At 67.3% G+C, this 215,518-nt stretch carries 210 protein-coding genes, 2 tRNA genes, 2 pseudogenes and 6 riboswitches (1 of these 220 cut by a window edge); of the genes and pseudogenes, 106 read left to right on the forward strand and 108 right to left on the reverse strand.

What is annotated here, in order from left to right; genetic code table 11:
• The 5 genes from purU to pabB (D6T63_RS02185) form a co-directional block, all read left to right on the forward strand.
• Window positions 1–666, forward strand: the 3' portion of a protein-coding gene (gene purU, locus D6T63_RS02165) for a formyltetrahydrofolate deformylase (RefSeq protein WP_120147360.1). The gene continues 249 nt to the left of window position 1, outside the view; 666 of the gene's 915 nt are visible here — the last part of the coding sequence; the start codon falls outside the window, past its left edge; its stop codon occupies window positions 664–666.
• A 55-nt stretch (window positions 667–721) separates the two neighbouring features.
• A complete protein-coding gene (locus tag D6T63_RS02170; protein WP_120147361.1) occupies window positions 722–3,214 on the forward strand; it encodes a GcvT family protein in 2,493 nt (830 codons plus the stop codon).
• A 139-nt stretch (window positions 3,215–3,353) separates the two neighbouring features.
• The gene (locus D6T63_RS02175; protein WP_120147362.1) at window positions 3,354–3,980 is read left to right on the forward strand and encodes a cyclodeaminase/cyclohydrolase family protein; all 627 of its coding nucleotides are present in this window, start codon (window positions 3,354–3,356) and stop codon (window positions 3,978–3,980) included.
• Entirely contained in the window at window positions 3,977–4,852 is an 876-nt protein-coding gene (locus D6T63_RS02180) for a bifunctional 5,10-methylenetetrahydrofolate dehydrogenase/5,10-methenyltetrahydrofolate cyclohydrolase (RefSeq protein WP_120147363.1), read from the forward strand. The genes D6T63_RS02175 and D6T63_RS02180 overlap by 4 nt, the downstream gene beginning before the upstream one ends.
• 89 nt (window positions 4,853–4,941) lie before the next feature.
• Window positions 4,942–6,714, forward strand: a complete 1,773-nt coding sequence (gene pabB, locus D6T63_RS02185) for an aminodeoxychorismate synthase component I (RefSeq protein WP_182976846.1) — start codon at window positions 4,942–4,944, stop codon at window positions 6,712–6,714.
• Here the strand turns inward: pabB (D6T63_RS02185) and D6T63_RS02190 are convergent.
• Window positions 6,698–7,393: a GntR family transcriptional regulator gene (locus D6T63_RS02190; RefSeq protein ID WP_120147365.1), complete on the reverse strand. Its 696-nt coding sequence runs from the start codon at window positions 7,391–7,393 to the stop codon at window positions 6,698–6,700. The two genes, pabB (D6T63_RS02185) and D6T63_RS02190, sit on opposite strands and share 17 nt — an antisense overlap.
• Before the next feature lie 404 nt (window positions 7,394–7,797).
• Here D6T63_RS02190 and D6T63_RS02195 point away from each other — a divergent pair, with 404 nt between their 5' ends.
• Window positions 7,798–9,819, forward strand: coding sequence for a BCCT family transporter (locus D6T63_RS02195; protein WP_235830497.1), 2,022 nt, complete (start codon window positions 7,798–7,800; stop codon window positions 9,817–9,819).
• Window positions 9,820–9,963: 144 nt separating this feature from the next.
• Here D6T63_RS02195 and D6T63_RS02200 read toward each other — a convergent pair whose 3' ends face one another.
• Window positions 9,964–10,896, reverse strand: a complete 933-nt coding sequence (locus D6T63_RS02200; RefSeq protein WP_120147584.1) for a LysR family transcriptional regulator — start codon at window positions 10,894–10,896, stop codon at window positions 9,964–9,966.
• A gap of 159 nt (window positions 10,897–11,055) precedes the next feature.
• Here D6T63_RS02200 and D6T63_RS02205 point away from each other — a divergent pair, with 159 nt between their 5' ends.
• Both D6T63_RS02205 and D6T63_RS02210 read left to right on the forward strand, forming a co-directional pair.
• Entirely contained in the window at window positions 11,056–12,360 is a 1,305-nt protein-coding gene (locus tag D6T63_RS02205) for an aromatic ring-hydroxylating oxygenase subunit alpha (protein ID WP_120147367.1), read from the forward strand.
• Window positions 12,357–13,775 carry a ferredoxin reductase gene (locus tag D6T63_RS02210; RefSeq protein ID WP_120147368.1) on the forward strand — a complete coding sequence of 473 codons (1,419 nt, stop codon included), beginning with the start codon at window positions 12,357–12,359 and terminating at the stop codon, window positions 13,773–13,775. The genes D6T63_RS02205 and D6T63_RS02210 overlap by 4 nt, the downstream gene beginning before the upstream one ends.
• 744 nt (window positions 13,776–14,519) lie before the next feature.
• Here D6T63_RS02210 and D6T63_RS02215 read toward each other — a convergent pair.
• On the reverse strand, window positions 14,520–16,700 hold the full coding sequence (locus tag D6T63_RS02215) for an acyltransferase family protein (protein WP_120147369.1): 2,181 nt from the start codon (window positions 16,698–16,700) through the stop codon (window positions 14,520–14,522).
• Window positions 16,701–17,035: 335 nt separating this feature from the next.
• Here D6T63_RS02215 and D6T63_RS02220 point away from each other — a divergent pair.
• From D6T63_RS02220 to D6T63_RS02235, 4 genes and pseudogenes are all read left to right on the forward strand, one after another.
• A pseudogene (locus tag D6T63_RS02220) lies at window positions 17,036–19,077 on the forward strand (GcvT family protein); the annotation flags it as partial.
• Window positions 19,078–19,134: 57 nt separating this feature from the next.
• Window positions 19,135–19,445 (forward strand): annotated as a pseudogene (locus D6T63_RS02225) (GMC oxidoreductase); the annotation flags it as partial.
• Between the two features lie 153 nt (window positions 19,446–19,598).
• Window positions 19,599–21,572 carry a penicillin-binding transpeptidase domain-containing protein gene (locus D6T63_RS02230; RefSeq protein WP_120147370.1) on the forward strand — a complete coding sequence of 658 codons (1,974 nt, stop codon included), beginning with the start codon at window positions 19,599–19,601 and terminating at the stop codon, window positions 21,570–21,572.
• 134 nt (window positions 21,573–21,706) lie between these two features.
• Complete coding sequence (locus D6T63_RS02235) at window positions 21,707–23,197, forward strand: flotillin family protein (RefSeq protein WP_120147371.1); 1,491 nt, start codon at window positions 21,707–21,709, stop codon at window positions 23,195–23,197.
• 70 nt (window positions 23,198–23,267) lie between these two features.
• Here the strand turns inward: D6T63_RS02235 and D6T63_RS02240 are convergent, their stop codons facing one another.
• The 3 genes from D6T63_RS02240 to D6T63_RS02250 form a co-directional block, all read right to left on the reverse strand.
• Window positions 23,268–23,669: a YccF domain-containing protein gene (locus tag D6T63_RS02240; protein ID WP_120147372.1), complete on the reverse strand. Its 402-nt coding sequence runs from the start codon at window positions 23,667–23,669 to the stop codon at window positions 23,268–23,270.
• Between the two features lie 105 nt (window positions 23,670–23,774).
• Window positions 23,775–25,451, reverse strand: a complete 1,677-nt coding sequence (locus tag D6T63_RS02245; RefSeq protein WP_120147373.1) for a DEAD/DEAH box helicase — start codon at window positions 25,449–25,451, stop codon at window positions 23,775–23,777.
• 229 nt (window positions 25,452–25,680) lie between these two features.
• Window positions 25,681–26,703 (reverse strand): LacI family DNA-binding transcriptional regulator, encoded by a 1,023-nt coding sequence (locus tag D6T63_RS02250; RefSeq protein ID WP_120147374.1) that lies wholly within the window; start codon window positions 26,701–26,703, stop codon window positions 25,681–25,683.
• Window positions 26,704–26,929: 226 nt separating this feature from the next.
• Here D6T63_RS02250 and D6T63_RS02255 point away from each other — a divergent pair, with 226 nt between their 5' ends.
• From D6T63_RS02255 to D6T63_RS02290, 8 genes are all read left to right on the forward strand, one after another.
• Window positions 26,930–27,910 carry an ABC transporter substrate-binding protein gene (locus D6T63_RS02255; protein ID WP_120147375.1) on the forward strand — a complete coding sequence of 327 codons (981 nt, stop codon included), beginning with the start codon at window positions 26,930–26,932 and terminating at the stop codon, window positions 27,908–27,910.
• 104 nt (window positions 27,911–28,014) lie between these two features.
• Entirely contained in the window at window positions 28,015–29,538 is a 1,524-nt protein-coding gene (locus tag D6T63_RS02260) for a sugar ABC transporter ATP-binding protein (protein WP_120147376.1), read from the forward strand.
• Window positions 29,535–30,566: an ABC transporter permease gene (locus D6T63_RS02265; RefSeq protein WP_120147377.1), complete on the forward strand. Its 1,032-nt coding sequence runs from the start codon at window positions 29,535–29,537 to the stop codon at window positions 30,564–30,566. The genes D6T63_RS02260 and D6T63_RS02265 overlap by 4 nt, the downstream gene beginning before the upstream one ends.
• Window positions 30,566–31,579, forward strand: a complete 1,014-nt coding sequence (yjfF, locus tag D6T63_RS02270; RefSeq protein WP_120147378.1) for a galactofuranose ABC transporter, permease protein YjfF — start codon at window positions 30,566–30,568, stop codon at window positions 31,577–31,579. Before D6T63_RS02265 ends, yjfF begins: the two co-directional genes overlap by 1 nt.
• Before the next feature lie 91 nt (window positions 31,580–31,670).
• Complete coding sequence (locus D6T63_RS02275) at window positions 31,671–32,921, forward strand: M20 metallopeptidase family protein (protein WP_120147379.1); 1,251 nt, start codon at window positions 31,671–31,673, stop codon at window positions 32,919–32,921.
• A 25-nt stretch (window positions 32,922–32,946) separates the two neighbouring features.
• Complete coding sequence (trmB, locus tag D6T63_RS02280) at window positions 32,947–33,825, forward strand: tRNA (guanosine(46)-N7)-methyltransferase TrmB (RefSeq protein WP_120147380.1); 879 nt, start codon at window positions 32,947–32,949, stop codon at window positions 33,823–33,825.
• Between the two features lie 48 nt (window positions 33,826–33,873).
• The gene (locus D6T63_RS02285) at window positions 33,874–35,094 is read left to right on the forward strand and encodes an MFS transporter (RefSeq protein WP_120147381.1); all 1,221 of its coding nucleotides are present in this window, start codon (window positions 33,874–33,876) and stop codon (window positions 35,092–35,094) included.
• A 148-nt stretch (window positions 35,095–35,242) separates the two neighbouring features.
• The gene (locus D6T63_RS02290; RefSeq protein ID WP_120147382.1) at window positions 35,243–36,274 is read left to right on the forward strand and encodes a DUF695 domain-containing protein; all 1,032 of its coding nucleotides are present in this window, start codon (window positions 35,243–35,245) and stop codon (window positions 36,272–36,274) included.
• A 60-nt stretch (window positions 36,275–36,334) separates the two neighbouring features.
• Here D6T63_RS02290 and D6T63_RS02295 read toward each other — a convergent pair whose 3' ends face one another.
• On the reverse strand, window positions 36,335–36,931 hold the full coding sequence (locus D6T63_RS02295; RefSeq protein WP_120147383.1) for a TetR/AcrR family transcriptional regulator: 597 nt from the start codon (window positions 36,929–36,931) through the stop codon (window positions 36,335–36,337).
• Window positions 36,932–36,957: 26 nt separating this feature from the next.
• On the opposite strand from D6T63_RS02295, the gene D6T63_RS02300 reads away from it, so the two are divergent.
• Complete coding sequence (locus D6T63_RS02300; RefSeq protein ID WP_120147384.1) at window positions 36,958–38,121, forward strand: MFS transporter; 1,164 nt, start codon at window positions 36,958–36,960, stop codon at window positions 38,119–38,121.
• Here D6T63_RS02300 and D6T63_RS02305 read toward each other — a convergent pair.
• Window positions 38,118–38,801 (reverse strand): SDR family NAD(P)-dependent oxidoreductase, encoded by a 684-nt coding sequence (locus D6T63_RS02305; RefSeq protein WP_120147385.1) that lies wholly within the window; start codon window positions 38,799–38,801, stop codon window positions 38,118–38,120. The two genes, D6T63_RS02300 and D6T63_RS02305, sit on opposite strands and share 4 nt — an antisense overlap.
• Before the next feature lie 92 nt (window positions 38,802–38,893).
• Between D6T63_RS02305 and D6T63_RS02310 the strand changes: the two genes are divergently transcribed.
• The gene (locus D6T63_RS02310; RefSeq protein ID WP_147394283.1) at window positions 38,894–39,475 is read left to right on the forward strand and encodes a hypothetical protein; all 582 of its coding nucleotides are present in this window, start codon (window positions 38,894–38,896) and stop codon (window positions 39,473–39,475) included.
• On the opposite strand, the gene D6T63_RS02315 is transcribed toward D6T63_RS02310, so the two are convergent.
• Together D6T63_RS02315 and D6T63_RS02320 are read right to left on the reverse strand one after the other, a co-directional pair.
• On the reverse strand, window positions 39,432–40,133 hold the full coding sequence (locus D6T63_RS02315) for a PspA/IM30 family protein (protein WP_182976847.1): 702 nt from the start codon (window positions 40,131–40,133) through the stop codon (window positions 39,432–39,434). The two genes, D6T63_RS02310 and D6T63_RS02315, sit on opposite strands and share 44 nt — an antisense overlap.
• 56 nt (window positions 40,134–40,189) lie before the next feature.
• Window positions 40,190–40,747, reverse strand: coding sequence for a hypothetical protein (locus tag D6T63_RS02320; protein ID WP_120147388.1), 558 nt, complete (start codon window positions 40,745–40,747; stop codon window positions 40,190–40,192).
• 226 nt (window positions 40,748–40,973) lie between these two features.
• Between D6T63_RS02320 and D6T63_RS02325 the strand changes: the two genes are divergently transcribed.
• Window positions 40,974–42,713, forward strand: a complete 1,740-nt coding sequence (locus tag D6T63_RS02325; RefSeq protein ID WP_120147389.1) for a glycoside hydrolase family 13 protein — start codon at window positions 40,974–40,976, stop codon at window positions 42,711–42,713.
• 128 nt (window positions 42,714–42,841) lie between these two features.
• Here D6T63_RS02325 and D6T63_RS02330 read toward each other — a convergent pair whose 3' ends face one another.
• The 8 genes from D6T63_RS02330 to D6T63_RS18855 form a co-directional block, all read right to left on the reverse strand.
• A complete protein-coding gene (locus D6T63_RS02330; protein WP_120147390.1) occupies window positions 42,842–43,273 on the reverse strand; it encodes a heat shock protein transcriptional repressor HspR in 432 nt (143 codons plus the stop codon).
• Window positions 43,274–43,324: 51 nt separating this feature from the next.
• Complete coding sequence (locus tag D6T63_RS02335) at window positions 43,325–44,338, reverse strand: DnaJ C-terminal domain-containing protein (protein WP_120147391.1); 1,014 nt, start codon at window positions 44,336–44,338, stop codon at window positions 43,325–43,327.
• Between the two features lie 95 nt (window positions 44,339–44,433).
• On the reverse strand, window positions 44,434–45,096 hold the full coding sequence (locus D6T63_RS02340) for a nucleotide exchange factor GrpE (RefSeq protein ID WP_120147392.1): 663 nt from the start codon (window positions 45,094–45,096) through the stop codon (window positions 44,434–44,436).
• 2 nt (window positions 45,097–45,098) lie between these two features.
• Window positions 45,099–46,970: a molecular chaperone DnaK gene (gene dnaK, locus D6T63_RS02345; protein WP_120147393.1), complete on the reverse strand. Its 1,872-nt coding sequence runs from the start codon at window positions 46,968–46,970 to the stop codon at window positions 45,099–45,101.
• 139 nt (window positions 46,971–47,109) lie between these two features.
• Window positions 47,110–48,423, reverse strand: coding sequence for a DUF2252 domain-containing protein (locus tag D6T63_RS02350; RefSeq protein WP_120147394.1), 1,314 nt, complete (start codon window positions 48,421–48,423; stop codon window positions 47,110–47,112).
• 73 nt (window positions 48,424–48,496) lie between these two features.
• A complete protein-coding gene (locus tag D6T63_RS02355; protein ID WP_120147395.1) occupies window positions 48,497–49,369 on the reverse strand; it encodes an esterase/lipase family protein in 873 nt (290 codons plus the stop codon).
• 170 nt (window positions 49,370–49,539) lie between these two features.
• On the reverse strand, window positions 49,540–49,878 hold the full coding sequence (locus D6T63_RS02360; protein WP_147394284.1) for a DUF7793 family protein: 339 nt from the start codon (window positions 49,876–49,878) through the stop codon (window positions 49,540–49,542).
• Window positions 49,879–49,985: 107 nt separating this feature from the next.
• On the reverse strand, window positions 49,986–50,360 hold the full coding sequence (locus D6T63_RS18855) for a DUF7793 family protein (RefSeq protein ID WP_147394285.1): 375 nt from the start codon (window positions 50,358–50,360) through the stop codon (window positions 49,986–49,988).
• 275 nt (window positions 50,361–50,635) lie between these two features.
• On the opposite strand from D6T63_RS18855, the gene D6T63_RS02370 reads away from it, so the two are divergent.
• Window positions 50,636–51,742 (forward strand): SDR family oxidoreductase, encoded by a 1,107-nt coding sequence (locus D6T63_RS02370; protein WP_235830498.1) that lies wholly within the window; start codon window positions 50,636–50,638, stop codon window positions 51,740–51,742.
• On the opposite strand, the gene arsB is transcribed toward D6T63_RS02370, so the two are convergent.
• Window positions 51,723–52,823, reverse strand: coding sequence for an ACR3 family arsenite efflux transporter (arsB, locus tag D6T63_RS02375; protein ID WP_268878001.1), 1,101 nt, complete (start codon window positions 52,821–52,823; stop codon window positions 51,723–51,725). The two genes, D6T63_RS02370 and arsB, sit on opposite strands and share 20 nt — an antisense overlap.
• Window positions 52,824–52,950: 127 nt before the next feature.
• Between arsB and D6T63_RS02380 the strand changes: the two genes are divergently transcribed.
• From D6T63_RS02380 to D6T63_RS02390, 3 genes are all read left to right on the forward strand, one after another.
• Window positions 52,951–53,340, forward strand: a complete 390-nt coding sequence (locus tag D6T63_RS02380; RefSeq protein WP_182976848.1) for an ArsR/SmtB family transcription factor — start codon at window positions 52,951–52,953, stop codon at window positions 53,338–53,340.
• On the forward strand, window positions 53,337–54,011 hold the full coding sequence (locus tag D6T63_RS20070) for an arsenate-mycothiol transferase ArsC (RefSeq protein WP_120147400.1): 675 nt from the start codon (window positions 53,337–53,339) through the stop codon (window positions 54,009–54,011). Before D6T63_RS02380 ends, D6T63_RS20070 begins: the two co-directional genes overlap by 4 nt.
• 203 nt (window positions 54,012–54,214) lie before the next feature.
• A riboswitch (cyclic di-GMP riboswitch) is annotated at window positions 54,215–54,289 on the forward strand.
• A gap of 122 nt (window positions 54,290–54,411) precedes the next feature.
• Complete coding sequence (locus D6T63_RS02390; protein WP_120147401.1) at window positions 54,412–55,233, forward strand: response regulator transcription factor; 822 nt, start codon at window positions 54,412–54,414, stop codon at window positions 55,231–55,233.
• On the opposite strand, the gene D6T63_RS02395 is transcribed toward D6T63_RS02390, so the two are convergent.
• From D6T63_RS02395 to D6T63_RS02415, 5 genes are all read right to left on the reverse strand, one after another.
• Window positions 55,216–55,686: an Hpt domain-containing protein gene (locus D6T63_RS02395; RefSeq protein ID WP_147394286.1), complete on the reverse strand. Its 471-nt coding sequence runs from the start codon at window positions 55,684–55,686 to the stop codon at window positions 55,216–55,218. The two genes, D6T63_RS02390 and D6T63_RS02395, sit on opposite strands and share 18 nt — an antisense overlap.
• Before the next feature lie 108 nt (window positions 55,687–55,794).
• Complete coding sequence (locus tag D6T63_RS02400; protein ID WP_120147403.1) at window positions 55,795–56,055, reverse strand: DUF6221 family protein; 261 nt, start codon at window positions 56,053–56,055, stop codon at window positions 55,795–55,797.
• Between the two features lie 63 nt (window positions 56,056–56,118).
• On the reverse strand, window positions 56,119–57,657 hold the full coding sequence (locus D6T63_RS02405) for a sensor histidine kinase (protein WP_235830499.1): 1,539 nt from the start codon (window positions 57,655–57,657) through the stop codon (window positions 56,119–56,121).
• A complete protein-coding gene (locus tag D6T63_RS02410) occupies window positions 57,654–58,403 on the reverse strand; it encodes a response regulator transcription factor (protein WP_120147404.1) in 750 nt (249 codons plus the stop codon). Before D6T63_RS02410 ends, D6T63_RS02405 begins: the two co-directional genes overlap by 4 nt.
• A gap of 124 nt (window positions 58,404–58,527) precedes the next feature.
• On the reverse strand, window positions 58,528–58,788 hold the full coding sequence (locus D6T63_RS02415) for a hypothetical protein (RefSeq protein ID WP_120147405.1): 261 nt from the start codon (window positions 58,786–58,788) through the stop codon (window positions 58,528–58,530).
• Window positions 58,789–59,160: 372 nt separating this feature from the next.
• Between D6T63_RS02415 and D6T63_RS02420 the strand changes: the two genes are divergently transcribed.
• The gene (locus tag D6T63_RS02420) at window positions 59,161–59,943 is read left to right on the forward strand and encodes a hypothetical protein (RefSeq protein WP_120147406.1); all 783 of its coding nucleotides are present in this window, start codon (window positions 59,161–59,163) and stop codon (window positions 59,941–59,943) included.
• Between the two features lie 95 nt (window positions 59,944–60,038).
• On the opposite strand, the gene D6T63_RS02425 is transcribed toward D6T63_RS02420, so the two are convergent.
• Entirely contained in the window at window positions 60,039–62,189 is a 2,151-nt protein-coding gene (locus D6T63_RS02425) for an MMPL family transporter (protein ID WP_120147407.1), read from the reverse strand.
• A 99-nt stretch (window positions 62,190–62,288) separates the two neighbouring features.
• Between D6T63_RS02425 and D6T63_RS02430 the strand changes: the two genes are divergently transcribed.
• The 6 genes from D6T63_RS02430 (at window position 62,289) to D6T63_RS02455 (ending at window position 67,220) form a co-directional block, all read left to right on the forward strand.
• Window positions 62,289–62,777: a MarR family winged helix-turn-helix transcriptional regulator gene (locus tag D6T63_RS02430; protein WP_120147408.1), complete on the forward strand. Its 489-nt coding sequence runs from the start codon at window positions 62,289–62,291 to the stop codon at window positions 62,775–62,777.
• Window positions 62,778–62,786: 9 nt separating this feature from the next.
• Window positions 62,787–63,584, forward strand: a complete 798-nt coding sequence (locus tag D6T63_RS02435) for a methyltransferase domain-containing protein (RefSeq protein ID WP_120147409.1) — start codon at window positions 62,787–62,789, stop codon at window positions 63,582–63,584.
• Window positions 63,585–63,610: 26 nt separating this feature from the next.
• Window positions 63,611–64,120 carry a low molecular weight protein-tyrosine-phosphatase gene (locus D6T63_RS02440; RefSeq protein ID WP_120147410.1) on the forward strand — a complete coding sequence of 170 codons (510 nt, stop codon included), beginning with the start codon at window positions 63,611–63,613 and terminating at the stop codon, window positions 64,118–64,120.
• A gap of 3 nt (window positions 64,121–64,123) precedes the next feature.
• Window positions 64,124–66,190 carry an aminodeoxychorismate synthase component I gene (gene pabB, locus D6T63_RS02445; protein ID WP_235830500.1) on the forward strand — a complete coding sequence of 689 codons (2,067 nt, stop codon included), beginning with the start codon at window positions 64,124–64,126 and terminating at the stop codon, window positions 66,188–66,190.
• Between the two features lie 124 nt (window positions 66,191–66,314).
• Window positions 66,315–66,539: a hypothetical protein gene (locus D6T63_RS02450; protein ID WP_120147411.1), complete on the forward strand. Its 225-nt coding sequence runs from the start codon at window positions 66,315–66,317 to the stop codon at window positions 66,537–66,539.
• Between the two features lie 72 nt (window positions 66,540–66,611).
• On the forward strand, window positions 66,612–67,220 hold the full coding sequence (locus D6T63_RS02455; protein ID WP_120147412.1) for a GNAT family N-acetyltransferase: 609 nt from the start codon (window positions 66,612–66,614) through the stop codon (window positions 67,218–67,220).
• Window positions 67,221–67,285: 65 nt separating this feature from the next.
• Here D6T63_RS02455 and D6T63_RS02460 read toward each other — a convergent pair whose 3' ends face one another.
• Together D6T63_RS02460 and D6T63_RS02465 are read right to left on the reverse strand one after the other, a co-directional pair.
• The gene (locus D6T63_RS02460; RefSeq protein WP_120147413.1) at window positions 67,286–68,323 is read right to left on the reverse strand and encodes a nitronate monooxygenase; all 1,038 of its coding nucleotides are present in this window, start codon (window positions 68,321–68,323) and stop codon (window positions 67,286–67,288) included.
• 33 nt (window positions 68,324–68,356) lie between these two features.
• Window positions 68,357–68,872 carry a tetratricopeptide repeat protein gene (locus D6T63_RS02465; protein WP_120147588.1) on the reverse strand — a complete coding sequence of 172 codons (516 nt, stop codon included), beginning with the start codon at window positions 68,870–68,872 and terminating at the stop codon, window positions 68,357–68,359.
• Window positions 68,873–69,069: 197 nt separating this feature from the next.
• Between D6T63_RS02465 and D6T63_RS02470 the strand changes: the two genes are divergently transcribed.
• The 4 genes from D6T63_RS02470 to D6T63_RS02485 all read left to right on the forward strand — a co-directional run bounded on the left by D6T63_RS02470 (window position 69,070) and on the right by D6T63_RS02485 (window position 72,772).
• Window positions 69,070–69,948 (forward strand): aminodeoxychorismate lyase, encoded by an 879-nt coding sequence (locus D6T63_RS02470; protein ID WP_120147589.1) that lies wholly within the window; start codon window positions 69,070–69,072, stop codon window positions 69,946–69,948.
• Between the two features lie 107 nt (window positions 69,949–70,055).
• A riboswitch (SAM riboswitch) is annotated at window positions 70,056–70,173 on the forward strand.
• A gap of 172 nt (window positions 70,174–70,345) precedes the next feature.
• Window positions 70,346–71,263, forward strand: coding sequence for an ABC transporter substrate-binding protein (locus D6T63_RS02475; RefSeq protein ID WP_120147414.1), 918 nt, complete (start codon window positions 70,346–70,348; stop codon window positions 71,261–71,263).
• Between the two features lie 10 nt (window positions 71,264–71,273).
• Window positions 71,274–72,038, forward strand: coding sequence for an amino acid ABC transporter permease (locus tag D6T63_RS02480; RefSeq protein WP_120147415.1), 765 nt, complete (start codon window positions 71,274–71,276; stop codon window positions 72,036–72,038).
• A complete protein-coding gene (locus tag D6T63_RS02485) occupies window positions 72,035–72,772 on the forward strand; it encodes an amino acid ABC transporter ATP-binding protein (RefSeq protein ID WP_120147416.1) in 738 nt (245 codons plus the stop codon). Before D6T63_RS02480 ends, D6T63_RS02485 begins: the two co-directional genes overlap by 4 nt.
• Before the next feature lie 113 nt (window positions 72,773–72,885).
• On the opposite strand, the gene D6T63_RS02490 is transcribed toward D6T63_RS02485, so the two are convergent.
• From D6T63_RS02490 to D6T63_RS02500, 3 genes are read right to left on the reverse strand one after another with little or no spacing between them, the layout of a single operon-like run.
• A complete protein-coding gene (locus tag D6T63_RS02490; RefSeq protein ID WP_120147417.1) occupies window positions 72,886–73,683 on the reverse strand; it encodes an energy-coupling factor transporter transmembrane component T family protein in 798 nt (265 codons plus the stop codon).
• Window positions 73,680–75,170, reverse strand: a complete 1,491-nt coding sequence (locus D6T63_RS02495; RefSeq protein ID WP_120147418.1) for an ABC transporter ATP-binding protein — start codon at window positions 75,168–75,170, stop codon at window positions 73,680–73,682. The genes D6T63_RS02490 and D6T63_RS02495 overlap by 4 nt, the downstream gene beginning before the upstream one ends.
• Window positions 75,167–75,775 (reverse strand): ECF transporter S component, encoded by a 609-nt coding sequence (locus tag D6T63_RS02500; protein ID WP_120147419.1) that lies wholly within the window; start codon window positions 75,773–75,775, stop codon window positions 75,167–75,169. The genes D6T63_RS02495 and D6T63_RS02500 overlap by 4 nt, the downstream gene beginning before the upstream one ends.
• A 61-nt stretch (window positions 75,776–75,836) precedes the next feature.
• A riboswitch (TPP riboswitch) is annotated at window positions 75,837–75,961 on the reverse strand.
• Between the two features lie 117 nt (window positions 75,962–76,078).
• Here D6T63_RS02500 and D6T63_RS02505 point away from each other — a divergent pair.
• The gene (locus tag D6T63_RS02505) at window positions 76,079–76,339 is read left to right on the forward strand and encodes a DUF4235 domain-containing protein (RefSeq protein WP_120147420.1); all 261 of its coding nucleotides are present in this window, start codon (window positions 76,079–76,081) and stop codon (window positions 76,337–76,339) included.
• A gap of 129 nt (window positions 76,340–76,468) precedes the next feature.
• Here D6T63_RS02505 and cycA read toward each other — a convergent pair whose 3' ends face one another.
• Entirely contained in the window at window positions 76,469–77,953 is a 1,485-nt protein-coding gene (gene cycA / locus D6T63_RS02510; protein WP_120147421.1) for a D-serine/D-alanine/glycine transporter, read from the reverse strand.
• A gap of 188 nt (window positions 77,954–78,141) precedes the next feature.
• Here cycA and D6T63_RS02515 point away from each other — a divergent pair, with 188 nt between their 5' ends.
• The 7 genes from D6T63_RS02515 (at window position 78,142) to D6T63_RS02545 (ending at window position 86,714) form a co-directional block, all read left to right on the forward strand.
• Complete coding sequence (locus tag D6T63_RS02515) at window positions 78,142–78,789, forward strand: 4a-hydroxytetrahydrobiopterin dehydratase (protein ID WP_120147422.1); 648 nt, start codon at window positions 78,142–78,144, stop codon at window positions 78,787–78,789.
• A gap of 19 nt (window positions 78,790–78,808) precedes the next feature.
• Complete coding sequence (locus D6T63_RS02520) at window positions 78,809–80,377, forward strand: FAD-dependent monooxygenase (RefSeq protein WP_120147423.1); 1,569 nt, start codon at window positions 78,809–78,811, stop codon at window positions 80,375–80,377.
• Window positions 80,378–80,606: 229 nt separating this feature from the next.
• Complete coding sequence (locus D6T63_RS02525; RefSeq protein ID WP_120147424.1) at window positions 80,607–81,779, forward strand: carboxylate-amine ligase; 1,173 nt, start codon at window positions 80,607–80,609, stop codon at window positions 81,777–81,779.
• A 126-nt stretch (window positions 81,780–81,905) separates the two neighbouring features.
• Window positions 81,906–83,690 (forward strand): N-acetylglutaminylglutamine amidotransferase, encoded by a 1,785-nt coding sequence (locus tag D6T63_RS02530; protein WP_120147590.1) that lies wholly within the window; start codon window positions 81,906–81,908, stop codon window positions 83,688–83,690.
• Between the two features lie 154 nt (window positions 83,691–83,844).
• Window positions 83,845–84,585: a GAF and ANTAR domain-containing protein gene (locus tag D6T63_RS02535; protein WP_120147425.1), complete on the forward strand. Its 741-nt coding sequence runs from the start codon at window positions 83,845–83,847 to the stop codon at window positions 84,583–84,585.
• 210 nt (window positions 84,586–84,795) lie between these two features.
• Window positions 84,796–86,493 (forward strand): aa3-type cytochrome oxidase subunit I, encoded by a 1,698-nt coding sequence (ctaD, locus tag D6T63_RS02540; RefSeq protein WP_407923695.1) that lies wholly within the window; start codon window positions 84,796–84,798, stop codon window positions 86,491–86,493.
• Entirely contained in the window at window positions 86,490–86,714 is a 225-nt protein-coding gene (locus D6T63_RS02545) for a hypothetical protein (RefSeq protein WP_120147426.1), read from the forward strand. Before ctaD ends, D6T63_RS02545 begins: the two co-directional genes overlap by 4 nt.
• Before the next feature lie 69 nt (window positions 86,715–86,783).
• On the opposite strand, the gene D6T63_RS02550 is transcribed toward D6T63_RS02545, so the two are convergent.
• From D6T63_RS02550 to D6T63_RS02590, 9 genes are all read right to left on the reverse strand, one after another.
• Entirely contained in the window at window positions 86,784–87,167 is a 384-nt protein-coding gene (locus D6T63_RS02550) for a response regulator transcription factor (RefSeq protein ID WP_120147427.1), read from the reverse strand.
• Between the two features lie 82 nt (window positions 87,168–87,249).
• Window positions 87,250–88,143: a polysaccharide deacetylase family protein gene (locus D6T63_RS02555; protein ID WP_120147428.1), complete on the reverse strand. Its 894-nt coding sequence runs from the start codon at window positions 88,141–88,143 to the stop codon at window positions 87,250–87,252.
• 33 nt (window positions 88,144–88,176) lie between these two features.
• A complete protein-coding gene (locus D6T63_RS02560) occupies window positions 88,177–89,736 on the reverse strand; it encodes a YcaO-like family protein (protein ID WP_120147429.1) in 1,560 nt (519 codons plus the stop codon).
• Window positions 89,737–89,827: 91 nt separating this feature from the next.
• Window positions 89,828–90,259, reverse strand: a complete 432-nt coding sequence (gene mnhG / locus D6T63_RS02565; protein WP_120147430.1) for a monovalent cation/H(+) antiporter subunit G — start codon at window positions 90,257–90,259, stop codon at window positions 89,828–89,830.
• Window positions 90,260–90,263: 4 nt separating this feature from the next.
• Window positions 90,264–90,521: a monovalent cation/H+ antiporter complex subunit F gene (locus D6T63_RS02570; protein ID WP_120147431.1), complete on the reverse strand. Its 258-nt coding sequence runs from the start codon at window positions 90,519–90,521 to the stop codon at window positions 90,264–90,266.
• The gene (locus D6T63_RS02575; RefSeq protein ID WP_120147432.1) at window positions 90,518–91,066 is read right to left on the reverse strand and encodes a Na+/H+ antiporter subunit E; all 549 of its coding nucleotides are present in this window, start codon (window positions 91,064–91,066) and stop codon (window positions 90,518–90,520) included. Before D6T63_RS02575 ends, D6T63_RS02570 begins: the two co-directional genes overlap by 4 nt.
• Window positions 91,063–92,673 (reverse strand): Na+/H+ antiporter subunit D, encoded by a 1,611-nt coding sequence (locus D6T63_RS02580; RefSeq protein WP_120147433.1) that lies wholly within the window; start codon window positions 92,671–92,673, stop codon window positions 91,063–91,065. Before D6T63_RS02580 ends, D6T63_RS02575 begins: the two co-directional genes overlap by 4 nt.
• Window positions 92,670–93,101 carry a Na(+)/H(+) antiporter subunit C gene (locus D6T63_RS02585; protein WP_120147434.1) on the reverse strand — a complete coding sequence of 144 codons (432 nt, stop codon included), beginning with the start codon at window positions 93,099–93,101 and terminating at the stop codon, window positions 92,670–92,672. The genes D6T63_RS02580 and D6T63_RS02585 overlap by 4 nt, the downstream gene beginning before the upstream one ends.
• On the reverse strand, window positions 93,098–96,094 hold the full coding sequence (locus D6T63_RS02590; RefSeq protein WP_120147435.1) for a Na+/H+ antiporter subunit A: 2,997 nt from the start codon (window positions 96,092–96,094) through the stop codon (window positions 93,098–93,100). The genes D6T63_RS02585 and D6T63_RS02590 overlap by 4 nt, the downstream gene beginning before the upstream one ends.
• A 152-nt stretch (window positions 96,095–96,246) precedes the next feature.
• On the opposite strand from D6T63_RS02590, the gene D6T63_RS02595 reads away from it, so the two are divergent.
• A complete protein-coding gene (locus D6T63_RS02595) occupies window positions 96,247–97,635 on the forward strand; it encodes an MFS transporter (RefSeq protein WP_120147436.1) in 1,389 nt (462 codons plus the stop codon).
• Window positions 97,636–97,654: 19 nt separating this feature from the next.
• Here D6T63_RS02595 and dcd read toward each other — a convergent pair whose 3' ends face one another.
• Both dcd and kynA read right to left on the reverse strand, forming a co-directional pair.
• Window positions 97,655–98,230 (reverse strand): dCTP deaminase, encoded by a 576-nt coding sequence (dcd, locus tag D6T63_RS02600; RefSeq protein WP_120147437.1) that lies wholly within the window; start codon window positions 98,228–98,230, stop codon window positions 97,655–97,657.
• Between the two features lie 32 nt (window positions 98,231–98,262).
• On the reverse strand, window positions 98,263–99,117 hold the full coding sequence (gene kynA / locus D6T63_RS02605) for a tryptophan 2,3-dioxygenase (RefSeq protein ID WP_120147438.1): 855 nt from the start codon (window positions 99,115–99,117) through the stop codon (window positions 98,263–98,265).
• An 80-nt stretch (window positions 99,118–99,197) separates the two neighbouring features.
• Here kynA and D6T63_RS02610 point away from each other — a divergent pair, with 80 nt between their 5' ends.
• The 10 genes from D6T63_RS02610 to D6T63_RS02655 all read left to right on the forward strand — a co-directional run bounded on the left by D6T63_RS02610 (window position 99,198) and on the right by D6T63_RS02655 (window position 107,736).
• A complete protein-coding gene (locus D6T63_RS02610; RefSeq protein WP_120147439.1) occupies window positions 99,198–100,247 on the forward strand; it encodes a M4 family metallopeptidase in 1,050 nt (349 codons plus the stop codon).
• The gene (locus tag D6T63_RS02615; RefSeq protein WP_147394287.1) at window positions 100,244–100,678 is read left to right on the forward strand and encodes a protealysin inhibitor emfourin; all 435 of its coding nucleotides are present in this window, start codon (window positions 100,244–100,246) and stop codon (window positions 100,676–100,678) included. Before D6T63_RS02610 ends, D6T63_RS02615 begins: the two co-directional genes overlap by 4 nt.
• A 26-nt stretch (window positions 100,679–100,704) precedes the next feature.
• Window positions 100,705–100,775, forward strand: a tRNA-Gly gene (locus D6T63_RS02620).
• 100 nt (window positions 100,776–100,875) lie between these two features.
• Window positions 100,876–101,307: an aspartate 1-decarboxylase gene (panD, locus tag D6T63_RS02625; protein WP_182976849.1), complete on the forward strand. Its 432-nt coding sequence runs from the start codon at window positions 100,876–100,878 to the stop codon at window positions 101,305–101,307.
• 234 nt (window positions 101,308–101,541) lie between these two features.
• Window positions 101,542–102,831, forward strand: a complete 1,290-nt coding sequence (locus D6T63_RS02630) for a sugar ABC transporter substrate-binding protein (RefSeq protein ID WP_235830501.1) — start codon at window positions 101,542–101,544, stop codon at window positions 102,829–102,831.
• Window positions 102,828–103,841: a carbohydrate ABC transporter permease gene (locus tag D6T63_RS02635; RefSeq protein WP_235830502.1), complete on the forward strand. Its 1,014-nt coding sequence runs from the start codon at window positions 102,828–102,830 to the stop codon at window positions 103,839–103,841. The genes D6T63_RS02630 and D6T63_RS02635 overlap by 4 nt, the downstream gene beginning before the upstream one ends.
• Entirely contained in the window at window positions 103,841–104,689 is an 849-nt protein-coding gene (locus D6T63_RS02640; RefSeq protein ID WP_120147442.1) for a carbohydrate ABC transporter permease, read from the forward strand. The genes D6T63_RS02635 and D6T63_RS02640 overlap by 1 nt, the downstream gene beginning before the upstream one ends.
• A 30-nt stretch (window positions 104,690–104,719) precedes the next feature.
• The gene (locus D6T63_RS02645) at window positions 104,720–106,075 is read left to right on the forward strand and encodes an ABC transporter ATP-binding protein (protein WP_120147443.1); all 1,356 of its coding nucleotides are present in this window, start codon (window positions 104,720–104,722) and stop codon (window positions 106,073–106,075) included.
• Window positions 106,076–106,309: 234 nt separating this feature from the next.
• Complete coding sequence (locus D6T63_RS02650) at window positions 106,310–106,723, forward strand: hypothetical protein (RefSeq protein ID WP_147394288.1); 414 nt, start codon at window positions 106,310–106,312, stop codon at window positions 106,721–106,723.
• A 26-nt stretch (window positions 106,724–106,749) separates the two neighbouring features.
• Entirely contained in the window at window positions 106,750–107,736 is a 987-nt protein-coding gene (locus D6T63_RS02655; protein ID WP_235830503.1) for a hypothetical protein, read from the forward strand.
• A gap of 42 nt (window positions 107,737–107,778) precedes the next feature.
• On the opposite strand, the gene D6T63_RS02660 is transcribed toward D6T63_RS02655, so the two are convergent.
• The 10 genes from D6T63_RS02660 to D6T63_RS02705 all read right to left on the reverse strand — a co-directional run bounded on the left by D6T63_RS02660 (window position 107,779) and on the right by D6T63_RS02705 (window position 117,531).
• On the reverse strand, window positions 107,779–108,876 hold the full coding sequence (locus D6T63_RS02660) for an SDR family oxidoreductase (RefSeq protein ID WP_120147445.1): 1,098 nt from the start codon (window positions 108,874–108,876) through the stop codon (window positions 107,779–107,781).
• A gap of 115 nt (window positions 108,877–108,991) precedes the next feature.
• On the reverse strand, window positions 108,992–110,974 hold the full coding sequence (locus D6T63_RS02665) for an NHL domain-containing thioredoxin family protein (protein WP_120147446.1): 1,983 nt from the start codon (window positions 110,972–110,974) through the stop codon (window positions 108,992–108,994).
• Window positions 110,971–113,106: a cytochrome c oxidase assembly protein gene (locus tag D6T63_RS02670; protein WP_407923692.1), complete on the reverse strand. Its 2,136-nt coding sequence runs from the start codon at window positions 113,104–113,106 to the stop codon at window positions 110,971–110,973. Before D6T63_RS02670 ends, D6T63_RS02665 begins: the two co-directional genes overlap by 4 nt.
• Before the next feature lie 153 nt (window positions 113,107–113,259).
• Window positions 113,260–113,538, reverse strand: a complete 279-nt coding sequence (locus tag D6T63_RS02675; RefSeq protein ID WP_104181350.1) for an HU family DNA-binding protein — start codon at window positions 113,536–113,538, stop codon at window positions 113,260–113,262.
• A 268-nt stretch (window positions 113,539–113,806) separates the two neighbouring features.
• Window positions 113,807–114,112 (reverse strand): 30S ribosomal protein S14, encoded by a 306-nt coding sequence (gene rpsN / locus D6T63_RS02680; protein ID WP_104116235.1) that lies wholly within the window; start codon window positions 114,110–114,112, stop codon window positions 113,807–113,809.
• A gap of 2 nt (window positions 114,113–114,114) precedes the next feature.
• Window positions 114,115–114,282, reverse strand: a complete 168-nt coding sequence (rpmG, locus tag D6T63_RS02685; RefSeq protein WP_019481734.1) for a 50S ribosomal protein L33 — start codon at window positions 114,280–114,282, stop codon at window positions 114,115–114,117.
• Window positions 114,282–114,518 (reverse strand): 50S ribosomal protein L28, encoded by a 237-nt coding sequence (gene rpmB / locus D6T63_RS02690; protein WP_120147448.1) that lies wholly within the window; start codon window positions 114,516–114,518, stop codon window positions 114,282–114,284. The genes rpmG and rpmB overlap by 1 nt, the downstream gene beginning before the upstream one ends.
• A 307-nt stretch (window positions 114,519–114,825) precedes the next feature.
• On the reverse strand, window positions 114,826–115,968 hold the full coding sequence (locus tag D6T63_RS02695; protein WP_120147449.1) for a glucose-1-phosphate adenylyltransferase family protein: 1,143 nt from the start codon (window positions 115,966–115,968) through the stop codon (window positions 114,826–114,828).
• Window positions 115,969–116,008: 40 nt separating this feature from the next.
• The gene (locus D6T63_RS02700; protein WP_120147595.1) at window positions 116,009–116,647 is read right to left on the reverse strand and encodes a MarR family winged helix-turn-helix transcriptional regulator; all 639 of its coding nucleotides are present in this window, start codon (window positions 116,645–116,647) and stop codon (window positions 116,009–116,011) included.
• Between the two features lie 101 nt (window positions 116,648–116,748).
• Window positions 116,749–117,531 carry an SGNH/GDSL hydrolase family protein gene (locus tag D6T63_RS02705; RefSeq protein WP_120147596.1) on the reverse strand — a complete coding sequence of 261 codons (783 nt, stop codon included), beginning with the start codon at window positions 117,529–117,531 and terminating at the stop codon, window positions 116,749–116,751.
• Between the two features lie 57 nt (window positions 117,532–117,588).
• Here D6T63_RS02705 and D6T63_RS02710 point away from each other — a divergent pair, with 57 nt between their 5' ends.
• The gene (locus D6T63_RS02710) at window positions 117,589–118,617 is read left to right on the forward strand and encodes a diacylglycerol/lipid kinase family protein (RefSeq protein ID WP_235830504.1); all 1,029 of its coding nucleotides are present in this window, start codon (window positions 117,589–117,591) and stop codon (window positions 118,615–118,617) included.
• An 83-nt stretch (window positions 118,618–118,700) separates the two neighbouring features.
• Here D6T63_RS02710 and D6T63_RS02715 read toward each other — a convergent pair whose 3' ends face one another.
• The 7 genes from D6T63_RS02715 to D6T63_RS02745 all read right to left on the reverse strand — a co-directional run bounded on the left by D6T63_RS02715 (window position 118,701) and on the right by D6T63_RS02745 (window position 126,573).
• On the reverse strand, window positions 118,701–119,753 hold the full coding sequence (locus D6T63_RS02715) for a M23 family metallopeptidase (RefSeq protein ID WP_147394289.1): 1,053 nt from the start codon (window positions 119,751–119,753) through the stop codon (window positions 118,701–118,703).
• 3 nt (window positions 119,754–119,756) lie between these two features.
• Window positions 119,757–119,960: riboswitch (cyclic di-AMP (ydaO/yuaA leader) on the reverse strand.
• 181 nt (window positions 119,961–120,141) lie between these two features.
• Window positions 120,142–121,194 (reverse strand): siderophore-interacting protein, encoded by a 1,053-nt coding sequence (locus D6T63_RS02720; protein ID WP_235830505.1) that lies wholly within the window; start codon window positions 121,192–121,194, stop codon window positions 120,142–120,144.
• Window positions 121,191–122,111, reverse strand: coding sequence for an ABC transporter ATP-binding protein (locus D6T63_RS02725; protein ID WP_120147452.1), 921 nt, complete (start codon window positions 122,109–122,111; stop codon window positions 121,191–121,193). The genes D6T63_RS02720 and D6T63_RS02725 overlap by 4 nt, the downstream gene beginning before the upstream one ends.
• Before the next feature lies 1 nt (window position 122,112).
• The gene (locus D6T63_RS02730) at window positions 122,113–123,156 is read right to left on the reverse strand and encodes a FecCD family ABC transporter permease (RefSeq protein WP_120147453.1); all 1,044 of its coding nucleotides are present in this window, start codon (window positions 123,154–123,156) and stop codon (window positions 122,113–122,115) included.
• A gap of 26 nt (window positions 123,157–123,182) precedes the next feature.
• Window positions 123,183–124,166 (reverse strand): FecCD family ABC transporter permease, encoded by a 984-nt coding sequence (locus D6T63_RS02735; protein ID WP_235830531.1) that lies wholly within the window; start codon window positions 124,164–124,166, stop codon window positions 123,183–123,185.
• A 222-nt stretch (window positions 124,167–124,388) separates the two neighbouring features.
• Window positions 124,389–125,399 (reverse strand): glutathione S-transferase family protein, encoded by a 1,011-nt coding sequence (locus D6T63_RS02740; RefSeq protein WP_120147455.1) that lies wholly within the window; start codon window positions 125,397–125,399, stop codon window positions 124,389–124,391.
• An 82-nt stretch (window positions 125,400–125,481) separates the two neighbouring features.
• Window positions 125,482–126,573, reverse strand: coding sequence for a YihY/virulence factor BrkB family protein (locus D6T63_RS02745; RefSeq protein WP_235830506.1), 1,092 nt, complete (start codon window positions 126,571–126,573; stop codon window positions 125,482–125,484).
• Window positions 126,574–126,721: 148 nt separating this feature from the next.
• Between D6T63_RS02745 and D6T63_RS02750 the strand changes: the two genes are divergently transcribed.
• Window positions 126,722–127,804: an NAD-dependent epimerase/dehydratase family protein gene (locus D6T63_RS02750; RefSeq protein WP_120147457.1), complete on the forward strand. Its 1,083-nt coding sequence runs from the start codon at window positions 126,722–126,724 to the stop codon at window positions 127,802–127,804.
• 16 nt (window positions 127,805–127,820) lie between these two features.
• On the opposite strand, the gene D6T63_RS02755 is transcribed toward D6T63_RS02750, so the two are convergent.
• From D6T63_RS02755 to D6T63_RS19125, 3 genes are all read right to left on the reverse strand, one after another.
• Complete coding sequence (locus D6T63_RS02755; RefSeq protein WP_147394290.1) at window positions 127,821–129,908, reverse strand: sensor histidine kinase; 2,088 nt, start codon at window positions 129,906–129,908, stop codon at window positions 127,821–127,823.
• Window positions 129,909–130,064: 156 nt separating this feature from the next.
• Window positions 130,065–131,108: an NAD(P)-dependent alcohol dehydrogenase gene (locus D6T63_RS02760; RefSeq protein ID WP_120147459.1), complete on the reverse strand. Its 1,044-nt coding sequence runs from the start codon at window positions 131,106–131,108 to the stop codon at window positions 130,065–130,067.
• A 151-nt stretch (window positions 131,109–131,259) separates the two neighbouring features.
• Window positions 131,260–131,433 (reverse strand): hypothetical protein, encoded by a 174-nt coding sequence (locus tag D6T63_RS19125; RefSeq protein ID WP_182976850.1) that lies wholly within the window; start codon window positions 131,431–131,433, stop codon window positions 131,260–131,262.
• A 297-nt stretch (window positions 131,434–131,730) separates the two neighbouring features.
• Here D6T63_RS19125 and D6T63_RS02765 point away from each other — a divergent pair, with 297 nt between their 5' ends.
• Complete coding sequence (locus D6T63_RS02765) at window positions 131,731–133,101, forward strand: dihydrolipoyl dehydrogenase family protein (protein WP_120147460.1); 1,371 nt, start codon at window positions 131,731–131,733, stop codon at window positions 133,099–133,101.
• Window positions 133,102–133,118: 17 nt separating this feature from the next.
• On the opposite strand, the gene D6T63_RS02770 is transcribed toward D6T63_RS02765, so the two are convergent.
• The gene (locus tag D6T63_RS02770) at window positions 133,119–133,715 is read right to left on the reverse strand and encodes a nitroreductase family protein (RefSeq protein ID WP_120147461.1); all 597 of its coding nucleotides are present in this window, start codon (window positions 133,713–133,715) and stop codon (window positions 133,119–133,121) included.
• A gap of 128 nt (window positions 133,716–133,843) precedes the next feature.
• Window positions 133,844–134,827: a bile acid:sodium symporter family protein gene (locus D6T63_RS02775; RefSeq protein WP_120147462.1), complete on the reverse strand. Its 984-nt coding sequence runs from the start codon at window positions 134,825–134,827 to the stop codon at window positions 133,844–133,846.
• Between the two features lie 102 nt (window positions 134,828–134,929).
• Here D6T63_RS02775 and D6T63_RS02780 point away from each other — a divergent pair, with 102 nt between their 5' ends.
• Window positions 134,930–135,265, forward strand: a complete 336-nt coding sequence (locus D6T63_RS02780; protein ID WP_120147463.1) for a hypothetical protein — start codon at window positions 134,930–134,932, stop codon at window positions 135,263–135,265.
• A 102-nt stretch (window positions 135,266–135,367) separates the two neighbouring features.
• Window positions 135,368–135,634: a DUF6480 family protein gene (locus tag D6T63_RS02785; protein ID WP_120147464.1), complete on the forward strand. Its 267-nt coding sequence runs from the start codon at window positions 135,368–135,370 to the stop codon at window positions 135,632–135,634.
• Between the two features lie 73 nt (window positions 135,635–135,707).
• On the opposite strand, the gene D6T63_RS02790 is transcribed toward D6T63_RS02785, so the two are convergent.
• The 3 genes from D6T63_RS02790 to D6T63_RS02800 form a co-directional block, all read right to left on the reverse strand.
• On the reverse strand, window positions 135,708–136,031 hold the full coding sequence (locus tag D6T63_RS02790; RefSeq protein ID WP_120147465.1) for a PRC-barrel domain-containing protein: 324 nt from the start codon (window positions 136,029–136,031) through the stop codon (window positions 135,708–135,710).
• A gap of 80 nt (window positions 136,032–136,111) precedes the next feature.
• On the reverse strand, window positions 136,112–137,167 hold the full coding sequence (locus D6T63_RS02795; protein WP_120147466.1) for an iron-siderophore ABC transporter substrate-binding protein: 1,056 nt from the start codon (window positions 137,165–137,167) through the stop codon (window positions 136,112–136,114).
• Window positions 137,168–137,271: 104 nt separating this feature from the next.
• Window positions 137,272–137,694, reverse strand: a complete 423-nt coding sequence (locus D6T63_RS02800; RefSeq protein ID WP_120147467.1) for a ChaB family protein — start codon at window positions 137,692–137,694, stop codon at window positions 137,272–137,274.
• 221 nt (window positions 137,695–137,915) lie between these two features.
• On the opposite strand from D6T63_RS02800, the gene D6T63_RS02805 reads away from it, so the two are divergent.
• Entirely contained in the window at window positions 137,916–139,109 is a 1,194-nt protein-coding gene (locus tag D6T63_RS02805) for a M14 family zinc carboxypeptidase (protein ID WP_235830507.1), read from the forward strand.
• Window positions 139,110–139,298: 189 nt separating this feature from the next.
• Here the strand turns inward: D6T63_RS02805 and D6T63_RS02810 are convergent, their stop codons facing one another.
• The 5 genes from D6T63_RS02810 to D6T63_RS02830 all read right to left on the reverse strand — a co-directional run bounded on the left by D6T63_RS02810 (window position 139,299) and on the right by D6T63_RS02830 (window position 144,655).
• Window positions 139,299–140,162: a phosphatidylinositol-specific phospholipase C/glycerophosphodiester phosphodiesterase family protein gene (locus D6T63_RS02810; RefSeq protein ID WP_120147468.1), complete on the reverse strand. Its 864-nt coding sequence runs from the start codon at window positions 140,160–140,162 to the stop codon at window positions 139,299–139,301.
• Window positions 140,163–140,322: 160 nt separating this feature from the next.
• A complete protein-coding gene (locus D6T63_RS02815) occupies window positions 140,323–141,270 on the reverse strand; it encodes an ATP-grasp domain-containing protein (RefSeq protein WP_120147469.1) in 948 nt (315 codons plus the stop codon).
• Window positions 141,271–141,365: 95 nt separating this feature from the next.
• Entirely contained in the window at window positions 141,366–141,644 is a 279-nt protein-coding gene (locus D6T63_RS02820; protein ID WP_120147470.1) for a hypothetical protein, read from the reverse strand.
• A gap of 47 nt (window positions 141,645–141,691) precedes the next feature.
• The gene (locus D6T63_RS02825; RefSeq protein WP_120147471.1) at window positions 141,692–143,263 is read right to left on the reverse strand and encodes an AbgT family transporter; all 1,572 of its coding nucleotides are present in this window, start codon (window positions 143,261–143,263) and stop codon (window positions 141,692–141,694) included.
• 72 nt (window positions 143,264–143,335) lie between these two features.
• Window positions 143,336–144,655 carry a M20 family metallopeptidase gene (locus D6T63_RS02830; RefSeq protein ID WP_120147472.1) on the reverse strand — a complete coding sequence of 440 codons (1,320 nt, stop codon included), beginning with the start codon at window positions 144,653–144,655 and terminating at the stop codon, window positions 143,336–143,338.
• Window positions 144,656–144,836: 181 nt separating this feature from the next.
• On the opposite strand from D6T63_RS02830, the gene D6T63_RS02840 reads away from it, so the two are divergent.
• From D6T63_RS02840 to D6T63_RS02855, 4 genes are all read left to right on the forward strand, one after another.
• Entirely contained in the window at window positions 144,837–145,058 is a 222-nt protein-coding gene (locus D6T63_RS02840; RefSeq protein WP_120147474.1) for a hypothetical protein, read from the forward strand.
• 38 nt (window positions 145,059–145,096) lie between these two features.
• The gene (locus D6T63_RS02845) at window positions 145,097–146,734 is read left to right on the forward strand and encodes an ABC-F family ATP-binding cassette domain-containing protein (protein ID WP_120147475.1); all 1,638 of its coding nucleotides are present in this window, start codon (window positions 145,097–145,099) and stop codon (window positions 146,732–146,734) included.
• A 41-nt stretch (window positions 146,735–146,775) separates the two neighbouring features.
• A riboswitch (guanidine-III (ykkC-III) riboswitch) is annotated at window positions 146,776–146,843 on the forward strand.
• A 10-nt stretch (window positions 146,844–146,853) separates the two neighbouring features.
• Window positions 146,854–147,168 carry a DMT family transporter gene (locus D6T63_RS02850; protein WP_120147599.1) on the forward strand — a complete coding sequence of 105 codons (315 nt, stop codon included), beginning with the start codon at window positions 146,854–146,856 and terminating at the stop codon, window positions 147,166–147,168.
• Window positions 147,169–147,356: 188 nt separating this feature from the next.
• Window positions 147,357–147,899, forward strand: coding sequence for a hypothetical protein (locus D6T63_RS02855; protein WP_120147476.1), 543 nt, complete (start codon window positions 147,357–147,359; stop codon window positions 147,897–147,899).
• 2 nt (window positions 147,900–147,901) lie between these two features.
• On the opposite strand, the gene D6T63_RS02860 is transcribed toward D6T63_RS02855, so the two are convergent.
• Entirely contained in the window at window positions 147,902–149,098 is a 1,197-nt protein-coding gene (locus tag D6T63_RS02860; protein ID WP_120147477.1) for a TerC family protein, read from the reverse strand.
• Window positions 149,099–149,235: 137 nt separating this feature from the next.
• On the opposite strand from D6T63_RS02860, the gene D6T63_RS02865 reads away from it, so the two are divergent.
• Both D6T63_RS02865 and D6T63_RS02870 read left to right on the forward strand, forming a co-directional pair.
• Window positions 149,236–150,384 (forward strand): alcohol dehydrogenase catalytic domain-containing protein, encoded by a 1,149-nt coding sequence (locus D6T63_RS02865; RefSeq protein ID WP_120147600.1) that lies wholly within the window; start codon window positions 149,236–149,238, stop codon window positions 150,382–150,384.
• A gap of 47 nt (window positions 150,385–150,431) precedes the next feature.
• Window positions 150,432–151,295 (forward strand): aldo/keto reductase, encoded by an 864-nt coding sequence (locus D6T63_RS02870; RefSeq protein WP_120147478.1) that lies wholly within the window; start codon window positions 150,432–150,434, stop codon window positions 151,293–151,295.
• 56 nt (window positions 151,296–151,351) lie between these two features.
• On the opposite strand, the gene D6T63_RS02875 is transcribed toward D6T63_RS02870, so the two are convergent.
• The 3 genes from D6T63_RS02875 to D6T63_RS02885 are packed head-to-tail and all read right to left on the reverse strand — an operon-like array spanning window position 151,352 to window position 153,817.
• Window positions 151,352–152,002, reverse strand: coding sequence for a cyclase family protein (locus tag D6T63_RS02875; protein WP_120147479.1), 651 nt, complete (start codon window positions 152,000–152,002; stop codon window positions 151,352–151,354).
• Window positions 151,989–153,398, reverse strand: coding sequence for a purine-cytosine permease family protein (locus D6T63_RS02880; protein ID WP_120147480.1), 1,410 nt, complete (start codon window positions 153,396–153,398; stop codon window positions 151,989–151,991). Before D6T63_RS02880 ends, D6T63_RS02875 begins: the two co-directional genes overlap by 14 nt.
• Window positions 153,395–153,817 carry a YybH family protein gene (locus tag D6T63_RS02885; RefSeq protein ID WP_120147481.1) on the reverse strand — a complete coding sequence of 141 codons (423 nt, stop codon included), beginning with the start codon at window positions 153,815–153,817 and terminating at the stop codon, window positions 153,395–153,397. The genes D6T63_RS02880 and D6T63_RS02885 overlap by 4 nt, the downstream gene beginning before the upstream one ends.
• 157 nt (window positions 153,818–153,974) lie before the next feature.
• On the opposite strand from D6T63_RS02885, the gene D6T63_RS02890 reads away from it, so the two are divergent.
• Window positions 153,975–154,673 (forward strand): SDR family oxidoreductase, encoded by a 699-nt coding sequence (locus D6T63_RS02890; RefSeq protein WP_120147482.1) that lies wholly within the window; start codon window positions 153,975–153,977, stop codon window positions 154,671–154,673.
• On the opposite strand, the gene D6T63_RS02895 is transcribed toward D6T63_RS02890, so the two are convergent.
• From D6T63_RS02895 to D6T63_RS02910, 4 genes are all read right to left on the reverse strand, one after another.
• Window positions 154,670–155,434: a YqjF family protein gene (locus D6T63_RS02895; RefSeq protein ID WP_235830508.1), complete on the reverse strand. Its 765-nt coding sequence runs from the start codon at window positions 155,432–155,434 to the stop codon at window positions 154,670–154,672. The two genes, D6T63_RS02890 and D6T63_RS02895, sit on opposite strands and share 4 nt — an antisense overlap.
• Window positions 155,431–156,591, reverse strand: a complete 1,161-nt coding sequence (locus tag D6T63_RS02900; protein WP_235830509.1) for a glycoside hydrolase family 26 protein — start codon at window positions 156,589–156,591, stop codon at window positions 155,431–155,433. The genes D6T63_RS02895 and D6T63_RS02900 overlap by 4 nt, the downstream gene beginning before the upstream one ends.
• A gap of 52 nt (window positions 156,592–156,643) precedes the next feature.
• Complete coding sequence (locus D6T63_RS02905; RefSeq protein ID WP_120147483.1) at window positions 156,644–157,711, reverse strand: spore photoproduct lyase family protein; 1,068 nt, start codon at window positions 157,709–157,711, stop codon at window positions 156,644–156,646.
• 239 nt (window positions 157,712–157,950) lie between these two features.
• A complete protein-coding gene (locus tag D6T63_RS02910; protein WP_120147484.1) occupies window positions 157,951–158,511 on the reverse strand; it encodes a hypothetical protein in 561 nt (186 codons plus the stop codon).
• Between the two features lie 346 nt (window positions 158,512–158,857).
• Between D6T63_RS02910 and D6T63_RS02915 the strand changes: the two genes are divergently transcribed.
• From D6T63_RS02915 to D6T63_RS02925, 3 genes are all read left to right on the forward strand, one after another.
• Window positions 158,858–159,334, forward strand: coding sequence for a MarR family winged helix-turn-helix transcriptional regulator (locus D6T63_RS02915; RefSeq protein ID WP_120147485.1), 477 nt, complete (start codon window positions 158,858–158,860; stop codon window positions 159,332–159,334).
• Window positions 159,335–159,402: 68 nt separating this feature from the next.
• Window positions 159,403–159,615 (forward strand): hypothetical protein, encoded by a 213-nt coding sequence (locus D6T63_RS02920; RefSeq protein WP_120147486.1) that lies wholly within the window; start codon window positions 159,403–159,405, stop codon window positions 159,613–159,615.
• A gap of 231 nt (window positions 159,616–159,846) precedes the next feature.
• Window positions 159,847–160,206, forward strand: coding sequence for a hypothetical protein (locus D6T63_RS02925; protein WP_147394291.1), 360 nt, complete (start codon window positions 159,847–159,849; stop codon window positions 160,204–160,206).
• A gap of 122 nt (window positions 160,207–160,328) precedes the next feature.
• Here the strand turns inward: D6T63_RS02925 and D6T63_RS02930 are convergent, their stop codons facing one another.
• From D6T63_RS02930 to D6T63_RS02945, 4 genes are all read right to left on the reverse strand, one after another.
• The gene (locus D6T63_RS02930; protein ID WP_120147488.1) at window positions 160,329–160,961 is read right to left on the reverse strand and encodes a uracil-DNA glycosylase family protein; all 633 of its coding nucleotides are present in this window, start codon (window positions 160,959–160,961) and stop codon (window positions 160,329–160,331) included.
• A 316-nt stretch (window positions 160,962–161,277) separates the two neighbouring features.
• Window positions 161,278–162,324, reverse strand: a complete 1,047-nt coding sequence (gene mgrA, locus D6T63_RS02935; protein WP_120147489.1) for an L-glyceraldehyde 3-phosphate reductase — start codon at window positions 162,322–162,324, stop codon at window positions 161,278–161,280.
• Between the two features lie 126 nt (window positions 162,325–162,450).
• Complete coding sequence (locus D6T63_RS02940) at window positions 162,451–163,581, reverse strand: Gfo/Idh/MocA family protein (RefSeq protein ID WP_120147490.1); 1,131 nt, start codon at window positions 163,579–163,581, stop codon at window positions 162,451–162,453.
• Window positions 163,578–164,312 carry a sugar phosphate isomerase/epimerase family protein gene (locus D6T63_RS02945; RefSeq protein WP_120147491.1) on the reverse strand — a complete coding sequence of 245 codons (735 nt, stop codon included), beginning with the start codon at window positions 164,310–164,312 and terminating at the stop codon, window positions 163,578–163,580. Before D6T63_RS02945 ends, D6T63_RS02940 begins: the two co-directional genes overlap by 4 nt.
• A 111-nt stretch (window positions 164,313–164,423) precedes the next feature.
• Here D6T63_RS02945 and D6T63_RS02950 point away from each other — a divergent pair, with 111 nt between their 5' ends.
• The gene (locus D6T63_RS02950; protein ID WP_120147492.1) at window positions 164,424–165,446 is read left to right on the forward strand and encodes a LacI family DNA-binding transcriptional regulator; all 1,023 of its coding nucleotides are present in this window, start codon (window positions 164,424–164,426) and stop codon (window positions 165,444–165,446) included.
• A gap of 42 nt (window positions 165,447–165,488) precedes the next feature.
• On the opposite strand, the gene D6T63_RS02955 is transcribed toward D6T63_RS02950, so the two are convergent.
• Both D6T63_RS02955 and D6T63_RS02960 read right to left on the reverse strand, forming a co-directional pair.
• The gene (locus D6T63_RS02955) at window positions 165,489–166,454 is read right to left on the reverse strand and encodes a TIGR03885 family FMN-dependent LLM class oxidoreductase (RefSeq protein WP_120147493.1); all 966 of its coding nucleotides are present in this window, start codon (window positions 166,452–166,454) and stop codon (window positions 165,489–165,491) included.
• Between the two features lie 317 nt (window positions 166,455–166,771).
• The gene (locus tag D6T63_RS02960) at window positions 166,772–167,443 is read right to left on the reverse strand and encodes a peroxiredoxin-like family protein (RefSeq protein WP_120147494.1); all 672 of its coding nucleotides are present in this window, start codon (window positions 167,441–167,443) and stop codon (window positions 166,772–166,774) included.
• 263 nt (window positions 167,444–167,706) lie between these two features.
• Window positions 167,707–167,781, forward strand: a riboswitch (cyclic di-GMP riboswitch).
• A gap of 17 nt (window positions 167,782–167,798) precedes the next feature.
• On the opposite strand from D6T63_RS02960, the gene D6T63_RS02965 reads away from it, so the two are divergent.
• The gene (locus D6T63_RS02965) at window positions 167,799–169,040 is read left to right on the forward strand and encodes a glycoside hydrolase family 26 protein (protein WP_120147495.1); all 1,242 of its coding nucleotides are present in this window, start codon (window positions 167,799–167,801) and stop codon (window positions 169,038–169,040) included.
• Window positions 169,041–169,109: 69 nt separating this feature from the next.
• Here D6T63_RS02965 and D6T63_RS02970 read toward each other — a convergent pair whose 3' ends face one another.
• Entirely contained in the window at window positions 169,110–169,916 is an 807-nt protein-coding gene (locus D6T63_RS02970; protein ID WP_120147496.1) for a DNA-formamidopyrimidine glycosylase family protein, read from the reverse strand.
• Between the two features lie 289 nt (window positions 169,917–170,205).
• Between D6T63_RS02970 and D6T63_RS02975 the strand changes: the two genes are divergently transcribed.
• Window positions 170,206–170,457: a hypothetical protein gene (locus D6T63_RS02975; RefSeq protein WP_120147603.1), complete on the forward strand. Its 252-nt coding sequence runs from the start codon at window positions 170,206–170,208 to the stop codon at window positions 170,455–170,457.
• A 134-nt stretch (window positions 170,458–170,591) separates the two neighbouring features.
• Here the strand turns inward: D6T63_RS02975 and D6T63_RS02980 are convergent, their stop codons facing one another.
• Window positions 170,592–171,908 (reverse strand): multidrug effflux MFS transporter, encoded by a 1,317-nt coding sequence (locus tag D6T63_RS02980; RefSeq protein WP_182976851.1) that lies wholly within the window; start codon window positions 171,906–171,908, stop codon window positions 170,592–170,594.
• A 180-nt stretch (window positions 171,909–172,088) separates the two neighbouring features.
• Here D6T63_RS02980 and D6T63_RS02985 point away from each other — a divergent pair, with 180 nt between their 5' ends.
• Complete coding sequence (locus D6T63_RS02985) at window positions 172,089–172,517, forward strand: YtxH domain-containing protein (RefSeq protein WP_120147498.1); 429 nt, start codon at window positions 172,089–172,091, stop codon at window positions 172,515–172,517.
• A gap of 79 nt (window positions 172,518–172,596) precedes the next feature.
• On the opposite strand, the gene D6T63_RS02990 is transcribed toward D6T63_RS02985, so the two are convergent.
• Together D6T63_RS02990 and malQ are read right to left on the reverse strand one after the other, a co-directional pair.
• Window positions 172,597–173,562, reverse strand: a complete 966-nt coding sequence (locus D6T63_RS02990; protein WP_120147499.1) for an NAD(P)/FAD-dependent oxidoreductase — start codon at window positions 173,560–173,562, stop codon at window positions 172,597–172,599.
• Window positions 173,563–173,624: 62 nt separating this feature from the next.
• Window positions 173,625–175,796 carry a 4-alpha-glucanotransferase gene (gene malQ / locus D6T63_RS02995; protein WP_120147500.1) on the reverse strand — a complete coding sequence of 724 codons (2,172 nt, stop codon included), beginning with the start codon at window positions 175,794–175,796 and terminating at the stop codon, window positions 173,625–173,627.
• A 195-nt stretch (window positions 175,797–175,991) separates the two neighbouring features.
• Between malQ and D6T63_RS03000 the strand changes: the two genes are divergently transcribed.
• Window positions 175,992–176,306 carry a hypothetical protein gene (locus D6T63_RS03000; RefSeq protein WP_120147501.1) on the forward strand — a complete coding sequence of 105 codons (315 nt, stop codon included), beginning with the start codon at window positions 175,992–175,994 and terminating at the stop codon, window positions 176,304–176,306.
• Between the two features lie 4 nt (window positions 176,307–176,310).
• Here the strand turns inward: D6T63_RS03000 and D6T63_RS03005 are convergent, their stop codons facing one another.
• The 4 genes from D6T63_RS03005 to D6T63_RS03015 all read right to left on the reverse strand — a co-directional run bounded on the left by D6T63_RS03005 (window position 176,311) and on the right by D6T63_RS03015 (window position 179,473).
• The gene (locus tag D6T63_RS03005; protein ID WP_120147502.1) at window positions 176,311–176,784 is read right to left on the reverse strand and encodes a MarR family winged helix-turn-helix transcriptional regulator; all 474 of its coding nucleotides are present in this window, start codon (window positions 176,782–176,784) and stop codon (window positions 176,311–176,313) included.
• Between the two features lie 62 nt (window positions 176,785–176,846).
• Window positions 176,847–177,848: an MBL fold metallo-hydrolase gene (locus tag D6T63_RS03010; protein WP_182976852.1), complete on the reverse strand. Its 1,002-nt coding sequence runs from the start codon at window positions 177,846–177,848 to the stop codon at window positions 176,847–176,849.
• Between the two features lie 130 nt (window positions 177,849–177,978).
• Window positions 177,979–178,083, reverse strand: a complete 105-nt coding sequence (locus tag D6T63_RS20305) for an MFS transporter small subunit (protein WP_442784662.1) — start codon at window positions 178,081–178,083, stop codon at window positions 177,979–177,981.
• A 1-nt stretch (window position 178,084) separates the two neighbouring features.
• Window positions 178,085–179,473: an OFA family MFS transporter gene (locus tag D6T63_RS03015; RefSeq protein WP_120147504.1), complete on the reverse strand. Its 1,389-nt coding sequence runs from the start codon at window positions 179,471–179,473 to the stop codon at window positions 178,085–178,087.
• 179 nt (window positions 179,474–179,652) lie between these two features.
• Between D6T63_RS03015 and D6T63_RS03020 the strand changes: the two genes are divergently transcribed.
• On the forward strand, window positions 179,653–180,981 hold the full coding sequence (locus tag D6T63_RS03020; protein ID WP_120147505.1) for an APC family permease: 1,329 nt from the start codon (window positions 179,653–179,655) through the stop codon (window positions 180,979–180,981).
• A 37-nt stretch (window positions 180,982–181,018) separates the two neighbouring features.
• Here D6T63_RS03020 and D6T63_RS03025 read toward each other — a convergent pair whose 3' ends face one another.
• On the reverse strand, window positions 181,019–181,561 hold the full coding sequence (locus D6T63_RS03025; RefSeq protein WP_120147506.1) for an acyl-CoA thioesterase: 543 nt from the start codon (window positions 181,559–181,561) through the stop codon (window positions 181,019–181,021).
• Window positions 181,562–181,621: 60 nt separating this feature from the next.
• On the opposite strand from D6T63_RS03025, the gene D6T63_RS03030 reads away from it, so the two are divergent.
• Window positions 181,622–182,359 (forward strand): maleylpyruvate isomerase family mycothiol-dependent enzyme, encoded by a 738-nt coding sequence (locus D6T63_RS03030; protein ID WP_120147507.1) that lies wholly within the window; start codon window positions 181,622–181,624, stop codon window positions 182,357–182,359.
• A 65-nt stretch (window positions 182,360–182,424) separates the two neighbouring features.
• Window positions 182,425–183,426 (forward strand): NADP-dependent oxidoreductase, encoded by a 1,002-nt coding sequence (locus D6T63_RS03035; protein ID WP_120147508.1) that lies wholly within the window; start codon window positions 182,425–182,427, stop codon window positions 183,424–183,426.
• 151 nt (window positions 183,427–183,577) lie between these two features.
• Here the strand turns inward: D6T63_RS03035 and D6T63_RS03040 are convergent, their stop codons facing one another.
• Window positions 183,578–184,210, reverse strand: a complete 633-nt coding sequence (locus D6T63_RS03040) for a GNAT family N-acetyltransferase (protein ID WP_120147509.1) — start codon at window positions 184,208–184,210, stop codon at window positions 183,578–183,580.
• 243 nt (window positions 184,211–184,453) lie between these two features.
• On the opposite strand from D6T63_RS03040, the gene D6T63_RS03045 reads away from it, so the two are divergent.
• The 5 genes from D6T63_RS03045 (at window position 184,454) to D6T63_RS19985 (ending at window position 187,562) form a co-directional block, all read left to right on the forward strand.
• Window positions 184,454–184,771, forward strand: a complete 318-nt coding sequence (locus tag D6T63_RS03045) for a hypothetical protein (RefSeq protein WP_120147510.1) — start codon at window positions 184,454–184,456, stop codon at window positions 184,769–184,771.
• Between the two features lie 27 nt (window positions 184,772–184,798).
• Window positions 184,799–185,626, forward strand: a complete 828-nt coding sequence (locus tag D6T63_RS03050; protein ID WP_120147511.1) for an aldo/keto reductase — start codon at window positions 184,799–184,801, stop codon at window positions 185,624–185,626.
• Between the two features lie 132 nt (window positions 185,627–185,758).
• Entirely contained in the window at window positions 185,759–186,355 is a 597-nt protein-coding gene (locus tag D6T63_RS03055; RefSeq protein WP_120147512.1) for a Rho termination factor N-terminal domain-containing protein, read from the forward strand.
• 139 nt (window positions 186,356–186,494) lie between these two features.
• Window positions 186,495–187,271, forward strand: coding sequence for a sulfite exporter TauE/SafE family protein (locus D6T63_RS03060; protein ID WP_235830510.1), 777 nt, complete (start codon window positions 186,495–186,497; stop codon window positions 187,269–187,271).
• Window positions 187,272–187,301: 30 nt separating this feature from the next.
• On the forward strand, window positions 187,302–187,562 hold the full coding sequence (locus tag D6T63_RS19985; protein WP_120147513.1) for a putative zinc-binding metallopeptidase: 261 nt from the start codon (window positions 187,302–187,304) through the stop codon (window positions 187,560–187,562).
• Window positions 187,563–187,568: 6 nt separating this feature from the next.
• Here the strand turns inward: D6T63_RS19985 and D6T63_RS03070 are convergent, their stop codons facing one another.
• Window positions 187,569–188,231 (reverse strand): pyridoxine/pyridoxamine 5'-phosphate oxidase, encoded by a 663-nt coding sequence (locus D6T63_RS03070; RefSeq protein WP_220725864.1) that lies wholly within the window; start codon window positions 188,229–188,231, stop codon window positions 187,569–187,571.
• Window positions 188,232–188,381: 150 nt separating this feature from the next.
• Between D6T63_RS03070 and D6T63_RS03075 the strand changes: the two genes are divergently transcribed.
• The 3 genes from D6T63_RS03075 to D6T63_RS03085 all read left to right on the forward strand — a co-directional run bounded on the left by D6T63_RS03075 (window position 188,382) and on the right by D6T63_RS03085 (window position 191,294).
• Window positions 188,382–189,176, forward strand: a complete 795-nt coding sequence (locus D6T63_RS03075; RefSeq protein WP_120147514.1) for a phosphatase PAP2 family protein — start codon at window positions 188,382–188,384, stop codon at window positions 189,174–189,176.
• A 172-nt stretch (window positions 189,177–189,348) separates the two neighbouring features.
• Window positions 189,349–190,809, forward strand: a complete 1,461-nt coding sequence (locus tag D6T63_RS03080; RefSeq protein WP_120147515.1) for an amino acid permease — start codon at window positions 189,349–189,351, stop codon at window positions 190,807–190,809.
• Window positions 190,810–190,913: 104 nt separating this feature from the next.
• Window positions 190,914–191,294: a DUF4870 domain-containing protein gene (locus tag D6T63_RS03085; RefSeq protein WP_120147516.1), complete on the forward strand. Its 381-nt coding sequence runs from the start codon at window positions 190,914–190,916 to the stop codon at window positions 191,292–191,294.
• Window positions 191,295–191,356: 62 nt separating this feature from the next.
• Here D6T63_RS03085 and ppk2 read toward each other — a convergent pair whose 3' ends face one another.
• Window positions 191,357–192,328 (reverse strand): polyphosphate kinase 2, encoded by a 972-nt coding sequence (gene ppk2 / locus D6T63_RS03090; RefSeq protein ID WP_120147606.1) that lies wholly within the window; start codon window positions 192,326–192,328, stop codon window positions 191,357–191,359.
• A gap of 240 nt (window positions 192,329–192,568) precedes the next feature.
• On the opposite strand from ppk2, the gene D6T63_RS03095 reads away from it, so the two are divergent.
• Window positions 192,569–193,387 carry a DUF1684 domain-containing protein gene (locus D6T63_RS03095; protein WP_120147607.1) on the forward strand — a complete coding sequence of 273 codons (819 nt, stop codon included), beginning with the start codon at window positions 192,569–192,571 and terminating at the stop codon, window positions 193,385–193,387.
• 39 nt (window positions 193,388–193,426) lie between these two features.
• Here the strand turns inward: D6T63_RS03095 and D6T63_RS03100 are convergent, their stop codons facing one another.
• The 3 genes from D6T63_RS03100 to D6T63_RS03110 all read right to left on the reverse strand — a co-directional run bounded on the left by D6T63_RS03100 (window position 193,427) and on the right by D6T63_RS03110 (window position 194,867).
• Window positions 193,427–194,029, reverse strand: coding sequence for a sigma-70 family RNA polymerase sigma factor (locus D6T63_RS03100; RefSeq protein WP_220725865.1), 603 nt, complete (start codon window positions 194,027–194,029; stop codon window positions 193,427–193,429).
• Window positions 194,030–194,133: 104 nt separating this feature from the next.
• The gene (locus tag D6T63_RS03105; RefSeq protein ID WP_120147517.1) at window positions 194,134–194,496 is read right to left on the reverse strand and encodes a glycosyltransferase; all 363 of its coding nucleotides are present in this window, start codon (window positions 194,494–194,496) and stop codon (window positions 194,134–194,136) included.
• Entirely contained in the window at window positions 194,460–194,867 is a 408-nt protein-coding gene (locus D6T63_RS03110) for a hypothetical protein (protein WP_147394292.1), read from the reverse strand. Before D6T63_RS03110 ends, D6T63_RS03105 begins: the two co-directional genes overlap by 37 nt.
• Before the next feature lie 267 nt (window positions 194,868–195,134).
• Between D6T63_RS03110 and D6T63_RS03115 the strand changes: the two genes are divergently transcribed.
• The gene (locus tag D6T63_RS03115; protein ID WP_235830512.1) at window positions 195,135–195,797 is read left to right on the forward strand and encodes an alpha-ketoglutarate-dependent dioxygenase AlkB family protein; all 663 of its coding nucleotides are present in this window, start codon (window positions 195,135–195,137) and stop codon (window positions 195,795–195,797) included.
• Here the strand turns inward: D6T63_RS03115 and D6T63_RS03120 are convergent.
• The 3 genes from D6T63_RS03120 to D6T63_RS03130 form a co-directional block, all read right to left on the reverse strand.
• On the reverse strand, window positions 195,779–196,306 hold the full coding sequence (locus D6T63_RS03120; protein ID WP_120147520.1) for a mycothiol transferase: 528 nt from the start codon (window positions 196,304–196,306) through the stop codon (window positions 195,779–195,781). The genes D6T63_RS03115 and D6T63_RS03120 overlap by 19 nt on opposite strands.
• Window positions 196,306–196,944: a GNAT family N-acetyltransferase gene (locus D6T63_RS03125; RefSeq protein ID WP_120147521.1), complete on the reverse strand. Its 639-nt coding sequence runs from the start codon at window positions 196,942–196,944 to the stop codon at window positions 196,306–196,308. Before D6T63_RS03125 ends, D6T63_RS03120 begins: the two co-directional genes overlap by 1 nt.
• Before the next feature lie 94 nt (window positions 196,945–197,038).
• Entirely contained in the window at window positions 197,039–197,740 is a 702-nt protein-coding gene (locus D6T63_RS03130) for a FadR/GntR family transcriptional regulator (protein ID WP_120147522.1), read from the reverse strand.
• 104 nt (window positions 197,741–197,844) lie between these two features.
• Between D6T63_RS03130 and D6T63_RS03135 the strand changes: the two genes are divergently transcribed.
• Both D6T63_RS03135 and D6T63_RS19990 read left to right on the forward strand, forming a co-directional pair.
• Window positions 197,845–199,134 (forward strand): alpha-hydroxy acid oxidase, encoded by a 1,290-nt coding sequence (locus tag D6T63_RS03135; RefSeq protein WP_120147523.1) that lies wholly within the window; start codon window positions 197,845–197,847, stop codon window positions 199,132–199,134.
• Between the two features lie 161 nt (window positions 199,135–199,295).
• Window positions 199,296–199,421, forward strand: a complete 126-nt coding sequence (locus tag D6T63_RS19990) for a hypothetical protein (protein WP_268877997.1) — start codon at window positions 199,296–199,298, stop codon at window positions 199,419–199,421.
• Window positions 199,422–199,531: 110 nt separating this feature from the next.
• Here D6T63_RS19990 and D6T63_RS03140 read toward each other — a convergent pair whose 3' ends face one another.
• Entirely contained in the window at window positions 199,532–200,368 is an 837-nt protein-coding gene (locus D6T63_RS03140) for a MerR family transcriptional regulator (protein ID WP_120147524.1), read from the reverse strand.
• A 211-nt stretch (window positions 200,369–200,579) separates the two neighbouring features.
• Here D6T63_RS03140 and D6T63_RS03145 point away from each other — a divergent pair, with 211 nt between their 5' ends.
• From D6T63_RS03145 to D6T63_RS03170, 6 genes are all read left to right on the forward strand, one after another.
• Window positions 200,580–200,885, forward strand: coding sequence for a hypothetical protein (locus D6T63_RS03145; protein WP_120147525.1), 306 nt, complete (start codon window positions 200,580–200,582; stop codon window positions 200,883–200,885).
• 297 nt (window positions 200,886–201,182) lie between these two features.
• A complete protein-coding gene (locus D6T63_RS03150) occupies window positions 201,183–201,641 on the forward strand; it encodes a DUF2243 domain-containing protein (RefSeq protein WP_120147526.1) in 459 nt (152 codons plus the stop codon).
• Window positions 201,634–202,536 carry a cytochrome c oxidase assembly protein gene (locus tag D6T63_RS03155; protein WP_120147527.1) on the forward strand — a complete coding sequence of 301 codons (903 nt, stop codon included), beginning with the start codon at window positions 201,634–201,636 and terminating at the stop codon, window positions 202,534–202,536. Before D6T63_RS03150 ends, D6T63_RS03155 begins: the two co-directional genes overlap by 8 nt.
• 46 nt (window positions 202,537–202,582) lie before the next feature.
• Window positions 202,583–203,344 (forward strand): hypothetical protein, encoded by a 762-nt coding sequence (locus tag D6T63_RS03160; protein WP_120147528.1) that lies wholly within the window; start codon window positions 202,583–202,585, stop codon window positions 203,342–203,344.
• 135 nt (window positions 203,345–203,479) lie between these two features.
• Window positions 203,480–204,799: an alpha-amylase family glycosyl hydrolase gene (locus D6T63_RS03165; RefSeq protein ID WP_120147529.1), complete on the forward strand. Its 1,320-nt coding sequence runs from the start codon at window positions 203,480–203,482 to the stop codon at window positions 204,797–204,799.
• A gap of 105 nt (window positions 204,800–204,904) precedes the next feature.
• Complete coding sequence (locus tag D6T63_RS03170) at window positions 204,905–205,171, forward strand: hypothetical protein (RefSeq protein WP_120147530.1); 267 nt, start codon at window positions 204,905–204,907, stop codon at window positions 205,169–205,171.
• Between the two features lie 77 nt (window positions 205,172–205,248).
• Here the strand turns inward: D6T63_RS03170 and D6T63_RS03175 are convergent.
• Window positions 205,249–205,321, reverse strand: a tRNA-Ala gene (locus D6T63_RS03175).
• Window positions 205,322–205,435: 114 nt separating this feature from the next.
• Between D6T63_RS03175 and D6T63_RS03180 the strand changes: the two genes are divergently transcribed.
• Genes D6T63_RS03180 through D6T63_RS03190 form a run of 4 tightly spaced genes read left to right on the forward strand, consistent with a single transcriptional unit; the run spans window position 205,436 to window position 210,531 of the window.
• Window positions 205,436–207,013, forward strand: a complete 1,578-nt coding sequence (locus tag D6T63_RS03180; protein WP_120147531.1) for a DHA2 family efflux MFS transporter permease subunit — start codon at window positions 205,436–205,438, stop codon at window positions 207,011–207,013.
• 36 nt (window positions 207,014–207,049) lie between these two features.
• A complete protein-coding gene (locus D6T63_RS03185) occupies window positions 207,050–208,546 on the forward strand; it encodes a S10 family peptidase (RefSeq protein WP_120147532.1) in 1,497 nt (498 codons plus the stop codon).
• Window positions 208,547–208,554: 8 nt separating this feature from the next.
• Window positions 208,555–208,722, forward strand: a complete 168-nt coding sequence (locus tag D6T63_RS19130; RefSeq protein ID WP_182976853.1) for a hypothetical protein — start codon at window positions 208,555–208,557, stop codon at window positions 208,720–208,722.
• A 36-nt stretch (window positions 208,723–208,758) separates the two neighbouring features.
• A complete protein-coding gene (locus tag D6T63_RS03190) occupies window positions 208,759–210,531 on the forward strand; it encodes a glycoside hydrolase family 15 protein (protein ID WP_407923696.1) in 1,773 nt (590 codons plus the stop codon).
• Between the two features lie 78 nt (window positions 210,532–210,609).
• Here the strand turns inward: D6T63_RS03190 and D6T63_RS03195 are convergent, their stop codons facing one another.
• Window positions 210,610–211,110, reverse strand: coding sequence for a DUF456 domain-containing protein (locus D6T63_RS03195; RefSeq protein WP_120147534.1), 501 nt, complete (start codon window positions 211,108–211,110; stop codon window positions 210,610–210,612).
• A gap of 128 nt (window positions 211,111–211,238) precedes the next feature.
• Here D6T63_RS03195 and D6T63_RS19680 point away from each other — a divergent pair, with 128 nt between their 5' ends.
• Window positions 211,239–212,330, forward strand: coding sequence for a YrzE family protein (locus D6T63_RS19680; protein WP_120147535.1), 1,092 nt, complete (start codon window positions 211,239–211,241; stop codon window positions 212,328–212,330).
• A 119-nt stretch (window positions 212,331–212,449) separates the two neighbouring features.
• Here D6T63_RS19680 and D6T63_RS03205 read toward each other — a convergent pair whose 3' ends face one another.
• Window positions 212,450–213,367 carry an SDR family oxidoreductase gene (locus D6T63_RS03205; RefSeq protein WP_120147536.1) on the reverse strand — a complete coding sequence of 306 codons (918 nt, stop codon included), beginning with the start codon at window positions 213,365–213,367 and terminating at the stop codon, window positions 212,450–212,452.
• 390 nt (window positions 213,368–213,757) lie between these two features.
• Here D6T63_RS03205 and D6T63_RS03210 point away from each other — a divergent pair, with 390 nt between their 5' ends.
• Window positions 213,758–214,624, forward strand: coding sequence for an SDR family oxidoreductase (locus D6T63_RS03210; RefSeq protein ID WP_235830514.1), 867 nt, complete (start codon window positions 213,758–213,760; stop codon window positions 214,622–214,624).
• Window positions 214,625–214,633: 9 nt separating this feature from the next.
• A complete protein-coding gene (locus D6T63_RS03215) occupies window positions 214,634–215,269 on the forward strand; it encodes a flavin reductase family protein (RefSeq protein ID WP_120147537.1) in 636 nt (211 codons plus the stop codon).
• The last annotated feature ends 249 nt before the right edge of the window (window positions 215,270–215,518 follow it).

Consider the following 215,518-nt stretch of genomic DNA (forward strand, 5'->3'; position numbering starts at 1 on the left):
AGGCTTGAGGAGGAATTTCGTTCGATCGCCGACCGCTTCGACATGAAGTTCAGTTTCCATGACCAGACGAAGCAACGCATTCTCGTGATGGTGTCCAAGTTCGGCCACTGCCTGAACGACCTGCTCTTCCGCTGGCGGGGCGGAAGCCTCGGGGGCGATATCGCCCTGGTGGTCTCGAACCACGAGACCCATCGGGCCATGGCCGACGCCGCCGGCCTCCCCTTCATCTACCTTCCGGTGACCTCCGAGACGAAGGCGGCTGCCGAACAGCGCCTGCTGGAACTGGTGGACGAGTATGACATCGACCTCGTCGTGCTCGCCCGGTACATGCAGGTACTGTCCGACGACCTCTGCCGCGCCCTTGAAGGCCGGGCGATCAACATCCACCATTCCTTCCTTCCGGGATTCAAGGGTGCACGCCCTTACCACCAGGCCTACGATCGGGGCGTCAAACTGGTGGGCGCGACGGCCCACTACGTAACTGCGGAACTGGATGAGGGTCCGATCATCGAACAGGAAGTCATCAGGGTCGACCACAGCTATGGACCGACTGCCCTCTCCACCGTTGGCCAGGACGCCGAAGCACTGGCACTGTCACGCGCCGTGCGGTGGCACTGCGAGCACCGTGTGCTGCTGGATCGGACCAGCACCGTCGTGTTCCGGTAAATAAGAACTTCCATATCAGCAGAGCCACCACACGAACATCAGCAGGAGAAGCCACATGGCATCGACGCCAAGCATTGTCATCATCGGAGCCGGAATTGTCGGCACGAACCTGGCCGATGAACTGGTCGCCCGGGGGTGGAACAACATCACGGTCCTGGATAAGGGACCGCTGAACATGCCCGGGGGCTCCACATCCCACGCCCCGGGTCTGGTCTTCCAGACGAACCCTTCGAAGACCATGGCCGAATTCGCCAAGTACACCGTCGAGAAGTTCCTGTCCCTGACCGAGGACGGCGTCAGTTGCTTCGACCAGGTCGGTGGCCTCGAAGTCGCCACCACCGAGACCCGCCTGGCAGATCTGAAGCGGAAGCTCGGATACGCCGCATCATGGGGTATTAGTGGAAAAATTCTGTCCCGCGCCGAGTGCAAGGAGCTCTACCCGCTCCTGAACGAGGAGGACATCTTGGGCGGGCTCCATGTACCCACTGACGGCTTGGCACGTGCCGCGCGGGCCGTTCAGTTGCTAATCAAGCGCACGGAGGCCGCAGGCGTCACCTACCGAGGCAACACCACGGTCACGGGCATCGCGCAGGCCGGCCGTCGTGTGACCGGTGTCGAGACCTCCGAAGGTGTCATCCCCGCCGACATCGTGGTGTCCTGCGCAGGTTTCTGGGGCGCCAAGATCGGCGAGATGATCGGCATGGTCGTTCCCCTTCTCCCCCTGGCGCACCAGTACGTCACGACCACTCCGGTGCCGGCACGGAAGGGCTGCAACGAACTGCCCAACGGCGCTTCACTGCCGATTTTGCGCCACCAGGACCGGGACCTCTATTACCGCGAACACGGCGACCGCTACGGCATCGGCTCGTACGCGCACCGTCCCATGCCCGTGGATCTCGCCGACCTCGGCTCCTACGACGCCGATAGCATCAGTGACCACAACATGCCCTCCCGTCTCGACTTCACCCTGGAGGACTTCCTCCCGGCGTGGGAGGACACCAAGCAGCTGCTTCCAGCGCTGCGGGAGAGCGACATCGAGGATGGCTTCAACGGCGTTTTCTCCTTCACTCCCGACGGCGGGGCCCTGGTGGGCGAGTCCAAGGAGCTCGATGGCTTCTTCGTGGCCGAAGCCGTCTGGGTGACCCACTCGGCCGGTATCGCCCGGGCTGTCGCCGAGCTCCTGATCACCGGCAAGTCCCAGGTCGACCTCGGTGAATGCGACGTCCACCGTTTCGAAGCGGTCCAGCTGACCCCTGAGTATGTCAGCGAGACCTCCCAGCAGAACTTCGTGGAGATCTATGACGTCCTGCACCCGCTGCAGCCCAAGCTTTCCCCCCGGAACCTTCGTGTCAGCCCTTTCCATGCCCGTCATAAGGCACTGGGAGGGGTCTTCCTGGAGTCCGGCGGTTGGGAGCGACCCTACTGGTTCGAGGCCAATGCGGAACTGCTGAAGGAGATGCCAGCCGAGTGGCAGCCCCCGGCCCGTGATGCCTGGTCCGCGATGTTCAGCTCGCCCATCGCAGCAGCTGAAGCCTGGAAGACCCGTACGGCGGTGGCCATGTACGACATGACCCCGCTCAAGCGCCTCGAAATCTCCGGTCCGGGAGCACTGAAGCTACTGCAGGAGCTCACAACAGCGGACATGGCGAAGAAGCCCGGGGCCGTCACCTATACACTCCTGCTGGACAACGCCGGTGGCATCCGAAGCGACATCACCGTGGCCCGGCTGAACGAAGACACCTTTCAGCTTGGAGCCAACGGAAACATCGACACCGCATACTTCGAGCGGGCCGCACGTCACCAAACCGAAACCGGAACTGCCAGCGACTGGGTACAGGTGCGCGACACGACAGGCGGCACCTGCTGCATCGGCTTGTGGGGCCCCCTCGCCCGGGACCTGATCAGCACCGTCAGCAGCGACGACTTCTCCAACGACGGTCTCCGATACTTCCGGACCAAGCAGGTTGTCATCGGCGGCGTCACCGTAACCGCGATGCGCCTGTCCTATGTCGGTGAACTGGGCTGGGAACTGTACACGAGCGCGGACAACGGCCAGCGCCTGTGGGATGCCCTGTGGAAGGCCGGGCAGCCCCACGGCGTCATCGCCGCGGGCCGGGCCGCCTTCAGCTCGCTACGTCTGGAGAAGGGATATCGCTCGTGGGGCACTGACATGACCACCGAGCACGATCCCCTGGAAGCCGGGCTCGGATTTGCCGTGAAGATGACCAAGGAGAACTTCGTCGGAAAGACGGCCCTGGAAGGCCGCACCGAGGAGGACTCCGCCCGCCACCTGCGCTGCCTGACCGTCGACGACGGCCGGAGCGTCGTGCTGGGCAAGGAACCGGTCTTCTATAAGGACCAGGCAGTCGGCTACGTCACCAGTGCCGCCTACGGCTACACCGTCGCCAAGCCGATCGCCTACGCGTATCTTCCTGCCGCTGTGAGCATCGGGGATTCGGTGGAGATCGAGTACTTCGGACGGCGCATCCAGGCCACCGTCACCGCTGATCCGCTCTACGACCCCACGATGACCAGGCTCCGCGGCTGACCTACCCACAGGATCATCCAAGAGCACGGCCCGGACTCGTCGCCCCGCAAGCGACGTCCGGGCCGCTGCTCTTCCACGGCGTCTCGACCCCTGCCCAGTCGGCCCAAGCTCCAGCCCAAGCTCCAGCCCAGGAGAATCCATGATCAGTTCAGAAACGATCGACGCCTACCTCGCAAGGCTTGCCTCACGCGAACCAACCCCGGGCGGCGGCGCAGCCGCGGCGCTCCACGCTGCCCAGGGGGCAGCGCTCGTCGCCATGGTGGCCAGATACACCACCGGCGTGAAATACGAGCAGCACGACGAACTCGTCAGGAGGATCATCAGCGCCGCCGACGGGCTGGTAGCCGAAGCCCTGCGCCTAGCGGATGCCGACGAACAAGCGTTCCAGGGCGTCATGAAGTCGTACAAGCTTCCGTCCGGAACGGAAGAGCTCAAAGCCGCACGGACGGCATCGCTCCAGGAGGCGCTCATCCTGGCGGCGCAAACGCCTGCACAGCTCATCGGGCTCGCCAGCACCGTCGTGGAACTGGCGACGGAGCTCTTCGAGGTTGCGAATACCACTGTGATCAGCGACATCGCTGCTGCTGCCGACGCAGCCCGCGCAGCCGCGACCACCGCCCGGGTGAACATCGACATCAACGTGGTGGCCATTAAGGACGCCGCGGCCCGTTCGCGCTTGGCTGACCAGACCGACGGCCTCGAAGAGAAGGTCGTCCTGGCGGCGGACGCCCTCGTGAGGCGTGTGCGGAACAGGATCCTCGGTTGAGTGCCGTACTCCTCTCCGGGAAAGAATTGGCAAGGACCATCAAGCAAAAGGCCCACCAGGAGGCGCGCGACCTCGAAGCCGACGGATTCCACCCCTCGCTTGCAGTGGTCGTTGCCACCGACGACGGCTCCACGCACTGGTACGTCCGGTCCATCGAACGTGCCGCCGAGGGTACTGGCATCAGTTGCCGGATCGTGGACCTCGGCCCCGATGCCACCGCACAGATCCTGGTTTCCGTCCTGCAGGATCTCAGCGAGGATTCATCCATTCACGGCATCATCCTCCAGACGCCTCTGCCTCCCGGCGTCGCGGCGGATAAGCTGGTCGGGCACATCACCCCCGAGAAGGACGTCGATGGGGCGAACCCGTCGAGTCTTGGCCGCCTTGCTGTGGGCCTGCCCTCGTTCGCACCTGCCACCGCCCGCGCCGTGATCGAGATCCTCGACCACTTCGACATCCCGCTGGCGGGCCGGAACGTGGTCGTCATCGGTCGTTCCGCCGTGGTGGGAAAACCGCTATCCCTGCTGCTGCTCGAGCGCGACGCCGCGGTGACTGTCTGCCACTCCAGATCAGGCCCCCTGGAGAGATACACCAGGAGCGCCGACGTCGTAGTCGTCGCAGCCGGGCGTACGGGACTGTTGAACGGCACCCATCTTTCGTCCGGGGCCGTAGTGATAGATGTCGGCACCAACGTCCTCCCTGACGGCTCCCTCGTCGGCGACGTCGACGAGGACAGCGTGCGGGGCGTCGCCGCGGCCCTGACTCCTGTTCCGGGCGGCGTCGGCTCCGTCACCACGTCCCTGCTTCTTCTGCACACGACCGAAGCCGCGCGGGAACGATCACGTGCCCTGGTCCGGGGATCGGCCGGATGATCCACCCCGGGCACACCTGTAATCCCGTGGAACCCGTTGTCGTATCCGTCGAACATATGGAAACACGTGAAGGGCAAGCCTTTGTGTCCATGCTCGTGCAGGTACTGAATTCGGTGTGTACGGCGCGGACCCACACCGATTGGGATGCCGACAGGGATTTGCCGCACGCGCCCGGCGAATGCCCCGACGTCGTTCTCATCACCGGCCGAGGCACCTCCGGGCACTGCATGCTCCGGGTTCTCCCCGGGCCACAGGACTCCCGGTTCGGGGCTCCGACGGAGATCTCAGTCCTGGACCTTTCGCACCCGGAGGCGCCGCTACACGCCGCCGATGCTCTGGCCCAGCTTCCGGCCCTCGCCGCAGTTCGCGGGTTCGGGCAACTGTCCGCTCCCCCGTCCCTTTCCCGTGTCTCGCTTGAGGCCTATCCGGATCCGGAAGCGGTTTTCCACGAATTCTATGGACTGTCCAGCCACCGCGTCTGGCTGGACAGCTCCAACTCGGCCACGGATCCCGTGGCGGGACGCAATCGCTACAGCATCATGGCTGACGATTCGGGCACCCGCGGAATGAGGGCACAGCATGCGAACGGCGTGACCACCGTGGAATCGAAGCTGGTGGTCACCCGAATTTCCGGTCCCTTCTTCAGCTGGCTGGAAAGGAACTGGTACAGCAACCCGGCACCGGATCCGGATCTTCCCTCCGGGCTGGAGTTCGCCCTCGGCTGGCTGGGCTACCTAGGTTACGAGCTCAAGCGGGAGTGTGGCGGGAACGCAGTGGAATCACCGCTGCCAGATGCCTCGTTGATCCGCTGCAGCCGGGCCGTGGTTTTCGATCATGAGGCGCGGTGCGTGTTTCTTCTGGCCGAGGCCGGTGCGGAAGGCAGGCGATGGTGCAGTGACGCTGCACTGCGAATCGGGCGCCTGCCCTCCGCGGCCCGCCGACTCAGCAGCGGGTTGCCGGTCGTACAGTTCAGCGGAGCGGACTCCGGCCAGTCCTACCTGCGCAAGATCGCTGCCTGCCAGGACGAGATCGTGCAGGGGAATTCCTACGAGGTGTGCCTCACCACTCAGATCTTCGACGACCTCCACGAGAGCCTGGATCCGTGGGACTTCTATCGCAGACTCCGCCGGGCCAGCCCGGCGCCGTTCGCGAGCTTCGTCCAGCTGGGCACCGTGGCGATCGCGAGCTCCTCGCCGGAGCGGTTCCTCAGTATCACTGCGGACGGTCAGGTCCGTGCCGAACCCATCAAGGGAACCCGCCGGCGGGACGCGTCACCAGAGTCGGACAGGCAGCTGAAGCATGAGCTCAGGACCTCGACGAAGGACAGGGCGGAGAACATCATGATCGTGGACCTGATGCGGAACGACCTCTCCCGCCATGCCCAGCCGGGAACAGTCTCGGTCACACGGCTCTGCGACGTCGAGACGTACACGACGGCGCACCAACTGGTGAGCACGATCGAAGCCAAGATTGCCCGGGACCGGTCAAGGGCGGCTGTTGTCGCGGCTGCCTATCCCCCGGGTTCGATGACAGGGGCTCCCAAAATCAGCAGCATGGACATCCTCGACCGATTGGAATCCCGACCACGCGGGCCTTATTCAGGTGTGGTCGGCTACTTCTCGCCCACCGGCGCCGCCGACCTGGCGGTCACTATTCGTAGCGCCGTGTTCTCCACTCATTCCACGGACGGCCAGCGGCTGTCCGTGGGTATCGGCGGGGCCATCACGGCCGACTCCGACCCTGACGATGAACTGGCAGAGATCCACACCAAGGCCACTGCCATCCTTCGGGTATTCGGGGCACCGTTTCCTATATCCGCTCATGCGGGGCGGGTACGGGCTCGCGCTACAGTACCGCCCTGATGAGGTTTTCGAAGTCGGTGACGTGCTGGGTGGTCAACCGCGCAGCAGCTTCGGAGTCCCCCGCCGCGATGCACTCGAGTAGCTCGATATGCTGGGCGATGTGCTCGGATACCGGCGGGAGCTTTTCGAGCACCAGGCTCCAGATCCGCGTCGCAAGGTTGTCGTATCGGACCAGAATGTCTTCAAGGTGCCGACTGCCAGTGGCCCGGTAAATCGTCCGATGAACCCGCATGTCCAGGCGCATGAGATCTTGCTGTGAGTGCATCCCTGGTAACAGCTGCCCGACCTCCGACGCGAACTCCCGGAGCTCCTGCCGGAGTTGTGGCGAAGCGATCCGCGCGGCCCGTGCGGCTGCCGCAGGCTCCAGGAGCTGTCGGATCTCGGAGATCTCAGCCAGGTCCTTGATATCCACGCCAGCGGCGAATGTTCCGCGCCGAGGGTAGGCCACCACCAGATGGTCACTCTCAAGCCGCTTCATGGCTTCGCGGATCGGCGTCCTGCCGACGCCGAGTCGCCGGGAGATCGCCTCGTCATTGAGAGGTTCACCCGGCTTGATGTCCAGAACGATCAATTCGTCACACAACATCCTGTAGGCGAAGTCGGCGAAGGATTCGTCATCCTGCCTAAGCGGCGCCAACGAGCTGCCTGCTTCCACCGGTAATCCGCCAGCGCGCGCCATGTCCGAGCCTCCTCCTGAGGTACGTCCGAGCCTTGACGCCCCGACTCCTACTACTCAGTATCCTGATATATCAATATTTAACCATGAGAATGACAGGCCCGGCATTTGCAGGGATCTCCGCCTACCAATAGCCCCGGCGGATGCACTCCGCCTGCTATGTAGTCCTCGAGAACTATAGACATGTCCCCCGACCTGCCCTACAGTAGCCCTGATATATCTTAATGGTAATCAGAACATATCAGTGATTCGGGGTTTGACCCTGAGAAGTGCCCCACGAGATCCATATCGTCGTCGGCAACAACATGATTATCGAATCGGACGAAGCCCAAGCCTTCCGCCCGGTCTGACTCCAGAGGGCCCTGCGCAATCGCAGGCCCATGCCGCACAGAGCAAAGGACCCGCTCATGGCTTTCAATAGTGACCTGAAGTCCCAAACACCCGAGGAGCCGCCCGCTGACAGCGGGGTGGCAGAGGGTTCACTCCGCGAAGAACTCGGAAGCAGGGAGAGAAGCTCAGCAGTCAGCAGTGCCTCCGGCGGAGGAGACAGGAATGCTGCTGCCCTCGAGACCGAGGAAGGAGGCGAGCCTTCTCTGCCGGACGCCGAGTACGACGAGATCCTCGAAGAGCTGCGTCATGCCAAGACCGAGCAGGCGGTCGCGGATAGGCGGAGCCACAAGCTCGTACTCGACAAGACTATTTTCGGGATCACAGGCGCCATCGCCATCGCCTTCGTCATCTGGGGCTTCACGGGGCGCGACAGTCTGTCCAGCACGTCCACGGGTGCCCTCAACTGGGTCATGGAGTACACCGGATGGTTCTTCATGTTCACGGCATCGCTCTTCGTGATCTTCGTCCTGTGGCTGGCCCTGGGCAAGTTCGGTGACATCCCGCTGGGCAAGGACGGTGAAAAGCCCGAATTCCGTACTGTCTCCTGGGTCTCGATGATGTTCGCCGCCGGCATGGGTATCGGGCTGATGTTCTACGGCGTGGCCGAGCCGCTCTACCACTACGTCTCCCCACCGCCTGGAACAGTGGACGGAAGGACACCTGCAGCGATCCAGACGGCGATGGCTACCTCGATCTTCCACTGGACCCTGCACCCGTGGGCCATGTACGCCGTTGTGGGTATCGCCATGGCCTACGGGACCTACCGCCTGGGTCGCCGGCAACTGATCTCCGTCGCCTTCACGTCGCTCTTCGGCGTCAGGACGGTCGAGGGTCCGATCGGGAAATTCATCAACATCCTGGCCATCTTCGCCACCCTGTTCGGCACCGCTGCATCGTTGGGCCTGGGCGCCCTGCAGATCGGCAGCGGCATGACCTCCAACGGTTGGTTCGGCGAGATCGGCACCCCCGTACTCGTGGTGATCGTCGCCGTCCTAACCGCCTGTTTCGTCGCTTCAGCCGTCTCCGGCATCAGCCGCGGCATCCAGTGGCTCTCCAACATCAACATGGTCCTGGCCGTCGTTCTCGCGCTGATCGTCTTCGTCGTCGGCCCCACCCTTTTCATCCTCAACCTGATCCCCTCCGCGGTCGGCGACTACGCCCGCGATCTGGCCGAGATGTCGTCCCGGACCGAAGCGGTCGGAGATGAGTCACTGCGTAGCTGGATGTCCGGCTGGACGATCTTCTACTGGGCCTGGTGGGTGTCCTGGACGCCTTTCGTAGGCCTCTTCATCGCCCGCATCAGCCGCGGCCGCACCATCCGCCAGTTCGTCACCGGTGTGTTGCTGGTGCCCAGCATCGTCAGCGTGATCTGGTTCGCGATCTTCGGAGGCGCCGCCTTCCAGGTCCAGCAGGAAGCCGATGCGGCCAACATACCCGGCCTGGTCACCATGGTGGACGGGACACCGTCCGTCAACTTCGACGGAGCACTCTTCGACCTGATCAAGAACCTGAGCATGCCTGGCTGGGCTACCACTGCCGTCATCGTGCTGGCCATGGTTCTGGTAGCCATCTTCTTCATCACCGGCGCCGATGCTGCCTCCATCGTGATGGGATCGCTCAGCTCCAATGGTGCCGAGCACCCCCGTCGTGGAGTGGTCATCTTCTGGGGCTGCCTCACCGGCGCCGTAGCGGCGGTCATGCTGCTGGCCGGCGGCGATGAACCATCGGAAGCCCTGGATGGCCTGCGGCGAATCACCATCGTGGCAGCGCTACCGTTCGTGCTCGTCATGATGTTGCTCTGCTTCGCCCTCACAAAGGACCTGCGTCGCGATCCCCTCTCCCTGCGGCGTCGCCTGGCCACATCCGTGGTGGAACGGGCCATACGCACTGGCGTGGAACAACACGGCGGCGTGCAGTTCGACCTCGTGACGAAACACGAATGCGCGGAGAAGTGCGTCAATTCGGATTGCCCGGCAGAAACTCCTACGGCGAGGATCCCGACCCTGGAGCCCCGGCATCCAGGCCCGGAAAGTAAATAACCGAGCACCTTGAGTAGCAACGGTCTCGGCGGCACAGGCTTATTCCAGCCCGTGCTGCCGAGGCCCACCCACCTCCGAGGCATCGTGAAAGTCCCGGATGGGCGGGACGTCTCCGGTGCCTACCGCGTCCGCGGTTGGGCGATGTTAAAGATCGTCTTCGGGTCGGGCAGTAAGGATCCGATGAGCGCTTACCTTCAGGATGCCGAGCGACTCCTGGATTAGGGGCGATGTGATGCTGCCCCTGCGCACCGCAGCGACAATGCGGCGCGCGGGCTTCCCCTTGCCGGTGATGCGCAGTCGAACCACGTTCTCGCCACTATGCAGGGGCGCCAGTCGTGGGAGCAGACCCACGCCCAGCCCCGCACCGACGAAGGCGATCTGGGTTTCCCATTCAACGGCCTCATGGGCAATCCGCGGTGTCACCCCGACTGCCGTGAACGCCGCGGTGAAGAGGGAATGGTAGGCGGAACCGGCGGTCTCGGTGATCCAGGGTTCCGACGCCAGCTCTTCGAGCGTCACCGTTTCCCGCGATGCCAACGGGTGGTCGGAGGGAATGATCACGTCCAGGGGGTCGTCGAGTAAAACGGTCTGCTCGAAGCGCGGATCGTCCTCGACAAAGGCGTAGGACTGCATGGCGACGATCACCGCGAGGTCGATTCGCTCGGCAACCAACAAGTCGAAGCAGCGGGCCGGATTGGCCTCGAGTACCTGCACCTCCAGCAGGGGGCGTGTCGAGCGCAGGGTGGCGGCCAGCGGAGCGAGTAACTGGGCGGCCGCCGTGGAGAATCCGCCGAGGCCAAAATGGGACTGCACTTGGTCGCCGGCCTTCAATGCCGCGGCGCGAAGGCTCTCCCATTCCGCGATGAGGGTGTCCGAGCCTGCCACGAGAAAGCGGCCCGTGGCGGTCAACCGCACACCCCGGCCGTCCTTCGTCAGCAGCTGCATTCCAAGCACGCGCTGGAGCTCGCGCAACTGCGCGGAGACGGCGGAGGGGGAGTAACCCGTGAGCTCCGCGGTTGCGCCAACGGTGCCGCACCCCGCGAACACCCGAAGGGTGATAAGCCGTGGATCGATCATGCACCTATTGTGCACGGCTATCTCCCAAATCTTGCGCTTTTCGTGCAGATCGATTGTGACTAATCTCATGACTACACGCTTTAGACAACGCCGGTTGCACCTACGAGCCCGGGGTCTTTACGAATCGCATCCTGACCCACCCCTCCCGGGAGGAAACACATGTCTGCTCCAGTGAACGTACCCCTCAACTCACGCGGAAAACTTGCTTCATCCTTGCCTGCCGAGCAGCTGGCGGAGATCACCGAGTTGTTCGCTTTCCGGCGCGTGGGATATTGCCTCGATGCCCCCTTCTACACCGATCCGACGATCTTCACCATCGACATGCAGGCCATTTTCGGTCAGCACTGGATTTTTGCCGCGAGCATGGCCGAGCTCCCGGAGCCGGGCGACTACGTCACCGTCGACTACGGGCCCTACTCCCTGATCGTGCTGCACAACGACGACGGCGGCGTGAACGTCCTGCACAACGTGTGCCGCCACCGCGGCGCCCGCGTCATGACCGAACCCGCGGGGACAACGGGAAACCTGGTATGCGGCTATCACTCCTGGACCTACTCCCCGAACGGCAATCTGATCCATGCCTCGGCACCGGGGGAAACGAAGTTCGACAAGGGCTGCTTCGGCCTCAAGCGCGCCCACAGCCGCGTGGTCGCCGGACTCATCTTCGTCTGCGTTGCGGACGAACCACCGACGGATTTCGACGAAACCGCAAAGATCTTCGAACCTTACGTCGCACCTCACGAGCTGTCGAAGACGAAAATCGCCTACCAGCAGAACATCGTCGAGGAGGGCAACTGGAAGCTCGTCATGGAGAACAACCGTGAGTGCTACCACTGCGACGGCCACCCGGAACTCGCCTGTTCCCTCTTTCCCACTTGGGGACTGACGGAGGGACTGATCCCGCCCCATCTCGAGGGGGCGTGGGACCGCCACAAAGATGCACAGTCCTCGCTCGAGGACCGTTGCCGCCGTTATGGTCTTCCCTATGAGATCGTCGAGGAGCTCGACACCCGCGTAGCGGGTGTCCGCATCTTACGGGAGTCGCTCGACGGGGTCGGCGAATCGTTCTCGCCCGATGGCCGCAGGCTGTCCAAGAAGCTGCTCGGCGACCTGCGGGACTTCCGCCTCGGCGCTTGCTCGATGCACCTACAGCCCAACAGCTGGTTCCATCTCCTGGGGGACCACGTCATCACGTTCGCCGTCTTCCCCGTCAACGAACACCAGACACTGGTACGCACCACCTGGTTGGTGGCCGACGACGCCGAGGAAGGCGTCGATTACGACCTGGAGAAACTCACCCACACCTGGAAGCAGACCAATCTGCAGGACAAGGCGTTCGTGGAGCTGTGCCAGAAGGGCGCCGGCAGCCCCGCTTATGAGCCAGGCCCGTACATGAAGAGCGAATACCAGGTCGAGGCGTTCATCAACTGGTACGTGCAGCGTGTGCAGGAGCACTTGGCATGATCGAACTCCACAGCGACACGACAATTCAGGAACCACGGCGCATTCGTGGTCTTGAGATGCCGTGGAACAGGGTGATGAGCAGTACCGAGGGACCCGCCGGTGCTGCCCGGGCGTTGGGTCCCTGGTATCCGCAGGAGTTCATGGCCGAATGTGTCGAGATCGTTCCCGAGGTGGGCGGCATGATGACTTTCGTGTTCCGCCGCTCCGACGGTGCGCCCCTGGCGTTCCGTTCAGGCCAGTACGTGAACGTCGCCTTTCCCGTGAACGGCGAGGACCAGGACGCGGTGGACCGAAGTTACTCACTGTCCAGTTCACCCACCCGGCCGTGGACCTTCGACATCACCGTCAAACGCGACCCCACGGGACTGGTCTCACCGTGGGTGCACGAAAACGTCAAACCCGGCACCGTCCTCGAGATGCTCGGGCCGGTCGGGGCATTCCACCTGCCCGACGCCGACCGGCGCGCACGGTACCTCCTGCTGGCCGCCGGCGCAGGCATCACCCCCATCATGTCGATGTTGCGGACCATCCACTCCCTGCCCGGCCAGGCCGATGTCGTGGTGCTCTATCACGGAGCGGCAGCCGGAGGCTTTGCGTTCCACCAGGAGTTGGCCTACATCGCCTCAGTGGACACACGCGTCAAGATCTTCTACTCCCTGGGGGAGCGCACCAAGGAACCCGAGGGATGGGAATGGCTCACCGGAAGGCTCACGGCGGCCATGCTCGACGAGGTGGCTCCCGATGCCAATGGCCGCCTGGTCTATGCCTGCGGCCCCGAGGCTTACCTGAACACCGCCGCCGAGCTTCTCGAGAAGCTCGGCGTCGATGACACCTCCATCCACATGGAATTCTTCTCTGGGAACCGCCAGACGCTCCTTGAATACCAGGTGGAGCTCGCCCATGCAGTGGACATCGCGGAGGAAATCGCCGAGGAAATTGCTGATTCCGCCGAGGACTACTACGAAAGCCAGCCCACCGCATTCGGGCTCTACGAGCCCGGCTACGACGCCGAGGGAACCCTGGAAGCCACTGGACTGCCGCTGGAAACAGCCGACCCGGATGCGCCCGGTCTCCAAGCTCCCGACGGGAGCCCGGACGCGGAGCAGGAAGCGGCGTCCCCCGATGTCTCGAGCTTTGACACGGTCGGAACGGGAAGCCTCAGGCTGTCCTTTCTGCGCACCGGGGTCAATGTGCGCATCGACCCCACTGAACACATCCTGGGGGTGGCCCAGCGTGCGGGAGTCAGGATCGGCGCGAACTGCAAGGAAGGCATGTGCGGCTCCTGCAAGGTCGTCAAGCTTTCCGGGGAGATCGAGATGAACCACCAGGGCGGGATCCGGGCTCGGGAGATCGATGCAGGCAAGTTCCTGCCCTGCTGCTCCACCGCGCGGACCGATCTGGTGATCGATGCCTAGCCGCTTCCAGTTGATGTCGGCCGGACAGCATCAGGGATTGCTTCCGCGACGCCGTTACTTGTCGGGCAGTCCCACAGAGGTTTTCGTGCTGCTTGTCCTGCAGCGCCACGGTGTTGCCTGAGGGGCGCTCATTGACCGCTAAAACGAGCAGGTAGCCAGCTGGCAGGTCCTTGTCGCCATTCTCGACTTATGCCTTCCCCAACCTAGCCCGGAGGACGAACACCGCCGCAGCTCGTTTTACTGGCTCCTACAACTCCGCATCGCAGATTGAGGTACTGGTCGGCGTGGTTACGACATCCACCGTAGGCGTGGCCCAACTGGGCACCGAGAGCGTTGCCAGGTCCGACGACGGCGGTGATATGGTCGGCTCAAATTTTGCGGACGCTGCCTGCCAGTCACTCGTATCGACAAATGTTCGACAAGGTGCATTGGACGCGGAGTTCAGACGTGGTGGCTCTTGGCGGTATCCGTGTGAAGCGGTTCGGTAGCAGAACGGTAGTAATCCAGTCACAGAGTAGTAGAGCTGGGACGGGGCATCAAAAGTAGACATAACGATCGGTTATCGGCGGATTGCCGGCGGAGCTTCAAAAGGAGTCGACAATCGGACTGCTGTTCCACCTGCCCGGGCGTATTCCCACGGTATGAGTGGGCGATATGAGAGTGAGCCAGTGGTGGGTCGGTCTCATGCTCTCTTGACGCAGTGTGGGTGGTCGTATGTGGAGCGGGGGCCGCTGTTGTGGTTGGTCACCGATTTTCTGGGGAGGACTGTCGGGATCGGAGGATGCCCCGGTCCAGGAGTTCGCTGCGCAGTGCGGGCGCGATCTCGAGCTGGTAGGAGGGCGTCATGTGGACGAGATCCCGCATCACCGGGGTGCTCCCCACAAAGCTCGGGCACCAGCCCTCCGCACAGAACCACAGTTCCGGGGAGATGAAGGAGCCGTTGAGCTCGCCAGCGAGCTCCTGCTCCGCGGTGGCGAACGTGCGCCACCGCTGGCGGACCTGCCCCGCGCAGAAGGATGGTTCGGCGATCTTCGAGTAGCACTTTTGGATGTCTGTGGTGAGGGGTGGGGGTGAGAGGAAGACGACGGAACCCACGGAATCGCTGAAGCGGGAGACGATGCTCGCCGTGCTGTCCTTCCACTCCTCGGTGGTCAGGGATTCATCCCGGCCCATGGGGAAGCGGGGTTCGTAGGTGTTGGCGATGATCACCACGTCCGGCCGGAGATCATTGATCGCCTCCACCACCTGCTCCTTACGCCCCTCGCACGCCCGGAGCAGCCTTGCCGACGGGTTCCGGATCAGGAGCTCGGTGAAGGTGCACCCCGATGTCCCGAGTCCGGTGACCGCCCAGCCGTCGGTGGAGCCCACGGCCTCCCGTAGGGCTGACGTCCACGAGATGGCGATGGAATCACCGACCACCACCACCCGCCGGGTGGCATCGGGGTCACCCCAGGTGCAGGCGCTGACGGTGATGGGCCCCGTGCCGCCGCAGGCAGTGATGTCCGCGGGAGCTAACTGGCCGTTCATGGCCTCGTCAATGGTCGGGTCCAGCTCGGGCCAGTCACTGCTGCGGAGGGCCGCGCGAATCTGCTCCTGCAGTGCCGCGGTCTCCTCCGAGACATCGACGGCGGGTGTGTTTGACAGCTGGATACTCCGCGAATGCGCGGGGATGTGGGGGATGCTCACAGCGCACACCACCGCCGTGAGTGCGGTCGCTGCTGCGGCCCGCCGGAAGCCGGCGCCCCGCGCCGTTCTCCTGTCCGCCGTCGTCGTACCTCCGGCCCTCGCCTTCCAGCCGGAGAGCCAGGTGGACCTGCGGACGGGATCCTCGATGAGGTGGTAGGAGAACACCGCGAGGAGGAGCATCGCGGCAGCGCATCCCAGGTAGAACAGGGGAGCGCGGTTGAGGAACACGGCGCCGCCGAGAATGACCACCGGGAAGTGCCAGAGGTACAGCGAGTAGGAGATGTTGCCGAGGTACCCGCTCACGGGATTGGTCAGGGGCAGCAGGAACGCGTGGTGCTCCGCACCCGTACCGGCCAGGATCACGAGGACCGCGCCGAGGACCGGGAGGAGAGCCCACGGCGCAGGGAAGGCCGAGGACGAGTCGATGAGGAACAGCGCGGCCAGCATCAGGCCCATGCCCAGCCAGGCGAGCAACGGGCGTACCCGTGGTGCGAGCCGTGAGCACAGCGGCGCGGCACAGGCCAGCGCTGCTCCGGCACCGAGTTCCCAGGCACGGGAGAACGTGGAGAAGTACGCCTGCGTAGGCGAGGACTGGGTTTCCCAGAGAGCCCACGCGAACGATGCCGCGGAGATCAGGCCGATCATCAGGCCCGCGCCGACCCTGGCCCGGGAACGGCCGCCGCTCGGGTGTCTCGCCACCAGTGCCAGCACCAGGAGCATGACGGCGGGCCACACGAAGTAGAACTGCTCCTCGACGGACAAGGACCAGAAGTGCTGCAGGGGAGAAACCGGGACGCCAACACGGAAGTAGTCGGTGCCATCGGCCGCGAAACGCCAGTTGGCCCCGAACAGCGCCGCTGCCCCGCCGTCCTGCGCCGTCTCGAGGAAGCGGGAGGGCCCGAAGACCGCGAAGGCGCCGAGCAGGGTGGCCAGGATCGCGGCGGCGGACGCCGGGATGATCCGCTTGATGCGCCGGCGGTAGAAGTCACCGAAGGAGATGCGCCCGGTCTTCTCGAACTCCCGGAGGAGAAGGCCAGTGATGAGGAAGCCGGAGATGACGAAGAAGATGTCCACGCCGATGAAGCCGCCGCTCGGCCACCCGATCAGGTGATCCAGCACCACCACCACGACCGCCAGGGCTCGCAGGCCCTGGATGTCCGGCCGGACGCGCGTCCTCTCGGACGCTGCCTCTCGGCGGGACCCCACGCGAGCGGGACCGGAGGAGGACACGGTGTGCATGGGAACCTTCGGATAGCGTGCAGATGAGCCCCCTCAACGATTTTACGGCACGCTGGCGTAAGGGCTCTGTGGCAACCAACAGCGGGACGGACTGTCCCACTGTTCGGCGCTTGTTCGGTCCGCGGTCCATCGAGTGCAAGTCGTAGAACTGCCAAGGCTGTGCTTTTCGTTGTCTTAACGGCAACAGATCGTCTAGATCCGGCGTCCGACCATTGCCGTGATGATAAGACCAGAGGAGACGTCTCAGACTCAAAGTGGACGTATGACCGCTGGGGCTGCCCATGGTCTGACTCGCGCGGCGATCTCTTTAGGCGGCGAGTGAGTGCTCCACCTCGGCGGCCCGCGCCGTACAGCTGCTGATCAGCCGCACCCGTGAAGCAGGGGTGGCCTACCTCGGCTCCACCACGGTCACCGGTGTCACGCAGTCGGCAGGCAGGGTGACAGGCGTCGAGACCTCCGCCGGAGTGATCCCGGCGGACATCGGGGTGTCGTGCGCCGGATTCTGGGGACGTGAGCTGGGGAAGCTCGCAGGCCTCGATGTGCCGCTGCTGCCGCTGGCTCATCAGTATGTCAGGACCACGCCGCTGAACGGACTGCGCGGTGCCGATACCCTGCCGAACGGGGCCAGCAAGCCCATCCTGCGCTACCAGGATCGCGACCTCTACTTCCGCGAACACGGCGACAGGATCGGCATCGGCAGCTATGCCCACAAGCCCATGCCCGTGGATATGGGCAACCTGCCCGCAGTCGACGCCGAGCACATGTCCGACCACCGCATGCCCTCCCGCCTGGACTTCACGCCCGAGGACTTCGCCTCCTCCTGGGAGGACTCCCAGGATCTGCTGCCGGCCCTCCGCGCAGCCCGGATCGACGACGGTTTCAACGGAATCTTCTCCTTCACGCCCGACGGCGGCCCGCTGATGGGGGAAGCCCCCGACGTCGGAGGTCTGTTCGTCGCCGAGGCCGTCTGGGTGACGCACTCTGCCGGCGTCGCGAAAGCAATGGCGGAGCTGCTGATCGAGGGTCAGTCCCGCACGGACCTGCACGGCTGCGAACTGACGCGCTTCGAGGAAGTCCAGACCAGTGACGCCTACGTCCGCGAGACGGCCCAGCAGAACTTCGTGGAGATCTACGACATCCTGCACCCGCTACAGCCCAGGACGTCGCCCCGGGACCTACGCGTCAGTCCGTTCAACGTCCGCCAGAAGGAGCTCGGCGCGTTCTTCCTCGAGTCCGCGGGATGGGAGCGCCCACACTGGTTCGAAGCCAATCGCGGACTGCTCGAAACCCTTCCGGCGGAGTGGCAGGCGCCGGACCGCGACGAGTGGTCCGCCCGGTTCTCCTCCCCCATCTCCGCAGCAGAAGCGTGGAGGACGCGTACCGCGGCTGCCCTGTACGACATGACGCCGCTGAAACGGTTGTCCGTGACCGGTCCGGGCGCACTGACCCTGCTGCAGCGACTCAGTACGGGCAATATCGCCAAGAAGCCGGGCGCTGTGACGTACTGCCTGCTGCTCAATGACGACGCCGGCATCCGCAGCGATGTGACAGTCGCACGGCTGGAAGAGGAACTGTTCCAACTGGGCGTGAACAGCAACGTGAACTTCGACTACCTCCGGGTCCACGCCCGGAAACAGTCGGCCGCGGACCCCGCCCAGTGGGTACATGTCTCCGACATCACCGGCAGCACCTGCTGCATCGGGTTGTGGGGGCCGCTTGCCCGGGAAGTCATCGGCAAGGTCAGCAGTGACGACCTCAGCAACGAGGGGCTGAAGTATTTCCGGACCAAGCAGATCTCGGTCGGCGGCATCCCGGTCACCGCCATGCGGCTCTCGTATGTGGGCGAACTCGGCCGGGAGCTCTACACCACCGCCGACCACGGACTGAAGCTCTGGGATCTCCTGTTCGACGCCGGGCAGGAGCACGGCATCATTGCAGCCGGGCGCGGCGCCTTCAACAGCCTGCGACTGGAGAAGGGATACCGGCTGTGGGGCACGGACATGACCTCCGAGCACCACCCCTACGAATCCGGCCTGGGTTTCTCCATCGCCAAGGACAACGCAGGCTCGGTCGGAGCGAAGGCGCTGGCTACCCGGAAGGACCAGCCTGCCACCAGAGCCCTGCGTTGCCTCACGATCGACGACGGAACCTCCATGGTTCTCGGCAAGGAACCGGTGTACGTCAGTGGTGAGGCCGCCGGCTACGTCACGAGTGCCGCGTACGGCTACTCCGTCCAGAAGCCGATAGCGTACGCGTGGCTGCCCGCCACCGTCGGCATCGGTGATCCCTAGAGGTCGAGTATTTCGGAAAACGCCTCGCTGCCACCGTCACGGCTGAGCCTCTTTTCGATCCAGGCATGGAACGGCTGCGTGGCTGAGCTGCGTTACAGGGGGATCGGGACCTTCGCGACGACGGAGGAAGGCCTCGACCGGCCTGCCTCACACCGAACGTCAGGCATGCCCGTTCCCGCGGGACCGTGTGACTGCGGAGCAGTGACTTCCGGGACAAGCCGATGGTCGACCCGCGCTACTTCATCGATCCGCGCGACATGCGCGTGATGATCGCCGGCATCCGCAGGGCCCGACGGACATCCGGAACCTGCGGGTCGCCGATGCCTCCGTCATGCCGGAACTCACGACCGTGAACCCGAACATCACCACCATGATGATCGGCGAGCGGTGCGCCGATCTCGTCAAACAGGCTCGCGCCCACTCCCTCGTCACGCGACTGGCCGCCACCGCCTGATCCGACCGGCACAGGATACTGCCTGCACCGGTGGACCAGGCGGCCGACCGGTGCAGGTGAACCACCTGCACCGGTCGGCCCGCTCGACGCTCCCGGCGTGGCGCACGGTTGCTCCAGCCGGGGCCTTTCCTGTTCTCGGTCATAATGGGCCGTATGGGGAACCTTCATCGCGCGACCTCCGTCCTGACCGCTGCCGTCCTTGCCCTCACGCTCGCGGCCTGCACCGATGACCGTCCGACGGCCGAGGACGCCGCCCGGACGCTTGCCGAGGGACTGGCACGGCTCGACGTCGCGCAGTCGGCCTTCACCGCCGCGCAGCCGGCCGAGGTGACCGGCCAGCTCACCGCGATCACCGAGGGCTTCGTGCCGCCTGCTCCGACGGTCACCGTCGCAGGAGTCGAGGAGACCGGGGAGGACAGCGCGACGGCGACCCTCGACTACGTGTGGGACCTCGACGACACCGACCAGGACTGGACCTACAGCACGACGGCGGACCTCACGCGCGTCGAGGACGTCTGGCAGGCCGAGTGGGCACCTGGCGTGTTCGTCCCGAATCTCCTCCCGGACGAGAAGCTGGTCCTGACGAGCGTCCCCGGGGACCGCGGGGACATCACCGGTGCGGGCGGCGAGGTTATCGTCACCCAGCGGCCCGTCCTCCGCGTCGGCATCGACAAGACGCAGGTCCCCGAGGTGGAACAGGCGGCGTCGGCGCGCGCGCTCGCGACCCTGCTCGAGCTCGACCCTGCCGCCTATGAGCAGCAGGTTGCGGAGGCGGGGGCTGAGGCGTTCGTCGTGGCGGTCGTCCTGCGCGACGACGCCGCGCGAACCGTCACCGACGCACAGATCGATGCCATCCCGGGCGCCTTCCGCGAGTCGGACACGCTCGAACTCGCACCCACCCGCACGTTCGCCCGGGAGCTGCTCGGCAGCGTGGGCGCGGCCACCGAGGAACTCGTGGAGCAGTCCGACGGCGCCATCCGCGCCGGGGACGTCACGGGACTCGGCGGGCTGCAGCTGCAGCACAATGACCGGCTCGGAGGAACGCCGGGACTTGCAGTCGACGCTGCCCCCATCGAGGCGCCCGACACTCCGTCGCAACGCCTGTTCGAAAAGCCCGCGGTCGACGGTCAGGATCTGGCAACGACGCTCGATCCGCGTCTGCAGGCCCTCGGCGAGGACGTTCTCTCCGACGAGCCCTCGGCGTCGTCGATCGTGGCCATCCGGCCGAGCACGGGTGAGATACTCGCTGCCGCCAACGGGCCCGGCAGCGAAGGGCTGCAGACCGCCCTCCTCGGCCAGTACCCGCCGGGATCCACGTTCAAGATCGCCACGAGCCTCGCGCTTCTCAGGCAGGGGTTCACGCCGGAGACCCCCACCGAGTGCAACGAGGAGGTGACGGTAGACGGCCGGACCTTCAACAACGCGAGCACGTTCCCTGCGCAGTTCCTCGGCACCATCCCGCTCCTGGAAACCTTCGCGCAGTCCTGTAACACCGGCTTCATCTCCGCTCGGGACGACATCAGCCAGGATGAGCTCGCGAACGCGGCTACGGACCTCGGCATCGGCGTCACGGCGAGCATCGGCACGCCGGCCTTCTTCGGCTCCGTGCCTACCGAGGCCGAGGGGACGGCGCACGCCGCAGCCATGATCGGCCAGGGCGAGGTCCTGGTCTCACCGCTCTCCCTCGCGACGATGGCAGCGTCCGTCGGTGCGGGCTCGCGCGTCACGCCGACCCTCCTCGCATCCGGGGAGCAGGCGGAACCGGAGCCGGGCACCGAGAGCGCTGCAGCCTCCGAAGCGCCCCAGGGATCCGCATCCCCGGCGCCCACCGATGAAGCAGAGCCGAGTGCATTCACCGCGGCTGAATCCGCGACGCTCAAGACCCTCATGACCGCCGTCGTCGCCCAGGGCGGGGCACAACTGCTGCAGGACGTCCCGGGTGAACCCGTGCTGGCCAAGACCGGGACCGCCGAATTCGGCAGTGAGACTCCCCCTCGGACGCATGCGTGGGTCGTTGCATTGCAGGGAGACCTCGCCGTCGCCGTCTTCGTCGAGGAGGGCGAACTCGGCTCGACCTCCGGCGGGCCCCTGATGCAGGCGTTCCTGACGGGCGTCGCAGCCGGTTAACCATCCAACGACCAGAAACATCTACTTCGACGACATGGGGGTCGGATCACAGCAGGGCAGGCAGTAGCTTGACCATCCTCCGGCGCGCAGATGCTGCGCCGGAGGCAATTCGAAAGACCGTTGAAAGGGTCGCAGTGGATTTCTCGTTCGTACCGATCGTCATCGGAGCCATCCTCCTCGTTGTCGTCCTCATCGTTGTGGCGATCCTCGCGAGGATGGCTCTCCATATCGCCAGTCCCGACCAGGCCCTGATCATCTCGTCCAAGGACAGCAAGGGCCAGCCCGACGTCGACAGCCAGCGCGTCGTCTTCGGCCGCGTCTTCATCAATCCGTTCACGCAGCGGGCCTACCCGCTGTCCCTCGCCTCGCGGCAGGTCTCGCTCCGGATCGAGGGCATCTCGCTCAACGGGATCAAGCTGCATCTCACCGGCGTGGCCCAGGTCAAGGTCGGCGGGGACGCGGACGCCGTCCGCAAGGCGGCTCAGCGATTCCTCAACCAGCAGGACGCCATCGACCACTACACGCAGGAGACGCTCTCCGGCTCGCTGCGCTCCATCGTCGGCACCCTGACCGTCGAGTCGATCATCCGGGATCGTGCCACCTTCGCCAAGAGCGTCAAGGAGGAGGCCGAGCACTCCATGCACAACCAGGGCCTGGAGATCGACACCTTCCAGATCCAGTCGGTCGACGACGATTCGGGTTACCTGAAGAACCTCGGGCGCCCGGAAGCGGCGTCGGCGGAGCGCAACGCGAAGATCGCAGAGGCGCGTTCGGTGCAGGAATCGGAGCAGGCCCGCGCCATCTCGGACGAGCAGGTGGCGCTGGCGCAGCAGCAGCTCACGATCCGGCGCGCCGAGCTCAAGGAAGAGGCCGACGCACGGCAGGCCCGTGCCGACGCCGCAGGACCGTTGGCGCAGGCGGAGCAGAACGAGCAGGTCATCATCCGCGAGCAGCAGGTTGCCCTGCGCCGTGCGGAACTGCGTGAGCGCGAGCTCGATACCGAGGTCCGCAAGCCCGCCGACGCCGAGAAGTACCGACTGATCCAGCAGGCGGAAGCGAAGCTCGAGGAGCGTCGTAGGGCATCCGCGGCCACCGAGATCGAAGCCCGGGTGGATCTCGCGAAGCGGAAGCTCGTCGCCGAAGGCGACCGGGTGGCAGCTGAAGCCGACGCCGCGGCGAACACCGCACGGGGTACCGCGGAAGCAGCGATCAACACGGCCAAGGGACGTGCGGAAGCAACGGTCATAGCCTCACGCGGCAACGCGGAGGCGGAGTCGACCGAAGCCCGGGGAAAGGCGGAAGCAGCCGCTATCGCTGCACAGGCCGAGGCCTACCAGAAGTTCAACCAGGCCGCCATCCTGTCCAAGGTCCTGGAGGTCCTTCCGGCCATGGCCCGTGAGATCGCAGCACCGATGGGCGCGATCGACACCATGACGGTCATCTCCAACGATGGCGCGAGCCAGCTCAGCAGGAATGTCTCGACAGGTGTCCAGCAGACCACCCAGATGGTCAAGGACACCACGGGACTCGACATCATCGCGCTACTCGGTGATCTGCTGAAGAACGCGGACAGGCCCGGTTCGAAGGGCGCCGGCGGGTCGACCGTCGTCGGGGGTTCGGACTAGCACCCGCGAAAAGGGCCGCCGCGATCGGATGATGCGGCGGCCCTTTTTGCTGTCCCGGCGGTCCCGCGCGTCAGCGGTAGGTCTGCAGGTACGGTCCCGACGACGGGACGATGACCTTGCCGAGCGGCGCCAGCGACACCGGGATCAGCTTCAGGTTGGCGATACCGAGCGGGATGCCGATGATGCTGACGAACATCGGGATGGCTGTGAGCACGTGGCCGATGGCGATCCAGATTCCGGCGACCAGCAGCCAGATGACGTTCCCGACCGCGGAGAACGCGCCCGTGCGCGCGCCCCGGTTCACCACCGTCTGCCCGAAGGGCCACAGGGCGTAGACCCCGATCCTGAACGAGGCGATGCCGAACGGGATGGTGACGATCAGCGCGCAACAGATGATCCCTGCCGCGAAGTAGCCGAGAGCCAGCCAGATGCCGCCGAACAGGAGCCAGATGACGTTCAGGAGTGCGTTCATTTCTCCATTGTTCCGCACACCGCCTGCTGCTGCACCCTCCCTCGACGCAGAAAGGTCCCTACCCGTGCGGGTAGGGACCTTCATTATGCGTGCGGCTCGTTGGTACTAGCGCGTGCGGCGGTCATTCGACGCCGGCGCATTCGCCCGGCGGGAGCCACCGGGACGGCGGGCACCCTCGGCGCGCGGTGCCGACGACGGCGCGTGGCTGCGCTGGCCGCCGGCGGCAGGAGCCGCGGCGGCGGGGCGACGGACGGCGTCGCCCACGCGCTGTCCCGATGCCGGACGACGGCTGCGCGTCGTCGTCTCCGACGTCGTGCGGGGCTCCTCGGAGCGGCGGCGTGATCCACCGGTCTTGGCAGCAGCACCGGTGTCGGTGCCGAAGCGAGGCGCCTGCGGCTGGTCCTTGCGGCGCTCGGCGCGGTTGCCCTGGGCGGACTGCGGGTCGGCGGAGACACGTCCGCGTCCGCCACGTCCTCCGCGTCCACCTGCTGCGGGAGCTGCGGCTCCACGGCGTGCGCGCTTCCGCTCGGCGTTGGCACCCGTCGACGTCCCATCACCGCGGCTCGTCTCGCGCTGGGCGAGAAGGGCTGCGCGGGTGCGGGGGTCGATCTTGTCCGCCACGTCGCCGATGAGCGACTGGACCAGCGGAGAGGTGGCCTTGACGTTCTGGAAGGCGACATCGACGCCGGCCGCCTTCATCAGCTTCTGTACCTCGGACTTCTCCTCGGGCAGCGTGATCGTGACCACCTTGCCCGACGAACCCGCGCGGGCCGTACGGCCGGAGCGGTGCAGGTATGCCTTGTGCTCGGTCGGCGGATCGACGTGGACCACGAGTTCGACGTCGTCCACGTGAACGCCGCGCGCGGCGACGTCCGTCGCGACGAGCACCCGTACGTCGCCCGTGGAGAACTCGGCGAGGTTCCGGTCGCGGGCATTCTGCGACAGGTTGCCGTGCAGGTCGACGGCGGGGATACCGGCATCGGTGAGGGTCTTGGCGAGCTTGCGTGCGTGGTGCTTCGTTCGCATGAACAGCAGGCGGCGTCCGGTACCCGATGCGAGCTGGACGATCAGCTGCTTCTTCTGCGTCTGGTCACCGATGAGCAGCACATGGTGCTCCATGGTGGTGACCGCTGCCTGCGGATCATCGACCGAGTGGGTGACCGGCTTGGTCATGTACCGGTTGACGACCTTGTCCACGCCGTTGTCGAGCGTGGCCGAGAACAACAGGCGCTGGCCGTCGGCCGGCGTCGTGTCGAGCAGCTTCTTGACGACGGGAAGGAACCCGAGGTCGGCCATGTGGTCGGCCTCGTCGAGGATGGTGATCTCCACCGATTCGAGGCTGATGAGCCTCTGGCGCATCAGGTCCTCGAGGCGTCCCGGGCAGGCGATGACGATATCGACGCCCGCTCGCAGTGCCTTCTCCTGGCGCTGCTGGGAAACCCCGCCGTAGATCACGGTGGTATTCAGGCCGAGCTCGTTGGCCAGGGGTTCCACCGTCGCGTTGATCTGGGTGGCGAGCTCACGGGTCGGGGCGAGCACGAGGGCCAGGGGACGCCCCGGCTTGCGGCGGTAGGCCGCTTCCTGCTCGGCAAGGCGCGCGACCATGGGAAGCGCGAAGGCGAGGGTCTTGCCCGAGCCGGTGCGGCCGCGACCGAGAACGTCGCGTCCGGCCAGCGAATCGGGAAGGGACTTCACCTGGATGGGGAATGGTTCGGTGATCCCCTGCGCGGCGAGGTTCTCGACCAGCGCTTTGGGCACACCAAGGGCAGCAAAAGTAGTCATGTGAAGTACACGAACTTTCTTCTCATCTTCCCCGGCATCGGTTGACGCAGGGGTTCGCCGAAGAAAAGTCAGACAGTGTCTACCGCGCTCACGATCCTGGGAGCTAAATGCGGGACAAAAGAATGCGCTCATCGACGCAGGCCGCGCTGTGAACCGACGGAGATATCCGACGTGCGCAGGCCAGTAGGTCCAGTTTATCAGGAGAGGCCCCGTATGCCCGCATCGTGTGCTAGCAGGGGGCGTCGCGCCCCCTCGCCGGGGCCGTACTCGAGCGCACCACCAGCCTGGGGCTGGATGCATCTGCTGCGGAGGACGCCGGCTCCAGACCGATCAGCTCTTCGATGCAGAGACGCCCGAGGTCATGGAACTCCTGGCGGAGAGTGGTGAGGGACGGCTCGTAGTACTCCGCCTCCGGGACGTCGTCGAACCCGATGACGCTGATGTCCGCCGGAACCCGGCACCCGCGTTCCTTCAGAGCCTTCAGCAACCCGAGTGCCATCTGGTCGTTGCTCACGAAGATGGCGGTGGGTCCGCCCGACACGTCGATGGCCCGCCCGGCCTCGTAGCCCGACCGCGCGCTCCAGTCGCCCTGATAGACGGGGCCCTCGGCCAGCTGATGGTCCTTCAGGGCCGAGCGCCAGCCCTCCAGCCGGCGCTGGGCGTCCACCCAGTCGAGCGGACCGGCGAGATGGGCGATCCGCTCGTGCCCGAGAGCCACGAGGTGGTCGACGGCGTCGGCCGCAGCACTCTCCTGGTCCAGCGCGATGTCACCGACCCGATGGTGGCCGCCGCCGACGGTGAGCATCGGGATGCCCGTCTGCACCGTCGCGAGCACCTCGAGGGCCGATACGTGGGGGGTGATAGCGATGACACCCTCCACGCCGTGGTTCAGCAGGTCGCTGAGGGCCTCATCGATCGTGGGCACGGAATAGTCCTTGAGTGTCACCACTGTCAGGAAATAGCCGGCCCTCCGGGCTGCGTCCTGGATGCCCATGAGGACGCTCGAGGGACCGTACTGAGCCAGTTCGCCTGCGAGGATTCCGATGGAGTGGGTCCTCCCGGTTGCGAGCCAGCGTGCGGCGGCGTTCGGGCGGTAGTCGAGTTCGAGGATGGCAGCGCGTACTTTGCGCCGCGTCGCCTCGCTGACATTCGGTCTCCGATTGACCACGCGGGAGACGGTCTGGTGCGAAACTCCAGCCAGGGAAGCCACGTCGGTGAGGCTGGGATTCCGGGGGGTGGTCACGTCAGTCACACTTCCACCCCTTCCTCCGCGAATCCAGGCGGACCGCCGCACCCAACCGCTGCCGATCCCCCTGCTTCGATGGAAACACCCGCTGTCAAGGAGTGTGGCCGAGTTGTGTCTCAAATCACTTGACCGGCAAATTGTTAGCGTTCACAATTCTCGGAGGGCATGAAGCCCGCGCAGCAACGACGGTGCACTCGATCCTTGCTGTGGTTCCTACATCCAGGAGGCAGCAGTGTTCAAGAAAACTTTCGTAACGGTCATCGCGGCCACGACCCTCGCCCTCACCGCGTGCGGTGGAGGAGCCGGGACCGGCGGCGGCGGCGGAGGCTCCGAGGACGGGATCACCATGGGCTTCGCCCAGGTCGGCGCAGAGAGCGGCTGGCGCACGGCGAACACCAAATCGGTGCAGGAGTCCGCCAAGGAGGCCGGCGTGGACCTGAAGTTCTCCGACGCCCAGCAGAAGCAGGAGAACCAGATCAAGGCCATCCGGTCCTACATCCAGCAGCAGGTGGACGTGATTGCCTTCTCGCCCGTCGTCGAGTCGGGGTGGGACACCGTACTGAAGGAAGCGAAGGACGCCGACATCCCCGTCATCCTCACCGATCGCTCCGTCGACTCCGCGGACACATCCCTGTACAAGACGTTCCTCGGCTCCGACTTCGTCGAGGAGGGCAAGAAGGCGGGCGACTGGCTCGTGGAGGACTCTGCGTCGACGGAGGGCCCCGTGAACATCGTCGAGCTGCAGGGCACCACCGGAGCCGCTCCCGCCATCGACAGGAAGGAAGGTTTCGAGGCAGCGATCGCCGCGGATCCGGACCTGAAGATCGTCGAGTCGCAGACCGGCGACTTCACGCGAAGCGGCGGCAAGCAGGTCATGGAGGCCTTCCTCAAGAACACGCCGGACATCGACGTCGTCTACGCGCACAACGACGACATGGGACTCGGCGCGATCGAAGCCATCGAGGCCGCGGGCAAGGTTCCCGGCAAGGACATCAAGATCATCACGGTCGACGCCGTGAAGGACGGCATGGCGGCGCTCGCCGAGGGCAAGATCAACTACATCGTGGAGTGCAACCCTCTCCTCGGCGACCAGCTCATGGACCTGGCCGCCAAGGTGGTCGCAGGCGAAGAGGTCCCGGCCCGCGTGGTCACCGAGGAATCTGCCTTCACGCCGGAGCAGGCCAAGGAAGTGCTCGCGAGCCGCGAGTACTAGGACCACTGACCGGACCCGGACGCGGCGCAGCCCGAGGACGGGTCCATGGCCTGTGGGATGCGGTGGGCTCCCACCCACCGCATCCCGCGCAGGAAGACACAGACATGAACGAGATCGTCCCCGTAGTCGACATGAACAACATCTCCATCGAGTTCCCGGGGGTCAAGGCCCTCGACGGTGTCAGCCTCAGGTTGTTCCAGGGCGAAGTGCACGCACTCATGGGCGAGAACGGAGCCGGGAAGTCCACTCTCATCAAGGCACTCACCGGCGTCTACGCCATCGACGGCGGCACCATCACCGTCATGGGCGTCCAGCACAGCTTCTCCACCCCTGCCGAAGCCCAGGCCGCACGGATCAGCACGGTCTACCAGGAGGTCAATCTCTGCCCCAACCTCTCGGTCGAGGAGAACATCCTGCTCGGCCGGGAGCCCCGCCGTCGGGGAGGCATCCACTGGCGCGAGGTCCGGCGGAAGGCGAAGGACGTCCTCGAGCAGTTGCAACTGGGACATATCGACCCCGGGTCGATCCTGTCCTCCCACTCGATCGCCATCCAGCAGCTGGTCGCGATCGCGCGGTCCGTCCAGGTCGACGCCAAGGTGCTGATCCTCGACGAACCCACGTCCAGCCTCGACTCCGACGAGGTGCAGCAGCTGTTCACGGTCATCCGGACCCTTCGGGACCGCGGGGTCGCCATCCTGTTCGTCTCACACTTCCTGGAACAGGTGTACGACATCTCCGACCGCATGACCGTCCTGCGGAACGGGAAGCTGGTGGGTGAGTTCATGACCCGGGACCTGCCGCGCATGGGGCTCATCTCGAAGATGATCGGCAAGGAGATGGACGCCCTCGCCGAACTGGAGGAGGCGGAAAGCCGCAGGGAACCGGACAGGTCGGAACGGGTGCCGTTCGTCCAGGCGGAGAACCTGGGGCGGAAGGGGTCGGTCCAGGATGTGACGGTCGCCATCCACGCCGGAGAGATCCTGGGACTCGCCGGACTCCTCGGCTCGGGCCGCACCGAGACCGCCCGGCTGCTGTTCGGCGCGGATCGTGCGGACCAGGGGCAGCTGCGGATCGGCGGTACGGCCCGGACCCTGCGCACCCCGCGCTCCGCGATCGATCAGGGCGTCGCCTTCTCCTCCGAGAACCGGAAGGAGGAGGGCCTGATCAGCGACCTCTCGGTGCGCGACAACCTGGTTTTGGCCATGCAGGCCAGCAAGGGCTGGCTGCGGAGAGTCCCCGGCCACACCCAGGACCAGTTGGCCGAGAAATTCATCAGGGCCCTCGACATCCGCCCGGCCAACAAGGACGCGCTGATCCAGAATCTCAGTGGCGGCAATCAGCAGAAGGTGCTGCTCGCCCGCTGGCTCATCACCAACCCCAAGCTGCTCATCCTCGACGAACCCACCCGCGGCATCGACATCGGAGCGAAGACGCAGATCCAGAAGCTCATCAGCAGCCTCGCATCCGACGGCATGTCGATCATCTTCATCTCCGCCGAACTCGAGGAAGTACTGCGCCTGAGTGACCACATCGCCATCCTCAAGGACCGCAGGATGGTCGCCGACATACCCAACGACGGAGTCACTATGGAAGACGTCATGACGATCATCGCGGGATCCAACGCATGAACGCCCTGCTGAAGCATCGCCTCACCTGGCCCGTACTCGCCCTGGTGCTCCTGCTCGTGCTGAACCAGTTGTTCCGCTCGGACTTCCTGTCCGTCCGTGTCCAGGACGGCCACCTGTACGGCAGCCTGATCGACATCCTCCGCAACGGGGCCCCGACCATCCTCATCGCGCTCGGAATGACACTCGTCATCGCTTCACGCGGCATCGATCTCTCCGTCGGGGCAGTGGCCGCCATCGCCGGTGCAGTGTCCTGCACCTACATCTACAACTCGCCCGATCCCACCTCGTTGCGGACCGCTGCCATCGGTGTGTCCATCGCCGTGGTCGCGGGTCTGGCGCTCGGGCTGTGGAACGGTTTCCTCGTTGCCGTCATCGGCATCCAGCCCATCATCGCGACCCTCGTCCTCATGACAGCCGGCCGGGGCCTGGCCCAGTTGGTCACGGACGGTCAGATCATCTCCGTCTCCAACGACCCCTACCAGGCGATCGGCGCCGGCTTCTTCCTCGGCCTTCCCATCTCCATCCTCATAGCGGTAGCAGCCTTCGCGGTCGCCGGGCTGCTCACGCGGCGGACCGCCCTCGGCACCCTCATCGAAGCGGTCGGCATCAATCCTGTTGCCAGCCGCCTCGCCGGGCTCAATGCGCGCACCATCACCTGGACGGTCTACGTCTTCAGCGGCCTCTGCGCGGCCATCGCCGGTCTCATGATCAGCTCCAACGTCACGGCTGCCGATGCGAACAACGCCGGACTCTACATCGAGATGGACGCCATCCTCGCCGTCGTGATCGGCGGGACGTCCCTGGCCGGGGGACGCTACAGCCTCGTGGGGACTCTCGTCGGGGCACTCATCATCCAGACCCTCACCACGACCGTCTACACCCTGGGCATCCCGCCCGAGGTCACCCTCGTCTTCAAGGCGCTCGTCGTCATCATCGTCTGCCTCCTGCAGTCCAGCAAGGCGCGGACCCTCCTCGGGAAACGCAAACGTCCGCTGACGGAACAAGCCGAAGTGAAGGTGGCAGTCTGATGTCGGTCCTCACCCGTACCCCTGCCCCGCAGGGCCGCACCCGTATCAGCAGGCTGCAGGGCAAGGCCCGCTATGCGCCCACCCTCGCCACCGTCGGGTTGTTCCTGGCCATGTTCGCCGCGGGAGCGATCATGTACCCGGGCTTCCTGTCGGGACAGGTCTTCCTCAACCTCCTCATCGACAACACGTTCCTGATCGTGCTGGCCGTCGGGATGACCTTCGTGATCCTCACCGGCGGTATCGACCTCTCGGTCGGTTCCGTCGTCGCCCTGTCCATGATGATTGCAGCGGCACTCCTGCAGGCCGGCTGGAACCCGATAGCCGTCATCGCCCTCGTCCTGCTGACCGGCGCCACGTTTGGGCTGCTGATGGGACTGGTCATCCAGGTGTTCGAGATCCAGCCGTTCATCGTCACCCTCGCCGGGCTGTTCCTCGCCAGAGGACTGTGCTACGTGATCAGCGTCGACTCGATCACCGTCACCGATCCCTTCTTCACCGCCATGGCACAGGCCCGGATCCCCCTGACGGGGAACCTGTTCATCGCGCCCGGCGTCGTGATCGCGCTCGTCGTCGTCGCCATCGCCTTCTACGTCCTGCATCAGACGCGCTTCGGCCGCACGGTGTACGCCATCGGCGGCGGGGAGTCCTCCGCGCTCCTCATGGGGCTGGCCGTCCCGCGCACCAAGGTCCTCGTCTACGGGATCAGCGGTCTGTGCTCAGCAATCGCAGGCATCCTCTTCTCCTTCTACAGCCTCTCCGGGTACAGCCTTGCAGCGACAGGCCTCGAGCTGGACGCCATCGCCGCAGTGGTGGTGGGCGGGACGCTGCTCACCGGAGGGTACGGCTACGTCCTCGGATCCCTCGCCGGAGTGCTCATCCTCGGGATCGTCCAGACCTTCATCTCCTATGAGGGAACCCTCAGCTCATGGTGGACGCGCATCGTGATCGGTGCCCTGCTGCTCGCCTTCATCCTCCTGCAGAAGCTTTTCTCCCGGAAGGTGAAACTCACCTGAAAGGCCGTGCCGGAACTCCGCCCCGCACCCCCGACCCTTCCGTCTGGGAGAGTGGGAGGACCAGCGCCGAAGCTTCGCCAGGAGGAGATCCATGACCCTGTCCCCAGCCGCCCTTCTCGAGGACGCACGGTCCATGGCGGGTGACATCGCCGACCTGCGCCATCGCCTGCACCGCGAGCCGGAGCTCGGCCTGCAGCTGCCGCGCACGCAGGAGAAGGTATTGCAGGCGCTCGACGGCCTCCCCTACGAGATCACGCTCGGCTCGAATACGACGTCGGTCACCGCCGTCCTGCGAGGAGGTGCGGCATCCCGCGAACGGGGAGTCACTCCTGTGGTGCTGCTCCGTGGCGACATGGACGCGTTGCCCGTCCAGGAAGCCACGGGTGTTCCCTACACCTCCACGATCGACGGCGTGATGCATGCCTGCGGGCACGATCTCCACACCTCGATGCTCGCGGGAGCCGCCACGCTGCTCGCCGAGCGCCGGGCAGAGCTGCAGGGCGACGTCGTCCTCATGTTCCAGCCGGGCGAGGAGGGCCACGACGGCGCGGGAGTCATGATCCGCGAGGGCGTCCTGGGCGCGGCGGGCAGGGCGCCCGATGCGGCCTACGGGCTCCACGTGGTGTCATCGCTGCTACCCACCGGGGTGTTCGCCAGCCGCGGTGGTCCGCTCATGTCGGCGTCGGACGGACTCATGGTCACTGTGCGCGGAGCGGGCGGTCACGGATCCTCGCCCCACTCCGCCAAGGACCCGGTCACCGTGGCTGCGGAGATCGTCACGCAGCTGCAGGTCATGATCACCCGGCAGTTCGACATGTTCGATCCCGTGGTGCTGTCCGTCGGCGTGCTGCACGCGGGCACCCAGCGCAATATCATCCCGGAGACGGCACGGATCGAGGCGACCGTCAGGACGTACTCGACCGCGAACAGGAACAGGATGACCGAGGCGGCACCCCGCCTGGTGCGGCACCTCGCCGCCGCGCACGGGCTCGAGGCGGACATCGAGTACATCCACGAGTACCCCGTGACCATCACCGACCACGACGAGACCGCGCACGCAGAGGCGCAGGTCGCTGAACTCCTCGGCGCGGGCCGGTACGTCACGATGCCGCAGCCCATGAGCGGATCGGAGGACTTCTCGCGCATCCTCGAGGCCGTCCCCGGGACGTTCCTGTTCCTCTCGGCAGTGACCCCCGGGGTGGAACCGGGTACATCCCCCTTCAACCATTCGCCGTACGCGGTCTTCGACGACAGCATCCTCGCCGACGGTGCCGCGCTCTACGCGCAGCTCGCCATCTCACGGATGGCCGCCGGGACGGGCCCGCTGACCGCAGCCCGCTGACCCGCTGCCGGTAGCCTTGGAGGTGATGGAGCCTCAAGAACAGACCCCCGACCAGCCGTACCGCACCCAGCCCGTGTCCTTCGTTCGGCGGGGATCCCGCCTCCAGGGCCGACGTCGCGAGGCGTGGGACGAACTCGCCGAGGCATTCCTCATCGACGTTCCGCGCATCGAGACCGCCGACACGTCGGTAGCTCCCGGCTTCGTGCTCGACGTCGACGCCGCGTTCGGCCGTTCGGCACCCCTCGTCGTCGAGGTGGGCTCGGGGCTCGGCGAGGCGATCACCCATGCTGCGGAGTTCGACCCGGACCGCGACTACCTCGCCCTCGAGGTCTACCGGCCGGGCCTGGCCCAGACCATGCTGCGCATCAGCCAGAAGGATCTCACCAACGTGCGCACCGCACAGGTGAATGCGGCCGAGGCCTTCGCGGGCATGATCCCGGCGTCGTCCGTCGCGGAGCTGTGGACGTTCTTCCCGGACCCCTGGCACAAGGTCCGCCACCACAAGCGCCGGCTCGTGAAGGCGGACTACGTGGAACGTGCCGCGCGGATCCTCGAGCCCGGCGGCATCTTCCGCCTCGCCACCGACTGGTCCAGCTACGCGGTGCAGATGCGCGCTGTCCTCGACGCCAGCGAGCACTTCGAGAACCTGCACGACGGCGAGCGCACCGGTGCCGCGAGCCCCCTCACCCAGGTGTGGGAGAGCCGCGTCGAATCGGTCGTGGGCGGCGCACCCGTCCGGGAAGGCAAGGACCCAGTGAGCACCGGGAACACCGGCGTCAACGAGGGGATCGACGAGCGCGGCGGCTGGGCACCTCGTTTCGAGGGCCGGACGCTCACAAGTTTCGAGAACAAGGCGATCACGGCCGGACGGATGGTCTTCGACCTCGCCTACCGCCGCCGCTGAGCGGTCGGTGCTGATGACCCTCCGACGCCTCGCGCCCGAAGCCCACGCATGAGCGGCGCCTGGCCGGGCCACGCGAAGGACTCGCCCGCCTACCGGAAGATCCTGCTGGCCCTGCTCTTCGCCGGGCTCGCGACCTTCGCGCAGCTGTACTCCCTGCAGGGTGTCCTGACCGGCGTCGCCTCCGAGTTCGGTGTCTCCCCCGCGGATGCAGCACTGTCGGTGTCCGCGGCGACGCTGGGCCTGGCCCTCGCCGTCATCCCGTGGTCCGCCGTGGCAGATCGGGTGGGACGCAGGAGGACGATGACGTGGGCTATCGCGGCCGCCGTCGTCCTCGGCTTCCTGGCCGCTCTCGCGCCAACGTTCGAACTGCTGATCGTTCTCCGCTTCCTCGAGGGAACGGCCCTGGGAGGAGTTCCCGCGACGGCGCTCGTCTACCTGCACGAAGAGGTGCAGAAGCTCCACGCCGCGGTTGCGGCGGGGACCTACATCGCGGGGACGACGCTCGGCGGCCTGGCGGGGCGCCTCGTGGCAGGACCCGTCGGAGAACTGCTCGGGTGGCGCGCGGGTGTGCTGGCGGTCAGCGTCATGGCGGGTGCCGCTGCCATCGCCTTCATCCTGCTCTCCCCCCGTCCCCGCGGCTTCCTCCCGGTCCTGCACGGGCAGGGGCCTTCCTTGGCGAGCCGCATCGGCGCCAATCTCCGGTCACCGCGGCTACTGGTGGTCTACGCGCAGGGATTCCTCCTCATGGGCGGTTTCGTCGCGGTCTACAACTACCTGGGTTTCCGGCTCGAAGCCCCACCGTTCCTGCTGCCCGCCTCCCTCGTCAGCCTGCTGTTCCTCGCCTACCTGTCGGGGACGGTGACATCGCGCCTGGCGGGGGACCTCAGCGGGCGGTTCGGGCGACTCCCGGTGCTCCTCGCGGCTGTGCCGGTCATCCTGGCCGGCCTCGCCATCACCCTGACGGGCTGGCTCCCCCTCGTCGTCGTCGGTCTCGTCATCTTCACGGGCGGCTTCTTCGCCGCCCACTCCGTGGCGTCCGGGTGGACGTCCGTGCTTGCAACCACGGGACGCGCGCAGGCGTCCGGCCTCTACAACTTCGCGTACTACGCCGGATCGAGCAGCCTGGGCTGGGTGGGCGGGCTCTTCTTCGGGCACTACGGCTGGATCGGTGTCGCAGGGTTCACCTCGGCCCTGGCGATCACAGCGGGACTCCTCGCCGTTCTCGTGCTCCGCGGTGCGCCCGGCGCATCCGGGCGCACGACGCGCTGACCCCGGCGACCCGGCGACATTCGCCGGCCACGTCCGACGGCGGTCGACACGCCGCCTCCGCCTCACAGGCGGCGCTCCTCACGGGTAGATTCGCTGGAGTCGGAGCAGCCGGACGATCCCGGCTGCCAACCAGTGGAACGCAGGTGACATGGGTATTTTCAGCCGCCGGAAGAGCTCCGGTCGGGGCACCGGAACGGACCCGATCGCCGAGTTCTGGCAGTGGTGGGCCGACGAGGGCGAGGACCTGCTGACCACCGCCACACGCGCCGGGGACTTCGATGCCTACGTAGGCGTGATGACGCGCCGCGTGCAGGCCATCTCCCGCGGACTCGAGTGGGAGACCCGGACGGGCACCGACGCGGAGCACACCCTGTGCGTCTCGAGTGGCGGGGACGCGTCACTGCGTCCCGTGGCCGAGCGGTGGTACCGGGCGTCGCCGCCGTCGAACAGGCGCTGGGAGTTCGTTCCGGCGCGAAGCGCCAAACCGGACATGCTGGACTCCACCATCACCTACCGCGGCAGGACCTTCGACCTTCGCCGCACACGCGTCCACGCGGCCGTGACGCGAGCAGGCGACGGATTCATCGTGTCCGTCCACAACCCTGCTTTCACGGGTCAATGGGACGACGAGCATGGCCTCTGCGTCCTGCTACTCGAGTGGCTACTGGGCGAGGACGACGTCCAGCGGTGGGTACGCCGCGTCGACTGCATCGTGGACGACGTCCTGGACAGCATCCCGGCGGTCGGGCTACCCACTCTGGTCACCGACCTCGCACGGACCCTCCCCGCGCCGGGCTGGATCACCATGCAGGGCACCCTCGGGACCGGCGAGCCGATCCTCGTCCGCGTCCTGCGTCCGCTGCGCTGGATCGACCATCCCCGCTTCGACCTCCATACGGCGCTGCGGGTCAGGTTCGACGCCGACGAGCAGGGGCTCCCCCGACCGGAGTCCCTCGACCGGCTGGACGACTTCGAAAACTCGCTCGTGCGATCGGTCGGGATCCGCGGCATGCTGGTCGCGGCCGAGACCTCGAAAGGTGTGCGGACCTTCCACTTCTACTCGGATTCCGAGGATCAGAACGGGAGGGACGTCCTCGACACCGCAGCCCGGGAACATCGATCCGCCGCTATCAGGCACGCGATCGATCCCGGCTGGAAGAAAGTGCAGGATTTTGCATGACGGGTCCGACGACGTGCTGGACGCCTGCCACACAGCCGCACAACGAGCGACGGGCCGCCCTCAGGGCAGGTGGGATTCCGATGGACCGGTACAGGACCGAACGGCCAGGGCAGCGATTCGGCGACCCTCGGCGGTGGCGGTCTCCACCTCCGCCCCACGCAGGATCATCCCGAGGACTCCCGTGTAGATCAGGATGATCTGGCGAGCGAGCATCCGTGCCTGCCCGTCCTCCACCAGCGCGGTTGCCAGGCCCTCGAGCCGGTGGGTCAGCAGATCCGTGTCCGCCGCCAGGGTGTCCGCCAGGTCCTGGCCCGGCCGAGGTGTTTCAGCGGCGACGCCCAGGAACACGCACCACCGCGACGGCGTGAGGGAGCGCCTGTGCCGGGAGAGCGCGGAAAAAAGGGCAAGAAGCTTCTCCTCGGGCGTGCCCGCCTCGTCGACGCACTCCTGCCACGTGGTGTCCCATCGAGCCAGCCTGCGCCGGAGGGCCTCGGTGATGAGTCCCTCCTTATTGCCGAAGTGCGCGTAGAGCGTCGCCGGCGAGACCTGCGCCCGGTCGAGGATCACGTCCACGGGCGTGGTTGTCACACCCTGGGTGGCGGCGAGATCCTCCGCCGCATCAAGTAACCGTTCACGTGCCGGGGGTTGTGGTGCCATGCAGCAAGACTATAACGTTCGTTCTAATGAAACGATCGTTATACCTCTCCTTCGCCGGCTCGGCCGTCACCCTGATCGGAGCCACCTATGGTCTGGCCCGGCTCGGATACGGACTGTTCCTGCCTGCGTTCTCCAGATCCTTCGAGCTGACGCCCGCCCTCGGCGGGCTACTCTCCTCCGGCGCCTCGCTGCTCTACTGCGTCGCGGCCGCCGTCGGCTTCCGCCATGCCGGGAACAGTCCGAGGACGGTCACGGTCCTCGCCGGACTCGCGGCGGCCGGAGGAAGCACGGGGATTGCCCTCGCCCCCGGCACCGGGACCTTCGCCGCAGCGGTGCTTCTGGCCGGCATGGGCGCGGGGTTCGCCTCACCCGCGCTGGTCGAACTGGTGAGGCGGAATACGGAGCAGTCACGTCAGGCCCGACTGCAATCGGTGGTGAACTCGGGCACGGGTTTCGGCGTGATCCTGGCGGGGATCCTGTCCCTCGTACTGGGGGACGCCTGGCGGATCGCCTGGATCCTCGCGGCAGTGATCGCCGCTGCATCGACGCTCGCGGTCCTGCACTTCGACCGAGGCACTGATGCACGCCTCGGGACGCCGTGCGCGGTCGCTTCCACGTCCTTCTCGAGATCGAGCCTGCGGGGCCTCTCCCGACCGCTCGTCGGAGCCTTTGCCTTCGGCGTCGGCTGTGCCGCGGTATGGGTCTACGGCAGAGCGATCCTCGAGCAGGCCGGTGGCATGAGTGTCGGGGCGTCTGCGGGCGCCTGGATAGCCCTGGGCGCGGGAGGCGCCGGGGCACTACTGCTGGCGCCGTGGCTCGCAGCCCACTCGATCCCCACGACGTGGTCCACGTTCACCCTCGTCACGGCCGGTGCGACAGCCGTTGTCGGCGCGGCCCCCGGCAATACCCTCCTGGCCTATCTCGCCGCAGGCCTGTTCGGCCTCGCATACACGGCGGCGACGTCCGTGCTGATCCTGTGGGCCGCGACCGCGTCGGCTCCGGGTGGGCAATCCGGGGCGGGGGCAACGTCCCTGCTGTTCACAGCCCTGGTTTTCGGTCAGGCGGCAGGCGCACCCCTCGCGGGCTTCATGGTGCAGGCAGGAAGCCCGATTCTCGCCTTCTCCGTCGCTGCCCTGGTCTGCGCAGCGAGTGCAACAGCTGCAGGACCACGTCGGGCGAGGAGGTACTAGAACGCCGAGGACGGCAGGTCCCGCTCACCCTCCCGGATAGCGGTGACGATCCGCTCGGCGACGGCCTTCGGGTCCTTCCCCTGCGGCAGCTTCGGGGCCGCCCCGGCAATGGGCCTCGTAGCCAGCCCGGTCTCCGTGTGCGGCGGACGCGCATCGAGGACGCGCACACCCTGCCGACGCAGTTCCAGTGTCAGGGCTTTCCCGTAGGCGCTGAGACCCGCCTTCGTCGCGGAGTACGCGGCCATTCCTGCCGTCGGGCTCTCGGCGACGACCGCGCTGATCTGCGCTATGAAGGAGTCCTTCCCGAGCCTGGGCGCCACCTCGCGCATGAGCCGCATGTAGCCGAGCAGGTTCACGAGCATGAGTTCGTCCAGGGTGTCGTCATCCACCTCGACGGCGGGGCCGAAGGCCACGACACCGGAGGCGAAGACCACACCGTTGAGTTCGCGACCGTACACGGCGGCGGCGATATCCGCTGGTCCCGTGGGCTTTCCCAGGTCTGCGGCGATCTGGCCGACGACGCCGTCCCCGAGTTCGTCGGCGAGCGCGGACAGTTTTTCCTTCGAGCGCCCCGAGACGGTGATCTGGGCGCCCTGTGTCACGAGTTGGCGGGACAGCTCCGCACCGAGAACGCCCGTGGCGCCGACGACGAGGACGTGCGAACCGCTCAGATCAGTCATGGGGCGAGTGTAGCAACGCGCCCCGACGCCCCTCCCGGCGCCCGGGCACGCGCGCTGGTGCCCTCCTGCTGGTCCCCTACTACAGTGTCGGCATGAGTGAGATGCAGAGCTGGCAGTCGATGGTCGAGGCGAACGCGGCCCGGCTGATCCGAACCACCGGCAGGACACCTGCGGACTGGGCCGCAGAGGCCCGGACGGCGGGTGTCGGCACCCGTGACGAGCTGTCCCTGTGGCTCAAGGGCCAAGGGATCACCGGCTACAACCTGATGAGCATCGACTGGGAGGTCTTCGGGCTTCCCGAGTTCTTCCTGCGCTCGGCCGACGAGCTCTACGACGGGCAATACGCGGACCGATCGACGCTCAGGCCGATCTCCGACCGGATCCTCCTGTGGGCCTCGGAGACGCCGGGAGTGATCATCCAGATGCGGAAGACCTACGTGTCGCTGCAGACCTCCCGGCGGAAGTTCGCCCAGCTCTCACCGTCCACCAAGACGGCGGTCGATCTGTACTTCCGCCTGGAAATACCCGGGCTACCCGGGCTCGAACCGGTACGCGCCGCCCAGGACCCTTTCGCCTGGCGCGTCCGGCTGCGGCGTGCGGACGACGTCGACGACGCCGTGCTGCGCTCCCTCAGTACTGCGCTGGCGGATAGCCTCGCGATCCCCTCCGCTTGAGCTCCTCGAGTTCCTGCTGCGCAGCCGCTTCCGCCTCGAGCTCCTCGAAAGCCTGCTGCAGTCGCGGCGAGGACGGGTCCGACCAGGACAGCTCCTCGCGCGCCTGGGCCTGGGCTTCGAAGCGCCGCACCTCGAGTTCGGCGTTGCGACGCGCAGCGTCGATCGCGGCGGCCTCCCGTGAGGAGGATGCGAGTGCATCGTGAACGCCGATCGCCGCCTGGGCCGCCGCGCGGCGGGCCAGCAGGGCGTCGTACTCCATCGCGTTCTGCTGCACGCGGTATTCGAGCCTCTGCACGTCGTCGTGGAGCCTGCGGGCCTGCTGCTCCGCCTCCCGGAGCTGACCCGTCAGTGTCTCGAGGCGTCGTCGCGCTGTCATGGACTCGCGGATCGCCGCCCGTGCGGCGTCGTCATCCCCGCGCTGTACGGCAAGGGAAGCTGCAGCCTCGACGCGGTTGAGGTAGGCGGCGGCCTCATTGGCAGCGAGCCCCACGCGGTGGTGGTGCGCTGCGACGTCGGCCGCACCCCGCCGCGCCTGGTCGAGCAGGGTGCGCTGCGCCGTCTGGGCATTCTGCGCCTGGACCCGCGGATCCTGCTTCGCCTCCAGGTCGGCATTGCGGTTGGCCTTCACGATGCGCGTGATGCGGCGTTTGATCGACACGTTGGACCCCTGGGGTTGCTGGTTGGAATGGCTACCTGTCGAACCGGTTACCAGGCCTACCGGTTCCCGTAGCTGTCCCGCCATATTGTCATGGCGGAGATCTCGGTGCGGAGACGGTTCGTAGCCTGATCCAGCTGCCGGGTATCGATGGACCGTGAGGTCTGCAGGAGGCAACGGCGCAGATCGGCCGACAATTCGTCGAGTGCTCCCGCCTGCGCGGCCAGGTCCGCGGTCCACTCCTGCTTGAGTGCCCGGTTCGGCTCGCGGTCGGCTGCCCGCAGCAGGTTGCCCAGGGACGCTGCCGCCTGGTCGATCTCCGCGGCAGCCCGGGGCAGGTCTCCAACCGGGCGGCCCTGCGCCGTGGCCTCGGAGAGGGCGAGGTGGGTAGCGCGCGAGGACCGGTTGAGGTCGCCGATCAGGCGGGCGGGCTCGCGGGTGAGGCGGTCCGGCGCATACGCCCGTGCGGCCAGCATGCCGCGGTCCCTGGTGCGCTCGATGATCCGTGAGCGCCGGACCTTACGGACCACGAGCCAACCCGCGATACCTGTCCCCGCGCCCAGGGTGGCCAGCACCCCGGCACCGATGGCCAGGGCCTCGACGAAGAGCTCAAACATGGTGCGATCCGGGAGTGGCTTCCATCCCTCCAGTCTGCCCGCGTCTCCTGACAAATTCCACCCATGAGTACCGCGCCGGCCATTCCTGACGAGCGTCCCAGAACCGTGGGCCGGGCAGAACGAAGGACGCGGATTCCTGATCGCGCTCGCGCGGGGGAACCGACGGGGACACGGTGGCCTTGCAAGCGCTTACAACTCCGGCCCCGTGCGCCTTACAATAGTCCGCATGCCTGAAATCGCCCCCGTCCTCCACGGCGACAAACTGACCTCGACCGACTCCTTCCATCCCCCGCTGCACGCCCCGTCCGACGGCGACCAGTGGTGGCGCTCATCCGTCATCTATCAGGTGTACCCGCGTTCCTTCCGCGATTCCAACGGTGACGGCATGGGAGACCTCCCGGGCGTCACGTCGGAGCTGGGCCACCTCGCCGAGCTCAGCATCGACGCCGTCTGGCTCTCGCCGTTCTACACCTCACCGCAGCGCGACGGCGGTTACGACGTCGCCGACTACTGCGACGTCGATCCGCTGTTCGGTACGCTGACGGACTTCGACGCGCTCGTCGAGCGGGCGGACCAGCTCGGGATCCGCGTGATCGTCGACCTCGTGCCCAACCACTGCTCCAGCGAGCATGCGCTCTTCCAGGCAGCCCTCGCCGCTCCGGCAGGTTCCGCCGAGCGCGCCATGTTCGTCTTCCGTGAAGGACGCGGTGACGGCAGCGAGCCGCCGAACAACTGGCAATCGCATTTCGGCGGTCCCGCCTGGACGCGGATCACGGATGCCGATGGCACCGCGGGCCAGTGGTACCTGCACCTGTTCGATTCCTCTCAGCCCGATTTCAATTGGGACAATCCGGACGTCCGTGACGAGTTCGAACGGATCCTGCGCTTCTGGCTGGATCGCGGCGTCGGCGGTTTCCGCGTCGACGTCGCACACGCCCTCGTCAAGGCCGAGGGCCTGCCGGACTGGCACGGCCGCGCGGACGGCGGATCCTCGGAGGGCTACCCGGGCTGGGAAGCGCCGATGTTCGGCCAGGAGGAGGTGCACACGATCTATCGCCGGTGGCGCAGCATCCTCGCCGAGTACGACGGCGAGCGCATCCTCTGCGCGGAAGCCTCTATCGATCCCCTGCCCCGGCTCTCGAGCTGGGTCCGACCGGACGAGATGCACCAGGCATTCAACTTCGCCTACCTGCACCACCCCTGGAGCGCGCATGGCCTCCGTGACGTCGTCTCCTCGTCGCTCCTGGCCTTCGACGCGGTGGGTGCCCCGACCACCTGGGTCCTGAGCAACCACGACGTCGTCCGCCACACCAGCCGCTTCGGCCTCACAGCCGGAGCGCCGCGAGGCGGAGATGGAATCGGTCGGGCCGACGCGCAGCCCGACATCCGGACGGGCCTCGCCCGCGCCCGCGCGGCATCGCTCGCCATGTTCGCGCTTCCCGGTGGTATCTACCTCTACCAGGGAGAGGAGCTCGGGCTTCCTGACCACACTGCAATGCCCGACGACGCCCGGCAGGACCCGACCTTCACCCGCACCGGTGGCGAGCGCCTGGGCCGGGACGGCTGCCGTGTGCCCCTCCCCTGGCGGGCGGATGCGCCGTCGTTCGGTTTCGTAGAGGCCGAGGGCGCGCCGACACCATGGCTCCCCCAGCCGGAGGAATGGGCCGAGTATGCGCGGGACGTCCAGTCGGCGGATGCAGATTCGACCCTGTCGCTGTATCGCACGGCCCTTCAGCTCCGTCGCGACCTGCGCCTCGGGGCGGGTTCGCTCAGCTGGTCGCGCGACCTCGAGCAGACCGACGTCGTGGCCTTCCTGAACGGTGAGGTCCTCGTGCTGCTGAACATGGGTGAGTTCGCCGTTCCCCTGCCATCGGGCTCGGTCATCGCAGCGAGCACTCCGGATGCCGCGGTGGACGGATTCCTCGCCCCCGACGCGTGCGTCTGGATCATGACGCGCAGCGAATAGCAGGACGGAGCCCGGAATTCGTACGGGCATGCGCCCTCCGGTGGCGCGGGACGGCAGCGTCGAGGCGCTGCCGTCCGTGCCGCCCGTGCCGCTCGAGCGACACCGGACCGGGCCGCATGCGGTACCGGCTACTGTGCGGGGGCCCTGACCGTATCGGGACGCCACACCACGAGCGCCTGGCTGCGGGGGCGGGGGCGCTGTCCGCGAGCCAGCGTGACGACGTCGCCCGCGAGCCCCGCGGCGAAGATGCGGCTGGATTCGGACAGCACCCGGCGGGACGCCAGCTCGGCGGACAACTCGGTAATGCGTGACTGTAGAGCGGTGACCTGGTTCTCGAGCTCGAGGATGCGCCGTATGCCTTCGAGGGAGACACCCTCCTGCGAGAGCCTCTGGATCTCGCGCAGGGTCCCGACGTCCTTCTGCGAGTAGCGCCGCGCCCGGCCGGGCGCCCGGCTGGGCGTCACGAGGCCCAGCCGGTCGTACTGGCGCAGCGTCTGCGGGTGCATGTCGGCGAGCTCAGCGGCTACGGAGATGACGTAGATGGGCATCGTGTAATCCATGACTGGCCTCCTTCCGTTGCAGGTGCTCTCGGCTATCGCTCGAACGTACTGCTACAGGCGCGCCTTCGCGGCCAGACCCGCTCGCAGATCGGCGTCCTTGGTGGCGGCCTGGAATGCCTCGACGGCTGCCTCCGCTTCCTTCGACAGGTTCTGGGGCACGCTCACCTCGACGGTGACGAGCAGGTCACCCGTGCCCTTGGACGTCGTCACTCCCCTGCCTTTGAGCCGCAGGGTCCTGCCCGACGGCGTCCCGGCGGGAATGCGCATCTTCACCATCTCCCCGGTCAGGGTCGGCACCTCGATCTGGGCGCCGAGGGCGGCCTCCGGGAAGCTGACAGGGACGTGCACGCGGATGTTATCGCCGTCGCGTTTGAACAGCGGATGCTCCTTGACCGAGACCGTGACCATCAGGTCTCCGGGCCCCGCCTGGCCGGGCTGTCCCTTGCCCTTCACGCGCACTTTCTGTCCGTCCCGGATGCCGGCAGGGATACGCACGTCGATCTGCTCACCCGAGGGTTCGCGCAGGCCGATCGTGGTCCCGTTGATGGCTCCCGCGAAGGAGATCGATGTGCTGGCCGTGCGGTCGGCGCCCTTCTGGGGACGGGCGGTCTGGAATCCGCCGGGGAAACCACCGCCGCCCATGCCCCCGCCGCCGAACAGGTCGGCGAATTCGGGAGGCAGGTCGCTGTTCGAGAAGCCGGTGCGCTGACGCGGCCCCGCGCCCTGGCGCGCCCCCGCACCCTGGCCGAAGAGGTTCCCGAAAATGTCCTCGAACCCGGCGTTGCCGCCGGCTCCACCGCCCGCGCCACCGGCAGAGAAGCGGGCTCCGCCTCCCATCGCACGGATGGCGTCGTACTGCTGGCGCTGCTCGGCGTCGGACAGCACCGAATAAGCCTCCGATACGTCCTTGAACGTCCGCTCGGATCCTGCATCACCCTGGTTCTGGTCGGGGTGGTGCTTGCGGGCGAGCTTCCGGTAGGCCTTCTTGATGTCGACGTCGGACGCATCTTTGGAGACACCGAGGATCTTGTAGAAATCCTTGTCGACCCAATCCTGACTAGCCAATTGGCGTCTCCTTTCCTAGGAACGATTAAGAAATGTGGTCGGGTTGCGTGATCCCGAAGGACCACGCAACCCGGGACCGTAGAGCGGCGAACAACCTACTCCGGAACCGCCACGATGACCTGCGCAGCCCGAAGGACGCGTTCGCCCTTGCGGTAACCGGCACGGAGGATCTGGCTGACGCTATCAGCCTGGACGTCCGCGCTCGGCTGCTGCATGAGCGCCTCATGGATGTTCGGGTCGAATGCGACGCCGACCTCGTCGATGCGGTTGAGTTCGTACGCCTTCAGGACGTTCTCGAGCTTGCCCGCGATCGCCGCGAAGGGACCGTCGGCGAGATCGCCGTGCTGACGCGCCGCATCGATGTCGTCGAGGACCGGCATCAGCGAATTGAGCACACCGATGACCGCCTGGTCACGAGCGACATCGCGGTCACGCTCGACGCGACGACGGTAATTGACGTATTCGGCCTGCAGGCGGAGGAGGTCGTCGCGGAGTTCCGCGATGACATTCGCCGTAGGGTCGGTTTCGTCTTCGGCGCCGGCCTCGTTCAGGATCGCCTCGGCCTGCGCCAGGGCATCCCCCTCGGAGGAGCCATCTGCGGGAGCCACCGGGCTACCGGCCGCGGATCCCTCCGCGGCCGGAGCGCCGGCGTCGTTCTGCTGCCCACGGACTTCGCCCGTCTCGGGGTCGATCTTCCGGTTGTCGGATGAGCTCACCGGCTCTGACTGGTGCTCTTCTTCATTTCCGTGGTGCGGCATGACTACTTCTTCTCGTTGGCATCTTCGTCAACCACTTCGGCGTCGACGATGTCCTCGTCGGTGCCTGCGGAGGCTGACTGATCATCGGCGGGTGCGCTGCCGGCCTGGCCCGCATCCTGCTGGGCGGAGGCGTAGATCGCTTCGCCGAGCTTCGACTGGGAGGCCTGCAGCTTGTCGAACGCTGTCTTCACCTCGGCGTCGTTGTCCTGCGACTCCAGTGCCTTCTTGAGGGCGTCGACGTCGGCCTGGACTTCGGTCCTGACCTCCTCGGGCAGCTTGTCCGAGTTGTCGGAGATCAGCTTGTCCACCGAGTAGGCGAGCTGCTCGGCACCGTTGCGGGTATCGGCTGCTTCGCGGCGCGTCTTGTCCTCGGCTGCGTGCTCCTCGGCCTCGCGGACCATGCGGTCGATGTCTTCCTTCGACAGCGCGGTTCCACCGGTGATTGTCATCGACTGCTCCGCGCCGGTGCCCTTGTCCTTGGCGGACACGTGCACGATGCCGTTGGCATCGAGGTCGAAGGTCACCTCGACCTGAGGGACGCCGCGGGGGGCCGGCGCGATACCGGTCAGTTCGAAGGTCCCCAGGGGCTTGTTGTCCCGGGTGAACTCGCGCTCACCCTGGAAGACCTGGATGGCAACGGACGGCTGGTTGTCGTCGGCCGTCGTGAAGGTCTCGCTGCGCTTGGTGGGGATGGCCGTGTTGCGCTCGATGAGCTTGGTCATCATGCCACCCTTGGTCTCGATACCGAGGGACAGCGGGGTGACGTCGATCAGGAGGACGTCCTTGCGCTCGCCCTTCAGGACACCGGCCTGCAGTGCAGCGCCGACGGCGACGACCTCATCGGGGTTGACGCCCTTGTTGGGCTCCTTGCCGCCTGCGAGTTCCCTCACGAGCTCGACGACTGCGGGCATGCGGGTCGAGCCGCCGACGAGGACGATGTGATCGATGTCGGACACCTTGATGCCCGCCTCGGCGATGACGTCGTGGAACGGCTTCTTGGTGCGGTCCAGCAGGTCCTTGGTGAGGTCCTGGAACTTGGCGCGCGACAGGTGCTCGTCGAGGTGGACTGGCCCGTCCGCCGTGACGGACAAGTACTGGAGCGAGATGTTGGTGGACGTCGCCGAGGACAGTTCCTTCTTGGCCTGCTCGGCTGCTTCCTTGAGGCGCTGGAGGGCGATCTTGTCCTTCGACAGGTCGGCACCCTTGGCCTTGGCCTGCGAGAGCAGGTAGTCGACCACGCGCTGGTCCCAGTCGTCGCCGCCGAGGCGGTTGTCGCCGGCTGTGGAGCGGACCTGGATGGTTGAGAAGGCGTCCTCGTCCTTGCCGACTTCGAGCAGGGACACGTCGAACGTTCCACCGCCGAGGTCGAAGACGAGGATGAGCTCGTCCTCCTTGCCCTTGTCGAGGCCGTAGGCGAGAGCAGCCGCGGTGGGCTCGTTGACGATGCGCAGCACCTTGAGGCCTGCGATCTCGCCGGCCTCCTTGGTGGCCTGGCGCTCGGCGTCGTTGAAGTAGGCCGGAACGGTGATGACGGCGTCGGTGACCTTCTCGCCGAGGTAGCTCTCGGCGTCGGTCTTGAGCTTCTGCAGCGTGCGCGCGGAAATCTCCTGCGGGGTGTACTTCTTGCCGTCGATGTCGACGTTCCAGTCCGTACCCATGTGGCGCTTGACCGACGCGATGGTGCGGTCGATGTTGTTGACGGCCTGGCGCTTGGCGATCTCGCCGACCAGGACCTCGCCGGACTTGGAGAAAGCGACGATCGACGGCGTGGTGCGTGCGCCCTCGGCGTTCGCGATGACGGTGGGCTCGCCGCCTTCGAGGACCGAGACGACCGAGTTGGTGGTTCCGAGGTCAATACCTACTGCACGTGACATGCAATTTCCTTTCGACTGCCCGGGATTTGCAAGGCGCTCATCCGCCGGGCGCGTGGATTGAGCGTTCTGCACTCAACTATAGGTGCCGGGCGCCGGAGGTCAAAATCAAGTTGAGCCGGTTCGACTCAAGTCCTTCCGTTCACGCCGCCGGGACAGCGGTGATGAGGCCTTCCCGGAAAGCATCGACGAACAGCGCGTGGTCCTTCCGCACGGTGTCGGCGTAGGCCTCACCGAACCCGATGATGTCCTCGATGAAATCGTTGCGGGAGGGGTCGACGACGGCAAGAATCGCCGTCTCGGTGCGGAACGGCACGAGGTCGTGGTCGCTGTCCTCGTCGGTGGAGCAGTGGATCTTGGCCGTCGCCTGGCCGAGGGCCTCGAGCACGGGCACCATCTGGTCCGGCTCCGTGATGTCTTCCCAGGAGAGGTCCCGCTTGTAGGGCGAGAGCTCCGAGACCACGTACGAAACCCCGCGGATGGTCGTGTATCCCAGGAAAGGGTCCGTGTGCGACTGCAGGGACCGCTGGCTGATGACAGCGCGGTGCCCGTCATCCTCGAAGTAGCCGCTGACGCGCTCGTCGTGGATGATCCGGCTCGGGGCGGCGATATTCGACTGCTTCATGGTCAGGATGATGTCGTTCTCCTGAGCCTCGTCGAATCCCTCGATCAGCACGTTGTAGGTCGGCAACCCTGCACTTCCGATCCCGAAGCCCTTCTTCCCCACGATGCCCTTGACGCGGTAGAAGACACGGCGCCGCGAGCGCTCGCTGTCCGGGATGGTCGAGAGATAGTGTTCGAACGCTTCCTCCACCTCGGCGTGCTCGTCATCGTCGAGCACGCGGATCGAGCCGTCGTCGCGGAACTTGCGTTCGTAGTCCTCGATGAGTGTCAGCGAGTCGAGCAGGCGTGTCCGCCGCGCGGCTCGTGCCTGCTGCAATACCCGGTAGATGGTGCCCCCGGTATTCTCGAGCCCGAACGCGAAGGCGGATTTCTCGTCGTCGACATAGTCCTCGACACGCCCCAGGTACGCCTCGAGATAGGTGCGCGCCAGGTCCCGCACCGCCCGCGACGGCAGGGCCTTCTGCCAGCACAGCAGCGTCAGCGAGGCGACGAAGCGACGCAGGTCCCACGAGAAGTGGCCCACATACGCCTCGTCGAAGTCGTTGACGTCGAAGGTGAGGCGCCCCTCATTGCTCATATAGGTGCCGAAATTCTCGGCGTGCAGATCTCCGTGAATCCAGACGCGACTCGTCCGCTCGTCCGCCCAGGCGTCGTCGAGCTTCTCCATGTCCGTGTAGAACAGGGAGGCGCTGCCGCGGTAGAAAGCGTAGGGGTCCGCGGCCATCTTGCGGAACCTCGCGCGGAATGCGAGTGGATCGACGCCCATGAGGGCCTGATGCGCCTCGACGAGCGTGCTGACGATGTGCTGCTGACGGGGATCGGTGGCTGCCATCAGGCCACGGTACCCGGGTTCACCGTGCGGGCGGTCGGGGACTCACTACGTGGGAGGACCCTCGAGGTAGCGCCTACAGGCAGCGCGGTCGATAGGCGGGATCTGCGGGCGCTGCTGTCCTGCCGAGTGCGTGCAGGACCAGCTGGTGGACGGCAGGATCATTCGGCAACTGATCATGCTCGAAGGGATCCAGGGGGCACACGTCCTGCAGGGTGATGTTGGTTACGCGCTTCGCCGGACCTGCAAGGAACTGGCTGGGGTAGGGCGTGACCACCTCGTCGTAGCGGGTGGAAATGACCGTGTAGACCGGGCCGTTGACGATGTCGCCGATCGAGTTGAGCTCCTGCATGAACGGTGAGCCGGCCGCCTGGTCGTCACAGGCCTGACATAACGGGCTCGCATCTCCGCCGGCGGTCAGGTCCCCGGTCGCCGGGCTGATGACGCCCTGCGTTCCGTGATTCGACGGCGCCAGCCCCACCAGGTGGTCCACCTTCTTCGCTCCCCCGAGGAATCCGAGATAGTAGCGCGGCATCATGCCGCCCTGGCTGTGGCCCCCGAGATCGGCCTTGCGCGCGCCGGTGGCGGCGAGGACATCGTCGACGAAGTGCCCGAGTTCCGCGGCGGACGCACGGATGGGACCGGTGGCCGGGACGCCGTTGGTCGTGCCGTAGTCGAGGGCGAAGACGCAATACCCCGCCTGCTTGAGGACGGGAGAGAGCGTAGACCAGTTCTTCGCCATGCTCTCGAAGGTGCCTGGGACGAGGATGACGGGTTCGGGATGGGCAGCAGAAGGCTTGCAGGCCCAGTCATTGGCGCCGGGAGGGGACACCGACGGGACCGCGACGATCGGCTCGGTCGTCGTTGCGGCGCTCGCGGATGGCGCGGCGGTGAAGGCGCCGAGCACGACGGCGGCGATGGCGAACAGGGACGGGATGCGGGACTTCAAGGGTGGTACTCCTTTGTATCGACCGATTTCCCCCAAGGTTCACGAGAGTAGGAGATGTCCGCACAGCAGCACAAGCAGGCTGAACAGATGTGCAGGCTTGTCGTCACCGCTCCGGGCTGCTTCCGCGACCTATCGCCGTTGCGGGGCCGGTCAGGAACCGCACCCCTGGTTCAGATGCTGTGCGGGTGATCGCTCAGCCAGGCGATCGCCTGTCGGGAGTCGCCGAAGTGACTGGTGGGATACGGCGGGTGGTGGACCCGACTGAAGAAGTCACTCAGCATGCGGTCGACTGCCGAGGGTCCCACCAGCGCCATCGCCGCGATGTTCAGCCCGGTGGCGAAGTGGTGCAGGGCTCCTCGGGTCAGCGTCACCATGCCGTTGAGTTCCACGAGCATCGGCGGGCACACGGTCGGACACACCTGGTTGGCTCGCTCGATCAGCGCCACGGCCATCGCATCACTGACCGTCACGCTACGGCCCCACTCCACCCAGAGGATGGAGTCCCTCATCCCGGCAGTGAAGGTCCCCACGTCCGTTGCATCCGACACACTGTCCACGCTGTCCCCCCTGCGACCACACCGTCCTTCGATGCCAGGCACACCACCGTCAGCGGGCCTCACGCTTCCTGAAGATGCTCAAGAAGCCAGGTGATGGCTTCCGACTCCGACAGGAAGAACCGGGTAGGGTGCCGGGCCAGTTCCGATCCTGCCGCGAGCACCCTGTCCATGGGCCCGGACCCGAGGAAGGCTGCAGCAAGCACTCTCGGATCGCCTCCGAACACATAGCGCGCGTCGATGCTGAGGCTGCGGAGCTCGCGCATGTTGACGAGGATCGCATATGGAGCATCGTCCACGAGCATGTTGCTACACCTGATGACATCGCGTGCATCCTTCCCGGAGACCTCCGTACCCGGTAGCCAGGACAGGCGGATCAGGGCGCGACCGAGCTTGCTGATACACGCTTTCCCGCCGGCTGCAGCAACTCTTTGCATCGGTCATCCACCCCGTGTCCCCTCCAGGATCCCCTTCCCGAGATCCTAAGGCTTCCAGGGAGTGCGACCGGCAATAACCCGAGGCAGATCGTCGAACCCATGCCAGATTTCTGATCGTCAAGGGCTCGTCCCGGCGGGCAAGGCCATCGGCACGCCACATTCCTCCCTGCGGTGAGTCCTTCCGTATGGATATCGTGGGGACGTCCAACCATCGAAGCGGGCATCCGGCAGCGGCTACCGCCGGCATCGATCGCCCACCACCGCAGGAGCCCGCCGTGACCAGCACCGACATCGAACCGGCTACCGCTGTGCCGGCAGCGGCAGCGGACCAGACGCACGTGGTGGCCGTTGCTGGAGCCGGCGGCGTCATCGGCCGGCATGTAGCGGACGAATACGCCCGTCGGGGGGTAGCTGTGCGGGGGTTGAGCCGCCGTCCGGTCAGCGGCGCCCAGTGGGAGCACCTGCCCGTGGACCTGCTCGATCGGGAAGCAGCCCGGACCGGGTTGGAAGGTGCCCGGGACACCACCCACCTGGTTTTCGCGGCCTACGTCGAGCGGCCTACCACCAGCGAGCAGATCCAGGTCAATGCCGCCCTGCTGACCAACACCCTGCGGGGACTGGAACAAGCGGGTGCTCCGCTGCGTCACGGCACCCTGTATCAGGGCGGAAAGGCGTACGGCGCGCACCTGGGTTACTTCAACACTCCCGCCAAGGAACGTGATCCGCGGCTGATCCAGCCCAACTTCTACTACGAGCAGGAGGACATCCTCCGCGCCGCCGCAGCCGCGCACGGCTTCCAGGCGACCATGCTGCGCCCCGAAGGGGTTGTGGGATATGCCGTGGGCAACCCCATGAACATCCTGATGGTTATCGCCGTGTACGCCAGTATCTGCCGGGAACTAGGTCAGCCCCTCCGGTTTCCGGGAACCCATGCCGCCTACGACGCCATGTACCAGGTGACCGACGCGTCCCTGCTGGCCCGTGCAACCGTCTGGGCCGGTTCGGAAGCCCGCGCCGCCGGAGAGGTCTACAACATCACCAACGGGGATCAGATCCGGTGGCGTCACCTGTGGCCGGCGTTCGCCAGGCACTTCCAGATGGACTACGCCGAACCGCAACCCGTACCGCTGACTGAAGCGATGCCCCACCATGAGGATCTCTGGCACCGGATGGTGATCAAGTACAACCTCGTGCCCACCCCCTTCGAGGACCTCGTCGGCTGGTCCTTCGGTGACTTCCTTTTCCGCTCGGGCTTCGACAACGTCACCTCGACCATCAAGGCCCGCCACCATGGATTCGCCGACTGCCTCGACACCGAGGACAGGTTCATCGAGCTCTTCCACGAGCTGGTCACCAGGAGAATCATTCCGCCTCCGGCGTGACACGCGCCGGCGGTCGAGCATCGGGAAAGAACCGGCGCCGCGACCACAGAGCCGCGTAGACCAGGGCGACAAGGACGGGAACCTCGATCAGGGGCCCGACGACGCCTGCCAGCACCTGGCCCGACGAGACCCCGAAGGTGCCGATGGCGACGGCTATGGCGAGTTCGAAGTTGTTGCCGGCGGCGGTGAAAGCGAGGGTCGCTGTGCGGGCATAACCGAGCCCGATCAACCGCCCGATGATCATCCCTGCGGCGAAAACCACCAGGAAATACGCGAGCAGCGGCAGCGCTATGCGGGCGACGTCCCAGGGGTTGGACGTGATCTCTTCGCCCTGCAGGGCGAAGAGCAGGGCGATGGTGAACAGCAGTCCATAGAGGGCCCACGGGCCGAGCCTCGGGAGGAAGCGCTCCTTGTACCAGGCGCGGCCCTTCGCCTTCTCGCCGATGACACGCGTCAGGAATCCGGTGAGCAGCGGGATTCCGAGGAAGACCAGGACACTTGCGGTGATGGCCTGGAAGGAGAACTCCGCACTGGTGGTGGAGAGGCCCAGTCGATCGGGCAACCACTGGAGATAGAACCAGCCGAGCGCCCCGAACGCGAGCACCTGGAACACCGAATTGAGAAGTACGAGGACTGCTGCCGCTTCCCGATCCCCGCAGGCGAGGTCGTTCCAGATCATGACCATGGCGATGCAGCGCGCGAGCCCGACGATGATCAGCCCCGTCCTGTACTCGGGCAGGTCCGGAAGGAAGACCCATGCCAGGACGAACATCAAGGCCGGGGCGGCGAGCCAGTTCAGCAGAAGCGAGGTGACCATGAGTCTGCGGTCCCGCAGCACCGTGCCGGTTTCGCCGTAGCGGACCTTGGCGAGGACCGGGTACATCATGACCAGCAGGCCCAAGGCTATCGGCAGCGATATGTTCGCGACTTCTGCGGCGTCGAGCACGCCCGCGATACCGGGGACGAAGCGACCCAGCAGCAGACCGACCAGCATCGCGGCAAGGATCCACACCGGGAGGAATCTGTCGAGCGTGGAGAGCCTGCTGCGTACGGTGTCGTCGGACGGGTCGGGCCGCCGCACTGCCTGGACTTCGGTACGCACTGTGCTCCTCCTCGGGTCGGGAAGGACCCACGCCGCAAGCATCGATGGTCATCGATGCTTGTCGGACTTTACATCGATGAGCATCGATGTCCTGCATACTGAAGTCATGTCCACTGCTACCGATCCCCGCGCCGCCATCGTCGGGGGAAGCGAACCTGTCGAAACAGCGCCGTGCTGCGTGCCGTCCGGCTCGGCTCCCATGGACGCGGCCCGCGCCGTCTCCCTGTCGCGGCAGTTCAAGGCGATCGCCGATCCCAATCGGCTCCGACTGGTATCCCTGGTCAGCGCGAGTCCCGGAAGTGAGGCGTGCGTCTGCGACCTGACCGAACCGCTGGACCTCGGTCAGCCGACGGTGTCCCACCATCTCAAGATCCTCGTCGACGCCGGGATCCTCCGTCGCGAGAAGCGTGGGGTCTGGGCGTACTACTCTCTCGTCCCGGGCGCACTCGACGCCCTGGCAGACGTCCTGACGACCAGGACGGGAACCGGTCGATGACCTTCAAGGCAGCCAGGCCCACCGTCCTGTTCGTCTGCGCCAGGAACGGCGGAAAGTCCCAGATGGCAGCGGGCCTCATGGAGCATCATGCCGACGGCAGGATCACCGTCATGTCGGCGGGCACCGCACCCGGCACCTCGATCAACGCGCTGTCCGCCGAATCGCTCGCGGAGCTGGGCATCGACATCAGCGGCGGAACCCCGAAGCCGGTGACGGACGACGCCCAGCACGCGGCCGACGTCGTCGTGATCCTCGGGAGTGAGGCCCGGGTCCAGGAGGTAGCAGGCACACGCTACGAGCGCTGGGAGACCGACGAGCCGAGCACGCGCGGCATCGAGGGTATGGAGCGCATGCGCCTGGTCCGCGACGACATCGACGTGCGCGTACACCATCTCCTGGACCGGCTCCTCCCCTGGCCCCATGCCGGGGAATCGGGGGATACTGCGGGCATGGATCTCGAACAGTGGTGGCCCTCCGTCCTTCCAGGCACACGGGACTGGCTCATCAACAACAACGGTGATGCCCTTACACCTGAAGTCGCCGCCGATATCAGTCGCGCGGGCGGCCTGATCGCCTCGGACCCCTGGTGGATCGGCGAGCGCGGGCCCGACGGCATCTTCCTCTCCGATGCGGCGACCGACTGGATCGAAGCGCGGGCCAACGGGGAGTAGTCCGGCGGAGACCCCAAGGGGTCAGCGTCCGGCGTGCAGCGGTGTTGCTCCGCCAACCGACCTCACGGGCAGCGGGCGCATGAGGGCACAGGAGCCGCAGGAGGCACGCGAGCACCGCCACGGTGCCGCCGCCACCGCTGAAAAATTGCTCGGTTCCGGCGATGTCTCCGCAAGTTGCTAACATCAGGGAGCGGGCAGCTGCCCGTCGACAAAGGCAAACCCGGCGCGAGCCGGGGACGCAAAGCCACGGGACCCACGCGGTCAGCCGGGCCGCCGAAGAGAACAGGATCACGGAACATGTCTCGGACATCCGTCGTTATTGAAGTACCCGCATTCACCCGGCGTCCTGCACGTGGGTCGATAGCTGCCCCGATCCCGCACCGGTACGGGGCCACGCGCCATGAATAATCCTCCATCCGGTGATCGCCGGGCAGCTGTCGTGATCGAGGACGATCTCGACATCCGCAACCTCCTGTGTGCCATCCTCGAGCAGGGCGGCTTCCATGCCAGCGGGGCGGCAACGGGCCGGGATGGCGTCGACGCCGTCCGGCAGCAACATCCGGCCATCGTGACCCTGGACATCGGGTTGCCCGACATCGACGGGTACGAGGTGCTGCGACGCATCCGCTCGACGACGGACTGCTACGTGATCGTCCTGAGCGGACGCACGGACGAGATGGACATCCTGACCGCCCTGCAGGCGGGCGCCGACGACTACGTCTCGAAGCCGTTCCGACCGCGGGAGTTGAGGGCACGCATCGACGCGATGCTCCGCCGTCCGCGCGTGGGCCACGATGCGGCTCACCCGCCCACGGTCCCCGCCACTCCGGCCGCCGCCCCATCCGACGACGACGCCGTGGACGAGGCGGGCAACCTCCTTCGCCATGGCAACCTCATCGTGGACAGCGAAGCGCGCATCGCGATCTGCTCCGGCGTCGAACTACCGCTCACCAAGACCGAGTTCAACCTGCTCCAGGAATTGTTGCGCAGCAACGGTGCCGTACGGACCAAGGAGGAACTGGTTCGCATCTCCCGTGGCCGTGATTATCGCGGCTACAACTTCGTCAGCCGGACCGATGAGCGAGCCATCGAGGTGCATATCGCCAATCTCCGCCAGAAGCTCGCGCTCACCTCCGGGGACCCGGAGCTGATCACCACGGTGCGCGGTGTCGGCTTCCGCATCATGCCGTCACGCAACCTCCCGCTAGGGCGTCGCAGCTGAGCGCGCTTCGGGAACGGCTCGCCTGATCTCGGCGACGGTGTCCGTCGCGCAGGCACGCAGCAGCGCCAACGAGTGTCGGGCGTCATCGGGCTTGTCCTCTGCCATGAGCCGCTGAATTCCGAGCGCAACCTGTGTCAGGCGCACCGCCCCCACCATCGCCGCCGACGTGGAGACGCTGACGACCCCATCCACGGCTCCGGTCGTGTCACCGGCCTGCATGCGTCGCTCGAGCCGATCGATCTTCCCGTCGAGCGAAGCACAGAAGTCACGCGCGAATTGTCCGACGACGGCGGAGTCCGAGAAATCGGCCCTCATGTCGTCGAGGACCGACGGGTCGAACAGAGGCGCCGCTTTTCCGGGCGCGCCGGCAACCTGGGCGGCATCGCTGGGAGGGAGTGCCATGCCGTCGGCCTGGTGCTGGCCAGGTCCCACGGGAGTCGAATGGATAGGCACACTTCAAGGGTAACGACGGCGGGCAGCCGTGTTGGATTATCAACAGCTTCTTGCGCAAAGCTTGCGGAAGGACGACGGAACCCCTTCCCTGCCCCGCGGAATGCGCTCCTAGGTCCTCCACTCCTGCCGGTAATCGGTACGGGCCGACCACGGGAGCGCGAGTAGTTTCAGCACCTCGAAGCCATGTGACTTGTCGAGTTGGGTGGTGGCATACAGCACGAGCCTCCGCTTGGTCCGGCACTCGGACAGCACGCGCTCCGGGTCGTGCCAGCCGCGGGCACCCCACACCTCCTCGGGCAGATTGCCCGTCCGCGCAGCCTTCTCGTCCTCGGTGAGGCGGGCCTCGAGGAAGGCAGTGAGTTCGTCCATGGGCTGAACTCTATCGAGCGGAGGATCGACCCGGCGAAGTCCCGCACCCACGGCAAGCGGGCGCTAGGAGGTTCCCGAGCCGGACCTATGGCCGGCCCCCGTCAGGGGCTGTGCGACGGGCAGGTCCACGCGGAACTCGGTCCGTCCGGGCTCGCTGTCGACGCTGATGGTGCCGCCGTTGGCTTCGACGAGGGCCTGCACGATAGCAAGCCCCAGCCCCGTGCTGCCGGTATTCGCGGATCGCGCGGCGTCGCCCCGGCTGAATCTCGTGAAGATGGTGTCCAGGAACACCGGGGCGATGCCCGGGCCGTTATCGGTGACAGAAATGCTCGCGACCCCCTCCCCCACTGTCAGGGCCGTGGCGATGGCGGTGCCGGGCGGGGTGTGCTTGTGTGCGTTGGAGAGCAGGTTGATGAGCACCTGACGGATCTCGGCTTCCACGGCCCGGACCTCGACGGGTTCATCCGGCAGATCCAGGCTCCAGGAATACCCGGGGGCGGAAACCTGGGCATCGCTCGTGGTCTCGACGATCAGCTCGGTCAGGTCGACGTCGGAGGGATCCCCGCGCTGGCCCTCGTCGAGGCGCGCGAGCAGCAGGAGATCCTCCACGAGGCAGGACATGCGCTTGGACTCGCTGTCCACGCGCTCGAGCGCGGACCGTCCGGACGGGCTCACCGTCTCGCTCATGAGGATCAGCTCGGTGTACCCGCGGATCGAGGTGAGGGGAGTGCGGAGCTCGTGGCTGGCGTCGGCGACGAACTGCCGGACCTTCATCTCGCTCGCATGGCGAGCCCGCAGTGCGCCGGTGACGTGGTCGATCATCTCGTTCAGGGCCAACCCGACCGTGCCGACCTCCGTGCCAGGCTGCGCGGCGGCCGGCGGTACGCGCACGGGGATGGCCACCTCGCCCGAGGACAGGGGGAGCTGGGAGACGGAGGTCGCGACGGCGGACAGTTCCTCCAGCGGGCGCAGCGACCGGCGGATGATCACCGTTCCGGCGAGTCCGGTCAGGACCAGGCCTGCGAGGGACAGCCCGGCGACCGTGAGGTCGAGGGACAGGAGAGTGCTGTCCCTCTCCGCGGTGGGAAGTCCGGTGACGAGGACCGCTCCCTCGGACGTGAACTCGACAGGCAGCGTCGCGGCGTCGACCCGGTAGCGCCCACTCGACAGCACGAGCTCGTCGGGTCCCTCGGACGCGTCGATGGCGGCGAGCAGCTCCAGATCGTCGTCGGTGAGTGGTTCGGTGCTGCCATCGTCCTTGACGAGGGCGGAGCTCCGCGCCGCGCCGTCGTCGCCGAACACGGCGTTGAGGGTGCCGGGCCGCTGCCCGGCAGCGTTCCCCGGATCAAGATCACGGAAGGAGCGTTGATCATCCTCATCAGGCCCACCTCGACCGCCAGGAAGGCCGGCGCGACCCGCGGCGGGACTGAGGGCTTCGTCAAGTTGACCCGTGAGGTAGCTGCTCATGGCCAGATGACTGAACACGCCGATCGCGACGCAGATCGTGGTGAGCAGGGCGACGGTCGCCAGGATCAGCTTCGTGCGCAGATGGAGCGGGTGATGCCCTGGAGGTGCGTGGAGGGCGTCGTCGCGCTGGGTCACGGAGCGGCGGGCTTGAGGACGTAGCCGGCGCCGCGGATGGTGTGGATCATGGCCGGGCGTCCGACGTCGATCTTCTTGCGCAGGTAGGAGATGCAGAGCTCGACGATGTTCGCCTGACCGCCGAAATCGTACTTCCACACGTTGTCCAGGATCTGGGACTTGCTCACCACACGGCGCGGGTTCTCCATGAGGTAGCGCAGCAGTTCCCACTGCGTGGAGGTCAAGGCGATGTCCTCCCCGCCACGGGTCACCTCGCGGGTGTCGACGTTCATCACGAGGTCCCCGACCACCAGTTCGGCGGAGTCCGACGCCGCGACCCCCGAGCGCTGGACGAGCCGGTGCAGGCGCAGCATGAGTTCCTCCATGCTGAAGGGCTTGGTCACGTAGTCGTCACCACCGGCGGAGAGGCCTGAGATGCGGTCCTGCACGGCGTCCTTCGCGGTGAGGAACAGGGCAGGGACGTTCGGGGCGAAGGTACGGATCTTCTTCAGCGCCTCGATACCATCGACACCGGGCATCATGACGTCGAGCACCAGGACATCGGGGCGGAAGTCCCGCGCGGCGGACACCGCGGTGAGGCCGTCACTGGCCGTCGTCACGCTCCAGCCGGCCATCCTCAGACCCATGCTGACCAGTTCCGCCAGGCTCGTCTCGTCGTCGACCACGAGCGCCCGGATGGGGCTGCCGTCGGGATGCGCCAGCCGCGGCAGGTTGTCCGTCATCGAATGGTGCGAGGCGTCAGCCATCGTGGTGTCCTTGGTGTCTTGCTCGGGCGTCGCTTGGTGTCCTGCTTGTTGTCCTGCTCGCGTACCGGTCCAGTATTCCGCACAGGCCCTGCCAGGTGATGGACTGCGACGGGATGCTGCTGTCTCAGGCGGTCGAGGGTCCGGCTGCAGCGCCCTGCTCCAGCGAGCCGCCCGTGTCCTGCCGCCGGATGACCGCCTGCTCTGCGGGCACCGTGGTCCCGACGACGACGGCGGTCCGCGCATCGGCGACCGGTGCCGTTGCCTCGGCCCCGATGGGAGCGAAGGCCGTGGTGCCGAGCACGGCGGCCAGCGCCATCGCGCTGATCGCGGCTCGGAAGCCCTTGCGTCCGGCGGTGAGCTCGGGGGTAGGTCGGTAGCTGATCACGGTGTCCTCCTGGTGCGTCGTTGTTCCTCCACTCTCGCGCCCGGACCTAGCGCTCCGCTTTTCCGAAGCTGTGCGGTTGCTGTGCAGGAAACTCCCGGCGTCGTGAGCCGCAACGCTGGGTGGCGGCGTCTTGGCCGCGGTAGGTGGCGGGTCCTACTTCGTGTTCAGCTCCCGTGACCGGCGGTAGAAGGTTGCGCGGGACATGCCGAGGTTCGGGGGGGGTGCATGAGTCGAAACTGATCTCCGTACAACTCTTCATTGTTACGGCTTCTGTACCGGAGGAGACTTAGGGCGACGGCATCCCATCCCCTGCCGCCCGCGAGGCCAACCGGCTGCGGGGCCTCACAGCACCAATAGCGGCTTGGTGGATCGATGAGTTCCCTGACATCCCTCGAAAAGGCCGCCCAGCGGTCGCGCCATCTCTTGCCCTTGGTGGCTATCGCACTGATCGGAGGTCTCAGCGGGTGCGAGTCTGCGCCTGACGACGCCTCCGTCCCGTCCGCCAGTTCTCCGACCACGGTGGCCGGCACGGTTCCAGCGCAGCCGGACGGCGGCGACGCTGGCGCAGTCCCACCGCTGCCGGACAGCGGCGACATCGACGCCGGCACATTCCTCGTCACCAGCTACACGGAGCCTTTCGAGATCACCGTCCCGGACGGCTGGTTGAGCGACGGTGGTGACGTCCTGGCCAAGGACGACCCGGATCATCCGGATGAAGGGGCCGTCGTCGTGGGGTGGTGGCCCGCGACATTTGTGCCGACGGACTCTTGCGCGTGGCAGGGCGCTCTCGCCGAGGTCGATCCCTCGGCTGAGGCCTTCGTCGACGCCATGACGGCGCAGACGTCAACGGCCAGCACCCAGCCCGTCGAGGTCGTGGTCGGCGATTACTCCGGCTTCGAGTTCGACCACTCCATCGAGGGCGACGTGGACATCACAGCCTGCGACCGCGACAAGTTCTGCATCCACTCAGAATTCTCCAACGAATGCACCCGCTGGTACTCGACCCAGGAGGAACGCGAAACCTACCGGGTGATCGACCTGAACGGCCAGCGTGCGCTGACCTGGGTGACCCAATTCCACGAATCCATCAACCCGGAGCTGACGAGAGAGGCACGCGCCGTCTTCGACTCGATCGTGTTCACGTCCGACAACTGACCAGCTGATGCGAGAGGCGATCCCGCCCGCGAAAGTCGGACATTCTGCGCTGCGATCACATTCCAGCGTCGTCCACGGAACTCCCTGTCTGGCGGCTACCGCGGGGACGGGACCCCAGCCGCCTTCGACGGCCACCAGATTCTCGGGCCGATGTCGTAGGCGAGAGCCGGGATGAGCAGCGAGCGCACCAGCACGGTGTCCAGCAGGACGCCGAACGCCACCACGAACGCGATCTGCGCGAGGAACAGGATCGGGATCACACCCAGCGCTGCGAAGGTCGCCGCCAGGACCACGCCGGCGGACGTGATCACGCCACCCGTGACCCCGAGTCCCCGAAGGATCCCGGGCCTTGTGCCGATCCGCAGTGACTCCTCGCGCACCCTCGTCATGAGGAAGATGTTGTAGTCCACGCCGAGCGCCACCAGGAAGACGAAGGCGAAGAGCGGCACCGAGGCGTCCGCGCCCTCGAACCCGAAGACGTTGTTGAACACCAGGGCCGAGACTCCCAGGGCCGTCGCATTCGAGAGCGCCACGCTCGCCACGAGGAGCACCGGCGCCAGCACGGAGCGAAGCAGGATGATCAGCACCACGAGGATCACCGCCAGCACGATCGGGATGATCTTCACGAGGTCCGCGAGGGCCGTGTCATTGGTGTCGATCGCCACCGCCGTGACCCCGCCGACCAGCGCGTCGGGACTGGCGTCGTCGAGCGTGGTCCGCAGGCTGCGCACCACGTCCTCCGCGCGTTCCGAATCGGCCTGGTACTCGAGCGTCCCGTTGATGAGCACGCGCCCGTCCTCCACGACGGCGGCGCCGGTCGGGTCCGCGGTCAGGCTCGCCTCGGAGATACCCTCCTGGGCGGAGACGACCTCGAGGGCGGCGTCCTGGTCCGCCTCGGGCGCGACGACGTAGACCGGGCTCCCGGATCCGGCGTCGAAATGACGGCCGAGCGCTTCCTGGCCGTCGACCGCGTTGGACGGTGCGAGGATCAGGGCGGACTGCGGCACGCCGCTGGCCTGTAGTTGGGTGAGCCCGAGTGCGCCGGCCACGAGGATGAGCAGCGACACGATCCACAGTGTGCGTGGGCGGCGGGCCACCTGCAGTGCCACGCGTCTCCAGAGGCCGTTGAGCCGCTCGAGACCGGTTTCCGGGCCGCCTTCCGTCGGCGCCGCGTGCCTGCCGTGGTGCGGTGCGACGGCGGTGGCCAGCCCGGGGTCGTAGCGCGGGCGCAGCGGCCAGAAAGCCGACCTGCCGAAGAGGAGCAGCAACGCGGGAAGGAAGGTCAGTGCTGCCGCGAGCGAGAACACAATGCCGATGGCGGCGATCGGGCCCAGGCTCCTGTTCGAGTTGAGATCCGAGAACAGCAGGCACAGCAGTCCGAGGATCACGGTGGCGCCGGAGGCAAGGATCGGCTCGAACGACCCGCGGTAGGCCACCCGCATGGCGTCCCACGTCGTCTGGTTCTCGGCCAGCGACTCCCGGAACCGGGCGACGAGAAGCAGCGCGTAATCGGTGGCAGCGCCGATCACGAGGATCGACAGGATCCCCTGGCTCTGGCCACTGAGCTGGATCCAGCCGAGTTGTGCGAAGCCGAAGACCAGCAGGATGGACGTCGCCAGCGCGAACACGGACGTCAGGAGCACGAGGAACGGCAGCACGATCGAGCGGTAGACGGCGAGGAGGATGATGAACACCGCCCCGAGTGCCACGCCGAGCAGGATTCCGTCGATGCCGCCGAAGGCTTCGACGAGGTCGTTGGTGAAACCTGCGGGCCCGGTGACGTAACCGGTCACTCCGTCGGGCAGTTCGTCCGCGAGGACCGCGCGGAGTTCCGTCACGACGTCGGCGAGCTCTGCATCCGATGAGACGAACGCGATGTACTGCACCGCGAGCCCGTCCTCAGCGGGGATGGGGCCGGTGACGGCGGGAGCGCCATCGGCAGGCGATACGAGCCCCTCGACCTCGCCGAGCCTGATCCCGAGCTCCTCGTATGCACCGAGATCACGCGGAGCGATCGTGCTGGCCGACTCGGCAACGACGACGGCCGGGATGGCGTCGGAGTCATTGAACTGCTGCTGCAGTTCGCCCGCGGCCGTGGACTCGGCGCTCGCAGGGAGGAAGGACGCCTGGTCGTTGCTCGAGACCTCCTCCAGCCGACCGAAGGTGGGTCCGCCCACTGCGGCCCCGGCCAGCCAGATCAGCACGACGACGACGGGGAGCAGCACCCTCAACCATCTACTTCTCATGAATGTCCAAGCCTTCCTCGAGGTATCTCCACAGACAAGTATATCCATAATGGAGATACATGCGCCCGCCTAAACTGGACGAAAAGAAGGCGAGGAATCATGGCCACGAGGGAACAGCTCATGGCTCTCATGAGGCAGTTCACCGTCGAGACGGACCGGTATGTCGACGTTGCAAGTGAGCGCGACAGTCTCTACCGCACCGATCTTCACGCCCTGAGCATCATGATGGGGGCAGCGCGGGCGGGCCTGACGGTGACACCCGGCCTGCTGCGTGAGGAACTCAACCTGAGTTCACCGGCCACCACGGCGTTGGTGGACCGCCTCGACTCCGCAGGCCACGTCACGCGGCGGCGAAGCGACGTCGACCGGCGACAGGTGCACCTCCACCTGACGGACAAGGCGCGCACCACAGGCGCCCTGCTGTTCGCGCCCCTCGCACGCCACATCAACAACGTCTTCGACCAGTATTCGGAGGAGCAGTTGGCCCTGCTGCACGACATGATGCAGAAGATAACGGATGCGACGGTCGCAGCGAAGAACGAGGCGCGGAACGGCGCGACGCTGACTGACAGCCCTTCGTCGGGTTAGTCTCCAAGCATGGAAGACGAGGTCTACTCCCACGGACACCACCCCAGCGTGACCGCGGCGCATGCTGCGCGCACCGTTGCATCGTCGGCCGCCTACCTCGAGCCGTTCCTCGAAGCAGGGATGGACCTGCTGGACATCGGTTGCGGCCCCGGAAGCATCACGGTGGGGTTCGCGGACATCGTCGCCCCCGGCTCGGTGGTGGGCATCGACAGCTCGGCGGACGTGGTTGCGCAGGCCTCCGGCGCCTACACCGACGTCATGAACCTCAGCTTCCGTGAAGGCAACGTCTACGACCTCGACGCAACCGACGAGTCCTTCGACGTGATCCATGCGCATCAGGTCCTCCAGCACCTCGCCGACCCGGTGGCCGCGCTCCGCGAGATGCGACGCGTGGTCCGGTCCGACGGGATCGTGGCCGTGCGCGAGGCAGATTTCGGCGCCATGACCTGGTTTCCGGCGGTCGAGGAGCTCGACGAATGGCGGGAACTCTACGGACGGCTGGCCCGAGGCAACCGCGGCGAGCCCGACGCCGGCCGACGCCTCGGGTCCTGGGCATCCTCGGCCGGGTTCGCGCACGTCGAGGTGTCGTCGTCGAACTGGACGTACGCCTCCGGCGAAGACCGCCGGTTCCTGGCGGATTCGTGGGCCGAGCGCGTGCTCCACTCCGCCTTCGCCGAACAGACGCTGGAGCGCGGCCTCGCCGACCAGGACACCCTTCAACGGCTGGCGGACGGATGGCGCAGGTGGGCGCGCAAGGACGACGGCCTGTTCCTGATGCCGAGCGTCGAGATACTAGCGCGGGGATGACGTCCGCGCCTGCGTAGGCTGGGAGCATGTACCGCATCGTCACCGTCTGCACCGGCAACATCTGCCGCTCCCCCATGGCCGAGCTCATGTTGACCCATGCCTTCGGGAGGGCCGGAATGGCGAACGACGTCGTCGTCGATTCCGCCGGGACCACCGGAGGGGAGGCCGGCAGGCCCATCGACGAGCGCGCGGCGACGAAGCTGACCGAGCTCGGCATAGAGAGCCACCTGCACCGCGCCCGCCAGTTCGAACCGGGTTGGTACCGGGAGCGTGACCTCATCCTCGCCCTCGACCTGGACCACTACCGCGTGCTCCGCGCAGGAGCGCCCGACGACGAATCCCGCGACAGGATCCACCTCCTGCGCGAATTCGATCCCTCGACGACGGATACCGATCTCGAAGAACTTGGTATCTACGACCCCTGGTACGGCGACGCCCGCGACTTCGACGCCACATGGCGGATGGTCGACGGCGCTGTCGAAGGCGTGGTCCGATACGTGCGGCACGAGCTCGACGGCGGGGAGCCGGACGCCTGAGCCATGTCCTCGCTCATGCCCCTCCTCATCGCCGTCGACGGCCGGTCCGGCGCAGGCAAGACGACCCTCGCCCTCGAACTCGCCGCTCTCCTCCGCGAGCATCACAGCGTCACCGTCTTCCACCTCGAGGACATCTATCCGGGCTGGGACGGGCTCGACGACGGTATCGCCCGCTATGTGGAGCGTGTCCTTCTCCCCCTCCGATCAGGCCGCCCGGCACGGTGGAACGCCTGGGACTGGGAGGAGGGACGGGACGGGCCGGAGCGCACGACGGCGACCGCGGAGATCGTCCTGCTGGAAGGCGTGGGGTCGGCAGCTGCTGCGGCACGGGTCCATCTCGACGCCGTGATCTGGGTCGAGGCCGACGCCGAGGTGCGGCACCGCACGGCCATCGGCCGCGACGGAGAGACGTACGCGCCCTTCTGGCAGCGCTGGGCCGACCAGGAAAGCCGGTGGCTGGCGGGTGACGATCCCCGTGAGGCCGCCGACGTCGTCGTGCAGGGCCACCTGAACGCGCCATCGCCACGATCAGTGCGCCTCGCCCTCACAGCCCTTCCCGCCTGTGCCGTGCTCCTGGCTCCGGAACGGGCCGGGCGGCGCGGGTTGACGCTGGACTGCGAGCGCATCGATGCGGACCCGGAACCCGCAGCACTGTTCCGCGCGCTGTACGCAGGGTCCGCCGCGTCGGCCTGGCTCGACAGTTCCGATGCCGCAGGCGCCCCGGAAGGCACCGGTGCCGAGCCCGGGCGGAACCGCTTCAGCATCATGGCGGATGCCGGTGGGGCCTTCGGTCAGCAGGCCATCCACAGGGATGGCATCACCGAGATCAGTGCCGGTGCCGTGACCACCCGCATCCGGGAGCCCTTCTTCCGGTGGCTCGACGACGTATGGGGGCGTCGCGCGGTCCGGGTACCGGAGGGCCTCGCGTGCGAGTTCGGCCTGGGGTGGCTCGGGTACCTCGGCTACGAGCTGAAGCGGGAGACCGGCGGCAACTCCTCCCCGCCTGCTGCTGACGCCCTTCCTGACTCCGCGCTCATCTTCGCCGGAAGGGCCGTCGTCATCGATCACGCCGAAGGCGCCCTGTTCCTCCTGACGCTCACCGACGGGCGACCCGATGCGGAGCGCGAGGCCTGGCTGGCGCAGGCGCGGCGGGCCGTTGCCGCACCCGGACCCGCACCCGGACCCGTGCCGGCGTCGGCTCCCCTGCCCGTCCCCTCCTTCGCAGGACGGGATACCCGCGAGGAGTACCTCGCAAAGATCCGGCGGGCGCAGGCCGAGATCGCCGACGGCAACACCTACGAGGTATGCCTGACGACCTCACTCTCCGCGGTCGTGGAACAATTCGATCCGCTGCAGGCATATCTCCGCCTCCGTAGCGTCAGCCCGGCCCCCTTCGCCCACTACCTCCGCTTCCCGGGGTTCGCCGTCGCGAGCACGTCCCCGGAGCGGTTCCTCAGGCTGACGTCCGACGGTGCGATGCGGGCCGAACCGATCAAGGGAACCCGCGGCCGCTCCTCGGACGGCACGGAGGACGCGGCGCTGCTCGAGGACCTGAGGACGTCGACGAAGGACCGCGCCGAGAACATCATGATCGTGGATCTCCTCCGCAACGACCTCTCGCACCACGCGGTGCCCGGCTCGGTCACGGTCAGCAGGCTGTGCGACGTCGAGACCTACGCCACCGTGCACCAGATGGTCAGTACCATCGATGCGCGTCTCCGGCCGGGCAGCGCCCGCGCCGGCGTCGTCGCCTCGGCGTTCCCGGCCGGTTCGATGACGGGTGCGCCCAAGATCAGCACCATGGCCATCCTCGACGGCCTCGAGCAGGTGCCGCGCGGACCCTACTCGGGGGCGGCGGGGTACTTCAGCCTCACGGGCGCCACGGACCTCGCCGTCGTCATCCGCACGCTCGTGCTCAGGGAGGACGACGGCGGCACGCATCTCACGCTCGGTGTGGGCGGGGCGATCACCGCCGACTCCGACCCTGAGGACGAGTGGAACGAGGTGCGGACGAAGGCTCGCGGCGTCCTGTCGGCGCTGGGGGCAGATTTTCCGGCGGCGTCCGACTGACCTGTGCGCCTGCCCGTCCGTTCACACCAGGGACCGCAGGGCAAGACCTCGCAGGTGCCGTCCCGTTTCTTCCCAGCTTGATGACCCAGAGTGAAACTGGATGCATCGACGTAGAGGAGACATCATGAGTTCGAGCCATCTTGAACGGGTCGTCGCCGCGGCGCGCTCGAGCACTTCCACCGAGGGGCTGCACCCCGCAGCAGATCCCTTCCCCGTGACGGAACTCCAGGTAGCCGTCGCGTCGGCCGTCAGCAGCGGTGAGCCCCTCGCCGTGGTCGCAGCGATGGCGGACCTGCCGTCGCTCGCGGTCCTCGACGCGGTCGACGCCCTGCAGCCAGGTTTCACGTGATCGCCTGAGGCCGAGCCGTTCCAGTTCCAGTTCCACGCTCGGGCGACGGCGAGCCCGAACTACTGTCGGTACATGACTGATCTCAAGCCGACCACCCTCCACGGCACCCGCGTGGTCCTCGAACCCCTCGTTCGCGAACATCACGACGGGCTCGTCGAGGCCGCCAGGGATGGTGAGCTCTGGAATCTCTGGTACACCTCGGTGCCGACCCCTGAAGGCATGCAGCAGGAGATCGACCGTCGTCTCACCCTGCAGGACAGGGGCTCCATGCTCCCGTTCACCGCCCGATCAGCGGACGAGGCTACAGGAGCGCCCGGCAGGATCATCGGCATGACCACCTACATGAACATCGACCAGGACACCCCCCGCGTCGAGATCGGCTCCACCTGGAACGCCGCCTCGGCCCAGCGGACCGGCACCAACACGGAGTCTAAATACCTGCTGTTGCGACATGCCTTCGAGGTGTTCCGGTGTCCGGCCGTCGAGTTCCGGACACACTGGCTGAACCACCAGTCGCGCGAGGCGATCGCCCGGTTCGGCGCGAAGCAGGACGGCGTCCTTCGGAGCCACACCCGGGCCCGGAACGGCGAACTGCGCGACACCGTCGTCTACTCGATCCTCGTCCACGAGTGGCCCATGGTGCGGGACGGCCTCCTCCACAGGATGACGCGTCATGCCTGATCCGTCGGCTCCTTCTGCCCTCCGGGCGGAACCGACCGCAGCCATCCACCGTGAGCATCGAGCTCTCAGGGCCGCAGTGACGCGAGGATGGCTTCCGCGCTGCCGGTCATGGTCCTGCCGAAGTTCATGCCCGCCCAGAGATTGAGGCGGTGTGCGTCCCCGACTGCCGCCGCTGCCGCCCGGAGGGGCGTGGTGAGGTGGTGCACTTCGGGATAGCCGAAGGGCGCATCATGATCGTGGTCACGCATGAATCCGTTCGTGAGCCCACGCGCGTAGCGGCCTGAGAACGCCTTCGTGACCGACGTCGAGATGAACTCGCCAGACATCAGCGCTGCCCGGTGCGCCGTCTTCGTCCCCGCTTCGTCGGCCCGGAGGAACGCGGTGCCCGCCTGCACGGCGGCTGCTCCGCGCGACAGGACGACGCGCGTGTCCTCGCCCGTCACGACACCGCCGGCGGCGATGAGCGGCACGGGTACGTCCCGGAGCTCCTCGATCAACTGGAGGAGCGGCGTCGCCTCCGGTTCCGACGTCGGGTCGAAGGTCCCGCGGTGCCCGCCGGCCTCCGGACCCTGCACGCACAGGGCGCGGGCTCCCGATTCGACCGCCCGATACGCTTCGGCGCGGGACGTGACGGTCAGGACGACGGCGACACCCGCCGTCATCAGCGCCTCCATCACTCCGGACTCCGGGATGTCGAAGGTAAAGGACACAACGCCCGGAGCGAGGTCGAGCAGCACGTCGATCTTGTTCGCCCAGTCGTCGTCGTCGTATCGTGCGCGCCCGAGCGTCGTCGTCAGTGCGGCGGCGTCCGCCCGCAGCGACTCCGCGTAGTCCGCGACGGCCGTCGAATCGGCGACGGAAGGCTGCGGGACGAACACGTTCACCCCGAACGGGGCTCCGGTGAGCGAGCGGGTGGCAAGGATCTCGGCCCGTACGGCGTCGGCCGACTTGTACCCCGCGGCGAGGAAACCGAGCCCTCCGGAAGTACTGACGGCGGCCGCCAACCTCGGAGTGGAGGGCCCGCCCGCCATCGGCGCCTGCACGATGGGGACTGTCAGCAGGCCAAGGGAGAAGGGCCGGCCGTGCACGGTTCCTGCTGCCATCCCGTTCCACCTCTCCCGAGAACCGGCCGCGCCTCACGTCCTGCCCATGCTCCGAAGATAGTCCGCGTTCGCCCGGAGCGCAGCCTTGTAGCGGTCGATATCGGGCGCATGGACCGTGTCGGCGAACGCATCGAGCAGGGCGGCGAACGCATCGAGCAGGGCGGCGAACGCACGATCGGGCAGACCTGCCGAGTGCAGCGAGAGGGCTTCGAAGGCAGCCAGCGACGGCGAAGCAGGGAAGACGCGGCGCGCACGGTCGAAGACCTCCAGTGCCCGGTCATGCTGTCCGAGGTTGCGAAGCGTCGAGCCGTACTGGAGGTAGCAGCGGCGGAGCAGATCCCCGGAGAGTCCTGCCGCGAGGGCGCGCTCGTAGAACGAGCAGGCGAGCCGTTCCTCCCCTGCCGTGTCGTAGGCTCCACCGACCTCGTACAGTACCCGGGCCTGATGCGGGTGCGCCTCGAGGAGTGGCAACAGGGCGGCGATGGTGGGTTGCATGTCGGAGCGGTCGCGAAACTGGAAGATGCGGTCGAGCTCGTCGTCGAGGGTCATCGTCCCAGTCTGTCCGACGACACCGACGGCGCCCACCGGAGCCGACGGCGATCGCCTTGGGACCGAGAAGGTCCTGTGGACGCAGTACGATCAGCACCGCGAAGACGAGGATGTCGTTGCAAACGAAGGCCGTGACGCGGCTCGAGGCATCCGCGGGGGCCTGCGGCACCGTACGCCCTGCCGCTACGCTGTCAGCCATGACTGTTCTCGTGTTCCTTGACCCGGCCCACGACGACGGGAAGGTCGTCGATGCCTCGCAACCGCAGCTCATGGCCACCGATCTCGGCGCCACCCGCGGCGATGGGATCTTCGAATCGATGCTGGCCGTCGACGGCTCCCCGCGCAAGGAGCAGGCACACCTGAGCCGGCTTGCGTCGTCGGCCGCTGCCCTCGACCTGGACGTGCCCGACGCCGACGCCTGGAGCCGCGCGATCCGCACCGGCCTGGGCGAGTTCGCCGCCGCGGAACCGGATCAGCGCAATGCCGTCGTGAAGCTCGTCGCCACCCGCGGAGTCGAAGGTGCCGGACGGGCGACGGCGTGGGTGCAGGTGGCACCCGTTCCCGCATCGACGCTGGCGCAGCGGAAGGCGGGCCTGAAGGTCCTCTTCCTCGAGCGGGGCTACGACAGCACCGTCGCCCAGCGCGCACCGTGGCTGCTGATGGGCGCCAAGACCCTCTCCTACGCCGTCAATATGGCAGCCGTCCGCCACGCGAGGGCCAACGGAGCTGACGACGTCATCTTCACCTCCTCCGACGGCAAGGTGCTGGAGGGCCCGACGTCGACGGTCCTGCTGGCCTACGACCGGGACGGGCAGAAGACGCTCCTCACTCCGCAGCTCGAGAGCGGCATCCTGGCGGGCACGTCCCAGAGTGCGCTCTTCGCGGCCGCCAAGGAGCAGGGCTGGGAGCTCGGCTACGGCCCGCTCGAACCCCACGACCTCCTCGACGCCGACGCCGTCTGGCTCATCTCGAGCATTCGGCTCCTCGTACCCGTCCTGGTCCTCGACGGCCAGGAGCTCCGTACCTCCGCAGCCCTGACCGCCGAACTCACCGAGCTCGTCGACCGTTTCGTGTAATCCTCACCACAAAATGACGCTGAATGACCCTTTTCCTACGTCAAACGCTGATTTCGCCGGTCCCGCGTTTTGACCGGGACCTCCGTGCTGCCATAGCGTTTTCATGAAATCAAGAGTTCCAGCCATCGGCCCTGGCCGGCTGGACAGCAACCCTCTCCCGTAGTGGGGTGCTCCAGGTGAAGATTCGGCCGCCGGGCCAAGTCCCCCGGTAGGCAAGTACGGCGTCGTGCGGCCCCTGTCCCGGATTCATCGGGACCTACGGCCCGCAACTGCGCGCACAGCCCAGAACAGCGAGCGTGTCACCCAGCAACCAGCAGCGTTCCCCCTGCCGCCATGCGGCATCCCGGAAGAACCCGATCCATCGCCCGTACCCGGGCCAGCACCGAACAAGGACATCATGAACATCTCCCGCAAGGTCCTCGCGGCACTCGCCGTCCCCCTCCTCGCCCTGACGGTTTCCTGCGGCAACAGCAGCAGCAGCGAACCCGCCGAGACCACCGACGCCCTGGCCGGCAGCGACCAGCAGTCGCTGGACAAGTACACCACCGAGACCACCACCCCGGTCGAGGAGATCGACACGGCGGAACTCGGCCTCATCACCGACGGCACGCTGCGCGTCGGGACGCTGTCGGACGCGCCGCCGAACATCTTCCTGGAGGACGGCGTCTTCACCGGCTACGACAACGAGCTGCTGCGCGCCATCGGCGACAAGCTCGGCCTCGAGGTGGAGTTCGCCTCCACCGACTTCTCGGCGCTCCTCGCCCAGGTCCAAAACAAGCAGTACGACGTCGGATCCTCGTCGATCTCCACGACCGAGGCCCGCCGCGAGAACGTCGGCTTCACCAACGGCTACGACTTCGGCTACATGGCCGTCGTCGCCAAGAACGGCTCCCCGGTCACCGGCTTCGATTCCCTGTCCGAGGGCACCCGCATCGGCGTGGTCCAGGGCACCGTCCAGGACGACTACGTCTCCAACACCCTGGGCCTCGAGCCCGTGCGCTTCCCGGACTACAACACCGTGTACGCCAACGTGAAGAACGGCCAGGTGGACGCGTGGGTTGCGCCGTCGCAGCAGGCCACCGGACAGGTGAAGGAAGGCGACGACACCACGATCGCCGAGACGATCATCAACACCGAGAACTTCACCGCGTACGCCGTGAACAGCGAGAACCAGCCGCTCATCGACGCCCTCAACGCGGGCCTCGACGCCGTCGTCGCCGACGGCACCTGGACGGAGCTCACCAAGGAGTGGTACCCGGACCGCGAGATGCCCTCCGACTGGAAGCCCGGCAGTAAAGCCGTGGAAGTAAAGTAGCGGTCCCTGCATGGACGCCCTGGAACAACTCGGCAAGACCTTCTTCGACTGGGAGGCGATGGCCGCCGTCCTGCCCGACCTCCTGACCGTCGGCCTGCCGAACACGCTCATGCTCGCCCTGGCCTCGGGGATCATCGGCACGGTTGTCGGCATGGTCCTCGCGATCATGGGGATCTCACGGAACCGGGTGCTGCGATGGATCGCACGCATCTATACGGACATCTTCCGCGGACTGCCCGCCGTCGTGATCATCCTGCTCATCGGCCTGGGGCTCGGTCCGATCCTCCGGCAGATCACGGGCAGCACCAGCCCGTACCCCCTGGGCATCCTCGCCCTGTCGTTGATTGCTTCGGCCTACATCGGGGAGATCTTCCGTTCCGGCATCCAGAGCGTGGAGAAGGGTCAGTTGGAGGCCTCGCGTGCCCTGGGCTTCAGTTACAGCTCGTCCATGCAGCTCGTCGTGGTCCCCCAGGGCGTGCGGCGCGTGCTGCCCGCCCTGGTGAACCAGTTCATCTCGCTCATCAAGGAGTCGTCGCTGATCTACTTCATCGGTCTCGTCGCCAGTGAGCGCGAGCTCTTCCGGGTCGGTAACGACGCCGCCAGCAACACCGGCAACCTGTCGCCGCTCATCGCGGCCGGCGTGTTGTACCTGTGCCTGACCATTCCGCTGACCCACCTGGTCAACTTCATCGACAACCGGCTCCGCGTGGGCAAGAAGCAGAAGCCCGAACCGGATGAACTGGCCGCGAGGATCGGCGAAGGAGCAAAGGCGTGACGACCATCGAATCGGGAACCCTGACGGGGCAGAACCTGCACCTGTCCTTCGGCACCAACCACGTGCTGCGAGGTATCGACCTGCACGTGGAGCAGGGGACGACGGCGTCCGTCATCGGCCCGTCCGGCTCCGGGAAGTCGACACTCCTGCGCGTCCTGAACCGACTGATCGAACCGGACGAGGGGGACATCCTGCTCGACGGACGGTCCGTCCTCAAGGACAACCCGGACGAGCTGCGTCGGCGTATCGGGATGGTGTTCCAGCAGTTCAACCTCTTCCCGCACAAGACGGTGCTGGAGAACGTCTCGCTGGCCCTCCGGAAGCTCCGCCGGATGTCCGCCGGCGAGGCGCGGGAGAAGGCCCTCGCCCAGCTGGACCTCGTGGGCCTGAGGCACAAGGCCGATGTCCGTCCGGGCAACCTGTCCGGTGGACAGCAGCAGCGCGTCGCGATCGCCCGGGCCCTGGCCATGGATCCCGAGGTGATGTTCTTCGACGAAGCGACCTCCGCCCTGGACCCGGAGCTCGTCAAGGGCGTCCTGGCCCTGATGGCGGATCTCGCTACGGCCGGCATGACCATGGTCGTCGTCACGCACGAGATGGGCTTTTCCCGCAACGTCTCCGACACCGTGACCTTCATGGATGGCGGCGTGGTCGTCGAATCCGGCCCCCCGGCCGCGATCTTCGACGATGCGCAGACGCCGCGCCTGCGCTCGTTCCTCTCGGACGTGCTCTAGCAGCACCGGAGTCACCCGACGGCCGCGACAGGCGAACCTGTCGCGGCCGTTCCGCGTCCGGCGACTTCTCTGCGTCCGGCCACTTCTCTGCGTCCGACCGGTCCCCGAGCCGGTCAGGACAGGATGAAGTTCCACGTCCCGGCGAGGACGGCCGCCGTCACGGCGCCCACTGCGATCAGGAGTCCGACGACGGCGACGACGACGTCGAGGCCCGAGAACGTACTCTCACGCGCCCACGTGCGCGTATCGCCCCCGAAACCGCGAGCCTCCATCGCCGTCGCCAGCCGGGTGGCTCGACGGATGGCCTGCACGATCAGACCGAAGGACTGCCCCAGCAGGTTGCGGGTCCGCGCGACCAGCGATCCGTCCGAGCCGATTCCCCGTGCATGCCGCGCGAGCCCCAGCGATTGCCACTGCTCCACGAGCAGCCCCACGAGCCGCAGGGACGCCAGCCCGCCGAGGACGAACCGGTGCGGCAGGTGCAGCTTCTGTGCGAGGGCGTCGGCGAGGTCCGTGGGGTCCGTGGTCAGCAGGACGAAGATGCCGGGAAGCGCGAGCGCCAGGCTCCGCAGCCCGACGGCGATGCCCGATGCGACGGAGCCCTCGGTGAAGAGGAACGGCCCGGCATCGACCAGGACACCGCCGCTCTTCTCGGCGAGCAGGGCGGTTCCGTAGGCGCCGACCGCAGCGGCGATGAGGAGCGGCCAGATCCGCCGGGCGAGTCCCCACACACTGATGCCCAGGAGCGGCATGAGCGCGAGCTCGCAGGCCAAGACAACCGCGGCGCTCACCCAGTCGATACTCACGAGCAGGGCGAGGGTGATGGCGACGGCGGCGAACAGCTTCGACAGGGGGTTCGCCCGCAGGAGCGTCCTGCCGGTGAGGACCGGTGTCAGGTAGTCGGTGCTCATGGGGACACCAGCCGTCCCGCTCCACCGGAGACGTGCAGGGTGGCACCCCCCAGGGCCTCGATGAACTCGGCGTCATGGGTCACCGACAGGACGGCCACGCCGTCGTCGATCAGTTCCCGTAGCAGGGTCACGAGCTCCGCCCAGGTCAGGGCATCCTGCCCGAACGTCGGTTCGTCGAGGATGAGGATCCGCGGAGCGGTGGCGAGCATCGTCGCCACGGACAGGCGCCGCTTCTCCCCGCCGGAGAGTGTGAAGGGATTGGCTCCCAGCAGGTGGGTGAGGCGGAGCCGTTCGGCGAGTTCGGCGGTACGCCCCGGATTCACGGCAGCACCGACCCTCCGCGGGCCGAACTCGAGTTCAGCCGAGACGCTCGCGGTGAGGAACTGGTGCTCGGGCTCCTGGAACACCGTGCCGATGCGCTGCACGAGCTGCGACGAGCGCCAGCGGAACGGATCCGCGCCCGCCGATCCTGCCAGGCTCGGCGACGCCTCCACGCTTCCGGCCCGCGGGCGCAGCAGGCCCCCGAGCGTCAGTGCCGCCGTCGACTTCCCGGCACCATTGGGCCCGGTGATGCTGAGAGCATGTGCCGCATGGACCGTGAGATCGAGGGGCCCGACGGCAGTGGGACCACGCTTCGTGCGGGCAACGGTGATGTCCGGGGCGGACAGCAGCACTTCGCCTCCTGCGCCCGGCGTGGGCCCACCGACGGCGGGCTGCCAGTCCGGCACCCACACGCCCGCTTCCGCGAGCCGTGTCCGCGTCGCCTCCTGTACCAGCACCGTGGCCGGCGCGCCGTCCGCGAGCACTCCTCCCCCGGCGTCGAGCACGATCACCCGGTCGACGACGTCGGCCCACACCGCAACGCGGTGCTCGACGACGACGAGCGTGGCCCCGGTGCGCTCGAGGACGCGGACGACGGCGTCACGAACTTCGAGGACACCGTCCGGGTCAAGGTTGGCGGTGGGCTCGTCGAGCAGGAGCAACCCCGGTTCCATGGCAAGGACGGCCGCGAGCGCAAGCCGCTGCTTCTGGCCACCGGACAGTGCGGTGGTCGGATGATCGAGCGGAAGGTCCAGACCGACGTCGTCGAGCGCCCGTTCCACGCGCTGCCAGATCTCATCCCGCGGTACGGCGAGGTTCTCGGCAGCGAAAGCGACCTCGTCACCCACCCGTGCAAGGACGACCTGCGTCTCCGGGTCCTGCAGGACGAGGCCTGCGCGGCCCCTCACGGTGGCGGGGTGCGCGCCGTCGAGCAGGAGTTCGCCCTCCTGCTCACCTTCGTCGCTGGACCCGAGTACCCCTGCCAGCGCGTGCAGCACCGTCGACTTCCCTGCACCGGACGCGCCGAGGAGCAGCACGCGCTCGCCCGCCTGGATGTCCAGGTCGAGGTGGCGCGCAGCGAAGGCCTTCCGGCCGGCGTGGCGCCAGCCCCAGCCCCGCGCGCTGACGTGCACGGCTGCCGGGTCCGGTGTGTGGGCTGGTGTCACACGTCCGCCGTACGGCCGGCCGCGAAGGAGGACAGGACGCCGGTTTTGGCAAGCCCGCGCATCGCCAGCCAGGACAGCAGACCAGCGATGACGATGCCCGAGATGGCGGCGAAGACCGTGTACAGGACCTTGAACTCGATGGTCCAGAGTGCGTTGTACATGATGTTCTCGCTGATGGCGAGGGCGAGACCTGCGACGAGGCCGGCGAGCAGCGCCACGGGCAGGTTCCACTTCCGGTACAGGAACAGCAGGAAGACCAGTTCGGCGCCGAGTCCCTGGATGAGCCCGGACACGAGGACGAGGATGCCGAACTGGGTGCCGATGAGGGCCGATACGGCTGCCGCGAGGACCTCGCAGTAGACGGCCGCGCCGGGCTTGCGGATGATCAGACCGCCGAGTACGCCGGCGATGAGCCAGCCGCCGGAGTAGAGACCGGCGAGCGGCGGGAAGGCCGCTGTGAGCAGGCTGATGCCGGAGTAGCCGGCAGACCAGGCGAAGAACAGGACGCCGACGGCGACGGCGATGACCGAGGCCACCACGATGTCGACGACCCGCCACTGGTTGGTCTGCGCAAAGGTGCCCTTGAGGGCGGTAGATGATGCCATGGTGTTTCCTCCTGAGGTACAGGAGGGGATAGTGCCGGTCGCTGCCGAAGCAGCACCCTCGCACTCTGAGAACTCGACTCCCTTCGCCGGTACTAGCCGGATCAGGTTCGAGGGTCTGCGGCGGTCCGCACTCTCAGCGCCCGATCCGGCAGCATGCTGCGGGTCGGCGCTCCCCTGTCGTAAGTTGGTTGAGCGATCCCGATCCTACACCTGTGGCTACCGGCGACGTGCGCTTCCTCCCTGCGGAGGCCCGTGCTTCGAGGCTAGGGTAGGAGCAGGACTATCGGAGGAGAAGGAGAAACCATGAACGTAGTGTTCAAGCTGCTCGGTGTGGGTATGAGCGTGGGTGCGGGCTTCGTCGGCACCAAGCTCGTCGACTTCCTGTGGCAGAGGATCACGGGCGAGGCGCCGCCGAAGAGCAAGGACGGACTGGAGAACACCCTGCGTTCGGCACTGGTGTTCGCCATCATCTCGGGAGCGGTCAGCACCACCATCCAGGTGCTCACCAACCGCTCCACGCAGAAGGCGATCGACCGCTTCTCGAAAACGCGCGACCTCACCTGAGCCGAAGTACCTCGAGGAGGAGCACCCCTGAGGGTGCTCCTCCTTTTTCATGTGCCCGTCGCACTCTTCATGCCGGCGGGCCGCCGGAGGACGGCCCCACACCGGGCTGTCCTCCGGCATCCGGCATTGCTAGTGCTGCGCCACCGCCTGCGCGCGCTCGGCCCGCAGGGAGGCGCGGTGCCCCTCGATGCGTGCCTGCTGGAGCGGAGTCCGGCGATTGACGAGCCATGCAGCTCCGAGCAGGACGAACCAGATGGGTGCCACGAACAGTGCGAGTCGCGTGTCATCCGCCTGCGCGAGCGCTACGAGCATGAACAGGAAGAACGCAAGGACCACATACGGCATGAACGAGGAGCCGGGCATCTTGAAGGAGGACTGCTCGTGCAATTCCGGCCGACGACGGCGGAACGCCAGGTAGCTGATCAGGATCATGGACCAGACGAACATCGTCAGGACCGAGGCGACGGACGTGACCACGGTGAAGGCGCCGATCAGGGAATCGCCCGAATACAGCAGGATCAGGCCGGCCAACAGGAAGATGCACGAGAAGAGCAGCGCGTTCTGTGGAACCTTGCGCGAGCTCAGTTTGCCGAAGGAGTCCGGTGCGTTGCCGTCCTGGGCGAGCCCGTACACCATGCGCGACGTCGAGTAGATGCCGGAGTTGGCGCTGGAGGCGGCCGAGGTGAGCACGACGAGGTTCACGACGACGGCGGCGATGCCGAGACCAGCGAGCGCGAACATGCCGATGAAGGGACTGTTCGCAGGATCAATGGTGCGCCACGGGTTCACCGCCATGATGACGGTGAGGGCTCCGACGTAGAAGAGGAGGACACGGACGGGAATCGAGTTGATGGCACGCGGCAGCGTCTTCTCCGGATCCTTCGTCTCGGCGGCGGCGGTGCCGACGAGTTCGATACCCGCGAACGCGAAGATCGCGATCTGGAAGCCGAGGATGAAGCCGAACAGTCCGTGGGGGAACATGCCGCCGTCGTTCCAGATGTTCGCGATGTCGGCGACCGCGCCACCTGGCGAGGTGAAGCGCGTGGCGATCATGACGATGCCCGTGACGATCAGCGCCAGGATGGCGACGACCTTGATGATGGCGAACCAGAACTCCGCCTCGCCGAATGCCTTGACGGTGGGCAGGTTCAGGAGCAGGAGCACCACGGGGGTGGCGAGGGCCGGGATCCAGAGCGGCGTCCCGGGAGCGAGGAGGTCCACGTAGCCGGCGATGGCCACGATATCCGCGACGCCGGTCACGACCCAGAAGAACCAGTAGGACCAGCCCGTGAAGAAGCCGGCCCATGGCCCGAGCAGGTCTCCCGCGAAGTCGCTGAAGGACTTGTACTCGAGGTTCGAGAGCAGGATCTCCCCCATGGCCCGCATGACGAAGAACAGCATGAAGCCGATGATCATGTACACGAAGATCACCGACGGACCGGCGAGCGAGATGGTCTTCCCGGAGCCCATGAAGAGGCCGGTCCCGATCGCTCCGCCGATGGCGAGCAGTTGGATGTGGCGGTTGCTCAGCGCCCGGGTGAGGTGCGGCGACCGATGGGACTCACCGGCGGCGCGGTCCGTCGTGGACGGCGCCTTTGATACGGATTCAGGCATGGGGAATGGGTTCCTTCAGCGCGCGCAGGAAGGTAGTCGGGCGCGGGCGCGTGGGTTGGAGGACTAGGACAGACCTAAAACCCTGAACGATGGGTCAACGCGAGTCAAATCACAGCTGGGGCACGGGAACCCACATCCGCCTCCCCTGTGGCCTTTGCACCAGGCCGACGCCGGACGATACTGGCGGCATGAGCATCCTCAGCACCCAGCAGATCCTCGACGCCGGGCTCGGCGACTGGCGCAAGCTCGCCCAGGCACTGCACGCCCGCTTCCTCACACGGGACTTCACCACGGGCCTCGCGCTCGTCTCGGCCATCGGCGAACTCGCCGAGGACGCGAACCACCACCCCGACATCTCCTTGACCTACCCTCATGTGGACGTGAAGCTCCTCAGCCACGATGCCTCGGGGGTGACACAGCGCGACGTCGATCTCGCCCGGCGTATCAGCAACCTCGCCGCCGAGCGCGGCATCACCTCGGACCCGGCGGCACCCGCCGTCGTCGAGCTCGCGCTGGATACCGCGGATGTGGCGGGTATCGGACCGTTCTGGGCAGCATTGCTGACGGGTGACGCGAGCGCGGTCGACGGCGATGATGTTGCGGATCCCACGGGTCGCGTCCCACTCCTGTGGTTCCAGCACACCGATGCACACGAGACGCCGCGACAGCGCTTCCACCTCGATGTCTGGCTTCCCCACGATGCTGCGGACGCGCGCATCGCCGCCGCCGTCGCTGCCGGGGGAACCGTGGTCGACGACGCCGAGGCGCCGTCATTCACGGTCCTCGCCGATGCAGAGGGCAACCGCGCCTGTGTGTGCACCATCCTTGAACGCTGATCGCGCCTCCTCTGACCCGATGACCCACGGGAAGGGACCGGAGGACGGCGTGGACGTCCTTGTCGTCGGTGCCGGCCCCACGGGCCTGATGCTGGCGAACTGGCTGGTGAAGTTGGGCGTCCGGGTAGCGCTGATCGACGGCAAGGACGGCCCAACGGTGGAGTCCCGTGCACTGGGCGTGCACTCGAGGTCGATGGAGATCTACGACCAGCTCGGCGTCACCGACCGCGTACTGGGGGAAGCCGTCCGCGCCGAGTCGATGCGGCAGGGTTTCGGGCGCACCGCCTTCGCCCCCATCCCCCTGACCGCCCTCGGCCGCGGCATCACCCCGTATCCCGGCATGTACATCTTCGAGCAGAGCGCCAACGAGCGGGTCCTCGCCGACAACCTGCTGTCCATCGGCGGATCCGTCCGCTGGCGGCACCGGCTCCTATCCCTGGATCAGGATCAGGCGGACGACGGCGTGCTCGCGCACGTCGATGGTCCAGCCGGGCCGTCCTCACTCCGCGCGCGGTTCGTGGTCGGGTGCGACGGTGCCTCGTCCACCGTCCGGGCCCAGTGCGGCACCGCCTTCGAGGGCACCACGAGCAGGCAGACGTTCTACCTCGTCGACGCGGTGGGCGTAAGTGGACTGGCGCCGGCCTCCGTCAACATCCGGCAGGGCGCTACCGAATTCCTCCTCGCCTTCCCGATGCGGCCCGACGCCGAGGGCAGGAACGGGCAACGCCTGATCGGCATCGCGTCCGACGACGACGCTCCCGCCGTGACGGAGGACTTCGCCCGGGGCCAGCTGGCCGACGCTTTCGGAGTCACCTACGAGAATTACCGGTGGTTCTCCACCTATCGCGTGCACCACCGGATCGCCGAGCACTTCCGGATCGGGTCCGTGTTCCTCGCCGGGGACGCCGCCCACGTCCATTCGCCGGTGGGCGCACAGGGCATGAACACAGGGCTGCAGGACGCCCACAACCTCGCCTTCACGCTCGCCGACGTCGTCGTGGGGTGCGCGCCGGAGGAGATACTCGACCGGTACGAGGCGGAACGCCGACCTGTGGCCGTGCGCCTCCTGAGGACCACGGACCTCCTGTTCCGGGGCGTCACCTCCCGCTCGCGCATCGTGACGCTGGTGCGGAGGTACGTGCCGAGGGTTGTACTGCCGGTCGGCGTCGCCATCATCCCCCACCTGCCGTTCGCCCAACGCCTCGCCGGGTACCTGGGCCAGGTTCGCATCCACTACTGGATGGACGGTCCGGCCCACGGACGACGCCGGGGCGCCGTCGTCGGGCGCCGCCTGCCGTGGACCGGCGACAATTTCGAGGTGCTCCGTCCTGCGATCTGGCAGGTGCACGTGTACGCCGCGGACCCTGCCGTCGCGGAGCGGTCGGAGACGGCTGCGGGGAGTCTCGGACTCCCCCTCCACACTTTCCCCACCACAGGTGCCACCCGGCTCCGGTCCGGGATGCTGTACCTCGTGCGGCCCGACGGTTTCGTGGCGGCGGCAGCACTGCCCGGGGACGCGGCACAGGTTTTCCGGACCACGCTGGAGCACCAGGCACCCCATCTCCTTCGGGAAGGACGACAGCCCTGATATAGATCGGCACCAGCGCAGGACCCTCCGACCCGGGATCCGCCACCCTTGCCAAGGGTGCATTTTGGCGTTGTCCGAAGGTAATCAGCGTGCTTATGGTTGCCGGACGACATCAGGTTCAGCAGCGGCCTGTCGCCAGCCTCAATGAGGAGCCACCGATGGTCACTCTTGTCCACTACATGGCCTGCACAGCATCCCGTCCGTTCTCCCCCGCCCAGGAGGCCTCGCTATGAGGACTTTCGGAGTGGAGGAGGAGTTCCTCCTGGTCGATGCGGCGGATGGCGCTCCCCTCCCCCTCGGCCAGGCGGTGTTCGACCTGGGGCTGGACAGCCGCATCACCCGCGAGATCAAGCAGGAGCAGATCGAGACCGGCACCCGACCGCACGACAACGTCCACGACCTCGCCGTCGATGTGGTCCGCTGCAGGGCGATGGCCGACGATGCGGCGGTGCGCGCGGGAGCACGGGCAGCGGCGCTCGCAACCTCGCCACTGCCCGCCCTGCCCGCCTGCACGAACGGCGCGCGCTACGAGGAGATGGACCACCGGTTCGCCATCACCTCGAAGGAACAGCTGACCTGCGGGTGCCACGTGCACGTCAGCGTGGACAACGATGACGAGGCTGTGGCAGTCCTCGACAGGATCCGGGTGTGGCTGCCGGTGCTGATCGCCCTGTCCAGCAACTCTCCGTTCTGGAACGGAACGGACACCGGCTACGCCAGCTACCGGTGGCAGGCATGGAGCCGGTGGCCCATGGCAGGACCATCGGAGATCTTCGGCACCGCGGAGAACTACCATGCGCTGGTCGAGGGTCTCCTCGACTGTGGCGTTCCGGTCGACCTCGGCCAGATCTACTTCGACGCGCGGCTGAGCCACCATCATCCGACCGTCGAGATACGCGTCGGTGACGTGTGCCTCTATTCCGACGACGCCGTCCTCCTGGCACTGCTGACGCGCGGATTGGTGGAGACGGCCGCGCGTGAGTGGCGGCAGGGCATCCCGCCGCGGCCCATGCCCGCAGCGGTATTGCGGCTGGCATACTGGCGGGCCAGCCGGTTCGGCATGGACGGCAACCTCCTGCATCCGATCAGTGATCAGCCGCAGCATGCGTCCGCCGTTGCACTCGCGCTCCTCCAGTACGTGCGCCCTGCGCTCAGGGACATGGGAGACGCAGAGATTGCCGAGTCACTGCTGCGCCAGCTTCTTGCGCGTGGAACAGGATGCCGTAGGCAGCGGGCCTCCCTGCTGATGCGGGGCAGCCTCAGCGATGTCGTCAGCGACGCCGTGCGCATCACGAACCTGTCTGGAGGAGGCATCGCGGAACGCCATGAGGCGGCGCCGAGGGATGTCCGGCAGCACTCCATGGCCGGTACCGTCGGCTTCGGCCGCAGCGACCGGTCCTGACGCATGGCCCAGCATCAGAAGCTCGACCGCTACCGATCCGGACGGACGGCAGCAGGCATGCAGGCAGGCACCGTGCATGCCTGCGTTGGTGGGCACCATCGCACCCAGAGGAAGGATGTGGATCAGATGTGTGGAATTGCCGGAGAGATAGCCTTCCGCGGGCACGCCGCCGATCAGGGCCCCGTCGCGCGGATGGTCGCGGTGATGGACGTTCGCGGACCGGACGGGGAGGGCAGCTGGACGAACGGCTGGGTGGCGCTCGGTCACCGCCGCCTGACGGTGATCGACCTCTCGGACGCAGGTGCGCAGCCCATGCATGATCCGCACCTCGGCCTCACGATCGTCTTCAACGGCTGTATCTACAACTATCCGCAGCTGCGTGCAGAGCTGGGCGGGGAGTTCACTTTCTCCTCGACCAGTGATACAGAGGTGATCCTGAAGGCCTACGCACGCTGGGGCGAGGATTTCGTGGACCACCTGGTCGGGATGTTCGCCGTCGCCATCGTCGATGAGCGGCGCAGCTGCGTCGTTCTGGCCCGCGACCGGCTCGGCATCAAACCCCTGTACGTCGCCGAGCTGCCCGGCCGGCTGCGGTTCGCTTCGACCCTGCCGGCCCTCGTAGCCGGTGGCGGGATCGACACCACCATCGACGAGGTGGCCCTCCACCACTACCTGAGCTGGCACTCGATCGTGCCGGCTCCCCGCACGATCCTGCGCGGCGTACGCAAGGTACCGCCGGCGACCGTGAGCGTCATCCACTCCGACGGCAGCCGGCATGACCGGGTGTTCTGGAAACCCGACTACGTGCGCACGGCCGCCACCGAACGGTGGACGGCGGAGGAATGGCAGGATGCCATCCATGCAGCGCTCCGGACCGCGGTCCAGCGACGGCTCGTCTCCGACGTCCCGGTCGGGGTGCTGCTATCGGGCGGCGTCGACTCGAGCCTCATCGTGGCACTGCTGGCCGAACTCGGCCAGCAGCCTGTGAGTACGTTCAGCATCGGCTTCGACAGTGCCGGCGGGGAGCAGGGCGACGAATTCCAGTATTCAGACCTCGTTGCCGCAACGTACGGAACAGATCACCACCGCATCCGCATCGATAGCAATGAGATCGTGCCCGCAGTGGGCGACACGATCAGTGCCATGACAGAACCGATGGGCACCCAGGATGTGACCGGCTTCTATCTGCTCTCGAAAACGGTGTCCGAACACATCAAGGTGGTGCAGTCGGGCCAGGGCGCCGACGAAGTCTTCGCCGGGTACGCCTACCATCAGCCAGCCGGTTCCGCCTCCCGCGCGTCCGCGCTCGAAACGTTCCGCGGCGCCTTCCTGGACCGTACCCACGACCGGATGCCCGACGTCGTCGAGCCCGAATGGCTGTATCCTACCGACGTCAGCCGGGAGCTCCTGGAGACCCACCTGGATGCCCCCGGAGCCGAAACGGCACTCGATGCCGTGCTGAGGCTCGATACGCATCTGTTGCTGGTCGACGATCCCGTGAAACGGGTGGACAGCATGACCATGGCCTGGGGGCTCGAAGCCCGCGTGCCGTTCCTCGACCAAGACGTCGTCGAGCTCGCCGCGCACTGTCCCCCGGAGCTGAAAGCCACGCAGGGAGGAAAAGGCATCCTCAAGGATGTCGCCCGGAAGGTCCTGCCGTCCTCGATCATCGACCGCCCCAAAGGGTACTTCCCGGTCCCGCCGCTCAAGTACCTCGGCGAACCGCTGCTGTCGGAGGTCAGCGATGCGCTCCACGCCCCCGAAGCCAAGCAACGCGGGCTCTTCCGCCCTGACTATGTCGAGGAGCTGCTCGCGGCGCCCAACGCGAACTTCAGCCCCGGCGGGAACAACCTCCTCTGGCAACTCGGCGTCCTCGAGATGTGGCTGCAGCGCCACCGCATCCCGGCTTGAGATCCACCTCTGCCTCTCATGATCCAGCCCCGGAACTTTCATGTGATCCAGGCTCTCCTCCACGGGAGGTCGGGCATCCCCCTACCGTCGGTGCGTTGCTCATGCCGTCCGCCGGTCGGACACGTCGAAGGGCAACCGACAGGAGGGAACGCGCATGATCGCTGGAACTGCCGATGATGAAGTGCGCCAGCCCGCACAACTTCAGGATCTGGTCCTGGAGAGCACCGACCTCGAACGCTTCGTGACCAAACTGGCCGAACGTGCCGCGCAGACCTTCTCCTCGGAGATCGAGGAGGTGCTGTGCAGTGTTACCGTGCTGCGGCCGAGAACCAAGGCCGTCATGGCCAGCAGCAGCGACCGGGCAAAAGTCGTGGACGAGGTCCAGCTTTCCTTCGACGACGGGCCCTGCCTGCGGGCGGCCCGCGAAGGACGACTCTACGTTGTGCAGGATTTCACGACCGAGGACCGGTTCGGGAAATACTCCCGCACGATGATCGGCCACGGGATCCACTCAGCACCGGGCATCCCCATCGGGTTGGACGGCAACGCCGCCGCCGCTCTCGACCTGTACGCGACTGCCCCGGACGTTTTCGGTAGCGAGATCATCGCCGCAGCCGAAGCCCTGGCGACGGAGGCCTCGCATCTGTTGCGTGTGGCTGTCCATATCGCTCAACTCTCCACGACCAACCACCACCTCAAGCAGGCGATAAGCTCACGTACCACCATCGACGTCGCCGCGGGGATCATCATGGCCCAAAACCGGTGCAGCCATGACGCGGCGATGACGATTCTCAGCGCCGCCGCCAGTGGCCGGAGCATGAAGCTCCGTGACGTCGCGGCCACCGTCGTGGAATTCGTAGGGCAGGAAGTACCGGCAACACATGTCGAACCCTGAACGAGCCGATACGACACCGAGCGCCCTCGCGGAGAAACTGTCAAGGACGATTCCGTCCCCTTCCCACTCACTACTCCTCCTAATCTGGAAAGAACCTGGGTGACCGGGAATGGGTGGCGCTCGCCGGAGATGCTCCCTGCCCCGCCCTGATCCAGACGATGACACCGCACGGCAGGAGCAACAGTGACCGCTGAATATGCAGATCTGACCCTGGCAGCGAAGTCCGCAGCCGCGCCGGGCACCCGGGTGCGGGGAAGTGTCGTCGTGGACTGGCTCACGACGACGGACCACAAGAAGATCGGCTACCTGTACATCATCACGTCCTTCGTGTGGTTCTGCCTGAGCGGAGTCGAGGCGCTCCTGATCCGGACGGAGCTGTTCGCACCCGGAATGCAGATCCTGCAGACCAAGGAGCAGTACAACCAGCTGTTCACCATGCACGGAACCATCATGCTGCTCCTCTTCGCGACGCCGCTGTTCGCGGGCTTCGCGAACGTCATCATGCCGCTGCAGATCGGCGCACCCGACGTCGCCTTCCCCCGGCTGAATGGGCTGGCGTACTGGTTCTACCTCTTCGGCGGCGTCATCGCCGGTCTCGGCATCTTCACACCCCAGGGCAGTGCCTCCTTCGGCTGGACCTCCTATCCACCTCTTGCGAACGTCGCCTTCTCGCCCAGCATCGGCGGGGACCTATGGGTCTTCGGACTGGCGCTGGCAGGGTTCGGTACCATCCTCGGCTCCGTCAACTTCGTCACGACGATCATCTGCATGCGCGCCCCCGGCATGACGATGTGGCGCATGCCCGTCTTCACCTGGAACACGCTCGTCACCTCGATCCTCGTCCTGATGGCGTTCCCGGTCCTCGCAGCAGCCCTGTTCGCCCTCGGCGCGGATCGCCGCTTCGGAGCACACATCTTCGATCCGGAGAACGGCGGCGCCATCATGTGGCAACACCTCTTCTGGTTCTTCGGGCACCCCGAGGTGTACATCATCGCGTTGCCGTTCTTCGGGATCGTCACGGAGATCTTCCCGGTCTTCAGCCGGAAGCCGGTCTTCGGTTACAAGGGCATCGTGTTCGCGACCATCGCGATCGCCGCCCTCTCCGTGACGGTCTGGGCACACCACATGTACGTCACCGGCGCGGTCCTGCTACCGTTCTTCGCCTTCATGACCATGCTCATCGCGGTGCCGACCGGTGTGAAGTTCTTCAACTGGATCGGCACCATGTGGCGCGGATCCCTCACATTCGAGACGCCGATGCTGTGGAGCATCGGCTTCCTCGTGACCTTCCTCTTCGGCGGTCTCACCGGCATCATCCTGGCCTCCCCGCCACTCGATTTCCACGTCTCCGACACCTACTTCGTCGTGGCGCACTTCCACTACGTGGTCTTCGGGACCGTGGTCTTCGCGATGTTCGCCGGCTTCTACTTCTGGTGGCCGAAGTTCACCGGGACCATGCTGAACGAGCGGTGGGGGAAGATCCACTTCTGGATGCTCTTCCTCGGCTTCCATGCCACGTTCCTCGTCCAGCACTGGCTCGGCGTCGAAGGCATGCCCCGGCGATACGCCGACTACCTGCCCGAGGACGGCTTCACAGCCATGCACCAGTTCTCCACCATCGGCTCCTACCTCCTGGGAGCCTCGATGATCCCGTTCTTCTGGAACGTCTACATCACCTGGCGGCGAGGCAAGAAGGTCGACGTCGATGACCCGTGGGGCTTCGGCGCGTCGCTGGAATGGGCAACATCCTGCCCTCCTCCCCGCCACAACTTCACCTCGCTGCCCCGCATCCGCTCCGAACGGCCCGCCCTGGACCTCCACCACCCCGAGCTGCAGCAGGTACACACACCCGATGACAGCCCTGCCGGTTTCATGGGTGCGGCCGACCGGAAGGACGCGAAGGAATGAGGGAAGCAACCGTACGCCCGACCGCACACCCGATCATCCGCCCGGCCGCCGTCGTCCTCGCCTGCGCGGTCCTCGCCCTCACCACCGCCGGGCTCGGGATGATGGTCACCTTCCGCGGCCTCGCGCCGTGGAACGGCGTGGCCGTCTGCCTGATCAGCCTGGCCGTCGCGACGGGTTGCAGCGGAGTGACCTACCTGCGCCGGCACCACGGCCACCACTAGGACCAGGCATGGGGGGCCGCTTCACGCCCGGCCTCAGAAGTCCAGGACGACCTCGACGCTGGTCCCGGGCTACGCAGCGCCGGGGCTGGGGAAGACACCGTCCACGTAGGCGCCGAGCACGCGGGGACTGAAGGGCTTCGCGATGAAGTGGTCGGACCCGACCGCGAGGCACTGCTCTGCGGTGAGCTGCGAGGGCCGCGCGGAGATGGTGACGATGTGTGAGTTCGAGGTGGCCCGGAGCGTCGGGCAGAGGTCCATGCCGTCCATATCCGGCAGGTTGAGGTCGAGCGTGACGAGTTGGGGTGCAAGCTCGTCCACGAGTCGCCGGCCCTCCGTGCCGGTGGCGGCCTCGTGCACGGTGAAGCCTCGCGAGGACAGCACGATGACGAGCAGCTGGCGGATGTCGGCGTCATCCTCGATCACCACAGCATCCCGCCGCCGCCGCCCGTTCATGCCCGCACTCTGCCCATTGTCCTACCCCTCGATCAGCAGCAACCCTACCGTCCTCCACCCTCGCCACTTCAGGGCTACACCGTCATGAATCGTCCGGGAGGGCCCGGAGTCCGTTGTGGTCCGCGCACTCCCCGACCACGTGGGACACCCCGTCCCTTCCTGCTACGTCCTGGATCGTCTCCCAGGACCAGTTGGAGATGAGGTCGGTCACCCCGAGCTCACGCAGTCGTCGGTTCCCGAGGAGGCGGTCATCGAAGCGTGCACCGCCGCACCACGCACCGACGCGGGGTGTGCGACCGGCAAGACCGGTGAGCCGGTGCACGACGTCGGTCACCTCGGCGGTCACCGTCGTGGGTGTGACCTGGTCCGCCGCGCGATGGGTGAGCGTGTGGAAACCCAGAGCGTGCCTGCGGGCCAGCCGGGTCAACTCGTCGTCGCTCAGGGTGCCGGCACGGTCGTCCTCGACTTCGAGAGCGATGGGCAGGATCACGACCTGGAGTCCGAGCCGTTCGCAGATCGGGACGACCATTTCTGCCGCGTCCCTGTACCCGTCGAACAGGAGGACGACGACCCGGGGGTGGAGCTCCCCGTTCCCCCCGTCCGCCAGGAGGTCACGAAGCCTTGCGAGCTTGGTCAACCGTCTGTCCGCCACTTCGAGGTGTTCCGGCGACACGTCGTGGAAGTTCAGGGCCACTCGCGGAATGGCCTCGAGCTCCGCGTGGGACCAACCGGCGCCTACACTCTCGAGCAGGAATTCCCCGAGGACGCTCTGCAGGACGTAGGCCTCGTACGTGAACGGCTCGGGTTGTCGGAGCAGCTCCGGGAGCGGGTCCATGATGCCCGGGATCAACAAAGATGGGTCTGCTCCGGCAGCTACGGCGGCGTCGTCGAGCAGCACCACCGGTGTTCCCCCGGGTTGCTCACCCTGGTCGAGGACGTATCTCTCGAACTCGTCGGCGCTCTGTTTCGCCGTCATTGCAGTTTCGTCCTCATCACATCGTCGCGGCCGTCACAGGCGCTGACGCTCACCGAGGACGAGCCGAGCGGCATGCCGGCCGGGCTCTCGGTACAGCGGCAGCAGCCCGGTCGCGAGGGCGTCGACGGCGTCCCGGTCCAGCCACGCCGGCCCGCCGAGCCGTTCGACGGCCTCGGGCGTCAGGATCACCTCGCGCCACCCGTCGCCCTCGGGCCGCCGGCCCACGCGCGAGAGATCGTCCCGACCATCGTCGAGCAGTCTCCGCACACCTGCCTCACCGATCCGGGCATAGGCGACCGTCTCCACCTCGGTTCCGGGCACCACGACCTTGACTGCCCGTGCGGCTCCGTCGCCGGTGGATTCCGGTGGCGTCAGATCGGCGACGAGAACCTCGAGACCGTGCTCGGCCATGATCACCGCCGGATCGGCGGTGGGGCTGGTCGGCAGGTCCCCGAACCGCACCGTGGACCGGCGGGAGAACACCGTGGCGTCCAGGCGAGCCCGCACCGCTGCCTCCTGCTCCGGGCCGGAGGTCAACCAGCCCACGGTTGCTTCGAGGACACGCGGTTCCTCAGCCGCCGGATCCACGACTGCCAGCGCGTCGTCCAGGTAGTCCCGCGGCGCGACACGTCGAACCGCGGCCAGGGGACCGTGCATGAACGCCTTGCGCGCCCTGGCGGAAGCGAACTCCAGCACCGCCTTGCGCAGCGCCACATCCCGATCGGGATGAGCCGCCTCGCCGCAGGCTGTGGCGATGACGAGATCATCACCGGGCGCGTGCCCGACCACGTAGAGGTTGGGTACCCCGCGGTCGGTCGAGGCGATCTTCACCATCACGTCCACGCCGGCCGCGCGGAGGGCTTCGAGCGCCTGGCGGGTCTCGGCGTCCCCGTCATCGGGGCCCAGCTCCACGACGGCACCCCGATCGAGCGCCCGGAAGGTGAGGCCGTTGCCGTCGCGCTGAAGGATCTCGAGCACGCCGTGGACGACGGCCTGCCGCAGGCTCGTCCCCGCGCCCATCCCGTTCGCGACAGGCATCAGGAGCCGCTCGCCCGTGTCCTGGCCATTGAGCTCCGAGGGGCTGCTCGCAACGAGGTCGACCGGTACGAGCACGGCCTCCCCGTCGAGTTCGAGGTTCGGCACGCCTCTCGGATCCGAGCTGCCCGCGTCCTGCATGGCGCGGGCGCGACGCATCGGCAGCCAGGTCAGGACCATGTCGTCGTGATAGGACGAGCCCGCCGGCAGCCCCAGGGTCCGCGGGTCGGCAACCCCTGCTGCGCCGCACCGACGTCGGAGTTCCCGGTACGACGCCGTCGTCCGCTCGAAGCGCGCCAGCGCCATGAGGGAAAAGGCATTCTCGACCGTCTCGCCCAGGGCGCCGACGCGCGCCTGCGCCGCTGACGGACCGTACCCGACGCCGCCCAGAGCCGCGCCTGAACCCCGCCACCACGTCGCCCACGTCGGTACGCCGGTGCGGTCGAGGCCGTCGATGGCGAACTGCGCCCGCAACCCTGGCAGTGCCACCTCATAGGCTTCCGCGGCCGCCGTCAGGGCGCCTCCCTCCGGCTGCGAAGTCCTGCTCCTGTCCACCATGCCCCCCAGTAGAGCACACCGGTTCGGACGTCCGCTCGCGGATCCGCCGAGCCGTTCCGTCTCGATGCGTGGCCCGGCAACCGAGCGCCCGTCAGGCTTCCGGGACGCCGGAATCGCCCCGCGGTACCGCCCTGCCCGGGTGCCCGCCCTGCCTGGGCGGTCGGCGATCCTCCGGAGCACCTTCGCCCGCCGCCCGCGCCACGACGTCGTCGAGCTCGTCCAGGGTGAGGAGATCCCGACGGAGGTGCCGTGTGCGGTAGCCCGCGCGGCCCACCATGTGGGCGGACACCGGGCTGGTGAGCAGCTGGAAGACCCAGCACAGCACGAGAAGGGGTACGAGCAGCCAGGTGCCGTTCTCGACGGCCAATGCGAGCAGGAACAGCAGGAGCCCGAGGACCTGCGGCTTCGTCGCGGCGTGCATCCGCGAGAGCAGGTCGGGGAAGCGGACGAGGCCCACTCCGGCCGCGAGTGACATGAGCGCTCCGGCGATGAGGAGGACGGACACGACGACGTCCTGAAGCATGGCCCTACTTCCTGTCCGTGACGAACCGGGCCACGGTGACCGAGCCGATGAATCCGATGAGGGAGATCGCGACGAGCAGGATCAGGTTGTCCAGGTGCCGGTTCGCCACCATGGAGACGACGAGCCCCGCACCGATGATCGCGAGGACGACGTCGAGCGCAAGGACCCGGTCCAGGATGGACGGCCCACGGACAGCCCGGTAGAGCGCCAGGACCGCGGCGACCGACAGTATTCCTCCGACGACATAGATCACGATTGTCACGGGAGAGCCTCCTCTGCCCGGAGCGCGGCGAAGTCCGCCCTGGTTCCCATGATCCGTATCAGCCACGCCTCCGTGGCCCGGACGTCACGTCGGATCACCTCGGCGTCCTCCTCGGACGCGACGTTCAGGCAGTGGAGGTACAGCGTCGACGTCGAACGGTCCACCTCGAGCACGAGGGAGCCGGGGATGAGGGAGAGGGCATGCCCGGTCGCGGTCACGAGGAAGTCGGAGTGGCTGCGGAGTTCCACTGCGACGACCGCGTTCCGCAGCTTCGGACCCTTGCTCACCGCCAGCCAGAACACTTCGACGCTCGCTGTCACCAGCTGGAGGAGGAACCGGCCGAGAAACGGCACCACCCAGAGCACGTTGAAGCGGCCCGTCAGCTCGACGGGCGGGAGGTAGAAGAAGTTCACGACGGCGTAGGCGATGACCGCCCCGAAGACGAGGTTGCCGGGACCGAAGTCCTGCCAGAGCGCACCCCAGACGATGACGAGCCAGATGACGAGTGGAAGCTCCGTGATGAGGGGTATGTGCTGCCGGCTCATTCGTCCGCCCCCGCTCCGAGCACTGCCTCGATGTACGGGGTACGGTCGAGCATCTCCTGGGCGGCGTCGTCGCTCAGCGCGAAGAGGGGGCCGGCGAGCACCGTCAGCGCCAGCCCGAGTGCCACGAGGCCGATCGTGGGACCCGTCATGGAACCGGGCAGCAGCCTGACCGGGTCCTTGCCGGCGAACCGGCCGGTGTCCTCCTCCGTCACGTGCCGTGACGTGCCCAAGCTGGAGCCGTCCGCCTTGCTGGCGAGCAGGATGGGATCCGGGTTCTCGGCGTCGACCGGGCTGCGCCAGAACGCACGGTTCCAGACGCGCGCCATGACCAGGAGCGTGAGCAGGCTGGTCACCACTCCCCCGGCCACGAGGACGTAGGACAGCGGCGTACCGAGCTCGACACCGGCCTGGATCAGTCCCAGTTTGCCGAGGAAGCCGGAGAACGGCGGGATGCCCGCCAGGTTCATGGCCGGCAGGAAGAACAGGATCCCGAGCAGCGGCGACAGCCTGGCGAGGCCGCCGAGGCGGTCCACGTTCGCCGTGCCTCCACGGCGCTCGATCAGGCCCGTGACGAGGAAGAGGCTCGTCTGCACGGTGATGTGGTGCGCCACGTAGTACACGGCCGCACCCAGCCCCAGCCGCGTGGAGATCGCGAGTCCGAAGACCATGTACCCGATATGGCTGACGAGGGTGAAGGACAGCAGCCTCTTGATGTCCGACTGCGCCAGAGCGCCCAGGATTCCCACCAGCATCGTGAGGAGGGCCACCACCATCAGGAGGGAGTTGATGCGGTCGCCGGGAAAGAGCAGGGTTTCCACCCTCACCATCGCGTACACGCCCACCTTGGTGAGCAGTCCGGCGAACACCGCGGTCACGGGCGCCGGTGCCGTGGGGTAGGAGTCCGGGAGCCAGAAGGAGAGCGGGAAGACGGCGGCCTTGATGCCGAATGCCACGAGCAGCATGAGGTGGAGCACCAACTGCGTCGCGGGATCCACCGTTTCGAGCTTCACGGCGAGGTCGGCCATGTTGATGGTCCCGGTGGCTCCGTAGATCATGGCGATCGCGATGAGGAACAGCATGGAGGACACCACGCTCACGACGACGTATGTCACGCCCGCGCGGATGCGCGGTGCCGTGCCACCCAGGGTCATGAGGACGTAGCTCGCGGTCAGGAGGATCTCGAACCCCACGTACAGGTTGAAGAGGTCACCCGTGAGGAAGGCGTTCGACACCCCGGCCACGAGGATCAGGTAGGTCGGGTGGAAGATCGAGACCGGCCCGTCCTCGTCGCCGTCCGCCATGCCCTGGCCCGCGGCATAGATCAGCACCGAGAGGCTGACGGCGGAGGAGACCACGAGCATGAGCGCTGAGAACTGATCCACCACGAGCACGATGCCGAAGGGTGGCTCCCACCCGCCGAGGCGCACCGCGTGCGTCCCGGCGGCAGGCGCGGCAAGCAGCATCACCACCTCGATCAGCAGCGTCACGCTCAGCGTGGTGATGCTCACCGCGCGCTGCGCCCTGGAGTGGCGGATGAGGATGAAGGTGACGGCTGCTCCGAGGAACGGCAGGACGACGGCGAGCGGCGCGAGATCGGCGGCGATCATCGTGGTTCCCCCTCGTCGGCGAATTCGGTCGTGTCGGCGATGATGTCGGCGTCGTCCTCGTAGTCGTAGCTGTCCTGGTCGGCGACGCGGCGGTCCTCGGGATCGTCCTGGACATCGTCCTCGCGGCCGAGCACCCAGGATCTGTAGATGATGCCGAGCATGAAGGCGGTAACGGCGAAGGTGATGACGATCGCCGTCAGGATCAGGGCCTGCGGCAGGCTGTCGGTGTAGTCCTCGGCCGCGGTGCCCGAGACGTAGAGCGGTGACTTCCCGCCCTCACCGCTCGTGGCGAGGATCAGGATGTTCGCCCCGTTGCCCATGAGGATCAGTCCGAGGAGCACGCGCGTCAGGCTGCGCTCGAGCAGGAGGTAGATCCCGGCGGCGAAGAACACCGCCATGAGCACGATCAGGGTGATGTTGACCGTCATCGCCGCGCTCCCTCGGTGGCGGGCGGAACGAGGGCGTCCGTGTCGGCGTCCTCCTCGACCGGGTCGTCGGTCTCGCTCCGCTCGTCGATCTCCGACCCGAGGCTCCGCAGTACGTCGAGGACCAGCCCGATGACGATGATGTAGACGCCGACGTCGAAGATGGTCGACGTCACGAACTTCACGTCGCCGAAGACCGGTACCCAGAACTCCAGGATGTAGCTCTCGAGCACAGCGCCGCCGAAGAACAGGGGCGCCGCCGCTGTCAGCGAGACGATCGCGAGACCGACGCCGAGGAGGGTACCGGCGCTGACGGGGCTGGCTTCCGCAAGCTCGAAGCGACCGCCCGCCAGGTAGCGGATGGCGAGTGCCAGGCCCGCGGTAAGCCCTCCTGCGAATCCGCCACCCGGCAGGTTGTGCCCGGCAAAGAGGAGGTAGATCGAGAGCACGATGATGGTGTGGAAGAGCAGCCGCGTGATGACCTCGAAGATGATGGACTGCCGCTCGGGAGCCAGGGTCCGCCCCGCAACCAGCCAGGGGTCACGGGAGACGTCCGCGAAGCGCGCGGCGAGGGTCCGCGCCGCGCCCGCCCTGCCTCCTGCGTCCAGCGGCTCCTGGCCCCGGTCCACGGATCCGTCCTCGACGCCGTCGGCCCGGCGCCGTCGATCTCCGCGCCCGCGGATGAAGATGAGGCTCGCGATGCCCGTTGCTGCAATGGCCAGGACAGTGATCTCGCCGAGCGTGTCCCAGGCGCGGATGTCCACGAGCAGCACGTTGACGGCGTTGGCACCACCGCCCTCGTCATAGGCCATCTCGGGATAGGCGAGCGAGATGGGCGCCGCGTTCCTCGAGGCCATGGAGGACATCGCGATGACAGCCATGATGCCGCCGAAGGCTATCCCGAGCCCCGCGCGCAGGAGCCGGTGCCGGCTCTCGGCTCTCGTCCAGAGGCGGGCCGGCAGCGAGCGCAGTGCGAGGACGAAGGCCACCAGCACGATCGTCTCTACGAGCAACTGCGTCAGGGCGAGGTCCGGTGCCCCGTGCAGGGCATAGATGACAGCCATGCCGTAGCCCGTGATACCGACCATGAGCACGGCCATGAAGCGCTTCGTAGCCCGCAGCGCGGCGACGATGCCCACGAGGATCGCGGCCGCGGCCACGACCTGCGCCGGTGACTGCGCGATCCGGAAGCTGGTGGGCATCGGCGCGTCGAAGATGATCAGGGCGGTGAGGGGCGTGACGACGGCAGTGGACAGGATGACGAAGAGGTAGAACGCGAGCGAACCACGCTGGGTCCGTCCCGTGATCCATACCGCGACGTCGTCCAGGACACCGACGGCGGACCGGTAGAGGACCTCGGCCTCGCGGACGGCGGGCAGCCGCCCCTGCACCCTCTCGAACGGTGCCCGGAGAAGGTACAGCGCCGCTCCCGCAGCGAGGGTGACGGCCGAGAGCAGGAGCGGCAGGTTGGCGCCGTGCCAGAGTGCCAGGTGCGAGGAAGCGCCATCGGACGGGAACAGGTCGGCATACGGCTGGATGGCGGTGTCCAGCGGAGCCGGCCAGAGACCGAACAGCACGGACGCTGCGGCGAGCACGGTGGGAGCCAGCAGGAAGGAAGCCCGGACGCGCCCGAAGTCGGTCTGCGGCGTCCCGTGCTTGAGGGCGAATGCGCCCCAGACGAATCGGGCGCTGTAGGCGAAGGTGAGGACGGATCCGAGCACGATCCCGCCCAGCAGGAGCGTCCCGGCCACACCGTCGCCGCCCCGGTGCACGAAGGCTTCGTAGACGGATTCCTTCGCGACGAAGCCCAGCAGCGGCGGTACCCCCGCCATCGATGCGGCGGCGACGAGGGCGACGGCAAACAGGGCGGGGGACGTGGCTCCCACCCCGGACAGGATGCGGAGGTCCCGTGTCCCGGACTGGTGGTCGATGATGCCCACCACCAGGAAGAGGGTCGCCTTGAAGAAACCGTGGGCAAGGAGGAGGCCGAGGCCGGCCACCGCGCCGTCGCGCCCTCCGAGTCCCACCACCATCGTCAGGAAGCCGAGCTGGCTCACCGTTCCGTACGCCAGGACGAGCTTGAGGTCGAACTGGCGCAGGGCACGCCAGCCGCCGAGCAGCATCGTCGCCATGCCGAGCACGAAGATGACCGGATGCCAGAGCGCCGTCTCGCTGAAGCCGGGAGCGAAGCGCGCCACGAGGAACACGCCGGCCTTCACCATGGCCGCGGCGTGGAGGTAGGCGCTGACGGGGGTCGGCGCCGCCATGGCGCCGGGAAGCCAGAAGTGGAAGGGCACGAGCGCCGACTTGGTGATGGCACCGACCAGCACGAGGGCGACGGCGACGTCGATCAGCGGACCGCGTGCCACGAGCGCCTCCGCCCCGGCGAGGATCTCCGAGATGCGGTACGTCCCGGCCTCCTGGCCGATCATGACGAGTCCCACGAGCATCGCCAGGCCGCCGAGGGTCGTGATGATGAGGGCCTGGAGGGCGGAACGCCGGGCGGAGAGGCGGTGCCGTGAGTACCCGATGAGCAGGTAGGACAGGATCGTCGTCAGTTCCCAGAAGATGAACATGAGGATCAGGTCGTCGGCCAGGACCAGTCCGAACATCGATGCGGCGAACGCGAGCAATTGCGCACCGAAGGCGCCGATATCCGGGTCGTCGCTCTCGAAGTAGCGGGCGCAATAGACCAGCACGAGGGCCCCGACCCCGAGGATCAGGATGCAGAGCACGGCTGCGAGGGCATCGAGGCGGAAGGCCAGCTCGAGCTGGAGGCTGGGGATCCAGGGGACGGTGACCGAGGGCGGGGCGTTCGGCCGGCCGGTCGGCGCGCCCTGATCGGAGGACAGGACCCGCGGTAGCTGCACGAGGAGCCAGGCGAAGCCGGCCGCAGGAGCGGCGGCGAGGAGGAGGAAGGCCGACCTGCCGAGCCGGGGAAAGAGAACGGGCGCCACGAGTGCCAACGCGAACATCGCGATCAGCACGGTGAGCATGGGGTCTCGATCTTCCACTGGGGGTCGGTCGGGCTGGTTCCAGTCTATCCAGCCGGGCAGCCGGACCTGACATCGCAGCCGGGGCGGCACTCCCACTCGACACCCCGGCGGTCCAGGCGTGACAGGGATCATACGGCGTTAGCATTCACCCTATGAGTACGCACCAGCAGGTTCCGCAGCCCGCGGAAGCCCCCGCCCTCGTCCCCTCCGTGGGTTCCGGCCGCATCTTCAGCAAGCCCGTCCTGGCCTGGGCGTCCTGGGACTGGGGCTCGGCCGCCTTCAACGCCGTCATGACCACCTTCGTGTTCACCGTGTACCTCACCTCGGAGGCTTTCGGCGGGGAGGAGCGCGCATCCCAGGTACTCGGGTGGGGGCTCGCCGGAGCCGGACTGCTGATCGCCCTGCTCGCGCCAGTCACCGGTCAGCGCTCCGACAGCGGGGGCCGCCGGAAGCTATGGCTCGGCGTGAACACCCTGATCGTCGCCGTCCTGACGGCGCTCTGCTTCTTCGTGTTCCCCAGCCCCGAGATGCTCATCCTCGGCGTCGCCCTCATCGCTGCAGCCAATATCTTCTTCGAGTTCGCCGGCGTCAATTACAACGCGATGCTGACCCAGATCTCGACGCCCGCCACCGTGGGCCGGGTCAGCGGTTTCGGCTGGGCGATGGGCTACGTGGGAGGAATCGTCGCGCTGGTGGTGGTCCTCGTCGTCTTCATCCAGCCGGTGGTGGACTGGGCCGGCGCGTCGGGCGAGAACGGGCTGAACATCCGCCTGGTGGCCGTGTTCTCCGCGCTGTGGTTCGCCGCGTTCGCCCTGCCCGTGATGTTCGCTGTGCCGGAGGTCCCGCGCAGGAGCAAGGCGGCCCAGCTCGGATTCCTCGCCTCGTACGGGCTCCTCGTGCGGCGCGTGAAGGCGATCTACCGCGAGAGCCCGCACACCATCTTCTTCCTGCTCGCGAGCGCCATCTTCCGGGACGGACTCGCTGCGGTCTTCACGTTCGGCGGCATCCTCGCTGCGGGGGCCTTCGGCTTCTCCGCCAGCATGGTGATCGTCTTCGCCATCGCCGCGAACGTCATCGCCGCGATCGGCGCCGTGGTCGGAGGCTTCCTCGACGACCGTATCGGCCCGAAGCGCGTCATCATCGGCGCTCTGATCGGTCTCCTGGTGGCGGGGACCGCGATCCTCCTGCTGGGCACCGAAACACATTCCTTCTTCGGCATGCAATGGACCTCGGACACGACGTTCTGGGTCTTCGGGCTGCTGCTGACCCTCTTCGTGGGACCGGCGCAGGCGTCGTCGCGCGCCTACCTCGCCCGCCTGGCTCCGGTGGGCGACGAGGCCGAACTGTTCGGCCTGTACGCGACGACGGGACGGGCCGTGAGCTTCCTTGCGCCCACGCTCTTCGCCCTCTGTATCGGGATCTTCGGCTCCCAGCTCTACGGCGTCATCGGCATCCTCGTGGTCCTGCTCGCGGGGCTCCTCGTCCTGCTGCCGGTCAAACCGCCCGCGCAGGTCACCCGCGCCGTCGTTCCCGAGGCGTAGGCCCCGTACCTCCGCGCGCTCAGATGTCCGTGCGGTGGAAGTTGAGGTGGCTGCGGGATGCCGTCGGGCCGCGCTGACCCTGGTAGCGGTTGCCGTACTCACCCGAGCCGTACGGGTGCTCGGCCGGGGACGTCAGCTTGAAGAAGCACAACTGGCCGATCTTGGAGCCCGGCCAGAGCTTGATCGGCAGGGTGGCCATGTTGGACAGCTCGAGGGTCACGTGTCCCGAGAAGCCCGGATCGATGAATCCCGCGGTCGAGTGCGTCAGGAGCCCGAGACGGCCCAGTGAGGACTTGCCTTCGAGGCGCGCTGCGATGTCGTCGGGCAGCGTGACGGTCTCGTAGGTGGACCCCAGGACGAACTCCCCGGGGTGCAGGATGAACGGCTCGTCCGGCGACACCTCGACGAGCCGCGTGAGGTCCGGCTGGTCCTCGGCCGGGTCGATGTGCGCGTATTTGTGGTTGTCGAAGAGCCGGAAGTAGCGGTCGATCCGGACGTCGACGCTGGAGGGCTGCACCATTGTGGCATCATGCGGTTCGAGGACGATCCGGCGGGCGGCAATCTCTGCTTTGATGTCGCGGTCTGAAATCAGCACCGTTCAAAACTACCAGCCCGGATCGGGCGTCCTCAGCGGCCGATCTCGGTGCGCACCGCGAAGAGTTCCGGGAAGAACGTGAGCTCGAGCGCCCGCTGGAGGAACCCGACGCCCGAGGAGCCGCCGGTTCCCGTCTTGAAGCCGATCGTGCGCGCCACCGTCTTCAGGTGGCGGAATCGCCAGAGCTGGAAGTTGTCCTCGAGGTCCACGAGTTCCTCGCACGCCTCGTAGATGTCCCAGTGCCCTGCCGCGTCCTCGTACACCGTCTTGTAGACAGCAACGAGCGCGGGCGTGAACTCGTGGGCCACGCTGACGTCCCGGGTGAGCAGGTCCTCGGGGATGTCGTACCCGCGTCTGGCCAGCAGGGCGATGAACTCGTCGTAGATGCTGCTCTGCCCGAGCAGTTCCGTCAGCAGGGCCTGGGCGGCCGGGTCGGCCTCGAAGACCTGGATCATGGCGGCATTCTTGTTGCCGAGCAGGAACTCGACGGCCCGGTACTGGTAGGACTGGAAGCCGCTCGCGGACCCGAGGTCACCGCGGAACTCCGCGTACTCCGACGGCGTGAGCGTCGCCAGGACGGACCACTGCTCCGTCAGTGAGCGCTGGATGTGCTTGATGCGGGCGATGCCCTTCATCGCGGCCCGCAGGTCGTCCGCCTGCAGGTACACACGCACGGCCCGGAGTTCGTGCAGCACGAGCTTCAGCCAGAGCTCGGACGTCTGGTGCTGGATGATGAACAGCATCTCGTCGTGGTGTTCCGGCGAGCTCACCGGATGCTGGGCGTCGAGCAGCCTGTCCAGCTCCAGGTAGGCGCCGTAGCTCATCTTGTCGGAGAAATCCCGCTCGATGCCCTGCTCGAGGTCACGGGTGTTCCGTTCCACACTCATGCCGCAAGACTACGTCCCACGGACGAGGATCCGAGTGTCGGTCCGCGGGTCTACGTTGGGACCAATCCAAGGGAGCCACCATCAGAAGAGTCCACTGCGGCATCGTTCCACCCCACCTCCTCACCCGTCTCGCGGCCCTGCAGGATCCGCGTCTCTCGGTCGCAGCAAGGGCAGCGCGGCATGCACTGCTCGAACTCGACCCCTTGGTGCACGAGCGGTCGGAAGCACTTCGTGCTCCTGTGCGCCGCGGGTCCGCCGTGGTCGGGACCCTGAGGCGGCGCATCCACGACGCCGGCGGAAGGGAGGAACTCCCGGGGAACCTCGTTCGCGCCGAGGGCGCACCCCTGACCGGTGATGCAGCCACGGACGAGGCCTACGACGGCCTCGGCTCCACGTATCGGCTGTTCAGCGAGGAGTATGGGCGATCCTCGATCGACGGCGCGGGAAAGCCCCTCGACGCGACGGTTCACTACGGTTCCAACTACGACAATGCCTTCTGGGACGGCGAGCGGATGGTCTTCGGCGACGGCGACGGCGAGATCTTCGGCCGTTTCACCGCCTCCCTCACCGTCATCAGCCACGAACTGACGCACGGCTTCACCCAGTACTCCACCAACCTCCAGTACCAGGGCCAGTCGGGTGCCCTCAACGAGTCGCTCTCGGACGTCTTCGGCGTCCTCGTGGAGCAGCGCGAGCTCGGCCAGGACGCAGGGGCGGCGTCGTGGCTCGTGGGAGCGGGGATCTTCACCCCAGCCGTCGAGGGACAGGCGCTGCGTTCGCTCAAGGCACCGGGCACGGCCTACGACGACGACGTCCTCGGCAAGGACCCGCAGCCCGCCACCATGGCCGACTTCGTCGACACCACGTCGGACAACGGCGGAGTCCACATCAACTCCGGCATCCCCAACCACGCGTTCTACCTGGCGGCCGTGGCTCTCGGCGGGAAGGCGTGGAAGGGGGTGGGTCGCATCTGGTACGAGGCCGTGCTCAGCGGCAGCCTTCCGGCGGACTGCGACTTCCCCACCTTCGCACGGGCCACGAACGACGCCGCGGGCGAGCGGTACGGAGCCGGGAGCCGAGAAGCCGAAGCCGTTGCGGAAGCATGGTCGAAGGTGGGCGTACCGGCATGAAGATCGAGATCACGCGCTCGGGCGGCTTCGGTGGCATCACGCGCAGCTGGAGCCTCGAGGTCAGCGCGACGGAGGCGGAGCAGCGGTGGCTCCCCCTGGCAAGAGCCGAGGGCGGCATCGACCACGCCGATGCCCCGGGAGGCACCGGCGAACAGCGCGACCGATTCACGTACCGCATCGCCATCGGCTATACCGAGGTCTACGTCTTCGAGGGCCGGCCCGACGGTCCGTGGCGGGAATTGATCGACAGGGCACGGTCAGCGAAGGCCGCCCCGTCCACGGCATCCGCAGCGACGCCACCAGCCGCGGCTCCACCCCCGGCACCCTCACCTGCGGACCACCACCGGACCGCGGGTGACGCAACCCCGGAGGAGGCGGCCCCGGAGGAGGCGCGCGATGCCGGTCCAGGCAAGCCCCGAGAACTGTTGTAAGGTGATGGAGCGGTTTCAACTGCCGCGCGGGCGTAGCTCAATGGTAGAGCGCTAGCTTCCCAAGCTCGATACGCGGGTTCGATTCCCGTCGCCCGCTCTTTCCTCTTCCTCAGAGGCTGCCTCCACACCCCTCGGTGTGCCGAAGGACACCTACCGTAGCCGCCACCGGGCTCCCGCATGAGCAGTATCCTTGAGCGGTGAATCGCACCATGTTCAAATCGAAGATCCACCGCGCCACGGTCACCCACGCCGATCTCCACTACGTCGGATCCGTCACCGTGGACCTGGACCTTCTCGACGCCGCGGACATCCTCCCCGGCGAGCTCGTCTCTATCGTGGACATCACCAACGGTGCCCGCCTCGAGACGTACACGATCGCCGGCGAGCGTGGATCCGGGGTCATCGGCATCAACGGTGCGGCCGCGCACCTGGTGGAACCGGGCGACCTCGTCATCCTCATCACCTACGCGCAGCTGACGACCGAGGAAGCGAGCACCTTCGTCCCCAGCGTCGTCCACGTAGATGCGGACAACCGGATCATCAAGCTCGGCTCCGATCCGGCTGAAGCCCTGACCGACGACGTCGAGCGCCCTCCCTTCGCCCTGGACAACTCGGCGCTACCCGCCTGAGGGCCGGGCTCGAGGCGCTCCCCCGACGGGGTCCGCATCCTACTGCCTTCGAGCGTGACCATTCCCCCGATGTGTAATAGTAAGCTGGCTGTCTAGCGGTTTCGGTCGTCTAGGAATAAGGTCGAAAAAGCAAGCATGCTTAGGCTGTCGATTCGATTGAACCGCCAGCCGGGTTGTCTACGAGGATGTGGAGGCTCGGTACGAATGCCGACAAGTCGAAGAACACGCAGCATCATGAAAAACCGTCCGAAGGCCGCCGTCCTGGCAGGCCTCGTGATCGGCACACTGTCCATGAGCGGTTGTGGGCCGGCGGGGGCGGACAACTCCCTGACCTGGTACATCAATCCGGACGCGGGTGGCCAGGCCGCGATCGCGCAGAAATGCAGCGACGACTCCGGCGGTCGCTACAGCATCGAGACCTCACTCCTGCCGAGCGACGCCGCATCCCAGCGCGAACAGCTTGCGCGCCGCCTGGCGGCGGGAGACTCCTCGCTCGACATCATGAGCCTCGATCCTCCCTTCATCCCCGAGCTCGCGGAACCGGGCTTCCTTGCACCGGTTCCCGAGGACCTCGCGCAGAGCACGTCCGAGAACGTCGTCGAGGGCGCCCTCGTCGGCGCGACCTGGAAGGACGAACTGGTGACGGTTCCGTTCTGGGCCAACACGCAGATCCTCTGGTACCGCAAATCGGTTGCCGAGGCGGCGGGGCTCGACATGTCCAAGCCCGTCACCTGGGACCAGATCATGGAAGCCGCCGCGAGCCAGGAGAAAACCCTGGGAGTGCAGGGCGCCCAGGCGGAATCGATGACGGTATGGGTCAACGCGCTCGTCGAATCAGCGGGTGGCTCGATTATCGTCGATCCCGAGGCCACCGCCGATACGATCGAGCTCGGCCTCGACTCGGAAGCCGGCGTCGCAGCAGCCGAGGTGATCTCGACGATCGGCAAGGACGGTCTGGGTGGGCCCGGTCTGCCGACGCAGGACGAGAACGCATCACTCATCGCCTTCCAGGGCGACTCGGGCTCCTTCATGGTCAACTACCCGTTCGTCTGGCCGGCCACGACGGCTGCGGTGGAAGCGGGCACGCTCGACCAGGCAGTCCTCGACGACCTCGGCTGGGGGATCTTCCCGCGGATGTCCGCCGACCAGGAGTCGGCTCCGCCGCTCGGAGGTATCAACCTCGGTGTCGGTGCCGAGAGCGACAACCCCGAGCTCGCCTACGAGGCGATCCAGTGCATCGTCTCGGTCGAGAACCAGTCGGAGTACTTCGTGACCAACGGCAACCCGCCGTCCAACACAGAGGCCTACGAGGACCCGCGTATCGAGGAGTCCTTCCCGATGGCCGAGACCATCAGGGACTCCCTGCAGGTAGCAGCACCCCGTCCGCAGACACCGTTCTACAACGAGGTCTCCACCGGTATCCAGCAACGCTGGGCACCACCCGCCGACGTCGATCCCGACAGCACTCCGGGAACATCGAGCGACTTCATCACTTCGGTCCTCAGAGGGGAGCAACTCCTGTGACTTCCGCCATCCCAGCGAAGACGACGACGGCGTCGTCGACCGACCCCGGTCCGCGCCTCGACACGGGCACCAGCACGACGAACGGCAAGACCCGGAAAGCGCCGAAACAGTACAGCGACCGCGTCCGCGCGGAGCGACGGCTCGGCTGGATCCTCGCCGGGCCGGCCTTCGTCATCATGCTGCTCGTCACCCTGTACCCGATCCTGCAGGCCATCTTCGAATCGCTCTTCCAGTTCCGGCTGACAGCCCCCGGAGAGCGTGAGTTCATCGGCCTCGGGAACTACGCGGTGATCCTCTCGGACCCCGTCTGGTGGTCCGGGCTCTGGACGACGGTCCTCATCACGATCATCACCGTCGCCGTGGAGCTCGTGCTCGGGTTCGCCCTCGCTCTCGTCATGCACAAGGCCCTGAAGTCGGTACGCGGCCTGCTCCGGACCGCGATACTTGTGCCCTACGGCATCATCACCGTCGTCTCGGCGTTCGCGTGGTTCTACGCGTTCGACATCAATTCGGGCTACATCAACAACTGGTTCGGCTGGCTGCCGGGCATCGACGAGAACCTCAACTGGTTCGCACAGGGCCCCACTGCGCTGTTCGTCATCATGGCGTCGGAGATCTGGAAGACCACTCCGTTCATCTCGCTCCTCCTCCTCGCCGGGCTCGCCCAGGTGCCGGACGAGCTCAGCGAGGCCGCCAAGGTCGACGGCGCCACCTGGTGGGAGCAGATGCGCAAGGTGATCATCCCCAACATGAAGGCCGCGATCATGGTGGCCGTCCTGTTCAGGGCCCTCGATGCCTTCCGCATCTTCGACAACGTCTTCATCATGACCAATGGTGCCTATGGCACCGAAGTGCTGTCCCTCCTCGCCTACCGGCAATCGATCAGCAGGCTCGAGATCGGTCTCGGCTCCGCCGTCTCCGTCCTCCTGTTCCTCTGTGTACTGCTGATCTGTTTCGTGGCGATCAAGCTCTTCAAGGTCGATCTCGCCGGATCACAGGGAGGAAAGTAATGACGAACACCAGTACCAGGAACAAGGTCCTCTGGGCGATCGTCACGGTCCTCGTCCTCGTCTACGCGCTGTTTCCCGTGATCTCGATCCTCGCCACGTCGTTCAAGTCACCGAGCGACCTCACGAGTGGGAAGTTCCTGCCGTCGTCCGGCACGGCCACCACCAGCAACTACGAGCAGATCCTGGTAGGGGACGCCCAGGGCCTCTTCCTCTCGGCGCTGCGCAACTCGATCGGCATCACGCTGATCGCGACGTTCATCGCTGTCGTCCTCGCCACCCTGTGCGCCTACGCGATCGCCCGGCTCGATTTCCCGGGCAAGAAGCTCGTCCTGACCACCGCACTGGCGGTCTCGATCTTCCCCGTCATCTCGATCGTGACGCCCCTGTTCAACCTGTGGCGCACCATCGGTCTCTACGACACCTGGCTCGGGCTCATCATCCCGTACCTGTCTCTGACGCTCCCGATCTCCATCTGGACCCTGACCGCGTTCTTCCGGCAGATCCCCTGGGAACTGGAGCAGGCGGCGCAGGTCGACGGCGCGACGACGTGGCAGGCGTTCCGGAAGGCGATCGTTCCGCTGGCCGCACCGGGCGTGTTCACGACGGCCATCATCGCCTTCTTCATCGCCTGGAACGATTTCGTCTACGGGATCTCGCTGACGTCCACGGAGGCAGCGCGGCCCGTGCCCGCAGCACTCGCATTCTTCACCGGAGCCTCACAGTTCGAGGCGCCGACCGGGGCCATCTCGGCGGCCGCGATCATCGTCACCATCCCGATCGTCCTGCTGGTCCTGCTCTTCCAACGCCAGATTGTTTCAGGCCTGACCTCGGGCGCCGTCAAGGGCTAACGCCCCCGGTTCAAGTAAAGGATTCGCACCATGGCTTCAATCACTCTCAACCACCTGGTCAAGAAATACGGTGACGGCTTCCCTGCCGTCAATGACGTCAGCATCGATATCGCCGACGGGGAGTTCATCATCCTCGTAGGCCCGTCCGGCTGCGGCAAGTCCACCTTGCTACGCATGATCGTGGGACTCGAGGACATCACCGACGGGGACCTCCTGATCGACGGCAAGCGCGTCAATGACAAGGCGCCCCGTGATCGCAACCTCGCGATGGTGTTCCAGAACTACGCCCTGTACCCGCACCTCACGGTGTACGAGAACATCGCGTTCCCACTGCGCCTGGCCAAGGGCAAGCACTCCGAGGAGCAGGTGGACAAGCTCGTCACCGAGGCCGCCTCAACGCTCGAGCTCACGGACCACCTGCAGCGCAAGCCCGCGAACCTCTCCGGCGGCCAGCGGCAGCGCGTCGCGATGGGACGCGCCATCGTTCGCCAGGCGGACGCCTTCCTCTTCGACGAGCCGCTCTCCAACCTGGACGCGAAGCTCCGCGGCCAGATGCGATCGGAGATCTCCCAGATGCAACGGCGCCTCGGCGTCACCTCCGTCTACGTTACCCACGACCAGACGGAAGCCATGACCCTCGGTGACCGCGTGGCCGTACTGAAGAAGGGCGAGCTGCAGCAGATCGCCTCACCGCGCGAGCTGTACGAGCAGCCCGTCAACCTCTTCGTCGCCGGGTTCATCGGTTCGCCGTCCATGAACTTCCTGCCCGCCACCGTCGAGGGCAATGTCCTGAAGACCGCCCTCGGAGACCTCGACCTTCCCGCCGAGAAGGCCCGGAAGGCCGCAGGCAAGAAGGTGGTCCTCGTCGGCGTCCGGCCCGAGTTCTTCGAGGACGCCAAGCTCGTGGAGGACCACAAGCGGTTCAACGGCTCCACCTTCAGGGCGACACTCACGCATACCGAATGGCTCGGGAACGAGCAGTACGGCTACATCAACTTCGATCCGGCCCCGGAGATGCGCGAACTGCTCAACAACCTCGCGCGGGATATGGACGCCGACGAGTTGCGTCCACAGGTGGTCGTGACGCTGGATGCCGCCAGCCGGATCCGCGGCGGCCGCGAGGCGGAGATCTGGCTGGACACGCGCAAGCTCCACCTGTTCGACGCCGAGAGCGGCGAGAACCTGACACGCGATGCGGAGGCCGGTGCCGAACTCACGCGCGAGGCGGGCGAGGAACGGGCGGAGGAGATCGCAACAGCGCAGCAGGCGGACGGGCAGGCCGCCGGCGGAGGTTTCGGCACGTCCACGCACGGGAACGGGAACGGCACCACCGTCGATGCCGGTGCGGGTCGCTCGGGCGGCGCGACGGCGGCCCGAGGCAAGTAGTCCGGAGGCTGACAGAGCCGGAAACGAGCACATCCTCGCGAGCTGTACAGACAGGACCGGCACCCGGCAGGGCGCCGGTCCTGTCTGTGTAGTCTGGCCCTATGGTCGAACACGACGGCGCCGAGCAGGCCGCCGACCCCACCCCCGGACACGTCGTCGAGGGTCCAACCCTGCACCTCGGGGCAGCCGGCACCAGGGTTTGCAAGCGGAAATGGTGCTGAGGAACCGTCGCCCGTGTCTGGTGCGCCTGGACGCACGCCGGTGATCGCCCTCGAGATCGTCAGCTCCACGCTCGTGGCGCTGGGCCTGGGGCTCCTGATAGCGGCGCTCACCATCCGGCTGATCTACGGCTCGTGGACCAAGACGCAGGCCATCACCTTCGAGCACGAGGGCCATCCCTACCTCCGCTGGCACGACCACCGGTATCGCATCGTCGAGGCCCTGTGGTCCAGCGGCACGCCACGGCGCGGTAGGGGTTCAGCGGCGCCCCAGCCCTGGACGCCGGGCGAGGACGTCACGATCTACTACCACGCGCGCCAGCCGACCCACTGGTCCCTCGACGAGCCGTATCGCGGCACCCGGGTCATCGCCGTCGTCGGGCTCGCCTGCGCCATCTCCGGAGCACTGCTCGGCTTCCTTCCCGCCTGACGCAGCTCAGCCGGTACCGTGGTGGGGTGCAGACAACCCCGGTCGTGAAAGTCCTCGCAGCCTGGCTGCTGGTACTCATGCTCGTCGGCGCCGCGTTCTTCGCCACCGTCTCCGTGATGAATGGAAAGCTCTACAGCCCGGAGCATCAGGTCAGGCTGTACCTCGATGCGCTGCGCGACGGTGACGGCGGCAAGGCGCTCGGGCTGCTGAACGCCTCCGTACCGGAAGGCTCCAACCCCACGCTGCTCGACGGTGATGCCCTCCGCAGGGCGAGCGAACCCCTCGAGAACCTGGAGGTGGGCGACGCGCGCCGGACCGCGAACGACCGCGTGGAGGTACCCGTGACCTACACCCTTGAGGGAGCCGAGGCCACGAGCGTCTTCGCCCTCGAGCGCACGGGCACCGAATGGGGATTGTTCAACGTGTGGGAGTTCGAGCAGACGGTCCTGCCGACCGTCGAGGTCACGGCACTGAACAGTGTGGAGGCGGCGGTGAACGGGGTCGACGTCGGCCTCCCCGACGGTAGCGCGGCCCTCGCCGCCTTCTACCCGACTTCCGTCACCGCGCAGTACGAGGGCAAGTATTTCTCCGCACCGGAGCGTCACGCGACCGTGACGAGCCGGGAGACACCGCCGCCGCCCCTCGCGCTCGCCACGGAGGCGACGCCCGAACTGATCCGGGCCGTCGACGACCAGCTTCACGCCTTCCTCGACGGCTGCGCCGAACAGACCGTCTTCCAGCCGACGAACTGCCCGTTCAACTACCCCACCAACGAGCGGCTGGCCGGCGACATCTCCTGGACCATCGAGGAGTATCCGGCCGCCTCCGTCACCCCGAACGACGGCGGCTGGCTGCTCGCCCCCCTCCGCGGAAGTGCCCGCATCGAGACGCAGCTCAGGGACTTCTTCTCGGGCGAGGTCCGGGACGTCTCGGAATCCGTCCCGTTCGAGTTCACCGCCGATCTCACGGTGAGCGAGGACGCCATCACCGTCACGCCCGTCGTCCGCTACTAGCCTGCTACCGGGTCTCGTCGACCCAGCGGCTTCCGGCACTGGTCAGGGGATGAGATTCTCGGCTCGATAGCGCTCGAAGAGGCCGATGAACGCGTCGACGGTCCTCCGGTACCCGGTGAAGCCGGCCACACGGCTCTTGCCCATGTCCGTGACCACCTCGATGTCGCGGCCCAGGTCGCCGTCCGTGTGCCACCAGGATGCCACCCGATCCAGTGCAGGCTCCACGAGTCCATGGCGCTCCGCCAGTTCCGCCCACTGCGCTTCCCGTCCGGCCATGGCCTGCTCGAGCGGGCGCGGCGCCTGATCGAAGCCCTCCCAGCTGACACCGAAGTAGTCGGCAAGCTGCGGCCACATCCAGCGCCATCGGAAGACGTCCCCGTTGACGATGTTGAAGGCCTCATCGGCGGCGGCACGGGTGGTCGACGCCCAGACCATGTGCTCGGCGAGGAGCGCGGCGTCCGTCATGTCGGTGAGGCCGTTCCACTGCGTCTCCGAGCCGGGGAACACGAAGGGCTCACCCGACTCCCGGCACAGTGATGCCTGCACGGCGAGGGTCAGTCCCATGTTCATGGCGTTGCCGACCGCGTGCCCGATCACGGTGTGCGCGCGATGCACCGACCAGGTGAAGCCCTGCTCGGCCGCTGCGGCGAAGAGCTCGTCCTCCTGCGCGTAGTAGAAGTTCCGGACGGGCAGGCGCGGCTCCTCCTCGTGGAACGGTGTGTCCGCCATCTCGCCGGCCGCATAGGCCTCGAAGGGGCCGAGGTAGTGCTTCAGTCCCGTCATGAGGGCCACGTGGGCGATCCCCTTTCCGCGGAGGGCGAGGAGCAGGTCCCGGACCATCCCGGCATTGACCCTGATGTTCTCCTCCTCGGTGTCCTGCCGGGACCAGGCGGTGAAGAAGACGTGCGTCGGGTGCTCAGGGGCGAGGGCGGCAGCCACCGCTTCAGCCGACGGCAGATCCGCCGGGAGCCAGCGGACGCCGTCGCGCGCGGCACCAGGCCTCCGGGACAGGGCGAGGACGGGCCAGCCGTCCGCGGTGAGCTTCTCGACGAGCGCCGAGCCGGCGATGCCCGTGGCTCCGACCACGAGTGCCGTGCGTGGTCCGTCGTGTGCTGTTGCGGGTGCGGTGTCGATGGTCATGCGCTCCTTCTGTGCTGCCGATCAGTCGTCGGCGGGATTTCTGCGGGTGCCACAGGGCCCTGTCGCGGTTCCTGCTTCCACCGTCGGCTGCGCAGGGAGTGGACCACGGAACCGATCAGTCGAGGCCGCGCAGGTCCAGGGTCAGCTCGGTGCCGCCGTCGGCCGTGACAGTGACCGGGATGCCCCAGTCCTGCTGGTACAGGTGGCAGGCGGCGTGGTCGGGGATGTCGCCGCCGGGCTCGCCGTCGCAGGAGGCCGCCCGTGCGGTGATGTGCAGGACGCCGTCGCCCGCGTCCGGGGAGAGTACGAGCTCCCGCGTCAGGCCCGTGGACGTGCCGCCCCCGGATACCAGAAGGGTCTCGGGAGATGAGCTGATCTTCAGCTGGGTAGGATCCCCCCAGCGGTCGTCCAGCTTCTGTCCCCTGGGCGCGCTGAAACGAACGGTCAGGGCCACGGGTTTCGCGGACATCGGTGTCGTGGGTCGCTGGGTCTGCGACGCACCCTCGTCGACGGCGAGCGCCTCCCTGGGCAGCGGCACGCGGATGAGCTGGTGCCGGTTGGTCTCGACGACGATGAGCAGCGGGTCTCCGCCATCGGCCACGGGTGTCATGTCCACCAGCACATCGGACGGTTCGGAGAGTCCCCGGAGCAGCGTGGACACCTGCCGTGTGGCGGGGTCGTAGCGACGGACGGCGCCGTTGTAGGTGTCCGCGATGGCGATGGAGCCGTCGGGCAGTGCGGTCACGCCGAGTGGGTGCTGCAGGCGGGCCTGGTCGGCATCGCCGTCGCGGAAGCCGAAGTCGAAGAGTCCCGTGCCGACGGCTGTCTGCACCTGGATCCGGTTGCGCCCGTTGACTTCGATGAAGGACAGGAGGCGCACGGAGGAAGTCTCGGAGTCGGCGATCCAGATGGTGCCGTTGGCATCCTCTGCTAGGCCGGAGGACTGGGCGAACCAGGCCGCGGAGGCATCGCCGTCAAGCAGTCCCTCGAGCCCGGTGCCGGCGAGGACCTCGACCGAGTGGGTACGGGGGTCGTAGGTGAAGATCTGGTGCGTGCCGGCCATGGCGATGACGACCCTGTCCAACACGGACGAGTAGAGGACGTCCCAGGGTGACGACAGCGAGACGTCCAGCGCGTCCGTGCCGAGCTGCGTCTCCGTCAGGCGCGGGGTCACGCTCTCGGCGCCGACCTCGAACGCGTTCTCCTGCCGGCCCGTCTTCGTGTGGTTCCCGGCGTCGAGCAGGCGTTGAATGCCGTTGCCGGCGAGCGTACGCACCTCACCCGTGGCGAGGGTGACCCCGCGGAGGCGGTGGTTCACGGAGTCGGCCACGACGACGTCGTACCCGACCTCGGCGGCCAGCCCGGCCGGCAGCAGCGCGACGCCCTGCGGCTCGTTGAACTGCGCTTCCGCGGCGCTTCCATCCAGGAAGCCCTTGGTGCCGGAGCCGATGGTCCGGCGCACGGTGACGAGGTCCGCTTCGAGCTCGACGAGCCGGTGGTGGCCGGTATCGCCCGCGAGGAACGTGCCACTCGCGGGCAGCGCGAGGAGTTTGCCCGGGAACTTGAGGTCCCCCGCCGCACTCTCGGTGGGGACGTAGGGGCCGTCGCCACGGTGGAGCGTGCCTTTCGCCTCGTGCTCGGTGACGAGCTCCTCGACGAGGGACGTGAGCCCCGCGGCGTGCCCCTCCCCGGAGAGGTGCGCCACGATGTAGCCCTCGGGATCGATCACCACGAGCGTGGGCCAGGCACGGGCCGTGTAGGCCTGCCAGGTGGTCAGCTCCGGGTCGTCGAGGACGGGGTGGTGGATCTCGTAGCGCTCGACGGCGGCAGCGAGGGCTGCCGGATCGGCCTCGTGCTCGAACTTCGGCGAGTGCACGCCGACGGTGACGAGGACGTCCGAGTACTGCTCCTCCAGGGGCCGCAGCTCGTCGAGGACGTGCAGGCAGTTGATGCAGCAGAACGTCCAGAAATCGAGGACGACGATCTTTCCTCGCAGGTCCTCGAGCTGGAGCTGCTTCCCGCCCGTGTTGAGCCAGTTACGGCCGGTCAGCGCTGAGCCGCGCACGCGGTAGCCGGTGCGCACGGTGGTCTCGGTCATTCATCGTCTCCTGCGGTGGTGGTCGTCCGCGCCGTGGATTGCTGCGCAGGAGGCCGGGGTCCGGCGTCGCGCACGGCGAGGTCGGCGAACATGCTGTTGTAAGCCGTGAGGTCGGCGTCGTTATTCCTGTCCGCCGCACGGTCCTTGCGTTTCGTCTCCCTCGCGTCGGAACGGGACCATACGACGGCCACCCCGATCGCGAGCAGGAGGGTGGGGATCTCACCGACCCCCCAGGTGACAGCGCCACCCACCTGTTGGTCGGCGAGGGCGGAGGCACCCCACTCGCGGCCCATGTTGCCGAACCAGGAGGCTTCGAGGAGTGAGGTGGATCCCATGAGCGTGACGCCGAAGAAGGCGTGGAACGCCATGGTCGCGAAGAGGAGCAGGATACGCATCGGGTAGGGAGCCCGGAACGGCACCGGGTCCGAGCCGATCATCGAGAGCACGAAGATGTAGCCCGTGATGAGGAAGTGGGTGATCATCAGCTCGTGTCCGACGTGCTCACGCAGGGCGAATCCGAACAGCGGAGAGTAGTAGAACACGATGATCGACGCGACGAAGTTGCCCGCTGCGAACAGCGGATGGGTGATGATCCTCGACGGCCAGGAATGCACTATTACGAGGATCCACTCCCGGAGGCCGCGGGTACCGTCACGGCGCGCACCGAGCGCCTTGAGGGCAAGGGTCACGGGGGCGCCGAGGACGAGGAACAGCGGCACCACCATCGTCAGCGCCATGTGGTCGACCATGTGTGCGCTGAAGAGGACCATCCCGTAGACGGCGGGGGGCCCGGAGGTGAAATAGGTCAGGAGAGCCAGGCCCACTAGCCAGCTGAGGAGCTTCACGACGGACCAGGAATCCCCACGGCGGTGGAGCTTGACCATCCCGAGGACGTAGGCGACGCCGAAGGTCAGCGCGACGGTGATCCACAGCCAGTCGGGCCGCCACTCCGTCAGCCAGCGGGCCATGGTCGGCTCCGGCGGGAGATCGTACCCGGTGAGGATCCGGGCCGGGCCCGCCTCCGTCGGCAGCACCTCGGAGCGGGGCGGGGCCGTGCGGCCGAGGGCTCCTGCGACGCCGGACACAGCGGCCATGATGACCAGCTCGACGGCGATGAGCTGCCACAGCACTCTGCGTGCCGAGAGCTTCGACGCGGCAGTGCCGGATGAAGCCTCGAGCTGCGGGATGATCCACTGCCGGTGCATCCAGCCGATCCCGCCGAGCAGCAGGGTGGCGACTGTCTTGAAGGTGACGAGCAGGCCCCACTCGGAACTGAGCTGTGCGAGGTCGGTGATCCGGAGGCTCGCATTCACCACGCCGGACGCCATCACGAGGATGAACGCGAAGCCGGCGAGGGCGGAGAACCGCTTGAGGACAGGCAGTGCCTGGTTCCCCAGCGTGCCGCTCACCACGGCCAGGGAGATGATGCCGCCGACCCAGAGGCAGACGCCCACGAGGTGGAGTGCGATCGAGTTGACGGCCGCGTTGTGGTCATCGCCACTGGCGGAGTGCCCGACCAGGGCAACGGGCAGCAGGTTCAGCAACGCCAGCACCAGGGTCAGTGCCAGCCCGGTCTGTGAACGCACCCCGAACAGGATGGTCGCGAGGACGGCGGAGGCTATCGACGTCACGAGCCACGCACGACCGGTGGAGAAGTCGGTGAGGAAGGCCGCGAGGCCCTGCGTATAGGCGGGGTCGGTGCTGAGCGGCAGTCCCGCGGCGTCGGAGTAGGTGAAGACCATGACTCCGAGCGCGCCGATGGTCCAGGCCACCGCGGAGACGGAAGCCAGGATCAGGACGCGGGAGAACGCGGGATGCTCGGCTGCGGTCTCCTTCGGCTTGCGTCCGCCCGTGCCTGCCGTGCGAGGCAGCATGACGACGGCGAAGACGAGGGCGCCGATGGTTCCGGCGGCCGCCGTGTTGTTCAGGACCTTGGCGACGGGCAGGCCCCACCGGGTCAGGGCGCCGGGATCTCCGAGCTGCCGGGCTGCTGCTGCACCCGAGTAGAACAGGGCGACGACGAGCGCGGCAAGCATGACGACGCCGGCGAGGACCAGCCAGCCCGTCGCGACGGCGCGCTCCGAAGAGGCGGTGGCGAGGGTTTCGCGCGGTTGCTTCGCAGTAGTCGACACGTACACCATTCTCTACCCGGAGTAGAAATAGGGCCAATCTCCTGGTGGTTCCCATCGTGGGGTCCCACCGCGTGCCCGACACGCCCGATCATGACGAAGGGCCGCCGCCGTCATGGCAGCGACCCTCCGGTCATGCGGGAATGTTCCTGCGAATTACTTGGCGGAAGCCTTCAGCTTCGAGCCTGCGGTCAGCTTGACGCTGTGGCCCGCGGCGATCTGGATGGTCTCACCGGTCTGGGGGTTGCGGCCGGTGCGTGCTGCACGGCTGGTGCGCTCGACGGCGAGCCATCCGGGGATGGTGATCTTCTCATCCTTGGCGATGGACTCGGCGAAGACGTCAAACAGGGCGTCGAGGACGCCATTGACGGCGGCCTGGCTGGTGTCGGCCTTCGCCGCTACCTCGGCAACAAGTTCACTACGGTTTTTAGCCAATTTAGGTCCTCCTGGACGTCACTCTTCGGAACGAGCTTTTCACGGTATTCGAAAAGCCTCTGTCCGAAAACCTATCAGCTTGGGCGCCCTCTTCCGCGTGTTTACGCGGCTTTTCAGCATAAACCCGCCGTTTCCAGGGGTGTTTTACGCCTCGTCCGACCGCCGTCGTCGAAACGCAGGAAGCCGGCAACCCGGAGGTTGCCGGCTTCCCGGTGTCACCGCTCGAAGCGGATGGAGGTACTGCGAGGGCATGATGCCCCGGCGACTGCTACCAGCTCGACTTGGTCACGCCGGGCAGTTCGCCACGGTGGGCCATGTCGCGGAACCGGATGCGTGAGATACCGAACTTCTGGATGGTTCCACGGGGACGACCATCGATCTGGTCGCGGTTGCGCAGACGCACCGGTGAAGCGTTGCGGGGAAGCTTCTGCAGGCCGAGGCGTGCCGCTTCGCGTGCTTCGTCGGTGGCGTTCTCGTCGACGAGGGTCTTCTTGAGCTCGAGGCGCTTGGCCGCGTAGCGCTCGACGATGACCTTGCGCTGCTCGTTACGAGCAATCTTTGACTTCTTGGCCATGGTTAGCGCTCCTCTCGGAATTCGACGTGCTTGCGGATCTTGGGGTCGTACTTCATCAGGACCATGCGGTCCGGATCGTTACGACGGTTCTTGCGCGTCACGTAGGTGTAGCCCGTCCCGGCGGTGGACTTCAGCTTGATGATCGGACGTACGTCCTTGTCCTTTGCCATTAGAGCTTCACACCCCTCGCGAGGATCGATGCAACGACTGCCTCGATGCCGCGGACGTCGATCGTCTTGATGCCGCGGACGGAGACCTGCAGCGTCACATTGCGGCGCAGGGAAGGCACGTAGTAGCGCTTCTTCTGAATGTTGGGGTCGAACCGGCGCTTATTGCGGCGGTGCGAGTGCGAAATGCTGTGTCCAAAGCCGGGCTCGGCTCCGGTCACTTGGCAGTGGGCTGCCATAACTCTCCTCCAGATTAGATGAACGTGACGGAATCACTTGTTGAGCGTCCCGCCACCAGTAATGACACCGCTATTACTGCAGCTTTCCGGAGGTTGACCCGGCAGGGTGAGAACCTGCCAGAGTGCCTCGCCGCGGGGAAGACGGTGAAGATTAGGCGGCGCGCGGCCTTGCGGCCGGCACAGCCTTAAATTCTAGGTAGTCACGGGTAGCCGGGCAAATCCCATCCTGTCCAGGGAACAGGGCGGCACCCGCCGTAGCCAAACGCCTTACCATACTACCGACAGGATCTGGCTTGACCAAAACGGATCAGTCACTCGTCGTGCCGTGGCGGTCCACGACGGCGGGCGTGTCCGGACCGGCGCCGATGCGCTCCCCGGACACGACGGCGTCCGAATCGACGATCGCCCACTTCACAACCGCCCCTTCCTCGACCCGCACTCCGCCCAGCAGCACCGAATCCTCCACGACCGCCCCGGCTGCGACGGAGGCCCCCGACCCGATCACGCTCCTGCGGACGGTGCCATGCACGGCGGCCCCCGGCGAGATCAGCGAGGTCACGATCACGGCCCTGTCCCCGACGAACGCCGGTACCACCTGCGGCGGCTCGGTGAGGATCGGCCAGTCCGCTGCTCCGAGGTCGAGGCCCTTGCCCTCCACGAGGTCGAGGTGCGCCCGGAGATAGTTGGCCGGCGTCCCGAGGTCCCGCCAGTAGCCCTGGAGCCGGTGCTCGACTACCGCGTGCTGCTCCACGAAGTGCGGTACCAGGTGGTGTCCGTAGTCCCCGAGGCCGTCGTTCTTCCCGCTCAGGTGGTCGAGTGCATCGAGCAGCGCCGCCGTCGAGTAGAGGAAGATCTCCGCTGCCACGATGCTCGTCCGCGGGTCCTCCGGCTTGTAGGCGAAATCGGTCACGCTGCCGTCGTCGTCGACCGACACCACGCCGTGCTGGGAGGCGTCGCCATCGAAATCGACGGTGACCATGGTGAGGGAGGCGCCTGCCCGCAGGTGGGTGTCGACGACGTCGCGGTAGTCGAGGCGGTACAGGTGGTCCGAACTGAGCACCAGGACGAGGTCGGGCGCGAAGTCGCGGATGAACGCCGACTGCCGCAGCAGTCCGTCCGCGTTGCCCTCGGCGAACCCCTCCCCCTCGTGCCCGCTGAAGGGAGGCAGGACGAGCAGGCCGCCCCGCGTACGGTCGAGGTCCCAGGGCCTGCCGTTCCGGAGGTGGTCATTGATGGTCTTCGGCTGGTACTGCTCCATGATCCACACGTCGGAGATCCCGCTGTGGTGCAGGTTGGACAGGGGGATGTCGATGAGCCGGAAGCTGCCACCCAGCGGCATCGCCGGTTTGGCGCGGTGGTCCGTCAGGACCCCGAGCAGTCCTCCGGCCCCGCCCGCCAGCACGATCGCGAGGACGCGGGGCTGGTGCCGGAACTGTACCTGCTGGTCCATCTGCTGTCCTGTCCTGGAGTCTCGGCGCACCGCTGGCGGCCTACTGACCGCTGCCGCGAAGCTGCGGTTGGGCGGATCCGCCATTCCGTCCCGTGGCGGAGCCGTCCTCTGCTCCCCCGGCGTCCTCAGCTCCCGCGGCATCCGCGGCATCACCCAGGGGGCGCACCGTGGAACCGCCGGCCACCGCTGCTTCCGCGGCGGCCTCGCCGTCGGAGAGGATCCAGTGCGCACTGTCCATTCCCCGGAGTATCTTGCGCCCCACCCGCTCGAGGTCGGCGACGTCCTGCCGGTCGAGGGCGTCGAACACGGTGGAGCGGACCTGGGCGACGTGCGATACGGCGAGATCCGTGAGCATCCCGAGTCCTGCGGGGGTCAGCGTCGCGGTGGTCACCCGTCCGTCGGAGGAGGACGGCAGCCGGAGGACCCAGCCTCGCGCCTCCAGCTTCTTGACCACGTGGCTGAGCCTCGAGAGCGACGCCGCCGAACGTCCCGCCAGTTCACTCATGGGTAGGCTCGTGTCCTCGGACTCGGAGAGCATCGCGAGGACGTGGTAGTCGAAAAGGGTGATGCGCGCTTCCCGGAACAGATGGGCATCGAGGCTCGAGGGGAGGAGCGACGTCAGCGCATAGAGTGCCAGCCACGCCCGCCGCTCGTCGGGTGTGAGCCAGTGCGCCGCCATCTGGTCATTCTGGCACATCGGCTCCAAGGCCGGCTGCGGGCTCCCACGCCGCCCTGCAGGGGTTGCAGGGCGGGCGTTCCGGTGAATGCTCCGGGCCGCCCTCAGGCCGTGATCGATGCCCAATGCGGGTGGACCGGCGTCGGATATTTGGGCAGGAGGTCATCGCCCGAGGAGGCCCCACGGAGGCGCCGGCCGACCCACGGCGTCAGGTACTCCCGCGCCCACTGCGCGTCCGCTCGGAGCTGCTCCGCGCGCTTCAGCGCGGGCCGGGCCTCGAGCTCGGGCAGGTCGATCCGATGCGATGCCTTCAGCGCCTCGAGCACGCGGGCGGCCATGAGCGTGTGACCGGCGGTCGACATGTGCATGCGGTCCACATCCCAGTAGCCCCAGTCCTGGAACTCGCGCAGGCGCCAGTAGTCGACGATCGTGGCGCCTCGCGTGTCGGCGATCTCGCGCACCCACTCGTTGTAGACGGCCGTGCGCCCCCGGGTCTTGCCGAAAACGGCGGACCCCGAGGCATCGAACCCCGTGAACAGCACGACGTCGGTGCCCGCCTCGCGAAGGCGGCCCACGCCGTCGTCGTACTCGGCCATCAGGGCGTCGATGTCGACGCGCGGCCTCAGGATGTCATTGGCGCCGGCGTAGATCGTGACGAGCGTCGGCTGGAGCGCCAGAGCGGCGTCGATCTGCTCCCCGAGGATCTGGCGCATCTTCTTGCCGCGGATGGCCAGGTTGGCATAGAACCAGGACGGATCGGCCAGGATGAGCTGCTCCGCCACGCGGTCCGCCCAGCCGCGGACGCCGTTGGGTGACGCCGGGTCCCAGTCGCCAACCCCTTCCGTGAAGGAATCGCCGAGGGCCACGTAGCGCGAGGTGTTGGTCACGTCCAAAGATTACCCTCGGCGCGGAGGGCAGCGGGATAAGCTCGTCGAGGCCACCCGTTGACATCACGCACGAAGGACATCATGCCGACCGACGCTACTCCCGAGGCGACCATCGATCAGGGCTCCGAGGCCGGTTCGGGCGGCCGTCGAGCCGCCCTCATCATCAATCCGATCAAGGCCACCACCATCGATGTGGAGGGCGCCGTCCGGCGCATCTCCGCGGAGGACGGTTGGGACGAACCCCTGGTCATCGAGACCACGGAGGACGATCCCGGTCACGGCCAGGCGCGCCAGGCGCTGGATGCGGGAGCGGACCTGGTCATCGCGGCCGGCGGGGACGGCACGGTGCGGTGCGTCGCCGAGGAGCTCGCCGGGAGCGGCACCATGATGGCCCTCGTCCCGCTGGGCACCGGGAACCTGCTTGCGCGCAATCTCGATATCGCCGTCGACGATCCGGACGCCGCCGTCGAAGCCGCCTTCCGTGGCACGGAGCGCAGCATCGACGTCGTGCACGTGACCGTGGACCGCGCGCAGGATGCACACGTCTTCCTCGTCATGGCCGGCCTCGGCTACGACGCCGCCATCATGTCCGACACCCGCGACGACCTGAAGGACAAGGTGGGCTGGCTGGCCTACGTCGACGCCGGCATCAGGAACCTGCCGGGCAGGCCCGCCCGCACAACCATCTCGGTGGACGGCGGCAAGCCCTTCGAGCGCAGGCTCCGCAGTGTCATGGGCGGGAACTGCGGCAAGATCATGGGTGGCCTCGAGATCTTCCCGGGCGCCAGGATCGACGACGGTCGGATGGACCTCATGACCGTGGCGCCCAAGGGCAAGCTCGGCTGGCTCGCCGTGGCCGGAAAGCTGTTCGTCAAGGGCAAGGGCTCGAGCAAGGACCCCTCCCTCGAGTACTTCCAGTGCCGCACTGCTGAGGTCACCTCGCGGGAGCCGCTGGAGGTCCAGCTCGACGGCGATCCGCTCGGGAAGGCGAGGCACATGGCCTTCGAGGTGAAGCCTGATTCACTGCGGCTCCGGATGCCTCTCGGCTACAAGGATCCGGCCGTCGTGAGCGAGCCCCTGCCCTAGGACGCGCGCGAATCCCGGCAGCGCGGGTGCCGGGCTCGCGGGCGCCCGCTGGTCCGGCCTGCTGCTGTAGGGCGAGGCGCGCGCTACAGCCAGGGCTGCGGGTCGACCTTCTCGTCATTGACCAGGACCTCGAAGTGCAGGTGGCAACCGGTGGAGTTGCCCGTGCTGCCGACGGCACCGAGGAGATCGCCGCGCTGCACCGCCGCGCCGACCGGCACCTCGAGGGCGCTCAGGTGGTTGTACGTGGTCTTGAGGCCGTCGCCGTGGTCGATCACGATGCGCTGGCCACCCCCGTATGCGTGCCAGCCGGAATCGGTGACCGTACCCGGGTCGGCGGCCTTGACCGGGGTGCCGCAGGCACTGGCGTAGTCCTGCCCGGTGTGCAGCTCCGAATCGGGCCCGCCCATCGGGTTGATGCGGTACCCGAAGGTGGACGCGACGACAGGGCTGTCCACAGGAACGCCGAAGGCCTTGCGCTCCTGCGCTGCGGGTGCAAGGGAGGCAGAGAGAGCCCTGGCGGTGGCAATGCCCGGTGCGATGCCCTCGGCCGCCGGCCCAGCGCTCTCGAGGCCGAACGCGACCGTCGCTCCAGCGGGAGCGGTCACCGCCGGCGCGATCGCGGCGGCACGGGTGTGGGTGGGTGGCCCGACGGCCACCTCAGAGGCAGCGGTCGACGCCGCGGGGACCACCGCTCCCATCAGCAGTCCGGCGGAGGCGAGCACCATCCCGCCGGTCGCCGCGTTCTCGCGCAACCGCTCGAACGGCTTGGGGACGCGTCCTGCCCGGCGGGCCGGCGCGGATCGGCGCGCACCGGGTGCCGCCTCGCCGCTCGCGGCCTTCTCCTGCTCGCGTAGCTCACGGCGCGTCAGGGACGGCGGAGTCGGTGACACGGCTCCGTCCTTCGATCGGGCAGCAGCGGACGCCGATGTGATCTCCGCACAGGAGTGCTCGACGAAGGAGGGAAGCTCCCGCTCGCGGAGTGATCGGCGGCTCGGCAGGAGGGTCTGGACCGAGGCGGAGGGGGCGGAAGGGGCGTGGGTCGCCGATGCGTGGGCAGGGCGGTGTGGCAGCGGGTGCTGCTGGTGAGCGCGATCTTCGGACGCTCGACGGCGCCCCGACGTAACCGTCTGGGTCAACTGCTTACCTCTCTGAGGACGCCCGCGAAGTTAGCTGTCGGATTCGAGCAAGAGTTGACTCGGCCCCCTCGGCGCGGCCGAACTGCGGCAGACCGCAGGAGGACCGTGCTGATAAGCAATGCGTGAGGGCTTCACCCCGAGGCGGCTCGCACCGCCGGAATGTGGATCCTCCACCCCTGTCACAGATTGTTCAGGCGGTCCGCTGACAGGGTTAAGCGTGCGGACCTGGTTCAAGAAACGAGCTTCGACTGCTCAAACCCTAGGCCACGGAACACGATGTAACAATTCCGTTATCCCAACTGTGGATGATCCGTGCCATAATCCTTTCCGCCATCGGGAACCTGCGGGAAGGCATGGGAAAACCTGCGCCAGGTCCTTCGTCGACCCCTCAGGCGAGCTCGGCCCGGCCCTTGCGCCAATAGCCCATGAAGGCAACCTGCTTCCGGTCGACACCGACGTCGCGCACCAGGTACCGGCGCAGTCCGCGCACTAGGGCTGCTTCTCCCGCGATCCACGCGTAGAAGGGTTGGGTGCCGGGAAGGCGCCCCGGGTTGACCGTCGACTCCACGATGGCCGTCTCGAGGCGCTGGGGCGTCTCCCACAGGATGGTCCGGTCGATGTCGACATCCTCCGGTTCGCTGCCGCCACTCGCGGCCCCCGACCCCGAGAGCGAGACCCAGCCCGGTACGCGGACGGCGTCGCGGACCGCGGCCTCGAGCAGCTCGCCGTGCGAGCGGCCACTCCGCGTCAGCCAGGTGATGGCCACCAATGATCGCGTCGCGATCCGCTGGATATCCCGCTCGTGGGGCACCTCGAGGAACGCCCGTCCGCTGATATCCTCGGGAAGCGCCTCGAGGATGGCGCTGATCGCGGGCACGGCCGTCTCGTCTCCCGCCAGGAGGACGTGCTGCGCGAGGCCCGGGCTCCACTCGATGCCACCGTAGGCGCCCGCCGTCGTGCATTGCGCCGCCGACGAGTTGGGGCCGATGATGCAGACGCGGTCACCTGGCCGGACTGCAGCAGCCCACTCCGCCGCAGGCCCGCCGCGGCCGTCGCCGTCCAGGTGCATCACGAAGTCGACGTCGATCTCCGGGTTCGCACCGCCGCACCGGAACTCGCGCACGGTGTAGGTGCGCATGGAACCGCGTTCCTCGGCGTCCATGCCGAGCCACGCCTGGTACCAGCTCGAGCCTGAGCGGCCGCTCATGATGCCGGCGATGTCCGGGCAGTCGCGACCCGGGGACGGGATGACGATCTTGATCCGGAGGTCCAGGGTGTCCCCTGCGACGCCGAACGATTCGAGGCAGGCTCCCCCGAAGGTGATGCGGCGGAAGGTCGCCGTGAGGTCCTGGACGGCGGTGACGACGACGTCGAACGCAAGCACCATCGGCTCGGTATCGGCGGCGGTCCGCCTCGCGGTCCGCTCTGTCACGTCGGTCATGATGCTGCCTCCACTCGTGCAGGAACCGTGTCCTGCGGATTGGGTCGGTAGCCCCGTACCGCCGCGGCGGTGGGGGAGGTCGGGGAAGGCGTGGCGGTCCCCGGCCCGTGGTGCCTGCCGATGGGAACAACCATCGGTGTACGGGACACGGGGTCCTCGATGACGCGGCACTCGAGGTTGAAGACTCCGGAGACCGTCTCCTCGGTCACGACCGCCGACGGTGGCCCCTGTGCCACGATCCGACCGTCGCGCATGGCGATCAGGTGGTCCGCGTACCGCGCGGCCAGGTTGAGGTCGTGCAGCACCATCACCACGGTGGTGCCCGAGCGCCGGTTCAGGTCCGTGATGAGGTCGAGCACCTCGACCTGGTGCGTCACGTCGAGGAAGGTGGTCGGCTCGTCGAGGAGCAGGATGCCGGTCTGCTGCGCGAGTGCCATGGCGATCCAGACGCGTTGGCGCTGCCCGCCGCTGAGTTCGTCGACGTTGCGGTCGGCGAGGCCCAGCGTGTCGGTTGCCTCGAGTGCCGTCGCGACGGCGTCGTCGTCCTCCGGTGTCCACTGGCGGAACCAGCCCTGGTGCGGGTAGCGGCCGCGGCCCACCAGATCCGCGACGCTGATGCCGTCCGGGGCCACGGGCGTCTGCGGGAGCAGGCCGAGGACTCGGGCGACGGCCTTCGTGGACTGTGAGTGGATGTCGGAGCCGTTCAGCACCACTGCGCCGTCCACGGGCTTGAGCAGCCGGGCCAGACCACGGAGCAGGGTCGACTTCCCGCACGCGTTCGCGCCGACGATGACGGTCACCTTGCCCGCGGGCAGCTCGACGGTGAGTCCGTCCACGACCGCCCGCTCGTCATAGGCGAGTGTCAGCCCCTCGGCAGACAGCGTGTTCGCCGCCGTCGGATCCTTGCGTGGACCCATATCAGCCTCCCTGGCCTCTGCGGTTGGCGGTGGCGAGCAGCCACAGCAGGAATGGTGCGCCGAGTGCGCCCGTCACGACGCCGACGGGCAGCGAGGTCCCCGGCAGGACGTTCGCCGCGGCGAAGTCCGCGCCGAGCACGATCACCGCACCGACCAGCCCCGCCATGCCGAGCGAGGGCCGGTGGTCGAGCAGGCGCCGGGCGATGGGTCCCGACAGGAAGGCGATGGACGCGACGGGGCCCGCGGCGGCCGTCGCGAAGGCAGCAAGGGCGACGCCGGTGAACAGGAGTCCCAGCCGCGACGCCTCGACCCGGACCCCGAGCCCCGCTGCGGCGTCATCGCCCAGTTCGAGGCCCTGCAGGCTGCGCGACAGGATGACGGCCGCGGGCAGCAGGACGACGAGGGCGGCGACGAGCACGGTGGCGCGGTCCCAGTTGCTCGAGTTGAGCGAGCCGTTCAGCCAGAGGACGGCCTCCGAGGCGGTGCGGAGGTCGGTACGGGTGATGAGGAAGCTGACCAGGGCGTGCATGACCGCCGCGAAACCTATGCCCACCAGGATGAGCCGGTACCCTGCCACTCCCCCGCGACGCGAGATGAGGTAGATCGCCGCGGCCACCACCACGGCTCCGATGAGCGCCGACAACGACACCGCGGTGCCCGCGGCTCCGAAGAGGACGATCGCCGCCACGGCCGAGGCACTCGCGCCGTAGCTGATACCGATGATGTCCGGACTGGCCAGCGGATTCCGCAGCATGGTCTGGAACACCGCACCCGACATACCGAAGGCCACGCCGATCAGGAGGCCGATGACTGCGCGTGGCAGCTTGTTCTCCAGGACGATGAAGCTCGCACCCGGGATGTCGGCGCCACCGAGGATGCGCAGGAAATCGGGGATGGTGACCGTATAGGTGCCGAGCAGGACGTTCACCGCGAACAGCACGACGACGACGCCCGCCACCGCGCCCAGGCGGGTCGCGGTGGTGCGACGCCGTCGGGCCCGGATGGCGCCGAGCCCCGCCCCGCGGTCGGGCGAGCTGCGGGGCACAGCGGGAACGCTCCTGACCGAGGTGCTCACAGCTGGGCCATGTTCCGGCGGCGGACGAGCCAGATGAATACCGGCGCTCCGACGACGGCGGTCATGATGCCCACCTGGACCTCGCCCGGCGGGAGGATGACGCGGCCGATGATGTCGGCGCCCAGCAGAAGCACAGGCCCGAGGAGGGCGGAGAACGGGAGGATCCAGCGGTAGTCGGCGCCGACGACGAGCCGGACCATGTGCGGGATGACGAGCCCGACGAAGGCGATCGGACCTGCCGCAGCGGTCGCCGCGCCACAGAGGATCACGACTCCGAGGGCGGTCATCGCGCGTGCGAGGCCGACGTTCTGGCCGAGGGAGCGGGCGACGTCGTCCCCGAGTGCCAGGCTGTTGAGCACCTTGCCCGTGGCGAGCGTGAGCACCAGGCCCGCGAGGAGGAAGGGTGCCACCACCCCGATGACGTCCCATCCCCGGCCGGAGAGGGTGCCGACCTGCCAGAAGCGGAAGGCGTCGAGCGTCTCCTGGCTGGAGACCAGCACCGCATTGGTGAGGCTCGCGAGCCCTGCTGCCAGGGCCGCACCGGCCAGCGCGAGCTTGACCGGCGTCGCGCCCTCGCGCCCGAGGCTCGCTACCGCGTACACGGCGAGTGCCGCCGCGCCGGCGCCCGCGAAGGCGAACCAGATATAGCCGGAGGCGCTGCTGAGCCCGAACAGGTAGATGCCCACGACGACGGCGAGGGAAGCCCCGGCATTGATGCCGAGGATGCCGGGATCGGCGAGCGGATTGCGGGCTACGCCCTGGAGAGCTGCTCCGGCCGTCGCGAGCGCAGCCCCGACGAGGAGTCCGACGATGGTGCGCGGGACTCGCGAGAGGACGACGGCGTGCTCACCGTTGGTGGGATCGAAGGCGGTGACGGCGTCGATCATGGTGCCGATGCCGACTGATCGGGCACCGATGATCAGCGAGGCGATGCAGAATGCGAGCAGGACGAGGGCCGTGATGGCGAGCTTCGCGAGGATGCGTGGGGTGGAGGACCGACGGCGATCCACAGGCCGCCGGCCGGGGGCGTCCTGGAGGGCGGCGGCCTGGACTGCCACGGTGCCTCCCTCGGACGGATGATCGGTCTGAAGTAAGGCTAGCCTATGCTTTGGGCAATTACGAAACGAGTTTGTGGCCTAATACGGAAGGGGGTCGGGCCATGAAGGGGCTGTCGCGACAGCTGCGCGACAGCCCTTTCGCGGCTACGCGGCGGCGGGCGGAGTGCCGTTGCCGAAGGGCCGGCCCCCCAGGGATTCCCTGCCGTGCGGAGTGGTCCACCCGGCGAGGTCCGGGCCCTTGGGCACGATCCCCGTGGGATTGATGTCCTCGTGGACGATGTAGTAGTGCTGCTTGATCTGGTCGAAGTCGATCGTGTCGCCGAAGCCCGGCGTCTGGAACAGGTCGCGGGCATACCCCCACAGCGCCGGCATCTCCGTCAGCTTGTTCCTGTTGCACTTGAAATGGCCGTGGTAGACGGGGTCGAAGCGGACCAGCGTCGTGAACAGACGGACATCCGCCTCCGTGATGGTGTCCCCCACGAGGAAGCGCTGGGCCGTGAGCCGCTCCTCGAGCCAGTCGAGCGCCGTGAACAGGCGGTCGTAGGCGGCCTCGTACGCCTCCTGCGAGCCGGCGAATCCGCAGCGGTATACACCGTTGTTCACCTCGGTGAAGACCCGCTTGTTCACGAGGTCGATCTCCTCTCGGAACGCCTCCGGATAGAGGTCCGGCGCACCCTCCCGGTGGAAGTCTGTCCATTCGCTGGAGAAGTCGAGGGTGATCTGGGGAAAGTTGTTGGTGACGACAGCCCCGGTGGTGGTGTCCACGACGGCGGGCACGGTGATGCCCCGTGAGTAGTGGGGATCCCTTTTGAAGAAGGCTTCCTGCAGGCGCTCGATACCGAGCACCGGGTCACGCCCGTCAGGATCGAGGTCGAAGGTCCAGGAGCGGCTGTCGTGCGTGGGACCGGGGGTGCCGAGGGAGATCGCGTCCTCCAGCCCGAGAAGCCGCCGGACGATGATCGCCCGGTTCGCCCAGGGGCACGCGCGGGCGGCGATCAGGCGGTAGCGTCCAGCCTCGACGGGAAAGCCGTCCGCGCCATCACGGGTGATCCTCGTCTCGATGTACTGGGTGTCCCGCGTGAATTCTTCGCCGGTGGTGACGTAGGCCCCCTTGGTGCTGTGCCCTGACGTGTCGGCCTGCTGCGTATCGGTCATGCTGCAAGTCTAGGTCCGCGGACAGACAGGAGGCCCGGCCATTGACATGGCCGGGCCTCCTGGTGCATCTTGTCGATCGGGCCTACCGCTGGCCCGAGTCACGCCCGTACTTCTCGCGGAGTTCGCGGCCCTCCCTGATGAGCTTCAGCTTCTTTTCCTGCTTCTTCTCCGCAGCCTTCGTATCCCGGGGCGGAAGCTGGATGGTCTCCTCCGCTTCGATACCGCCCTGCAGCTGCCGTCCGCGTTCCATCTCGGCGTCGAACTCGACGCCGAACAGGAGCGAGAGATTCGCGAGCCAGATCCACAGGAGCAGCACGATCACGCCGGCGATGGCCCCGTAGGTCTTGTCGTAGCTGCCGAAATTGGCCACGTACAGGGAGAACGCCGCCGTGGTGATGGCCAGGACGATCAGGGCGATGAAACCGCCCAGGCTCATCCAGCGGAACTTGGGCTGCTTGACGTTCGGGGCGCCGTAGTACAGCACGGCGATCATGAGGACCGCGAAGATGACCAGGACAGGCCACTTGGCGATGTTCCAGATGACCAGGGCGGTGCCGCCCAGGCCGATGGTGTTGCCGACGGCCTCGGCGACGGGGCCGGACAGCACGAGCATCAATCCCATCGCCACGATGAGGACGAGGACGATGACGGTGATGAGCAGCATCTGGGGGCGCAGTTTGATGAAGCCCCGGCCCTCTTCCACCTCATACACGCGGTTCATGGCACGGGAGAAGGCATTGACATAGCCCGACGCCGACCAGATGGCGCCAAGGAGGCCGATGACGAACGTCAGGCCGGCGGCCTGGTTCGAGGCGAGCCCCTCGATGGTGGGCTTGATCGTCTCGAGCGTGTCCGGCGGGGCGAACTGCCCGATGATCTCCAGGACCTGGTTCGTGGTGTTCTGGGCCTGCCCGAACAGCCCCAGGAGGGACAGCAGGGCCAGGATGCCGGGGAAGATCGCGAGGACCGCGTAGTACGTCAGGGCCGCGGCGAGGTCCGTGCACTGGTCCTTGCCGAACTCGCTGAGGGAGCGCTTGAACACGTACTTCCACGCCGGCTTCTTGACGTCGTTGGGATCATCCGGCTTACGGGGGTCGTTCGGATCGGGCGCGGTCTGGGCCTTCTTGCCCGCTTCACTTCGTGGTTCATTCTGGACCCTGCTGTTACTGCTCACGGAAACCTCCCGGTAGAGCCCTGGAATCGGTGTCGGGCAATTACTACGGCTGTACGTCTGCTTCAACTGCACCATAAGCTTACTTAGTAGTCCAGTCCCGATCGGTGCGCGTCCGCGTTCCCCGAACCACCAGGCCCAGGAGTAGCGCATGCGCATCGCCGTCATCGGCGCCACCGGAAACGTCGGCACCGCAGTCCTCACCCGACTCCAGCGTGCAGCCTCGGACCGCGAGGCCATCCAGCGCACGGGTTACGACACCGCCGAGGACACCGGCGGCATTTCGATCACCGGTGTCGCCCGCTCCGTCCCCGATACGGCCACGGCACCGTACGACGGCGTCGACTGGCATGCCATCGACATCGGCACCGACGAAGGCCGGACGGCGCTGACGGTCGCACTGGCCGGCGTGGACGCCGTCGTGCACCTTGCCTGGGCCATCCAGCCGAACCGCGACGAGGCCTTCATGCACAGGACCAACGTGACCGGCACGGCCAATGTCCTGGCGGCCGCCGCGGCGGCCGGTGTCCGCCACGTCGTGTGCGCCTCTTCGGTGGGCGCCTACTCCCCCTCGGACAAGGAGACCCGTAAGGACGAGTCCTGGCCCACCGGCGGCATCGACACCTCGCACTACAGCCGTCACAAGGCGGAGCAGGAACGACTGCTCGACGCCTTCGAGCACGACTACCCCGAGATCCCGGTAGCTCGCCTCCGTCCCGGGCTCATCTTCCAGCGCCAGGCCGGCAGTGAGATCGGCCGTTACTTCCTGGGACCGCTCGTCCCCAAGATCCTCCTGGGTGGCCTGCCCCTGCCCCTCCTCCCGATACCGGCGGCCTTCATCTTCCAGGCCGTCCACGCCGAGGACATCGCCGACGCCTACTGGCGTGTCGTGGCCAGACGCGCTTCCGGTGCCTTCAATATCGCCGCCGAACCGGAACTGACGCCTGAGCGGGTCGCCGACCTGCTGGGAGCACGCCGCGTCATCGGGTTCCCGGTGCGCCTGCTCCGGTGGATCGTCGGCGCGAGCTGGGGAGTGGGCGTCCAGCGGACGGATCCGGGCTGGATCGATATGGCCTCCCAGTGCCCTGTTATGGACACCTCGAGGGCACGGACGGAGCTCGGTTGGGCGGCCCGGCACTCCTCACGCGAGGCGATGGCCGAGGTGCTCGCGGGGCTCCGCGGGGGCAAGGGCCACGGCGGCTCGCCGAAGCTGTACCCGCGCTCCGGGAGCTAACCGGTCGCAAGCCGGATCAGGATGCCGGGACCTTCGGCGCCTCCACTTCGCCCACCTCGGCCAGGGGAATGCCCTCCGGCAGTTGGTCGGGTGCGCCCGGCAGGCTGACGGTGAACTCCGCGCCGCCCTCCTCGACGTTCCGCACGCTGATGGACCCTCCGTGGCTCTCGGCGATGCGGCGGCAGATCGCGAGCCCGAGACCTGTTCCCGAGGCCTGGCCCAGGCCGTTCTCGGAACGGTGGAACTCTTCGAAGACCCGCTCCAGATCGCCCTCGGGGACACCGATGCCGTTGTCCCGCACGTGCACGAGGGTCCTGCCGGTGCGTGCGTCCACCGACGTCGTCACCGTCACCTCGCCCGTGCCGTCGGTCTTCCCGTACTTCATCGCGTTGCCCACGAGGTTCTCCATGAGCTGCAGGAACAGGCGCTCGTCGGCGTAGACCGGATGCGGTGCGTCGACCTCGAAGTGCACCTCGGGCAGTTGTGTGCCCGGTAGCGCGGTACGGAGGTCGATGATGCCGTCCACCATGCGGCCGACGTCGATCCTCGATGCCGTGGACCGCTCCTCCTTGGCGAGGCTGTAGGCGAGGAGGTTGCGGATCAGCGTCCGCATCCGGAGGCTCGCCTGCTGGAGCCTTCCGATACTGGCCTCGCGTTCGGCGGGCGGCAGGTCCGGGTCCTCGAGCAGTTCGAGCCAGCCGTCGAAGACCGTCAGGGGCGTCAGGAGGTCATGGGCGACGACGGACGCGAACCTGCCGAGGTCCCGCTGGTACAGGCGCTCGTGCGTCACGTTGCGGAGGACCACGACGGCGCCGCGGTCTCCGGGAAGCGGAAGTGCGTCCACCGACAGGTGCATGACCTCCCCGGAGTGGTGCGTGAGGTTCAGGTCCATCCGCTCGGTGACCGTCCCCTGCAGCGCGAGGTCCAGTGGATTGTCCCCCTCTGCCAGCCGGCGGCCGCTCGGGGTGGTGATCTCGTAATCCCGCGTCAGCACCTCGCCGGGACCGGCTGCCATGACGCCCAGCCACCGCTCGCTGGTCGAATTCTGGAAGATCAGGCTCCGGTCCGCTCCCACGACCAGGACGCCGTCGTTCATCCTGCCGATCACGAGGTCGCGGAGTTCCGCTGCGGCCTTCGCCTCCTCGTTGGCACGGTAGAGGCGGTCGATGAGGCGACGCCGTTCATCCATGCTCAGGGCCAGGACGGCCGAGAGCGAGAAGGCGATGAACATGAAGGATTGGGCGACATAGGCGGCGATGCCCGGATCGAGGTCCTGGAACGGACCCCGCCGTTCCAGGGTGAAGTAGAGGAGGAACGCACCACTGGCCAGCCCGTGCAGCATGGCCCAGCCCGAACGGAGCCGGAGCCCGGCCCACATGTGGGCGGGGATGGTGGTGTACGCGATCGGGAGGGCCGAACCGGAACCGAACGTGGCGACGTAGAGGATCACCGAGATGACGATGAGGAACGCGTACTCGCCCCGCCGCGCCACCGAGAGCGGCGCACGCGTCTGCCCCTCGGCACGGGCCGTGATGCTGGCGGCGACGACGATACCGAGCGAGCCGAGCGCGGTCAGCGACACCGCGTGGCGGACGAGCCACGGGATGAAGGCGGCGAGCGGCTCGGCCGACCCCTCGATGGCGCTGCCGACCACGATGAACAGGGCGCCGACCGAGCAGGCGACGAGCGCGACGGCGCCGAGACGGAGATAGTCGCCCACGGTGCGCACGCTCATGTCCGGGACCAGCCGGCGGAAGAACGCGACGGCCACCGCCGTCTGTGCGGCGCTTCCGAGGGCCACCGCGAGTGCGAGCACCACGCTGAGGCCGGTGACCAGGTTGACGACGGCGAGGATGGGCAGGCCGGCGGTGAGGGCGATGAGGAGATCCTGCCGGGTCCGGGACGCCCAGAGGCCCCACAGGAAGGCGATACCGGCTGCGGGCCACACAAGGGCCAGTCCGGTCGATTCGAGGTTGGTGTGCCGACCGAAGACGGCGGCGGCAGCGAGCAGGAGGCCGAACAGGATATGCAGGGACGCCGGGGACAGCGCTGCCAACCTACCCGCGACCGTGTGCATCCGCGCCTCGCCCATCCCACTACCCATCAGAAGAATCGCTGTCCTCCCGCGCGGCCGGACCAGGACCGTCGGAACGCCGCCCTGAGACAGGCCACGTGATGCACAGCATATCTGCTGGTCGGTTGCGCCCTCGCGGGGGCGGAGCACCCGGGAGGTGTTCCGCCCCCGTGGTAGGTCGCGGACCTACGCCAGGGTGGCCGCGTCGATCACGAACCGGTAGCGCACGTCCGAGGACAGGACGCGCTCGTAAGCCTCATTGACGGCGTCCGCCGAGATGACCTCGATCTCGGGTGCGATGCCGTGCTCGGCGCAGAAATCGAGCATCTCCTGGGTCTCGCGGATTCCGCCGATGCCGGAGCCCGCGAACGAGCGCCGCTGGTTGAACAGCGTGAACACGTGCAGGGGAAGGGCGTCCGCCGGCGCTCCGACGTTGACCATCGTCCCGTTGAGGCGGAGGAGGGAGAGGTATGCGTCCAGGTCGATCTTCGCGCTGACCGTATTGATGATGAGGTCGAAGGTCATGGAGAGCTTCGTGAACGTTCCGGGGTCACTGGTGGCGTAGTAGTCCGTGGCTCCGAAGCGCTTGCCGTCCTCCTCCTTGCTGAGGCTCTGCGACAGGACGGTGACCTCGGCACCCATGGCGTGCGCGATCTTCACGGCCATGTGGCCGAGACCGCCCAGTCCGACGACGGCGACCTTCTTGCCCGGGCCCGCGTTCCAGTGGCTGAGGGGCGAATAGGTGGTGATCCCGGCACAGAGCAGGGGCGCTGCGGCCTCGTAGGGGATGCTCTCGGGAACGGACAGCACGAAGTTCTCGACGACCACGACGTGGGTGGAGTAGCCACCCTGCGTGATGGTGCCGTCGACATCCTTGGCGCCGTAGGTCCCGATGTTGCCCTCGAGGCAGTACTGCTCCTCGCCCTGTCGGCAGTTGGCGCACTCGCCGCACGAGTTCACCATGCAGCCGACACCCACGCGGTCGCCGACCTTGTGCCGGGACACCTCGGCGCCGACTTCCTCGACGACGCCCACGATCTCGTGGCCCACCGTCAGCGGGTACTGCTGCGGACCCCACTCGCCGCGCACTGTGTGGATGTCGGAGTGGCAGATGCCGGCGTAGGCGATCTTGATCAGCACGTCCTTCGCTCCGACGTCGCGACGTTCGATGGTGGTGGGGATGAGCGGCTCCGTGGCGGACTGCGCTGCATAGGCATTGACGGTCTTCATAGGGTTTCTCCTGGGGAGTTCTCGAGGGCGGCCTGCGGTGTGCAGGCCGTGGGTCTGGGGGTGGCACCACGAGGGTGCCGGGTCGGCATCGGGAGGTCCGGTCCTTGTCCCGGCCCGAGCGCCGGACAGGGCACCCGACGGCGCGGACGTCCTACCGGTTGTCGGCCGGCACGTCGGAAGGGTAGGCGGAGGCGGTGGGGTGGGGGTCGACTGTCGCCTGCAGCCCGTCGCGGTTCCCCCCGAACGCCGTTCGGCACGCCTGCCGGGAGGTGATGTGCGCGCGCCTCCAGGTCGGGAGGTCGTGGAGGTCGCTCTGCTTGTTCACTGACCCAACGGTAGATCGAAACGCTCGCGCGTGGGAGGTCCTGCTGGTACCTGCACGGTCGGGTCCTCGATCCGTCCCCGTCCGGCTCCTGCCCGGTATCATCCGGGCCCGTTTCCTGCGCCGTCCGCGCCAACCCCCGCCGGTAGATCGGTTTCCGTCGATCGGAGGCTTCGATCCTAGGCGCAAGGACGGCCGACGGACACCACTTCGCCGCTGGTGGAGGCACGTTGCAGCCCTGGCCGTATACAGGTGCAGGATGGGTGGAGCCACCGGTGCACGGACTGAAGGAGCTCTTCCATGGATTACACGTTCGACGTCCTCGTCATCGGTGGTGGACCCGCCGGCATGGCGGCAGCCACCCGCGCCGCCGAACTCGGTGCTCGAACCGCCGTCGTCGAGCGGTCCGCCCTCGGAGGTACCTGCGTGAACTCCGGCTGCGTGCCCACCCGCGTGCTCGCGAAGACCGCCCGCCTGTTCCGTGAGGTCCGGACGGCCTATGACTACGGAATAGTGGTCGCCGAACCATCGGTCGACTGGCAGAAGACCGTGCAACGCGTCCGCGCCACGGTGGCGAAGGTCCTCGAGGCGAAGGGGTACGGCCCCACGATGGAGCGCCTGGACATAGAGCTGATCGAGGGCGATGCGGAGCTGACGGGTAAGCACTCCGTCGTCGTGGACGGACGCGAGGTCACGGCCGCGTCGATCATCCTCTGCATCGGAGGAAGCGGGCGCCGCCTGCCCATCGAGGGCGCGGAGTTCGCCGTCCTGCCGCATGAGGTGCTGGACCTGGAGCGACTCCCGGGTTCCGTGGCGATCATCGGCGGCGGGCATACCGGCGCCCAGATGACCACCATCTTCGACGCCCTGGGATCGGAGGTGCTCCTGCTCGATCTCGCGCCGCGCATCCTGATGACGGAGGACGAGGACGTCGCCGCCGCCGTGACCGCCAGCTTCGCGGGCAAGGGCGTCCAGGTGGAGACCGGGATCGGCGGGATAGACAGCATCGGCAAGGAAGGGGACGGCCTCGTCCTGACCTGGAAACGCGACGGCCGACCGCAATCCCGGTCCGTCGATGCCGTCATCATGGCGGCCGGCTGGCCCGCCAACCTCTCCGGGCTGGGCCTCGAGGTGGCAGGTGTGGAAACCTCCCGCTCGTTCATCCCGGTCGACGGGTACCTGCGGTCCAACGTCCCGCACATCTTCGTGGCGGGTGACGCCAACGGCAGCAGCATGCTGGTGCAGGCCGCCGTGTTCGAGGGAGAGACGGCGGCGGAGAACGCCGTCCTGGGCGCCAACCGCACCACGCCCCACCACCTCCTACCCGAGGGCGGATTCACCGACCCCGACTATGCGGGCGTGGGCCTCACCGAGACGACGGCGAGGGAGCGCGACGCCGAATGCCACGCGGTCACGGTGCCCTACGCCGTCGTCGAGCGCCCCATCATCGACGACCGCGAGCAGGGCTTCCTGAAGCTCGTGGTCGATCGCCGTCGCGAGCTGATCCTCGGCGCGCACGCCGTCGGCGAGAACGCCGTCGAGGTCATCACCGCCGTGGCTTCCGCCATGGCGGGCGGCACGGACCTCGCCACGCTCGCGCGAGTGAAGTTCGCCTACCCGACCTACAGTGCGGCCATCGGGCATGCCGCACGAGCAGCCCTGCGCGGCTAGGGTCCGCCGGTCGCCACTCAGCTCCGCAGGAGCACGAGCTCCTCGAGCGGCAGGCGCGTCCGCGGAGCCGTCTCCCGTTCCGCCAGCGCTTCCGGAAGCTTGTCCGCGTCATCCACTGTGCCGACAGCCGTGATCGTGATGGGCTTGAGGTTCTCGGTGAGGTCGAACGCGGCGACGATCCTGTCCCACTCGACACCCGCCATCTGGTGGGTCGCGAGACCTTCGTTCTCTGCCTGGATGCTCAGGTGCGCCACGGCCTGCCCGAGGTCGTACTCGGAGTAGGGGCGTGGGTCGCCGTCGACCGTGGATGTCTCGGCGATCCCCAGGATCAGTGCCGAGGCCCGGTGCGCCCATGCTGCATTGAAGCCCATGAGCGCTGACACCATCGCGTCGAACGCGTGCGTCCCCCGCCGGGCGACGATGAAGCGCCGTGGCTGGTTGTTGCTCGCTGACGGCGCCCAGCGCGCAGCCTCGAGAAGCGCGTCCAGCTGGGCGTCGGAGACGGTGGCCTCAGGATCGAAGGAGCGTGGGCTCCAGCGCCTGGCGAGCTCGTCCACGATGGGGACGCGCGTATCGGCGAGACGGGCGGTCGTCAGTGCAGGACTGAATGACATGAAGGTGCTCCTGTGCTTGTTCGGGAGGAAACGGCGCACCGTTGAGCCTCGTTTCTCCCAACAACCGGACCCGGAAAGTCATTCCGCTGACGTCGATCGGGAAAGGATCCGGCGTTCCGGCAGGACGCTCAGCGCTGCACAGCTACGGCAGGAGCGGCTGCGCGTGCATCGCGGCGCCGCCAGTAGGCGGCCAGGGCAGCCCCCGAGACGTTGTGCCAGACGGAGAAGATGGCCGCGGGCAGGGCCGCCTCCGGTGTCAGGTACGTCCGGGCCAGGCCCGCGGCCAGTCCGGAGTTCTGCATGCCGACCTCTATCGCCGTCGTCCTCCTCGCCGCGACGGGAAGCTTGAACAGACGCGCGGCACCGTATCCCAGGGCGTAGCCGAGGCCGTTGTGCAGGATCACCGCGGCAAGGACGAGGAGCCCGGCCGAGAAGATGATCCCGGCACTGCCGGACACCACGGCGATCACCACCACCGTGATGGCTCCCACCGAGATCCAGGGGAGCGCGGGAAGGAGCGTCGCGACGAGCCGGGGCAGGAAGTACCGGACGGCGAGGCCCACGATGACCGGGATCAGCACGATCTGGAGGATGGACAGGCCGATGGCGGCGGCATCTACGGGCATGTACTGACCCGCGAGCCAGAGCGTGAGCAGCGGCGTCAGCACCGGAGCGAGGATCGTGGACACCGAGGTCATCGCGACGGACAGTGCCACGTCGCCGCGCGCGAGGTAGGAGACCACGTTGGAGGCCGTCCCGCCGGGGCAGCACCCCACGAGGATGACGCCGGCGGCGAGGGCCGGCGGAAGCCCGAGTGCCATCGAGACGACCCACCCGATCGACGGCATGATCACGAACTGCGCCACCACCCCGATCACGACGGGGATGGGTCGCTTGCCGATCAGTGCGAAGTCCACCGGCGTGAGGGTCAGGCCCATCCCGAACATGATCACTCCGAGCAGCGGATTGACCAGTGGACCGAGTCCCGCGAAGGATGCGGGAGTGAGGACGGCCACGAGTCCGCCGGCCAGGATCAGCAACGGGAACAGCGTCACGGCGATCCTTGCGCTGCGTTCTTCGGCAGCCTTCGGCTGCGGGGAATTGTTACTCATGGTTAACGGGATATCACGTGCTCCCCCGCGGCCCGCACTGTTACAGTGGCTGACACCCCGAAGGCAAGGGTACTTAGTTCCTCACTGACGGCAGGTAGGACAATGGCGACGACCGACAGGAAATTCACTGCTACCGAGGAGTCGACGAGCAAGCATCCCCACGACTGGGGCCGGGCGATGTCCGTGGCGATCTGCCGCCTGACGGACATGGCGCGGGAGGCAGGCGACCCGGTACACGACGAAGCATTGATCGGCGAGGACCTCCACCTCTTCGTCGAGGACACCCACGACGGCGTCAGCATCACGATGTCGTGGACGCCCCGAGAGCGGGCCGCCCTTCCCCCGGCGACTCCCACCTCCGAGGACGGCCCGGAGCACGGCGCATCGGGCGAACGGTTCGATCCGACCGGCGGCAGCACCGCAGGGTTGGGTCAGTAGCGAAAAGCAGCCGGCCTCGCATGCCCCTGGATCAGTAAGCAGACTGATGATTTCCGGCGTAGTGTTGCAGGAAATTACACGGCGAACCACGTGGAGGACAGTATGAGTGAGAAGCGCCCGGATCCCTCGAATGCGGGAAACCCCGATCCGATCGAAAACAACATCACCGGCCTCGAGCCAGGAGGCGGCGTGCCACCGGGCGAAACACCTCCGGGCGAGGCCAGCACCACCTGGCAGCAGGGACATGCCGACGATGAAACCCCGTCACGCGGCCTTCAGGGAGTGTGGCTCGGCATGATCGGGCTGATCGTGCTGCTCGTGCTGGTATTCATCGTCGGAAACATCGTCGGCCTCTTCAACATGTTCTGATCTCTTGGTAAGCGAAAGCCCCCACCCGCCGGCCGGCGGATGGGGGCTTTCGTCCGTGCGGCGGAAATCCGCGCTAGGACGCCGCTTCGTCGCGCAGGCGGTAGTAGTCGATCAGCGCCGACTCCTCCTCGGGCGAGAGTTCGACGCTGCTGACGGCGTCGGGCGCGTCCGTGATCATGTTCTTCGTCCAGGCGAGGTGCAGGTCATCGCCCTCGAACCGGGAGTTCGCCAGGGGCACGTAGTGCTTGCGCGAGTTCAGCAGACCCAGTGACACCGTGACCCAGGCGGGGATACCCGATTCCTTCTCGAGGTGCACGTCGTTCACGTCTCCGAGCTTCTTGCCCTTGCTGTCCCAGGCGACAGCCGCCTGGAGCTTGTTGATTTCTGCCTGAGACATCGGCTTCCCTTCGGTGGAGGAGGATTGGTTCGCTCCCCATTCCAGCCCAGATACTGCCTGGGGGCAATCAGGATCCGGCGTCAGGCCTTGTCCGCGGCTTCACCGAGCATCGGCAGGAAGCGGTCCAGCGCCCACACCAGGCTCAGCGGATTGGCCGCGGAGATGGAGAGCGTCAGCGTGTTGTCACTGTCCGCGACGAGTGCGCCCTTCGAGACGGCGGGGATCTGCGCGAGCAGCGGATCGGCGGAGATGGCCTCCTTGGTGGCCTCGTCCGGCACCCAGGTCACGAAGATGTCCGAATCCAGTTCATTGGCACGCTCGGCCGACCACGGGATGAAGAACTCCTCGGAGCCCGTGGTGTTGTCGGTGACGACATCGGCCTGGACCATGCCGAGCTCGGTCAGGAAGCGGGGGCGGTTGTCGTTCGCGGTGTACACGCTCACGCCGTCCGCACTGGCCGGTTCGAGGTTGCCGTAGATGAAGGTCTTGCCCTCGAGTTGCGGATACTCGGCGGCGGCGTCTGCGATCGCCCCCTCCGTCTCCGACACGAGCTGCTCGGCATCCTCGGACAGGCCGAGCGCCTCACCGATGATGCGCGTCGAATCCTGCCAGGCCGTGCCGTAGGCCACTTCAGGGTAGGCGACGACCGGCGCGATCTTGCTGAGGGTGTCGTAGTCCTCCTGCGACAGACCGGAGTAGGCGGCAAGGATCACGTCCGGGTTCGTGGCTGCGATGTCGTCGAAGGCGATGCCGTCCGTCTCCGAGTACTGCGCCGGCGCAGTCCCGGTCCCGATGGCGGCGCCGAGCTCCTCGAGCTTCGCGTCCTTCCACGGAGTCGACTGGTTCTCGTTGCCACCATAGGTGTCGGCAGGCATCCCGACGGGCACGACGCCGAGGGCAAGGGACACATCCGCGTTCACCCACGAGACGGTGGCCACCCGCTCGGGCTTCTCGGCGAGGGTGGTCTCGCCGAAAGCGTGCTCGATGGTGACGGGGAAGGCGTCCGCATCAGCGGAGGCGCTGCTTCCCCCGCCGGCCGCCGTGCCGCTGTCGGCAGGGCCGGTGGAGCAGGCGGAAAGGGAGAGGACGGCGACGGCGGCAGCGGCAATCAGGCCGCGCAGGCGTGGGGGGGCCATGAGGCTCCTTGGCTTCGACGGCCTCGCACGAGGCCATGGGGACGGGATAGAAGTAAGGGTAGCCTAAGGCGAGCTAATTACGAAAAGTTTTCGTTACGTAATAGCTACGACTCGCGGGCCTTGCGCGTCTCCCGGTCGTTCGCCTTCTGCAGGGCGTCGACGAGTTCACCCTTCGTCATGGCCGAGCGGCCCGGCACATCGAGCTTCTTTGCAAGGTCGTAGAGGTGCTTCTTGCTGGCGTTCGCGTCCACCCCGCCTGCCGTAGGGCGCCCGTCGGCGCCTCCGCCTGCCGCCTGATCGTCGGACGGCCCCTTCGACTCCTTCGGCTCCCAGTGGTCCCCCACCTTCTCGAAACCGTGCTTGAGCGAGGCGAATGCGGTCCGACGTGCGCGCTCGCCGTCGCCGTACTGTTCCTCCGCGGCGTCGAGGGTCGCGGCGAAGGTGTCCTGCGCCTTCGCGTCGGAGCGCTGGAGCGTGCTGGGAAGCGTCTCGGCCTTGACCTCGCCGTCCTCGGTGAATCGCGACATCCGCTGCATCCTCTCGTGGGTTCGACCCCGCCTCCCCAGAGGCGGCCCGGCCGGGACGGGCGCTACCCGGACTCACTCGAGCATATCCGGCACCCTGTCCATCGTCCCTCCCGCACGGTACCGTGAACCGCACCAGCCATTGGGTAAGGCCAACCGCAGCGGGGACGCGGTGGCTGTGCCCGGCCGGCCGGCCACTACTCACGCGCCAATGGAGGACTTTCGTGATCAGGAGCAACACCACAGCACTGGAACGGCCCAGAGCTGCCCGGAACCGGACACTTGCACTCGGCCTTGCTGCACTCATCAGCCTGCCGCTTCTCACCTCGGGGCCGGCACAGGCCAAGGGCAACTTCCCCTCACCCGAGGGCAATACCAGCACCGCCAGCATCCTCACCTACGCCGACACCGTCAAGGAACTGGAAAGGATCGAGGAGACCTCCCGCTACGGGGTGGACGTCTTCACGCTCGCCGAGGCGGGCACCGGGGTCGACACCAGCGAGCAGGGCCGGGACCTGTACGTGGCAACCGTCGGTGACGGACCGAAGGACGTCTGGGTGCAGGGCCGCATCCACGGAAACGAGCCCTACGGCGCCGAAGCCATCCTCAGCCTGCTCAAGGACCTCGGAACCAACGGCTCCCCCGAGTACGAGGAGATCCGGGACGCCTTCACCATCCACTTCATCCCGATGTACAACCCGGACGGCAGCGAACTCAACATCCGCCAGACCGTCCTCTGGGATACCGCCGCGAACGCGCCCCGCAAGGGCGCCAACGGACAGGACCTCATCGTGGACCTCAACCGCGACTGGGTGGCGGACAAGTTCCAGGCGCGGGAGTCGCTCGCCTTCTACGAGTACTGGACCATGGTGGATCCTGAGTACGGCATCGACATCCACCACCAGGGCCTCAAGCAGCAGTACGGCACGGGCGACGACGTCACCCTGTCCCTCGGCATCTCCCTCGCTCCGGGTGGACCGACACTGCCCACCCTCAAGGGTGGCGCATACGACGTCCTCACCCGCCAGATGCACGGGTACGTGTACGAGGAGCTGAAGGGCACCGGCTTCATCACGATGGATCGGTACCAGGTGGGCAACAGCCTGGAGATCGACATCAAGGGCGGGGTCGTTTCCGCCATGATGCTGGGGCTGAACCACCAGAACCTCAACCCCGAGGGCCACTCGAATCCCGTGGTGTTCTTCGAGACCTCCGGCAACACCAGCGACGGGTCACTCGGCCAGAAGGCACGGGGGAAGAGCATCCAGCAGAACATCCTGGCCATGCGGACGCTGCTCGGCGGCCTCGCCAGTGGCGAGGTGCAGCAGACGGATCCCGAGGTGTGGGAGGACATCCCCCACGCACCGGTCACCGGCTACAGCACGGACTACGCGGGCACCATCCCCGTCACGCCGTAGGTCCTTCGCCAGGCTCGACGACGGCGCCTCCGCACTCGGCGGAGGCGCCGTCGTCGTTCGGTACGAGCCGTCGTCGTTCGGTACGAGCCGCCGTCGTTCGGTACGAGCCGCCGTCGTTCGTGATGAGCCGGGATCGGGCTGGCGCAAGGAGATCCCTGGCGCCCGATCGGCGTTTCGCCTCGCCCCGGCTCAGCCGCGGGCGGTGAGGAATGCCTCGAGCGCCGGAAGGTCGTCCGTGTTGATGTGGTCGACACCCGCGTCGGCGAGTTCCGCCCAGACTGCCTCGCGGGCGGCGCCGGGGAGGTCGGGGGTGGCCCAGAACCTCACGCGTGCTCCCTGCTGGTGGGCAGTGGCGACATAGTCCCGCAGCTTCGTCCGTTCAGCCGGAGGCATCTCCCCGACACCCAGCCAGGTGAAGAGCTGCGTCCAGTTGTTGCTGACCAGGGGCATGAGGCTGGACGGCAGGGCCGAACCGAGATCCGTCGCGCGGCCGTCATAGAAGCTCAGGCGCTGCCGATCAGCCTCCATCGTGGCCAGGGGGCGGTTTCCGCTGACAACCACGCTCACGGCACCCTGCAGGACCCTGCCGTTGGAGAAGCGGCTGAGCATGCTTCGGTGCTCGCCGAGCTCGGCCTCGATGGCGGCCCACGTCTGTTCGGCGTCGCCCTTGATGTCCACGAGGAGCTGGAACCCGCTTTCCCAGCCCGGATAGACGCTGCCCGCCCTGCCGCTGACGAGGTCGTCGAGCGGATCGAGGTACAGGCTTTCGAGTGTCACGCCGGGCCTCACATCCTCGAGATCATGGGCCACCAGGAGCTCGCCGTCGACGAGCCAGACGTCGGCCTCGACGCTCGTGAAACCGTGCGCGAGCGCGTCGTACAGCGGGCGGTTCTGCTCGTAGTCGTTGTGCGCATGGGCCGCCGCCTGCGGGGTCCCGAGCAGGGTGTTGTCATGGGCCGGGGCGGCCGACGCCGGCAGGGCGGCGACGAGAGTGGCGGGCAGGGCGAGCGCGATGGCGGCGAGGATGGCGGCGAGGGGGCGTGCGACGGGCATGGGCGTTCAGCTTCCTTCGAGGTGCAGGGACGGCACCACGCTAGGAAGCGGACATGAGCAGGAGGCCGACGCCGGTTGGCCTCCCGATGAACGCAGGCGGACGGCCCGACCCGTCGTCGGTCCCGGCCCGCCCGGAATCCGCGCCGGAGCAGCGCACCTGTCAGCCCAGGGTCGCGAGGTACCTGACCAGCTCACGCGGAGCAGAGGTCGGGGCCACTGCTTCCACTGCCGCGTTGTAGTTCGTGTTGGTGTTGACGTCGTAGGTCAGCACGCGGCCGTCGGCGGTCTCGATGAACTCGATGCCGCAGACCTCGAGCTGGTTGCGCCGCGCGAACTCCTCGAACGAGGCGATGACCGGGTGGTCGAAACCCTCGCGGAGGCTGAAGAGCTGCTGTCCGGGCTCGGGGGCGATGGTGGCGCCGGGCGGCATGATGGGCCTGCCCGTCTCGGGGTCGATGGCGCACGCATCCGCCGGGCACAGCTGGAAACCGCCGCGGGCCGTGTCCGCCTTGATCGCGTAGACGAACCTGCCGCCCACGATCTCCGCCCTGGTGATGAAGGGCTCGGCAGCCTGGATGAACTCCTGCACCAGGGTGATGCCGTCCTGCGGCTCCTCGAACTCGCTCGAGGCCACGTACGCGGCCAGCTCCTCGTGCGAGTCGAACTTCCGGACGCCGAGGCCCTTGCCGCCCTGGTTGTGCTTGATGATGAAGGGGACGTCGAAGCCCTGCGCGGCTTCGAGGATCCGGTCCCTGCCCACGGCGGCGACCGTCCGGGGAGTGTCGATACCGGCGGCCTTCAGCGCGGTCAACTGGTCCACCTTGCTCATCTCGAGCTCGAGCACGCGCCGGCCGTTGACCGTCCGGCGCCCATGGGCCTCGAGCCAGGACAGGACGGAGCGGGCGTAGTCCTTGGACAGGCCATGGTCCCGGGTGTGGGCCGAGGCGCTGATCCGGGACCAGAAGATGCCCTCCGGCGGGGCGGAATCGAGGTCCAGGACACCATCCGTGAGCAGCCATTCGACCACTTCGACGCCTTCGGCCTCGAAGGCGCGGGCGAAGGGCGGGAACCATTCAGGGTTCTCATGCAGGGCGTAGACCGTGGTCACGGGGGTCCTTCCGATCGGCAGAGTGCAGGTAGTGCTTCGATCCGCATAACCGGAGCCGCCGGGCACCTATTCCACGCCGACCGCCCCGCAGGTGGTCAGGAGCCGGCGTCGGCGTCGTGCCCGCCGCCCCTGAACAGGCTGCGCCGAATCGCATACACCTGGGCGCCGGCGAGTGCGGCGCTGATGAGGAGGGCCAACGGCCAGGACAGATCAGTGGCATAGACGAGGACGAACGCTATCGAGGCGGCGAGGACGACGACACCGAGGGCCAGGGCCACCCTCAGGTGCCACCGGAGTCCGACGGACCCCGTCGGTGCAGGCCGCCCCGCATTCTGGTCGCCGTGCCCGTCACGGTCCACGTCTCCCCCGTCCATCGTCGTCGCGGTTCCCTTCTTCGTTCAAGGATCGCATCGAAGTCCCCCTATTGCTGGATGAAGATGCCGTTGCCCGGGCCCAGTGGCAGATCGAGGTAGAAGAACACCGTCAGGATGGCTACCCACGCGAGCCAGAACGGCACCACGAAGGGCAGCATGCGTGCCATGAGCGTCCCGAGGCCGGCTTCCGGCTCGTACTTCCGCAGCATGGTGAGGAGCACGATCATGTAGGGATTCAGCGGGGTGATGACCTGCGTGGCAGAATCACCGACGCGGAACGCGCCCTGGATGAAGGCCGGTTCGTAGCCGAGCAGCGCGAACAGCGGGACGAACACCGATGCCATGAGCGTCCACATCGATGAGCCCGAGATGATGAAGAGGTTCAGCACCGAGGTGAGCAGGATGAAGGCGATCACCGCCGGGTATCCCGTCAACCCGATGGCCTCGAGTCCCGATGCGCCCGCGACGGCGATCCAGGACCCGATGCCGGACCAGTTGAACAGGGCGATGAACTGGCCGAGGATGAACGCCAGCACCAGGAAACCCGCCATGTCCCTGATGGCCTCTCCCATGACGCGCGGTACATCCCGGCCCGTGGTGATGGTACCGACGATCCGCCCGTAGACGAGGCCGGGGATGGTGAAGAGAAGGAACACGATGAAGACGATCGAGCTGAGGAGCGGCGAGCGCGGCAGGAACCCGCCGGCCTCGTTGCGCCAGGGCGAGTCCGGAATGATCACCGCGACCAGGACCGCCAGCGCGACGGCGGCGCCGACGATCATGGACCACCTCAGGGCACGGGCCTCCTGGGGCTCCAGTTCGGCCTTGAGGACCGCGGGCGCGGACGCGTGCTCGCCGTCCTCGGCCAGTTCGTCGACCGGCACGTTCTGCCGGGAGAGGCGGGGCTCGAGGACCTTGTCGATGATGAACCCGGCAATGAGGATCAGGACCACCGAGGACGCGATGTTGAAGTAGTAGTTGGACAGCGGCGTCACCGGCGACCCCGGGTTGGGGAGATTCTCCGTGACCGCCGTCGTGATGCCGGCGAACAGGGCGTCGAGGCTGGTGACCAGCAGGTTGGTGGAGTACCCGGCTCCGGCGGCCGCGAAGCCGCCGAGGAGGCCCGCGACCGGGTGGCGGCCGGCAGCCTTGAAGACGAGTGCCGCGAGCGGCGGGATGATGACGAACGCGGAGTCTGACATGACGGATCCGACGACGCCGACGAAGCCCACGGCGTAGGGCAGGGCCCAGCGCGGAGCCGAACCGAAGACACGACGGATCAGCGCCCCGAGCAGCCCGGACTTCTCGGCCACGCCGACGGCGAGCAGGATGGGGAGCACCGTGGCCAGCGGCGGGAACCCGAGGTAGTTGGCCCCCAGGTTCTCGGTGAGCCAGGTCAGGCCCTCTCCCGTGAAGAGGCCCTTGATGACCGTCGATTCCTCCGCACCGGGCACCTGGACGGTCACGTCGGCGAGCGCCATGCCCGTGGTGACCACGGCGGTGATGCCGAAGAGGATCAGGAAGAGCATGAAGGGATCGGGCAGCTTGTTGCCGACCCGCTCCACTCCGGTGAGGAACCGGTCCGCCAGTCCCGGGCGTGTTGCTGCTGTGGATGACATGCGTTCTCCTGGGCGGTCGATGCTGCGGATTCTGCGTGGGGTGCTGATCGTGGAGTGGCTGATCGTGCAGTGTCAGGCGAAGTAGGACGGCACGTCGATCGCCCCGCCCTGCGCCTCGAATTCCTCGTGGACGGCGGTGCGGAGGGATTCGTCGGACAGGTAGTCGAGCGCGGTGAGCGCCAGCCCGACGGCGCCGTCCAGCGCTCCCTGCTCGGCGGCCCCACTCCGGGCCGCTTCGGCGAACCCGCGCGTGTGCAGGGCCGTGGACGGTTCGGCCACGCGGATCAGCGGGTGCATGCCGGGGATCCGGTAACTGACGTTACCGAAATCCGTCGACGCGGCGAGGGTCTCCGAGACGACGCCGAGCGGGAGCGGTGAGCGCCCACGCCGCTGCTGGGCGGCGACCCATCGGCCGGTGAGTGCACTGTTGGTGCGGATCGGGAGCGACGGCGGATGCTCGTCCCACAGCAGTTCCACGCCGGTGCCCGTCATGAGGGCGGCTCCGCGTGCCACCTCCTCGAGGCGGGCGCTGAGGTCCCGCAGGGTCGCGGGCTGCTGCGAGCGCGCGTAGAGCTTGAGGACAGCGCGGCCGGGGATGATGTTGGGGCTCTCGCCGCCCTCGGAGATATTCGTGTGCACCCGGTCCGACGGCGGCAGTTGCTGTCGCAGCAGGCCGATGCCCTGGTAGGCGAGGTTCGCGGCGTCGAGCGCGTTCCGGCCCATGAAGGGTTGCGCGGACGCGTGCGCCTCCACACCGGTGAACGTGATGGTGAGCAGCCGCCGGCCGAGCCAGACCTGATCCGCGAGGTCGTAACCGTAGGGGTGCACCATGATGGCGGCGTCGATACCGTCGAAGGCACCGTTTCGCGCCATGACCTCCTTGCCGGAGTGGCCCTCCTCGGCGGGGGTCCCGAGGAACACGACGCGCCCTGGTAGCCGATCGGCTACGGAAGCCAGGGCCAGGAAGGCACCCAGCCCGGCCGCCGCGATGACGTTGTGCCCGCACGCATGACCGATCTCCGGGAGGGCATCGTACTCCGCGAGGATCGCGATGGTGGGACCCCGGTCCGCGCTGCCGATCTCCGCCCGCACCGACGTCTCGACGCCGTGGACGCCGAGCGTCGCATCGAGGCCCTGGCGTGTGAGTTCCTGATGCAGCAGCATCACGCTCCGGTGCTCCCTGTACGCCGTTTCCGGGTGTGCGTGCAGGGACTGGACCACATGGCGAAGGCGCTCCGCGACAGCCTCCACACCCTGCTCGACGTCGTCGGACAGGTCCGGGGAGGCCCCGCCGAAGGGCGAAGGATCCGGCACCGCTTCTGCGAGCAGCCTCCGCGTGCGCTCGTCGATCGACTGCAGGTATGCGTGGTCGGGCTCGGTGGGTCGGCTCATTCGAGTAGCTTAGGCAACGATCAGGGTGCCGTGCTGTCCCCTATGTAAACGCTGGGTAACAGTGCGGCCGGGCTCCTGAAAGATAATCTTCCGGAAATATCCCTGCAACACCGCTCCCGAATCATGGAGGGAGCGGCTCGCCAGTCTCAACGGGCCGCACCCTGAACCGCCAAGGAGCACCATGACCGCCATCGCCACTCCCACCACCGCCCGCATCCTCGATCTCGGTGCCCTGAGCGCCGGGACCGTCGTCGAGGCGCGACGCAAGAACGAGGTGCACTACCGCGGCTGCGTCGAGGATGCCGCTCCCGGCCTCGGCGTCGTCTGGATCCGTGACGACCTCGCCGGCCACCGGGCCCTCCTCCACCTCGACGAGTACAGCATCTGGCGGATCAGCGCCTGAGCCCCGGGCCGGCATCCCACCCCTCCTAGACTGGGGGGATGACTGTAACCCTCGTGGCGAAGGACCTGTCCGGGGGCCACGCCCACAGAACCCTCTTCTCGAAGCTGGACCTCACCGTCGCACCAGGCGACGTCGTCGGGGTGGTCGGGGCTAACGGTGCCGGAAAGACCACGCTCCTGCGCCTGCTCGCCGGAGCGGACACACCGCTGGCAGGGACCGTCCGCACCACACCGCCCGACGCCTTCGTGGGCTGGCTCCCGCAGGAACACGAGCGGCTCGAGGGCGAGACCGTCGCCGCCTACATCGGCCGCCGGACCGGCACGACGGCGGCGACCTCCGCCATGGAGGACGCCGCGGCTGCCCTCGGCAGCGGTGAGAAAGGCGCCGACGACGTTTACGCGGTAGCGCTGGACCACTGGATGTCCTCCGGCGCCGTGGACCTCGACGACAGGATGCCGGCCGTTCTGGCCGACGTCGCCGGCGCCCTGGACCCCGCAACCCCGACCACCGCCCTGTCCGGCGGACAGCTCGCCCGTGTGGCCCTCGCGGCCCTGTTGCTCAGCCGCTTCGACATCGTCCTCCTCGACGAGCCCACCAACGACCTCGACCTCGAGGGTCTCGAGCGCCTCGAGGCGTTCATCCAGAACCTGCGCGGAGGCGTGGTCCTCGTCTCCCACGACCGCGAGTTCCTGGCGCGGTGCGTCACCACCGTCGTCGAACTGGATCTCGCCCAGAACAGGGTGGCCGTGTACGACGGCGGCTATGACGCCTTCCTCGAGGAGCGCGCAGTGGCACGGCGCCACGCCCGCGAGGCGTACGAGGAGTATGCGGAGAAGAAGCAGGACCTGGTGGGACGTGCCCGCACGCAGCGCGAGTGGAGCTCGCAGGGTGTGCGCAACGCGATGAAGAAGAGCCCCGACAACGACAAGATCCGCCGGAAGGCCAGTGCCGAGTCCTCCGAGAAGCAGGCGCAGAAGGTGCGCCAGATGGAATCGCGCATCGCCCGGATGGACGAGGTGGAGGAGCCGCGCAAGGAGTGGCAGCTCCAGTTCACCATCGGCTCGGCGACGCGCTCCAGCTCCGTCGTCGCCACCCTCAACAACGCGTCCGCGACGCAGGGCACGTTCACGCTCGGGCCGGTCTCGCTGCAGGTCAACGCAGGTGAGCGCATCGGGATCACCGGACCCAACGGCGCCGGGAAATCGACCCTGCTGCGGTTGCTGCTCGGTCACCAGCAGCCCGACGACGGCGCTGCCGCCCTCGGTTCCAGCGTCGCGGTCGGCGAGATCGACCAGGCGCGCGGTCAACTCGATGAGACCCTGCCGCTCGGCACGGCCTTCGAAGCGCTGGTCCCCGAACTGACGCAGGGCGAGGTGCGGACCCTCCTCGCGAAGTTCGGGCTGAAAGCGGACCAGGTGCGCGCCGTCGTCGGTTCCCTCTCGCCCGGGGAGCGCACCCGCGCCGGGCTGGCCCTGCTCCAGGCCCGCGGCGTGAACCTCCTCGTCCTCGACGAGCCGACCAACCACCTGGACCTCCCCGCGATCGAGCAGCTCGAGGATGCGCTCGAGTCCTACACGGGCGCCCTGCTCCTCGTCACGCACGACCGCAGGCTGCTCGAGAACGTCCGCCTGGACGAGCGCTGGCAGGTCGACGGCGGCCGGGTCACCGTCGGCTAGGACTGGCGGGCGGGTATCACCTGCGCGTGGCACCATGGAAGCCGAGGCGGGGGCGACCCGCTTCCCGGACGATGGGTGCCGTACCCGGTGTGCGACAAGACGGCCCGTGGGAGTGCATCATGGCCTGGCTCGTCCTCGTAGTCTCCGGCGTCCTCGAAGCGATCTGGGCGACCGCCCTCGGCAGGTCCGAGGGCTTCAGCAAGCCGGGACCGACGCTCGTGTTCGCCGTCGCCATCATCGCCAGCATGGCGGGCTTGGCCTATGCGATGCGCACCCTGCCCGTCGGCACGGCCTACGCCGTCTGGGTAGGCATCGGAGCATCCCTCACCGTCATCTACGCGATGGTCACGGGCACCGAGCCGGCCTCCCTGCTCAAGATCGTGTTCGTCCTGATGATCGTCGGGGGCGTGATCGGGCTGAAGCTCACACACTGACCTGCGGATGCCCGCCCGAAGCTGCCCAGGCAGAGAGACGTCCCGAATCCCCCTTCTTTCCTCGCACTGCCTTGAGACAGCGGCACGACCCTGCGTCAAAACTGAGGGCGAACCGCCGGTTCGGTTGAGGTCCGCGGGAGAGGATCGATACAGGTTCAGCCGGGAGCCGCGACGAGGAGTTCAGCACGATGCAGAATGACGACACCCTGACCGCGATGACGTTCGCCGGTTTCTCCGCCTATGAGACCTGGACGCGCTACTGCAGCATGGGCGGCTGCACCGGCTACTTCGAGGTCGACGCCTACCTCCACGGTCTCTACGGCGTGGGCCGCGAGGACGCCGACCTCGTCTCCCGGGCCGTCAACGGACTGATCGACGGTGCCTGCCCGGCCGACGAGGCCGGGTTCTGCCGCGCCCCCTACTCATGGACGTCGAACTCCGAACAGCCTTCCTACGACGCCGTGCTGGACGGCGCGATCGACGTCATGACCGGGGAGATGACCGGCGACCTGGACTGGCTCGACGACGGGCCCATCCTGGTCGAGGTGGACGACCTCGTGGGCCCCCACTCGCCGGACACCTTCGGCTCGATGCTCCTCACCGGGCTGGATGTCAGCTGCCTGTCCGGCCGGCCCGGCATTCCGCTCCCGCCCGGCGCACCATTGGAGCTGCTGCGCGAGGTCCTGGACAGCGGGATCATCGGCCGGATCGTTTCCGGCGAGCGGGAGTAGCCCTACCTGCCCGGCTCACGCTCCAGCGCGGCGTCGTGCTCCGCGTGCGCCTTCCGGATCATCTCCATGAACTCGGTCTCGTTGCGGATGAGCCGCTTGAACTTCTCGGGGAGCTTCCTGAGGTCCTGTTCCTCGGCGCACAGCCTGGCGTAGATCTTCTCGCGCTCGGTGATATCGGTCTCGTAGTTGAGGTCGAGGTATTCGGCGGCGTGGCGTTTGGCACCCGAGATGGCGTTCTTCGCCCTGCCCTTGGGGCTGAGGACCGACGCCAGGACTGTCACGACGAGCACGCCGAGGATCACGCTCAGCGAGAGGCCCGTGCTGATCTCGACGACGCTCACGTGCTCGCCGTTGTTGATGAACGGCAGGTTGTTCTCGTGCAGAGCGTGGAGGATGAGCTTCACGCCGATGAAGCCGAGGATCACCGCCAGGCCGTAGGAGAGGTAGATCAGGCGGTCCAGCAGCCCGTCGATGAGGAAGAACAGCTGCCGCAGTCCCATGAGCGAGAAAGCCGTCGCGGTGAACACGATGAAGGTGTTCTGGGTCAGGCCGAAGATGGCCGGGATGGAGTCGAGCGCGAAGAGGATATCGGTGGCACCGATGGCCACCATGACGAGCAGCATCGGCGTGAGGACGCGCTTGCCGTCCTCCATGGTGAAGAGCTTGTCGCCGTCGTAGTGCTCCGATGCCGGCAGGAAGCGTTTCGCGAGCCGGATGATGACGCTCTCGTTGTCGTCGTCGTGTGAGCTGGGCTTCAACAGGTTCCCTGCCGTGATGAGCAGGATCAGGCCGAAGATGTAGAACACCCAGGCGAAGCTGTTGATCAGCGCGGCCCCCAGGAAGATGAAGCCGGTGCGGGCGATCAGCGAGAAGACGATGCCGAACAGGAGCACCTTCTGCTGGTCCGCCCGGGGGACCTTGAAACTCGACATGATGATCAGGAAGACGAAGAGATTGTCCACGGACAGCGCCTTCTCCGTCACGTAGCCGGCGAAGTACTCGGTACCCATGGTGGGGCCGCCGAAGATCAGCACGCCCACTCCGAAGAGAAGCGCGATGCCCACGTAGATCGAGGACCAGATCGCGGACTCGCGGAGGCTGGGCGTATGGGCCTTGCGCACATGGAAGAAGAAGTCGAACACGAGCAGGCCCACGATGCCGATCACCGTGCCGGTCCAGACGTAGAGCGGTACTTCCATGCTGCGGGTCTCCTCGAGGATGCTGCCGGTGGGGTGCAGTTGTGCCGGGCCTTCGGTCGTGCTCGCAACGGTACCGGCCCACCCCTAGACTGGCGCAGTCCGTACCTTAACGTCGAGGGGATGCCATGAGCCCGATGATGCGCGCTGCAGTGCTTCGCGCCGCCGACCTGCCTGTTCCCTACGCAGGGAGCAACCCCCTCTCCCTGGAAACGGTTCCCGTGCCGGAGCCCCGGGCGGGCGAGGTGCTGGTCCGCATAGCCCGGGCCAGCCTCTGCCACTCGGACCTGTCGGTCATCAACGGCTCGAGGGTCCGGCCGCTCCCCATGGCCCTCGGCCATGAGGCGACCGGCGTCGTCGAGCGCGTGGGCGACGGCGTCAGCGACGTCCGGACGGGTGACCACGTGGTCCTCGTGTTCGTTCCGGCTTGCGGCTCCTGCCGCGCATGCTCCTCGGGCCGGCCGGCACTCTGCTACCGCGGTGCGGAGGCCAACGGGAGCGGTGACCTGCTGCACGGTCCGGCCCTGCTGAGGACTGTCGACGGCGAGCGCATCAATCACCACCTCGGCGTCTCCGCGTTCGCCGAGTACGCCGTCGTGGCACGGGAGTCGGTGGTCGTGATCGACGACGACGTCCCCTTCGACATCGCAGCGATGTTCGGCTGCGCGGCCCTCACGGGTATCGGCGCCGTCCTGAACACGGCAGCCGTCACGGAGGGCCAGTCCGTCGTCGTCTTCGGGCTGGGCGCCGTCGGGCTGATGTCCGTCATGGCCGCGGCCCAGGTAACCGGCACAACGGTGATCGCGATCGATCCCCTGCCGTCCAAGCAGGAACTCGGCCTCCGGTGCGGCGCGCAGCATGCCGGCTCTCCCGACGACGCCGCCGACCTGGTGCGGCAGTCGACGGACGGAGGGGCGGACGTGGTCATCGAAGCCGTGGGCAGCGCGCGCGTCATGGAGGCGGGCCTGCAACTGCTGGCCCGCGGCGGGGCCCTGGTATCCGTCGGCCTCCCGCACCCGGATCAGGAGATCTCGACGCAGGCGCTGCAGTTCGCCGGCATGGGGCGCCGCTTGCTCGGGTCCTACATGGGTGATGCCGTACCGGAGCGCGACATCCCTGCATACCTCGACCTCTGGCGGCAGGGACTCCTACCCGTCGAACTGCTCCACACCGACACCCGGCCCCTGGCCGACCTCAACGAGAGCCTCGACGCGCTCGCCGAAGGCCGCGTGGTTCGACGGATCTTCACCCTCGACGAGGGCCCTGTCACCGTTGGCACCGCCTCCTGAAGCCTGCTTACCATGTGGGCAGCACGTCTATCCAAAGGAGAACGACAATGCAGCAACGCTCACTCGGCGGAACCCACGTCAGCGCCATCGGCCTCGGTGGCATGCCCATGTCCATCGAGGGTCGTCCTGACGAGGACCGATCCATCCGCACCATCCACGCAGCGCTCGAAGCAGGCGTCACCCTGATAGACACAGCGGACGCGTACCACCGCGACGCGAACGAGGTGGGCCACAACGAGACGCTCATCGCCAAGGCCCTCGCGAGCTACGGCTCGGATGCGACCGGCATCCTCGTCGCCACCAAGGGCGGCCACCTGCGCCCCGGTGATGGGTCGTGGACACAGAACGGCCACCCCGATTATCTGAAGGAAGCCGCGAAGGCATCGCTCAAGCGGCTCGGGGGCGACGCGATCGACCTCTACCAGTACCACCGCCCGGACACCGAGGTTCCCTACGAGGACTCCATCGGTGCCCTCAAGGACCTGCTGGACGAGGGCGTGATCCGCATGGCGGGTATCTCGAACGCCACCGTGGACCAGATCCGCAAGGCCAACCAGGTCCTGGACGGCAGGCTGGTCTCCGTGCAGAACCAGTTCTCCCCCGCCTTCCGGTCCAGCGAGGACGAGCTGCGGTACTGCGGTGAGAACGGCATCGCATTCCTGCCCTGGAGTCCCCTCGGCGGCATCCAGAAGGCAGGCGGGCTCGGAGAGCACTTCACCGCCTTCCAGCAGATCGCCGACAAGCACGGCGTGAGCCCGCAGCAGGTGTGTCTGGCCTGGGAACTGGCACTCGCCCCGACCGTCATCCCGATCCCGGGTGCCTCGCGTCCCGAGAGCATCCAGGACTCGGCGCAGGCCTCGGACCTCCAGCTCTCCGCCGATGAGATCGAGATCCTCTCGACCGCCGACTGATCCTTCGCCGCGCCACAACCGCAGGACGCCGGCCGGCGGAGTCGATCACCGGCCGGCTAGCCGGTGGCGTCGATCGCGACGGCGCGGACGGGCGAGCCGTCCGCGCCGGCCAGGGCGAGTGGGAGCACCGAGACCAGCGGTCGCGCCCAATCCACGGCTGCGAGGTTCGTCAGGTTCTCGAGGATCAACCCGCCCGCGCCCTGGAAGAGAGCATGGAACGGCAGGACGCCGTCGTTGTGCAGGGTCGAATCAGGATTCAGGGTGTCCGTTCCGACGACGGTGATTCCGGCCGCCAGCAGCCCCTCGGCCACCTCGGCGGCGAGCACCGGGTGGTCGAGGTACCGCGGCGCCCCGAAGTGCTCGGACCAGTCCGTCCGGAACAGCACCATGGCGATGCCTGCGACGTCGTCCATCCGCCCCCGTACCGCGTCCCACCCGATCACCGCCCGTGGTTCCAGCCCCGAGCACTCCACGATGAGCGCCGGCCCCACGAGCCGTGCGAGGTCGAGGTCGTCGACGGACTGTCCCGTCACCACGGAGTGGAGGGGCGCGTCGACATGGGTGCCCGTGTGGGATCCGAGGTGGAGCGACGCGACCTGGTAGCCGTCCTCGGCGACGGTCGCAACGGTGGTCACCAGGACCTCGGGATCACCGGGGTAGACCTGCATCCCGGTGCGGATCGGCTGGGTCAGATCAACGATCCGCATGAGCCCGCTGTGTATCCGGCAGGTCGAGGAGGTGGACGTGGGGTCGCTTCGAGCGGTCGATCCGCCCGGCAGCAGCCGCCCAGCCCAGATAGAGCAGCGCGGACAGGATGAAGGTGGGGATGGTGGCTCCGATCGGGCTCGGGACCACGTAGGTCAGGAGCAGGGATCCGCCCGCACCGATCAGCCAGACCAGGACTGCCGCGATGTTGACGCCCCCGCTGTACCAGTACTCGCCGCCCTTGCCCCGCAGGATGTCCCGCCCGTAGTGGCGCGACCTCACCAGGTAGTAGTCGACGATCATGATGGCGAAGACCGGGATGAACAGCGAGCCGATGACCACGAGGAACGCGGTGAACTGGTTGAGGAGCGCGAGCCACGTGGAGCCGAGGATCGAGATCGCCCCGAGGACGATCGCCGTCGGCAGGAAGGTGACCCTGCGCGAGGGCGCCATGTTCACCACGGACGCGACCATGCCGTAGACCACCATGGTGTTGGTGGCCATGACGGACAGGAAGATTACGACGGCGAGCGGCACACCGAACGCCGCGACGATCACCGTGGGGTCGAAGGCCAGAGCCTCACCGCCTTCGAGCACCACGTAGCCGATGGCCGTGGCACCGAGGGTCATCGCGAGCACCGTGGACAGCGCGTATCCCACACCGCTACCGACCATTCCTGCAGCCTGCGTCCGTGCGAGCCGGTTGAACTCGGCGGACAGGACGGTCCACGAGATCGCGGTCGCGATGACGACGTCGAGCGCGGCGACGGGCGTCCAGCCTGCCTCGGCATCCTGCGGGATTCCTGCGAAATCGGCGGGGCTGTGCGCGAGGAAGGCCGTTGCGAAGATGTAGGCCATGAAGGCGAGGATCACGAGGGCAAGCCACGGTTCGACCCGCGCGATGCCCGAATGCCCGAAGATCGCAAGGCACACCACGAGCAGCTGGCACAGCACGGAGAACAGGACGGGGCTCGAGAAGCCGGTGGCCTGCTCCACGAGGAAGTTGACGGTGACACCGGCGAGCATCGCCTGCACCCAGCTCCAGCCCATGAGCGTCACGACGTTCGCGGCCACCGGGAGGAAGGACCCGCGCAGCCCGAACGAGCCCTTGGTGAGCGACATGGTGGGCAGTCCGGTTCGCGTGCCCATGTTGCCGACCAGCACCAGCACGGAGCCGCCGAGCAGCGTCCCGAGGACGATCATGGCGATCGCGAGACCCCAGTCGATGCCGGGGACGAAGAGAGTCCCCGTCAGCAGCGTGGTGACCACCAGGTTCGCCGCGAGCCAGATCATCCCCATGCGCGCCGGTCCGAGTGTGCCCCGCAACGGGCCATAGCCGTCGGAGTGCTGGTCGAGGTGCTGTGCCAGGCGCCGATAGGCGGAGGGGCTCGTGGTCATGGTGCACTCTCTTCCGGGGAGTCGTCGGGGGTGGGGCTGAGGTGCTCATGGATCGCCAGGATGCCGGTGGGGAGACGACGGAAGACGATGGTCTCCCGCTCCTGCGTCGTCTCGGGGACCCCTCCGGTGGAGGTGGTGGTCTGGACGTCGTGGGTGAGGACGACCACGGGCCCCATCAGCTGAACCCGTTGATTGCTGCTGACGCACGCGGTCACCTGCCAACCGTCGTCGAGCCACCCTGCCCACAGCTGCTCGTAGTCCGCCCGGCTGTCGAGCCGCCGCGCCTCGGTGTGGAACACGAAGGTTGCGTCCTCGGTGAAGCAGTCGAAGTAGGCGCGGGTCCGCGTTGCGCCGAAGGCCGCGACGACACCCGCTGCTGCCGTGAGGACCTCCTCCTCTGTCAGCTCTGTCCCTGTCATGCGGTTCCTTCCAGCCGTCGAGTTGCCCCCCAGTCAACTTCTGTTGTCATGCGATTGTGTGTGATGCAGGCAACACAAGTCAACGGTCCGCGACTGCTGGACGGTTCGGGGCGGTCTTCCACACCGGCGGTCGGGAAGGCGTTGCTAGGGTGGCACCATGTCCCCCAATCCCGTCGCCCTCATCACCGGTGCCTCCCGCGGCATCGGCCGTGCCATCGCGGCCGAACTCGGTGCAACACACCACCTGCTGCTCGGGGGCCGGGACCTGGCCGCCCTGGCGGACCTGTCGTCGTCGTTCCCTTCTGCCGAGCCGTTCGCTGCCGAGCTGCGTGACGCGGGCCAGGTGGCGGCCGCGGTCGCCGGGATACCCCGGCTCGACGTGCTCGTCCACTCGGCGGGGATCCTGCGGATGGGCACGGTCGCGGACCTGTCCGATGCCGCCTGGCGCGAAAGCTTCGAGGTCAACGTCTTCGCAGTGGCCTCCCTGACGCGCGCGCTCCTGCCGGCCCTGCGCGCTGCACGCGGGCAGGTCATCGCCATCAACAGCGGATCGGGCTACAGGTCCGGCGCCGGCTCCTCCGTCTACAGCGGTACGAAGTTCGCGTTGCGTGCCCTCACGGATGCCCTTCGCGAGGAGGAGAGGCCGCACGGCGTGCGGGTCAGTTCCATTCATCCCGGCCGCGTCGCCACCGACATGCAGGTGGAACTGCATGCCTGGGAAGGCAAGGACTACGTGCCCGACGCCTGGATCCAGCCGGATCAGGTAGCGAAAGCGGTGCGGCTCGCGGTCGACGCCACGCGCGAGTCCGCCATCGAGACGCTGAGCATCCGCCCGTCGGGCATCACGCTCGACTAGTCCTTCTGCCCGGGACTCTCCCGCACCACGCGTGGCTTCCCGAACTGGGTCTGCACCCCGGGTGAGAACAGGACCGACGACGGCGGACCCTCGACGCGGATGCCGGCAGCACCCAGCAGGCCGTCGTCGAAGTCGGTCAGGGTAGCGGGGTGGAGCGGCCAGGGCGTGTGGGTGTTGGGGATGTACAGGGTGCGGCCCGCCAGCGTGCTGTGCAGTCCGAAGCGCGCGGTGAGTTCCAGCGACACCGTATCGTCCGCCGTCCGCGCCGTATCCGGCCGGACCACGAAACGGGACGTCGCCTGTCGCCTGAATCGCACGACGTCGTACCCGTACTCCCGCCGATCGCCGCCGCCGCGTGTCACCGGTGAGCACCGCGACCACACGTAGGGGATTCCCCCCGTGCGCGCGGCGAGCACCACGGCCAGACGGGAGGCGTCGAGCGTCACGAAGACCACGCCGCGCGTACCATCGGGACCGCGCGAGTAGAGCCGCACGTTGATCTCGGTGAAGGAGCCGAAGTAGGGAACCGGCAGGCCCTGCCCGAGGCCGGCACCGAGCATGCGGAAACCGATCAGGCCCACCCACGACGAGCCGTCGACCTCGTCGGGCACGACGCCGGGCGGCATGAAGCGCGCCACCGCTTCCGCCTCGACGCGCCAGTGCAGGAACACGGCATCCGCCCAGAACTGGTCCATGATGACGGGCCTGGGCAGCTCGGGCGCGAGGTGCCAGGTGTCGTCGTGCTGGTGATCGTCGGTCATGAGAGCTGCTCCCCGCAGTCGTCGGGTTCCTCGGCGAAGCGGTACCAGTCGGGCAGCGCGGCCGTGAATTCGGAGCGGACGGCCGGATCCTCTGCCACGGTCCAGTCCACGGCGGCGCCCACCTCGGGTTCCACCTTGTTCCACTCGAACCAGTTGACCATCTTCAGCTGCGGGAACCGCTCGTGCACGGCCGGGTCGAAGACCTGCTCCCACCACGCACGCTTGATGTTGAGCGTCCGCAGGGTACCGATATCGTCCGTGACGAGGGCCGCGGTCTCGGGAATCGCCAGAGGCTTGCCGTGACCCACGCCGTAGTCGGCATAGAAGTCCGGCAGCATGGAGTCGTCACCGTTCTCTCCGTCATAGGTGCCCGTGAGCTGGTTGGCGAACTTGCCCTCCTCTGGCATCTCGCTCTCCCCCCAGGGGTAGGTGCTGCCCCAGTGGTACAGCGACATCCCCACCCAGTCGACGGCGTCGTCGCCCGGGTAGTAGGGACCGTAGGGATCGTCGAAGCTTGTGAGGACGCCGTCACCGGTGGTGTCGAGGTCGGCGAAACCGGCCGACCCCGGCAGGGCTTCATGAACGCCGCCCGAGAAGGGGTATCCCCCCGCGTAGTTCGGCGCCCACATCATCGCCGAGCCCGGAGCGGCCCGATGGACAGCATCGGCCATGCGGCGGAATGCCTGGATGTACTCGCCCGGCTGCTGACCCCAGGGATACCAGGATCCGTTCATCTCGTGGGCGAAACGCACGATGACCGGGACGCCGTTGGTGTTGAAGCGCGCGAGCATCGCTGCCAGCTCGTCGACCCGGTCATCCGTGACCATCGCCAGCCCCTCGTGCGGTTCGAGCGTCAGGAGGAGCGTCCCGCCTTCCTGGCGCACCTGTTCGGCCGCCGCCGTGACGAGCCCGGGATCCTCCGCCGAGAAGGGGAAGTCGGCGAAGGACACCGCCAGCGCCGGGCGCCCACCCAGCTTGTCGGCGTACTCGGCCAGCGTCTCCTTGCCCCACTCGATGTTCACGCCCATCAGGGTGCCGTCCTCCGGCGCGAGGTGCCGCCCGTCGATGGCATCGCAGGATGCAGCAGGATTGATGTTGCAGGCGCAGAGCGTCAGGAGGAGCAGCGCCGTGAGTGCGCGTGCAAGTTGAGAGACCACAGCGTCAATCTACAACCGCCACGGCGTTACGGAGCGCGGCCGTACCGCAGCATCAGAAGGCGTAGCGGATCCGGCAGTAGGGCAGGCCTGCAGCTGCCAGACCGAGGAACTCGTCGAGGTAGCCCCGCTTCTCGTAGGCGATGTAACGCACATTGGCGAAACCGTTCTGCGACCGTTTGGTCTCCTGCAGGTCCGGCCGCCACAGGATCTCCTCCGCCTGCGGGTGCCAGCCCAAATTGATCTCATGGAGCTGCTGGTTGTGCGTGAGGAAGATGACCTCGGCCGCGAGTTGCTGCTTGGCCGCGGGCGAGAGGGCCGCATCGAGCTGCCCGAAGAGCTCCGTCCAGTCCCCCTGCCACCCGGGCGTCACGATGACAGGGGAGAAATTCACGTGGACTTCGTAGCCCGCCTCGACGAAGTCGTTGATGGCGGTGATCCGCTCGGCGACGGGCGTGGTGCGAACGTCCACGGTGCGAGCGAGTTTCTCCGGCATGAGCGAGAAGCGGATGCGCGTGCGTCCCTGCGGATCCCAGGTGAGCAGGTCCCTGTTCACGTACTTGGTGGCGAAGGACAGCTTTGCGGTGGGCAGATCCCGATAGAGGTGCACCAGGTCCTGCACGTTGTCGCTGACAAGCGCATCCACCGAGCAATCGCTGTTCTCCCCGATGTCGTAGACCCACGCCGAGTCATCGCACTGGTTGGGTTCCAGCTTCATGCCCTGCCGGGCCACGTGCCGCTCGAGGTAACCACTGATCTGGTCGATATTCGCGAAGACGGTGATGGGATTGCTATAGCCCTTGTGGCGGGGGACATAGCAGTAGGCGCAAGCCATGGCGCACCCATTGGCCGTCGAGGGCGCGATGAAGTCAGCGGAACGGCCGTTGGGCTTCGCGGTCAACGACTTCTTGACTCCGATGATGAGTGCCTCGGTCTTGATGCGCACCCAGCGGCGCACGTTGGCCTCGTCCCCGCTCAGCTCTGGAATACGCCAGTGGCTCGCGACCTCGACGACGTCGGCATCCGGCCAGCGGGCGAGGATCTCCTGACCCCTGGGAAGCGCGGCCGCGGCCGGTTCCACGTAGATACGACTTATCTGGAGCAATTTGCTGGCCTGGAGCATGGAACCCTTCGTAGTGCCGGTCTGGGAACCAGAATATCGATTGCCACCGACACTTTCCCGGCTCCTCGGGATTGCCCCCGGTCTGGTCGCAGGGCTCGTTGAGGGCGGTGGCGGGGCTACGGCAACCGGTTCGCCAGCGACCCGCCGGCGCCTGCTCCGAGGACCCTGGTGCCCCACGCAACGAGACGGAAGCCGCGGAGGCCCTGCTGGTGACCAGGGCCTCCTGAATGGTTCAGCGGTTAGTGGCGGCCGCCGCCGAGGATGCCGAGCTCGACTGCTGTGGCGGCACCGTCGGCTTCTGCCTGGGTTAGGGTTCCGTCTGCCACTGCTGCGTCGAGCTCGTCCTGCACAGCTGCGGTGCGCTCGGCCTGTTCCTCGGCTTCGAGGTCATCCACAACGGTCTGGACGGTCGCTTCGTCGACACCGAGGGTGTCGGCCAGCGAGGCGACGACGGCGCTCTCGAGCGCCGCGCGGTCGGCGTTCTGTCCCTCGGCGGTGTCGACGCTGTCCCGTGCGGCGTCCTCGGCCGCCTCGAGTGCGTCGCTCACCGTCGTCTCATCGAGGCCGAGGTTGGTTGCAAGGCCCGCGGCGTCGATACCTCCGCGGTGCCCGTGACCGCCCCTGCCCTCGCGGGTGTCCCTATCTGCGGTCACGTCCCCACTGTCGGCCTCAGCAGTAGCGGAGGACGTGGGTGCGGGGGTGGTCGTCGTCGCAGAGGCCATCGAGGTAGCGCCGAAGCTGAGTCCGAGCGCGACGGCTGCTGCACTGACGCCGAGTGCGATCTTCTTGGAAGTGAACATGGTGTCTGGTCCTCGCTTGCCGCAACGCGGCATTGGTGATTGTTCCTGGTAGTTGTCGTCCCTGTGGTGGACTGCTTCAACTCTCGGGCCGCAAGGTAGGCGGGTGCTGTCGCGCACCTGTCACCGAGCTGTGGGACTTCCACCACGAGGCACGTGGCTGAACAGAAGGTCGGGATACGGCCCGAGCACCCTGCGGTTGATGCTCGCGAGGTTCACAGGTCCGTACCGAGTGCGGCAAGGACCGACCGTGCGCGGACGAGAACAAGATGGAGTGGCCCGACACCGCAATAGTTAGGGTACGAATTGTTGCTACACTAGTCATGCAAGCCAGGCCTCAGGAGGATCCATGGACAGCACTACCGACGATGATCTGCTGCTCGAGCGGCAACTCTGCTTCGCCCTGTCCGTTGCCTCGAGGAGCGTGGTCGGCGCGTACAGGCCTGTTCTCGAGAAGCTCGACCTCACGCACCCGCAATACCTCGTGATGCTCGTCCTCTGGGAGCGCAGTCCCCGGACCGTGCGCAGCATCGGCTCCGCCCTCGCCATGGAGTCCGCCACTCTGTCACCGATGCTCAAGCGCCTCGAGGCGATGGGGCTCCTGACCCGCACCCGCGTTCCGGGTAACGAGCGCGCCCTCGCCGTAGACCTCACGGCCGCCGGCCGGCAGCTGCGGTCCAGGGCGCTCGAAGTACCCGTCACCATGTTGAAGCGCCTCGGACTGACACGCGAGCAGGTGGACACGCTCAACGAGGCGATGCACGCCATCATCAGGGCCACTGGGACCGAGCTGCCGGCGTCGACCCGCCCTGAACACCAGCCGTGACCCCTCTTCCCCCGCCCCCATCACCCCGAGACAACCCCGCCCCAGCACCCCGAGAAAAGGATCCACCGATGAGCAACAAAGACCCGTTGTCGACACGATTCATGGCCGCGACCGGCAAGCTGCGCATGTTTTTCGGACCAGCTCAGCGCGGATCCACGGACGGACCGATCGTCTACCTCGATGACGAGGCACAGCGGCAACGGCAGGCAGAACTGCAGCAGTGGACCGTGGTACGGAATCCGGACGGTTCCACCTACCTGACGCCGAAGCGGGAACAGTAGGAGGCACGCCTCGCCGACGCGCTGCCGACTGAAGCTGCACATTCATGTCCGCCGAGTCCCGCGGCGCCGCGGGAGACCGGCAACGTGGGCACTCCGTCCGAAAATTTGCGGATATCCTGCGTCCCGAAGCATAGGGAAGTAGCACGGCGGGTGGCAGACTGTTCGAGTCAATCTTTCGCCGCCCATGGGGACGTTCGGGCGCCAGCGCACGTCAGAAGAGGTCTCACAGTCATGAGTACAACGCGCCCGCCTGGAACGATGCTTTCCGACGGCTCCGGACTGCCCCGGACCACGCTCCTCGTGATGTCGGGCGGCCGGGACGCCCAGGGCATCGGACCCTTGGCCGAGCAGCTCGCACGGGAGACGAACGACCTGCTCGACACCCTCGGGGGTACGATCGCGCGTCTCGCCCTCGCGCACCGGTCCTGCACTCCGGACCCCGAGGATCAGGTCATGGACGACGACGCCTTCGCGTGGGTCCAGCAGTCCCTCGAGGACATCTCGGCTACCCTCCGTGGGCTGTCGCTCGGACGCGCGACCGAGAAGTCCGCTCAAGCCGACGCGCCGCGAGCGCTCATCGGGCTGGGCTGAGCCGCAGCGCGGCTGAAATCGGGCTGAGCCGCAGCGCGGCTGGAATCGTCACCACACATGGCAACGCCGTCGTCGCTCCGGAGAACGACGACGGCGTTGGCCGTCTACAGGGCCTGAAGCAGCTAGATGGACTGGCGAGCGCGGATCCCGGCCCGGCCCATTGCGTCCGTGTAGGCGGACTGGATGTCCTTCAGCCACATCTCCTGGTTGGCCGGGGTGCCCTTGAAAGCGCGCTCCCCCGGTGACCGGACCTCGTAAATCTTGAAGCCGCGCTTGGCGATAGCGCGGTTCTCGAGCTTCATGAGCCTGCGTGCGGCCTTGTGGGCGTCCGCTCCGTGTGCCACGAGGGCCGACGCGCGGGGAACCTGCTGGAGGAACGTGAGCAGCGGCTTCACGCCATCGGCGATCTGATCCATTGTCAGCGCCCGCTCCTTGCCCTCGGGCAGGTACCACGGGTGGGCGTTCCACGGCATGAAGGCGTCGGGCCGCAGGCCCACCTTCTCGTAGATCTCGGCCATGCGCACGGAACTCGGGTCATCGTTCTCGAACGAGACGAATCCCGAGGGCAACGATGCTCCCGGGTTCGAGAAAAGACTGACGATCTTGCAACCATCGACATCATGGATGGGATCGATGTACGGAACCGCTGATCCGGGCTTCGACTCGGCTAGTGTGTCGCAGAGTCGGTTCACGTCCTCGATCTGCGGATCGTAGCGTTGTTCCCACTGCTGGGCCCTATACGTGGGGTCTGCCATGCGCTGTACCAATTCCGCCTCCTCGCGAACGGCGCCTGAGGTGGCGCGAACGTGTCCGCAGGTTTCCAGCCTACGCCAGTCCGCCGTGGACTCCTCGGATCGCGGCGCCGCCCGTATGTCCACCGGCCATCGGAGGACGCCGTTGCAAGGCGTGAGGGAGCACTGCGATGGCCTTCGGACAGGGCAGGCACCAATCCCTGCGGACGCCCCGCCGCGGCTCGGCGGGGCAGCGCGTCAGGGTTCTCCGGGAGCCGGGCGGGTAGCCGACGCCCGCGAGGACGGGTGCGGGAACAACGGAATCGGCATTGTCGATCCGCTATCCCTCGAGGGCGGCGGCCCAGAGGTTGATATCGGATTCGACGGCGAACTCGTCGATGGCGTGCAGTTCTTCAGGGGTGAAGTCGAGGTTCTGGACGGCAGCCAGACTGTCCTCGAGCTGGTGGACACTGGACGCCCCGATCAGTGCCGAGGTGACCGGGGTCCCCTTGGTCCGGTCCCGCAGGACCCAGGCGATCGCCATCTGCGCCAGGCTCTGCCCACGGCCCTCGGCGATACCGCTCAACCCGCGGATGCGCCGCAGGTTCTCATCACTCAGTTGACCTGCATCCAGCGACTTGTTCGCCGCGGCACGCGAATCCTCCGGGACGCCGTGCAGGTACTTGCTGGTCAGCAGACCCTGGGCCAGCGGCGAGAACGCGATCGAGCCGGCGCCGACCTGCTCCAGCGCCTCGTAGAGGTTGGGCGTCCCGTCCTCCGTCCACCGGTTCAGCATCGAGTAGGACGGCTGGTGGATCAGCAGCGGCGTACCCAGGTCCCGGAGGATGGCCGCGGCCTCGAGCGTACGCTCGGGTGAATAGGAGGAGATACCCGCGTACAGGGCACGCCCGGACCGGACGGCGGTATCCAGGGCGCCCATCGTCTCCTCCAGCGGCGTACCCGGGTCGGGCCGGTGGCTGTAGAAGATGTCGACGTAATCAAGGCCCATGCGCTCGAGCGACTGATCCAGGCTCGCCAGCAGGTACTTCCTCGAACCCCATTCACCGTACGGGCCCGGCCACATGTCGTAGCCGGCTTTGGTCGAGATCACGAGCTCGTCGCGGAACGGCCGGAAATCGTCCTTCAGATGCCGGCCGAAGTTCGTCTCCGCGCTGCCGGCGGGGGGACCGTAATTGTTGGCCAGGTCGAAGTGCGTGACACCGAGGTCGAAGGCCCGGCGCAGGATGTCCCGCTGGATCTCGAAGGCCTTATCGTCCCCGAAGTTGTGCCACAGGCCCAGGGAGACAGCAGGCAGGTGCAGCCCACTCCTCCCCACACGGCGATACGGCATTCTCTCGTAGCGGTCATCGGCGGGTAGATACGTCATCGGTACTTCCATTCGTGGTACGGCGGGTGTGACGGGTGCGTTCGGGCGCTTCCGACGGTACCGGAGGTAGGCGCCGTCGGGCCGTGAACAAGAGGCACCGCGTCATGCCCGCGGCGCCCCCTGTGATCAGGAGAGGGTGGAAGCCTGCGGATCCCAGTCCTCCGGCAACGGCTCGGCGGCAGTTGCACTGCTGGACAACGAGACGAACTCGCCGGTGTCGATGCTCTCGGCGATCGAGACCATGGCATCGAGCACGTGGTACGCCATCTCGCCCTGCGCACGGTGCGGGCGGCCTTCGCGGAGCGCCCGGGCCATCTCGAGGACACCACTGCCGCGCGTCGACGTCGCACCGACGGCGGGAATCACCTCGGGCTCGTCGGACCCGCGTCGGGTCAGCGTGAGGTCTCCGGTGAAGTTGTTGGGATCCGGGAACGCGAGCGTGCCCTCCGTGCCCGTGACCTCCACGAATCCCGCGCGTTTCAGTGGTGAGTCGAAGCTGAAGATGCTTTGCGAGGACTCGCCGTTCGCGAACTGGGCGATAGCGCTGACGTGGGAGGGAACCGTGACGTCGAAGACCTCGCCGGCCTTGGGACCGGACCCGATGGTCCGGGTCTGACGGGATGTCGACCCGAACCCGGCCACCTTCGTGATGGCGCCGAAGGTCTGCACGAGGGTCGTCAGGTAGTAGGGGCCGATGTCGAACAGCGGACCGGCGCCCTCCTGGAAGAGGAACGCGGGGTTCGGGTGCCAGGACTCGGGACCCGGGGACTGCATCAGGGTCAAAGCCGTCAGGGGTACACCGATGTCACCGCGGGCCACGAGGCGCAGCGCGGTCTGCAACCCGGCACCGAGGAAGGTGTCGGGGGCGCAGCCCAGGCGGACCCCCGCGGCGTCGGCGGTCTTCAGGAGGCCGATTCCGCTCTCGCGGTCGAGGGAGAAGGGCTTCTCGCTCCAGACGTGCTTGCCCGCAGCGACGGCGGCCGTGGCCACCTCGACGTGCGCGGCGGGGATTGTCAGGTTCACGACGATTTCTACGTCGGGATGGTCCAGTGCGTCCTGCACGCCACCTGACGCGGGGACGCCGAACTCGGCAGCGCGGGCCGCTGCGACCTCCTCGAACATGTCGGCGACGATGTGCACCTTCACGTCGGGAAAGCTCGTCAGGTTCGTCAGGTATTCCTTGCTGATGACGCCCGCGCCGATGATGGCGACGCCGACGGGCCCGGTTCGTGGGCTTCCAGTGGTGCCGGTGCTCATTTCTTTCCCTCGTTCAGGTACGTCAGGCTGTCCGCGACGGCGGTGAAGACATCGCCGTCGAAATCATCGAGTTCCACGACGGCAGCCTCAAGGCCGGGAACGGCGTCGAGGATGTCCCAGACGCGCATGGCGCCGTGTCCGACCGCCACCTGCTCCTTGTCGTTCTTGGTGAGCGGACCGTCCTTGATGTGGACGAACCGCACACGGTCGCCGAGGCGGCGCAGCAGTTCGGCAGGATCCTCACCGCCGACGGCGGCCCAGTAGGTGTCCACTTCGAGAATGACCTCGGGATCGAGGTAACCCGCGAGGACCTCGAGGGCTGACGTGCCGTTGATGTGCTCCTCGAGCTCGAACTCGTGGTTGTGGTATCCCACCGTGATGCCGTAGCCGGCGCCCTTCTTCGCGGCTGCGTTGAGGGCGTCCGCCGTGGCCTTGATGTCTGCGTCGGTAGTCCAGTGGGAACGCTCGACGTGGGGGTCGATCACGGTGCCGATGCCGAGCTTGCGGGCCGCCTCGAAGATCTCGTCCTGGTCAGCGCGCAGGAGCGGAGCGTGGCCGGAAGGGGCTGTGAGCCCGTTGGAGGTGAGCGCCTCGGCCAGCTCGTCCGCGGTGGCCACGAAGTTGTAGGGCTCCACGGCGGTGTAGCCGAGTTCCGCGACCCGCTTGATCGTTCCCGGCAGGTCCTCCCCCATAGCCGTCCGCAGTGTGTAGAGCTGGAGTGAATACGTCACAAGGATTCTCCTCGCTGAGAATGTGGAGTTACTGAACCGGTTCAGGTACTACGTCGAACCTAAGGGATACCGCGAAGCCGGTCAAGCAGAAGGGGCCGCTAGTGTGTAGCCATGGCCAAGGAAACCATCGCCGGACTGGCGAGGCGGCTGGGCATCTCGAAGGCATCCGTGTCCTACGCCCTCAACGGCCAGCCGGGTGTCAGCGAGCTGACCCGGCGTCGCGTGCTGGATCTGGCCGAGGAACTCGAGTGGTACCCCAGCTCTTCCGCCCGCGCCCTCTCGCGCTCCCGCTCCGGAGCCGTGGGGATGGTCCTCTCGGCGGACCCCCTCCTGATCGGCACGGAACCGTACTACATGGGGTTGCTCGCCGGCATCGAGACCGCCCTCGCCGAGGGTGACATGGCGCTGATGCTGCGGATGATCGGCAAGGACCCGGCACAGGAGCGGGCCACGTACGAGCGGTGGGCCGGTGAGCGGAAAGTGGACGGCGTCCTGATATTCGACCACCTGCATGACGATCCGCGACCTGCTCTGCTGGAGAGGCTCGGTCTCCCGTTCGTGCTGCACGGCGCGACGGGAATGGAGGCACCGCCCGCCTTCTCGGCTACGACGACCGAGAACGCAGCTGATGCCGCGACGATCGTCGACCATCTCCACGAGCGCGGCCACCGGCGCGTGGCCCACGTCTCGGGTCCGCTGACCCACAGGCAGGAGGAAGAGCGGATCAGGGGCGTGCGGAAGTCTTCGGCCCGGCACGGAATCGACGTGGTTCAGTACGAGGCGAATTACGCGCTCGAGTCGGGACGCGAAGCCGTCGTGGCCCTGTTCGGCACCCGCTCGGCCGAGTCGGCGACCGCCGTCGTCTTCGGGAACGACCTCATGTCCATGGGCGGACTGCTCGCGCTCCGCGAACTCGGCCTGCGGTGCCCCGAGGACGTGGCAGTCATCAGCTGGGACGACTCGTTGCACTGCCAGCTGGCCTCCCCCTCCGTCACCGCCCTCTCACGGAACCCGACCATGCAGGGTCGCGTCGCCGCCGAGCTGCTCCTGTCCCTGCTCGATACCGGGGAAGCCCGGGTCCGGTCGCTTCCGCGCACTGAACTCCTGGTGAGGGACAGCACCGCGATCCTGTGAGCGTGGGCACAGGCGCGGTCCCCGCTTGCTTCCCGGGTCACGTCAGACGCGGAGTTCCGGCAGAACGCTCGTCCCGAAGGTTTCCAGGAAGGGGCGTTGGTCCTGGCCGACGTGGTGCAGGTACAGCTCATCGAACCCCAGCTCGGCATACTCGTGGAGCCATTGGGCGTGCTGGCCCGCCGAGGAGGAGATGTTGACCGTCTGGCCGACCTCCTCCAGGGAGAGGTTCTCCGCATCGGCGTACTCGTCGAACTCCTGCGCGGTGGCGATGTCCCACGCAGCAGGCGGGCCGACCGAGTTGGTCCGCCACTGGTCCATGGCCAGGGCCGCCGCCTCGTCCTCCGTGGGCGCCCAGCTGAGGTGGACCTGGAGGACTGTCGCGCCCGTGCCACCCTCGTCGCGGTAGGCACCCACGAGCTCCTTGAGCCGCTCGGGCGGCTGGTTGGTCGTGATGAGGCCGTCCGCCCACCTGGCTGCCCGCCGGGCTGTCTCCACGGACATCACCGGACCCAGCAGGGCCGGAGGAGTCTCCGGCACGTCCCACAGCCTGGCCCGGTCCACCGTCACCAGCCCCCGGTGGGTGACCTCCTCACCTGCGTGCAGGCGCCGGATGATTGAGACGCACTCCTCCAGTCGCTGTTGCCGCACCGCCTTGTCCGGCCACGGATCGCCGGTGATGTGCTCGTTCATGTTCTGCCCACTGCCCAGCGCCATCCAGAAACGCTGGGGGAACATCGCTGACAGGGTCGCCGAGGCCTGCGCGGTCACGGCGGGGTGGTACCGCTGGCCCGGGGCGGTCACCACTCCGAAGCGCAGGCCGGTGGTGGCGAGGGCAGCACCGAGCCAGGACCAGGCGTACCCCGCGTGTCCCTGGGTGAGGGACCACGGTTCGAAGTGGTCAGAGCACATCGCGGCCCCGAATCCCACCGACTCCGCACGCTGCACGTCCATCAGCAGCTGGGAGGGTGCGATCTGCTCGTGCGAGGCGTGGAAACCTATGACACTCACGGTCTGCTCCTGCTTTCCCGGGCGCTCCGTCCTCGTCGCCTGTCGCCAAGCACAGGTCAGGGACGCCCACCATGACCTCTTCGCGTCGCTGTTCGACGACACTCAGTGCACTGTATTACGCGCGGCCTCCGGCCCTCAACACCGGAATCGAGTGACTTCACATGGCCCGTACCAGCCCTCACCCGGTATAAGGGCAACCGCCCCACTCACCCGTCCCCGGCCCGTCGGCGGCTCACCGTGCCGGTGATCCTTACTCCCCGTGGCGTACGTCCGGTTCGGCCTGCTGTGCGTTGCGGAGCACCTCCGATGCATGCCGGCTACAGTGCCACCAGTGCGTCGATGACGTCGCAGGTCTCCGTCCGCGTGGTGTAGTCCACCCTCGCGTCGATCAAGCGGATCGTTCCGGTCGCATCAGCGACGATCACCGTGGGAAAGGGGATGGCAGCGGTCTGATCCATGTTCGATCCGGCGACGTCGATGCCGAGGGCGGCCCGAGCCCGAACCGACTCGGCGCTCGGTGTCGCCACGATACCCAGACGCGTGGCCAGGGCATTTCCCTCGTCGGAGTACAACGCGAAATGCAGGCCCAGCTCCTTCGCCGCTTCCCTGGCGATATCGGGGCTCTGGGGACTGATCGCGATCAGCCTGGTTCCGAAGGCTTCGACCACGGGCCGCAATTCCCGCTGGTAGGTCTGCAACGTGATGCTGCAGTAGGGGCACCACGAACCACGGTAGAAGACGATGATCGCGGCGGCGCCTCCGAGAATGTCCGCCAGGCGTTCCCTGCGTCCATCGGTGTCGTACAGGTCGGCGTCAGGAAGCCTGTCACCGACGCGGGCAACTCCGCTCGGAAGCCCGACGCGTCGAAGATCCGCCTGCTCCCTGGCGAAGACCGCCGCGAGTTCAGGGCCTACCCGCGCTTCGAAGTTCGATGTGAATCCATCGAACTGCGTCGCTATGGTGTTCGTGAACATTGGTTCTTGCTTCATTCGTTCCCCTCAGCACACTTGGCGCGGGAGCCTCTGTCGGCAATAGGACCATTGTGGTCCAGACCACACCAAATTCCCAGCGACACGAGCATCCGTCTCTGCCCGGATTCGGGGCCCGTCCGCGCTCGCTGGGAGTCCTGCGGAAGACCTGCACCAATACTTGGTCAGCCTTCGGTGCAACCCGGCCTCCGCGAAGTGGAGCGCGCAGGACAATGGACAGTGGCTTCCCCTTCGGGGAAACCGACAGCGCTCGGGTAACCGCTCAGCGACAAAGGCAAACCCGGTGCGAGCCGGCGACGCAAAGCCACGGGACCCGTCGGGTCAGCCGGGCTACCGAACCAGCTAGGTGCCGCTCATGCTTCACGTTCCCTCCGTCCCCGTCCCGGTCGGTGCCGTCCGTGGCACCGCTGCCCGGCTCCTCCTGCTCCTCACCGCCATCGCGGTGCTGACGATCGGCCTGACGCCTGCTCCCGCACAGGCAGCAGCCGGCATCACGCTGAGCAGCGCCTCGGGGGTGGCCGGCACCACGGTCACCGTGACCGGAGCCGGCTTTCCCAAGCGGACGAAGGGGACCGTGGTAGCAGGCTCTAACCGGGTAGCAGTGACGACCACGTCGACGGGCGCCTTCCAGGCGTCGATCATTCCCACGGGTTCCGGGACCGTGACCGTGACGGCAACGGTCGGCAGCTCCGTCGCGAGTGCAAGCTTCACCGTCGTGGCACCGGCTCCCGTTCCCGCCGCTCCGAAGGCCATCCGATTCGGAATCGGCACCAATGGTGGTCCGGCGGCCGGCCTCGAGCTCGACGAGGTGTCCACGCTGGCCGGCGAGGCACCATCCATCGTCCTCTCCTACAAGGATTTCAACCAGCCGGTCCCCATCGCAGAGCTGGATGCGGTCCGCGCGCGGGGTGCAGAGACGCTGCTGACCTGGGAGCCCTGGACGTGGGGTGGCGGAACCGAGCAACCCGCGTTCTCGCTTGACCGCATCGCTGCAGGTGACTTCGACGCCTATCTCCGCGAGTGGGGTACCGCCCTCGGGCAGTGGGGCCAGCCGGTGTACCTGCGGTTCGCGCACGAGATGAACGGCAACTGGTACCCGTGGGCGGAGGGCGTCAACGGCAACGACACCGGTGATTACATCGCCGCCTACCGCCATGTCCACGATGTCGTCCAATCGACCGGCGCCACGAACATCAGCTGGATCTGGAACCCGAACGTGCCCTACTGGGGCTCCACCCCCCTGGCCCAGCTCTACCCGGGCGAAGGCTACGTCGACAGCGTTGCGCTCGACGGCTACAACTGGGGCACCTCGCAGTCCTGGAGCACGTGGCAGGAGCCTCAGGCCCTGTTCGGGGAAGGGATCGCCCAGCTTCGGCAGCTCGCACCCGGCAAACCGATCGTCATCGCGGAGACGGCGTCCTCGGAGCTGGGCGGGTCCAAGGCGCAATGGATCACCACCCTCTTCAGCTACGTCTCGGCCCAGCCGGATGTGGTGGCACTGGTCTGGTTCCACATCGACAAGGAAGCCGACTGGCGTATCAACAGCACGACGGCGTCGGCGGAGGCGTTCGCGGCAGGATTGGCCGCGCGCCGCTGATACACCCTGCCTGCGTGGGGACAGGACAGGGAATCATAGGGCCGGGGCTTCGGTGCGCCGAGGGCTGCGTCAACCAGCGGGCAGGAACGGCTGGCACCGGGGGCACCACCAGGTCCGGCGACGGCCCGGGTCGCCGGGCACCTCGGCCCTGACCCGCACGCTCGTCCCGCATCGCAGGCAGGGTTTCCCGGCCCGGCCCGCCACCCAGTGCTGTTCACCCTTGCGCGTGTTGCCGGTCGTGACCTGGTGAGCCCCGGGCTGCGTGGCGGAAAAGCGCAGGCACCGCGCGCCGAGCGCCACGAGCGCCGCCACGTCGACCTCGCCCAGTTCCGTGTCCGGGTGGATACCGCGCAGGAAACAGAGTTCGTTGGCCCAGAGGTTACCGAAGCCGGCGACGTTGCGCTGATCGAGCAGGGCGGCCGCCACGCGTTCGCCTGGCTCTCGCTGCAGCCGTCGCACCGCCTCGTCCGCGGACCAGTCGGATCGGAGTGGATCGGGTCCGAGGTGCCCGACGACGTCGTGCTCCGCGCGCGTGGGCAGCAGATCCACCACCGGGAGGTCGAGCCCGTAGGCCGTGGGCCCACTCCGGACCCCGAGGATCACCCGGGCGTCCGGCAGCAGTGCCCGGGGAAGCTTCCGGCCAGGCGCCGTCACGGTCCACGACCCCTGCATCCGCAGGTGGGTGTGGAGGGTCAGTCCGCCGTTGAACCGGGTCAGCAGGTGCTTGCCGTGGGTCACATGCTCCACCACCTGCATACCGTCGAGGACATCGGTGGCATGGGCCGGGACCCGAAGGTCTCCGCGCTCGAGCGTGCGGCCATCGAGCGACCTCCTCAACCGCGCCGCGAGGCGGAAGACGCTGTCGCCTTCGGGCATGAAGCCTCCCTGCTGTGATGTGTGTCGGAGTGAGGCTAGCGTCCGGCACCGACACTCCCGGCGCAGTGTCGACACCGTGTGGTGATTCCGACGTTGCCGTTGCGTCACCGATGAAGGCCCCAGCACCAAGCGCACGCCGTTCCCAATGAGCAACGCCGCCGGCCCGTGGGCCGGCTTCCGTTATAGCCGGGAGACCGATATCCTGATTCTGCGCCGGGCCCTGCCCGGCCAGCGTGGTCCAGAAGCGGGCCTTTTCCCATGTCCGCGTCGAACCACCGAACAGGCCCTCATGAACACCAGACTGTCGCCCGCCGAAGACTTCCCGGAAGATCTCACCACCCTCGATCTGCCCGCCGTCGAGGTGTTGAACAGCAAGATCCACCGCGAACTCGACTACGAGTACGCCCACGACGGCGAACCGTCCCTGGAGACGGAGATCCGGCACGAGGAACTGACCGAGGAACTGGACCGGCGTGACAAGCAGCCGGAGTCCACCCCCCTTCGTCCCGACGTCGCCGAGCCGGCCCGCCGCTTCTCCTGACGCGGCCGTCCCGTCGTTCGGGACTGCTGCCGACACCGTTCCGCGGACACTGCTGATCGGGACGTCCTTCCACCCCTGCTGCATTCGCCGGCGCCGGCCGCTTCCGGGCACCCGCGCCCTTGTCCATTGGGATGTCAGTAGGTACTTGCCCTCTGGCCGGAGCGCCGGCCGGGAAGCGATGCACCGTGCGTCGTCGATGGAGTTGATTCGGCCATCCGCACCCCGGTCACCAGCAGAAGGTATGCCACCACCGCGCACGACAGCATGACCACCGCAGTAGGCACGGGTGAGGACAGCCCGAAGGCTCCCGTGACGGGGGCGAGCACAGCAGCACCGGCCATGTTCGAGGCACCGAGCAGCGAAGCAGCGGTACCCGCGCGAAGGCCATGGTGCTCGAGTGCCGTGGCCTGCAGCGCGGGATTGATCAGGCCGTATGACATCGTGAATCCCATGATGGGCGCCATCAGCCCCCAGAGACCGATCTGCGGTGCGAGACCGACGCTCACCAGCAGGAGCGTCGCAGTTCCCACGAGCGCTGCAGCACCGCCGCGCACGGCGAGCGCCGGGCCCGCACGTCGGGCCACATAGCCTCCCAGCTGCGCACCGACCACCATCAGCGCACCCTGTGCGCCGAAGATCAACGCGTACCCGGTAGGGCTCAGCCCGAATACCTCCTGAAGGAGGAAGGCACTGCCGGCCATGAAGGACATCATGGCCGCGAAGAGCAGGCCACCGCCTATCGCCACGGATCTGAACTGCCGATCCGTGACGAGCGCACCGTAGTCGTCGCGGAGGCGCACACCCTTTCGCAGGAGACGCCGCTCCGCCGTATGGGTCTCGTTGCGTAGCAGGAGGACCCCAGCAACGCAGAGCAGTACCAGACCGTAGCCGAACAGGATCCAGAAAAGACCTCGCCAGCCGACGACGCCCAGCAGTTGGGCGCCGAGGGCGGGCGACGCGACCACGAAGACGCCCGAGACAATCGACAGCCGAGCGAGCAACACGAGGAGCTGCCTGCCTGAGTAGAGGTCGCGGACTATGGCGAGGGCGATGACCGCGCACGCTGCGGAGCCTATACCCTGGACCGCCCTGCTCGCGATGAGCCATCCCATGGAAGGCGCCCACGCACAGGATGCCGTTGCCACGCAGTACACGGCGATCATCGTCGCGAGGGGCCGTGCTCGCCCGATGGCATCGGACACCGGACCCGATGCGAGCTGACCCATTCCCATCCCGATGAATGCCGCTGTCAGCGTCAACTGCACGGCGGACTCATCCGAGCCGAACTCGCGACGGATCGCAGGGAACGACGGCAGGTACAGGTCCATGGTGAGGGGCCAGATCACCTGCAGCATCGCGAGCGCGGCCATGACGGACAGGACCCGGGCGTGGGGCGGGGCAGGTGACGCCCCCACCCCTCGTCGATCGGTGGCATCACGGGGCTGTTTCACGTCGGAACCCTTCTGGTGGATAGCGCTTTCCAGCATATCCTCCTGCAGCATGCCGCCGAGTGGAAGGCTCCCGGCTGGTTCCTCCCGACTGCAACAGCACGATTCGGAAAACTTCCCTCGCCTGCCCTGCCGCGTTGGTCTAGATTCAGTAGCAACGCAGTCGACCAGAGGGAGAACAGCATGAAGAACAAACTCGTGTTCACAGCGGGTATGGCTGCCGGTTACGTCCTGGGAACGCGGGCGGGCCGGGAGAGCTACGAGCAGATCAGAACCAAGGCCCAGCAGCTCTGGAACAGCCCGAAGGTGCAGGACAAGGTCAGCTCGACCACCGGCGCCCTGAAGAGCAAGGCTCCCGGGTTGCAGAACTCCCTCAAGGGCGTCATGAAGAAGGGTGGCTCGGGGAACTCGGACGGCGCGAAGGCACCCCAGGATCCGGGCAAGGATGTCGGGGCCAGCGGTGACCTGCCCCTGGACGTGCCGCCGGTCATCACCATAATGGACTCGGGCAGCAACAGTCCTACCGGTCCGAGCGGCGGAGATCCGCTCACGGTCGAGGACACGCCTTTCCTCGCCCAGGATCAGGAAACACGCCCCGATCTCGGCAAATAGGAATTCGGCCGGTTATACAGCCAGGGCTCCGGTGCAGACCGGGGCCCTGCCTGTGTGACCGGGCTTGCCCGACCGGAGGTCAGACGCCCTCGCTGATGGCTTCCTCCGAGTCCAGGCAGGCCTGGCACTCCTCCTCCACCAGCAGCGCGTTGATGGCCACGGCAACCCGGTAGGCGTCACCCGCCGCCGGCACGAGTTGGGCTGCAGGATCGGCTGCGTTGCCGACGGCCCAGACCCGCTCCACGGACGTGCGTCCGATATCGTCCGTGACGACGCAGCCGTCGTCGCGCATGTCGCAGCCGAGGGCATCGAGTAGTGGCAGTCCCGCGTCCGAACCCGGCTCGCAGAAGACGGCCGAACACGCGACCAGCGGTCCGTCGTCGAGCTGGACGCCGCGAAGGGGCCGGGGTGCGCCGTCGCCGACCGGTCCGAGGACCAGACCCTGCACGTGTCCCTCCATGATGCGGATGCCGCGCGTCCGGAGGCGGCGCTCGTCATCCTCGGACAGCGGGGCGAGGTCGTGGGGGAAGAAGGTGACGTCGTCGGACCATTGGCGCACGAGAAGTGCCTGGTGGAGGGACGTCGGAGTGGAACCGAGGACCCCGAGCGCCTGGTCGCGGACCTCCCACCCATGGCAGTACGGGCATTGGAGCAGGCCGCGACCCCAGGCCTCCCGTGCCCCGGGCACCTCGGGAAGGACGTCGCGCAGACCGGTGGCGACGACGATGTGCCTCCCCTCCACCGACGTGCCGCCGGAGATCGCGACGGACCATCCTTCTCCGTCTTCGCGGGCATCCTCGGCGGTACCGTCGAAGAACGTGATTCCGTAGGGGTCGAGGTCGCGCCGAGCGAGGGCGACGAGGTGGTCCGGCGCGGTCCCATCCCTCGTGATGAAGCCGTAGGCCGCATCGGCCGGGGCGTTACGTGGTTTTCCGGTGTCGATGACCGCAACGGTGCGGCGTGCTCGTCCGAGGACGAGCGCGGCGCTCAGGCCCGACACTCCCCCACCGATGATGACGACGTCGTATCTCTGCTGGCTGTCCATCCCTCTATCCGATCACGCGTTACCGCGCTGATGCGGAGCGAGATTTCGCTTGCGGTCAGCGGTCAGGTGAGCGGACCGTTGGGTTGCTTGCCAGGGGGCGAAATACCGAGGGCTGCGACGAGGGAGGCGAAGCGCTCGCTCCCCGTGAGGTCCTCGACCAGGACTGCCCTGCCGTCGGCGTCGGCCAGGGGTATCTGCCAGTTCGGGTACTCGTCGTTGGTGCCGGGTTGATTCTGGGTGCGCCGCTCTCCTACCGCGTCGGCGAGAGCGACGCCCAGGAGGACGGACGGCGTCTCCGCGATGAAGGCGTGCAGCGCCTCCACGGTCTCCTGCACGCTTGCTTCCCCCTTCGTGAGCAGGTTCCGCTCGCGCAGGAGGGAGATGAACTTCTCCTGGGCCGCGCGATCCTCCGCCTGCTCCTCATCCGCAGGCCGGCTGAGGAGGCCCAGCCTGTCCCGCAGCTTCACGTGTTCGCCCGCGAGGTAGCCCGCGCTCGGCGGAAGGTCGTGGACGGTCACCGTCGTCAGACAGCCCTTGCGGTAGGACTCGGGAGGCAGCGGCCCGTCCTCGTCCTGCTCGAACCAGAGGATCGAGGTGCCGAGGATCCCGCGCTCCCCCAGGTACTCCTGCACGCCGGGCTCGAACACGCCGAGGTCCTCGCCGACCACGATGGCCCGGGCGCGCTCCGCCTCGAGCGCCAGAATGCCGATCAGGGCCTTGTGGTCGTAGTAGACGTATGCGCCGGCCCCGGGCTCCTGGCCCTGCGGGATCCACCACAGGCGGAACAGCCCGAGAATGTGGTCCACCCGGATACCACCCGCATGCCGCAGGATGTTGCGGAGCATGTCCCGGAACGGTGTATATCCTGCTTCGGCGAGACGCTCCGGATGCCACGGTGGCTGGCTCCAGTCCTGGCCGTGCTGGTTGAACATGTCCGGCGGAGCCCCGACGCTGATACCGGCGGCCAGGACGTCCTGCAGCGCCCAGGCATCGGCGCCGCTCGGATGCACGCCGACGGCGAGGTCATGCACCACGCCGATCGACATGCCCGCACCCGTGGCTTCGAGCTGCGCCTCCTGCAGTTGCTCGTCGACGAGCCACTGCAGCCACTCGTGGAATTCGATGCGAGCGGCGTGCTGCTCCGCGAAGGCTCGTGCACCGGCCGAACCCGGCCGTCCGACGTCGTTCCACTCCGGAGCGCCGGGCTCGAGCGTCTCGGCGAGCGCCGACCACAGCGCGAAGTCGGCCAGCCCCTGGCCCTGGTGGGCGCGGTAGGCGTCGAAGTCGTGCTGGCGCTGTTCCGGCCGCTTGACGGCGTGGACCAGTTCCAGCGCTTCCAGCTTCGCCGCGTAGGACGAGTTCCGGTCCAGCAGGTCGGTCTGGGTATTGGCCGCGGCGAAGCCTGCGGCGAGTTCGGCGATCCGGTTGCGGGCGGCGTCGCCGAGCCGGGCGTACTCGGGGATGTCCTCGATGCGGAGGTAGAGCGGATGGAAGTAGCGCCGGGTCGTGGGCAGGTACGGTGACGGCTCCACGGGGGGCACCGGCTCGGCGGCATGCAGTGGATTCACCAGCACGAAGCCTCCACCGTGCCCTGCGGCCGCCTGGGCGATCAGGCCGAGGTCGGCGAGGTCGCCGATTCCCCATGAACCGGAGGAACGGACGGAGTAGAGCTGAGCCATGAGGCCCCAGGTGCGTTGATGCATCAGCGCGGCCGTGGTGCTCAGGCGATCCGGGGTCACCACGAGGGCGCAGGACGTCTCTTGTCCGTCCACGCGCGCATGGAGGGTGTGCCAGCCGAGGGGCAGGGCGTGGGGCAGGGCGGCCTCGCGTCGCTCGACGTCCTGCCCGTCGACTCGGCGCGTACCGGTTGCACGGGCCACCGTTCCCGTATAGCGGACCCCATCCTCATCGACGGCCCACACCTCCGCATCCGCATCCACCGGTACGTGCAGCGGAACGGCATCGGTATCACTCTGGCGCACGACGACGACGGCGGGCAGCACGGATCGCCAGGGGCCGGCCTCGGCATCCTCCAGGGCCCGGTCTATAGCGGCGTCCGACGACGCATCTACGCCGAGGGCCGCGAGAACGGTCACGAGCGTCTCGGGAGAGACCTTGGCCGGCTGACCGTCCCAGCCCTTGAAGCTCGTGCCGACCCGGTGCGCCTCGGCGAGCTGCTCGAGGGGCGTGGGTGTCACCGGGTCGGATTCTTCGGGGTGCGTCGTGTTGGCCATGGTTCCAATCTAGGCGTGTATCAGCGGCCTCCGCATCCGGTCCTCGGCCCGCTGTCCTGTTTGACCCGGGGTCCGCGGATGAGCCGCATCGCCACCCGATACGTGGACGGGTAGCAGTCCATGTGTCCACCCACAAGGGCTTCGCAGGCGCGCGCCAGGCTGGCGGTGCCTCCCCCGACGGTGCCACCGTGGATCATGGCTTATTTCCTCGAGTACCTCGTCCCTGCAGAGAGCGGCGGAGCAGAGGTACCGGTCGACGACGCCAATGACGGCTCCACGGTGCCGGCCGGCGAAACCGCCGAGCGGGTGGTCCACATCGACGCCCTGCCCGCCCGCAGCCGGATCGCGGCGGGATCACTCGAGGATGCCCGGACCGAGGCGGAGCAGCTCCTCCTGCACAGCAAGGCGGATGCGGGGGAGCTCTTCGACGACCCCGGCGATTTCCTGGAGGCAGGGTCCGGACTGCGCGTCGGCGGATTTCGTGAGGGCCGCGGGTGGAGCGACGACTGAGCCGCTACCAGGTGTCTTTCCTGTAGGTGCTGTTGAGCCGCGCAATCAGCGCTCCGAGACTCTTCAGGTCCTCGGGTCTCCAGCTGCCCATCAGTGCGGTGAAGGCGATGCGTCGACCCGTCTGCGCGGCCGCGAGTTGCTGCTCACCGAGGCTCGTCAGCAGGACGCGTTGCGAACGGGCGTCGAACGGATCGAGCTGCCGGTTGACGAGGCCCAGCCGCTCGAGCGCGGCGAGCTGGCGGCTGACGGATGGTTTGCCCACACCGATGCTCAGGGCGATATCCGTTGCCCGCAGCGATCCCTCCCTCTGCAGGAGGGTCAGGATCCCGTAGGCAGCGGGCTCCATCTCGGGATGCACGGTCTTCGCGAGCGCGTGGGAGGTGGTGCGCTCGCGGCGCCACAGCACGCTCGTCTGCTCTTCGAGCACTTCGATGGCATGCTCGAACTCGGCGCCGTCGGGACCCTTCGCTGTCTCCATGGGGGAAGCGTATAGATGCCCGGGGCAAGCAGGAACCCAATTCCCGGAAAAGTCCGAGTATGTCAGCGCGCGGGTGCACCGTTGGTGTGGACGAAGTCGCGGTGCATCTCCGTCTGGCTCAGTGCCGACAGGAGCTGGAAGCCGTGCAGGCCGTCCCAGCCCGCGGTCCAGGTCATGCGCGAAGCGAGTTCCCATACCGTTGGTTGCTCGGAGACGGCATCCCCCAGGATCACCGCCACCTCACGTGCGCGCTTCAACTGGTGGTCCGCGCACTCGGCGGCCCGATCCGCGAGGCCCGAGAACCGGTAGCCGTGCCCGGGCAGTACCTCGTACCCGTCGAAGGGGTGGAGAAGATCGATGGATGCCACGTAGTCAGCCAGTGGGTTCGACGACGTCACTCCCCCGAGGCCCAGGCCCGGGAACACGGTCGGCAGGACGTGGTCCCCGGTGAGGATGAGGCGGCGGTCGTCGTCGCGCAGGCAGATATGTCCTGCGGTGTGGCCCGGCGTGGACACCACGGTGATACCGAATCCGGGTACCGGCAGGACATCACCGTCCGAAAGCTCGTGGTCGACCGCCAGCACGAGCCCCTCGGGCGACCGGTCCACATACTGGACGAGCTCGTGCCGCCGCTGCTCGGGAACGCCCCAGGCCTCGAGCCGTCCGAGGGCCTCGTCCAGATCCAGGAGCCGGTGGCTGTGCTTCTCCAGTGCCCGTCGTTCCACCGCGTGCATCCCCAGCTCAGCGCCGGACTCCCGGCGCAGCCGCGCCGCCATCCCCACATGGTCGGGGTGCAGGTGCGTACCTGTGATACCGGTGACGACGTCGGCTCCCGTCGTACCCGGTGCGACGACGGCGAGAGCCGCGACCAGCCGATTCCAGTTCACATCGGAGTCCCAGCCGGGGTCGACGACGTGGACGCCGCCATCCCTTTCCCGGAGCAGGTAGGTGAAGGAGTAGGCGAGATGCCCACCGGGCATCGCCTGCGCGAGCGCCCAGACGTCGTCGCGCACCTGCTCCAGCGACGGCAGCTCTCCCCGCCCGATCGCGTCCACTTGCTGCATGCTCGTACTGTTCATGCGTCCTACCCCGGTGGTCCTTCCCCTCGAGCAGGCGTTAAGCCCCGGGGCCAGTCATCGCCCTGCCGCCGCGGTGGGGCTGAATGCCCCACCGCGGGCATACGGGCGCTCCTCGTCAACCGCCGAACAGGGCAGCGACGCGGGTGAGGGTCTGGAAGACCCCGTAGGCGAGCGGCACTCCGACGAGTGCCCAGACGACGGCGATTCGTGCTCGTGTCATGTCAGGCCTCCCTTACTGATTCTCGTTGCGCGTCCCTGACCGGCTCATGGAAGCGGGGGTCGACAGGCTTGATGAGCAGGTTGGCGATGAAGCCGACGATCAGGAGGCCCACCATGGTGAGGAGTGCGGGCTGGTAGGCGCCGGCGGTCAACTCGCCGGGGGTGCCCTGCGAGTCGAGGAACGCATTCACGATCAGGGGTCCGGCGATGCCCGCTGCCGACCAGGCGGTGAGGAGCCGACCATGGATCGCTCCGACCTCGTAGGTCCCGAAGAGGTCGCGAAGGTACGCCGGCACGGTGGCGAAGCCGCCACCGTAGAAGGAGATGATGACGAAGGCCAGCACCACGAAGAGCAGTGTCGTGGAGGATCCGACCAGGGCAAGCACCAGGTAGAGGGCAGCACCGACGCCGAGGTACACCATGTAGATGCGCTTGCGGCCGATGATGTCCGACGTCGTCGACCAGACGAAGCGTCCACCCATGTTGCCGATCGAGAGCAGTCCGACGAACCCGCCGGCGACGGCGACGGTCACGGCCGTCGTCCCGTCAGCGCCGCGGAAAAAGTCCTGGATCATCGGTGAGGCCTGCTCCAGGATGCCGATGCCGGCCGTGACGTTGCAGAACAGGACGATCCAGACGAGCCAGAACTGGCGGGTCTTGATCGCGTTCGCTGCGGAGACGTTGTCGGTCGTGACGAGCGGCTTGGACTTCAGCTGCGAGGGATCGAAGCCGTCCGGCTTCCAGCCGTCGGCGGGCACCTTGATGGTGAAGGCGCCGAACATCATGTAGATGAAGTACAGGACGGCGAGGGTCAGGAACAACTTCCCCACGGCGTCGCCGCTGGCTACCCAGCCTTCGGCCCCTGAGTTCGGGTCATACATGCGGAGCAGTTGAGTGGACAGCGGACTCGCGATGAGCGCTCCTCCGCCGAACCCCATGATGGCCATGCCCGTAGCCAGGCCTGGACGGTCGGGGAACCATTTGATGAGCGTGGACACGGGGGAGATATATCCGATGCCCAGGCCGATGCCGCCGATGAAGCCGTAGCCGAGGTAGACGAGCCACAGCTGATTCGTGAAGATGCCAAGCGCTCCGACCAGGAAACCGGAGGTCCAGAAGAGGGCCGAGGTGAACATTGCCTTGCGGGGACCGTTGTGGTCCACCCAGGTGCCGAGGACGGCGGCACTGAGGCCGAGCATCACGATCGCGGTCGAGAAGATGATGCCGATCTGCGTCAGCGTTGCGTCGAAGTGGGCCGTCAGCGCCGTCTTGTAGACGCTCGTCGCATAGGCCTGCCCGATGCAGAGGTGGACGGCGAGTGCCGCCGGTGGAATGAGCCATCGGTTGAACCCCGGTGGCGCGATGGTGTGGTCGCGGTCAAGCCAACTCATCGATAACCCTTCTGTGAGCATGAGTGGCCGCCCCCCGGCCATTGTTTATGAGGGCAATTATGCTGTGCGTCACAGCGTTCGGTGACCGGACCACGATCGGCGGTATTTCTGGCGCGACGAACGGTACTGTGCAGCACAGAACAACCAGCAGGCTTACTAATTCCCTTACACTTGCGCTCATGACCAGCACGCAACAGCACACCGACACCAAACTCCGGCGGGGCATCTCGGGCCCGCTGCTGTATCTCTTCATCCTCGGCGACGTCCTCGGTGCCGGTGTCTATGCACTGGTCGGGGTGATCTCCGCGGAGGTGGGCGGCGCCATCTGGATGCCGCTCATGGTGGCTTTGGCGCTGGCCCTCCTGACCGCCGGCTCCTACGCCGAACTCGTCACGAAGTATCCGAAGGCCGGCGGTGCAGCGGTCTTCGCCGAACGGGCCTTCAGGAAGCCGTTCATCTCGTTCCTCGTCGGGTTCTGCATGCTGGCAGCGGGAGTCACGAGTGCCGCCGGGCTGGCGCAGGCCTTCGCTGGCGGTTACCTGACCACGTTCGTCGATGTACCCGCGGTCCCCGCGGCTCTCGTCTTCCTCGTGCTCCTGGCACTGCTCAACATGCGTGGCATCAAGGAATCGGTGCGCAGCAACGTGGTCATGACCGTCATCGAGGTCTCCGGGCTGGTCCTGGTGATCGTCGTCGTCGGAATCTTCGTGGCCGGCGGCAACGGGGACATCTCGCGCGTCAACGAGTTCCCACCAGGGGTCGGTGCCGCCTCCGCCGTCCTGGCCGCCTCGCTGATCGCCTATTACTCCTTTGTCGGTTTCGAGGTATCGGCCAATGTGGCCGAAGAGGTCAAGGACGTCAGCCGCGTGTACCCGAAGGCGCTCTTCGGTGCTCTGTTGACCGCCGGCGTCGTCTACCTCCTGATCGGCCTCGCCTCCTCCGCGGCGCTCGCTCCGGATGACCTCGCGGGCTCGAGCTCCCCGTTGCTCGATGTCGTGGCCGCCACCGGTGCAGGCATCCCGGCCTGGCTGTTCAGCCTCGTGGCCCTCATCGCGGTGGCCAACGGCGCACTCCTGACCATGATCATGTCCAGCCGCCTCACCTACGGCATGGCCGAGCAGGGGCTCTTCCCCTCGGTCTTCGGCCGCGTCCTGCCCCACCGCCGCACCCCGTGGGTGGCAATCGTCGCGACGACCCTCGTGGCCATGACGCTAACCCTCACCGGCGGGCTCGAATCACTGTCCCAGACGGTCGTCCTGCTCCTGCTGTTCGTGTTCCTCAGCACCAACATCGCCGTGATCGTCCTCAAGAAGGACACGGTGGAGCACAAGCATTTCCGCATTCCGGTGGTCGTCCCGTACCTGGCGATCGCGTCCTGCGTCCTCCTGCTCACGCAGCAGACCGCCGAGATCTGGCTCCGCACCGGAATCCTCCTCGCGGTCGGCCTTGCCCTGTACGGCGCGCAGCGGCTGGTGCGTGGCCGGGCGAAGGCGCCGTCCGGCTCCTGAACCGGCGAGCCTGGTCACGAGACCGGCGGCTCGCCGATCACCACGCGTGAGGAGCGGGCCTGCGTGTACTGGGGAGGGAGGTGTCCAGCCGCCATGCGTGCAGCCATTCCGGAAGCACCATGTCCGCGGGTGGCGGCCCGAACGCCCTGATGATTTCGTCATTGCCCACCGGGCCCGCCTTGGACACGAGGCGGGTGGCGATGTAGGCGCGTGCGTGGATCTCGCCGTCGACGACGGCCCGCTGCTCGAAGTAGATGGCGCGTTCGTCCAGGCCGATGATGCGCGTCTCGACGGTGTACCGCTGCCCGAGTTGCAGGGACTTGCGGAAGCTGATGGTCTCCCCGGCCGCTACCGGGCTCCACCCTCGCCGGCGCATCTGCCGCCAGACACCGCTGCGCACCATGAGGTCGAACCGCCCGAGATCGAAGACCGAGAAGTACATCCCGTTGTTCATGTGCATCGCGATATCGATGTCCGTGAGGAGAACCCGCAGCCCGATGCTGCTCGGGTCCCAGATGCTGAGGGCCGAGCGCCTACGGGATCTGAGCAGCAGCAGTATTGTACGGATGATCAGGTGCATGGCGCTATATTACTCGGCGGTAACATAGCTGGCCCTCACCACCGCGCCTACACTCGGTGGATGAACCAACCCTCCCCGCACGCCCTTCCCTTCGGCCGGTACCGGGAGCTGTTGGACCAGGACTACCGCACCCTCGCGGACCTCGTGCACCCCACCCTCGACCGGCCGGTGCCGGCGTGCCCCGGCTGGAACGGTGAGGACCTCGTAAGGCACACGGCGATCGTCTTCCTGCACAAGGCGGAGACCATCAGGACGGGCGAGAGGCCTAGCCACGGGTGGCCTCCGGTCAGCGTGGGCAGCCTTCCTCCCCAGGCGCTCCTCGCCCACTGCTATGCCCGCCTCGTCGAGCAGTTCGACAGCCACGAGCCCGAGGATCGAGCGGAGACCTGGGTTCCGGAGGACCAGACCGTCGGTTTCTGGATCCGCCGCCTGACCCACGAGACGTCGATCCACCGCTTCGACCTCGAGGATGCCGCAGGTGGTCCGGTCACGTCCATGGACGCCGACCTGGCACTGGACGGCATCGACGAGGTGCTGACCGTGATGCTCCGGCGCGGCAGGCCGGACCCGGCGGCGAGCGGCACGACACTCCGGCTCGAGACCGGCGGAGACTCCTGGGACATCCGACTCGACGCGACGCGCGCTGTCGTGGATCGGCATGCAGCGGCGAACGAGCAGGCAATGGTGCGCGCCGACGCCGAGCCAATGCTCCTCTGGCTATGGGGCCGCGCGCCGCAGCCCGCTTCTGTCCCGGAGGCCGCCGTCGAACTCCGCGAACGGTTGTCCCGCGCCCTCTGAACGGAACAATTCCTGCGGATCATCGGTTGCCGCCACCAGGAAGCTATCCAGCACGAGGAGCAATCATGACCGCCAGTACGCAGATCCAGCTCATCAGGCGTCCGGTCGGCACGCCGACCGAGGAGGACTTCGCCACGGTGACGGTGGACCTCCCCGACCTCGGACCCGACGAGGTGCGGGTCCGCAACAAGTTCGTGTCCGTGGACCCGTACATGCGTGGACGCATGAACGAATCGAAGTCCTACATCCAGCCGTTCGGCCTGAACGAGACCATGACGGGCGGGGCCGTGGGCCGGGTGGTGGAGTCCACCTCGGACGTCCTCCCCGTCGGCACGGCAGTCCTCCACGGGCTCGGTTGGCGTGACCTCGCCCAGGGCCCGGCGGCGCAGTTCACCGCCCTGCCGGACACGGGCCTCTCCCTCTCCGTCTTCCTCGGAGCTGCCGGCATGACCGGCCTCACCGCCTACGCCGGCCTCAAGCGCGTAGCCGGTCTCAGGGAGGGCGATGTGGTGTTCATCTCTGGCGCTGCCGGCGCCGTCGGCTCCATGGCGGGACAGCTCGCCCGCAAGCTCGGCGCCTCCCGCGTCATCGGTTCAGCCGGTTCCGCGGAGAAGGTGTCGCTGCTCAAGGAGAAGTACGGCTACGACGAGGCCTTCAACTACAGGGACGCCCCCGTCCGCAGGCAACTGCGCGCGGCCACACCCGACGGCATCGACGTCTACTTCGACAATGTGGGCGGCGACCACCTGGAGGCAGCCCTCGATCGCCTCAACACCGGAGGCCGGGCGGCCCTGTGCGGTGCGATCTCCCAGTACAACAGCACCGAGCGCTCGCCCGGTCCCGACAACATGGCGAACCTCGTCACGCGCTCGCTGAAGCTGGAGGGGTTCATCGTCGCGCAGCACCAGGACCTGCAGCCCGAGTTCGCCGGGAAGATGACGGGTTGGCTGGCCGATGGCAGCGTTGTCTTCGACGAGACAGTGGTGGACGGGATCGGCAACGCCGTCGGCGCCTTCCTGGACATGATGAACGGCGCGAACACCGGCAAGATGCTCGTCCGCGCCTGACGGGCACGCTGACGGCGGGTCCCGGCGCTACACGCTCAGCGGAAGTGTCCTCGGGTCGGTGGCGGAGCGAATCCTGCTCCGGCCGGGACCCGGGCGATTTCGTCACGAAGCGCAACCAGTTCCTGGTCGCCGTGCCGTCGGGCGGTGGTTCCTAGTCGTCGCCCGCCGCGCGCAGCGTGGCCTCGAGCCGCCTGCGCTGGTCCGCCGGCAGGAGGGTGCGGTACTGCGGGAATTCGGTCAGGAACTCACGCACCCGCGGGCAGTAGGGCACGACGGCGATGCGGCGCCGGTGGGCGTTGAGGAGTACCTGGCGGATGAGGGCCGGTTCCACGTCGATGGCGTCGAACCGCGGGTCGACGACGGCCTGGATCAGGACCGCGTGCGGCCCCTTCATCTCGTACTTCACGTGACCCACCATGGTGCCGTCGCTGAAGAGCTCGAACCGGGAGAAGAGGGAATTGTCCCGGAATCCGCTGCGGGTGCGTGCGGGTTCGGTACGGGCCTCCGCCTGCACCTCGCGCCGCTCGATCTCCTCCACCAGCAACTCGTACTGGTGCAGCGCATCCATGGGCGGGAAGTCCCGGTCGAGCAGGCGATAGGTCTGGTTACAGAGGACCCGCAACTGGCGGGTGGAGACGACGGTGAGGTCTTCGGGGAAGTCCGCATCCTCCGCGCGGGGCGCGGGGCTCGGCGGGACCTGCTCAGGGGCGCGCCATCCGAACTGCTCCGGCTCAGCGAGCTGCACGGACTGCGGACGGTAATCGACGAAAGAGGAAGTTTCCATGGTCAGCTCCACGATGGTGGTTCGATGGCCCGCTGCTAGGCCCTGCTGGAACTATAGGCTCAATCTCTCCGCATGTGCAAACAAGTACCCTTACCAATTCCCCGACGCATGGGTCCACACCCCCCCTTGCCCGCTTGATCGAATCTTGATGTCCCCCTCAGGAGGGCTTGATGGGCTACGGGCTACCGTGACGTGAGCACTTGGCCCCCTTGCCCGTGCAGACCTGCGTCCGAGGAGATTCCTGTGCAATTCGAGACCGCCTACACGGCCATGACGACGTCGTTCCTGACTCTTCGCGAGGTGCACCTGCACTACCTCAATTCCGGCGGCTCCTTCGACGAACTCGAGGTCGACGCCTACCTCCACGGGCTCGCCCCGCTCCCCCGCGAGGAACGGAACTGCCTTGCCCAGGCCCTCAACGAGCTCCTCGACGACCTCCTCGCCGCGGGCCTACCCGCGTGCGCAGCCCGGGCTACCTACAGCGGCTCATTCCCCGCAGATGGGGACCAGGGTGTCGGTCGTGTTGACGCCACCGTCGCGGGCGGGACAGTCTTGGGCTGATACCACCCCGCGAGCAGGAGTTCCCCCATGGCAGTCGCCCCCACCGTCCAACTGCGAGGCGGCGCCCACCTCCCCCTCCTCGGCCTCGGCACCTGGCCGCTCGACGACGACCAGGCGGCGGAGACCGTCAGCCTTGCCATCGGAACGGGATACCGCCTGATCGACACGGCTGAGAACTACCGCAACGAGAAGGGAGTGGGCGAGGGCATCCGCCGCTCCGGGATCGATCGCGAGGAACTGTTCATCACCACGAAGTTCAACAGCGAGCACCACAGCGTTGACGGCGTGCGGCGCGCCTTCGAGACGAGTAGCCGCCTGCTCGGACTGGACTACATCGATCTGCTCCTCGTCCACTGGCCGAATCCCGAACAGGGCCACCACGTCGAGGCCGTGCAGGGTATTGCCGCTCTGATGGAACAGGGTCTCGTGCGCGCGATAGGCACGTCGAACTACAAGCCGTCCCACCTCCAGCAGGTCATCGACGCCGGGATCGTGCCCGATGTGAACCAGATCCAACTCGACCCCCAGCGCCCCCGCATCGAGGAGCGCGCCTTCCACAACGAGCACGGCATCGTCACCCAGTCGTGGAGCCCCTTGGGTCAAGGCAGCGGACTGCTCGACGAGCCCGGTGTCGTCGCTATCGCGAAGGCACACGGCCGGACCACTGCCCAGGTAGTACTGCGGTGGCACGTGCAGCAGGGAATGGTCGCGATCCCGAAGTCCTCACATCCTGAGCGCCTCGCCCAGAACCTCGACATCTTCGATTTCGAGCTCTCCGGTGCCGAGCTCGCCCAGCTCTACATGCTGGAGTCGGGCGAGGCGGAGATCGTCGACTCGGACCAGTTCGGGCACTGAGCGCGGCCCTCCTTACTTCCGGAATTCCTTGACAGCGTCCGCAGCCGTGGGGAAGGTAGTAAGCACGCTTAGTTCACGGTCGGACGGATATCTCCGGTAGCGGCTGGAACATCGACCGGAAGGAAGACGATCATGGCGGACGCAACCGGCAATCAGACCCCCGACACCCCGGATTCAGGCGAGGACGACCTCCGAGGCAGGAAGGTTCCCGAACTCCGCGACCAGGCGAAGGAGGATGGTGTCTCGGGCACGTCCGGGATGCGCAAGGACGAGCTCGTCGAGGCGATCGTCGAAGCGGAGGAAGGCTCGGGAGACGAGCTGGACGAGTCTTCCGACGACGTCGGTGCAGGGCCCGACGACGGAAAGATCCGGACGGGACCGGACACCTCGAAGTCCCTCAAGTACTCGCAGGAGATCACCTCGCCCGATGAGGATCCCGAGCGCGAGGGACGCAGCCTGGCCACCACCCATCACGAGGTCATCAAGCAGTGGGCGGAAACGCGCGGCGGGCGGCCGGCGACGGTCGACGGGACCGAACACGGCGACCACCTCGGCGTACTCCGGCTCGACTTCACCGGCGAGACGGACAAGCTGCGGCACGTGAGCTGGGACGAGTGGTTCAGGACGTTCGACGAACGCCAGTTGAATTTCATCTACCAGGAGCAGCGCAAGGACGGCAACCAGTCGACCTTCTTCATCCTTGAGAGCCCGAACCGCGAGGATGCCTGACGGCCATCAGCATTCAGGCTGACACGCTTCCCGGCATATCCTTGGCGTGGCGACGTCCCGCCCGGGTGCCGCGACGTCCTGACGTCCTTCCACCGGGCGCGCGGGACGCACCGACGTAACCAGGAAGGACTCTGCCCGCTTGCTCCAGATCGCCGTCATCCTCGCCGCCGGCTTCTGGGCGGGCATGATCAACGTCGTGGTGGGCTCCGGAACGCTCGTGACGTTCCCGACCCTGCTGCTCTTCGGCTACCCACCGATCGTCGCGAACATCTCGAACAACATCGGGCTCGTCGGCGGTGGCCTGTCCGGCTCATGGGGCTACCGCCGCGAGATCGCCGCGAACAAGCGGCTCCTCCTGCGGCTGCTCCCCCTGTCGGTCCTCGGTGGTCTGGGCGGGGCATTCCTGCTGCTGATCCTGCCCGCGGAGGCCTTCCAGGCCATCGTGCCCGTGCTGATCATCATCGGCCTCGCGATGGTGGCGCTGGCTCCCCGGGTCCAGCGGGCTGCCGCAGCCAAGGCCGGCGACACCGCTCCCGATGCCCGGCCGTCGCGCCGTCGGGCGCTGCTCCTCCTGGCCGGAATCGGCGTCCTCGGTGTCTATGAGGGTTACTTCGGCGCAGCGCAGGGCATCCTGATCGTCGGCTTGATGAGCATGGTGACCATCGAGAGCCTCCAGCGGATCAACGCCATCAAGAACGTGCTCACCACAGCCGTCAACGGAGTCGCCGCCGTGACGTTCATGCTGTTCGCGTGGGACTCGATCAACTGGGCGCTCGTCCTCATCATCGCCGTCGGCGCGACGCTGGGCGGCTTCCTCGGCGCCAGGGTGGGGCGGAAGCTCTCCCCGCTCGCCCTGCGCGCCACCATCCTCGTGATCGGCACCGCCGCGCTGATCCGCATCGTCTTCTTCGGCTGACCCGGCTACACCTCCCACTCCCCGCCCAGAATTCCAGAATCCTCATGCGACGCTTCTCCTGGACGCCATCAAGGGCACTACGACGAGGGCGCTCCGGAGGGCTGGGAGAAGGAGCACATCTCCATGTACGCCACGATGCACCCGTACGAGGACTTCGCGGAAACCTTCGCCCATTACCTGCACATCTGCGACACGGTGGACACCGCTCCCGCCGTCGTCGCCAAGCTGGACTTCGTCCACAAGCTGCGTGTGCGGGTCGGGGAGCCCGTCGAGGGCACCCTCCGGCAGTAGGAAGCCCTACGGCCAGAGCATCTCCTGGCGCCAGCCCTCACCGAAGCGGGTGTAGAGCAGGCGGGTGTGGCGCCGGTCCTGGTCCGCCTGCCAGAACTCGACGGCGTCCGGAGCCACGGTGAAGACCGTCCACGTGGTCGAAGCGAGCCCTTCCGTGGCCTCGATGCGTCGCACCTGGTCGTCGACCGCCGCATCGAGCTCCTTGCGGCCCGGCATCACGGAGCTCTGGCTGCCGGCCAGTACGAGCGCGCGGGCCACGGGGTGCCTCCGCTGGAAATCGGCACGGTTCTCCTCGGTACCGCCGGTGGACACCGCGCCCCGGATCCGCACCTGGCGGCCGGCGGCGGGCCAGAAGAAGGTCAGGGCGGCCGACGGGTTCGCGGTGAGTTGCCTGCCCTTGGGGCTGTCCATGCTCGAGGCGATCTGGAAGCCGTCCTTCGTCAGATCCTTGAGGATCACCACCCGGGAATCCGGTAGCCCGTCCTCGCCCACCGTGGAGAGGTTCACGGCATGAGGAGCGGCGACGCCATCCTCCACCGCCCGCTGCAGCCATTCGACGAAGAGGTCGATCGGGGAGCTGGGCGCCGTGGCCGGGTCGAAGGGCGGCATCTCGTCGGGGAAGACGGGAACGCCGCGGACGATGTCGCGGATCAGGACTGGATCGCTCATGCCGTCAGCCTAGCCCGGGGGTGTGACGGCCCGCAGCCGGGGAGGACGCGGAGCAGGACCAGCGATACTCATCGGCGGCGATCGCGCAAACCGGCTCGGGGCCTACCAGCCGTGATGCCGATCCTGTCTCCTGCGGCATAGAGTCGATGGATGCCAGCGCATCAGGACCAGTACGTAGGACCACGCGACCTCACTCGATGGTCGTCGCCGGTCGGTCGGTTCCTCGTCCGGTGCGTCCGTCCGCTCGCTCGGTGGATCGGCCCGCACGCAGCGCTCCTGCTCCTCATCGCCGTGGGCGGCGGGGTCGCCGCGGCCCTGACGGCGGCCTCGGCCGAGGTCTACGAATCCGTGGTCGAGCGCAACGGGGTCGCGGCCCTGGACCAACCGGCCCTGGATCTCGCGGTCTCGCTCCGCGAGGATTGGTTCAACGCCTTCATCACGGGCTACACCAACATCGGTGGCCCGATCGGCATGCCCGTGCTCGCCATCTCGATCATGGTGCTGCTCGCCGTGCGCCGTCGATCCTGGACACCCGTGATCCTGCTCCCGGCAGCCGCCTTCGGCTCCCTGCTCATGACGGTTGCGGGCAAGGACGCCATCGGACGCCTGCGTCCCCCGATCGGGCTCGCCGTACCTCCCTACGAGTCGTCGCCCTCGTTCCCCAGTGGGCATTCCCTCAACGCCATCGTGATCGCCGGGATCGTCGCCTACCTGCTCGTGGTGCGGCAGAACCGTCGGCGCGCGCGGGGGATCACCATCATCGTGGCCATCCTCTTCGCCGTCACCATGGGCCTCAGCCGGGTGTACCTCGGCCACCACTGGCTCACGGATGTGCTGGTCGCCTGGACGCTCGGGATCGCATGGCTGGCCGTCGTCATCACCGCCCACCGACTCTTCCTGACGTTCCGCCTGCACCGGGCGGTGCTGCGGGAGACACGCGCCTGAGCCGCCGGACGGGCTCGACGCCATCTGCTCGGCTTGTTCGCCCCGCGTACCGTCGACGAACAGGTAAGCAGAATCAATGATTTTCCTTCGGGACCGCGAACTTCCCCTGACCCATCGACGCCTTCATACTTGCTGGGTGCAGAAAGCACTTCCCTCCTAGGAACGGACGACGATGTCGGAGAACTCAGGGTCGCAGGGCTCGCAATCGGTGCTACGGCGGAAACCCATCGATAATGTCGAGGACGAGACGGGCCGCTCCGGCCTGTTCAAGAGCCTGGGCCTGTGGCAACTGACCGCGATCGGCGTCGGCGGCATCATCGGTGTGGGAATCTTCACCCTTGCCGGCCTCGTGGCGAACGGCGGCGAGGACGGAACCCCGGTCGGTCCGGCCGTCCTGATCTCGTTCCTCGTCGCAGGGCTCGCGAGTGCCGCAGCCGCCCTGTCCTATGCCGAATTCGCCGGAATGATCCCCCGCGCGGGCTCCGCGTACACCTACGGCTACGTAGCGCTCGGCGAGATCATCGGGTGGTTCATCGGGTGGGACCTCCTGCTCGAGTACATCGCCATCGTGGCGGTCGTCGCCATCGGCATCTCGGGGTACTTCACCGAGTTCATGTCCGGCATCGGCGTCACCGTGCCCACCTGGATGCAGGGGACCCCGGACACCATCGAGGGCGGCCTGATCAACGTGCCCGCGATCGTGGTGTGCCTGCTCATCACCTTCATTCTCAGCCGCGGCACCAAGACCTTCGGCCGGTTCGAGCTCATCGCCGTGGGCCTCAAGATCCTCCTCATCCTCGGGATCGTCGGCCTCGGTTTCTTCTACGTGAACGCCGAGAACTACTCGCCGTTCCTGCCGTCGGGCTTCGGCGCCGTCTTCACGGGAGCCGCTACCGTCTTCTTCGCGGTCTTCGGTTACGACGCGATGAGCACCGCGGCGGAGGAGGCGACGGACGGCAAGAAGCACATGCCGAAGGCCATCCTCCTGTCCCTCCTGATCGCCATGGTGCTGTACGTCCTCGCGACCCTCGTCCTCACCGGCATGCAGAACTACCAGGACATCAGCCCCACGGCCGGCTTCGCGTCGGCGTTCCAGTCCGTGGGCCTCCCGGTCGTCGCGACCATCATCTCGGCCTTCGCGGTGATCTCCATCCTCACCGTCATGCTCACCTTCCTCCTCGGCGTGACCCGCGTCTGGTTCTCGATGAGCCGCGACGGACTCCTCCCGGCCTGGTTCTCCACGACGGACAAGAACGGCACGCCTCAGCGGGTCACCTGGATCGCAGGTATCGCCTCGGCTCTGCTCGCCGGGGTCTTCCCCATCCGCGCCGTCGCGGACCTCACCAACATCGGCATCCTCGCGGCATTCGTCGTCGTCTGCATCGCGGTGATCGTGCTGCGCCGGACGCGGCCCGAGGTCCCCCGCACCTTCCGGCTTCCGCTGATGCCGGTCGTCCCCGCCTTCGGCGTCCTCGCGTCGCTGTTCCTTATGCTGCAACTGGACTGGGAGACGTGGGTACGGTTCGGCATCTGGCTCCTGATCGGCCTCGCCCTGTACTTCTTCTACGGCCGGAAGCACTCGCTGATGAACCCCGACAGCCCGCGGCACGCCCTGCTGAAGAGCGACTCCTAGCGCCGACCGCACGTCCGGGCGTGCGGTAACGGGGAGGACGCGGGATGATGGTGCCCTGGAGCAGCAGCTCCGGGGCACCCGCCCAGCCGAGCAGGAGAAGCACGATGTCCCAGGATCCCTACCCGAGCGAACGTCCTTCCACCCAGCCCCTCCCTCCGTATCAGCAGCCGTACCAGCAGCCGTACGCATCGGGCGGCTACCAACCGGGCTTCTATCAGCCGTCCTACCAGTCGATGGAGGGTGAGAAGGCGGCGCAACTCTCCCTCATCCTCGGGCTGGTGGGGTTCTTCGTGGCCGGATTCGTCCTCGGGCCGCTTGCGATCTGGCAGGCATCGAAGGCGGAGAGCTTCGGCGTGCAGGCAACGGCCGGCAAGGTCCTCGGCTGGATCGTCACCATCCTCAACGTCCTGGCGGTCCTCGCAGTCGTCCTCTTCTTCGTCCTCTTCCTCGCGGGTATCAGCGCATCGGCGGGCTACAGCACCTGATCGGGCAGGGTCGCCGGTGACGCACGGGTGAGGGACCCGGCGGCCGGTCCGCGGACGACGGCCTAGAGGGTCGGGAAGAGGCTGCCGGTCTGGCGCTCCGCATCGAAGAGATGCGACGTCGGACCGGTTCCGACGATCAGCGGATCCGGTGTGCCAACGACGCCGTGGTCCTTCTCGTCGTAGTCGAGGACGGACAGGACATACCGCAGGGCTTCGATCCGCGCCCGCTTCTTGTCGTTGCTCTTGACGACCGTCCATGGAGCATCGGCCGTGTTCGTGTAGAAGAACATGGCCTCCTTCGCTTCCGTGTACTCGTCCCACTTGTCGAGTGACTGCAGGTCCATGGGACTCAGTTTCCAGCGCCGCACCGGGTCCGTGTGGCGCTGGGCGAAGCGGCGCCGCTGCTCCTCGCGCGACACCGAGAACCAGAACTTGATGAGGTGGGTGTCACTGCGAACGAGCATCCGCTCCAGTTCCGGAGCCTGGCGCATGAACTCGAGGTACTCGGTGGGCGTGCAGAAGCCCATGACGCGTTCGACGCCGGCGCGGTTGTACCAGGACCTGTCGAACAGCACGATCTCGCCGCCCGACGGAAGCACGGACACGTATCGCTGGAAGTACCACTGCGTCTGTTCGCGCTCGCTCGGCTTGTCCAGCGCCACGATCCTTGCACCGCGCGGATTGAGGTTCTCCGTGAACCGCTTGATGGTCCCACCCTTGCCCGCCGCATCCCGCCCCTCGAACAGAACCGCCACCTTCGCACGGTTCTCCCTGACCCACCCCTGCATCTTGAGCAGCTCGATCTGCAGTGCGCGCTTCGCCTTCTGGTACTCGCGCTCCGTCATCCGGACGTCGTACGGGTAGTCCTCCCGCCACGTCGGCTGGTCCGGGTGCGGCAGGAGCACGTGATTCTCGCCCTCGGCATGCGGCGTCGGCACCGGGACGGCCGGCGGCGCGCTGGGGGCTTCGTCGGCGGAAGAACCTGCTTCCCGCTCCTCCGTGAGCCCGCTTGCTGCGCCCGGTCCGTGTGTCATGTCCGTCTCCTCCTGCTGCACCCATGGGAGGGCTTCCCGTGGCACCGGCGCCATCGTGGATTGGCGATGCACCATGGCCGCGTCGATCCTTCATCGTGGCAGACGAAGCGCCGACCGGCACTCCGACCCGACGTCGCCGGGCCGGGTGGACGGATCGACACGGCCTTGCTAGTTCCGGGAATGCCGAGCGCGCGGCGCGGGTTGGAGGGGGTGCAGGATCCGACGGACCAGGAGGTCATGATGAGCACCACCACGCGAACGGCAGAGGAAGAGTGGCTGCGCTTCCGGGAAGCTCGTGAGGCGGCGCTGGCGGAGTCGCACGGCTGGTTGACGCTGACCTCCTTCCAGTGGCTTGCCGATGCTCCCTCAGGGGTCGAACTGGTCCCCGGGCTCTGGTCGGAGACGGATGGGACCGCCCGCGTGACTGCCCGAGCCGCCCACGCGCTCACGGACCTGACGAACGGCCGTTCGATAGACGGCACCGTCACGGCGACGCTCGACGACGAGGAATCGCTGTCCTGGGTCGCCTCCGACGGGCCGGATGGACGCCGCATCGTGGTGGAGCTCGCTCGTCGTGCAGGCCGTTATGTCATCCGGACCAGGGACGCCGAAGCGCCCACCCTCACCGGGTTCACGGGCGTGCCTGCCTTCGAGTACCGGCCCGACCTCGTGGTGGAAGGGCGATTCGAGCCCTACGACGAACCGGTCGACGAGCGCATCGGCACGGCCCACCCCGAGGTACCCGGAACGCACCGCTCGGTCGGCGACGTCGTGTTCCGGCTTCCGGGTGAGGACGGCGACTTTCGGCTGCGCGCCTCGCAGGAGAACACCGGGACCCTCGCCATCACCTTCCACGATGCCACCAACGGCGTCTCGACGGCCCCCTGGCGCAAGGTGACCGTGCGCCGACCGCGCCGGGATGGCACTGTGATCCTCGATTTCAACAGGACGGTCAATTATCCGAGCGCGTTCACGCCGTTCGGCACGTGCCCGGCGCCCGTGGACGGGAACGTCATCGGGGCCGCCGTCGAGGCCGGCGAGAAGATGCCACGCCCCTGACGCACCCCTCGGTTGTCGGTTCCCAGGCTGGGCGTCCGATCAGGCAGGCGAACGATCGGTTCGCAGGCTCATGACGCCCTCGCGGATCCGGCTTCTGACCGTCCCTGTTGCGGTTCCGAGCTGCCGCGCCGTCTCGTCATAGGTCAGCCCGCCGAAGTAGGCGAGATCGAGGGCCTCCCGCTGCAGTGGCTGAAGGCCGCCCAGAGGGGTGGCGAGTTGCCTGGCCCCGTGATGGTCGAGGACGTCCTGCACCACCGGTGTAGGGCCGGCTGCGGAGTCGGGACGCGCCCTGGCGCCGGCCGCTTCGACCGGCGACATCACCGAACGGACCCGATCGATGGCTTTCCGTCGCGCGATCGAGAGGATCCAGGTCGGCGCGCTGTCCTGGTCGGGATCGAAGGATGCGGCCTTCGACCAGAGCTCCAGGAAGATCTCCTGCGCCACCTCCTCGCTCATCACCGGATCCGCGACGACCCTCCGGACGAGCCCGAGTACACGGGGTGCTGCCAGCCTGTACAGCTCCGCAAAAGCAGCCGTGTCCGCCTGGGCGATACGGGCGAGGAGCACCACCAGCGCGTTGTCTGCCTCCTGGCTTCCCCCGAACGCGGGGGTTGCGGATATGGCGGATGTCCCGGACGTCACCGGGTCACGGTCCGAAGCCGGACGGGGTGAGGAAGACGCTGGAACAGGTGCATGAAGACCTCCGGCAGAAAATAGCTAACTAAATGAGCAATATACCTCTCTAACTATCTCCTGCACAGCCCGCTCCCTCCGCCTGGTTCCCGGGGTAGATTCTCCGGGTCTCGGTCCGACGGTTCCGGCTGGTGATCCAGTGGGTCGGATAGATCTTCGGCAGGATGTTCACAAGCGCCAAGGAGGCGTAGATGACCGTGTTGATGGCGACGAACACGGCAAGGATCGCCGGCTTCGTGTGCCAGACGGATGGTGGCATCCGTGCAGTTGTCGGCGACGACGATGATGCGATCGGGCCGGTGCGACTGGCTCTTGAGCGACGCGATGGTCTGCGGGAGGGAGGCCTCTTCGTTATGGGCGGGGATGAGGACGGTGACCGTTACCTCGCCTGCGAACCCGCCATGGTTGGCGCCCATGACGACTTTGGGGGCTGGTGGCCGGGGTTCATGGATCGGCGGGACGTGGTGGTGATGCGCCGCTCCACCAGGGCGAGTCCGGTGCCTGCCAGGAGCGCCAGGGCGATGGCGGCGAGGATGATGCTCACCTCCGGAGCGTCGGAACTGTAGAGGACGCTCCACAGGCCGATGACGGCGTCGTTCGGTTCGGTGATCGTGGAATCGGGTCCGTTCGCCGCGACGGCAACCCATAGCAGAGCGGCGGCGGCAGTGACCAAACCGACGATCACGAGACCGACGATGCGGTCGAGCTTGCCCTTGGACGCGTAGGGCGCCTCCGGCCCGGTCCCGTCCGGGTCCGGGCTGCGGGTGTGGGCGGCACTGTGCGTCATCGTCATCATGGTTCGTTTCTCTCGAGACCTCGGCCCCGGCGGCTTCTCCTGGAGCGCCTGGCTGGATGCAGCACCGCCACCCCCAGCAGGCGCGGTGCTTCTCCTCCGAGTCTTCCCTGTCAGCCTCAACCGGGTCCCACGCGGAGACCGAGGAAAGGATCAATGAAGGGCGTGGGTTCTATGGCAGCTCGTCCGGGCCGAGCAGCAGGACTGGTGAGGGAGGCGCACCCGATGCCGGCAGCACCGGGTGCGGAGCACAATAGTGGTGTGACCGAGGCATTCGATGCTCTGATTCCACGCCCCCGCCGGGAACTGGCGCCCGGTGCCGTGCATCTTCCGGGCTGGCTCGACGCCGGACGGCAGCGCGAACTGGTGGGGCTCTGCCGCTCGTGGGCGAGCGGCCCCGTGCCGATGCGCGCCGTGAAGATGCCGAACGGCGGCGTCATGTCCGTGAGGAGCGTCAGCCTGGGCTGGCACTGGCTCCCCTACCGGTACAGCCGCACGGCCGACGACGTCGGAGGCGCCGCCGTCGCACCCTTCCCGGACGTGCTGGGTGACCTGGGCCGCGAGGCCGTGGAAGCCGCCTACGGACCGGACGAGGGCTCGCGGTACGAACCCGATGCCGCGCTCATCAACTATTACGACGACGCCGCGAAGATGGGCATGCACCAGGACCGGGAGGAGCGCGTCAACGCTCCCGTGGTGTCCCTCAGCCTCGGCACGGCATGCACCTTCCGCTTCGGCAACACGGAGAACCGTAACCGCCCCTGGCAGGACGTCGAACTCGCCTCGGGCGATCTCTTCGTCTTCGGAGGACCTTCCCGCTTCGCTTACCACGGGGTCCTCAGGACGCTGCCGGGAACGGCCCCGACCGGCATCGGCTTCGAGGGCCGGCTCAACATCACCCTCCGTCAGACCGGACTCGGCTGACCTCCGGCAAGGATAATCCCCCGCGCGTAGGCGGCCTGGCCTGCGTGCTGGACCGCGTCGTCGACCACGCTCACGAGCCGGACCAGCAGCGTGACCGGAGGATCCCACCGCTCATCCACCACCCTGCCGAGGTCCGCGTCGCTGAGGCCCGCGACGAGGCCCTGCGAAAGGTCATGGACGGCATCGAAGTAGTCGAGCAACTGTTCGGCCGAGGCGACCTTCACGGAGTCGACCTGAGCGGACGAGTGCCCGTACCCAGTATCCGTCCGGTCCAGTTCAAGTCCCCACCGGTCGGCGTACCCGCCCGTCAGCCACAGCTCGTCACGGCCGAACGCGTCCGCGAGGTGGCTGTCCTCGACGCGCGTCAGGTGCCAGATCAGCCACGCGATCGAGTTCGCCGAGCCGCCCGGGCGCAGGGAGAGCTGATGCGCGTCGAGGCCCTCGACGGCGGTCCGGACAAGTTCGGGCAGCCGGCTGAACGCCTCTGCCAGCGCCTCGACCGACGCCATCAGGCGTCGCGCCCCGCGTGGTCGGCTCGGGAGGCCAGAAGGCGGGCGAAGCGGCGGCGCTGCGCCGCTGGGATGAGCGAGAGGTACTGCGGATGGGCGGCCAGGAAATTTTGTGCCTCGGGGCAGTAGGGCACGACGGCGAGCCGACGGCGGTGCGCGTTGAGGAGGACCGCCTGCATCAGGACGGGCTCGAGTCCCATGCGGCGGAACCGAGGATCGATGACGGAGTGCAGCAGGAGCACGTGGCTTCCGCGCATTTCGTACTGCATGTACCCGGCCATGACGCCATCGCGGAAGAGCTCGAACCGGGAGAAGAGTGCGTTGTCGCGGAACGTCTCGCGGGCAGCCACATCGGTCCCGCGCCGTTCGGCCTGGCGTTCACGGCGCTCGAGCTCCTCGACCAGGGCCTCGTACTGCTCCCGGGTCTCGAGGGCCGGGTGGTCCGTGTCCAGCTGCTCGTAGGTGCGGTTGCACAGCAGGCGTAGCTCACGCGTGCTGACGTCCGTGAAGTCTGCGGGGAAGTCCAGATCCTGCGACTGGCGCACCGGGGCGAGGTGCCTGGACCGCCCGTTCCAGGGCGGCGAGGGCTCGTCCTTGCGTGCGGTGGGATGGTCGAGCATCTGCGGCAGGCGTTCCATGGTTAGCTCCACGTCCGGTGGGTCCACGGCCGTCTGCTCGACCAGTAGGTGCAGTTTAGGTGACCTGCGTCATATTAGAAAGCCCGGCAGGCTGTCAAGCGCTGTCGGAATGCCTGTGGATACCCGACTCGCGGTAGAACCCCTCGATATGGTCCCTCACCAGGTGTGCCGCGTGAGCTCCCTGGCCTCCCACGACGGCCGCCAGGATAGCGCGGTGCTCCCGGCGCAGCCGTTCCGAGGTGGTGGTCCAGACGGGCAGGCCCGCGGTCAGGCGCTGGGTGTAGTCGGCGATCGACCCTCGAAGTGATCCCATCATGGCCCCGATCAGCACATTGCCCGCGGCCTCTGCGAGCGCGACGTGGAAAAGGGCATCGCGCTCGAGGAACCCGGCGGGTCCGTCGTGGTGCCTGTCCATCTCGTCGAGGAGCGCCGCGGCCCGCTCGAGGGCAGGAGAATCCCGCGAGGCGTGCTCCACGCACCATGTCTCGAGCAGGAGCCGTGTCTCGACGATGTCCTTGATGGGCAGGTGCGCACTTGCCACGTGGAGCCTCAGCGCGGCGTCCAGGGCGAGTGCCGGGTTGCCCGTGATGATCGTGCCCGCCTGCGGACCGGAACCGACGCCGGCCCGTACGACGCCGAGTGCCTCGAGGACGCGGGTTCCTTCCCGCACGGATGCGCGGCTGATGTTCAGATGCTCCGCCATGGTGCGCTCTCCGGGCAGGCGTGAACCGATGGCGAGCCGCCCCGCAGCCAGTTCCTGTTCGAGCCAGACCGAGACCACCTGATGGTTACGCATGCCGCCATCCTAGCTTGTGTGGTCCGACCACAGGACGTAGTATCTGTGGTCGGACCTCAGGTCCTCTGCGTTACCCGCACCCGCCCGACGAACGAAGGCACGCCATGCAGACACTCCCCAGCGCAGCTGTTCCGCCGGCCCTCAAACGCCGCATCCCTCGAGTTGCGGACCTCGCTCCCCTCATGCAGTTCAAGAAGCCGGAGTTCGGCGCGGCAGCGAGACTGCAGCGGGCCAATACCATCTGGGACCTGCGCGACATGGCGAAGCGGCGCACTCCCACGGCCCCCTTCGACTACACCGACGGTGCCGCCGAAGCGGAGATCTCTCTCGGCCGGGCGCGCGAAGCCTTCCTCGATCTGGAGTTCCGGCCGGGCATCCTCCGAAATGTGCAGACGGTCAGCACCGTCACGCCCATCCTCGGCGGCAGCTCCGCGCTGCCCTTCGGTATCGCACCGACAGGATTCACCCGCATGATGCAGTCCGAGGGCGAGTACGCCGGGTCGCAGGCCGCGGAGGCGGCGGGAATCCCCTACACACTCTCGACGATGGGCACCGCTTCCATCGAGGACGTCGCGCAGGCCGCTCCCAACGGACGCAACTGGTTCCAGCTCTACCTGTGGACGGACCGGGACCGCTCGATGGAGCTCATCGCCCGTGCCGCCGCCGCCGGGAACGATACCCTCATGGTCACCGTGGACACCGCCGTCGCCGGCGCCCGCCTCCGCGATGTCCGCAACGGCATGACCATTCCGCCGGCCCTCACCCTGAAGACCGTTCTCGACGCCTCCTACCGTCCGGCCTGGTGGTTCAACTTCCTCACGCACGAACCGCTCTCCTTCGCCTCGCTCTCGCGCTATTCAGGCACGGTCGCGGATCTCATCAACTCGATGTTCGATCCCACGCTCACCTACGAGGACCTCGACTGGCTGCGCAGCGTCTGGAAGGGGAACCTCGTGGTGAAGGGGATCCAGACGCTCGACGACGCGAAGAAGGCCGTGGACCACGGAGCCGACGGGATCATCCTGTCCAACCACGGCGGCCGACAGCTCGACCGCGCTCCGATCCCCCTCCATCTGCTGCCGCGCGTGGCCGCAGAGCTGACGGGCAAGACGGACATCATCCTCGATACCGGCATCATGAGTGGCGGCGATATCGTCGCGGCCGTAGCCCTCGGCGCGGATTTCACACTGATCGGTCGGGCGTACCTCTACGGCCTCATGGCCGGCGGGCGCAAGGGCGTGGACCGCACCATCGAGATCCTCGGAACGCAGACCGCCCGCACCATGCAGCTGCTCGGCGTGAACCGCATCGAGGACCTCAACCCGGACCACGTCCGCCTGCTCGGTGACGCGACCGCGGATGTGGAGCTACCCAGGGCCGCCGTGACCCTCTGACTGCGGCCCGCCACCAGTACCACATCGTCGTCGGCACATCCTCATTTTCGTCAGCGGTCGCGGTGCCTACCAGTGCGCCCGTTCCGGGTGCACGATTATCGGGTCATGCTGCGGCAGGCCACGGCAGGGCCGCGGACCGGTTCGACGAAAGGGATCAACCTATGGCGGACATCGGTGGAATGGCCGACAAGGCCAAGGACTATGCACAGGACAACCCGGAAAAGGTGGACCAGGCCAAAGACAAGGCAAAGGACACCCTCGACGGCAAAGACGGCGAAAAGAAGTAACCCGTAACCGTCGACGGAGGCCGGACCGCCCCAGGTGGTGCGGCCTTCCGTCTTGATTCCCACACCCTGGAACGGATGCCACCATCCGGCGGCCTCTCCGGCCCAGCTCGCTAGCTGTCGGCCGGCCCGGAGACAGGGAATGCGATGTGTGCCACCGGTTCGTCCTCGGGTCCGGTGCTGGGGTCGGCGAAGTAGTACTCGCGAGGCGGTCCTGTCTGCGTGAGGTCACTCCGGGTTATCCAAGCCTCGACGGCGTCGTACGCGGAGAGGATGTCCGGGTAACGGATCTGGGCGCGGCTGATGGTGACGAACGCTTCGTGGTGCGCCGGCTCCACCCTGGTGGGCAAGGTCGCCTCGATGGCTCGTCCGGGGTCGATGGGGACTGCCGACTCGACGGGTCCGTCGCTGTCCTCGGAGACGTCGCCGTGGTAGATCACGATCGATGCCGCCGTCTGTCCTCCGACAGCAGCGGCGGCTGCAAGTTGTCGCAGCCCTGCCTGTACGATCCAATCGCTCAGACGTGCGACGTCGACGTAGTCCTGTTCGGTAAGGAGCGTCTGCGTGGGTACTCTGCGAGTTGTTACAGGGAACATGGTGTAGGAATCTTTTCCACCGGTAATGACCTGGGAGAGGTGCTCGACGACGGTGCGGCGGTCGTTGAACTCCGCGACAGCCCGGCTCCACCAGGCTGCGATGTGGGAGTCACGTTGTTCGCGCGGTGCCTGCATCAGCTCTGCTACTGATCGCATCGGCATACCGGCGCGCCGCAGCATCCTGATCAACCGTGCGTCGCGCAGTTGCTCGGAGGCATACAAGCGGTAGCCCGATTGCGGATCCCACTTCTCCGGCACCAACAGACCGTTCTCGGCGTAGAGACGCAGAGCTTTGGGTGAGAGTCGCGCACGCTGCGCGAAGACCCCTGCTGTGAGCCAGGTCGAATCAGTCATCAGCCCTCCCTCGAGCGGCCAGCGACCGCGGTGGAGTCCAGCATCGACCCCGCCCCAAGGGCGAAGTCAACACCCTCCCGCAACCCACTATCGAGGGAAGCATCGTCCTGATCGGGAAAGCCTCGATCCCGGTCTATCATTCATCCAGTGGACCTGCCTAGGGCGGGTTCGGAAACATAAGTCTGGGGAGACGAATATGGAGCGTGGGCGGATGCATTATCCGTTGCGTTACAGGCGCGCGCGATCGCTGCTGTACGTGATCGGCCTGTTCTGGCTGTGGCTGTGGCTCGGCAGCGCGGCCCTGATGGAAGGCCTCTACCACTCGCCGCTGCACGCGGCCCTGGCGATGTACGCCCTCGCCGTCGCTGTCCTGGTTTCCCTCCCCACGGCGTTGCTGGCCGCACTCCGCATGATCCTCACGCACCCGCAGCGCACAGCCCTCATCGTTCCCCTTCCCGTAGCCTCCCGTCGGGCTGGCGAGACCGCCCACTGGTGGTATGGCAAAAAAGTCTCCTGAACAAGGAACTCATCGTCCGAGGTCCGCACTCGGGCGAACCGATCGTCCGAGGTCCGCACTCGGGCGAACCGATCGTCCGTGGCCCGCTCCACGCCGGCCAGGTCTCGACACAGCGAAGCCCCGATGCCGACTGCTTCCGCCTGTGGCGTGAATGTGCTGGACGCTCCTCCTGCACTGCTGGCACGCTGAAGGGGTCCGGATCCTTCGACGACGGGGAACACCATCGCTTCGTCCACCCGCCCTCCGACCCCCGGTCCCCGGACCGGCGCTGCGCGCCTCGAAAGTCGGAACGTCCTCGTGGGCATCCTGTTCGGCTGCGGCATCATCGCCTTCCTCGACGAGGCCGTGTTCCACCAACTCCTGCACTGGCACCACTTCTACGACCGCTCCACGCCCGCGGCCGGTCTCGTGTCCGATGGCCTCTTCCATGCGTTCAGCTGGTTCGCGACCGTCGCTTCCCTCTTCCTGTTCGCCGACCTCAGGCGACGCGGGTCACTGCACACCCGCCGATGGTTGGGCGGCATCCTCGTGGGTGTCGGTGCCTTCCAACTGTTCGACGGACTCGTGCAGCACAAGCTCCTCGACCTGCACGAGATCCGGTACGGCGTGGACCTCCTCCCCTATGACCTGATGTGGAACGGAGCGGCGCTGGCGTTCCTCGTGGCCGGGCTCCTCGTAGTGCTGGCGGCGCGGCGCACAGAGGGCGGGACCAGAGGGAAAGGCCGGGGCAGGGACCCGGACGCGCAGCATGCCTGACGTCCTCCACCGGGTGGCTCTCGACAACCCGCTCCTGCAGCATCCGTTCGTTCTTCACCACGGAGAAGCCGGGACCGCGTCCGGCACGGGTGACCTCAGCGCCTTCGCCCTGGAAACCGCCGTCGTCCTCGTGTGGCTGGGACTCGCCGCGGGCTACCTCGTCGCGGGCCGCGCCGCCGTGCTGCGCGGGCGGACGCAGTGGCCGGTGCGGCGCACGGTGTCCTGGCTCACCGGCATCGGGCTGGGCCTTGCCGTGACCGCGGGTCCCATCTCCTCGACGGCTGCGGGGAGCCTCACGGTGCACACCGCGGTCCACCTCGTCCTCGGCCTGCTCGTCCCCCTCCTGCTGGTACTCGGCAGGCCCGCGACCCTGGTCCTCCGGGCCGTCCCCGCTTGTGCAGGTCGGCGACTCACCGGAATGGCCGGAAGCGCGCCGCTCCGGATGATCGGGCATCCCATGGTCGCGCTGCTGCTCACCGTGGTGCCGATGGCATTCCTCTACTGGGACGGAACGGCCCTTCCACTGCTCCACCACCCCTTGCTCGGGCCCCTGATCCACGTGCACTTCGTGGCCTCGGGCGCACTCTTCACCTACGCCGTCGTCGGACTGGATCCCAACCCCCACCGGGCTTCCGAAGGGGTTCGCGCGGCCGCGATCCTCGCGTCGATCGCGGCGCACGGGGTCGTGGCCAAACACCTCTACTCCGCCGCCGGTCGTGGTGGGCTACCGCCCGACGCCGAGCAGGCGGCCCAGCTCATGTACTACGGCGGGGACGCGGTGCACGTCCTGCTGCTCGTGGTCTTCTGCGCGCACATCTACCGCCGTACCGGCAGGCACCTCCCCCGGCTCCCGATACGGCACAGCTCGGAGGGTTCGCCCGGCCGGGTTGTGTAACCTTGCCGGAGCGGGCCGAGGGTCCGGCAGCCACCGAAGGATCCCCATGCCACGCGTCATCCCCCTTGCGGGACTCTCCCTTGCCGCCCTTCTCGCACTGACGGCGTGCTCGTCGTCGCCGGCATCGAGCGGTCCGTCCGAGTCGGCATCGAGCGGTCCGTCCGAGTCCCCATCGGCCACCAGCGGGACCGGGGCGGGTAGCGAGGAGACGGGGTCCTACTCCTCCGACGACCTCGCGACCATCCTCGGGACCGTGACCCAGGCGGACGGGACATCCCTGCAGATGATCCCCACCGCGCAGATCGAACAGAGCATGGATCAGGCCCGGCAGTTCCTCGAGGCCGTGACAGTCACTCCGGAGGACTGCAAGGTCTTCGTGTCGAACAGTCTCGAGGCGCCCGAGGGCGCGGGGGTTGCGACGGGCGTCTCCAGCTCCAACGGGGACGCCGTCCAGACCATCGTGTCGGCTGCATCCTCCGCGGACATCGACTCCTCCAAGGGCCTCGCGGCAGTTCCTGCAGCAGCGCTGGAGGTCTGCTCGTCGTTCAGCGTGGACGCGCAGGGCGTGGTGATCGAACAGACCGTCGAAGCGGTGGATGCCTCGACGAAGGCCGAGAGCACCGTGGGAACCTCGTCCGTGCAGTCGTCCTCGGACGGCGGGAAGCAGCAGACAATGACGATCATCGGCACACGCGGGGACCTCGCCGTGACGGCCCTCCGCACTGCCAAGGACACCCTGCCGGACGGCACCCAGGACGAACTCCAGGACCTCGTCGACGCCACGTTCACCGCCGCCGAGCGGGGCTGAACCGAACGCCCCGGAGGGGACGAGTATCGAAGGACGCGCACGAGGCCAGGGATCTCCGGGCACCTCCTCGTCGACGTAGGCTGAGTGGGATGCGGCCCGGGCCGGCCGCAGAATCGTTGGAAGGGTAACCAGCACGTGAAGAATTCCTCCTGGGTCGAACATGCCATCTGGTGGCAGGTCTACCCCCTCGGTTTCGTCGGGGCCGAGAAGTCGGCCATCGAGCAGCCGTCCGCCGAACACCGACTCCTGGATCTGGTGCCGTGGCTCGACTACGTGGTCGGGCTGGGCGCGTCGGGGCTGGCACTCGGCCCCGTCTTCGCCTCCGAGACGCACGGGTACGACACCACCGACTACTTCCGGATCGACCCCCGCCTCGGCACGCTCGAGGACTTCGACACCCTCGTGGCCGAAGCCCACCAGCGCGGATTGCGGATCCTGCTCGACGGCGTCTTCAACCACGCAGGGCGTTCGTTCGCCGCGTTCCAGGATGTCCTGGCCCAGGGTCCGGAAGCCGCCACCGTGAGCTGGTTCACGTTGGAGTGGCCGGAGGGCGCGGGTCCCGGCGTCGAGCCCCGTTACCGCGACTTCGAGGGCCACCACCATCTCGTGGCCCTCAACCACGACGAACCGGCCGTCGCGGACTTCGTCGTCGACGTGATGGAGTACTGGCTAGGCCGGGGCGCGGACGGCTGGCGACTCGATGCCGCCTACGCCGTCCCGTCGTCGTTCTGGGCAGGCGTGACCGCACACGTCCGGGCATCCCATCCCGACGCCTACTTCGTCGGCGAGTACATCCACGGCGACTACGCAGCCGAGGTGCGTGCCGGGGGCCTCGATTCGGTCACCCAGTACGAGCTGTGGAAGGCGGTCTGGAGCTCCCTCAACGATGCCAACTTCTTCGAACTGGCGGCCGCCCTCGATCGCCACAACGCGCTCCTCGCCTCCTTCGCACCGCTGACCTTCATCGGCAACCACGACGTCACCCGCATCGCGAGCAAGGTGACTGATTCCGCCCTGGTGCCGCATGCCGTCGTGCTCCTCCTCACGGTGGGCGGGACGCCGTCCATCTACTACGGGGACGAGCAGGGCTACCGCGGGGTCAAGGAGGACAGGGCAGGGGGCGACGACGACGTCAGGCCCCTGTTCCCGTCCTCTCCCGCGGCCCTGTCCCCCATCGGGAAGCCGGTCTTCGACGTCCACCACCAGCTGATCGGCCTCCGACGGCGCCACCCCTGGCTGCACCGCGCGACGACGCAGGTCCTGGAACTGTCGAACGAGGTGTTCGCCTACCGCGTGGCCGCCGATGGACCGGATGCCCTGGTGGTGGCCCTCAACCTGTCCGACGGCGAGCGTCAGGTCGACGCCGGAGGTGCGGCCACCGTCCTGGCAGGCACAGCAACGGTCGACGGCGGCAGGGCACTGGTCCCCGCTCGTGGCTGGGTGGTGCTCGGCTAGAGGGGACCTTCCCCTGCCCGGCCCCCGGTCAGGGGCCGGGGATAGCTGTCGCGTCAGCCGGCCGAGGGGATAATGGGTGCAGGTCCAGTACAGGAAGGAAGCCCGATGAGCCCGCAGTACCCCCAGGGGGACCTCGACTCGGTCGACTTCACACCCTGGCCGCGCCCCGTCCCCCTGCACGTCCTGAACGGCGTGAAGAAGTTGCTGCTCGTGGCCGCGATTCTCCTCGGAATGCATCAACTGCTGCCTGGCACGAGCATCGGATCCTCCCTGAGCAGCACGTTCACCCTCCTGGTGGTGATGTCCTGGCTCAGTCCGCTCGCGCGGATCCTGGCGGCACGTCCCTGGGCACGGAAGTCCGCCGACGAGTAGCAGGTATCACCGCACGAATTGATCACGAAAAAGCGAGGCCCCCGTGGGCGGGAGCCTCGCTTCTTGGTGCGGAACCGTGGAGCTTAGGGGAATCGAACCCCTGACCTTTTCATTGCGAACGAAACGCTCTACCAACTGAGCTAAAGCCCCGCACATCTCTTCCGGACACCAACACTGTACCCAAGAGGACGGCCTGATCCCAAAGTGCCATGCACGTCGGGATACCACTCCGGAAGGTCGGCCCCCGAGAGTAGTCTTCTCGCCATGCCCAGCAATCCCCGACAGACGGCTCCTGCGCCGCTGCACGACGACGGCGTGAGGCCCTGGCCCGCCCTCTGGTCACTCGTCATCGGCTTCTTCATGATCCTCGTCGACTCGACGATCGTCTCCGTCGCGACGCCCGCCATCATGGCCGGGCTCGATGCCGGCATCGACAGCGTCATCTGGGTGACCAGCGCCTATCTGCTGGCCTTCGCCGTCCCCCTGCTCGTTGCCGGTCGGCTCGGCGACCGCTTCGGGCCGAAGCGGATCTACCTCGTGGGCCTCGTGGTCTTCACCCTCTCGAGCGCGTGGTGCGGATTGTCGGGAAGCGTGGAGGTACTCATCATCGCCCGCGTCTTCCAGGGCCTCGGCGCCGCACTGATGACGCCGCAGACCATGTCCGTCATCACCCGGATCTTCCCGCCGGATCGCCGGGGTGCGGCCATGGGACTGTGGGGCTCGGTCGCCGGCATCGCAACCCTCGTCGGCCCCGTCCTCGGCGGTGTCCTGGTCGATACCGCAGGGTGGGAGTGGATTTTCTTCATCAACGTCCCCGTCGGCGTCGTCGGGTTCATCCTCGCCTACCGCCTCGTGCCCACCCTGCAGACGACGTCGCAGGGGTTCGACCTACCCGGGGTGTTCCTCAGCGCGGTCGGCCTGTTCTGCCTGGTGTTCGGCGTCCAGGAGGGCGAGAGCTACGACTGGGGAACGATTGCGGGACCCCTCTCCGTCTGGTCGCTGATCATCACGGGCCTGGTGCTCCTCGTCGCCTTCGTGATCTGGCAGAAGATCACCCGAGGCGAGCCCCTCGTACCGCTCGGGCTCTTCGGCGACCGCAACTTCTCGCTGGCCAACACCTCGATCACGGCCATGGGGTTCTCCATCACCACCATGACGTTGCCGCTCATGCTCTACGCACAGACGGTCAGGGGCCTGTCCCCCACCCAGGCCGCCCTCCTGCTGACCCCGATGGCCGTCATCTCGGGCGTCCTCGCACCCTTCGTCGGCAAGTACGTGCAGCGCAACAACCCTAAGTACATGGCCGTCGCCGGGTTCGCCGGCATGGCCGCCGCCCTGTTCTGGCTGGGAGCCATCCTCACTCCCGATGTCCCGATCTGGTACCTCCTCCTGCCCATCTCCCTGCTCGGGCTCGCCAGCGCAGGGATCTGGGCGCCGGTCTCCCTCACGGCCACCCGCAACCTCGCACCGTCCCTCGCCGGAGCCGGCTCGGGTGTGTACAACACCACGCGCCAGATGGGCGCGGTCCTCGGCAGCGCGGCCATCGCCGCAATCATGCAGTCACGCCTGATGACGAACCTGGGCGACGGCGGGATGACAGCCACCCCGGGTACCGCTCTTCCCGATGAGGCGAGGGCCGGGTACGCCCTCGCGATGGGCCAATCGCTCTACCTGCCGGCCATCGTGATCCTCGTCGGTTTCGCCGCCGCGCTGTTCTTCGCGAAACCACAGCAGAACCGGGTGTGGCAGGGCGACGCCGGAGCCGTGGGAGGCTCGGAGACCGACGTGCCCCTCGAGGACAGCGCCGCCAGCCAAGGACGAGCGACACCCACCGAGTCCTGAGCTGTTGCCTCTGGGAACTACCGGTAGTCTTCTGCCATGGCTGATGAGACGAAGGACACACCGGGAAGCACCACGGCGAACGCTCAGAAGGATCCGGCGACGTCCGATACCAAGGATGTCTCCGACGATTTCGTCGTGCGGGACCACACTTCTCCTTCGGGCATGAGGTACACGACGACCACCGGGCGCCTGGTGCTGCGACGCGAGGAGACGAAGGACGGCAAGGCCGACGGGTTCAAGCCCAAGGCCGAGATCTTCATCGTCGCGTACACGAAGCAGGACGCCGAGCCGGGCCGGCCCGTCACGTTCGCCTTCAACGGTGGCCCTGGGTCCGCTTCCGTCTGGTTGCATCTCGGCCTGCTCGGCCCCCGCCTCGTCGATTCCGGGGATGTGGGGACCATGACTCCGGCGCCGTTCGGGCTTGTCGACAACCCCGACAGCCTCCTCGAGTCCAGCGACCTCGTCATGGTCGATCCGGTCAACACCGGCTTCTCCCGCGTCGTCGAGGGCGAGAAGGCCGACGAGTTCCATGCCTTCGAGCAGGACAGGGACCTCGTGGCGGAGGTCATCCGGCTCTGGACGACGCGCAACAACCGCTGGCTCTCCCCGAAGTACCTCGTCGGCGAGTCCTACGGGACGCTGCGTGCCGTCGCCGTCGCCGGGCGGCTCTTCGACGCGTACGGCATGGCCGTCAACGGGCTGGGCCTCATCTCCACGGTGCTCAACATGTCCACCCTGCGCTTCTTCCCCGGCAGCGACCTCCCCTACGCCCTGCACCTGCCCACCTACGCGGCGATCGCGCACTATCACGGCCGCCACGGGGATCGGGAGCTCGCCGACGTCGTCCGTGACGCCGAGGAGTACGCCGCCGGGGACTTCGGCTACGCGCTCACGCAGGGCAGCAGGCTGACCGCCGAGCAGCACGAGGAGGTCGTCGCGCGGCTCCATGCCGTCACCACGCTGGACGAGGCCTTCATCCGCCGCACCAATTTCCGCTGGGCGTACCACGAGTTCGCCGCGGAGATCCTCCGATCCGAGGGATTGGCCGTCGGTCGTATCGATGGCCGCTTCACCGCGAGGCCGGGCAACCTGCAGGCCTCGGATTCCATGGATGATCCGAGCATCCGGGCGATCACGGGCCCCTACTCGGCGGCGATGAACCACTACGTCCGCGCCGAGCTCGGCTACGAGAACGACCTCCCCTACGAGATCCTCACCGCCCGGGTCCAGCCCTGGAGCTACCGCACCTTCGAAGGCGCGCCGGTCGATGTTTCGGGTGTCCTGGAACGGCTCCTCGTCCACAATCCGAACCTTCGGGTACACGTGGACTACGGCTATCACGACGGCGCAACGCCGCACTTCGCCGCCGAATACGTGTGGGCCCACATGAACCTGGACGACGACGCCCGGGCCCGCTTCACCCACCATTACCATGAGGCCGGCCACATGATGTACCTGAACCCGGTAGCACGGGATGCGCAATTGCGCGCGCTGAGGGCCTTCGTCGCCGAGCCGCAGCCCGGCCAGGAATAGTACGTAGGATGATGAATGCGGCCGGCGGCGACAGTCCGGTCCCCGACCTCAAGGAGTTCATCATGCTGAAAAGGATCCTCTTGGCCCTGGTGCCCGTCATCGTCTCCCGCGTCATGAGCAAGCGTGGCGCAGCCCAGGCGCCTCGAGCCAACAAGATGCGCTACAACGGCAAGTAGGCGCTCCAAGGTGGCGCAGGGCGTGGGAGAGGACTGATCATCGCACTGCGAGACGAGGACGGCTTCGCCGATATCCGCTCGTACGCGGCGATCGGAGACGGCCGGACGGTCGCCCTGGTGGCACTGGATGGTTCGATCGACTGGTATCCCACTCCGGATCTCGACTCGACGCCGGCCTTTGCCCGCCTCCTCGACGCGAACGAGGGCTTCATGGCCCTGGCTCCGACGGAGGAGTTCTCCGTGGAACGGCGGTACGCGGACGGTTCGAACGTCCTCGAGACCCTGTACACCACGTCCTCCGGGACAGCCCGCGTCACCGACTCGCTCAACACCGGTGTCGCCGGGAGGTTGCCCTGGGGTGAGCTGGCACGGCGCATCGACGGGCTCACCGGAACCGTGGACATGGCGTGGTCCGTCGCTCCCGGCACCTGTTTCGGCACGGCCTCGCCGTGGCTCGACAGGGGCTCGGAGGATCCGGTGCTGCGGATCGACGCCGTCGGACTGGGCATCCGGGGTATCAATCACGGCCTGAAGGCACCGGAGGGCCGGTCCGTGGACGGCGCCTTCACCACCTCGGAAGGTTCCCGCCACCTCGTCGCCGTCGTCTCCACGCATGGCGAGCCGCTCCCCCTGCCGGACCCACAGACCATCGACGACGGCGTGGACCGCACCATCCTCAACTGGCAGACGTGGTCGGACAACTTCGCCTACGACGGCGACTACCGCCACGCCGTCCTCCGGAGCGCGCTCACCCTGAAGCTGCTGCTGCACAGCCCGTCCGGGTCCATCGCCGCCGCTGCGACAACCTCCCTCCCGGAGAGCGCTGAGGGCGGGAAGAACTGGGATTACCGCTACGCGTGGGTGCGCGACACCGCGTACACGCTGCACTCCCTCACCCGCGCGGGACTCCGCGAAGAAGTCCATGCCGCTGTGTCGTGGATGCTCAAGAACCTTCGCTCGCAGGGCGCCGATCTCGAGGTGTTCACACGGCTGAACGGCGATATACCCGAGGGCACGCACAGGCCGGACCTGACGGGGTGGCGGAACATCGGTCCGGTCGTGGATGGCAACCCCGCCGCCGGGCAGCTGCAGCTGGGCGTCTTCGGGGACGTGTTCGACATCGTGTGGCAGTACGTGCAGGCGGGACACGTCCTGGATCCGGCGACGATGCGGCAACTCGCGGACCTCGCGGACCTGACCTGCGACATCTGGCGGCGGCGCGACGCCGGCATGTGGGAACTGCCGGAGGAACGCCACTACGTCACGTCGAAGCTCGGCTGCTGGAACGCACTCCGATGCGCGGTGCTCCTCTCGGAGCACGGACAGCTGCAGGGCCCGGTGGAGCGGTGGGCCGCAGAGCGCGATCGCATCAACGACTGGGTCCACGAGAACGGCTGGTCGGAGGAGCGCCAGAGCTACGTCTGGTACCCGGGGTCCACCGACCTCGACGCCTCTATCCTCCTGCACGCCATGAGCGGGTTCGACACCGGCCCGCGGATGTCCTCCACCATCGACGCGCTGCGGGACGAGCTCGGCGCCGGCCCCCTGCTGCACCGCTACAGCGGCATGCAGGAGGAAGAAGCTACGTTCGTCGCCTGCGCCTACTGGATGGTGTCGGCACTCGTCAGCGTCGGCAGGCGCGACGAAGCGGTGGACCTGATGGAGGAGCTCCTGCCCCTTGCGAACGACGTCGGCATCATGTCCGAGATGATCGAGCCCTCCGACAACTCCTTCATGGGCAATGTCCCGCAGGGCCTGAGCCACCTGGCGCTGATCGTCGCCGCGCTGTCCATCTCCGGCAAGTCCTGAGGACCCCGGCATGCGGCGGGGGCGGGGAACCGGACGGATGCACGGCACCGCACTGGTTCGCGCGGCGTGCGGGACCTGTCAGGCCGTGGCGAAGTAGACCCACACGCCGATGACCCACGTGGTCCCGGCAAGGCAGGCGAGGGCGAGCTCCGCGAGGATACCGAGGCCCGTCGCCTTCAGGGCGTGAAGGCTCGAAGTGACGGCCGCACGGCCATCCCGCTGCCGCGCGTACTCGCTCGCGAAGAGCCCGAGGGCGAAGCCGACGAAGAGCCCCACGACCGGGATCACGAACATCCCGACGACACCCAGCAGTACGCCGATTGTCACCGACCGGCCGGGGATGCGGCGCTGCTTGAGCGTCCGCCCGGTGAGGACCACCCCTGCGCCGAGGCCCGCTCCCGCCAGGACGGTGCCGATCGCGAAGACGACCCACCCTTCCGTACTCGCCACGGTCAGGGCCCAGGTGAGCAGCGACACGATGATGAGGATGCTCCCCGGAAGGATCGGTACCACAACTCCTGCGATACCGACTGCGATGAGCGCACCGCACACCACTGTCATGAAGACCTGTAGATCCATGGGTCAAGTCTTGCACTGCCTTGCGCGACGCGACGCTGTGGAGCGGTACCGACGCGTCACACCATGGAATACTGGGAGAATACTAAGCCAACTTAGCGAGCCCGAGGGCCCTGAAATCAGGAGGACCAGTGAGCACACCAGGAACAGGGAACAGGGACGACGAGCGCCGCGGCGCGGACAACGGCCCGCGGCACGAGGACAGCCCCACAGAGCTGATGGACACAGGTCGCTCCGGCGCAGGAGCCACCAGCGCCGGCCGTGCGGACAGTGGCGCAGGCCCGGATCGCCCCGCGGGTTCATCCCGCGCCTCAGCGAACGACGACGGCGCGGGCGACTACGTGCCCGGCGGGTACTCTTCGGACGACGACACCAGTGGTGAGTACGTCCCGGGCATGTATTCGGATCCGTCGTCGGGTGACAGGACCACCACGGACACCCCCACCCGTGAGCACACGAGGCCTACACCCGTCTCCGCCTCGCGTGACACAGCAGCCCACCGCGATGCGCCGAAGACCCAGGCACACACCCAGGTGGTGCCCGTCACGGCGTCGAAGTCCCGAGATGAGCCCCGCGACGCGGACCGTGACCGCCAGTACCCACGAGCAGCTGCTGCCGGAGCCGGCACCGGCTCGGGTCTGCCGAGCCTCGAGGACCGCAAGCTCATCCACCAGCGCGAGAAGGAACACTTCGGTGGCATGAAGTTCGGCTCCGCCTTCTTCGGCTGGCTGACTGCCACCGGTATGTTCGTCCTGCTCTCAACCCTCGTCGGGGCTGTCGCCGGGGTCTTCGGTTACGGCGCAAACCTCTCGGCGTCGGACCTGACCAGCGGTTCCGGTGAGGCGCAGAGCATGGGCATCACCGCGGCCGTCGTGCTCGGCATCATCCTGCTGCTCTCCTACTACGCCGGTGGTTACGTCGCCGGACGGATGGCGCGCTTCAGCGGTGTGAAGCAGGGTGTGGCCGTATGGCTGTGGGCTGTCATCATTGCCGTGGTGCTCGCCATCATCGGCCTCATCGTCGGCAACCAGGCCAATGTGACCGAGCGCTTCCAGGGCCTCGGCGTCCCCTCCGCGCAGGACCTCACGGGCCCCGGCCTGATAGGACTCCTCATCGTGGCCGCCATCGCCCTCGTCGGCGCGATCCTCGGCGGTCTCGCCGGCATGCGATACCACCGAAAGATCGACCGCACCGATTTCGATGCCCTCGAAGAGACCGCCTGAACCCAGCGTGAGGAGCCCCTGGTAGCCCGCTTCATGCGCAGGCCCGGCCAGAACAGTCCTGTTCTACAGAACAACCCCGGACTCGGAAGAGTCCGGGGTTGTTGTGTCGACAGGAGGTCTCAGGGCGAGGGCATTCCGCCGTTGACGTTCAGCGTCTCGCCAAGGACGTAACTCGCCTCGGACGACGCCAGGAAGACATAGGCGGGTGCGAGCTCGGTCGGCTGACCCGCCCGTCCCAAGGGGGTGTCCTTCCCGAACTCGGGCAATGCCTCCGCGGGTTGGCCACCGGAGGGCTGCAGCGGAGTCCAGATGGGACCCGGAGCCACGGCGTTGACCCGGATACCTTTCGGAGCAAGCTGCTGCGCGAGGCCCTTGGTGAAGTTGTTGATCGCGGCCTTGGTGCTCGCGTAGTCCACGAGGGTCGGTGACGGCTCGTATGCCTGGATGGAGGTCGAATTGATGATCGCGGATCCGGGCTTGAGGTGCTTGAGCGCTTCCTTCGTCACGCGGAAGAACGAGTAGATGTTCGTCTTGTACGTGTGGTCCAGCTGCTCGTCGCTCAGGTCCTCGAGGGATTCGACGGCCACCTGCTTCCCGGCGTTGTTCACGAGGATGTCCAGGCCATCGAGGCCCTGTGCTGCCTGCTGGACCAGCGAGATGCAGTAGGCGGGGTCCTTCAGGTCACCCGGGATGCAGACGGCCGTGCGGCCCTCGGCCTCGATGATCCCCTTGATCACCTGCGCGTCCTCCTCCTCTTCCGGGAGGTAGGACAGGGCGACGTCGGCCCCCTCCCGGGCGTAGGCGATGGCGACGGCTGCACCGATGCCGGAGTCCGCGTCGGTGATGAGGGCCTTGCGTCCCACGAGGCGTCCGGTTCCCCGGTACGAGGTCTCACCGCGGTCCGCCTTGATTTCCATGTCGGCCTCGAGCCCGGGCTCGGGCGTCTGGTCGGCCGGTGGCGTGATGCTCTCGAACCTCGTCACGGGGTTCTGGAAGGTGTACTGGTCGGTCGTTCCTGTCGTGCTCTCCGAGGTCATACGTGTGCTCCCTGTGCAGAAGGCGAGTCCCGCGCCGCAGTGGCGCCGAGAAGGGCGGTCGGCCCAGCGACCAAGCTAAGCCTGCTTACTACCCTAGGCGGGCGGGGTTACCCCTACAAGCAGGTTCGAGGGCCGGGAAGGGATGGCGCGACCCAGCTCGCATGGCTACGCTGAGCCCGGCCGGATCAGCGCGGAGGGGAACCCTCAGCGGGGGAGAACGGTCAGAACACCGCTGAGAACAGACCGGCGCCGACGCTCAGGACCAGGGCGACGATGACGAGCCAGATGATCGGGGTGCGGAGCTTGCGCATGGAATCCATAGTCCGACCAGTCTAGTCGCGGTCCAGCAGGGCGATGCCGAGGTCGCCGCCCAGGAGGTGCGGAAATAATATGCGGCCCGCCACGGCTGACATCGACATGGACCAGCGCATCGCAGTCACGGGATCGACCGGCACGATAGGCGGCGGCGTCGCCCGGATGCTCGCGGGCGAGGGATTCCCCCTGGTGCTGCCGGTCCGTTCGCCCGACCGCGCCCAGCACCTCCCGGAGTCCGTGGTGCGGCAGACCACCTATGCGGATTTCGACTCCTCGGTGGATGCCCTCGCCGGCGTCGACATCCTCTTCATGGTGTCGGCCGCGGAGGAGGCCGACCGCGTGGCGACGCACCGCACCTTCATCGACGCGGCCGCGGAGGCGGGCGTGCGGCACATCGTCTACACCTCGTTCCTCGGGGCAGCACCGGATGCCGTATTCCTCCTCGGCCGCGACCACTGGTACACCGAAGAGCACATCCGCCGATCCGGCATGAGCTGGACCTTCCTCCGGGACAACCTGTACCTCGACTTCGTTCCCGCCCTCGCGGAGGACGGCGTCATCCGCGGCCCCGCCGGAGAAGGCCGGCTCTCGGCCGTCGCGCAGGCCGACGTCGCCCGGTCCGCCGCCGCCGTGCTGCGCTCACCCGACGACCACGCGGGGACGGCGTACCACCTGACCGGACCGGAGGCCTTCACCCTCGCCGAGGCGGCCGCGACCATCACCGAGCTCACCCCCGCGACGATCCGCTTCGAGGACCAGACCTACGAGGCGGCCATGGAGTCCCGGGCGCACCACGGCGCACCGCGCTGGCTGGTCGAGGCCTGGGTCAGCACCTACACGGCGATCGCACGCGGCGAGATGGCGGACGTCTCGCACGACGTCGAGCGCCTCACCGGCCGCCGCCCACTCGGGCTGCGCGACCTGCTCGCGCAGGAAGGTTAGGCCGCCGCCATGCGCAGGGACGTCGTACCTGATCCGCACTCGAGCCGCGCCTTCTACAAGTTCCTCACGTCCGTAGTGGTTCCAAGGCCCATCGCCTGGATCTCCTCGACGTCGGTGGACGGCGTGGACAACCTCGCCCCGCACTCGTTCTTCACCATCGCGTCGGTCAACCCGCCGATCGTGCAGTTCACCTCGGTAGGCCGCAAGGATTCGGTCCGCAACATCGAGGCCACCGGCGAGTTCGTGGTCAGCTTCACGCCGGAGGACCTCTTCGAAGCCGTCAACGCGACCGGCACCGACTTCCCGCCGGACGTCAGCGAGTTCGACGCCGTAGGCCTCACCCGGGAGCCCAGCGCAACGGTCACGCCGCCCCGCGTCCTGGAATCACCCGTGGCCCTCGAATGCCGGCTCCACCTCATCCAGGACATGGGGAATTGCACGCTCGTTTTCGGGGAAGTGCTGCACGCGGTGGTGTCCGAGGAAACTCTCGACGGCGGGCTCCCCTCCATCGACGCGCTCCGACCACTGTCACGGCTCGGCAGGAACGAGTGGGGGACCGCAGGGCGGATCCGCGAGATCACGCGGATACCGGTCGGGGAATGGCCGGGTCACTACGACGACGGCAACCCGCCACAGCACCCCTGAACACCTGCCCGCACACCTCTCGTGTGCGAGGATCGGCGATCAGGTTCCGTCCAGCGGGCTCCCGTAGAATGAAACCATCTACGGGCTAGCACCCCACCCCTGGCTGGGAAGCCGACCGCGACCCCCAGGGACATTCATGAGCATTGCCGCAGCTGCGCGTACCGTCCGTATTTCCAGGCCGAACGACGTCGTCGCCTCCTACTCGGTGCTGCTGAAGCAGGTCCGCAAGGAAGGCCTCCTGAACCGGCG

The sequence above is a fragment of the Arthrobacter cheniae genome (genome assembly GCF_003602275.1).
GTDB lineage: Bacteria > Actinomycetota > Actinomycetes > Actinomycetales > Micrococcaceae > Arthrobacter_D > Arthrobacter_D cheniae.

What these genes read in the sequence shown, in the direction of transcription:
- D6T63_RS02695 (WP_120147449.1), bottom strand. Translation starts at nt 115,968, where the DNA reads ATGGACCAGCAGGTACAGTTCCGGCACCAGCCCCGCGTCCTCGCGATC.
- D6T63_RS02455 (WP_120147412.1), top strand. Translation starts at nt 66,612, where the DNA reads ATGACTGATCTCAAGCCGACCACCCTCCACGGCACCCGCGTGGTCCTC.
- D6T63_RS02300 (WP_120147384.1), top strand. Translation starts at nt 36,958, where the DNA reads ATGAAACGATCGTTATACCTCTCCTTCGCCGGCTCGGCCGTCACCCTG.
- D6T63_RS02175 (WP_120147362.1), top strand. Translation starts at nt 3,354, where the DNA reads ATGATCAGTTCAGAAACGATCGACGCCTACCTCGCAAGGCTTGCCTCA.
- D6T63_RS03195 (WP_120147534.1), bottom strand. Translation starts at nt 211,110, where the DNA reads ATGGATCTACAGGTCTTCATGACAGTGGTGTGCGGTGCGCTCATCGCA.
- D6T63_RS02795 (WP_120147466.1), bottom strand. Translation starts at nt 137,167, where the DNA reads ATGGCCCCCCCACGCCTGCGCGGCCTGATTGCCGCTGCCGCCGTCGCC.
- rpmG (WP_019481734.1), bottom strand. Translation starts at nt 114,282, where the DNA reads ATGGCAAAGGACAAGGACGTACGTCCGATCATCAAGCTGAAGTCCACC.
- D6T63_RS02475 (WP_120147414.1), top strand. Translation starts at nt 70,346, where the DNA reads ATGAACATCTCCCGCAAGGTCCTCGCGGCACTCGCCGTCCCCCTCCTC.
- D6T63_RS02340 (WP_120147392.1), bottom strand. Translation starts at nt 45,096, where the DNA reads ATGCCGCACCACGGAAATGAAGAAGAGCACCAGTCAGAGCCGGTGAGC.
- D6T63_RS02195 (WP_235830497.1), top strand. Translation starts at nt 7,798, where the DNA reads ATGGCTTTCAATAGTGACCTGAAGTCCCAAACACCCGAGGAGCCGCCC.
- D6T63_RS02305 (WP_120147385.1), bottom strand. Translation starts at nt 38,801, where the DNA reads ATGACTGATCTGAGCGGTTCGCACGTCCTCGTCGTCGGCGCCACGGGC.
- D6T63_RS02850 (WP_120147599.1), top strand. Translation starts at nt 146,854, where the DNA reads ATGGCCTGGCTCGTCCTCGTAGTCTCCGGCGTCCTCGAAGCGATCTGG.
- D6T63_RS02505 (WP_120147420.1), top strand. Translation starts at nt 76,079, where the DNA reads ATGAACGTAGTGTTCAAGCTGCTCGGTGTGGGTATGAGCGTGGGTGCG.
- D6T63_RS02490 (WP_120147417.1), bottom strand. Translation starts at nt 73,683, where the DNA reads ATGAGCACCGACTACCTGACACCGGTCCTCACCGGCAGGACGCTCCTG.
- D6T63_RS03010 (WP_182976852.1), bottom strand. Translation starts at nt 177,848, where the DNA reads ATGCAGCAAGTGGACGCGATCGGGCGGGGAGAGCTGCCGTCGCTGGAG.
- D6T63_RS02380 (WP_182976848.1), top strand. Translation starts at nt 52,951, where the DNA reads ATGTCCACTGCTACCGATCCCCGCGCCGCCATCGTCGGGGGAAGCGAA.
- D6T63_RS02700 (WP_120147595.1), bottom strand. Translation starts at nt 116,647, where the DNA reads ATGGCGGCGCACTGGCTCACACCCGACGAGCGGCGGGCGTGGCTGGCA.
- cycA (WP_120147421.1), bottom strand. Translation starts at nt 77,953, where the DNA reads ATGCCTGAATCCGTATCAAAGGCGCCGTCCACGACGGACCGCGCCGCC.
- D6T63_RS02725 (WP_120147452.1), bottom strand. Translation starts at nt 122,111, where the DNA reads ATGGGTCCACGCAAGGATCCGACGGCGGCGAACACGCTGTCTGCCGAG.
- D6T63_RS03170 (WP_120147530.1), top strand. Translation starts at nt 204,905, where the DNA reads ATGAGCCCGCAGTACCCCCAGGGGGACCTCGACTCGGTCGACTTCACA.
- D6T63_RS19130 (WP_182976853.1), top strand. Translation starts at nt 208,555, where the DNA reads ATGATGAATGCGGCCGGCGGCGACAGTCCGGTCCCCGACCTCAAGGAG.
- D6T63_RS02800 (WP_120147467.1), bottom strand. Translation starts at nt 137,694, where the DNA reads ATGTCGCGATTCACCGAGGACGGCGAGGTCAAGGCCGAGACGCTTCCC.
- D6T63_RS02790 (WP_120147465.1), bottom strand. Translation starts at nt 136,031, where the DNA reads ATGTCTCAGGCAGAAATCAACAAGCTCCAGGCGGCTGTCGCCTGGGAC.
- D6T63_RS02440 (WP_120147410.1), top strand. Translation starts at nt 63,611, where the DNA reads ATGTACCGCATCGTCACCGTCTGCACCGGCAACATCTGCCGCTCCCCC.
- D6T63_RS02665 (WP_120147446.1), bottom strand. Translation starts at nt 110,974, where the DNA reads ATGACCGAGACCACCGTGCGCACCGGCTACCGCGTGCGCGGCTCAGCG.
- D6T63_RS02190 (WP_120147365.1), bottom strand. Translation starts at nt 7,393, where the DNA reads ATGGCGCGCGCTGGCGGATTACCGGTGGAAGCAGGCAGCTCGTTGGCG.
- malQ (WP_120147500.1), bottom strand. Translation starts at nt 175,796, where the DNA reads ATGGCCAACACGACGCACCCCGAAGAATCCGACCCGGTGACACCCACG.
- D6T63_RS02245 (WP_120147373.1), bottom strand. Translation starts at nt 25,451, where the DNA reads ATGACTACTTTTGCTGCCCTTGGTGTGCCCAAAGCGCTGGTCGAGAAC.
- D6T63_RS02390 (WP_120147401.1), top strand. Translation starts at nt 54,412, where the DNA reads ATGAATAATCCTCCATCCGGTGATCGCCGGGCAGCTGTCGTGATCGAG.
- D6T63_RS02545 (WP_120147426.1), top strand. Translation starts at nt 86,490, where the DNA reads ATGAGGGAAGCAACCGTACGCCCGACCGCACACCCGATCATCCGCCCG.
- D6T63_RS03185 (WP_120147532.1), top strand. Translation starts at nt 207,050, where the DNA reads ATGGCTGATGAGACGAAGGACACACCGGGAAGCACCACGGCGAACGCT.
- D6T63_RS02555 (WP_120147428.1), bottom strand. Translation starts at nt 88,143, where the DNA reads ATGACGGCGAAACAGAGCGCCGACGAGTTCGAGAGATACGTCCTCGAC.
- rpsN (WP_104116235.1), bottom strand. Translation starts at nt 114,112, where the DNA reads ATGGCCAAGAAGTCAAAGATTGCTCGTAACGAGCAGCGCAAGGTCATC.
- D6T63_RS02970 (WP_120147496.1), bottom strand. Translation starts at nt 169,916, where the DNA reads ATGCCCGAAGGCGACAGCGTCTTCCGCCTCGCGGCGCGGTTGAGGAGG.
- D6T63_RS02750 (WP_120147457.1), top strand. Translation starts at nt 126,722, where the DNA reads ATGCGCATCGCCGTCATCGGCGCCACCGGAAACGTCGGCACCGCAGTC.
- D6T63_RS02740 (WP_120147455.1), bottom strand. Translation starts at nt 125,399, where the DNA reads ATGACCGATACGCAGCAGGCCGACACGTCAGGGCACAGCACCAAGGGG.
- D6T63_RS03015 (WP_120147504.1), bottom strand. Translation starts at nt 179,473, where the DNA reads ATGAGTTGGCTTGACCGCGACCACACCATCGCGCCACCGGGGTTCAAC.
- D6T63_RS02720 (WP_235830505.1), bottom strand. Translation starts at nt 121,194, where the DNA reads ATGACCGACGTGACAGAGCGGACCGCGAGGCGGACCGCCGCCGATACC.
- D6T63_RS02460 (WP_120147413.1), bottom strand. Translation starts at nt 68,323, where the DNA reads ATGGCAGCAGGAACCGTGCACGGCCGGCCCTTCTCCCTTGGCCTGCTG.
- D6T63_RS02450 (WP_120147411.1), top strand. Translation starts at nt 66,315, where the DNA reads ATGAGTTCGAGCCATCTTGAACGGGTCGTCGCCGCGGCGCGCTCGAGC.
- D6T63_RS03025 (WP_120147506.1), bottom strand. Translation starts at nt 181,561, where the DNA reads ATGCACCTGATCATCCGTACAATACTGCTGCTGCTCAGATCCCGTAGG.
- D6T63_RS02785 (WP_120147464.1), top strand. Translation starts at nt 135,368, where the DNA reads ATGAGTGAGAAGCGCCCGGATCCCTCGAATGCGGGAAACCCCGATCCG.
- D6T63_RS02875 (WP_120147479.1), bottom strand. Translation starts at nt 152,002, where the DNA reads ATGCGGATCGTTGATCTGACCCAGCCGATCCGCACCGGGATGCAGGTC.
- ppk2 (WP_120147606.1), bottom strand. Translation starts at nt 192,328, where the DNA reads ATGACACACGGACCGGGCGCAGCAAGCGGGCTCACGGAGGAGCGGGAA.
- D6T63_RS03110 (WP_147394292.1), bottom strand. Translation starts at nt 194,867, where the DNA reads ATGACGCACAGTGCCGCCCACACCCGCAGCCCGGACCCGGACGGGACC.
- D6T63_RS02200 (WP_120147584.1), bottom strand. Translation starts at nt 10,896, where the DNA reads ATGATCGATCCACGGCTTATCACCCTTCGGGTGTTCGCGGGGTGCGGC.
- D6T63_RS02435 (WP_120147409.1), top strand. Translation starts at nt 62,787, where the DNA reads ATGGAAGACGAGGTCTACTCCCACGGACACCACCCCAGCGTGACCGCG.
- D6T63_RS02230 (WP_120147370.1), top strand. Translation starts at nt 19,599, where the DNA reads ATGGGGAACCTTCATCGCGCGACCTCCGTCCTGACCGCTGCCGTCCTT.
- D6T63_RS03075 (WP_120147514.1), top strand. Translation starts at nt 188,382, where the DNA reads ATGCCAGCGCATCAGGACCAGTACGTAGGACCACGCGACCTCACTCGA.
- D6T63_RS02855 (WP_120147476.1), top strand. Translation starts at nt 147,357, where the DNA reads ATGCAGAATGACGACACCCTGACCGCGATGACGTTCGCCGGTTTCTCC.
- D6T63_RS02985 (WP_120147498.1), top strand. Translation starts at nt 172,089, where the DNA reads ATGAAGAACAAACTCGTGTTCACAGCGGGTATGGCTGCCGGTTACGTC.
- D6T63_RS02780 (WP_120147463.1), top strand. Translation starts at nt 134,930, where the DNA reads ATGGCGACGACCGACAGGAAATTCACTGCTACCGAGGAGTCGACGAGC.
- D6T63_RS03135 (WP_120147523.1), top strand. Translation starts at nt 197,845, where the DNA reads ATGCAGACACTCCCCAGCGCAGCTGTTCCGCCGGCCCTCAAACGCCGC.
- D6T63_RS02515 (WP_120147422.1), top strand. Translation starts at nt 78,142, where the DNA reads ATGAGCATCCTCAGCACCCAGCAGATCCTCGACGCCGGGCTCGGCGAC.
- D6T63_RS03070 (WP_220725864.1), bottom strand. Translation starts at nt 188,231, where the DNA reads ATGAGCGATCCAGTCCTGATCCGCGACATCGTCCGCGGCGTTCCCGTC.
- D6T63_RS02845 (WP_120147475.1), top strand. Translation starts at nt 145,097, where the DNA reads ATGACTGTAACCCTCGTGGCGAAGGACCTGTCCGGGGGCCACGCCCAC.
- D6T63_RS03095 (WP_120147607.1), top strand. Translation starts at nt 192,569, where the DNA reads ATGAGCACCACCACGCGAACGGCAGAGGAAGAGTGGCTGCGCTTCCGG.
- D6T63_RS02530 (WP_120147590.1), top strand. Translation starts at nt 81,906, where the DNA reads ATGTGTGGAATTGCCGGAGAGATAGCCTTCCGCGGGCACGCCGCCGAT.
- D6T63_RS02615 (WP_147394287.1), top strand. Translation starts at nt 100,244, where the DNA reads ATGAAGATCGAGATCACGCGCTCGGGCGGCTTCGGTGGCATCACGCGC.
- D6T63_RS02830 (WP_120147472.1), bottom strand. Translation starts at nt 144,655, where the DNA reads ATGAGCCGACCCACCGAGCCCGACCACGCATACCTGCAGTCGATCGAC.
- D6T63_RS02810 (WP_120147468.1), bottom strand. Translation starts at nt 140,162, where the DNA reads ATGCCCGTCGCACGCCCCCTCGCCGCCATCCTCGCCGCCATCGCGCTC.
- D6T63_RS02885 (WP_120147481.1), bottom strand. Translation starts at nt 153,817, where the DNA reads ATGACAGGGACAGAGCTGACAGAGGAGGAGGTCCTCACGGCAGCAGCG.
- D6T63_RS03035 (WP_120147508.1), top strand. Translation starts at nt 182,425, where the DNA reads ATGACCGCCAGTACGCAGATCCAGCTCATCAGGCGTCCGGTCGGCACG.
- D6T63_RS19990 (WP_268877997.1), top strand. Translation starts at nt 199,296, where the DNA reads ATGGCGGACATCGGTGGAATGGCCGACAAGGCCAAGGACTATGCACAG.
- D6T63_RS02260 (WP_120147376.1), top strand. Translation starts at nt 28,015, where the DNA reads ATGAACGAGATCGTCCCCGTAGTCGACATGAACAACATCTCCATCGAG.
- D6T63_RS02760 (WP_120147459.1), bottom strand. Translation starts at nt 131,108, where the DNA reads ATGAAGACCGTCAATGCCTATGCAGCGCAGTCCGCCACGGAGCCGCTC.
- D6T63_RS03145 (WP_120147525.1), top strand. Translation starts at nt 200,580, where the DNA reads ATGCATTATCCGTTGCGTTACAGGCGCGCGCGATCGCTGCTGTACGTG.
- D6T63_RS02925 (WP_147394291.1), top strand. Translation starts at nt 159,847, where the DNA reads ATGAGTACAACGCGCCCGCCTGGAACGATGCTTTCCGACGGCTCCGGA.
- D6T63_RS02880 (WP_120147480.1), bottom strand. Translation starts at nt 153,398, where the DNA reads ATGACCACGAGCCCCTCCGCCTATCGGCGCCTGGCACAGCACCTCGAC.
- D6T63_RS02820 (WP_120147470.1), bottom strand. Translation starts at nt 141,644, where the DNA reads ATGGACGGGGGAGACGTGGACCGTGACGGGCACGGCGACCAGAATGCG.
- D6T63_RS02320 (WP_120147388.1), bottom strand. Translation starts at nt 40,747, where the DNA reads ATGTTTGAGCTCTTCGTCGAGGCCCTGGCCATCGGTGCCGGGGTGCTG.
- D6T63_RS02215 (WP_120147369.1), bottom strand. Translation starts at nt 16,700, where the DNA reads ATGCACACCGTGTCCTCCTCCGGTCCCGCTCGCGTGGGGTCCCGCCGA.
- D6T63_RS02960 (WP_120147494.1), bottom strand. Translation starts at nt 167,443, where the DNA reads ATGAAGCAAGAACCAATGTTCACGAACACCATAGCGACGCAGTTCGAT.
- D6T63_RS02940 (WP_120147490.1), bottom strand. Translation starts at nt 163,581, where the DNA reads ATGAGCACCGGCACCACTGGAAGCCCACGAACCGGGCCCGTCGGCGTC.
- D6T63_RS02535 (WP_120147425.1), top strand. Translation starts at nt 83,845, where the DNA reads ATGATCGCTGGAACTGCCGATGATGAAGTGCGCCAGCCCGCACAACTT.
- pabB (WP_235830500.1), top strand. Translation starts at nt 64,124, where the DNA reads ATGTCCTCGCTCATGCCCCTCCTCATCGCCGTCGACGGCCGGTCCGGC.
- D6T63_RS20070 (WP_120147400.1), top strand. Translation starts at nt 53,337, where the DNA reads ATGACCTTCAAGGCAGCCAGGCCCACCGTCCTGTTCGTCTGCGCCAGG.
- rpmB (WP_120147448.1), bottom strand. Translation starts at nt 114,518, where the DNA reads ATGGCAGCCCACTGCCAAGTGACCGGAGCCGAGCCCGGCTTTGGACAC.
- D6T63_RS02470 (WP_120147589.1), top strand. Translation starts at nt 69,070, where the DNA reads ATGACTGTTCTCGTGTTCCTTGACCCGGCCCACGACGACGGGAAGGTC.
- D6T63_RS02930 (WP_120147488.1), bottom strand. Translation starts at nt 160,961, where the DNA reads ATGGCAGACCCCACGTATAGGGCCCAGCAGTGGGAACAACGCTACGAT.
- D6T63_RS02975 (WP_120147603.1), top strand. Translation starts at nt 170,206, where the DNA reads ATGAACACCAGACTGTCGCCCGCCGAAGACTTCCCGGAAGATCTCACC.
- mnhG (WP_120147430.1), bottom strand. Translation starts at nt 90,259, where the DNA reads ATGCTTCAGGACGTCGTCGTGTCCGTCCTCCTCATCGCCGGAGCGCTC.
- D6T63_RS02580 (WP_120147433.1), bottom strand. Translation starts at nt 92,673, where the DNA reads ATGATCGCCGCCGATCTCGCGCCGCTCGCCGTCGTCCTGCCGTTCCTC.
- D6T63_RS03050 (WP_120147511.1), top strand. Translation starts at nt 184,799, where the DNA reads ATGGCAGTCGCCCCCACCGTCCAACTGCGAGGCGGCGCCCACCTCCCC.
- D6T63_RS02775 (WP_120147462.1), bottom strand. Translation starts at nt 134,827, where the DNA reads ATGAGTAACAATTCCCCGCAGCCGAAGGCTGCCGAAGAACGCAGCGCA.
- mgrA (WP_120147489.1), bottom strand. Translation starts at nt 162,324, where the DNA reads ATGACGTATCTACCCGCCGATGACCGCTACGAGAGAATGCCGTATCGC.
- D6T63_RS02425 (WP_120147407.1), bottom strand. Translation starts at nt 62,189, where the DNA reads ATGAGAAGTAGATGGTTGAGGGTGCTGCTCCCCGTCGTCGTCGTGCTG.
- D6T63_RS02915 (WP_120147485.1), top strand. Translation starts at nt 158,858, where the DNA reads ATGGACAGCACTACCGACGATGATCTGCTGCTCGAGCGGCAACTCTGC.
- D6T63_RS03000 (WP_120147501.1), top strand. Translation starts at nt 175,992, where the DNA reads ATGGCTTATTTCCTCGAGTACCTCGTCCCTGCAGAGAGCGGCGGAGCA.
- D6T63_RS02575 (WP_120147432.1), bottom strand. Translation starts at nt 91,066, where the DNA reads ATGAGCCGGCAGCACATACCCCTCATCACGGAGCTTCCACTCGTCATC.
- D6T63_RS02965 (WP_120147495.1), top strand. Translation starts at nt 167,799, where the DNA reads ATGCTTCACGTTCCCTCCGTCCCCGTCCCGGTCGGTGCCGTCCGTGGC.
- D6T63_RS03040 (WP_120147509.1), bottom strand. Translation starts at nt 184,210, where the DNA reads ATGGAAACTTCCTCTTTCGTCGATTACCGTCCGCAGTCCGTGCAGCTC.
- D6T63_RS02585 (WP_120147434.1), bottom strand. Translation starts at nt 93,101, where the DNA reads ATGACGGTCAACATCACCCTGATCGTGCTCATGGCGGTGTTCTTCGCC.
- D6T63_RS02920 (WP_120147486.1), top strand. Translation starts at nt 159,403, where the DNA reads ATGAGCAACAAAGACCCGTTGTCGACACGATTCATGGCCGCGACCGGC.
- D6T63_RS02420 (WP_120147406.1), top strand. Translation starts at nt 59,161, where the DNA reads ATGAGTTCCCTGACATCCCTCGAAAAGGCCGCCCAGCGGTCGCGCCAT.
- D6T63_RS02640 (WP_120147442.1), top strand. Translation starts at nt 103,841, where the DNA reads ATGACGAACACCAGTACCAGGAACAAGGTCCTCTGGGCGATCGTCACG.
- D6T63_RS03215 (WP_120147537.1), top strand. Translation starts at nt 214,634, where the DNA reads ATGCGCAGGGACGTCGTACCTGATCCGCACTCGAGCCGCGCCTTCTAC.
- D6T63_RS02950 (WP_120147492.1), top strand. Translation starts at nt 164,424, where the DNA reads ATGGCCAAGGAAACCATCGCCGGACTGGCGAGGCGGCTGGGCATCTCG.
- D6T63_RS02590 (WP_120147435.1), bottom strand. Translation starts at nt 96,094, where the DNA reads ATGCTCACCGTGCTGATCGCGATGTTCGCGTTGGCACTCGTGGCGCCC.
- D6T63_RS02550 (WP_120147427.1), bottom strand. Translation starts at nt 87,167, where the DNA reads ATGAACGGGCGGCGGCGGCGGGATGCTGTGGTGATCGAGGATGACGCC.
- D6T63_RS03155 (WP_120147527.1), top strand. Translation starts at nt 201,634, where the DNA reads ATGCCTGACGTCCTCCACCGGGTGGCTCTCGACAACCCGCTCCTGCAG.
- D6T63_RS02770 (WP_120147461.1), bottom strand. Translation starts at nt 133,715, where the DNA reads ATGTCATTCAGTCCTGCACTGACGACCGCCCGTCTCGCCGATACGCGC.
- D6T63_RS03020 (WP_120147505.1), top strand. Translation starts at nt 179,653, where the DNA reads ATGACCAGCACGCAACAGCACACCGACACCAAACTCCGGCGGGGCATC.
- D6T63_RS02860 (WP_120147477.1), bottom strand. Translation starts at nt 149,098, where the DNA reads ATGGAAGTACCGCTCTACGTCTGGACCGGCACGGTGATCGGCATCGTG.
- D6T63_RS02205 (WP_120147367.1), top strand. Translation starts at nt 11,056, where the DNA reads ATGTCTGCTCCAGTGAACGTACCCCTCAACTCACGCGGAAAACTTGCT.
- D6T63_RS02430 (WP_120147408.1), top strand. Translation starts at nt 62,289, where the DNA reads ATGGCCACGAGGGAACAGCTCATGGCTCTCATGAGGCAGTTCACCGTC.
- D6T63_RS02645 (WP_120147443.1), top strand. Translation starts at nt 104,720, where the DNA reads ATGGCTTCAATCACTCTCAACCACCTGGTCAAGAAATACGGTGACGGC.
- D6T63_RS18855 (WP_147394285.1), bottom strand. Translation starts at nt 50,360, where the DNA reads ATGCAAAGAGTTGCTGCAGCCGGCGGGAAAGCGTGTATCAGCAAGCTC.
- D6T63_RS03105 (WP_120147517.1), bottom strand. Translation starts at nt 194,496, where the DNA reads ATGGGCGCCAACCATGGCGGGTTCGCAGGCGAGGTAACGGTCACCGTC.
- D6T63_RS03180 (WP_120147531.1), top strand. Translation starts at nt 205,436, where the DNA reads ATGCCCAGCAATCCCCGACAGACGGCTCCTGCGCCGCTGCACGACGAC.
- D6T63_RS02360 (WP_147394284.1), bottom strand. Translation starts at nt 49,878, where the DNA reads ATGAGGGACTCCATCCTCTGGGTGGAGTGGGGCCGTAGCGTGACGGTC.
- D6T63_RS02840 (WP_120147474.1), top strand. Translation starts at nt 144,837, where the DNA reads ATGACCGCCATCGCCACTCCCACCACCGCCCGCATCCTCGATCTCGGT.
- D6T63_RS03005 (WP_120147502.1), bottom strand. Translation starts at nt 176,784, where the DNA reads ATGGAGACAGCGAAGGGTCCCGACGGCGCCGAGTTCGAGCATGCCATC.
- D6T63_RS02910 (WP_120147484.1), bottom strand. Translation starts at nt 158,511, where the DNA reads ATGTTCACTTCCAAGAAGATCGCACTCGGCGTCAGTGCAGCAGCCGTC.
- D6T63_RS02310 (WP_147394283.1), top strand. Translation starts at nt 38,894, where the DNA reads ATGAGTGAGATGCAGAGCTGGCAGTCGATGGTCGAGGCGAACGCGGCC.
- D6T63_RS03080 (WP_120147515.1), top strand. Translation starts at nt 189,349, where the DNA reads ATGTCGGAGAACTCAGGGTCGCAGGGCTCGCAATCGGTGCTACGGCGG.
- yjfF (WP_120147378.1), top strand. Translation starts at nt 30,566, where the DNA reads ATGTCGGTCCTCACCCGTACCCCTGCCCCGCAGGGCCGCACCCGTATC.
- D6T63_RS02990 (WP_120147499.1), bottom strand. Translation starts at nt 173,562, where the DNA reads ATGGACAGCCAGCAGAGATACGACGTCGTCATCATCGGTGGGGGAGTG.
- pabB (WP_182976846.1), top strand. Translation starts at nt 4,942, where the DNA reads ATGCTCGTGCAGGTACTGAATTCGGTGTGTACGGCGCGGACCCACACC.
- D6T63_RS03210 (WP_235830514.1), top strand. Translation starts at nt 213,758, where the DNA reads ATGCGGCCCGCCACGGCTGACATCGACATGGACCAGCGCATCGCAGTC.
- D6T63_RS02240 (WP_120147372.1), bottom strand. Translation starts at nt 23,669, where the DNA reads ATGAACGCACTCCTGAACGTCATCTGGCTCCTGTTCGGCGGCATCTGG.
- D6T63_RS02870 (WP_120147478.1), top strand. Translation starts at nt 150,432, where the DNA reads ATGCAGCAACGCTCACTCGGCGGAACCCACGTCAGCGCCATCGGCCTC.
- D6T63_RS02865 (WP_120147600.1), top strand. Translation starts at nt 149,236, where the DNA reads ATGCGCGCTGCAGTGCTTCGCGCCGCCGACCTGCCTGTTCCCTACGCA.
- D6T63_RS02330 (WP_120147390.1), bottom strand. Translation starts at nt 43,273, where the DNA reads ATGGATTACACGATGCCCATCTACGTCATCTCCGTAGCCGCTGAGCTC.
- D6T63_RS02525 (WP_120147424.1), top strand. Translation starts at nt 80,607, where the DNA reads ATGAGGACTTTCGGAGTGGAGGAGGAGTTCCTCCTGGTCGATGCGGCG.
- D6T63_RS03085 (WP_120147516.1), top strand. Translation starts at nt 190,914, where the DNA reads ATGTCCCAGGATCCCTACCCGAGCGAACGTCCTTCCACCCAGCCCCTC.
- D6T63_RS03125 (WP_120147521.1), bottom strand. Translation starts at nt 196,944, where the DNA reads ATGGAACGCCTGCCGCAGATGCTCGACCATCCCACCGCACGCAAGGAC.
- D6T63_RS02350 (WP_120147394.1), bottom strand. Translation starts at nt 48,423, where the DNA reads ATGGCAGCCACCGATCCCCGTCAGCAGCACATCGTCAGCACGCTCGTC.
- trmB (WP_120147380.1), top strand. Translation starts at nt 32,947, where the DNA reads ATGGAGCCTCAAGAACAGACCCCCGACCAGCCGTACCGCACCCAGCCC.
- D6T63_RS02265 (WP_120147377.1), top strand. Translation starts at nt 29,535, where the DNA reads ATGAACGCCCTGCTGAAGCATCGCCTCACCTGGCCCGTACTCGCCCTG.
- D6T63_RS02905 (WP_120147483.1), bottom strand. Translation starts at nt 157,711, where the DNA reads ATGCTCCAGGCCAGCAAATTGCTCCAGATAAGTCGTATCTACGTGGAA.
- D6T63_RS02275 (WP_120147379.1), top strand. Translation starts at nt 31,671, where the DNA reads ATGACCCTGTCCCCAGCCGCCCTTCTCGAGGACGCACGGTCCATGGCG.
- D6T63_RS02890 (WP_120147482.1), top strand. Translation starts at nt 153,975, where the DNA reads ATGTCCCCCAATCCCGTCGCCCTCATCACCGGTGCCTCCCGCGGCATC.
- D6T63_RS03205 (WP_120147536.1), bottom strand. Translation starts at nt 213,367, where the DNA reads ATGACCTCGGAGAGCACGACAGGAACGACCGACCAGTACACCTTCCAG.
- D6T63_RS02520 (WP_120147423.1), top strand. Translation starts at nt 78,809, where the DNA reads ATGACCCACGGGAAGGGACCGGAGGACGGCGTGGACGTCCTTGTCGTC.
- D6T63_RS02765 (WP_120147460.1), top strand. Translation starts at nt 131,731, where the DNA reads ATGGATTACACGTTCGACGTCCTCGTCATCGGTGGTGGACCCGCCGGC.
- D6T63_RS03140 (WP_120147524.1), bottom strand. Translation starts at nt 200,368, where the DNA reads ATGACTGATTCGACCTGGCTCACAGCAGGGGTCTTCGCGCAGCGTGCG.
- D6T63_RS02410 (WP_120147404.1), bottom strand. Translation starts at nt 58,403, where the DNA reads ATGGCTGACGCCTCGCACCATTCGATGACGGACAACCTGCCGCGGCTG.
- D6T63_RS02325 (WP_120147389.1), top strand. Translation starts at nt 40,974, where the DNA reads ATGCCTGAAATCGCCCCCGTCCTCCACGGCGACAAACTGACCTCGACC.
- D6T63_RS03055 (WP_120147512.1), top strand. Translation starts at nt 185,759, where the DNA reads ATGGCGGACGCAACCGGCAATCAGACCCCCGACACCCCGGATTCAGGC.
- dnaK (WP_120147393.1), bottom strand. Translation starts at nt 46,970, where the DNA reads ATGTCACGTGCAGTAGGTATTGACCTCGGAACCACCAACTCGGTCGTC.
- D6T63_RS02500 (WP_120147419.1), bottom strand. Translation starts at nt 75,775, where the DNA reads ATGGCATCATCTACCGCCCTCAAGGGCACCTTTGCGCAGACCAACCAG.
- kynA (WP_120147438.1), bottom strand. Translation starts at nt 99,117, where the DNA reads ATGAGTGTGGAACGGAACACCCGTGACCTCGAGCAGGGCATCGAGCGG.
- D6T63_RS03160 (WP_120147528.1), top strand. Translation starts at nt 202,583, where the DNA reads ATGCCACGCGTCATCCCCCTTGCGGGACTCTCCCTTGCCGCCCTTCTC.
- D6T63_RS02170 (WP_120147361.1), top strand. Translation starts at nt 722, where the DNA reads ATGGCATCGACGCCAAGCATTGTCATCATCGGAGCCGGAATTGTCGGC.
- D6T63_RS02755 (WP_147394290.1), bottom strand. Translation starts at nt 129,908, where the DNA reads ATGGGTAGTGGGATGGGCGAGGCGCGGATGCACACGGTCGCGGGTAGG.
- D6T63_RS02210 (WP_120147368.1), top strand. Translation starts at nt 12,357, where the DNA reads ATGATCGAACTCCACAGCGACACGACAATTCAGGAACCACGGCGCATT.
- D6T63_RS02290 (WP_120147382.1), top strand. Translation starts at nt 35,243, where the DNA reads ATGGGTATTTTCAGCCGCCGGAAGAGCTCCGGTCGGGGCACCGGAACG.
- D6T63_RS02480 (WP_120147415.1), top strand. Translation starts at nt 71,274, where the DNA reads ATGGACGCCCTGGAACAACTCGGCAAGACCTTCTTCGACTGGGAGGCG.
- D6T63_RS02295 (WP_120147383.1), bottom strand. Translation starts at nt 36,931, where the DNA reads ATGGCACCACAACCCCCGGCACGTGAACGGTTACTTGATGCGGCGGAG.
- D6T63_RS02560 (WP_120147429.1), bottom strand. Translation starts at nt 89,736, where the DNA reads ATGGTGGACAGGAGCAGGACTTCGCAGCCGGAGGGAGGCGCCCTGACG.
- D6T63_RS02465 (WP_120147588.1), bottom strand. Translation starts at nt 68,872, where the DNA reads ATGACCCTCGACGACGAGCTCGACCGCATCTTCCAGTTTCGCGACCGC.
- D6T63_RS02660 (WP_120147445.1), bottom strand. Translation starts at nt 108,876, where the DNA reads ATGACCATCGACACCGCACCCGCAACAGCACACGACGGACCACGCACG.
- D6T63_RS02825 (WP_120147471.1), bottom strand. Translation starts at nt 143,263, where the DNA reads ATGTCATCCACAGCAGCAACACGCCCGGGACTGGCGGACCGGTTCCTC.
- D6T63_RS02630 (WP_235830501.1), top strand. Translation starts at nt 101,542, where the DNA reads ATGAAAAACCGTCCGAAGGCCGCCGTCCTGGCAGGCCTCGTGATCGGC.
- D6T63_RS02400 (WP_120147403.1), bottom strand. Translation starts at nt 56,055, where the DNA reads ATGGACGAACTCACTGCCTTCCTCGAGGCCCGCCTCACCGAGGACGAG.
- D6T63_RS03130 (WP_120147522.1), bottom strand. Translation starts at nt 197,740, where the DNA reads ATGCGTAACCATCAGGTGGTCTCGGTCTGGCTCGAACAGGAACTGGCT.
- D6T63_RS02595 (WP_120147436.1), top strand. Translation starts at nt 96,247, where the DNA reads ATGAGTACGCACCAGCAGGTTCCGCAGCCCGCGGAAGCCCCCGCCCTC.
- D6T63_RS02285 (WP_120147381.1), top strand. Translation starts at nt 33,874, where the DNA reads ATGAGCGGCGCCTGGCCGGGCCACGCGAAGGACTCGCCCGCCTACCGG.
- D6T63_RS03030 (WP_120147507.1), top strand. Translation starts at nt 181,622, where the DNA reads ATGAACCAACCCTCCCCGCACGCCCTTCCCTTCGGCCGGTACCGGGAG.
- D6T63_RS02895 (WP_235830508.1), bottom strand. Translation starts at nt 155,434, where the DNA reads ATGACCGACGATCACCAGCACGACGACACCTGGCACCTCGCGCCCGAG.
- D6T63_RS20305 (WP_442784662.1), bottom strand. Translation starts at nt 178,083, where the DNA reads ATGACACGAGCACGAATCGCCGTCGTCTGGGCACTCGTCGGAGTGCCG.
- D6T63_RS03120 (WP_120147520.1), bottom strand. Translation starts at nt 196,306, where the DNA reads ATGGCGTCGGTCGAGGCGCTGGCAGAGGCGTTCAGCCGGCTGCCCGAA.